The following is a 222,354-nucleotide window of genomic DNA, read 5'->3' as shown; positions in this document are numbered from 1 at the left end:
GGGGGGGGGGGGTTCTGGGGGGGGGGGGGGGGGGGGGCGCCCCCCCCGCGGGGGGGGGGCGCCCCCCCCCCCCGCCCCCGCCCCCGGGGGGGCCCCTCGCCGCCCGACAGCTCGCCCGGCACGTGCGTGACACGCTTGGCCAGGTTGACGCGCGCCAGGATCTGCTGCGCGACGCCGGATGCCTCGGCGCGCTTGACGCGCCGTATCATCAGCGGCATCGCCACGTTGTCCAGCGCGCTGAACTCCGGCAGCAGGTGGTGGAACTGATAGACGAAGCCCAGCGAGGCGTTGCGCAGATCGCCGCGCGCCGTTTCGCTCAGGCTGGCGAAGTCCTTGCCCAGCAGGGTGACGCTGCCCTTGGTCGGCGTATCGAGACCGCCCAGCAGGTGCAGCAGCGTCGACTTGCCGGAGCCGGAAGCGCCGACGATGGCCACGCGTTCGCCGCGCCGCACGTCGATGTCGATGCCGTTCAACACCGGCACCGAGTAGGCGCCCTGGGTGAAGGTCTTGCCCAGGCCGCGGCAGGAAAGGACGACGGGTTCGAGGTTACTCATAGCGCAGCGCCTCCGCAGGTTTCACGCGGGCGGCCCACCAGCTTGGATAGATGGTCGCCACGAAGGCCAGCACCACGGCCACGCCGCCGATCTTGAACACGTCCGGCCAGCGCAGGTCGGACGGCACCGTGCTGATGTAGTAAATATCCTTCGACAAGAACTGCACTCCCAATAAATGTTCGATAAACGGCACGATGACGTCGATGTTGAGCGCCACCAGCACGCCGCCGGCCACGCCGATGAAGGTGCCGAGGATGCCGACCAGCGCCCCCTGGATCATGAAGATCTTCATGATCGAACGGGGCGAGGCGCCCAGCGTGCGCAGGATGGCGATGTCGGCCTGCTTGTCGGTCACGGTCATCACTAGGGTCGACACCAGGTTGAAGGCGGCCACCGCGATGATCAGGGTCAGGATGATGAACATCATGCGCTTCTCGGTCTGGACGGCGGCGAACCAGTTGGCGTTGAGCTTGGACCAGTCGCGCATGATCAGGTCGCCCGACATGCTGGCCTTCAGGTCCTGCGCCACTTGCGGCGCGCGGTGCATGTCCGACAGGCGCAGGCGCAGGCCGGCCGGCGCGTCCATGCGCAGCAGTTTTTCGGCGTCGGTCAGGTGAACGAAGGCCAGCGCCGAGTCGAACTCGTTATGGCCTGCCTCGAAGATGCCGACCACGGTGAACGAGCGCAGGCGCGGCAGCACGCCGGCCGGCGTCGGCTGGCCTTGCGCCAGCGCCAGCGTGACTTTCTCGCCGAGGTTGACGCGCAGCGCGCGGGCCAGCTCGATGCCCAGCACGATGTTGTAGCTGCCCGGCTGCAACGCGTTGAAGCTGCCGCGCTTGGTCTGCTTGGCAACGTCTGAGACGCTGGGCTCCTGCTCCGGCAGCACGCCGCGGATGATGGCCGGGCGCAGCACGTCGTCGCGCACCAGCATGCCCTGGGTTTCGGCGAACGGCGCGGCGCCGATCACTTCGGGATTCTTGCGCGCCTCGGCGGCGGCGGCGTGCCAGTCCGGCATCGAACCGCGCGCATCGAAGATCTCGACGTGGGCCAGGACCGACAGCATGCGGTCGGTCACTTCCTTCTGGAAGCCGTTCATCACCGACAGCACGACGATCAGCGCGGCCACGCCGAGGCCGATGCCGGCCATGGAAATCAGGGAGATAAAGGAGATGAAACTGTTACGCCCGCTGCGCTTGCCGGCCCGCGTATAACGCAGGCCGACCAGCCATTCAAAGGGCAGATTCTGGATAATGCTCATGGGCTCCGGAGGCAATCAACATTGGTGAGCCCGCAGTTTGCCACACAATGAGGATTTCATGGGTGAAACACCGCACTGTGCCGCCAGAAAGGCCGGCACTTAAGTGCCGATTAAGCCGCCACAGCCGGTATCGAAGAAGTCGCCTGCCGCGCTTATCTCGGCACTACGGATCAAGCTGGTGCACTAAAATTCGTCCCGCAGGGCCGCGATGCCCTACAATCCCGGGATGACTCAGATTACCCTCGCCCTGCCCTTCGCCCTGCCCCCGCCGGAAATGGCCCCGGACCTGCAGCGCGTGATGCAAACGCCGGCGCTGGCGGCCCTGCTGTCGCGCCACAGCAAACTGGCCACCTTCAATTTTGACAACTCCGGCCGCGTGCTCCCGCATGAAGCCTGGCTGGCCCATGCCCTCGGCCTGGCGCCGGCGCCAAACAGCCCGGACGCCGGCGCGCCGCTGGCCGCCGCTGTGGTGCGCGGCTTCGGCCTCGGCGTCGATGAAGGCTACTGGTTCATGCTGCAACCGGCCCACGTGCAGATCTCGCGCACCCACATGCTGTTGTCCGATCCGCGCCAGCTGCGCCTCGATGCCGCCGACTCGCGCGCGCTGTTCGACCTGGTCCAGCCCTACGCCGAGGAACTCGGCAAGACCATGGTCTACGCCGACGCCAGCCTGTGGCTGATGCGCGCCGACGACTGGGCCGGCCTGAAAACCACCACCGTCGACGCCGTCCTTGGCCAGAGCATGAGCGACTGGCTGCCGGAAGGCGAACACTCGCGCAACTACCGCAAGCTGCAAAACGAGGCGCAGATGCTGTGGCACGAACACCCGGTCAACGAAGCCCGCGCCGCGCGCGGACTGCAGCCGGTCAACGCCTTCTGGCTGTGGGGCGGCGCCGCCGGCGGCACGCCGGCCGAATGCCGCCCCGTCGCCATCGGCGGCGGCCCGCCCTGGATGCAGGCGCTGGCGCAGCCATCCGGCAGCCAGCCGACCGCCGCCACGCTGATCGCGCAGGCCAAGGACAAGGGCCAGGCCACCGCCCTGCTGGCCGACCTGATACCGGACGCCGTGGCCGGCGACTGGGCCGCCTGGCTGGCCATCATGCAGCGCCTGGAACAGCAGTGGTTCGCGCCGCTGCTGGCCGCGCTGAACGACGGCAGCCTCGGCCAGCTGACGCTGGTGGCCAGCCACCGCGACGGCTGGCGTGAAATCAGCACCAGCAAAATGGCGCAGCGAAAATTCTGGCGCAAGCCGAACCTGAACACCTTATTGAGCCCCACCTGACATGACCCGTATCGCCATCCGCCCCTGCCCGTTCCGCGAATCCGAAATGCTGCGCCAGGGCGGCATCCATCCTGTGCTGGCGCGCCTGTATGCGGCGCGCGGCCTGACCGATCCCAAGGAGCTGTCGAGCGAGCTGGCGGCCATGATCCCGCCATCGGGCCTGCTGCACATCGACGTCGCCGCCGTGTTCCTGGCCGACGCCATCGCCGCCGGCAAGCGCATGGTGATCGTCGCCGACTACGACTGCGACGGCGCCACTGCCTGCGCCGTCGCCCTGCGCGGCCTGCGCGCGATGGGCGCCAACATCGACTTCATCGTGCCGAACCGCTTCGAGTACGGCTACGGCCTGACGCCGGAAATCGTCGAACTGACGGCGCGCGAGAAACAGCCCGACATCATCATCACCGTCGACAACGGCATCGCCAGCATCGACGGCGTGGCCGAGGCCAACCGGCGCGGCATCGAAGTGGTCGTCACCGACCACCACCTGCCGGCCGACACGCTGCCGGCCGCGCGCGTGATCGTCAATCCGAACCAGCCGGAGTGCGGCTTCCCGAGCAAGCATATCGCCGGCGTCGGCGTGGTGTTCTACGTGCTGCTGGCCCTGCGCGCCGAACTGCGCAAGCGCGGCGTGTTCGACGCCCAGACCCAGCCCAAGCTGGACAACCTGCTCGACCTGGTGGCGCTGGGCACCGTGGCCGACGTCGTGCGCCTCGATCCGAACAACCGCATCCTGGTGGCGCAGGGACTGAAGCGCATGCGCGCCGGCCGCATGCACGCCGGCGTGGCGGCGCTGTTCCGCGTGGCCGGCCGCGAGCCGCGCACCGCCAATCCCTTCGATCTCGGTTTCGCGCTGGGCCCGCGCCTGAACGCGGCCGGACGGCTGGAAGACATGTCGCTCGGGATCGAATGCCTGATCACCGACGACGAGGGCCGCGCCTGGCAACTGGCGCAGCAGCTCAACGAAATCAACCTGAAACGGCGCGAGATCGAGGCCGAGATGCAGGATGCGGCCCTGCTGCACCTGGACGCGTTCGAGCCGGCCAACAGCAGCACCATCTGCGTGTTCGACGAATCGTGGCACCAGGGCGTGATCGGCATCGTCGCCTCGCGCCTGAAGGAGAAGTTCTTCCGCCCGACGATCACCTTCGCGCCCGGCGCCGACGGCTGGATCAAGGGTTCCGGCCGCTCGATCCCCGGCTTCCACCTGCGCGACGCGCTGGACCTGGTCTACAAGAAGGCGCCGTCGCTGATCGACAAATTCGGCGGCCACGCGATGGCGGCCGGCCTGACCTTGCGCGCCGACGCCTTCGACGCCTTCGCCGCCGCCTTCGAGGAAGTGGGCCGCGCGTGGCTGAGCAAGCAGCAGCTGGAGCGCGTCATCGAAACCGACGGCCCGCTGGAAGATGCCTACTACACCACCGACTTCATCGGCCTGATGGACGGCCAGGTCTGGGGCCAGGGCTTTGCGCCGCCGGTGTTCTGCGACGAGTTCCGCGTGGTGAGCCAGCGCATCCTGAAGGAACGCCACCTCAAGCTGCTGCTGGAGAAAAACGGCGCCCGCTACGACGCCATCTGGTTCGGCCACGTCGATTCGCTGGGCGACCGCGCCAAGGTCGCCTTCCGTCTGGACGCCAACGAATACAACGGCGTCACCAAGGTCCAGCTGATGGTGGAGCATGCCGAGGCGATGTGATCGGATGTGATCACTTGATGCCGCACACCTCGCTGCCGCCGTCGAACACGATGCGCCAGGTGTTCGGCGCTTCCAGCCGCCAGACCGAGTTGAAGCGCGCGATCAGCTTGCCGTCCGGCGCGTAGACCGGGCCAGAAGTCTTGGCCAGCGTGCCCGAGGCCAGCACTTCCACCTGGTCCGGCTCCCACGAGAATGGCGCGTCCGCCTTGACGAAAAACTTCGCCCATTCGGCAGCCACCACCTTCTTGCCGCGCTGGGCCTTGTCGCCGGCCTCGAAAATCGCCTCCTCGGACAAGAAATTGACGAAAGCGGCATGGTCGCGCGCCTTCATCGTGGCCGCGAACGCCCGCTCGACATTGGCCACCTGCTCCTGCACCCCGGTAAAAGCCGGCGCAGCACCTGCGCCAGCCGCCGCCACGGCCGATGCCGCCGCCAGCAGCCCCGCCACCGCCAGATTCATCCATTTCATGTCCAGCCTCCCTTGCTTAGTTGAACCCACATTTGCCATTTTCCCGAAAAAGGAGTATAAGTACTCCATAAACGGAGGATTTATGAATCTTACCTATGCTTACCCCCGCAGCCGCTTCGAGCCTACCATTCTTGTCGACCTGAACGCCAAGGCGGAACGCGAGCGGCTGTCCAAGGCAGCCCTGAAGGGCTTTTTCAAGCTGGCCGCCGCCTGGAAACTGCGCGACGACGACGCCCGCGAACTGCTGGGCGGCATTTCCAGCAGCGCCTACTACGAGTGGAAAAAGCACCCCGAGCGCACGCTGGAGGTGGACTGCATCACGCGCATCTCTTATTTGCTGGGCGTGTACAAGGCGCTGCACATCCTCTACGGCGACAAACTGGCCGACGAATGGATGGCCCTGCCCAACACCAACCTGATCTTCGGCGGCCGCTCGCCGCTGGCCTATATCTCGGCGGGCGGCCTGCCCGCCATGCAAACCTTGCGTCAGCTGCTGGACGCGCGCCGCGGAGGACTGTAAGTGCCGGTCAGCCTGATTCCGCCCTTAACCACGCTGCGCCAGTTTGACACTTTTCGATTGCTGCCCTCGCGTTTTGCCGATCTTGAAGACTCCGTTCTCGCGCCGCTGGCCGACAACGACCAGGATCTGCGTGACCTGTTTGAACTGGATAACGCCACCAACGCGCGCCTGCACGCACAAAACGGCGGCGCAGCCGGCATCACGATGGATGAACTGGTGTTCGGCGTGCCGAACTTCCGCATCGTCAACGCCGCCTTTACCTACGCACGCCCCGAAGGCAGCCGCTTCAACGGCGGCGATCGCGGCGCATGGTATTGCGCCTTCGACGCCGAGACCGCGCTGGCCGAAGTAAGCTTCCACAAAACCGTCGAATACGCGGAGATCAACCGCTTCGACGACAGCGTCCAATACCAGGCCATGCTGGCCGATTTCACCGCACCGTTTCACGACCTGCGCAACCAGCCGCGCTACGACGCATGCCTGGCCCCGGACAGCTACATCGCATCGCAAACGCTGGCCGAGCGCCTGCTGGACGGCGGTTCGCTGGGTGTGATCTACCCCAGCGTGCGGCGCGAAGGCGGCACCAACCTGGCCTGCTTCCGGCCCGCGCTGGTGGGCAATGTGCGCAAAGGACCGGCCTATCGGTTAACATGGCGGGGCAGCCCTGTACCGATTATCGAAATTATCTGAATCATGCAAACCAAACCTGAAAACGACACCGACCTGCGCCTCAAAGTGAACCGCGAAACCGCGCGCCTGCCATGGACCGAACTGCTCAAGCATTTCGCCGCCGGCAACGTGGTGTGGATCGCCAATTCGCTGGACCTGGTCGACGTGGCCGTGCGCATCTCGCACGACGACAAGGCCAACATCGGCCAGTGGATGAACGCCGGCCTGCTCGCCAAGGTCAGCGACGAGCAGGCGGCAGGCTGGCTCGAGACCAACGCCGAACTGTGGGCGGTGGTGGTCAGCCCGTTCATCCTGGTACAGCAGGAAAAAGCCGTACCATCGAGCGTGCACTAAACCTCGTCAGAACTTGAAGCTGCCCGCATCCAGCGTGACCGAACCGCCGCAGGCCGGCGTGGTCGCTTCACGGTTGCCGCTGGCGGTGGACTGATTGCTCTCCCACACGGTGGCGACGCCGTACTTCATGAACTTGTACTGGATCGCCGTCGACGGCGGCAGCTGGAAGGTGCGCGACCAAGGCACGTTGGCGCCGCTGCCTTCGATATTCAGCTGATTGCTGGCGCCCTGCACCCAGTTGCCCAGCTCCGCGCGATTGCCGACCACATAGACGTTCTGCCCGACCACGGTGTTGGCGTTCGCCACGCGGAAGGTCACAGGCACCGTGGTGCAGGTGCCACCGCCGCCGCTGCCGCCGATCTTCTGGTTGATGTGCAGCGCCACTGCAGGCACCGTCGAGCCGCCGTTGGCTGGAATGCTCACGGTGATCATGCCGTTGCTGCCGACCGTTACGCTGTCGCTGGTGCAGGCGGTGCCGCCGGCGTTCAGCGTGCCGTGCACCACGTTGCAGTACGTCCCGGCAGGCAGCAGCGTTTGCAGCGACGCGCTCCATGCCGAGTACTCATTGTTGATCGCGACGAAACCCTTGGCGCCGCGGCCGAAAGCGATCTGGTTGACGGTGCCGTTGGTGAAGTAGTCCACGCCCTGCCCCGACGTCGCCGCGCGGAACGCCACCATGTTGGAGATGTCGCTCCAGCGGTGGATGAAGTCCCAGCTCTGGTTGATCAACGGATTGCCGCTGGCATCGAACGGGCTGGCGCTCGGCGGCGCCTGGTCGTAGTTGGTGAAGCGGAAGCCCGAGTGCAGCTGCGCGCTCCCGTACGGCCAGGCCAGCATGAAGATGTTGGCCAGGTCGTAGCGCTTGGTGCCCTGCGTGTCGTTGGTGGTGCCGGAGACGTAATTGCTGGCCACCAGCGAGCTGCCGTTGCGCTCCGTATCCCAGTTGTTGACGAACACCGTCGCCTTGTCGCTCGGGATGAAGCCCCAGGTACCGCCCCAATTGCCCGGCGTGCCCATGATCGAGCGCACCTGCGAGATATTGGCGCCGTTCTCGTTGCGGAACATGGCCTTGATGGCGAAGGTGTACTGGAACTCGTTCAGCGTGCCGACGCTGTAGTAGTCCGAGCGCACCACATTGCTGTCCGGGATGACCTCCTGCGTGACCCACAGCGTTTCGCCCGAGGTGGTCGTGTGCGTCACGCCGCTCATGATCGCCTGCAGGTCGGACGGCTGCATATGCTTGGCGGCGTCGAAGCGCACGCCGTCCACACCCATGTTGATCAACTTGGTCAGGTAGTTTTTGACCTGCCCCTGCACGTAAGCGCCGTCGGTCTTCAGGTCCGGCAGGCCGCTCAGGCGGCAGAACATGACGTTGTAGCGGTTGCCCGGCGAACCGTAGTCGCCGCCGGCGATGTCGCAGGCCGGATGAAAATCGCTGCTGCTGAAATACGGGTACGCCAGCGTCGTCGAATTCCACGTCGAGCCGTCGGTGGCGGTGCCGGAACCGGCCGCCAGGTGGTTGACCACCACGTCCGCATACACCCGCACCTTGGCCGTGTGGCAGGTGTTGATCATGGCCTGGAACTCGGCTTCGGTGCCCATATTGCTCTTGAGCGTAACGAAGTTCACCGGCTGGTACACATCCCACCACGCGCCCAGGCTGGCGGATGCCTGCGGCGGCGATACCTGCACCGCGCCAAAGCCCTGCGGTCCGAGCCAGTTGGTGCACTCCTTGGCGATGTCGTTCCACTTCCAGCGGAACATTTGCACCGAGGTGTCGGCGGCGTTGAAAGCGGCGTGCGCAGGCGCCAGCGCGGCACCGGCAAGGATGCCGGCGGCCAATAAGGTTTTCTTCATGCTGTCTCCGTGTGTGGTTTGTTTTATGTTTTGGGAAATACTGCATCCCGAATAAAATGTAGCAGAACTACAGTAAACAACAAGCGGAATTCTCTTCATTTTTGACAATCCACTACAGGAATCGCTTCCATTAATTCCCATTGAGACACAGATGTAATGCAATTACGGAGGCAGCACTGCTACGTAGTCAATCTTCCACGGTCCCTGTATGATGGCAAAAAAACGACACTTCGCCACCGCAAGCCACTTCATGCCCACCACCGCCTCCGCCGACAGCGCCAACGACATCGCGAACAACATCGCCGAAGCCATCGCGGCACGCAAGCTGCCGCCCGGGACCAAACTGAGGGAAGAAGCGCTGTGCCGCCTGTACTCGGTCAGCCGCACCAAGATCCGCGCCGCGCTGCTGATACTGTCGAAGGACAAATTGATCGACATGGTGCCGGACAAGGGCGCCGTGGTCAGCCAGCCGAGCGAACAGGAATCGCGCGAGATTTTCGCGGCACGCCGCATCATCGAAGTGGCACTGGCGCGCGAGTTCACCGCCAAGGCCAAGGCTGCCGATTACCGCATGCTGGAAAAGCACTTGAAGGAAGAACGCAGCCTGCTGTCGCAGGCGCCGTCGAAAATGCGCCAGCAATTGCTGGGCGATTTTCACGTGCTGCTGGCCGATGTCGTCGGCAACCAGGTGCTGAAGGAAATCGTGCGCGAGCTGGTCGGCCGCAGCACGCTGATCACCATGTTGTACCAGTCCGAACGCGACGCAGTCTGTTCATCCGATGAGCACAGCGACTTCCTCGCCGCCGCCCGCGCGGGCGACGCGGACAAGGCGGCGGAGCTGATGCTGCACCACCTGAGCCACGTCGAAGCGGCGCTGAATTTCGACGTCAGCACCAGCCCCGCCAAGAAGGACCTGGTCTCCGCGCTGCTCATGTAGCGATACGATTCGCAGTATCGGTACGCCATAAAAATTCATTAGACGCCCGCCCGCACCTGCCGCAGCATGAAATCCTGCATCCAGCAGACACAAAAACACATAAAGCGGAGACGACATGAACAAACAGCTACTCAAGCGATGGGCGGCGGCGACAGCCATGGCCTTCAGCGCCATCGGCGCCATCAACGCACATGCCACCACCTGGACACTCACCGGATCGCTGATCACGCACGACCCCAGCGTCTACAAGGAAAACAGCACCTGGTGGATCACCGAAACCAGCGACACCGGCATCGGCGTGAAGTACTCGCCGGACGGCCACGCGTGGACGCAGGGCGTGAGCATCTTCGGCGGAGGCCTGTCGTGGTGGACGCAGTACAACGGCAACGGCAAAACCGTATGGGCGCCGGACATCCACGTATGGAACGGCAAGGCGATCCTGTACTACGCCGTGTCGACCTTCGGCTCGCAGAAATCGGCCATCGGCCTGGCGACGGCCAGCAGCATCGCCCAAGGCAACTGGACCGACCAGGGCGCCGTGCTGACGTCGGCACCGGGCAACAACTACAACGCCATCGATCCCAACTTCTTCGTCGATAAAGCGGGCCAGCCATGGCTGTCGTTCGGCTCCTTCTGGACCGGGATCTATACCACGCGGGTCGATCCGAACACGCTCAAGCCAACCGGCAGCTGGTATCACCTGGCCGCCGACAGCAGCGGCATCGAGAACTCCTTCATCATGAGCAACGGCTCGTATTACTACCTGTTCGTCTCGAAGGGCAGCTGCTGCGCCGGCGCCAACAGCACCTATCACATCTCCTACGGCCGCTCGACCAGCGTGACCGGGCCGTATCTCGACAAGAACGGCGTCAACATGCTCAATGGCGGTGGCACCACGCTGGACGCGGGCGGCGGACGCTTCATCGCACCGGGCGGCGAGTCGGTGGCGAACGGCGTGATGGTGCGACATGAGCTGGACAGCCAGAACAACTACAACGGCGTGTTGTTCATCAACGACCTGACCTTCAGCAACGGCTGGCCGACTTACTGATGAAAGCCTTGGTGGCATTGACTGCGCTGGCGGCGATGCTGCTGGCGGCGCTGGCGTGGCATGACGCACCGGCGCCGCAGCGCCCTGCCGCCGGTGAAGCCGATGCCACCTCGGCGGCAGCCGCAGCCCAAGCCGGCCGGCCGCCGATCGCGGACGCCGCCGCACAGCGCCTGTTCCGCCAACTCGGCACCCAGGCTCCCGCCCCGCCCGCGCCCGAACTCTCGCTCGCCGACAATCAGGAACTGATTGCAGACTTCGCGCTGCATGCGTTAATGGACAGCTTTCTGCTGAACCGACGTGATGCAAGCCGGATGCAAGCCCTTATCGACCACCTGCGCCGCACGCTCCCCGCCAACGCGGCCGCAGAAGCCATACAGATTGCCACACGCTACCAGGCCTATCTCGTTGTGCACGACGAGCTGCTGGCAGCCCAGAACTTCACCTCCGAAGACGTCGCGTCGCTGGACCTCAACCGCTTGAGCAGCTGGCAACAGCAACGCCAGCAACTACGCGTCCGCATGCTGGGCGAGCGCATCGCACTGGAATGGTTCGGCAACGAGGAGACCTACGCGGTGCAAGCGCTGGACGAATGGCGCCAGCGCGGCAGCGGCCAGGCGCCGCCTTCCGCCGCCAACCAGGACGACCAGGCGCGCCACGACCAGCACATGCGGCAGGCCCTTAATCAACTGGCGGCCAAGGCCAATTGATGCGCCAGCGCGTTGTGGCGCTCGATCACCACCGGCAGGTCGATCGTACACAGCACGCCCTCGCGCACCACCACGCGGCCGTTGATCACGCTATACGACACGTTGGGCGGCGTGCAGAACACCAGCGCCGCCACCGGATCGTGCAACGCACCCGCAAAGCCTATGCCGTCAAGCTTGAACATCGCGATATCGGCCGCCATGCCCGGTTTGAGCGCGCCGATATCGTCGCGGTTCAGCACCTTGGCGCCGCCCAGCGTGGCCACCTCCAACGCCTGCCGCGCCGTCATCGCATCCGGGCCAAAGCCCACGCGCTGCAGCAGCATCGCCTGCCGCACTTCGCCCATCATGTGGCCGGAATCGTTGGAGGCGCAACCATCCACGCCAAGGCCGACCGATACACCGCGGTCCAGCATCTTGCGGATCGGCGCGATGCCTGAAGCGAGCCGCATGTTCGAGCACGGACAGTGCGCGATGCCGGTGCCGGTGCGCGCGAACATGTAGATGCCGTCGTCGTCGAGCTGCACGCAGTGCGCGTGCCAGACGTCGTGGCCCACCCAGCCACAATCCTCGGCGTATTCGGCCGGCGTCATGTTGAATTTTTCGCGGCTGTAGGCGATGTCGTTGGCGTTTTCCGCCAAGTGCGTATGCAGCGACACGCCGAAGCTGCGCGCCATTGCCGCCGACTCCTTCATCAAATCGCGCGAGACGGAAAACGGCGAACATGGCGCCACCACGATGCGCTGCATCGCATGGCGGCCGGCGTCGTGATAGGTTTCGATCAGGCGCTGCGTATCCCTGAGAATGGCGCCCTCCTCCTCGACCACCCGGTCCGGCGGCAAGCCGCCCTTGGACTGGCCCACGCTCATCGAGCCGCGCGCCGCGTGGAAGCGCATGCCAATCTTGCGGGCGGCTTCGATGCTGTCATCGAGCTTGCAGCCGTTAGGATAAATGTAGAGGTGATCGCTGCTGGTGGTACAGCCGGACAGTATCAGCTCCGACATCGCCGCCAGTGTCGACACGTTGACCATTTCCGGCGTCAGGTTGGCCCAGATCGGATACAGATTGGTCAGCCAGTTAAACAGCTCGCCGTTCTGAGCGGCGGGAATCACGCGCGTCAGGCTCTGGTACATATGGTGGTGCGTGTTGACCAGGCCGGGCATCACGACGTGACTGGCGGCGTCGATGACTTCATCGGCTTCCTTCGGCAGATCGGCGCTGTTGCCAACCTGCTCGATCACGTTGTCCCGTATGAAGACGGCGCCATCGGCGATTTCGCGGCGCTCGTCGTCCATCGTCACCAGTACGCGCGCATTTTTGATCAGTAGGGTTTTAGTCATAAGTTCTATGATGATTAAACACTGCGGAAACAATGCGCGGGCACTGCGGAAACAGCGGGGTTAATAATGAAAGTATTTTAAGCCGCTTCACGCTCGGAAGTTAAAAAAGCCTGCGGCACATCTTCCTCTTCATCGTCATCGGTCTTTTCGACCGGACGTTCCGGCAGCACCAGGTTCAACGCCACCGCCACCAGCGCGCCGACCGTGATGCCCGAGCCGAACACCTCTTTGACGAACGCCGGCAACTTGGACAGCAACTCAGGCCGCACCGTCACCGCCAGTCCGCAGCCGATCGCCACGGCCATGATGATGCCATTGCGCTTGGTGTGCTCGACATGGCTCAGCAATTGTACGCCGGCCGAAATGATCATCGCGAACATCATCAGGCCCGCGCCGCCCAGCACCGGCTGCGGAATCGTCACGACCACCGCTCCCAATATCGGGAACAGGCCGGCGAGGAACAGCATCACGCCGGTCAGCGCGACCACGTGGCGGCTGGCCACGCCCGTCAGCGACACCACGCCGACATTCTGCGCAAAGGTAGACACCGGTGGGCTGGACATCAGCGCGGCGAAGGCCGAGCCGACGCCGTCGCACAGGATGCCGCGCGCCAGCGTCTTGCCGCGCATCTTGGTGTTGGTGGCGGCGCCCAGCGCCATGAAGGTGCCGGTGGTTTCCACCATCGTCACCAGGTAGGCGATGCCCATTGCGACGATGCCGCTGATCGGGAAGCTCATGCCGTAATGGAGCGGCTGCGGCAGCGCGAACACCGGCGCGTTCCGGACCTGCGAAAAGTCGATCATGCCAAGAGAAACACAGACCATGTAGCCGATGAACATGCCGATCACCACCGCCGCCGCCGACACGATGCCCTTGCCGAATTGGACCAGCATGATGACCGTGACCAGCACAAACGCGGCGATGCCCAGGTTGAGCGGCGAACCATAGACGGCGCCCGGCGCATGGCCGCCCGCCGCCCAGTCCACCGCCACCGGCACCAGCGACAGGCCGATCATCGTCACCACCACGCCGGTGACGGCATGCGGGAACAGCTTGCGTATCTTCGGCATGAAGCAGCTGCCGACGATCATCACCAGCGACGCTGCCAGCGAGGAGCCGAGGATGGCCGGTACGCCGTGTTCCAGGCCGACGCTGATGGCCGCGCCGACAAAGGCGAAGCTGGTGCCCATGACGCAAGGAAGCCTGATGCCGACAGGGCCCACGCCTTTGCACTGGATGATGGTGACGATGCCGGAGCCAAGCAGCGCGGCGTTGATCAGGGTGATGATCTGGTCCGCCGGGAGTTTGAGCGCGGCGCCCACCACCAGCGGCACGGCGATGATGCCGCCCAGCGCCGCCAGCATGTGCTGCGCCGCCAGCAGTACGGTCATAAACAAGGGTGGTCGATCCTCGACCTGAAATAACAAATGATTCATAAGCGCGTCTCCGTCAGTCTCTTTTATATGGGCGTTACTTTGCAACTACTGCCCGCGCGGCCTGCCCTTAACCGTGCGTAGAAATCGTGCCTAGCAACGCTGCAGCTTGTGACCGAGCGCTTTATTGAGGACGATATTGCGCCTCGCCGGATACATTGTCAACGAATTTTGTATACAATTTTTGAATGCGCATTGCTAGTTCAACGCACTGTCGGCGCTCAACGCGGCGATCGCCATATCGAGGAAGGCCCGCACTTTGCGGGAGGACTGGCGGCCTTCGTGATGCACCACGCTGACCGGCACCGGCGGCGTCTCGTATCTGCCCAGTACCGTCTTCAATCGGCCGGCAGCCAGGTGCGGCGCCGCCATGTAGGAGATCACGCGGGTGATGCCGAAGCCGTCCAGCGCCGCGCGCAAGGCGGCGTCGTTGCTGGTGCTGCTCAGGCGCGGGTGCACCTTTACCGTCGTCGGTTTGCCGTCCCGTTCAAACCGCCAGTCGTTGGTGGCCACCACCGCCGTGGCCGCGATGAGGTCGTGGCGCCCCAGGTCTTCCGGGGTGGCGGGGATGCCACGGGCGTCCAGATATGCAGGCGAAGCGCACAGCACCTGCCGCACCTGCCCCACGCGCACCGCCTGGTAGCTCGAGTCGGGCAGCGCGCCGATACGGATCGCCGCGTCCACGCCCTCGTCCATCATGTTGACCACACGGTCGAGGAAGCGGCATTCGACGTCCGTCTCCGGATAGCGCCGCAGGTATTCGGTGACGATGGGCGTAACGTACATCGCACCGAACATCACCGAGGCGGTGATCACCAGCTTGCCGCGCGGTGCGCCGTGCGAGCCGGCGGCGGAGGTCTCCGTCTCCGCCACGTCGGCCAGGATGCGGCGGCAATCGGCTGCGTAGCGAGCCCCGACCTCGGTCACCCGCACCACGCGCGTGGTGCGCACCAGCAGGCGCACGCCCATGCTCTCCTCCAGCTCGGTGACGGCGCGTGTGACCACCGGTGGCGAGATCCGCAGCTTGCGCGCGGCCGAGGCGAAACCACCTTCGTCGACGATGGCCACGAAGATCGCCATGGCAGAGAGCTTGTCCATATTATTCCTGATTTAGAAATAGTTCATTGTGAATTCAATGGATTCTCATTATCCGCCATATCGATGAAACTGCAATTGTTCGCTGAACAAACAAACCAACCCAAAGGAGAAACACCATGACCCGTATCGCCACCATCGAAACCGCCACCGCCAACGCAGAACAGAAAGCCCTGCTGGACGCCATCCAGGGCCAACTCGGCATGGTGCCCAACTTCCTCAAGGTCTTCGCCAATTCGCCGGTCGCCCTGCGCGCCTTCCTCGGCCTGCACGGCATCGCTAACGGCGGCACACTGGACGCGCCGACCCGCGAACGCATCGCGCTGGCGCTGGCACAGCAAAACGGCTGCGAATACTGCGTTTCAGCCCACACGGCCATCGGCCGCAAAGCCGGCTTGAGCGGTGACGAGATGACCGCCGCCCGCAATGGCGGCAGCGAAGATGCCCAAGCCGCCGTGGCGGTGAAGTTCGCGCAAAGCCTGATGGAAAAGAAAGGCGAGATCAGCGCCGTGGAACTGGCCGAGATTCGAGGCGCGGGCTACAGCGAATCCGACATCGTCGAAATCATCACCCATGTCGGCATGAACTTCCTGACCAACATCCTGGGCAAAGCCAGCCGCGTGGAAATCGACTTTCCGAAAGTCGAGCTGAAAATCGCCGCCTGATTCATTTCAATCGAGGAGAGCATCATGGGACGTGCCTATTCCGATATCACCTTTACGCCCACCGTGCGTGAGGTTCAGAGCAGCATGGGCAGCCGCGCCCAATATGCTTTCCTCGACGAGATGCAAAACCGGCAGGACAGCCTGGGGCGGAGGGAAATCGCCTTCGTCGAGGAGCGCGATCACTTCTTCCAGGCGACCGTCAGCGAGACAGGATGGCCATATGTCCAGCATCGCGGCGGCCCCCAGGGCTTCCTGCGCGTTATCGACGGCAAGACGCTGGCGTTCGCCGATTTCAGCGGCAACGTGCAGTACCTCAGCGTCGGCAACCTGAAAAAGGATGACCGCATTTCGATGATACTGATCGACTATGCGGAACAGGTACGCCTCAAGATCATCGGCCGCGCGCGGACGGTGGAAGCGGCCGACGATCCGGAACTGATGGAGCAGCTGCGCATGCCGGGCTATCCGGCGCGCATCGAACGGGCCTTCATCATCACCGTGGAAGGCTACGACTGGAACTGCCCGCAGCACATCACGCCGCGCTTCACGGAAGCAGAGGTCAGCCGGATGGCGGCGCCGCTGCACGCGCAGGTGAAGCGCCTGAAAGAGCAACTGGCAGCCGCCGACGCCACGCCACGCGCGGTGCAGCGCTCCGTCCTTGGCAATGGCCCGCTGGCACTGACCATTACCGGCGTGCGCCAGCTGACACCCCGCGTTCGCGCCTACGAGCTGCGTAGCGCGGACGGCTCACCGTTGCCGCCGGTGCAGGCCGGCGCGCACATCGACGTGCCGGTCACGCTGCCCGACGGCGTCAGCGCCACGCGCCGCTATTCGATCGCATCCAATCCGCTGCTGACCAACAGCTACGAAATCGCCGTGCTGCGTGAGGACGACGGCGCCGGCGGCTCACAAGGCGTGCACGCCGAATACCGCCTTGGACTGGAACTGCGGTGCGCCCTGCCCGGCATCGACTTCGCGCTGTCGGACGAGCCCGCGCCAGTCCTGCTGATCGCCGGTGGCATCGGCATCACGCCCGTCAAGGCGATGGCCCACACGCTCGTGGCGCAGGGACGAAACTTTGTATTGCACTACGCTGTGCGCTCACGTGCCGAGGCTCCGTATCTCGACCAACTGGCGGCGGAATTCGGCGACCGGCTGGTCATCCACGCCTCCAATGAAAACAGCCGCATGGACCTGGCCAGCGTGATCGCCCTCGCCGGCCCGGACACCGTGATCTACACCTGCGGACCGGAGCGGCTGATAGACGCAGTACGGCGCGAGGCAGTCAACGCCGGCATTCCCGCCGCGCGCGTGCACTTCGAGCGCTTTGCCGCGAACACGGCTCGCGCCGGCGACCAGCCGGTATTCGTAACGCTGCGACGCAGCGGCAAAGTGGTGGAAGTAGCGGCCGGCACCAGCATCCTGGACGCCGTGCAGGCCGCAGGCGTCGCGGCGCCCGCCTCCTGCCGCATCGGCAACTGCGGTGCCTGTGCGGTCAACGTGCTGGAAGGCTCGCCGGACCATCGGGACGATGCCCTGACGCCAGAAGAGCACGCGCAAGGCCGCATGTGCATCTGCGTCTCGCGCGCCAACGGCCCTGCCCTGACGCTGGATCTTTAAGGCGTGGCGTACAGGTAGCCGCAACCATTGTCGGCGGGATCTCGCGCCATGATGCGGTCGTATAGTCCGAGATTGCCGGCCATCGTGCGCTCCACGTCCTCCGGCAACAGCAGCCCGGCAGCGAGCTGGCGATCGGCGGCGGCACGGACGGCGGCAGCGAAATCGTCACGCTTGGGATAGCGCGCCTCCAGGCTCGGACGAGGGTCGCCGGCTGCAAGGCGCTCGGCCTCGGTGCGCGCGAACGGTACAAAGCTGCCGTCGAAGCGCGAAGTGGCCCAGGCGAAGCCGGTTTCCGGCGCGCGAAGATTCCAACCAGTGTGGGTGCCCAGCGGTGCCTGCACTTCCACCAGCCGCACGCCGCCCTTGTCGTTGCCGTCCGCATCGGGCACCGGCACGCGGGTTTCGTAGTCGTCACCGCGTTTCGGCAGGCCCGCGCCACGGCTGAAGTCCAGGCGGGGCTCTCGCAGATTCTGTTCAGGAGGCGTCAGGCCGAAGCCCTTGGGGAAGATGGCGCGATAGTCCGCCACCGTGGTCAGCGTGCCGTCAGCCAGTTGCGGATAAGCACTGGCCGGCGGCTGCTTACCCTTGACAGTCCAGTCATCCAAAGCCAGCACCAGCGCGCGCATCGGCAGGTAGTGGTCGCTGGTCGACACACAGGCCGTGAAAGGCGCCACGGTGCGCGAGCGGCCCACATAATGCTGGGCACCCATGAAGGCGTAGATGCGCACATTGTCGGCCGGCGCCACATCCTGCGCGCCATCGGGTGTGGTGGCGATCAGCGAGGCGCCGCGGTTCCAGAACTCCGTCGATGTATTGGCGAAGAAGAGCTTGGGCAGCCTGCCCTGCTTGTCGCGCGCCTTGTCGAGGAAGGAAGCCGTCTTGCCGCTGACCGGGTCGCGCGATGGCGCGGTGGTGAACGGGAAGGCGTCCGCCGGATACTCGTGCTCCTCCATCATCGACGGATGGCGGGTCGGCTGCGCGAAGCGGCTGTTGAAGCCCGCGCTGCCGCCGGCTCCCGGCACATGCAGGTAGGCACCGTTGAAGGCCAGGCGGCCGGATTCATCGACATTCAAACCGTCGTGCAGCATGCGGCCGATCACGCGGCCGGACTGGCTGATGCCGAACATCAGCACGTTCTTCGGTGCGGCCGCGCCCTCAAACGGCTTGTCGCGGAAGTAGGACAGCAGGTCGCGTATGCCGGCCAGACCGGCACCAGTGACGTAAGGATCCTTGGCCACGTAAGTCAGCTCGTAGATCGTGCCGGGTTTGAAGCCGCCTTCCAGCTGCACGCGCCCCGGCCCGCCCGCCTGCTCCGGCGCGACGAAATGCCAGCTGCTGCGCGGGATCGGGCGGCGCTTGTCTTGCGGACGCGCGCGCTCGGTCAGCTGGGCATGAGGATCTTCCGGCCTGGCCGGCTCATAGGTCAGGCCGCGCATGCCGGCATAGGTGGCGACATCGGCCGCCGCGTTCACCGTGAATTCGTTGTACACCTTGCCCTTGACGCCCTTGGCCACCGGCGGCGCAAACACCAGCGGCCGCGCACCGGCCGGCGGCGGCGCCACGTCCCAGGTCCAGGCGGAGAACAGCAGCGAAAAACCGTGGCGCATCAGGAAGCCATCGCCGGCATCGGCCGCCGTGGTTGGATCGTTATGGGCCGGGCTGCGGCCGTTGATCTGTCCCAGCATGGCGATGCCGCCACGGTTGTTGACGTCGTAGATCAACGTCGATGGCTGGCCGCTGGTTGGCCGCAACAGCACGAACTCGCTGGAGAACAGCACGCGGCCACGCGCATCGCGCGGCGCCAGTTTCAGATCCGTGATGGCGGCGTTGGCGGCAGCCTTGGGATCGAGCGCGAAGTAGGCAACGCCGCGTATTTTTTCATAGGCACCGGCCTCGCCAAAGCTGACACCGGGCGCGAACGCTATGCGCTCCTTGATCTCGATACGCTCGACCGCCGCCTGTGCGCTCAACGATATGGCCGCAATCGCGGCACCCATTGCCAGCTTCTTCATCCTCGCGCTCCTTAGCACACGTCCACCCACTGCCCTTGCGTGACAGACGCCATCAACGCCGGAGTGATGCGCACGGCACTGTTGACCGAGCCTGCGGCGGGCAGCACTTCATCAAAATTATTCAGCGAATGATCGAGGTAGACCGGCAGCGCTTGCGCCAGGCCGAACGGGCAGACGCCGCCCACCGGATGACCGGTCGCTTCGGCGACTTCCTCGGGCGCCAGCATCTTGCCCTTGCCGAAGGCTTGCTTGAACTTGCGGTTGTCGATGCGGGCGATGCCGCTGGCCACCAGCAGGATCACGCGGCCTTCGCCGACGCGGAACGCCAAGGTCTTGGCGATGCGGCCGGGTTCGACGCCATGCGCTTCAGCCGCCAGCGCCACCGTGGCGGTGCTGACGTCGAGCTCCATGATGGGTGGATGAAGATCGCGGGAGAGAAAGAATTCGCGTACCGATTGCAGGCTCATAAAAAAAATGCTGGACAGTTTGAACTGTCCAGCAGTGTAGCAGAGCGGCGAACGCTCTTTTAGTTATTCAGCAGCAGGTTGGCGATGATGCCGGTGGCAATGGCGACCAGCACGTAATCGCCGCCGGTCTGCACCCAGTGGTAGCCGCGTGGAGGCGCATTCAGGTGGTGGCCGCGCCAGTCGTCGACGACGTATTGATGGCCGCGATATTCATTCGGCAGGCGGCCGCCCTTGCGCAGGTCATGGCGCGGTCCGGCACCGCGATTCGGGCCGCGGTCGTCGTCGTGATGGTAGTCGGCGCGGTCGTTGCGGCGTTCGTCGCTACGATCGTAGCGATTGTCGTTGCGATTGTCGTGACGATCATCCTTCTTCATCTGCCCAGGCGCGTCGCGGCGGCCGTTGTCGTGACGGTCCTGCGCGGATGCGGAGCCGATGCCGGCAACGCTTGCAGCCAATATGGCGGCGATAATCATATTCTTGTTCATTTCAGCTCCCTTGGGTTGCGCTTCGATGATCCAATATACTGCGCCGGTCGCCATAGTTCCGTACGGTAACGTACATTGCTCAGGTCGGTGTATCGACGTCGTCCCAGTCACGGTCTTCAAAGCGCACCAGCCAGTTCAGCGCCAGGTGGCGCTCCTGCAGCACGCCATCGTTGAGACCTGCCGGAGCCGGGGTCTTTTTCAGTATCGCCTGGCGCGTGGCCCAATGCAGCCGGTAGTGCAGATCCAGCGCGTCCAGCAGCTCGCCGGCCGGACGCATGGCCAGCTGCTTGCGCAAGCCGTCGGTTCCCCGCTCGATGACGGTGCGCGAGATCGCCGCCACGTCGCAGATCGCGTCGGCGAACGGCAGCGCATCCTGCAGGCCCAATACCCATTGCAGCACCAGGATGGCCTCGTAGCGCCACAGGAATTGGGCGGTCTCCTGCTCGCTGGGTTCTTCCTGCGCGAGATAGGCGCGCTCCGCGTCGGTCAGGCCGGCGAATGCGGGCGGAAAGCGTTCTTGCAGATCATCGACGGCGATAGCCCGGCCGCCAGCCAGCGACTCGGCGCGGATCGCAACCACGAACAGGGCCAGCATCCGGCGCAGCACATCCTCCGGCGTTCGCAGGCGCAGTTCCGGCTCGGAGACCAGCGGCGGCAACGTGGCCGGCACCATGATCTTGTACGCGGCGAGCAGCTCGTCGGAACGCGCCTTGCGCCGCCAGGCCTGCGGCGGGTACGGCACGACGGCCTTCGGGTCGCCGTTGTCGCCGGCGGCGGACAGCAGGATGCGCCCCTGCGGATCGCGCACGCTGCCGTCTTCCATGAACACGACGGCGTTTGCCGCTTCCGCCCATGCGCCGAAGCTGTCCATGGCGCCTGGCTCGATGGACAGGCTGACATGCTGCTGCACGCGCTGAAGATGGCGAATCACGTGGTACCGCAGTTGCGTCATCTGGCCTTGGCCGGCCTGAGCCAGGTGGTTCATGAAGCCGTTGAGATGCGGTGGCAATTCGGGATCGGACAGGCCGCGCCGGGCATGGAGCACATGCGGGAAGCCGGGCTTGGGAGCGTCGGCGACCGTGCAGTAGGCGTTGATCAGGATGTGGTTGCTGGTATCTTTTGGGAAGAACAGTTGCTTGATTCGGTTGAGCATAAATTATTCATTGTTTAACGCATGTCCAGCGCGCGGGCGCGGCGCGGCGGTGGAAACGCACGGTCCAGCGCCGCCAGGTCCTCCGCCGAGAGGCGGATATCGGCGGCGGCGCGATTAGCGCGCAAGTGTACAGGATCGACGGCCTTGGGGATGGCGATCACGCCATCCTGATGCAGCACCCAGGCCAGCGCGATCTGTGCCGGCGTCACGCCGTGCGCGTCGGCGACGGTCCGCAGGCCGGGATTGCCCAGCAGCGCGGCCTGATCGCGGCCGCTCGATTCCAGCGGCGAATAAGCCATCAACGGCATGCCCTGCTGGCGGCACCACGGCAGCAGGTCGAATTCGATGCCGCGCTTGATCAGGTTGTACAGCACCTGGTCGGTGGCGACGGTGCCGCAATCGACGGCGTCGCGCATGCTCTCCAGGTCGAAGTTGCTGACGCCGTACTCCTTGATCTTGCCGGCTTTCTTGAGCGCCTCGAAGCCGTCCAAGGTTTCGTCGATGGCGTAGTGTCCCTGCCAGTGCAGCAGGTACAGGTCGATACAATCGACCTTCAGGCGGCGCAGGCTGCGTTCGCACGCCGCCTGCGTGCCTTCGAAATCGGCGTTGTGCGGGTAGACCTTACTGACCAGGTAGACCTCGTCGCGCCGGCCGGCGATGGCTTCGCCCACCACCTCCTCCGCCCCGCCCTCGCCGTACATCTCGGCGGTATCGATCAGCGTCATGCCGAGATCGAGGCCGAGCTGCAGGGCACGGACTTCATCGCGCTTGCGGGCGCTCTGCTCGCCCATGGCCCAGGTGCCCTGCCCCAGCACGGGAACCTGCCGCCCCGAAGGGAAACTTATCGTCTTCATTGCCGCCTCCGATAGATCAGTGGCCCTGGCCTCCGCCCAGATAGGCTGCGATCACCTTCGGATCGGTTTTCAGGCTTTCGGCAGGACCGTGAACCGAGATACTACCGTTTTCCAGCACGTAGCCATAGTCCGCCACGTTCAGCGCGGCGGCGGCGAACTGCTCCACCAGCAGCATCGTCACGCCTTCCGACTTCAGCCGCTGGATGATGCGGAACACTTCCTCCACCAGGATCGGCGCCAGGCCCATCGACGGCTCGTCCAGCAGCACCACTTCCGGATTGAGCATGACGGCGCGCGCCATCGCCAGCATCTGCTGCTCGCCGCCGGACAGGGTGCCGGCCAATTGCGTGCGGCGCTCCTTCAGGCGCGGGAACAGCTCCAGCGCCTTTTCCAGGTCGTGCTTGATGTCGCCCTTGGGCCGCGCGCGCGTGAAGCGCGGGAAGGCGCCCAGCAGCAGGTTGTCGGTGACCGTCATCGAGGCGAACACGCGCCGTCCCTCCGGCGAATGCGCCAGGCCGGCGCGGGCGATCTTGTGCGAGTCGTGGCCGGTGATGTCCTTGCCGTCCAGCGTGACCTTGCCGCCCTTCGGTTTGAGCATACCGGAGATGGCGCGCATGGTGGTGGTCTTGCCGGCGCCGTTGGAGCCGATCAGCGTCACCAGCTTGCCTTTCGGGACTTCCAGCGAGATGCCGTGCAGGACTTCGACTTTGCCGTACGACGCTTGCAGATTGGTGATCGATAGCATGTGCTGTCCTTTTTAATGCGCCGCCGGCGCCTTGGTGCCGCCATGTTCTTCGCTGCTGCCGCCCAGGTAGGCCTCGATCACCTTCGGATCGCTCTGCACGGCCGACGGCACGCCTTCGGCGATCTTCTGGCCGAAGTCCAGCACCGTCACCGTGTCGGACAAGGCCATCACCACGTCCATGTGGTGCTCGATCAGGATGATGGTGATGCCGTGGTCGCGGATCTTGCGGATGATCGCCATCAGTTCCTTGATGTCCGGCGCGGTCAAGCCGGCCGCCGGCTCGTCGAGCAGCAGCAGGCGCGGGCTGAGGCCCAGCGCGCGCCCGATCTCCAGCAGGCGCTGCTTGCCGTAAGGGAGATTGCGCGCCTCCTCGTCGGCCATCGCCGACAGGCCGACAAACTCCAGGATGCTGGCGGCACGCTCGCGCGCGGCCTTTTCCTCGCGCTTGTAGCGCGGTGTCTGCAGCATCACGTCCAGCACGTTCGATTCGAAGGTGTTGTGCAGGCCGACCAGCACGTTCTCGGTGGCCGTCATCTCGCCGAACAGCTGCACGTTCTGGAAGGTGCGCGCCACGCCGCCCAACGCGATCTCGGACGGCGTGCGGCCGGAGATCACCGCGCCGCTGAACGACACCTTGCCGTCGGTCGGCTTGTAGATCCCCGTCAGCACATTCATCATCGTGCTCTTGCCCGAGCCGTTGGGGCCGATCAGGCCGTGCACCGATCCCTGCACCACGTTCAGGTTGACCTGGTTGAGCGCCTTCAGGCCGCCGAACTGCATCAGGATCTGGTCGACGCTGAGCAGCGTGTCGCCGGCGTTGCCGCCCTTGGCGCGCGCGAACGGCTCGACGCCGCTGGCCGCCACCGCCTTCGCATGCACGGCGCCCTTGCCGACAAGGCTGAACAGGAAGCCGACGATACCGTCCTGCAGATAGTAGACCACGAACAGCGTCATCAAACCGAACACGGTCAGGCGCCAGTCGACGATGTTTTCCAGCTTGTACGAGAAGGCGGCCATGCCGATGGTGGCGATCAGCGGCACGATCACGTCGCGCGGCGTCGAACGCTTCTTGGCCAGCATGTAGGCCGAGCCGATCACGCCCAGCACGGCGGCGGCGGTGGCGATCTGGCGGAACAGTTCGATGTCGGCCAGCAGGCTGGGCAGCATGACCACGATCAGCGCGCCGATCAGCGAACCGGAACGGGTCTTGCGGCCGCCCATGATCACCGCCAGCAGGAACAGGATGGTCAGCTCGAAGTTGTAGGTGTTGGGCGAGATGTACTCTTCCGAATACGCATACAGGCTGCCCGCCAGGCCGGCAAAGCCGGCGCTGATGATGAAGGCGTACACCTTGTAGCGGTAGACCGACACGCCCATGCAGTCGGAGGCGATCGGGCTGTCGCGCAGCGCTTCGAAGGCGCGCCCCAGGTTGGACTTCAGGATCCGGTGCACCACGATCAGCGACAGCACCATCAACGCGGCCACCATGTAGTAGTAACTGACCTCATTGAGCTTCTGGCCGACGATCATCGGCTTGGCGATCTTGATGCCCATCGGGCCTTCGGTGAGGAAGGTCATCTCGTTGATCAGGATCTGGATGATGGTACCAAAGGCCAGCGTGACCATCGCCAAGTAGGGACCGGTGACGCGCAGGGCCGGCAGCGCGAGGATGGCGCCAAACACCGCCGCCCCCAGCACGCTGGCCGGGATGGCGATCCAGAACGGCGCGCCCAGCTTGAACACCAGCACGCCGGTGGCGTAGGAGCCGATGCCGAACAGGCCGGCGTGGCCCAGCGACACCTGCCCGGTGTAGCCGACCACGATGTCCAGCCCGAACAGCAGGATGGCGTAGATCAGGATCGTTTCAAACAGGTGGATGTAATACGGATTGGGGATCAGCACCGGATACAGCACCAGCACCGCCAGTCCCGCTATGCTCGCAGCCAGGAGTTTCTTGTTCATGGGTCAGACCTTTTTGATGGCGGCTTTGCCGAACAGGCCGGACGGCTTGACGGCCAGTACCAGCAGGAGCAGCAGCAATCCCGGCACTTCCTTGTAGCCGGTCGAGATGTAGTAGCCTGTGGTGGTCTCGGCGATGCCCAGTATCAGCCCGCCGACGATGGCGCCCACGCCCGACGTCAGGCCGCCGATGATCGCCACCGCGAACGCCTTCAGGCCCAGCGAGGCGCCCATGGTGGCGCCGGTCAGCGTCAGCGGCGCCACCAGCACGCCGGCAAACGCCGCCACCGCCGACGACAGCGCGTACGAGAAGGTGATCACCATGCCGGTGTTGATGCCCATCAGGCCGGCCGCGTCGCGGTCGTTGGCGGTGGCCACCACGGCCTTGCCGTAGATCGATTTGCGGTTGAAGATCTCCACCGCCGCCATGATGGCCAGCGCGCCCACCACCACCGCCACCTGCATCGGCTGCACGTTGGCGCCCAGCACCTGGAACGGCGTCGAGCTCAAAGGCGAAGGGAAAGTCAGGTCGTCCTTGCCCCAGATATTCTCGGCCACGTTCTTGAAGATGATGGCCAGCGCGATGGTCGACATGATCCAGCCGAATTCGGACTTGATCTTGATCGCGGGCCGCACGCCTATCCATTCGACGAACATGCCCTGCAACGCACCGAACACGATCACCAGCGGTATCATCAGCAGGTAGCTCATGTAAGGTCCGCCGTGGATATTGCCGACCAAGCTAAGCCCGACCAGCGCCCCCAGCATCAGCGATTCGCCCTGGCCGAAGTTCAGCGTGCCGGAGGTGGCGAACGTGAGCTGGTAGCCGAACGCGATCACCGCGTAGATCATGCCGAGCGCGATGCCGCTGAACGCCAGTTGCAATAAGATTTCCATGATTTCCACCACCAGTGAGGTCTACAGAAGACGGCAAGAAAATGGCCAGGCTTGACTCGTCAAGACTGGCCAGTGCAAAGACTCGCGAGCTTACTTGGCCAGGACTACTTTACCGTCCTTGACCTCGCCGAAGACGGTGATGTCCGCAGTGATCGCTTCGTGGTTATCCTTGCTGAACGGCTTGCTGTACGAGGTCACCACGCCATCGATCTTCTCGTTCAGGTTTTCCAGCGCGGCCTTGACCTTCGGGCCGTCGGTGGAACCGGCCTGCTTGATGGCGGCGGCCAGCAGGTAGATCGAGTCGTAGCCCTGCGCGGCCGACACCGGCGACGGCATGCGGTCGCCAGGCGGATGGTAGGCCTTCACGTAAGCGTCGATGAAGGCTTTGCGCTTGGGCGTGGTCGGGTCCTGGATGAAGGTTTGCGGCATGCGGGTGCCGTTGCCGTTCTTGCCGGCGTTGTCGATGAAGTTAGCCATCGACAGCGTCCAGCTGCCGATCAGCGGCACTTTCCAGCCCAGCTTTTCCATGCCGTTGGCGATCTGCGCCAGCTCGGGGCCGATACCGTAGGTCAGCACCACTTCGGCGCCGGCCTGCTTGGCTTTCAGCAGCTGGGCGGTCATGTCGACGTCCTTCAGGTTGTACTTCTCGACGGCGACCGCTTTCAGGCCTTTCTTGTCGAGCGCTTTTTCCAGGTCTTCGCGACCCAGCTGGCCGTAGTTGGTGGAGTCGGCCAGGATCGCGACCTTCTTGAATTTGCGGCTCTCGACCGCCTCGTGCACGATCATGCCCGACTGGATGGTGTCGTTGGCGGCGTTGCGGAAGATGTAGTTCTCCGGCTGGTCGGCGAACTGCTTGGTGACGATGGAGCCGGTGGCCACATTGTTCATGACCGGGATCTTGGCTTCCTGGTAGAAGCGCTGCGAGGCCAGCGCGACGCCGGTGTTGATGTAGCCAACGGTGGCAGCGACCTTCTCTTTATTGATCAGTTCCTGGGCGATCTGCACGCCGCGTTCGTTCTTGGCTTCGTCGTCGCGTTCGACCAGCTGGATCTGGCGGCCCAGCACGCCGCCCTTGGCGTTGATCTCCGCCACGGCCAGCTTGACGCCGTCGCGCATCGACACGCCCATCGGCGCGGAACCGCCGGTGAACGGACCGGCCACGCCGATCTTGATGGGATCGGCCGCCATGGAGGAAGCCGAGATACCGAAAGCTACACTTGCAACGAGCAATTTCAACTTGAAGTTCATCTGTCATCTCCTGTATTACAACATTTTTTTAATAGTCGTTACGTTGGAAACTCAGCCGGATAGCCATCCCATCGATGGGCCATTGTAGGTGACTACATCGACAGCAGCAACAGATAGATATGCCGCGTCGCAGCAAGGCGCAAAGCCCTGCCGCGTGTAAGCAAACAGTAAGAATTCAGTGGATTTTTCGGGAACGTTTACATACCCGGAGTTACACGGCTGCTGCCGCGTTGCGCCAGCGCGCGATTGGCGAAGCGCATCTGGGTTTCGGACAGCGCCTCGTTGCGGTCGAAGCCCATCGAGCCGTCGCGCAGGCCGATGGCCATCGCCATCACCGCGTCAGGATACTCCAGGTCGGCGGCTTTTTCTATCAGGTGACGTGCGGCCTGCTCGTCGCGCTTGACGCCGTCGCCGCTCAGATACAGCTTGGCCAGCGCGAACATCGCCGCCGGCATCTGGCGATCGGCCGCGAACTGCAGCCAGCGCGCGGCGGCCCTGGCGTCGCGCGCCACGGCCATGCCGTTCTTGTACATCAAGCCCAGATAGTAGGCCGCCAGCGGATCGCCCGCCTTGGCGGCGCCGCTGAACAGGGAGAACGCCTTCGGCAGGTTGACGGCCACGCCCTCGCCGCCGCGCAGATACAAGCGCGCCTCGTCGACCGGCCCGGCGTGGGCCATCCCGACCGAAACGAACAACATCGATACCGCCGCCATTTTCCGCATGAGCTTCATGCGCCCTCCATTCATATCGACAAATCGATGGCGTACAGGGCAAAGCCCTTGCCGCCGCCATCGTCCGTTTTAACCTGGGAGACCGACTTCAAGCCGGCCTCCTTCGCCAATTCCATCATGCCGGGGGCCGAGTGAAATACCACGGCGCCCCTGGTCGCCACCGGAGCGAACCGCCAGCTGCGCGTGGAGCCGTTGCGCGCCCGGGTGAGATTTTTCTGCCGCTGGATATACGCGATCAGCACGTCGCGACTGGAATCGGGCGCCGCCAGCACGGTCTTGCCGCCATCCAGGCCGGGGAAACCTCCGCCGCCGCTGGCGCGGTAGTTATTGGTCGCCACCAGGAACTCCTGCGACGGCGACAACGCCGCACCTTTATAGTGCAAATCGACGACGCGCTGGCCCGCAGGCTTGGTGACGTCGATCTGGTAGGAGACGTCGGCGCTGGTCAGCATGTCGAAGTTGAAGCCCGCAAAGGCGGCGTTGACCAGCTCCTGCTGCGCGCCGCTGGCCGGGTCGATGCGGTTGAAGCGCTCGGCCGATTTTTCCAGCCAGGCCTTGAGCCCGGCGCCGTTCAGCTTGACCGCATGCAGCGCGTTCGGATACAGATATAGGTCGGCGGCGTTGTTGAGCGCCAGGCCGCCCGGCTTGACGTCGGTGTAGTCGCCCACGCCGCCGGCGCCGGTCTTGAACGGCGACGCCATCGACAGCACCGGCAGGCTGGCGTACTGCGGCAGGTTGGCCTTGACGTAGTCCTGCACATAGGCCGTCTGCGCCTGGTTCACCAGTTCGATGGCGCTGATGTCGCCGGCGTCGGCGAAGTACGTCGTCATGCGGAAGTCGCTGGTGCCGACCGGCGTTTGCACGTAGCTGATGGTGGCCTCGTGTTCGGCGGCCACCAGCGCGGCGATGGCGGGATCGGCGGCCACGTAGCTGCGGTCGGGATTTTGCGTACCACGCGCCTCCACCGTGGTGCGGCGCTTGTCCACCACCCAAGCCTTGCCGTCGTACGTCAGGTGCAGGCCGATCACGCCCAGGTGCTTGCCCCACAGGCTGGCCATCACCGCCGGCACGCCGTGCACCGTGCCTGCCGCCTTGTCGACGCCCTGCAGGTTAAATTCAGGCAGCTTGCTGGCCGCGTTGGGGAACTGCTGGTGCGAGTGGCCGATCAGCATCGCGTCCACGCCTGGCACTTGCGACAGGTAGTAATTGGCGTCGTCCATCCGGGCAGAGTATGGCGCACCATCAAGACCTCCGTGTGACACGGCCACCACCAGATCGGCGCCCTCGGCGCGCATTTGCGGGATGTATTTTTGCGCCGTCTCGCGCACGCCCTCGGCGTAGACCTTGCCGTCCAGCCAGCGCTTGTCCCACGACAGCACGGCCGGCGGCGCGAAGCCGATGATGCCGACCTTGATCATGGCAGTCAGCGGCTTGCCGTCCGGACCGGTGGCGCCGATCTCACGCGTGAGGATGCGGTAAGGCTGGAACAGCGGCTGCCGGGTCCTGGCGCTGTAGATATTCGCCAGCACGATGGGGAACGCCGGCCCGGCGCAGCGCGGCGCGTCGGCTGGCACGCCGTCCACGTCGAAATGGCTGCCGGTCACCTGGCTCAGGTAGGCCAGGCCGTAGTTGAATTCATGGTTGCCGATGCCGGCGCCGTCGAAGCGCAGCAGGTTCATGGCCTTGTAGATCGCCAAGGGCTGGCCGCAATCGACCGGCTTGACCAGCGCCTGGTAGTCGGCCAGCGCCGTGCCTTGCAGGGCGTCGCCGTTGTCGAGCAGCAGATTGTTGGGGAATTCGGCGCGCGCCTGCTTGATCAGTGTCGCGGTGCGCTCCAGGCCCATGGCCGGATCGGCCTTGAGCTTGTAGTAATCGTAACTCAGCACGGTCGCGTGCAGGTCGGTCGTTTCCAGCAGCGCCAGCGTGGCCTCGGTCCCGACGGGCGTCGTACCGCCCTGCGGCAGGCTGGAACAGCCAAGCAGCATGACAGGCAACACGAGATACGCTGGACGCATGAATGATCTATGAATAAAGTTGCAATTTTCTGGGCAACGGGCGCTGCGCCACATCATACGCAGCGTGTTTCCTTGAATCAAGTCACTTAAGTCTTGAGCACGATATTTTAAACTTTCCGTGGCAAATAAGGCAGTATTTTGCGGTTGCAGCACGGCGCTGGGAGACCGTAGCCGGTTACGGTATAATCTAAGGTTTGAATTCAGCATAGAAAAGAAGAAAACCATGGAAGCCGAACGCATCAACGCCCTCTCCGCCCTGCTCGCCGATCTGACCTCGCGCGAAGCCGAACTACGGAGGTATCTTTGACTTCGATAAAAAGTCAGAGAAACTCGAACAAGTAAACGAAGAACTGGAAGACCCGACGGTCTGGAACGACCCGAAAAAGGCCCAGGACCTCGGTAAAGAGAAAAAATCGCTCGAAGCCATCGTCTTCGCGCTGACCAAGGCCGACACCGACCTCAAAGACATGGGCGACCTGTTCGCCATGGCCAAGGAAGAAGGCGACGACGACACGCTCGAAGCGCTGATCGTCGATGCCGAAGAAGTCCGCAAAGTCATCGAAGGCATGGAGTTCCGCCGGATGTTCAACAATCCGATGGACCCGAACAACTGCTTCATCGACATCCAGGCCGGCGCCGGCGGCACCGAGGCCCAGGACTGGGCGTCGATGCTGCTGCGTCAATACCTGCGCTACGCCGAACGCAAAGGCTTCAAGGTCGAGGTGATGGAACAGTCCGACGGCGAGGTGGCCGGCATCAAGACCGCCACCATCAAGGTCGAAGGCGATTACGCCTATGGCTACCTGCGCACCGAGACCGGCGTGCACCGCCTGGTGCGCAAGTCTCCGTTCGACTCGGCCAACGGCCGCCACACTTCGTTCACGTCGCTGTTCGTGTACCCGGAAGTGGATGACTCGATCGACATCGAGATCAACCCGGCCGACCTGCGCATCGACACCTACCGCGCGTCCGGCGCCGGTGGTCAGCACATTAACAAGACCGACTCCGCGGTGCGTCTGACGCACGGCCCGTCCGGCATCGTCGTGCAGTGCCAGAACGACCGCTCGCAGCACCGCAACAAGGCCGAGGCGATGGAAATGCTGAAGGCCAAGCTGTACGAGATGGAACTGCGCAAGCGCATGAGCGAGCAGCAGAAGCTGGAAGACTCGAAGACCGACGTCGGCTGGGGCCACCAGATCCGTTCTTACGTGCTGGACCAGTCCCGCATCAAGGACCTGCGCACCAACTTCGAAACCGGCAATACCAAGGGCGTGCTGGACGGCGACCTGGACGACTTCATCTCCGCATCGCTCAAGCAAGGCGTATAACCAATGACTTCTCAATCGCAGCGCGCGTTCATCTTCGACATGGACGGCACCATCGTCGACAACATGGCCTTCCACACCAAATCGTGGCTGGCCTTTTTCGAACGTCGCGGCCACGTGCTGGACGCGGACGAATTCTTCCGCGCCACGGCCGGCCGCCAGGGCCATGAAATCATGAGCACCTACTTCGGCAAGCCGATGACCAAGGAAGAAAGCGCCGCGCTCGATTTCGAGAAGGAATCGCTGTACCGCGAGCTGTACGCGCCGCACCTGGCGACGGTCAACGGCTTCGAAGACTTCATCGCCCGCGCCAAGAACGCCGGCGTCAAGCTGGCCGTGGCCACCGCCGCGCCCAACGAAAACATCGACTTCACGCTCGATGGCCTGGACCTGCGCAAGGAGTTCCACGCCATCGCCGGCGCCGCCGACGTCGCGCGCGGCAAGCCCAATCCGGACGTGTTCCTGCTGGCAGCCGAACGCACCGGCGCCCTGCCCGTCAACAGCATCGTGTTCGAAGACGCGCCCCTGGGCGTGGAAGCGGCGCGCCGCGCCGGCATGCGCGCGGTGGTGCTGACCACCACCCTGCCGGCCGAAGCGTTTGCCGAATTCGACAACGTGATCGCCATGGCGCGCGACTTCAGCGAGCTGGATGTCGAAGAGCTCTTCGCCTCCGTCACCAACTAATCATCACCTCAACAAAAGAACAGACCATGACTACGGATCTTCAAGACCAAGCCGGCACGCCTGCGCCACAAGACGAAAACAAGATCATCGCCGAACGCCGCGCCAAGCTGGCCGCGATTCGCGAACAGGGCGTCGCCTTCCCGAACGACTTCAAGCCGCAGCACAAGGCGGCCGACCTGCACGCGCAGTACGGCGAGAAGTCGCGCGAAGAGCTGGAAGCCGCTCCGGTCACCGTGGTGCTGGCCGGGCGCATGATGCTCAAGCGCGAAGCCGGCAAGAAGGCCGCCTTCGCCACGCTGCAGGACGCCTCTGGCCCGAAAGCCGACGGCCGCATCCAGATCTACGCCACGCTGGACCTGACCGGCGAAGCCGCGATGGCCGCGCTGCACCACTACGACCTGGGCGACATCCTGGGCGTGATCGGCACGCTGTTCAAGACCAAGACCGACGAGCTGACCATCAAGGTCACCGAGCTGCGCCTGATCACCAAGTCGCTGCGCCCGCTGCCGGACAAGTTCCACGGCCTGGCCGACCAGGAAACCAAGTACCGCCAGCGCTACGTCGACCTGATCATGAACGAGGACACCCGCCGCACGTTCAAGGCGCGCACCGCCGCGATCTCGTCGATGCGCCGCTTCATGGAAAAGAACGAGTTCATGGAAGTGGAAACGCCGATGCTGCACGCCATTCCGGGCGGCGCCGCGGCCAAGCCCTTCATCACCCACCACAACGCGCTGGACATGCAGATGTTCCTGCGTATCGCGCCCGAGCTGTACCTGAAGCGCCTGGTGGTCGGCGGCTTCGACCGCGTGTTCGAGATCAACCGCAACTTCCGCAACGAAGGCGTGTCGATCCGTCACAACCCTGAATTCACGATGATGGAGTTCTACGCGGCGTACACCGATTACACCTGGATCATGAACTTCACCGAAGAGATCATCCGCCAGGCCGCCGTCGATGCGCACGGCACTGCGACGCTGACCTACGGCGGCCGCGAGCTGGATCTGGCCAAGCCGTTCCACCGCCTGACCATCGTCGAGGCGATCAACAAGTACGCGCCGGGCTACACGCCGGAGCAGCTGACGGATGTGGAATTCATCAAGAAGGAACTGCTGAAGTTTGGCGTCAAGCCGTTCGCCACCGCCGGCCTGGGCGCGCTGCAACTGGCGCTGTTCGAGGAAACCGCCGAGGCGCAGCTGTGGGAACCGACCTTCATCATCGACTATCCAGTCGAGGTGTCGCCGCTGGCGCGCGCGTCGGACGACCGCGAAGGCATCACCGAACGCTTCGAGCTGTTCATGGTCGGCCGCGAGATCGCCAACGGCTTCTCCGAGTTGAACGATGCGGAAGACCAGTCGGCCCGCTTCCTGGCGCAAGTCGAAGCCAAGGACGCCGGCGATGAAGAGGCGATGTTCTACGACGCCGACTACATCCGCGCGCTGGAATACGGCATGCCGCCAGCCGGCGGTTGCGGCATCGGCATCGACCGCCTGATGATGATCATCACCGACTCGCCGAACATCCGCGACGTGCTGCTGTTCCCGCACTTGCGACGCGAAGAGTAATCGCCCCGAAAGCCGCTCAACTGAGCGGCTTTTTTTTGCTCCCTGCCCCGTCCTGGAATAGGTTGACACTTTTGAGGTACGGTAACCCTTCCATCGAGCAGCCCCTCAAAAGGGCCGGCAGCTCCTTCAATTCTCGACCGTCCGCAACGGAGCGGCTTCAGCCTGAAGTGAGAATTCGTGAGTTTTGCAGATAAGCAAGCTGCTATCCTGAACGCCGTCGGCCGAGTTCGGCCAGCAGCAGACAAGAATAAACACCCCCGTGCAATTACTCTTTGGAGATTCGCATGTCGTATGACTTGATGATGTACCTAAGCCGAAGTGATAGACGTGCTTGCTAGATTATCGTGAAGTGTGGATGAACTCAGTGCGTGGGCATCAGTGATCGAACAATGCAGTTTCATGGAAAGGAGACATTATGCCGGCGGAAAGCATCAGCAAGTACAACTCGACGTGGGGAATATGCGGCTTCACGTCTGCTCTAACTCACCTCTACACTTCGGACGTACGCTTGCGGAACCGGATCGACACGAAAACCCCGCACGCCATTCGGCTGGGCCTATTGGTTGAGGTGCTGACATTTCTGAAATACGTGTGCGCGTTCCGGACCGACCTGCTTCCGGACCTCGAAGTATTGAACAGGCGACTCCAGTCGCCTGTCATGCGTCATGGTATTGCGAGTTTCATGCTTTTTGCTGATCGGTTCGTACGCCAACAGCGAGTAATTGGAGACAGCAATCGTTTCCAATGCGCGATGACACCGGAAGCGCTGACACTTTACCTGCAGGTGATATGCGGCATACCAACGGCAACCCTGACTGCCGATGCCGATCCTGGCGGACAAGGCATCCTGGGGATCATGAACAGTAAAAATGAATTGGTGCATTGGGTCTACCGCGATGTCGGAGGGAAAGTGTATAACTGGGGCAAGGTGATGTCCCCCACCGAATGGCTTGCCGATGCCGAAAACGGACTGGGGAATCCCGAACTCCACCATGTAGGATGCCACGTCTCGGTGGTCTAACCTGTTCTTTGTCACCCGTGATCGCGCTATGTTTGAGCGTGTACATCACTTGATAAATAATATTTTGATCGGCTGAGGTCGGCCAAAAGCAGACTGAGAAAATCGAGAGAAAAAATGCCGGATGATAAATCGTTAATCAAATGCGGAACTCATGGAAGCCGAACACCAGCAGTTGTCTGCTGCCACCAAGTCAACATCCGTGACCGCATCGTTGGCTTTGTCGAGAACAGCTCTGACCCCAACGATTTGCAAGCTTGGTGCGACGAGTGTGAGCAGCTCTTCCTGCAAGAAGAGGAGATGACCGAAGCGTTCAGGGAGTTTAACAACTTCAAAGTAGTATGCGATTTCTGTTACGCTCAAATCAAGGAGCGCAATACGAACTTTGACGGAATGCCGGGCTGAGGGCAGCCTACGGCCAGCAGCAGACCTTGAATTTCAGAGGTGGATAGTGGAGATTAGATACATTTCGTTAGCTGTCAGCGCAGTTATTCTCTGCGGGATTTCTGCATGTACCTACCGGGTTGCTGAAACGGAGCGGGAGTTTGAGTTGATCGATGATGGTGCCCCAGAAAACAATGCAGTAAAAAAACTCGGCACACCTGATGTTGTCGAGACCTTTACCTCTCCTTTTTTTAGGTACGCATCCGAACCGTGCCGTCTCCCATGTGTGAGACGGCTTTGGTGGGAACATCCGATACTTAAAGGGTTTGAGGCATGGTCAGTTGAAGTTGGTTCGACTGGAACTATATTAAAAAAAACGCACTGGGTATCCCCATAGCTGGCAGTTCCCGACTGCGGATTCAACCGGTCGAGCCCGTATCGCGTCAGGTTAAATTTTGCCTACTACAAGTAATCTGCCAAGAACCTTTTTGCTCGACCGCCCTCGATAAAGCGAGTAGTCTTCAGAACACCGACTATTAAATGGAAAGGAAGCGACATGGCTCGCCGCCATACGCTGCTACGCCTTGGTGCGGCGCTGGTGACGGCAGCCGCATGCCTCGCCGCGCACGCGACGGACATGGTGACGCTCTACACCGAAGAATACCCACCCTTCAACTGGAACGACAAGGCCACCGGCACCGCCACCGGGCTGTCGCACGACATCGTCGTTGAGCTGATGCGGCGCGCTGAAATCCCGGTCAGCGCCGCGGCCGTGATGCCCTGGGCCCGCGCGATGGCGCTGACCAACAAGAACGCCAACAGCTGCCTGTTCTCGATGGCGCGCACGCCGGAACGCGAAGCCAATTATGCGTGGGTCGGCCCGATAGGCCGCAATGAATGGGTGATGTATGCGCGCCGCGAAGACCATATCACGCTCGCCAGCCTGGCCGATGCCCGCCCCTACACAGTCGGCACCATCATCGGCGACGCCGTGATCCCGCTGCTGCGCGAGAACCAGCTCAAGCTGAGCATCGTCCCGTACAACCGCACCAATGGGCCCAAGCTGAAGATGCAGCGCATCCAGCTATGGTCGGAAGGCCGTCTGCCCGGCCTGTACATGATGCGCGAGATGGGCATCACCGACGTCGAGGCGGTGCTCACCTTCGCCCACTACGACATGTACATGGCCTGCAACAAGGCGATGGACAACCACGAGGTCGCGCGCCTGAACGCGCTGCTGCGCGCCATGCACCGCGACGGCACGGTCAGGCGCATCTACGGCAACTACGGCTACGACAACTACGCGCCCCGCGCCGAGCAACTGGCTAAATGAGCGCCGCGCCGTGATCGCTCAGGGCGAACGGGCAAACATCGCCGCCATCGCCGTGACATCGCGGCCGACGCCGCGATAGCCGACAAAGCGGCTGGCCTCGTCGAACATCGGCTCGCCGCTGACCTGCAGATACTGGACCACGCCGGCTGCGGTGGTGCGGCTGTAGACGAAATCGAGGAACGGCTTGCGGTCGGCGATATTCGATTCCAGCAGCGCGCGCTCGGCGATATCCCATCCACCGGTATCGCGGCCGCCTATGCCCACCATGTCCGCCACCGGGCCGGACCAGTTGCTGAGCGTTCCTTCAGCATCCTGTTCCCAGTACCAGTCGGTCGACAATTCGGCGAAGCGCTGGAAGCGCGCCTCGCTCGCGCGCAACTGCGCCGTGCGCTCCAGGACCGTGTATTCCAACTGCTGGTTGTAGCGCCGCAGCTTGCGGTGCAGCAGGCGCACCTCCAGCATGTTGTGGATGCGCGTCTCCACTTCGATCAGCTCGAACGGCTTGCCGACAAAGTCCTTGGCGCCGGCCTGCAGCGCGCGCAGCTTGTGATTGGGCTGGGCGGTGACCACCAGCACCGGCACATAGCCGTCCGGTTCGATGTCGTGCAGCGCTTCCAGCACCGCAAAGCCATCCATGCCCGGCATTTGCAGGTCCAGCAGGATCAGGTCATAGTGATGGCGGCGATGCAGCTCACACACGGCGAACGGATCCATGGTGCTGCTGACGTTGGTATAACCGGCGTTGGCCAGCATCTGTTCCAGCAGCATCACGTTGGCTTCCTGGTCGTCGACGATCAGGATCTCGGCGGCAAGCATTTCGGCTGGTTCTATCATGATGCGGGTCCCTCGGTATTTGGATGCAGGCTGCCGTGCGTTGCGGCGAATTCAAGCGCCAGATCCAGCGCGCTCATGAACTGGACTACATTGATCGGCTTGGTCAGATAGCGGAAGAAGCCCGCGTCCACGCCTTTTTCTATGTCGCGCGCCATCGCGTTGGCGGACAAGGCCACCACCGGAATGTGCTCGGTGGTCGGATCGTCCTGCAATATCTTCAGGCAGCCGAAGCCGCTGACGCCGGGCAGGTTGATGTCCATCAGGATCACATCGGGCTGGTAGGTGCGCGCCAGCTCGATGCCGGCATAGCCGTCAATGGCGGTCAACAGCTTGAGGTCGCTGCGCCGCAGCACCAGTTGCTCCACCAGGCTCAGGTTGGCCGGGTTGTCTTCGATGTACAGCAGCGTCTTCAGCGGCGCGCTGTCGAAGTCGCGCAGCGACAGAGGACGCCCGAACGCCGCGATTTCCAGCACCGGCTCGCTGCTGGCGGCCAGCTCGATCCAGAAGGTGGTGCCGACGCCGATCTCGCTGTGCACGCCGATGACGCCGCCCATCAGCTCGGTCAGCTGCTTGGTCACGACCAAGCCGATGCCGGTGCCCTCTTCCGCGCCGTCCTCCTGGCCCAGGCGGTTAAAGGGCTGGAACAATTGTTCGACTTGTTCCTGGGACAGGCCGGCACCGGTATCGGTCACGCTGACGCGCACCATGCCGTCGCTGGCCGCCGTGCACTCGACCGTCACCATGCCGTCGCGGCGGTTGTATTTGATGGCGTTGGAAAGCAGGTTGATCATCACCTGCTTGACGCGCGTGCGGTCGGCGTGGACGAAGAACGGCTCGCTCATCGGCGCGAAGAACAGCCGGATGCCGCGCTTCTCCGCCTGCGGCCCGATCAGCGCCTGGCAATCCTTGAGCACTTCCGACAAGCCCATCGATTCCTGCGACATCGTCACCTTGCCCGATTCGATCATGGCCAGGTCGAGGATCTCGTTGATCAACTGCAGCAGATACCAGCCGCCCTTGAGGATCTGGTCCAGCGAGCGCTGTTGCGACGGGCTCGGCGGCGGCTTGTCGGACGCCAGCAATTGCGCAAAGCCCAGCACCGCGTTCAGCGGCGTGCGCAGCTCATGGCTCATGGCAGACAGGAATTCCGACTTGGCGCGGTTGGCGGTCTCGGCCAGCGCGCGCGCCGCCTCCAGTTCGACGTTGGTTTCCTGCAGCGCCAGCTGTTGTTCGTGCAGCCGCTGGGCCAGCAGCGCCTGCTCCTGCTCGACCCGCTTGCGGGCCGTGTTGTCCGTCCCCATCAGCAAGTAGCCGATGACTTTTTCGTCGGCGTCGCGCAGTGGGCTGACCGAGACGATCGCCGGGAAACGGCTGCCGTCCTTGCGGATATAGGTCAGTTCGTAGATGTCCTCGATGCCGCGCGAGGCCTTGAACACCAGCGCCTCGAAGCCCGGCCGGATGGTCATGCCGACCTCGACGCTGAGCGCGGCCGCCCGCGCCACGATTTCCTGCGCGTCGGAGATGCCGGCCGGCGTGATCTGGTTCACCACCTCGGAGGCGCTATAGCCCAGCATGCGCTCGGCGCCGACATTGAAGATCTGGATCACGCCCTGGGCGTCGGTGGCGATGCTGGAAAAATTGGCGCTGTTATGGATGGCCAATTGCAGCGCATCGGCCTTGAGCAGCGGCGCTGCGGATGGTCGGACGGATTTCATTTCACTCCCTGGCGTTGACGTACGTCCGACATCAGGCGGGCGAATTCTTTTTTGACCACTTCATAGCACTCGCAGACATCCGCTTCGAGACCGACGCGGTCCAGCACGGAGATATGGCCGCGCCGGCTGCTGATATAGCCCTGGCTCTGCAGGCGACCGGCGGCCACCGTCACGCCTTCGCGCCGCACGCCCAGCATGCTGGCGATCAGTTCCTGGGTCATGGTCAGCTCGCTGGTCGGCAGGCGGTCCAGGGTCAGCAGCAGCCAGCGGCACAGCTGCTGGTCCACCGTGTGGTGGCGGTTGCAGATCGCGGTCTGCGACATCTGCGTGATCAAGGCCTGGGTGTAGCGCAGCAGCAGGCGCATGACCGGCCCGGCGCGGTTGAACTCCTCCATCAGGATGTGCGACTTGAGGCGGTAGCCGTGGCCGGCGGTCTGCACCACGGCCCGGCTCGGCGTCGTATTGCCGCCCATGAACAGCGAGATGCCGAGGATGCCCTCGTTGCCGACGCCGGCGATCTCGGACGAGCTGCCGTTCTCCAGCACGTAGTGCAGCGAGACGATGGCCGAAGTCGGGAAGTACACGTAATTGAGCTGGCCGCCGGACTCATACAGCACGTCGCCCAGGCGCATCATGATCGGTTCAAGATGGGGCGACAACCGATGAAATTCGGCATCGAGCAGCGCTGCCAGCAAATGGTTTTGATTGGGGTCGTTCAGACGCATGGAAAAACGTTCCTTGTTTTCCAGTCGTCAACTAGGCGTTAGGCTAAGACGGTAAACGATGACCGTCCCGCAGCGTAACACATATAAAGAAATATAGGTTTATGGTAAGACCGCGCGGCCAGTGCGTATCACTGTTTGAAGGGCTCGATCTTCTTGAATGCCGCCATCGTTTTGCTGTGGGCCGCCGTGACCCGTTCGAACAGTTCGGCCGCCAGCAGGTGGTAGACCTCGATCTTGGCGCACTGCGCCAACTCATGCACCGCGGCATGTTCTTCGGCCAGGGCCGTGGCCAGGTCGGTAAATTCGGACTGTCCTTCCGGACGATAAATCGACATAGCACCTCCGTAGCGGAAAGCTCATCGTAACAGGCATTCGTGCGCCGGGATGTTCTGCAGGCGCAGCCCGCCGGCGCGCCCTCTCAGGGAAAAATAAACAGGAACTGGGCGTCGTCCAGCACCACCGCATCGTCGTCGTGCTGCGGCTGGCTGCGCCGCTCCACGCGACCGGTGCGGCGGGTGCGGGTGTCGTTGCGCTTTTGCCAGTAGGCCGGCCTTGCTTCCGGTGGCGGTGCCGGCGCCAGCAGCCGTGCGGATTCGCGACGTATCACGCCATAGCACTCACAGACATGCCGCTCCAGCCCGTCTCGCGTCAATACGCGTATATGGCCGCGCCTGCAGCTGATGAGCCCGAGCGTTTGCAGACGGCCGGCCGCTTCGGTGATCCCTTCGCGCCGCACGCCCAGGATGGCCCCCAGCGCCTCCTGGGTCACCACCAGCTCGCTGGTGCGCGAATGGTCCAGCGTCTGCAGCAGCCAGCGGCAGAGCCGCTGGACGGTCGAGTGATGGCTGTTGCAGACCGCGGTTTGCGACATTTGCGTCATCAGCGCCTGGGTGTAGCGCAGCAGCAAATCAAACAGCGCGCCCTTGCGGTGAAACTCCTCCAGCAACAAGCCCGCCCGCAGGCGATATCCGTAGCCGCCGCTGTGCACGATCGCCCGGTTGGGCGTGGTGGCCCCGCCCATGAACAGCGATATGCCCAGCACCCCCTCGTTGCCGACGCTGGCGATCTCCAGCGCCCCGCCATCCTCGAGCTCGTATTGAATGGAGACGATGGCCGTGGTGGGGAAATAGACATGCGTCAGCTGGCCCCCGCAGTGGTACAGCACGTCGCCCTGAGCCAGCACGACCAGTTCCAGGTGAGGCGCCAACCTGCCGAATTCCGCCGCACCAAGCACCGCAAGCAAGCGGTTCTTGTGCGGGGATACATTGTGCATGGGCATGTTCGGTTCCCTGACTTCAAGATTTCGATTGCTCAGGCTGCCAGTTCCTGTGCCGCAGGTCTGTGCGTCTCCGAACATTATCTTTTTTAAAAGACATAAAAACAACATTGAATTTTTGTGCGGAAACCCACAGAGGCGTTTATCGGCGGACGTCACGATGCAGTAACGGCGGCATGCGGAGCTGCGGGGGTGCCTCGGTTCCGCTGCCTGCCGGTGTAACACCTCCACCCGGTGTCCGGGTCATTAAGTTTTTCTTTGGGGAAGTAAAAATGAAAACAAAATTTGCAATGGCCGCACTGGCCTGGCTGGCGATCAGCGGCGCCGCGTCGGCCAACGACATCACATTCGATGCCGGCGTCCTGCCCATCAGCCCGGCGGCGCCTTACGGCCATGTATTCATCCATGATGCGGCCGCATTCACCGACACCATCGACTTCATCGTCAGCACCGGCAGCCTGGGCGCGTCGGCCAACGCGCTCAACGTCAAGCTGCAGGCGCTGGATGTGTTTAACATCGATGGCCTGAGCTACTCGGTCTGGGGCGGCACCGCGGCGGCAAGCACCACCTGGTACGGCACCTTCCCCGGCAATAACGTGAGCTACGACATCGGCCTCACCCTGCCCGGCACCTACCACCTGGTGGTCACCGGCATGGCCGATGGCAGCAGCGGCGGCGCCTACGGCGTGGCACTGGTGTCGGGCGTGCCGGAGCCGGAAACGTATGCCATGATGCTGGCAGGCTTCGGTTTGCTGGGCGTGGTGGCCCGCCGCAAGAAGTCCGGAAAAACAGCGATCTGATCCAGACAAAACCGCTCTCCCGAGCGGTTTTTGTTAGGCGGCGAATTCACCTGCTGTCGCGTTTTTTGATGGATAAATCATGACAGCTGACAAGTACCACCCGCAAGCCGTCCTGATGTGGCTGGAAACGGATCACTCCCTGCTGCTGGCCCGGCGTTCGGTTCAACTCTGGGCCGCCATCGCAGACGAGCTGATGCCGATAGTCGGCGACCGCGGCCTTATCGCGCTGTTTAACCGCTGCATCGACATTTGCGGCACGACCTTTCCGTGGCTGCTGAAAGCCCCCGCGCGCAGTTCGCCGCCGCGCTGCTTCGACACGCTCGGCGCGCAATTGTCCGAACGTGAACCTCGGGACGGGCTGGCGGCAAGCCGCGCCTTGTTCGGCACCTTCCACGACCTGCTGCTGATACTGATCGGCGAACCGCTAGCGGGCGGCGTGCTCGAGGCGGCCTGGCGCGACCTGCTGCGCCATCCCGATGGCAAACCCCTATCCCTTCCCGCCCAATCTGAACCAGAGGAGCAAGATGAACACAAACACCGGTGATCCCCCGGTCACGGAGCGTCGCTCCGGCGAGCACGGCAGCGCGCATGACCGGCGCGCCACAGGCCGCGCCCGCGCAGTCATGCTGGCCGGCGGCGAGCGTCAATTGGCCAGGCGCGAGACGCTGGTCAGCGCGCGGGAGCAGGCGGCGGACCGCCATGACGCCGACCTGCAGCAGCGCGAACAGGCGCTCGCACTGCGCCACAAGCATCTTGCGGCCCGGGAACAAGGCGAACGCGAAGCCCGGCGCATCAAGCGCGCACTGGAGCGCCACATCATCAAGCTGCGACGGGCCAACGCCCATCTGGTGATCGCCACGCTGGGCGCCCAGGCCATGATGGAGACGGTGCAGCGCGCCAAGGAGCACATGGGCTACATGGCCCACCATGACTTCCTGACCGACCTGCCCAACCGCATCTTGCTGATGGAACGGTTGGCGCTGGCGATTGCCATGGCCAGGCGCCAGCAAAGCCGGATGGCCGTGCTGTTTATCGACCTCGACCGGTTCAAGGTGATCAACGATTCGCTGGGACATGCGGTCGGCGACCTGCTGCTGCAATCGGTCGGCCGGCGGCTGCTGTCGGTGCTGCGCGCCAGCGACACCGCCAGCAGGCAGGGCGGCGACGAATTCGTCGTGCTGCTGGCCGACGTGGCAAACGAGCGCGCGGTGTCCGAGCTGGCCGACAAGCTGTGCCTGGCGATCGCCGAGCCGTACCTGCTCGACGGCGAAACGGCGCATATCGGCGGCACGATAGGGATCAGCATGTACCCGGACGACGGCGAGGACGCCGAGACGCTGATACGCAACGCCGACGTCGCCATGTACTACGGCAAGCACAGCGGCCGCAACCGCTGGTACTTCTACCGGCCCGAAATGAATCTGCGCGCGGTCGAACGCCAGCGCACCGAGGCCGATCTGCACCGCGCGCTGAAACTGGGCGAGTTCGAGCTGCACTACCAGCCGCGCGTCAACCTGGCCAGCGGCGCCATCACCGGCGCTGAGGCGCTGCTGCGCTGGTCGCATCCCGAACTGGGCGCGGTGGCGCCGGCACGCTTCATCCCGGTGGCCGAGGATTGCGGCCTGATTGTGCCCATCGGGCAATGGGTGTTGCGCGAAGCATGCATGCAGATTTCACGTTGGAAGCAAGTCGGGCTCGATCCCGGCATCGTGGCGGTCAACATCTCCGCGCTGGAATTCCGCACCGACGGCTTCGCCGACGCGCTGCGCGCCATCCTGGCCGAGAGCGGACTGGAGCCGGCCTGCCTGGAGCTGGAGATCACCGAAGGCGTGCTGATGCGTGACGCCGGCGCCAGCACCGCCATCCTGCGCGAGCTGAAGGAAATCGGCGTCGTGCTGGCCATCGACGACTTCGGCACCGGCTATTCCAGCCTCAGCTATCTGAACCGGTTTCCCATCGACGTCCTGAAGATCGACCAGTCCTTCGTGCGCGACATCAGTACGGCGCCGGGCGACGGCATCATCGTCGGTGCCGTGATCGCGATGGGAAGCAGCCTGGGCCAGCGGGTGGTGGCCGAAGGCGTGGAGGAAACTTCGCAGCTGAATTTTCTGCGCGCCCACCATTGCGACGAAGGCCAGGGCTATCTGTTCAGCAAGCCGTTGCCCGCACCCGGATTTGCCGCGCTGCTCAGGCAGGGCCTGGACAGTTAAAACAGCCAGCCATGCCCGGTATTTCCCCCGCTGAAGGGCAATCCGGAGTATGGTGTGAGACTGTGCCGTCATAGTGGTGCGCCGCGTGGTTCCGATTTACTTATCAAGACTGGCCTGTCCCATCATGAATGACAATGCGGAATCCGATGCAGCTGCCGCATCGCCGGCACCAGCCGAGCGGGACGAACGCTACCTGCAAGCCTTGCATGACAAGGAGCTCGGCGACCTGCGCGCCCTGATTGCCCAGCTGCTGATGCAGCTGGAGCTGCTGCAGCAGCAGCATACCAGCGCGCAAACGCTGGAGAGCCATGTGATACAGCTGCGCGAGGCGAACGAGCACCTGGTGCTGGCGACGTTCAGCGCGCAGGACAAGCAAGCCAACGCGGAAGCGTCGATGCAGCGCCAGACCAACTTCCTGTCGATGCTGGCGCACGAACTGCGCAATCCGCTGCAACCCATTGCCTACGCCAATACCTTGCTGGGCAAGCTGACCGGCGGCAATCCCGAATTGCCGCGCCTGCACGCCATCATCGAACGCCAGATGAGCCATATGACGCGCCTGATCGACGACCTGCTCGACGCCTCGCGCATCAGCAGCGGCAAGATAGGCCTGGACAAATCCGCGCTGCTGCTCGAGGACATCGTGGCGCTGGCGGCGGAAGGCAGCCAGCAACGGCTCGACGCCCGGCAGCAGCAGTTGAGGATCGTGCTGCCGCCGATCCGGGTGCTGGTCTATGGCGACCGCATGCGGCTGGCGCAGGTGTTTTCCAACCTGCTCAACAACGCTTCCAAGTTCTCGCCGGAGCACGAGGTCATTGTGCTGGCCGCGCAAGTGGTGGGCAACATGGTGCAGATTTCGGTGAGCGACCACGGCATGGGTATCGCGGCCGAGCTGCAGCCGTTCATCTTCGACCTGTTCACACAAGGCCTGCAGTCGCTGGACCGGGCACAAGGCGGACTGGGCATAGGCTTGACGCTGGTGCGTTCGCTGGTCGAAATGCATGGCGGCACGGCGCGCGTGCACAGCGACGGCATAGGCTTCGGCAGCACCTTTACCGTGCTGCTGCCGCTGAGCACCGAAGTCGCCACGGCGCCCGCCCTGCCCTTGCCGCGGCTGCCCACCCCGCGCCCGCTGCATATCCTGCTGGTCGAGGACAATCTGGACGCCGCCGAAACGCTGTGCCTGCTGCTGGAACTGGGCGGCCATACGGTGGTGCCGTGCCACGACGGCGCCGACGCGGTGGAACTGGCGCTGGCGGGACACTTCGACCTGGTCATCTGCGACATCGGGCTGCCCAGCCTGGACGGCTTTGTCGTCGTCGAGCGCATCCGCGCAGGCCTGCCGGGCAAGGCGCCGTTTTTCATTGCCACATCCGGCTACAACCAGCCGCAAGACCGCGCGCGCGCCATCCGCAGCGGCTTCGATCACTATCTGGTCAAGCCGGTGGCGATCGACATGCTGCTGGCACTGATAGAGCTGCATGTACACTGACGGCCCGCAGCGGCCCGCAAGCGGCAACCATACTGATCGCTTTACTGTATTGATACTTAATTATGGCGACTAACGACGAACGGTACCAGATGATCGAGCGCAACGTGATGCGCCGCCCCGAGACCGCCAAGGCCGACACCATCGTGTTATGGGAACGGCTGGCCATCGAACTGGTCGCCATTATCGGGCACAGCGGTTTCGACACGCTGTATGCGCGCAGCATCCACATGGTGCGGGTGGAGCATCCGTGGCTGGCCGAGGGTGCCGACCCGCGCTTCGAGAAACTCAGGGCCAGCCTGGAGGGCCAGGAGCAGATGCCCGCGGGCACCGCCAGCATCGCCCTGCTCACTACTTTCACCGACACGCTGATCCAACTGATCGGCGAGTCATTGACCACTGCCATACTTCGATCGGCCTGGGGCCAGGATACTGCGGCCACTGCCGCTAAGGGAATTCAACAATGAGCAATAAAGTCAACATTCAGCGCCTGGCGACGGGTGTGCCGGGGTTGGACGAACTGCTGGGCGGCGGCATTCCGGAATTTTCATTCAATTTGCTGGCGGGCACACCAGGCAGCGGCAAGACCACGATGGCGCACCAGATCATGTTTTCGCTGGCCAACCCGAACCGGCGCGCGCTGTTCTTCACCGTGCTGGGCGAGCCGCCGCTGAAAATGCTGCGCTACCAGCAGCAGTTCCCGTTCTTCGACGTCAGCAAGGTCAACCAGTCGATCAAGTTCGTCAACCTGGCGTCCGACCTGCTGGACGGCGATTTCGACCGCGTGCTGGCGCGCATCGCCGACGAGGTGCGCAATTTCGCGCCGAGCCTGGTGTTTGTCGATTCGTTCCGCTCGGTGGTGCAATCGGCGCAGGGTGTGGACCGCGGCGCCGCCGGCCTGCAGCACTTTGTGCAGCAGCTGGGCATGCAGATGACCAGCTGGCTGGCGACCACCTTCCTGATCGGCGAATACCTGGCGCCGGAGGCGGAGTCGAGCCCGGTGTTTACCGTGGCCGACGGCATCATCTGGATGTCGCAGCTGGTGCACCGCGACGCGCTGGTGCGCAAGATCCAGGTGGTCAAGATGCGCGGCCAGGCGCAGAGCCTGGGCGTGCACACCTTCCGCATCAGCGACAGCGGCGTCGATATCTTCCCGCGCGCGATGCTCGGCGCCACCACCGCCAAAGTCACTATCGACGGCCAGCAGCGGCTGTCGATGGGCGTGCCGGAGCTCGATGCGATGATGGACGGCGGCGTGCCGGCCGGTTATTCGTTGCTGTTGGTCGGGCCTTCGGGATCGGGCAAGTCGGTGCTGGCCACGCAGTTCCTGGCCGAGGGCGTGCGCAACGGCGAGACCGGCGTGATCGCGGCGTTCGAGAAGAGTCCAAACCAGCTGCTCAGCCACCACTTGAACACGCTGATCGAGAGCGGTCAGGTCGGCGTCATCAATACCCGCACCTTGGACCTGTCGATCGACGAGATCCTGCACGACCTGGTCAGCATGATCAAGCGCATGCAGGCCAAGCGGGTGGTGATCGATTCGCTGTCCGGCTTCGAGCTGGCGCTGGCGTCGTCGTTCCGCGACGATTTCCGCGAATCGCTGTACCGCATGGTGGCGGTGCTGACGGCGATGGGCGTGACCGTGCTGATGACGGCCGAACTGGAAGACCGCTACGAGATGCTGCGCTTCAGCTCCTACGGCAACGCCTTCCTGGCCGATGCCATCGTCATGCAGCGTTACGTTGAACTGGAGGGCGAGTTCAAGCGTGTGATTTCAGTAATCAAGATACGCGCCAGCGACCATAGCAAGGAGATCCGCTTTTTTGACATCACCTCCGACGGCATCGTCATTCGCGAGCCGCTGACCCGGTATGTCGGCATACTGACCGGCCGCCCGGAGGTGGCCACGCTGCCCCACGCAGACCAGCCTTAGCCTGGCGTCCGCCGGCTCGGCGCCGGCGGCCAGGCTGGGTTTCCGCTGTCTACTTGTAGATGCCGCAGTTGATGATGTGATCTCCATACCGCTCGAAATACATCGACTTGGCTTCGATCTGCTTGCTCACCGGATTGACGAATTTATAGTCCTGCCAGCCCTTGCCCTTCGCCACGGCCAACTGGATGCGCTCGCGCATGAAGTACTTGCCGTCGGCATCCTTCAGTTCGATCAAATCCTTGCCCTGCATCTTGGGATTGGCGCCGTGCGCGATATTCTTCGCGTTTAAGTCGTTGATCGTGATGTAGAGGTCACGGTCCCTGAAACGGCCCGGCTTGCCCTCGTTGATCTCGGCAACGACCTTGTCGAACCCGTCGGTCTTGATGGCGGCGATGGCCCGGTTCACCATTGCCACCGCCTCTTCGGGGGTGCCGTGGGAATCGGCCGCCCAGCTGCTGGTGCTCAGGCTGAAGGTAAGGATGGCCAGGGCCAGGTAGAAAAATTTGCGCATGCATGTCTCCTTGGTTGTTTTAATGGTGGTCCGGTACTTCGCAATTCCCATGCCATCGCGCGCGCCCTCCTCAACCGCGGCCAAGTGCTTGATATTGTAGGCCGTTTTACCAACAGCGGCGGCGCGATTTGTGCGAAAAGCCAGCCTGATGCCACGGAGCGTTCCGGATTCCCACACGACGCCGTGTGAGGGCCAGCTTGAAAAGATGGGGATGATTTTGATCCAGATCAAAGGTTTTTCGGGCGTCGATTCATAGTATGAATACCAGCAGTCCCACATCAGATCAGATATTCCAACAGGAGTGAGCAATGGGCAAAATGATGAAGGCTGCGGTGGTGCGCGCGTTCGGCCAGCCGCTGCAAATCGAGGACGTCGCGGTGCCGACGCCGGGGGCCGGACAGATCCTCGTCAAGATCGAGGCCTGCGGGGTTTGTCATACGGACCTGCACGCCGCTCAAGGCGACTGGCCGGTCAAGCCGACGCCGCCGTTCATTCCCGGACACGAGGGGGTGGGCTATGTGGTCGAGGTCGGGGCCGGCGTCAAGCATGTCAAAAGCGGCGACCGGGTCGGCATTCCGTGGCTGTATTCGGCCTGCGGGCACTGCACGCATTGCCTGGGCGGCTGGGAGACATTGTGCGAGTCGCAGCAAAATACCGGCTATTCGGTCAACGGAGGATTCGCGGAATACGCGCTGGCCGATGCCGACTACGTCGGCCACTTGCCGAAGGATATAGGTTTCATCGATATCGCGCCCATTCTGTGCGCCGGCGTCACGGTCTACAAGGGCTTGAAAATGACCGATACCAAACCCGGCGACTGGGTGGTCATCTCAGGAATTGGCGGCCTCGGCCATATGGCGGTCCAATATGCCCGCGCCATGGGACTCAATGTGGCCGCGGTCGATATCGACGACAACAAACTGGCGCTGGCCCGACGTTTGGGCGCCGCCCTGACGATCAACGCGAAGACCACGGACCCGGCGGCCATGGTCAAAAAAGAGATCGGCGGCGCGCATGGCGTGCTGGTGACCGCCGTCTCGCCGATCGCCTTCTCTCAAGCCCTGGGCATGGTGCGCCGCGGCGGCACGGTCTCGTTAAACGGCCTGCCGCCGGGCGATTTCCCCCTGCCGATATTTGACATGGTGCTGGGCGGCATCACCGTACGCGGCTCGATCGTCGGCACGCGGCTTGATTTGCAGGAGTCGTTGATTTTCGCCGCCGAGGGCAAGGTCAAGGCGACAGTCGCCACCGATAGCCTTGACAATATCAACCATGTTTTCCAGCGCATGCGTGAGGGCGATATCGAAGGTCGCATCGTGCTCGACTTTGCCGCAAAGCCGCATTGACATCGATCGCCACGCCCGAGCACAAAAATGCCGCCCGGGGGCGGCATTTTTTCAGCATGCACACCTTGAGCGCGCGCCTACTGGATCACGCGGTAGCAAGGCGTGTACTGCTTGCCGGCCAGCTTCATGCGGTGCTGGGCCACGAACGATGCCAGCAGCGCGTCCATCGGGCCCATGATCTCCTTGTCGCCGTGTATTTCAAAGTGGCCGAACTTCTCGATGGCGCGGATGCCCTCGTCCTTGACGTTGCCGGCCACCACGCCCGAAAACGCCCGGCGCAGATTGGCCGCCAGCATGTGCACTTCCTGGTTCTTGTGCAGGCTCAGGTTGCGCATGTTCTCGTGCGTCGGCGCGAACGGCTTCTGGAATTCCTGATCGATCTTCAGGCCCCAGTTGTAGTAGTAGGCGTCGCTGCGGGATTTGCGGAACTCGCGCACCTGCTTGATTCCGGCCTGCATCTCGCGCGCCACCAGTTCCGGATCGTCGATGATGATCTTGTAGCGCTGCTGCGCCTCCGGTCCCAGCGTGTCGTGGATGAACTGGTTGATCTGCACGAAGTACTCGCGCGACGTCTCCGGACCGGTGAACACCAGCGGGAACGGGATGTCCGCGTTATCCGGGTGCAGCAGGATGCCCAATATATAGAGGATCTCCTCGGCCGTCCCCGCGCCGCCCGGGAACACGACGATGCCGTGGCCGGTGCGCACGAACGCTTCCAGCCGCTTTTCGATATCCGGCATAATGACCAGTTCATTGACGATCGGGTTCGGCGATTCGGCCGCGATGATGCCCGGCTCCGAGATGCCCAGGTAGCGCCCCTTGTGCAGGCGCTGCTTGGCGTGGCCGATGGTGGCGCCCTTCATCGGGCCCTTCATCGCGCCCGGGCCGCAGCCGGTGCAGATGTCCAGGTCGCGCAAGCCCATCTGATAGCCGACTTCCTTCGAGTAGTTGTACTCGGCGCGGTTGATCGAATGGCCGCCCCAGCACACCACCAGGTTAGGATTGAGCATAGGCTTGAGCACACCCGCGTTGCGCAGAATGTGGAACACCGAGTCGGTGATGCCTTCGGTGGCGCTCATGTCGAACTTGGGATTGTCGGTCACCTCATTGCTGACGAAGACAATATCGCGCAGCACCGCGAACAGGTGTTCGTGGATGCCCTTGATCATTTTGCCGTCGACGAAAGCGATCGCCGGCGCCCCCTTGATATCGAGCTTGATGCCGCGCTCGCGCTGCACGATGCTGATGTCAAACGATTTATACCGTTCCAGCAGTTCCTTTCCATCGTCGATAGTGCTGCCGCAATTGAGCACGGCCAGTGCGCAATTGCGGAAGATGTTATAGAGGCCGCCCTGGCTAGTGTCGAGCAGCTTGTTCACTTCCGCCTTCGAAAGGACCTCCAGCTGGCCTTCGGGCGAAATCAGGGTATCGACAACGTCATGTTCCATGATGCGTAAATCCTTATTCAAATTCGATGCATAACAGGTAAGCCTGCAGCGCCAATATACGACAACTCGGCACTTTTTGGGTCGGAGATTGCAATAGCGGGAATCACCACATTTATTAGCACAATTGACACAATCGTGCAGGACAGGCCTCAAAAAGCTGGACAGGAACCGTTTGTAGATTAAAATGGCGCCCAATTTGGATTCCCCACAAGGGAGTCTCGATCCCCTTTTCACAGATCCATAAAATTAGGAGAAGCCGCATGAGCGGTGCTACCACCACCAATACGGAAGTCGCCATTCCCGAATTCAAGCAGATCATGGGCCACCCTGCTCCGCTGTGGATGTTGTTCATGACAGAATTCTGGGAGCGCTTCGCGTTCTACGGCATCCGCTGGGCACTCGTGCTCTATGTCGTCGCCCAGTTCCACAACGGCGACCCATCCGGCCAATCCGCCGCCAACCTCGTGTACGGCTCCTACCTCGCGCTGGTGTACGCCGCCGCGCTGTTCGGCGGCTATGTCGCCGACCGCGTATTGGGCTACCAGCGCTCGATCCTGGTCGGCGCCGCCTTCATGTCGGCCGGCCTGTTCATGATCGCATTCCCCAACGAGACCGTGTTCCAGTTCGGCCTGGCCACCATCATCGTCGGCAACGGCATGTTCAAGCCGAACATCTCGACCATGGTCGGCAAGCTGTATAGCGTGGCCGATACCCGCCGCGACTCCGGCTTCACCATTTTCTACATGGGCATCAACTCCGGCGCGCTGGTCGCACCGGTGCTGACCGAGTGGCTGGCTGCCACCGTCTTCGGCCACAACGGCATGCCCGCTTACAAAGTGGTGTTCATGTCGGCCGGCGTCGGCATGTTGATCAGCCTTGTGTGGTTCTTCATCGGCCGCCGCAACCTCAAAGGCATCGGCGCCCCGGATGCGTCCAACGCCGATCCGAAGCGCCTGCTGTACGTGATCGTCGGTTCGCTGTTCGTGATTCCGGTCGTGTACTTCCTGCTGGCCGCCGGCGCCAACAAGCTGCAGGCCGTGCTGTCGGTGCTGTTCGTGCTGCTGTCGGTGATGCTGATGGTCGAAGGGATCAGGAACGGCAAAGTGGCGCGCGACAAGGTCATCGCCATGCTGGTGATCTTCTTCTTCAATATCATGTTCTGGATGTTCTTCGAGCAGGCGGGCAGCTCGTTCACCTTCCTGGCCGAGAACATCATCAACCGCAAGATGTTCGGCGACTGGATCTTCCCGGTGGCGTGGTTCCAGACCGTGAACTCGCTGGCGATTATCGCCTTCGCTCCGGTGATCGCCTTCATCTGGGTCATGCTGGGCAAGAACAACCCTTCGATCCCGCGCAAATTCGGCCTGGGCCTGCTGTTCAACGGCTCGGCCTTCGGCCTGCTGATGTACGCGCTGTCGATGCTGGTCGATATCGACAACAAGATCCCGTTCTGGACCCTGTTCATGGTCTACGTGCTGCAATCGGTCGGTGAACTGTGCCTGTCGCCTATCGGCCTGTCGATGGTGACCAAGCTGGCGCCTACCCGCCTGGTGGGCCTGGGCATGGGCGGCTGGTTCCTGTCTACCGGTATCGGCAACAACCTGTCGGGCATCTTCGCCTCGGCGGTCAGCGGCGAAAGCGGCATGTCGGTGACGTCGGCGCTGTCCGGCTACACCTTCGGCTTCTGGTCGCTGATGGCGGGCGGCGTGCTGCTGTTCCTGCTCGCACCGTTGATCCAGAAGCTGATGCACGGCGTGAAATAAAAAGCCAGACTATGAAAAACGGCGCTTGATTCAAGCGCCGTTTTTTTTATTTGATCGGATGCGCAAGCAGCCAGGCTTGCAGCGTGTCGCCGGCGTCCTGCGGCAGGTGCAGGCCCAGTTTCGAGCGCCGCCACAGGATGTCCTGCGCGGTGCGCGCCCATTCGTAGCGGCGCAGGTATTCCACTTCCGCCGCGTACAGACCCGGCGCGATCTCGTCGCCCATCGTTTCAATGCCCTCTTTCTGCGCCAGCAGCGTGTGGATGCGCGTGCCGTACGCGCGGGCATAGCGCATCGCCAGCAACGGCGGCAGCCAGCTGTAGCGGGCGCAGACCCCGTTCACCCAGGTGTCGAATTCCTTGACCGAACGGTTCTGCGGCTCTGCGCCGAACAAGTCGCCGCCCGGCAGGCAGGCGTTGTGGGTCCAGCCGCCGTGGCGGTTGCCCAGCGTCTTGGCGATCTGGTCGACCGCCTCCTCGGCCAGCTTGCGGAAGGTGGTGATCTTGCCGCCGAAAACGCTGAGGATGGGTGCGCCGTCGCTGTCGACCTCCAGCCGGTAGTCGCGGGTGACGGCCTTGGCGTCCGCGCCATCCTCCACCAGCGGACGCACGCCCGAGTAGGTCCACACCACGTCGTCCGGCACGATGGGCTGGACGAAATACTCGCTGGCCAGCTGGCACAGGTAGGAGATTTCATCCGCGCTGATGGCGACCTGGTTGGCGTCGCCGTGATAATCGAGATCGGTGGTGCCGATCAGCGTAAAGTCGCGCTCATACGGAATGGCGAACACGATGCGGCCGTCGCGGTGCTGGAAGATGTAGGCATTGTCATGCTCGAAGATGCGCCTGACGATGATATGGCTGCCCTTGATCAGCCGCAGGTGGCCGCCGCCCTCCTTCGGCACCGCCGCATGCAGGAAGTCCGCCGTCCACGGCCCGGCCGCGTTGACCACGAAGCGGGCATTGACGCGGATGTCGCCGCAGCCGGCCTTGTGCAGCGCCGCCTCCCAGCCGCCGGTCTTGCGCACCAGCGCGGTGCAGGCGGTCTGGGTCAGGATGGTCGCGCCCTTCTCGCAGGCGTCGATGGCGTTCAGCACCACCAGCCGCGCGTCGTCGACCCAGCCGTCCGAATAGATAAACCCGCGCCGGAATTCCGGCTTGAGCGGCTTGCCCGCCGGGTGGCAGCGCAGGTTGATGCCGGCCGACGCGGGCAGCAGCTCGCGCTTGGCCAGCAGGTCGTACAGCATCAGGCCGGCCCGTATCATCAGCGCCGGGCGCTGGCCTTCGGCATGCGGCATCACGAAGCGCAATGGCCACATGATGTGCGGCGCGGCGCGCAGCAGCACTTCGCGCTCGATCAGCGCCTTGCGCACCAGGTTGAATTCGTAGTACTCCAGATAGCGCAGGCCGCCGTGTATCAGCTTGGTGGAAGCGGACGACGTGTGCGAAGCCAGGTCGTCCTTCTCGCACAGCACCACCGACAATCCCCGCCCCGCCGCATCGCGCGCGATGCCGGCGCCATTGATGCCGCCTCCCACCACCAGGACATCGCAATCGAGAGTGTGCTGCGGTTCCGCCATGTCTTCCCCGGTAGAGCAAATAGATATAGATACCTAGTACGTTACGACAAAATCACCATTAGTCATAGGGCTGAGCGGCCATATTTGCAGAAAATAACACTTTCTTCTTGCTTACTCTTTAAGTGTGGCCAAATTTTGATGGTCTATAATCCGGTAACCGATGCAACCGTGAGACTGAGTTTTGACTGCTTCCCCCATCGATTTCACCAAGTGGCTCACCCGCCGTAATGCCATCCGCGGCTTCATCCTGGCCGGCGTCGCCGCGCTGGTGGCCGGCGCCCTGCTGCTGGGCTACCTGCTGCTGTACGTGGCCCCCAACCTGCCGTCGCTCGACGTCATCACCGACTACCGGCCCAAGATCCCGCTGCGCATCTACACCGCCGACAACGCCCTGATCGGCGAATTCGGCGAGGAACACCGCGATTTCGTGCCGATCAAGGACATCCCCGAGATGATGAAGAAGTCCGTGCTGGCGATCGAGGACAAGCGTTTTTATGAACATAATGGTATCGACTGGCGCCGCGCGCTGGGCGCCGCGCGTGCCAACCTGGGCGGTGCCATGCGCCAGGGCGGCTCCACCATCACGATGCAGGTGGCGCGCAACTTCTTCCTCACGCGCGAGAAGTTCTACGGCCGCAAACTGAATGAAGTCATGCTGGCCTATAAGATCGAGGCCGCGCTGACCAAGGAACAGATCCTCGAGCTGTACATGAACCAGATCTACCTGGGCCAGCGCTCGTTCGGCTTCGGCGCGGCGGCGCAGGTCTATTTCGGCAAGTCGCTGAAGGACCTCGATGTCGCCGAGATGGCGATGCTGGCCGGCCTGCCGCAGAATCCCGCCCGCCACAACCCGGCCGTCAATCCCAAGCGCGCCAAGCAACGCCAGCACGTGGTGCTGAAGTCCATGCGCGAGCTGAACTACATCACCGAAGACCAGTACCAGAAGGCGCTGCACGAGACGCTGCACGTCAGCCACAAGGGCCAGGAATTCGACACCCACGCCGAGTACGTGGCCGAGCTGGCGCGCCAGGTGGTGTATGCGCAGTTCAAGGAAGATTCGTACACCAAGGGCATCAGCGTCTACACGACGATCCTGAAGGCCGACCAGAACGCCGCCTATGAGTCGATGCGCCGCAATGTGTTGAACTACGACCAGCGCCACGGCTACCGCGGCCCGGAAGCCTTCATCACGCTGCCGGCCGGCGAGGACGAGCGCGACGACGCCATCGAGGAAGCGCTGCAGCGCCGCCCGGGCAGCGACCGCCTGATACCGGCCGTGGTGCTGGAAGCGGGCCCCAAGGCGGTCAAGGTGCAGAACCCGTTTGGCGAGGAAATCACCATCACCGGCGACGGCCTGAAACTGGCGTCCAACGCGCTGAGCGAGAAGGCCAAGGACACTGTGCGCCTGCGTCCGGGCGCGGTGATCCGCATCATGCAGGACAAGAAGGCCTGGAGCATCACCCAGGTGCCGCAGGTATCGGCGGCGTTCGTGTCGATGGACATGGTCAGCGGCGCCTACCATGCGATGGTCGGTGGCTTCGATTACAACCTGCAGAAGTTCAACCACGTGACGCAGGCCTGGCGCCAGCCCGGTTCGTCGATCAAGCCTTTCGTGTATTCGGCGGCGCTGGAAAAAGGCTTCTCGCCGGCGACGATGATCAACGACGTGCCGCTGGACCTGACCGGCGCGGAGACCGGCAACGAGCCGTGGAGCCCGAAAAACGACGACGGCAAGTTCGACGGCCCCATCACCATGCGCCGCGCGCTGGCGGAATCGAAGAACGTGGCGTCGGTGCGCATCCTGCGTTCGATCACCGTGCCGTTTGCGCATAACTACCTGGGCAAGTTCGGCTTCGACCTGTCCAAGCATCCGAAAAACCTGACCATGACGCTGGGCACCGGCTCGGTCACGCCCAACCAGTTGGCCGGCGCCTACGCCGTATTTGCCAACGGCGGCTACACGGTGGAACCCTATTTGATCGCCAAGATCGTCGACGGCAACGGCAAGCTCATTTCCGAGGCCAAGCCGCGCACCACGCTGCCCGACGACGCCCGCGTGCTCGATCCGCGCAATGCCTTTGTCATCGACGGCATGCTGCGCGAGGTCACGCGCTCGGGCACCGGCGCGGCCGTGGGCAAGCTTGGCCGCGCCGACCTGGCCGGCAAGACCGGCACCTCCAACGACGCGGTCGACGGCTGGTTCGCCGGTTACGGCGGCGGCATCGTGGCGGTGTCGTGGATGGGCTTTGACGATTCCAAATCGCTGGGCGGCAAGGAGTTCGGCGCGACGGCGGCGCTGCCGATCTGGATCGACTACATGAAGGTGGCGATGCAGAATCGTCCGGCGCAAGAACGCCAGGTGCCGACCGGCCTGACCCAGGTGGGCGGCGAATGGCTGTACGACGAGTTCACCGGCGACGCCGCGCGCCACTCGCTGGACATGGACGAAGCCGACGCGGTGCCGGGAGCGGAGAACGTCACGCCGCAGCCTACGGGCGCAACGCCACCGCCACCACCGCCGCCATCTAACTAAGGGGCGAGATAGCCGCGCATCATGCGCACGGCACTATCGGCAAACTGGTCCGGGCTGACATCGGCAGCCCGGTACTTCCAGCGCTTCACATACCAATCCTGGAACATGGCCATCACGTGCGCGGCCAGCAGTTCCGGCTTGCCTTCCGCCCGCCGCGGCATCTGCGCGATCACCCCGGCGATCAGCGCCTGCACATGCAGCTCCGATTCCTTGGCCGTGTTGCGCTGAGCCGCCTGCAGCACGCGCGAATCCATGAAGACGAAGTAGAACCACGGCTGCAAGATCTCCGACACGTAGATCGACGCCCGCACCAGCGCTTCCAGCTTGTCCAGCGGGTCGGTGACGTCCTCGAACATGCGCGGCATTTCGTGGGTGGCGTGGCGCACCACGTCCTCGATCATTTCCGCCAGTTGGTCCTTGCCGCTGATGTAGCCATACAGGCCGCCCATCGACAGCCCCGTCTCTCGGCACAGGTCGCGCAGGTTCATCGCGCGGAAGCCGACGTCGTTGGCCAGCTTGAAGGTGGCGCGGAATATCTTTTCCAGATTTTCCAGCGCAGGTTTGCGGCGCTTGACCGTGATGCGCCCGGCATTGTGGTCGAGCAGATAGGCCCAGATATTTTCGCCGTCCAGCGGCGTCATCGCCTGGAATTGTTGGAAGTCGAATTGTGCCTGCAAGGTTGTCTCGATGTGATTTTTGGTCCGATTATAGCGCAGGAAAACAACTCCGCTCAGCAGGAATGCAATTTGGCTCCGCAGGCCTAGCGTGCGGACTGCAAGGCCAACGGCTCGGTGCTACATTTTACTGACCGGGACGCATATCCGGATCACAAAATAATCGGAGACCACAAATGCAAAAACGCTTCTGGAAGATCGTCGCGATCTGTCTGATCGCCCTCACCTCGCTGCCCGCCCCGTCCTGGGCAGCCGGCTACACGCAGACCAGATACCCGATCGTGCTGGTGCACGGCCTGTTCGGCTTCGACAGCGTGGGCCCGGTCGACTACTTCTACGGCATCGCCTCGGCGCTGCGCAGCGGCGGCGCCGACGTCTATGTGACGTCGGTGTCGGCGGCCAACAGCACCGAGGTGCGCGGCGAGCAGCTGCTGGTGCAGGTCAAGCAGATCCTGGCCGCCACCGGCGCCGCCAAGGTCAACCTGATCGGCCATAGCCATGGCGGCCCGACCGCGCGCTACGTGGCATCGGTGCGGCCGGACCTGGTGGCGTCGGTCAGCAGCGTGGGCGGCGTGAACAAAGGCTCCAAGGTGGCCGATGTGCTGATCGGCGCCGTGCCGAATGTGACCTACAGCCTGGCCAACGCGGTATCGGGCTTGATCAGCTTCCTGTCCGGCAGCCCGACCTTGCCGCAGAACGCGCGCGCGGCGGCGACCTCGCTGAGCACCGCCGGCACGCTGGCGTTCAACAGCCGCCATCCGGAAGGCGTGCCGACGTCCGCCTGCGGCGAAGGCGCGTACCAGGTGAACGGCGTGTCCTACTTCTCGTGGAGCGGCGCCCAGCCGTACACCAATGTGCTCGACGCCAGCGATCCCGTGCTGGCGCTGACCGCGATCGCCTTCGACGGCGCCAAGAACGATGGCCTGGTCAGCAGCTGCTCCAGCCACCTGGGCCGCGTGATCCGCGACGACTACGCATTGAACCATCTCGATGAAGTCAATCAGCTGATCGGCATCACCAATCTGTTCGAGACCAGCCCGGTGACCATCTTCCGCCAGCAGGCCAATCGCCTGCAGGGCCTGGGACTGTAAGGAGCGGGCAATGAACACAAACGCAAAACTGTCGTGGATCATGGCGCTGGCCGCCGTCCTCGGTGCCGGCCTGTATCTGACGCAGGCGCGCAACGAGGCGCCAACGGCGCCGGCCAAACCCGCCGATGCTAATTATTTTGCGTTTGTGCGCTCGATGGAGGGCACGCGTCCCGACGGCGATATCCGCCAGGACGGTGCCGACAAGCTGGCCGTCAACGCCGAACTGGCCTACCTGTTCGACTACTACCTGGCGGGATTGGGCGAGAAGCCGCTGGACGCGATACGCACCGAAATCGGCCGCGAGCTGGATCGCCGCCTGAGCGCGAAACCGGCGGCGCAGGCCAGGCGGTTGCTGGACGCCTACCTGGCCTACAAGCGCGCGCTGGTCGACGTCGAGCGCGGCCTCCCGCTGGTGGCGGATCAGGCGCAGGGCGCGCGCCAGCGGATGGACGCGATGCGCCGCCTGCGCCTTGCCTACTTCAGCGCGGAGGAAGCCGAAGGCCTCTTCAGCGCGACCGACGCCTACGACCTCGATGCGCTGGCACGGCTGGAAATCAACAACGACAAGAGCCTGACCGACGCGCAGCGCAAGGAGCGCATCGCCGCGCTGGACGCGCGGCTGCCGCAAAAAGTACGCGAGGAACGTGAAGCGCCGACCAAGGTGCTGCGGTTGGAGGAATCGGTGGCGCAGGCGCGCGCGCAAGGAGCTGGCGACAATGAGATCTACCGCATGCGCTCAAGCGCCCTGTCGCCCGAAGCCGCCGCGCGGCTGGCCGACGTCGACCGCGAGGAAGCCGACTGGCAGCGCCGCATCGCCGCCTACCAGGCGCAGCGGCAACAACTGCAGCAGCAAAACCGCTCCGATCCCGCCGCACTGCAGCAACTGCGGGACAGCGGCTTTACCGGCGACGAGCAGAAACGGCTGGCAGCATACGAATAATGCTTGGGAATTAAGCAGTGCTACGGGCGACCCAGGCGGGATTGGCGATCATGGCGCGGGCGCGGGCATGCGCGGCTTTGTCGGCCTGGCCGCAGTGGTCCCAGGCGGACGCCAATCCGTTCAACGCCTGAGCGGAGCGCGGTTGCAGGCTGACCGCTCGTCCGTAGGCCCGGGCCGCGTCGGCGAACTGGCCGCACGCCAGCGCGGCGCGTCCCAGTCCGCTCCACGCCTCCGCATCCTGAGGACAGTGTGCGGTGGCCGCGGCAAAGCTGGCCACGGCCTGGCTCCACGAGGACTGCATCTCATGCATGCGGCCCAGCCACAAATGCGGGTTGACCGGCGGCTTGGCAAGATGGGTGAGCGCCATCAGGCGCCGGGATGCCTGCTGCCAGTCGCCGCGCGATAGTGCCAGGACGCCGTAGACCGCGTCGGCCCAGGCGCCTCCTTGCTGCACCAGGGGGAATTCCCGTACCAGCGCCTCGCATGCGGTGCTTTGACCGGCCAGCAGCAGTTGTTCCGCCAACGCGATACGCACCGGCAGCGCGTCCGGGAAGCGCTCGCTCAGCGCGCGCATTTGCGCAATGCCATCATCGCGGCGCCCGCGCTGCAAGGCCATGTTGGCAAGCGCGAGGCGGGTTTCACATTCAATTGACCTGGCAAACGCCAGTTGCGGACCGAAGTCGGGCAGTTCCAGGCCCTCGCCCTCGAACAGGGCCGGATCGATGGGCGCCGCATCGGGGGTGAGCGCAATTTCGCCCTGCCTGATGGGCGGCGGCAGCGTCGTCCCCGGCGCGGCGACGATCTCGGGCCGCGAGGTAAAGGCTTCGTCGACGACGCTGCCGTCCAGCCCCGCGGGTAGCGGCAAGCCTGCGGCGGCGGCCAGCGTGGGCAGCACGTCGCAAGCGTTGACCGGTCCGATGGTACGGTCGCGCGCGATGCCTGGACCAGCCATGATGATGAAGCCGCCGTTCGCCGGCGTACCGTTCGACATGACCGCGCACAGGGCGCTCGGCCCGGCCAGCTTGAAGTAGCGTCCGCAGACCAGATCGAGAAAGTGGTAGCAGCGCGCCATGCTGAGCTGCACGGCGGCGGCGTCCTGTTGTCCTTCCAGCAGCGCCGCCACCGCCGCCGGCAGCGCTAGGCGCAGCATCAGCAGCCTGGCATCGCGTTGCTCCAGCATGGCGGTGCCGATCGCGTGCAGGGTCACGCACTGTGCCAGCGCCGCCGCCATCGCCGGGGCCAGCAGGTTTTTTGTCGCGTCCGCGAAATCGCCCAGCAGGAAGCCGATATCGCGCGCGCCAAGGTCCTCCGGCGCCATGCGCAGCTCGTGCACCAGCTCGCGCAACTCGGGTGGATGGACCGCGTCCGGCGCCAGCGGCCACGCTCTTCCGTCGCCGTCCGGCGCCATCTCCACACCCGGCGCGAACGTCTGCCCGTGGCGCAGTTGCAGGGCGCGGGTGCCAGGCCAGCCCACCACGGCCGCGCTGCGCCCTGCCGCGTCGGCCCAGTGCCAGGCCGCCGGGGTGCGCAATGCGCCGGCGCCGGCGCTTTGCGCGAAGAGCGAATCAGGCAGCAATTCCAGCGGGTGCAGCAGGCCGTGCCGGTCCGGCAGCGTGCCGCTGGCGACGCTGGCCCAGCCGCTGTCGGCGCAGGACGGCAGTGGAAAGTCGAGCCGGCCGCAAGCGCCGGCGTCGATCAGCGACGACAGCATGGGCAGCATGCCGCGCTCGGCCAGCTGCTGCAACAGGCTCCAGTCCATGCCGTCGATGGCCAGCATCAGCAAACGCGGTTCAGATGGCAAGGGCATAGCTGGAGGTGGTTTGTATGAGTTCAGCGCCGGAGCGGCGCGCCATGCCCAGCGTGGCGCGCGATTCGTCGTTGCAGTGGAAGCGGCAACGCGCCAGTCCCCGTTCCAGCAATACCACGCTCGACGCCTGCAGCAGCATCAGCGCGGGCCAGCCATTGCGGTAACGCGGGTGCGTGAGCCACAAGTCGACCGCCGGCAAGCCCTGGTCGCGATTGCACAGCAGGAAGCCTATCAACTGCCCGTCCAGCATCAGCGCAAAGGACAGGGCCGCGTTTTGCGGATCGTCGCAGGTTTGCTCGAAGTGACGCAACAGGTCGGGGCGCGGCTTAAAGCTGTGCAGCGCATGCAGCTGGGCCGCCGCCTGCCAATGGCGGGGCTGCAGCGGTTCGGCGCGCGCCCCGACCGGCAGGCGGCCGGCCGCCGAGAGGCGTTCGAGAAAGTCGGTGCAATGCAGATGGCCGGCCGCGGAATCGGCTTCGAAATAGTAGAGGGTGCGGCGGCGCACGGCGCCCATGCGGGACAGGAAAGGTGGCGCCTCGCTATCGGTCCACTCATGCCAGCTATGCAGATAGTCGACATCCCAGCGCGCGGCAAGCGCACGCAGGGCGCCCAGCAGCGCGCTTCCGACGCCTTGCCCGCGTCGCGAGGGCAGCACGAAGATGCCGGCGCGCAGGCCGGGCATGCGATTATCCTTGGAGTCGACCGAAAACGCGGCAACGCCGGCGACGCCGTCCATCCCGGGGTGGAACGCGACCAGGATCGCTTCCGGAGGCACGCCCTGGTTGGCCAGGTAAGGCATCAGGGCGAATGCCAGGTCGACTTCGCCGCCACGCGCCGTTCGGATCTGCAAACCGCTGCCCGTGTCAAGCCCGCGCGCGGCGGCGGCGCGCCGCCCGGATGGCGCCGCGATAGGCGCCCAGGCCAGCCAGGCCGGTGGCGAGCATTGCCAGCGACGACGGCTCGGGCACCGGGCTGATGGAGGCCGCAGCCCCTGCAACGACGGCAGCACCGGTATTGTCATAGCCCACCGCGTTGATGTAGGTAGCGTACTCGCCGCTGAAAGAAACAATCGTAGCGTCCACCCATCCATAGTTGACCTGGGTGCCGTCAAGGAACGAGAATGGCAGCAGGACGGCAAAACCAAGACTATTTTCAACTTGCCTGTGGTTCGCGTAGAGGTCTTGGTCGTGCATCTCGTAATTCACTGACTGCGCAAGCGTGCCGCAAGAGCCCCTCTTGCAGTCGCCGCCGTTTGGGTACACCTTGGTGTAAACAATAGTTTGATGGGTATAGGCCAATCGCTCCGATGGCAGCATGTCCAGCGCTGGGCCGATCAGGCTCCCGGGCGCAACACTATTTCCGACACCCAAGCCACTGGCGTAAATACCCGTGTCGTACAAGTCGACCGGCTGCAGTGCGCTGGTGGGAGGCTGGGTGGTTCCTGTGTAGATATCCGCCTTGGTGTAAGTGTAGTCGATCGTGCCGTTGTGATCGACATCGAACGAGTTGGTCAAGTACTTGTCCTTGCCCACCGTGGTCTGGACGCCAGAGTATGGTAAAGGGTTGTTGAATTCATGGGTGACGATGACGTCGGCGCCGGCGCTTGCGGCGGACATGGCTAGTACGGCGGCGGCGCCAGCCTTGTACGAGATGGTCGGTTTTGCTGGAGCTTTGGTGTGGTTTGGCATAAGGGTTCGGTGCGGTACTGTAATTCTTGCTTATTTTATATTGCGCACTGGCATGCGTCTGTAGAACAAATGTGCTACAGACAAACTTGGCAATGTAGGCATGCTCAGGCCGCCCGGGTCTTGCGCCGGAGCGGGAGCCACAGGGTGAAGCGCGTGCCCGCCGGCCCCGAGTCCCAGCTCACCGTGCCGTCAACGGCCTGGGCGCGGCGGCGCTGGTTGGCCAGGCCGCGGCTCGCGGCACTGCCGGCCGCCTTGTCAACATCGAAACCCTGGCCGTTGTCTTCAATGCTGATCTGCACGCCGTCACCCAGCACCCCGGTGCCGACCAGGATCTCGCTGGCATGGGTGTGACGCAAGATGTTGGCGATGCCTTCCTGGACGATGCGCAAAATGTGCAAGGCGCTGGAAGGGTCGAGCCAGTCCAGGGCGGGCAGCGCCTGCGCCCGCCACAACAAGACGATGCCCGTGCCCTCCAGGCGAGGTTCCAGGCGGAAGCGCAGCGTGGCCAGCAACAGCAGCAGGTCGGCTTCGACCGGTTCCATCGAGTCGATGGTCAGTTTCAAATCATCCAGGCAATCCTTGAGGATTTGCGCGACCTTCAGCTCGTTCACGCCCCCTTGTTCGACCGAGCGGATGGCGCTGATCAGGGACGAACCCAGGCCGTCGTGCATGTCCTGCATCAGGCGCTGGCGCTCGTCGCTGATGGTTTGCCGGTATTCCACTTCGCGCAGGCGCTGATGGCTTTGTTCCAGTTCGGCCTCGCGCGCCCGCAGGCGCTGCGCCAGGCTGGCGTTGAGCAGTTCCACCTGGTGGATGGCGTCGATATAGCGCCGGTACATCAGCGTGCCAAAAACGGCAAAACAGACGGCGTTGGAATAAGCGCCCAGATACCAGCCTTCCGGACTGACGACGTTGTTTTGCAGTAGCCAGTCGGCAAACCCCTGCAAGAGTACGACACCGAGGCCGACCGCCACCAGCCTGCCCTCCCTGGTATCACGCCAGGCGGCGATACCGCCGACCAGGAAGACCGTGCTTCCCATCAGGGCCGCGACGGCATAGATCAGCGGGGTCACGCTGGGCGTATTGGGCAGCACCGCCAACGCCGGCAGGGTCGTCACGGCGACCAGGACGGTGACGGCGATCAGGCCGCGCGTGAGCCACGGCAGCTCGCGGCCATGCAGCAGGCGCAGGAAGAAATGCAAGGTCGCGACGAGCCAGAACAGGGCGTTGACGGTCAGCCAGGCAAACCAGTCGTTCGCGATCGGCAAGCCCACATAGAAATGCAGGCCGCGCAGGAAGGCGGTGGCGGAAAGCGCAAAGAACAGCAGATAGCCGATCTCGTGGCGGCGCCGGACCCACACAAAAAAAGCGAAGATGCCGACCGCCAGGAAGGCCGCGCTCAGCATCGCGGGCAGTTCCTGCTGCAGCCAGCGACGCGACTGGTAACGCAGGCTCAGGGCATCCGGCGGCCCAAGCCACAGAGACGACACCGCCACCTGGGACTTGCTGGTGTGCTCCAGGCGGATCAGGATCTCGTCCAGGGGCGCGCCACCGGCTGGCGCGTCGAGCACCACCCACAGCGGCGTGCGGGTGCTGTTCCATAACGGCCCCTGTCGCTGCGCCTGATGGACCAGATGGCCGTTCGCATACACGGCGATGGTGCCGTCCGTCTTGACGCGCGCGCCATACAGCGCCAACGGTCCCGGCGTCTTGACGAGGCCGCGCGTGGACAGCCTGAGCCAGGTCGTTGCGTGGGCTTGCGCCGCGCCGTACGCCCGGGCCTGGCGCAGCAGAGCGATCGGCATCGCCAGCGGCAGTTGGACGCGGCGCCAGTCTGCCGGCAAGGCCGCGCTGTCCTGCACGGGCGGGGGCTCGGCGAAACTGCCACTGTCGACGGCCTGCCAATCGGCCGCCGTCAGCTGCGTGCTGGCTCCGGGCGCATGCACGCCGCCCGCCAGCAGATACAGGACCGCGACGGCTGCCAGCAGCGCGGCCGAAACGATCAGAAGCACAGGGGAAAAGACGCGCTGGGGCAGAACTATCATCGGGTGGAGGATGGGCGGATGGAGGGCTAATCGGGCAGCAGGCCCTGGACGCGGGCCTCATAGATGGCTTCGCTCTTGGACTTGACCTTGAGCTTGCTGTAGATGCGGCGCACAAAGCTGCGCACCGTGAAATGCGACAAGTCCATCAGCTTGGCGATCTCCTGTGCCGTGAAACCCTTGGTGATGTAGTCAAGCACCTCCAGTTCACGGGCCGACAATGGCGGGGGCCCGGCCGGCGGCTCCCGGTTCGTCAGGGGCGCGGCGCTGAGCCGGAAGCGCGACAGTACCTGGCGCGCGATGATCGGGCTGATCGGACTGCCACCGCTGGCGAGGCTGCGGATCTCGTCGACCATCCTGGCCGGCGAACTGTCCTTGAGCAGATAGCCCACAGCCCCCGCTTCGATCGAACGCATCACGTGCATTTCATCGCCAAAATTGGTGCTGACCATGACGCTGCAACTTGGCCACTGCAGTGTCGCCGCGCGGATGACGTCGACGCCCGAGCCGTCCGGCAAACCCAGATCGACCAGCAGCACGTCCGCCGGGGCCGAGCGCAGCATGGCCAGCCCTTCGGCCTGGCTGCCGGCGCGGCCGGACAGGCACATGTCCGGAGCGGCCTGCACCACGCGGATCAAGGCTTCGAGAAAGCCGGGATCATCCTCGACGATGGCGACGCGAATGGCGCGCTGCTGTTGCTGGTTGTGATCGGTGGTTGTCATGCCGCGATTGTAGCGGAGCGGATAGGCGATTTGGGAATTTCGTCGTGCGCGACATGCCGATCGCCTTGGCGACCGCGTTCACGCCGCCGCGCCCAGGACTGCGCGCTTCCGCCGCCGCCCATATGCGCAATGCAGCTACTCCTTAATGCACGTAGCGGGCGATAAAATACACGCCGCCCATTAACAGTGAGGCAAAGCCATACAATTTCCACGTATGGCTCATCAAGGTTTTCTGCAGCTCGTCGCGATGATTCGCCATGGCGGCATTCAACTCTTCCCTTTGCTTGGCCAGCGCGGTATAAAAATCCTCACGCTGTTTCGCCAGTGCGGTTTGAAATTCTTCCCGCTGCTTCGCGAGTGCGGTTTGAAATTCCTCGCGCTGCTTCGCAAGTGCGGTAAAAAAGTCCTCCCGCGTCTTCGCAAGCACGGCATTAAACTCCAGCTTTTGCTCGTACAGGCTTTTCATGATGCGCTCGGTCGAGATATGGATCTCTCCCCGCACGGCGTGGATTTCCCCACGCAGCGATTGCACATCATCCTTGGTCGCAAAGCCTGTACGTATAACTGCCACATCAACCTCCATTGCCGCGATGCGGGCTTCCATCGCCGCAAGGCGCGTATCGACTCTTGCATCATATGCGCCGCGTGGCGCGTTTTCAATGTGACTCCCGTTGTCATTGGACGACATGATTTGCTCCTCGAAGCACGTGGCCGAACTGCCAAGCTACTCCAGACCGCTCCACTTCGATTGAGCCACATCAAACAAAAAAAAGCAGCCTCAAGGGCTGCCTTACTGTACTACTGCGCCAGATAGTGGCTTGCTTTATTGTTGGTTCTCGTCGGTCAATATGATGCTCCGTCGGGATACCGTCAATCACATTCTTTCAGTCTGTGGCGCCGAGTGCACAGTTGTAGGTTAAGCTTGCGGTTTTGACACTCGGAACACCGAAACATGGAACCACTGGACATCGTCGACACCCAGAACGACACCCCCGCCACCGGCAAGAAACTCAACGCCACCGTCGCCATCACCGTCGCCCTGCTGGCCACCTTCATGGGCATCTGCAAGGTCAAGGACGACAACATCAACCAGGGCATGCAACAGGCCCAGGCCAACCGGGTCGACCACTGGGCGTTCTACCAGGCCCGCAACGTGCGCGAGGAAGTCGCCAAATCCACCGTGGTGCAATTGCGATTGGCGGCGGCTGGCAAGCCGGCGGCGGAACAGGCGGCGTACCAGGAAGCGATCCAGCAATATGAGAAGGTGGCGCAGGATCAGGCCAGCAAGAAGGCCGAAGCCAAGGCGCAGGCCGAGCAGGACCAGAAAACCTACGACGCGGCCAATTTCAAGGACGACCAGTTCGACCTGTCCGACGCCCTGCTGGCGATCGCCATTTCCCTGCTGGCCATCACCGCGCTGACCCAGTTGTGGGCGCTGTACTTCACGGCGCTGGTGCCGACCGCCTTCGGCGTGCTGATGGGCTTGTCCGGCCTGGCCGGCTGGGGCCTGCACCCGGACTCGCTGATCGCGCTGCTGTCCTAGCAGGCGCTTAACCGCCGATCACGCGGTTGCGGCCGGAGCGCTTGGCCTCGTACATGGCGGCGTCGCCGGCCGAGATCAGGCGTATCAGGTCGTAGCCGTGCTCGTCCGAAGAGACCACGCCCACGCTGGCGGTGTAGCGCACCGACAGCGCGTCGATCTCCACCAGTTCCAGTTCGATGCGGGCGCGCAGCCGTTCGGCGACCTTGGTCGCCCCATCCAGATTCAGGCCGTCGAGCACCAGCACGAACTCCTCGCCGCCAAAGCGCGCCAGCAAGTCGTAGGGCCGCAGCTCCAGCCTGAGCACCTGCGCGATATGCCGCAGCACCTCGTCGCCAACCGGGTGGCCGTAGGTATCGTTGATCAGCTTGAAATGGTCGATATCGACCATGATGAGCGCCATGCTGCGGGAGGCGCGCAGTGCGCGCAAACCGACCCGCTTGCCGTGGATTTCCAGCCCGGCACGGTTCAGCGCGCCGGTCAGCGCATCCAGCGTCGACAGGTGGCGCAGGCGTTCGGCATAGCGCCACATCACCATCAGGATCAGGCCGAAGGCGATGCAGACCTGCGACAGCGGAATCGCCAGCAAGGTCATGCCCATCACCCGCGAACTGGCGACGTCGCCCGCATCGGCGTGGAGCAACATGTGCGCGCCGCGCAGGAACATGGCCAGGCCCAGCACCGTGAAGCCGATCAGGCTGATGGCGATGCCGCGCCAGCCGCCGTGCCGCGCGATCGTCGCCGCACACCACCAGTTGAGCAGGGCAAAATAAAAGCCGCTAAAGCACAGCCGCGCGCGCAGGCTGGGGACGATGACGGTAAAGTAAGCAGGTATCAACATCGCCAGCGCGGTGGCGATGGCGACGGTGCGCCATGGCAGCGTGTCCGAGCCATGCACGCGCAGGCCGCGCAGCACCAGCATATTGCCGAACGCGATCACGCCATAGCCGAGAATAGTGTTGAAGATGGGCGGGGCGCTGTCCAGGTTGGCCATCGCCAGGCCAAGCGCCACCAGCAGGTTGCCCGCCGCCCACCAGCGCAGTTCGGGCGGACTGCCGGAATAACATGCGGAAGCAATCAGCAGCGCCGTCGTCAACAGCGTGATGCAGACTTGAACCAGCAATAAGGTGTCGAAATTGAGCACGCTGAGGTCCGTCCTGATGATGTGACAATGTATCTCAGTGCAACACAGGTGGCAATCGCTCATGCAAAATAGAAACAAAAAACCGCAGTCGGCCGGTCAAATTCGCGGAGGAAACCGCGCATATCGGTTAAAGTGGCGCTTATAGCAATTTATCCATTTCAGCCATGGCCTACCCTATCGAGCACAAGCTGGTCATCGGCATCGCCTCCAGCGCGCTGTTTGACCTCACCGAATCGCATAAAATCTACCTGGAAGGCGGCGCCGAGGAGTACCGCAAGTACCAGGAACAGAATATCGACGTCATCCTCGGCAAGGGCGTGGCGTTTCCGTTCATCCGCCGCTTTCTCGGCATCAACAAGCACTACGCGCAATCGGCGCCGGTCGAGGTGGTGCTGTTTTCGCGCAATTCCCCGGAAACCGGGCTGCGGGTGATGAATTCCATCGCCCATTACGGGCTGGACATCTCGCGCGCCTGCTTCGTCACCGGCCAATCGCCGTACACCTACCTGCCGGCCTTCAACACATCGCTGTTCCTGAGCGCCAATGAGGAAGACGTGCGCAACGCGCTGGCGGCCAACTATCCGGCCGGGCTGGTGCTGCCGTCGCGCACCGAGGACGACGACAGCGACGCCGAACTGCGCGTGGCCTTCGACTTCGACGGCGTGATCGCCGACGACGAATCCGAGACCGTCTTCAAGCGCAACAACGACGTCGACGAATTCCATGCGCACGAACGCGAGCGGGTGGCGATTCCGCACCAGCCGGGCCCGCTGGCCGACCTGTTCCAGAAGCTGTCGCTGATGCAGCGGCTGGAGGAGCGCGCGCAGCGCCGCGATCCGTCGTACAGGAAGATCCTGCGCATCGCCATCATCACGGCCCGCAGCGCGCCGTCGCACGAGCGGGTGGTGACCACGCTGAAGAGCTGGGGCGTTTCCGCCAATGAAACTTTTTTCCTCGGCGGCATGGAAAAGGCGCGGGTGCTGGGCATCTTCAAGCCGCATATATTCTTCGACGACCAGCTCAGCCACCTGAAGTCGGCCGGCGGCAATATACCGATGGTGCATGTGCCCTTCGGCATAGCCAACCGGCCGCCCAAGCCGGCGTGAACGGCAGGCGGCGGCGGAGCGGGGCTTCGACTATAATGTCGGCAGGTCCCTCACTCCCCCCTACCGTTGAATGGCTGTTGTGTCCCTGGTCTTAAAAAAATCCCTCCCCAAACCCGGCACCCGCTTCGCCCTGCCCGCGCTGCACGGCTCGTCGGATGCCTACGCCCTGGCGCTCACCGCGCTGGAATTGAAATCCCAGGGCCAGATGCTGGCCGTGATCGTCGCCAGCGCCAGCGACGCCCAGCGCCTGCTCGACGAGATTCCATGGTTCGGCGGCGACCAGCTGCGCTGCCATCTGCTGCCCGATTGGGAGACCCTGCCCTACGACGCCTTCTCGCCGCACCAGGACCTGGTGTCCGAGCGCCTGGCCACGCTGCACGAAATCTCCAGCGGCCAGTGCGACGTGATGCTGGTGCCGGCCACCACCGCGCTGGTGCGCATGGCGCCGCCGTCGTTCCTGGCGGCCTACACCTTCTTCTTTAAAAAAGGCGAGTCGCTCGATGAAGCGCGCCTGAAGTCGCAATTGAGCCTGGCCGGCTACACCCACGTGACGCAGGTGATGTCGCCCGGCGAATACTCGGTGCGCGGCGGACTGATCGACCTGTTCCCGATGGGTTCCGCGCTGCCCTACCGCCTCGACCTGTTCGGCGACACCATCGAAACCATCCGCACCTTCGACGCCGACACCCAGCGCTCACTGTACCCGGTCAACGAGGTGCGACTGCTGCCGGGCCGCGAATTCCCGATGGACGAAGCGGCGCGCACCACCTTCCGCAACCGCTGGCGCGAGCAGTTCGAAGGCGATCCCTCGCGCACGGTGGTGTACAAGGACATCAAGAGCGGCATCGCCTCGGCCGGCATCGAGTACTACCTGCCGCTGTTCTTCGACGAGACGGCCACGCTGTTCGACTATCTGCCGCAAGGCGCAGCGCTGGCACTGGTGGGCGACATCGACGCCGCCATCAAGCGCTTCTGGACCGACACCGGTTCGCGCTACCGCTTCCTGAAGGCCGACCGCGACCGCCCCATCCTGGCGCCGGAAGCGCTGTTCCTGTCGGACGAGCAGTTCTTCACGCTGGCCAAGCCCTACGGCCGGCTGGTGATATCGAAAGATAACGACGGCAGCGCCTCCGAACTGTCCGCGCCGGTGCCCAACATCGCCGTCAACCGCCACACCGACGACCCGCTGACCAACCTGCGCGCCTACTTGCTGCAGGCCGGCCGCCGCGTGATGATCTGCGCCGAATCGAACGGCCGCCGCGAAACGCTGCAGCAGTACTTCAACGAATACAACCTGGCCTTGACGCCGGTCGAGGGCTACCAAGGCTTCGTCACGTCCGATGCGAAGCTGATGTTGGGCGTGGCGCCGCTGCACGCCGGCTTCGAGCTGTCGACGCCGGACGAGAACATCATCTTCATCACCGAGACCGAGCTGTATGCCGGCTCCGGCCGCCGCGTCGGCAAGAAGAAGCAGGAAGCGGTCACGCAGGTCGAATCGATGGTGCGCGACCTGTCGGAGCTGAAGATCGGCGACCCGGTGGTGCACATCAACCACGGCATCGGCCGCTACATGGGCCTGACCAGCATGGACCTGGGCGAAGGCGAGACCGAGTTCCTGCATCTGGAATACGCCAAGGACACCAAGCTGTACGTGCCGGTGTCGCAGCTGCACGTCATCTCGCGCTACTCCGGCGCCTCGCCGGACGACGCGCCGCTGCACTCGCTGGGCTCCGGCCAGTGGGAAAAGGCCAAGAAAAAAGCCGCCGAGCAGGTGCGCGACACCGCCGCCGAGCTGCTCAACCTGTACGCCCGCCGCGCGCTGCGCCAGGGCCACTCGTTCGAATATTCGGCGCACGACTACGAGCGCTTCGCCGACAGCTTCGGCTTCGACGAAACGCCGGACCAGCAGGAAGCGATCAACAACGTCATCAAGGATATGACGTCCGGCAAACCGATGGACCGGCTGGTCTGCGGCGACGTCGGCTTCGGCAAGACCGAGGTGGCGCTGCGCGCGGCCTTCATCGCCGTCATGGGCGGCAAGCAGGTGGCGATCCTGGCGCCGACCACGCTGCTGGCCGAACAGCACGCGCAAACCTTCGCCGACCGCTTCGCCGACTGGCCGGTGCGCATCGCCGAAATGTCGCGCTTCCGCAGCGGCAAGGAGATCACGCAGGCGATCAAAGGCATGGCCGACGGCACGCTCGACATCGTCATCGGCACCCACAAGCTGCTGTCGGACGACGTCAAGTTCACCCGCCTCGGCCTGGTCATCATCGACGAGGAACACCGCTTCGGCGTGCGCCAGAAGGAAACGCTGAAAGCGCTGCGCGCCGAGGTCGACGTGCTGACCCTGACCGCCACGCCGATCCCGCGCACGCTCGGCATGGCGCTCGAAGGCCTGCGCGACTTCTCCGTCATCGCCACCGCGCCGCAAAAGCGCCTGGCGATCAAGACCTTCGTCCGCAGCGAAGGCGAATCGATCATCCGCGAAGCCTGCCTGCGCGAACTGAAACGCGGCGGCCAGGTGTACTTCCTGCACAACGAGGTCGAGACCATCCAGAACCGCATGGCGATGCTGACCGAACTGCTGCCGGAAGCGCGCATCGCCGTGGCCCACGGCCAGATGCACGAACGCGACCTGGAAAAAGTGATGCGCGACTTCGTGGCGCAGCGCTTCAACATCCTGCTGTGCACGACGATTATCGAAACCGGTATCGACGTGCCGACCGCGAACACTATCATCATGCACCGCGCCGACAAGTTCGGCCTGGCGCAGCTGCACCAGCTGCGCGGCCGCGTCGGCCGTTCGCACCACCAGGCCTATGCCTACCTGCTGGTGCACGACCTGCTGTCGCTGACCAAGCAGGCGCAGCGCCGGCTGGACGCGATCCAGCAGATGGAGGAACTGGGCAGCGGCTTCTATCTGGCGATGCACGATCTGGAGATCCGCGGCGCCGGCGAAGTGCTGGGCGACAGCCAGTCCGGCGAGATGACCGAGATCGGCTTCCAGCTGTATTCGGACATGCTGAACGAGGCGGTGCGCTCGCTCAAGGCCGGTAAGGAGCCGGACCTGGCGGCGCCGCTGGCCACCACCACCGAGATCAACCTGCATGTGCCGGCGCTGCTGCCGGCCGATTTCTGCGGCGATGTGCACGAACGGCTATCGATTTACAAGCGCATGGCCAACTGCACCGTCCAGGACAAAATCGACGACATGCAGGAAGAGATGATCGACCGCTTCGGCAAGCTGCCGGACGCGGTCAAGGCGCTGATCGAAACGCACCGCCTGCGCATCGCCGCCAAGACGGTCGGCATCATCAAGATCGACGCCCATGGCGAAGCGGCCACGCTGCAGTTCATGGCCAAGCCGCCGATCGACCCGATGCGCATCATCGAACTGATACAGAAAAACCGCCAGATCAAGCTCAATGGCCAGGACAAACTGAAGATCACCGCCGCCATGCCGGACCTGGCGGCGCGTGTCGCGCAAATCAAAGGCGCCATCAAACAGTTGACCGCCTGACGCATACCACGTAATTTAAACACTTAGCCCAAAAAACGCTAATGCCTTTTATGAAAAACACCATGAATTTAGTTCTGCAGGGGCTTGACGATTGCAAGGCCCGACTGGAGCGTATCGCCGCGCTCACCGCACCCAAAAGCCTGACATGGCTAAGCGACCGCGCCGTCCGTTGCGAAGGCATCGCTTTCTCGCCCGCGCTGCGCCAGACCATCGAAGTGGCGGCGCAAGCGGCGCAACTCGACGCCACCTATTCCATCGGCATCCACAAGATGAGCGAATTCAAGCTGGTGGCGATGGACATGGATTCGACGCTGATCACCATCGAATGCATCGATGAAATCGCCGACATGCAGGGACTGAAGCCACAAGTGTCCGAGATCACCGAGGCGGCCATGCGCGGCGAGCTCGATTTCTCCGAGAGCCTGAAGCGCCGCGTGGCGCTGCTGGAAGGCCTGGATGCGTCGGCGCTGGAGCGCGTGTACACGGAGCGCCTGCAGCTGTCGCTGGGCGCCGAGGCGATGCTGAAGGCGGTACAGCAGGCCGGCTTGAAAACGCTGCTGGTATCGGGCGGCTTCACCTTCTTCACCTCGCGCCTGAAAGAGCGCCTGGGGCTGGACTACACCCACGCCAACGAACTGGAAATCGTCGACGGCCGCCTCACCGGCCGCGTGGTCGGCGGCATTGTCGATGCGGACGAAAAGAAGCGCACGGTGGAACGCGTCTGCGCGGAACTGGGCATCAAGCCGTCGCAGGCGATCGTCATGGGCGACGGCGCCAACGACCTGAAGATGATGAGCATCTCGGGCATGTCGGTGGCGTTCCGCGCCAAGCCGGTGGTGCGCGAGCAGGCCAACGTCGCGTTGAACTTCGTCGGCCTCGACGGCATCCTGCCGCTGCTGACCTGAGCGGCGCGGCGGCCCCGTTGCCGCCCTGCCTGCACTTCTATTCCTGCCTGCGCGCCACCTGCCGGTCCGGGCCGCGTAGGCGGACGCCAGCCACGCTGCCGTTGTCGCGCTGGTCGAACTCCACCCGCACGCCTCCCCAGCGCGTGACGAACACGCCGTCGCCGGCCGGCACCACCTCGATCGGTGTGTCGTTGTTCATCCGCACAAACAATTTATTGCCGCGCTGTGTGACGGTCAACAGCCGCCCGTCGGCCAGCTCGTACTGGCCGCGATAATCCTGTAGGTCCGACGCGGGCAGCGTTTTTTCGGCAGCCCCGGCGGCGCCGGCCATGCAGCAGCCCAGCGCCAAAGCCAATACTAAAGTACGCATGATATTTTCCATCCAGGTCAAGATCGCCATCGCTCACAAGGTGGATGGCAATGCGTACACATTAGACAAAATAATCACGGCTTGCGCACTAAATCCGACCAACACCGCCGCGACGGCGATGAAAGGTCGTTATGGAGGGATGGACGGGAGGCCCGGGTTCGCCTATTGCGGCTTGGGCGGACGGATGCCGGTGTATTGCGCCGACGCCAGCTTCCACTTGCCGCCCTCGTTCACCGCCACGTAGCCGGCGCGGAAGGCAAAGCTGCGCTTCTCGGCGCCCATGGTCATGGTGCCGCTCAGCTTGACCAGGATGGTGCCGGTGCCGCCGTAGGTGCGGATGGCCGGTTCGGAGACTTCCATCGTTGGAGCCTCGCGCTTGTTGGCCGGCAGATAGAAGCCCAGCACTTTTTCGCGCGGATCCACTTCGCCGACCGGCGATATCTCGTAGAAATCGCGCGTGACGATGGCGTCGATCTTCGACGGCTCGAAGTCGCGCTGCGCTTCGGTATAGGCCTGCACCAGTTTCAGCAACTGCTGCTGCGCCGTTTCCTCGGCATGCAGCGGGAAGGATGCGATGGCGATGGCTGCGAACAAAATAGATTTCATGATTTCCCCTTATGGTGCGGCTGGCGCGACATTGATGACCGGCTCCTGCGCGTTGGCGACATTCAAAATAAAAGTGTATTTGCCCGGCCTTGGGATCTCGACCGACAGATTCGGGCCGACAGCATCCATGACCTGCGCGGCGCCCAGCGCCACCTGCTGGTCGTCCTCCAGGCCGCCCAGGTCGACGGTTTTGAAATCCTCCGAGCCGACCTTGAAGTCGTAGCGTCCCGGCGCCAGTTCGATGGTCGCGGCGTAGCTGCCGGCCCCGGTCTTTTGCAGGCGGTCGCGGATGCCCCATTCGTTCATGTCGCCGCGCAGATAAAGCGCGGCCGTATCGTAGTCCGGCTCCACATCGGGCACCTTCAGCATGGGGATGCGCCGGCCGCCCTGCACCAGCGTTATCGACTCGACCGCGCCGGCGGCGTTGCGCTTGATTTCGCCTTGCGCGTCGATCAGGCGGCCGAAGAACCGGTCCGGCGACTCCGCATACACCGGCAGCGCGCGCTGGCCGTCCAGCCGCGCCGTCATCTGCCCACCGCGCTCGCGCACCCAGAAGCGGCGGCCATTGGGCATCGCATAGGCACCCAGCACGCTGGAGACCTGCTCCGGCGTCAGCGCGACCGCCTTGCGCTCGGACGGCAGCAGCGTCGTGTCGCCGCGTGCCACCGCCGACAAGGCATAGCTAAATGGATCGAGCTGACTGCCTTCCACGTTGCTCAACACGATGACGCTGATCTTGTCGGCGACGCGATAATGCAGTTCGGTGGAGAAGCCCTCGATGCCGCCATTGTGCGCAAGTTCCTTGCTGCCCGGCGCTTCGCGCACCGCGAGGCCGTAGCCGTAGCCGGACTGGTAGGCGGTGGTCATCGCCTGCAGCGCGCCGGCGGACAGCAGCTTGCCCTCGTACAGCGCGCGCTGCCAGCGCAGCAGATCGGCGGTGGTGGAATACAGCGCGCCGGCGCCGTGCGGAATGCTCATGTTGATAAAGCCGGCGTTGGCGATGCCGCTCTTGCCGCGTGCATAACCGGCGGCGCGGTTGGGCAGGATGGCGGCGTTCCAGTCGTAGCCGGTGTCCTTCATGCCCAGCGGCTCGAAGATATTCTTGCGCAGGAAGGTGGCGTAGCTGTCCCCGCTCACCTGTTCGATCAATTGGCCCAACAGCACATAGCCGGTATTGCTGTATTCGAATTTGGAACCGGACTCGAACCGCAGCGGCAGATCGCGCACCAGCGCGGCGATTTCCGCCGGCTTTTTGGTGAACGGCTCTATCGACTGGTACTCTTTCTGCGACGTGAAGTTGGCGATGCCCGAAGTGTGGTTCAGCAGCTGCGCAATGGTGATCTTGCTCCAGGCGGCCGGCAGGTCAGGCAGATATTTGCTGACCGGCTCCGACACTTTGAGCTTGCCCCGATCCTCCAGCAGCAGCACGCCGGCCGCCGTGAACTGCTTGGTCACGGAGCCCAGCCGGAACTTGGTGCTGGGCGCGTTGGGAATGTTCCATTCGAGGTTGGCGGAGCCGTAGCCCTTGTCCAGCAAGACCCGGTCGCCTTTGGCCACCAGCACGGTGCCCGAGAATTTGCTGGTGGCGGCAAAGGAATCGGCGACGGCTTCCAGCCGCTTGACGTCCTGCGCCTGAACCACGACGCTGAACGTGAGGGCCGCGGCAAGGCCGGCGGCATGCATCCACTTGCGGTGTTGCGACATATGTTCTCCCGGTGCGGATCGCGCTCAAGTGGCGATCGACCGGCATATGCTGCCATCAACTTATTTTTATAGCAACGCTTATTTTTTCTCGTTCTCGCGCAGCTGCTGCGGCAGGCCGTACATGACGATCAGCGCGCACAGCAAGGTCGAGCCGCCGATGACGTACAGCGCCGGCGTGGTGCTGCCGGTCAGGTCGCGCACCCGGCCCACCATCACCGGGCTGACGATGCCGCCCAGCTGGCCCAGCGTGTTAATCAGCGCGATGCCGCCCGCCGCGCCGGCGCCGGTGACCAGCTTGGGCGGCAGCGCCCAGAAGGCCGGAATCGCGGCGACCACGCCGGCGCCCAGCACGCCCAGCGCCACGATCAGCAAGCCGGTTTGCTTGTCAAAGATGCCGGCGCTGAAGAAACCCAGCGCCGCCAGCACCAGCAGGCCGGTGACGAACTTGCGCCGCTCGCCGCTGGCGTCCGACATGCGCCCCACCACCACCATGCAGATCGCGCCGCAAATATAGGGCACGGCGGTCAGCAGGCCGATGATGGTCGGGTTTTGCGTGCCTGCGCTGCGGATCAGGTGCGGCGCCCAGAAGTTCAGGCCATACGACGCGACCTGGATCAGGAAGTACACCAGTCCCAGCGTCAGGAAGCCCGGGGTCTTGATGGCGCTCAGCAGCGAATGGCCGCCTTGCTGCGGCGCGCTCTGCTCGATGCGGCTGCGCAGCAGAGCCTTCTCGTCGGAGGACAGCCAGCCGGCGTCCTCGATGCGGTCCTTCAGCTGGCTCAGCACGACCAGCCCCAGCGCGATGCACGGCAGGCCGCCCAGCATGAACAGCCAGTGCCAGCCGCGCATGCCGGCCACGCCTTCCATGTGGCCGAGGATCAGGCCCGATACCGGCGCGCCGAACAATCCGGCGAAGGCTGAAGCCAGGAACAGCATCGACGTGATGCGGCCGCGGAAGGTGGTCGGAAACCACAGCGTCAGGTAGTACAGCACGCCGGGCGCGAAGCCCGCCTCCATCGCACCGATGATGAAGCGCAGGCAGTAGAACTGCCATTCGCTGGACACGAACACCATCGCCGTGGTGGCCAGGCCCCACGAGATCATGATGCGGGCGATCCAGCGCCGCGCGCCGACCTTGTAGAGGAACATATTGCTCGGCACTTCGAACAGCACGTAGCCGACCACGAACAGGCTCGCGCCCAGGCCGTAGGCGGTGTCGCTCAGTCCCAGGTCACCCTGCAGCTGGAACTTGGCGAAGCTGATGTTGATGCGGTCGAAAAAGGCGAACAGATAGCAGATCATAATCAGCGGCATGATGCGCCAGGCCGCCTTGCGGACAACCGTGGCTTCGTCGAGTACCGCCGGTGCGGCCGCGTTGCGGGCGGCCAGTGTGGTGTGGCTTTGCATGGTAAGTCTCCTGATCCGGCGCTGCGTGGCGCCGGCTATTGTTTTAAAAGGATGATGCGGCGGTGATTCAGGCCGCCGCCGGTACAGCCGGCCGCGTTGCCGATATCGATGCCGGCGCCGGATGCAGGTCGCAATTGCGGCCGGCCTTGGCCACCTGCCCCGCCGTGTCGTGGCCCAGCAGTTGCGGCAGGCGGCGCGACATCGCGATCAGCAGCGGCAAGTCGATGCCGGTGGCGATTCCCATTTCTTCGCACATGTTCACCAGGTCCTCGGTACAGATGTTACCCGAGGCGCCCGGTGCGAAGGGACAACCGCCCAAGCCGCCCAGCGCGGCGTCGAAACGCCGCGCGCCGGCTTCATAGGCCGCCAGCACATTGGCCAGGCCGAGGCCGCGCGTGTTGTGGAAGTGCAGCGTCAGTGCCTTGGCCGGCACCCGCTCCAGCACGCGCCGCACCAGCCGCGCCACCTGGCGCGGGTTGGCCATGCCGGTGGTGTCGGCCAGCGTGATGCCACCGACGCCCAGCGCCAGGTAGCGGTCGACCAGCTTCAGCACGCGGTCTTCCGCGATCGCGCCCTCGAACGGGCAACCGAAGGCGGTGGCGACGGTGCCGTTCAGCGTGACCGCCGTACGGAAGCCGTCGATGCTGCAGGCGCTGGCGGCGTCGTGGTTGACGGCCGCCGTCAGCGATGCCACCGCCGCAAATGCGGTCATCGAATCGTCGCCGCTCATGCCCATGTTGGCGCGGTTGTGGGTCTGGCTGGCGGACAGCACCAGATTGAGCTCATCGGCGCCGGCCTCCAGCGCGCGTTGGGCGCCCTTCAGGTTCGGGATCAGCGCGACATAGATCACGCCCGGCGCGCGGCGGATGCGGGAAAACACCTCGGCGCCGTCGCGCAGCGCCGGTATCGCCTTCGGCGACACGAAGGAGCCGGCCTCGATGCGCGAGAAGCCCGCGCCGGACAGCTGGTTGATCAGGCTGACCTTTTCATCGGTCGGCACCCAGACGGGTTCTATCTGCAGGCCGTCGCGCGGGGCGACTTCCTGGACGATCAGGCGGTCCGCGCTCATTGCACCACCCCTTCCTGTTGCAGGCGGGCGATCTGCTGCACGCTCATGCCCAACTCCGTCAATACCGACGCCGTATGCTGGCCCAGCGACGGACCTTGCCAGTTGACCTGCCCCGGCGTCTCCGACAGCTTGGGCACGATGCCCGGCATCTTCACCTGCACGCCGCCCGGCAGCTCGGCCTGCAGCACCATGTCGCGCGCCAGGTAGTGCGGGTCGGCGACGATGTCTGCGGCCGAATAGATGCGTCCCGCCGGCACGCCGGCCTGCTCCAGCTGCGCCAGCGCTTCGGCGATCGCCAGCGACGAGGTCCAGCCCGCGATGGCCGCGTCCAGCAGGGCCACGCGCGCCACGCGGCCGTCGTTGTGGGCGAACTCGGGATCGTCGGCCAGGTCGGCGCGGCCGATGGCCTGCATCAGGCGGCGGAAAATCGGATTGCTGTTGCCGGCGATGACGATGTAGGCGCCGTCGCGGGTCGGGTAGGTGTTCGATGGCGCGATGCCCGGCAAGGCGCCGCCGCTGCGTTCGCGCACATGGCCCAGCAGGTCGTATTCCGGCACCAGGCTTTCCATCAGGTTGAACACGCTTTCCACCAGCGACACGTCCACCATCTGGCCGCCGCCCTGCCCGCTCTTGACGCGCAACAGCGACATCAGCGCGCCCATCACCGCATGCAGCGAGGCCAGCGAATCGCCAAGGCTGATGCCGGCGCGGGCCGGCGCGCCATCGGGCTCGCCGGTGGTGTAGCGGATGCCGCCCATCGCCTCGCCGATGGCGCCGAAGCCGGGACGCTCCTTGTACGGGCCGGTCTGGCCGTAGCCGGAGATGCGCACCATCGTCAGCTTGGGGTTCAGTTCGTGCAGCACGTCCCAGCCCAGTCCGAGCTTTTCCATCGCGCCCGGCTTCAGGTTCTCGATCAGCACGTCGGCATTGCAGGCCAGCTGGCGGATGATGTCCACGCCCTCGGCCGACTTCAGGTTGACGGCGATGGATTTCTTGTTGCGCGACTGCAGATACCACCACAGCGAGGTGCCTTCGTGCAGCTTGCGCCATTTGCGTATCGGGTCGCCGTCGCCCGGCGCCTCGATCTTGATCACTTCGGCGCCGAATTCGGCCATCAGCCGAGCGGCGAACGGCGCGGCGATCAGGGTGCCGATTTCAATGACGCGAATTCCGGTGAGCGGTCCGCTCATGATTGTCTCCTGTCGTTTTAGCTAATGAATGACAGGATAGGAAATGGCGGCGCCGGCGTCCAACCGCAAATCCGCAAGCAGCGTTCGCGAAACGCGAACGCTCGGCGTTACGCGGCGGCGCGCGCCTCGGCGCTGCGCAAATGCTGGAACAGCGCCTGCGTTGCCGGTGACAGCCCGGCCGGATCGCGCACCACGATCCTCAGTTCGCGCTCGGCCCATTCGTCGTCCAGCGCCACGGCGGCCAGCCCCAGCGGACGGCCGATGGCGTTGAACACGTCGCGCGGGATCAGGCCGACGCCCATGCCCACCTGGGCCATGCGGCAGACGGCATCGAAGCCCGGCACGTGGATGCGCACCTTCAGCAGCTTGCCCGCCGCGCGCGAGGCCAGGTGGCTGCGGGCATTGATGGAACTGTCGGTATGCAGGCCGACATGGTCGTAGTCCAGCGACTCCTCGAACGCGACGCTGGCGCGCGCGGCCAGCGGATGATCGCCGCGCGCCACCAGCACCAGTTGGTCGCGGCGGTACAGCTCCGTGTGCAGGTCGCGCGTGTCGACGTCGCCGGAACAGATGCCGATATCGGCCCAGCTGTCCTCCACGCCCTTGACCACGCTGCCGCTGGGACGCTCTTCCAGGTCGAGCTTGACCTGCTCGTGCTGTTGCAGGAAGCCGCGCAGATCCTCGGGCAGGAACTCGACGATGGCCGACAGGTTGGCCACCATGCGCACGTAGCCGCGCACGCCCTGCGCATGCTCGGCCAGTTCCAGGCCGATCTTCTCGACGCTGAGCAGCATGCGGCGCGCGTGGGTCAGCAGCGTCTCGCCGGCCGGCGTCAGGTCCATGCCGCGCGCCTTGCGCACGAACAGCGCCACGCCGATGGCCTGCTCCAGCTCCAGCAGGCGTTTGCTGGCGGCCGATACGGCGATGGCCTCGCGCTCGGCGGCCTTGGTCAGCGTGCCTTCCTCGTGGATGGCCAGGAACAGCTGCAGGGTCGTCAGGTCCAGGCGCCGCAGCAGGTTATTCAGCGCCACCTTATTTCGCCTTCAGCGCGGAGATCAGGCCGTCGGAAGCGTCCTCGATATAGTCGAGCACCAGGTCGAAGCCCTTGCCGCCGCCGTAGTACGGATCGGGCACCACGTCGGATCCGCTGCGGCTGGCATGCGCCATGAACAGGCCGAGCTTGTGGCGATGCTGCGGCGGACAGGCCGCCTCCAGCAGGCGCAGATTGTCGTGGTCCATCGCCAGCACATGGTCGAATTGCTCGAAGTCGCTGGCGGCCACCTTGCGCGAGCGCTGCGCCGACAAGTCGTAGCCGCGTTTGGCTGCGAACTCCATCGAACGCGTGTCCGGCGGCTCGCCCACGTGATAGCCGTGCGTACCGGCCGAATCGATGACGAAGTGCCCGGCCAGGCCGGCCGCCTCTACCCGGTGGCGAAACACGCCTTCCGCCGTCGGCGAACGGCAGATGTTCCCCATGCATACGAAGAGAACCGAAATTGGCTTGCCCATGAAAACACTCTGTCAATCTGGAGAAGCAGCTACTGTACGCCAGATGGAAGCACATTGCTATAATTGAAAAATGACCAACACTGACACAAACCTGTCCTGCGGCTGCCGCCTGCTCAGCGTCGACGACGCTGTCCAGGGCGCCGTGATTCCCCTGGCCCTGCTGTATCCAGCCATCGGCACGGAGAGCGAGGAGCACTTCGGCCCGTACCCATTGGAGGTGGCGAAGGACGCGCCGCCGGCTGCGGGGAGCTGGCCGCTGGTCGTTATCTCGCACGGCAATTCGGGCACGCCGTGGGCGTACCGTCAGATGGCCAAGCACCTTGTGCAGGCAGGCTACGTGGTCGCGCTGCCGGCCCATACCGGCAATACGCGGCTGGACAATACGCTGGCCGGCACCTCCGCCAACCTGGAAAACCGGCCGCGCCATATCTCGCTGAGCATCGATGCTGCGCTGGGTGACGCCGTGCTCGGCGCGCATATCGCCGACGCACGCGTGGCGGTGATCGGCCATTCCATCGGCGCCTACACCGCGCTGGCCGTTGCCGGTGCTCAGCCCTGGACCGGCCCGCACGAAAGCAAGGGCGCGCCGCCCAGTCCCGTCAACGTCCGCGCGGACAGCCGGGTGCGCGCACTGGTGCTGCTCAACCCCGCGACGCCCTGGTACGTGGCCGCGTCGTTCACCGAGGTGCGGGTTCCCATCCTGATCCGCACTGGGGAACAGGACAAACTCACGCCGCTCGAGCACGCATACAGGGTCATTGACGGCGTCCCGGACCCGTCGCTGGTGGAGCACAAGGATATCCCCGGCGCCAACCATTTCGCCTTCATGAGCAAGTTCCCGCCCGAGATGACACGGCCGAACTTCCAGCCTTCGCAGGACCTGCCCGGCTTCGACCGCGAGGCGATCCAGCCCGAACTGTTCGCCGACATCACCGCTTTCCTGACGCGGACACTGTGCGCCGTTTAGCCCTGCTTGTCGTTATACTAAGTTATAGCTTTTAAAAAAAGGAATCACCATGTCCCAAGAACTGGTATTGGATGGCCGCCTCGAGTCGGCAAAAAGCACCGCGTGGTGGCTGTACGTCATCCACGCGGTGAGCTTCGTGTTTTCGCTGGGTGCGTTTTCCTTCATTCCGCTGGTGCTCAACTACGTGCAGCGGCCGGGCACCGAGGGCACTTTCGTCCACAGCCACCACACCTGGATGATCCGCTCCTTCTGGTGGTACGTCGTGTGGATCGTGGTCGGCGCGGCGCTGTTCGTGACTATCATCGGCATTCCGCTGGCTTGGGTGGTGTGGGTAGGCGCCTGGCTGTGGAAGGCCTACCGCCTGATCAGCGGCATCGTTCGGCTGAACCGCAACGAGGCCGCCGCCGTCTAGCCCCCCTAGTCCTTCAGCAGGCGCAGCGCCTGCCGCAGGCCGTCCACGATCACCTCGTAGGCCTGCCGGCGGCTGGCCTCGTCCGGCGCGCGCAGGACGTAGGATGGATGGTAGACCGCGATCACCCAGCGCCCTTCGTGCTGGAACGGCGCGTCCATCACGGACTTCATCGTCGCGCTGCCGTCTTGCAGCACCGACTTCAGCGCGGTGCCGCCCAGCGCGACGATCACCTCAGGCCTTACGCGCTCCAGCTCCTCTTCCAGCCACAGATGGCAGGCGCTGATTTCCTTTTGCGCCGGCGTCTTGTGCAGGCGCCGCTTACCGCGCAGCTCCCACTTGAAATGCTTGACGGCGTTGGTCAGGTAGATGCTGCCGCGGTCCAGGCCCGCTTCGTCCATCGCCTTGTCCAGCAGCGCGCCGGCGGGTCCGACAAACGGCAGGCCCTGCAGATCTTCCTGGTCGCCCGGCTGTTCGCCCACCAGCATGACGCGCGCCTTTTTCGGCCCGACGCCGGGCACGGCCTGCGTGGCGTTCTGCCACAGGTCGCAGCGGCGGCACTGGTCCAGCGAACTGGGACGCTCGCGCTGCGGCTGGGCGCGTTCGGCGCTGATCGGTATCGTGGTGGCGCCGGCACGGCGCCCTACCGTTTCGGTCTGGCCGGTGCGGCGCTCGCCGTTGGCGGCGGCGCTGATCATCTGCGGCACGATGGCGCCTTCCGGCAAGTTCTTCCAGAAGCGCGACGGGATATGGCTGCGCAGCAGGTCCGCATTCAGCCGCGCCGGATTGAAGATGCTGCGGTAGTAGGTCAGCCACATCGATTCGCCGGCATCGTCGATGTCCGCCGGGCCGCGCATCACAGCCGGGCCGGCGTGCAGGTTGGCTCCGTCCCACATCATCGTTGCCGACGGCGTGGCGATCATCCAGGTGATGCCGCCCATGCGGCGCGCGAAATGACCTGCCACCTGCGGCAACACTTCATGCGTCGGCTCGAACCACGCCACAAAGCGCGGCGCGCCGTCAGCCTCGGAGCGTTCGCGAAAACGGACATAGGCGTGCATATCATGCTCCTCGCGGTGAACAGCCTTGACCATGGCGTGCAAACGGGCGCCGTCCGGATCTGCCGGCGAGATGACGTCATGCTCGCCCAACTGCCAGCGCCAGACCACCTTGTAGAGAAAGACCCAGCGGTCGCACGCGCTGAAACAGGCTGCGCTGTCCAGCAAGTCCATCAGCTCACGCGACACGCGCAGCGACGTCGACGTCGCCGTTGACGGCGCGGCGGGCAGGTCGTCGGCAGCGGACGAGAATAAATCGCCGCCGCCAAGCCCGGACGTCCATTCTACGGATTCAGGCGCGACACGGCGCGCAATTAGTTCCCGAACCGCCGCCCGCCACTCGTCGAAGGACTGCACGACCATGCGCATCATGCCGCCTGCAGCTCCGGCCACAGGTTCATCTGCTGCGGCGTGTCGGCCATGGCGCGCCGCAGATGTTCGGACGGGCTGGCGTCGCGGGCCGGAAAATAGTCGGCCGTGATGATGAACGGCGAGATCTTCTTCATGCTGCAACGCAGCCGCGACAGATCGGCATAGCGCACCTTCCGCAGCCGGCGCAGGTCGACGATGCGCTGCGCGTTGCGCAAGCCGATGCCGGGCACGCGCGCGATCATGTGCGGCTCGGCGCAGTTCAGGTCCAGCGGAAAATGCTCGCGATGCGCCAGCGCCTAAGCCAGCTTGGGGTCGATATCCAGCGCCAGGTTGCCGCCGCTGGCCGGCAGCAACTCATTGGCCTGGAAGCCGTAGCTGCGCAGCAGGAAGTCGGCCTGGTACAGCCGGTGCTCGCGCAGCATCGGCGGCGGCGCCAGCGGCACGCTCTTCGGGCTTTGCGGAATCGGGCTGAACGCCGAGTAGTACACGCGTTTGAGCTTGTAGCTGCCGTACAGCGTTTCGGCGGTCGACAGGATCTGCTGGTCGTCGCTGGCGTCGGCGCCGACGATCATCTGCGTGCTTTGTCCGGCCGGCGCGAAGCGCGGCGACTTCGGCTCCTCCGCCTTTTCGTCCAGCTTGCGGCGGATCGAACCCATCGCCAGCTTGATGGTGTGGACGCTTTTTTCCGGCGCCAGCCTCTGCACGCTGTCCTGCGTCGGCAGCTCGATGTTCACGCTGAGGCGGTCGGCATAGCGGCCGGCGGCGGCGATCAGCGCCGGATCGGCGTCCGGTATCGTCTTCAGATGGATATAGCCGCGGAACTGGTGCACCTCGCGCAACTCGCGCGCCACCTGCACCAGCTGCTCCATCGTGTAGTCGGCCGAGCGGATGATGCCGGAACTGAGGAACAGCCCGTCGATGTAATTGCGGAGATAGAAATCGGTGGTCAGCTTGACCACCTCCGCGACCGTGAAACGCGCGCGCGGCACGTTGGACGTGCGGCGGTTGACGCAGTACTGGCAATCGTACAGGCAGTAATTGGTCAGCAGGACCTTCAGCAGCGAGACGCAGCGCCCGTCCGGCGTGTAGCTGTGGCAGATACCCATGCCGGTGGTGGCGCCGAAGCCATCCTTGCCGATGGAGTTGCGCTTCGGCGCCGCGCTGCTGGCGCACGAGGCGTCGTACTTTGCCGCATCGGCGAGAATTTCCAGCTTGTCCGTCAATTCCATCATCGCCCCGATATACTGTGCTTATATACAGTATATCAGAACGATTTAAGGAAGTACCGCTTTCAGTGCATCGACCAGTTTCGCGCACTCCTCGTCGGTGCCGATGGAGATGCGCAGGAACTGATCGATGCGCGCCTGCTTGAAGTGCCGCACCAGGATGGCCCGCTCGCGCAGGCTTGCCGCCAGCTGGGCACCGTCGTGCCGCGGGTGGCGGGCGAAGATGAAGTTGGCGTGCGACGGCAGCACTTCGAAGCCCAGCACCTGCATCTGCGCCGTCAGCCATGCGCGCGTGGCGATGATCGCTTGCGAGGTCTGCTCCATGTGGGCCACGTCGTCCAGCGCGGCCACCGCGCCGGCTTGCGCGACCTGCCCCAGCGGATAGCAATTGAAGCTGTTCTTCACGCGCTCCAGGCCGGCGATCAGGTCAGGATGGCCGACGGCGAAGCCGACCCGCAGGCCGGCCAGCGAACGCGATTTGGACAGCGTCTGGATCACCAGCAGATTGTCGTAACGGCCGAGCAGCGCGATCGCGCTTTGCGCGCCGAAATCCACATACGCCTCGTCGACCACCACCACCTGGTCCGGATGCGCGGCCAGCAGCGCCTCGATCCGCTCCAGCGGCAGCGCGATGCCGGTCGGCGCGTTGGGGTTGGCGATGATGATGGCGCCGCCCGGCTGCTGGTAGTCCGCCACGTCGATCTCGAAGCGTTCGTTCAGCGGCACCTGCACCGCATCGATGCCATACAGGCTGCAGTAGGTCGGATAAAAACTGTAGCTGATGTCCGGGCAAAGCAGCGGCAACTCGTGCTTGAGCAGCGCGTGGAAGGTGTGCGCCAGCACTTCGTCCGAGCTGTTGCCGACGAAGACCTGCCCGCTCGCCAGCCCGAAGCGGCGGGCGACGGCATCCTTGACCGCCGCGTTGCCGGGATCCGAATACTTGCGCAGCTGGTCGCCGACGGCGGCCTGCATCGCGGCGATGGCCTTGGGCGACGGGCCGTACGGGTTCTCGTTGGTGTTCAGCTTGACCAGGCCGGGCATCTGCACCTGCTCGCCCGGCGTGTACGGCGTCAGGCCGTGGACGACGTTGCTCCAGAAGCGGCTCATTGCATTTCTCCCAGCGCGCGCTCGATGTCGGCGATCAGGTCGTTGACGTCTTCCAGGCCGACGTTGAAGCGCACCAGGACACCCTTATCCGGCCAGTCCTTGCGCATGTTCTGAATACGGTAAGGCATGACCAGGCTGTTGGCGCCGCCCCAGCTGTAGCCGATCTTGAAGAACTTGAGCGAGTCGACAAAGCGGTCGGTCTGCGCCTCGGCGAAGCGTTCGTCGAACAGCACGGAGAACAGGCCGCCGGCGCCGCTGAAGTCGCGCTTCCAGATTTCGTGGCCGGGACAATCAGTGAAGGCTGGGTGCAGCACCTTGGTGATTTCCGGCCGCGCCTGCAGCCACGCCGCCAGCTTGCGCGCCGCCGCGTCGTGCGCGTCGAAGCGCATGCGCATCGTCGGCAGGCCGCGCGAGACGAGATAGGCATCGTCCGCGCCCACGCCCATGCCGAGGCGCATATGCGACAGGCTGATGCGGTCGTGCAGCGCCTGGTCGCGCGTGATGACGGCGCCCATCAGCACATCCGAGCCGCCGGACTGGTACTTGGTCAGCGCCTGCATGATGATGTCGACGCCAAGGTCGAAGCCGCGCAGCGCCAGGCCGGCCGACCAGGTATTGTCCAGCGCGACGACCACGCCGCGCTCGTGCGCCGCCTTGCAGATGGCCGGCAGGTCCGGCACTTCCATCGACACCGAACCGGGCGCCTCGGTCCAGATCAGTTTGGTGTTCGGCTGGATCAGCGCGGCGATGCCCTCGCCGATCAGCGGATCGTAGTAGCGCGCGGTGATGCCGTAGTCGGCCGTCAACCAGCGGCCCAGCTCGCGGTTGGGGTTGTAGACGTTATCGGGCAGCAGCACGTCGTCCCCGGTTTTCAGCATCGCGAAATCGATCATCGCGATGGCGGCCAGGCCGCTCGGCGCCAGCAGGCAGTATTTGCCGTCCTCGATCTCTGCCAGGCGCGCTTCCAGCGTGAAGGTGGTCGGCGTGCCGTGCAGGCCGTAGGTATAGGCGTTTTTCTCTTTCCAGTCGCCCGAGCGCATGGCGGCGACGTTCTTGAACAGCACCGTCGAGGCGTGGTGGATCGCGCTGGGAAACGCGGCAAAGCCTTCCGGCGCCTGGTAGTCGGTGTGAACGAGTCCGGTCTGCGGGGATTTTTTGATGGTCATGGTAATTTCAGGCGAAAAAAAAGGCGGACATGCCGTCCGCCTTCATTTTACAGTGCATCGCCCTACAGCGCCTCGCCCCACAGGTCGTGGGCGTCGGACGTGGTGATTTTCACGTCGACGAACTGGCCGACCGCCAGCTTCTTGTGCGGCTCGTAAGGCGGCTTGACATACACCACGCCGTCGATTTCCGGCGCGTCGGCGCTGGAGCGGCCTACGCCGCCGCTGCGGTTGACTTCATCGATCAGCACGCGCACGGTCTTGCCGACCTTGGCTTTCAGGCGGGCCTTGGAGATCTCTTCCTGCAGCAGCATCACGCGGCCGCGACGCTCTTCGCGCACTTCTTCCGGCACCGGATTGGCCAGCTCGTTGGCGGTGGCGCCTTCGACCGGCGAATAGGCGAAGCAGCCCAGGCGGTCGATCTGCGCTTCCTTCAGGAAGTCCAGCAGGTATTCGAATTCGGCCTCGGTCTCGCCCGGGAAGCCGGCAATGAAGGTCGAACGGATGGTCAGGTCCGGATTCATGGCGCGCCAGGCCAGGATGCGGTCCAGGTTTTTCTCGCCGCTGGCGGGACGCTTCATGCGCTTCAGCACATCGGGATGCGCGTGCTGCATCGGGATGTCCAGGTAAGGCAGGATGTGCTCGCCCATCATCGGAATGACCTGGTCGACGTGCGGGTATGGATACACGTAGTGCATGCGCACCCAGGCGCCGTAGGACTTGGCCAGCTCGCCCAGCGCTTCCATCAGTTGCGTCATGTGGGTCTTGATCGGACGGCCGTTCCAGAAACCGGTGCGGAACTTGACGTCGACGCCGTAGGCCGAGGTGTCCTGCGAGATCACCAGCAGTTCCTTGACGCCGGACTTGAACAGGTTTTCCGCTTCCAGCATCAGGTCCGCGATCGGGCGCGAGACCAGGTCGCCGCGCATCGACGGGATGATGCAGAACGAGCAGCGGTGGTTGCAGCCTTCGGAGATCTTCAGGTAGGCATAGTGCTTGGGCGTGAGCTTGACGCCCTGCGCCGGTATCAGGTCGAGGAAAGGCTCGTGCGGTTTCGGCAGGTGCAGGTGGACCGAGTCCATCACCTCGGCCAGCGCGTGCGGGCCGGTCACGGCCAGCACCTTCGGGTGCACCTTCATGATGATGTCGTCGCCGGCGGCGTCTTTTTTCGCGCCCAGGCAGCCGGTGACGATCACCCGGCCGTTTTCGGCCAGCGCTTCGCCGATGGCGTCCAGCGATTCCTGCACGGCGGCGTCGATGAAGCCGCAGGTGTTGACGATGACCAGGTCGGCGCCGTCGTAGGACTTGGCGGTCTCGTAACCTTCAGCGCGCAGCTGGGTCAGGATCTGTTCGGAGTCGACCAGCGCTTTGGGGCAGCCGAGCGAGACGAAGCCCACTTTGGGTGCTGGCGCACCGGCGGCTGGCTTGGGGAGACGAGTGAGTGGTTGCGATTGCATGATAGGTTGCTTTAGGTTGCTAAATGCGCCATGAAAATTGCGGGCAATCGAGCATTATACCCCATTGGCCATAGGGAGATCATGATAGGATAGCGTTTGACCCGGCGGCCCGCCTCGAGAGGCCGCATCATTCAATTCAGGAGAGTTTGTGGCAACGCTGAAAGACGTCGCAGTGCTCGCCGGTGTAGGCATGTCGACAGCATCGCGCGCCATTTCCGGCGCCGGTCCGGTATCCCCCGAGTCGATGAAAAAAGTCCAGGCGGCGATAGAACAGCTCAACTTCCGTCCCTCCTCCATCGGCCGCTCGCTGTCCGCGCAGTCGCTGGGGATGATCGGGATTTTTGCGCCCTCGTTCTTCGGCGCCTACTACGGCACCATCCTCAAGCAGACCGACATCGAGTTGCGCGCCATGCGCCGGCACGTGGTCGTGGCCACCGGCTGCGGCGACGGCACGCCGCGCGACGAGGCCATCGAGGCGGTCAAGTTCCTGATCGGCCGCGATTGCGACGGCATCGTCGTTCTGGGCCACGATCTATACGACGAGGACCTGATCTCGCTGCAGAAGATGCATCCGAAGATGGCCTTCCTCAACCGCCGCAGCCCGGAGCTGCCGGAAGCGTCGTTCTGTCCCGACCACTACCACGGCGGCGAACTGGCGGCGCAAACCTTGCTGGAAGCGGGCCACCGCGAGCTGGCGGTGATCTCCGGCCCGTCCGGCACGTCGGACAACAAGCAGCGGCTGGACGGTTTTTTCGACGAGCTGGCGCGCAACGGCATCGCCCGCGACAGCGTGCCGCTGATCGCCTCGGACTTCTCGCGCGAAGGCGGCTTCGGCGCCACGCAGCAGTTGATCACCGAAGGCCGCAGGTTCACCGGCCTGTTTTGCGCGAACGACGAGATGGCGGTCGGCGCCCTGTCCTGCTTCCACCGCGCCGGCATCAGCGTGCCAAACGACGTCTCCATCGTCGGCTATGACGACGACTACTCGGCCGAGTTCTCGTCGCCGGGGCTGACGTCGGTGCATATCCCGATGCAGCAGCTGACGCAGAACGCCGTGCGCTGGCTGCTCAACCTGTGCTACGGCACCCAGCACGAAATCGCCCGCGACTTCCCCGTCACGGTGAGCAAGCGCGGCTCGGTCGCCCGCCGATAACCCGTAATCCGTAGTCCGGGGTCAGGTCTGACATTCGGACTACGGATTAAAAAAGGGCCGGCATCGCTGCCGGCCCAAAGACCACTTACTCCCTGGTTCTATCAGAACTTCATCGACACCCGTCCGCCGAAGGTGCGCGGGTTGTTGTAGTACGCGGCCCAGATCTGCTGCGTCGGCTGGCATGGCGCGCCGACCTGGGTGCAGACCTCGATCGCGTCGTACTTCACCGCCTTGTCGGTCGCGTTGTTGACGAACAGTTCCGCCGTGTAGGCCTTGTTCAGCGGCTCGTAGCGCACGCTCAGGTCCAGCGTGGTGTAGGCCTTCTGCTGCTTGACGCCCGGATGGCCCGGCACGTCGGTGTTGAACGCGCCCGAACCGACGAACGATTCCGACTCGTAGTGCGCCGAGGCGCGCGGCGTGATGCGGCCCTTGCCGGTGTCGAAGTCATGCTCGTACATCAGCGTGGCGGCGAAGGTCGGCGCGTGCTTCAACACGGCGCCGCCGACATTGACTGCGGGCGCGGTGGTGCCGCAGGACTGGTTGTTTGCGCGCGCCGCATCGACGTCGCAGGACAGGAAGTCGTCATACCGCGCCTTCAGCCAGGTGGCGTTGCCGCTGAAGCGGTCGATGCTGGTCGGACGATAGATCCACTCGGCCTCGACTCCCTTCACCGAGGCGCCGGCCGCGTTGAAGTTCTGCAGCGTGTTGTTCACCACTTGCGATTCCAGCTTGTCCTTGTACTTCATCCAGAACGCGTCCAGGTTCAGCGACAGCTGGCGGTTGAGCAGGTCCGACTTGAAGCCCACTTCATAGCTGGTCAGGCGCTCCGGCTTGGTGGTCGCGCCGCCGTCGCCGATGGCCGGCGAGTGGAATCCGGTGGTCACCGAGGCGAAGGTCAGGATGTCCTTGGCCGGCTTGTATTCCACGCGGCCCAGCCACGTCGACTGGCCGTATTGCAGGTCTGCCGTGTTGTCGCCGTACGTATTGCCGCAGGTCTGCTGGTTCACCACGCCGCCGGGGCCGATGTTGTGGGTGTTGATGGTGCCCACGCCCGGCGTGACCAGTTGCGCGATCTGGTTGGGCGTCAGCGTGACGGTGCCGCGCGGCGCGTTGTCCGGCCAGTTCGGGCAGGCCCAGTTCTGGCCGCCGACGTCGAACTTGTGGTCCTTGGTGTAGCGCGCGCCGCCGGTGACCTTCCACAGCGGATCGATGTCATAGCTGGCCTGCGCGAACACGGCTTTCGAGTGCAGCTCGCGGTCGCCCTGGATGAAGGACATCGCCGATGCATATTGGCCGACGGTCGGCTGCACGAAGATCACGCTGCCGTTGGCGATATCCTGGTCCAGCATGGCCTGCGAGATCTGGCTGCGGTCGATGTCGAAGCGGATCTTGTTCTTCTCGCGGAAGAAGAACAGGCCGCCCACCCATTGCAGCGGCGCTTCGGTATCCGAGCGCACCTGCAGTTCGTTGGAGACGCTGTCGAACTGGCTCCATTCGGTGCGGTTCTCGGCCTTGAAACCAGGGTAGAAACCGGCGTCCGCATCGCTGCCGTTGGTGCGCTTCAAGCGGCTCCACGCGGCCAGGTACTGGGTCTCGATGCCTTCCACCGGACGCCATTGCACCTTGGTCTTGGCGGTGATGATGGACTGGTCCAGCGTACCCGGCGTGTCGATCAGCGCCGAGCGCAGGTCCTGGCCCGGCTTCGGCTCAGCGGCCAGGTAGATGTTGCCGGCGCCGGTGTCGCTGTAGTAGTCGGCGATGAAAGTGGCCTTCAGGTCGGGCGTGAACTTCCACAGCAGCGAGGCGCGCGCGCCCTGCTGGTCGCCTGCGCCGTACTTCTTCGTCCCCGGCTGCACGTTCGAGCCCTTGCGGAAGTCGACGTAGCCGTCGTGCTGGTCCTTGATGGCGGCGATGCGCAGCGCGATGTCGTCGCTCAGCGGGATGTTCATCATCGCCTGCGTCTGGATGTGATGGTAGTCGCCCAGCGTGACGCTGGCCGAACCGAAGGTCTTGGCGGTGCTCGGCGCGCCGGACACCAGGTTGACCGCGCCGGCGGTGGAGTTGCGGCCGTTCAGCGTGCCCTGCGGACCGCGCGCGACTTCGACGTGGTTCAGGTCATACATCAGCGCCGTCGCGCCCTGCGGACGCGGCACATAGATGCCGTCGACGTAGAACGCCACCGCCGGATCGCCCAGCTCCGTGTGATTGGCCGAGCCTACGCCGCGCATGTAGACGTGCACGCCGCCCGAGTCGCTGTGCGGTTCCACCACCAGGCTGGGCACCATGGCGGTCATCGTCGCCAGATCCTTGACCTGGTTGTTGGCCAGCGTGTCCTGCGTGTAGGCGGTGATCGCCAGCGGCGTGTCCTGCACCAGCGTGTCGCGGCGGGTGGCCGTGACGATGATCTTTTCCACGTCGCCGCCTGCTGCCTGCTGCGCGTATGCCGCACCGGCGGTCAGCGCAATTTGCGCAATGCTCAGGGCTAAAATCGTTTTCTTCATTTGTCTGTCCTCGCTTCGTCCATCGTTCAAGTTGGCGTGCATGCCCGCTCTGAGTGGCTTGCTATACACAAGTGGAACCGGTTCCACCGCAGGATGCACTGATCCAACGGGCAGCCATGCGGCGGCGCCCGGTTTTTACAGCACTGCTAGCTATGAATCAGAGCCGCTGTTCGCTGGCCCCGTCAAACAGGGAGATACGTTTGGTGCGCACCGAGAAGCTGATGTCCTTCTCGGTTTCGATAGTCTGCTGGTCCTGCACGATGCCAGCGACCTGGGTACCGTGGAAGTCCAGCCACAACACGCGATGCGCGCCCATCGCCTCGACCAGCGAGACCGATGCGCACAACACGCTGTCGACGCCGTCGCAATTGCCGACGTCGATGTCCTCGGGCCGCACGCCCAGCACGCATTCGTGCCTGCCGGACGGCTGCTGCTTGAACGGGTAGTCCGTCACGTCGACGGCCATGTGCTCGTTGCTGAACATGGTGCGGCCATCCTTCTGCTCCAGCCAGCCCTTGAACAGGTTCATGCCCGGCGAACCGAGAAAGGTGGCGACGAACAGGTTGGCCGGTTCGTTGTAGATATTGGCCGGCGTGTCGAACTGCTGCACCACCCCGCCCTTCATCACGGCCATGCGCTGCGCCAGCGTCATCGCCTCGACCTGGTCGTGGGTCACGTAGATCATGGTCGCGCCGAGCTGCTTGTGCAGCTGCTTCAACTCGCGCCGCAGTTCGGTGCGCAGCTTGGCGTCGAGGTTGGACAGCGGTTCGTCGAACAGCATCACGTCCGCCTCGCGCACAATGGCGCGGCCGATCGCCACGCGCTGGCGCTGACCACCGGACAGGTTGGCCGGCTTGCGCTTCAACAGCGGGCCAAGTTGCAGCATGTCGGAAGCGCGCGAGACGCGGCGCGCGATCTCCGCTTTCGGCGTGCCGTTGATGCGCAGGCCGAAGGACATATTCGCTTCCACGTTCATGGTCGGGTACAGCGCGTACGACTGGAACACCAGCGCGATGCCGCGGTCCTTCGGATCGGCCCAGGTCATGTCCTTGCCGCCGATTTCGATCTGGCCGGAGGTGGTGTCGATCAGGCCAGCGATGGAATGCAGCAGCGTGGACTTGCCGCAGCCCGATGGCCCCAGCAACACCACGAACTCTCCTGCCTTCACGTCAAGGTTCAGGGACTCGATGACCTTGTTGCCGCCCAACTGGATCTGCAGATTACGAATAGCTACGTTAGACATGGATTAACCCTTCACAGCGCCAGAGGCGATACCGCGCACGAACCAGCGGCCGGAGATGAAATAGAGAGCCAGCGGCACGACCGACGTCAGGATGGTCGCTGCCATGTTGACGTTGTACAGGCGCTCGCCGGTGGTGGTGTTGATGATGTTGTTCAGCTGGACCGTCATCGGCAGGTGCTCGGAGCCGGCAAACACCAGGCCAAGCAGGAAGTCGTTCCAGATGCCGGTGACCTGCATGATGACGGCGACCACGATGACCGGCGTCGACATCGGCAGCATCAGCTGCAGGAAGATGCGCCAAAAACCGCCGCCGTCGATGCGCGCGGCCTTGAACAACTCCATCGGCAGCGCCGCGTAGTAGTTGCGGAACAGGAGCGTCATCACCGGCATGCCGAAGATGGTGTGGATCAGCACTATGCCCGGCAAGGAACTGAACAGGTTGACGGCGGCCAGCACACGCACCAGCGGATAGACCATCACCTGCACCGGAATGAAGGCGCCCATCATCAGGATGGCGAACAACAGGCCGGCGCCGCGCGGACGCCAGAACGACAGCGCATAGCCGTTCACCGCGCCGATGGCGATCGACAGGATGGTGCTCGGCACGACGATGGCCACCGAGTTCCAGAAGCCGCCGCGGATGCCATTGCATTCCAGGCCCGTGCAGGCCGATTGCCAGGCCTGCAGCCACGGCTCCAGCGTCGCATGCACCGGCAGCGCGAACAGCGTGCCGAGGCGGATCTCTTCCATCGGCTTGACCGACGTCACCAGCATCACGTACAGCGGCAGCAGGAAGAACAACGCGGCCACGATCAGGAAACCGTAGACGCCGATGCGGGCCGGCGTCCATGCCAGCTTGCGGCGCGGCTTGATGGCCGGCGGCGCCGGATTGATATTGCTGTCGTTCGCTGCGCGGGCTTGCGCAGCGCTTGCTGCCTTTTCCATTGCGGCCTTGTCGAGTTTGACGACTTGTCCCATCACGCCCCCTTCGCCACGCGGCGGTTGCGCACAAAGTACAGCGGCGCGACGATGGCCAGTACGGTGGACAGCAGCACGATCGATGCGGCGGAAGCGAGGCCGATATTGGCGCGGCCGAACAGGTAATCCATGATGAACTTGGCAGGCACTTCGCTGGCCGTTCCAGGGCCGCCCTGCGTCATCGCGACGACGGAGTCGAATACCTTGACCACCATCACGAACAGTAGCACGAACGCGGTCGATACCGAGGCGCCCAGCATCGGCAGCACGATGCTGACGTAGACGCGCCAGCGCGGAATGCCGTCGATGCGGGCGGCCTTCCACAATTCCTCGTCCACGCCGCGCAGGCCGGACAGCATCAGCGCCATCACCAGGCCGGAAGCCTGCCACACGGTGGCGATGACGATGGTGTAGATCGCCATGTCCTGGTCGACGATCCAGTCGAACTTGGCGTCCGCGAAGCCCAGCTTGTGCAGCACTTCCTGGATGCCCAGTTCGGGATTGAGGATCCACTGCCAGATCAGGCCCGTCGCCACGAACGACATCGCGTACGGGTACAGGAAGATGGTGCGCAGCGCGCCTTCGGCCATCACCTTCTGGTCGATGAACACGGCCAGCAGGAAGCCGATGACCAGGCAGGCGGTGATGAACAACACGCCGTAGACCACCACATTCTGCAGCGAGAGCAGCCAGCGCTCGTTGTTAAACAGGCGGATGTACTGCGAGGCGCCGACAAAATCGCTGGCCGGGAAGGTGCGCGAGCTGCTGACCGATACGCGGGCCGTCCACAGCATCGTGCCGAGGTAGGCCAGCAGCACCGTCAACGCCATCGGTATCATGGCGATGTAGGCCGCGAAGGAAACGCTTTGACGCTTCTTGGCCATGGCTTATTGATCCTTCAGCGCGCGGGCAAAGGCTTTTTGCGCGTCGTCCGGCGACTGGTTCTTGTTCCAGTAACTGGTCAGCACGTCCTGCAGCGCGCCCGTGGTATCGGGCGTTGCCAGCATTTCGGTGTTCGGCAGCTGGCGCGACTTGTCCTTCATGATGGCCAGGCCCTGGCGTGCGCAGATGTCGAGCTGCGATTCATCGACGTCGCTACGGATAGGGATGGACCCCTTGCGGATATTGAAGGCCACCTGCGCGGCCGGCGAAGTGACCGTGGTCGCCAGCAGCTTCTGCGCCTTGATGGCGTTGGCGTCCGTGGTTTTCGGGAAGACGAAGGCGTCGCCGGCGACGATGTACGGCGCCTTGGGGCCGAAGCCGGGGAAGCAGCCGTACTCCTTGCCCGCAGTCTGCTTGGCGGCGGCGAACTCGCCCTTGGCCCAGTCGCCCATGATCTGCACGCCGGCCTTGCCGCTGACGACCATCGCCGTCGCGTCGTTCCAGTTGCGGCCCGGCGAGCCGGCGTCGACGAAGGCTTTCAGCTTCTTGAAGTCGACCAGTACCTGCTTGAAGGCCGGCGACATCACGGCTTTCTGGTCGCGGTCGCGGTACACCTTCAGATACAGATCGGCGCCGCCGACCATGGCGAAGATGGCGTCGAAGGTGATCTTCTCCTGCCACACCTGGCCGCCGAAGGCCAGCGGCACCACGCCGGCTGCCTTCAGCTTGGCCAGTTGCGCCAGGAACTCGTCCCAGGTCTGCGGTTCATTGGCGATGCCTGCCTTTTTGTAGGCGGCCTTCGAGTAGAAGAACCACGCCGGCATGTGGATGTCCACCGGAGCTGCGTAGAAGTGGCCGTTGATCTTGATCGACTGGATGATGGCCGGCGGCAGGATCTGGTCCCACTTGCCGGCTGCGGCCACGTCGTCGATGTTATTGAGCAGGCCCTGTTCGACGAAGTCGCGGAACTGCTTGGAGGTGTTGAACTGCGCGGCCGTCGGCGCGTTGCCGCCGACGATGCGGTTGATGGTGGTGGCGCGCGACTGGTCGGCGCCGGCGATGGCGTTGTCGATCCACTGGCCGCCGGCCTTGTTGTACGCATCCGCAAACTGCTTGACCGCCTGCGATTCGCCGCCCGATGTCCACCAATGGATGACGGTCGCTTTCAATGGTGCTTGGGCTTGCGCTGCGCTGCATGCCGCCAGGGTGAGCGCGACCGCGCTCCCCATTTTTGAGGCCTTGAACATTCTGTCTCCCTGTGGGCGTCGAGCGCCCATTTTATTCGGATAACTTTGCTGGATGTTTAACTTTTTGCGGATCTCTCGGCCAAAAATTGGGTCACCAGTTTTGCGCTGCGTTTCAGCGTGCGCTTTTGCGTTGCATAGTCGACATGGATAATACCGAAACGCCGCTCATAACCGAAGGCCCATTCGAAATTGTCCATCAACGACCAGATAAAGTAGCCCCGTATGTCCACACCGGCCTTGACTGCTTGATCCACCGCCGCAAGGTGGCGGTTCAGGAACGAGATGCGCTGGCGGTCGTCGACTTCGCCGTCCACCACTTCGTCGTCGGTGGCCATGCCGTTTTCGGTGATGTAGATCGGCGGCAGATTCGGATAGTCGCGGTGGAAGCCGACCAGCAGGTGGCGCAGGCCGTCCGGGTACACTTCCCAGCCCATTTGCGTGCGCTCCACGCCTTCCAGGTCCACTTCGATGTAGCCGTTCTTTCCGTCGCTGACGACGTTGGTGCGGAAGTAGTAATTAATGCCCAGGAAGTCCAGCGGCGTGCCGATGATGTCCATGTCGCCGTCGAGGGCCATCGGTTCGGCGCCCGGCCACAGTTCCCACAGCGCCGACGGATAGGACTTCTTCAGCAGCGGATCGAGGATCCAGTTATTGTGCTGCAGTTCGAACAGCCAGGCGGCGCGCTGGCCGGCGGCGCTACTGTCGGTGCTGGTGCCGCGCCCCACGTTGGCGACGATGCCCACTTGCGCCGCCGGATCGTTGGTGCGCAGATGCTTGACGGCCAGGCCGTGGCCCAGCAGCAGGTGGTGCATGGCCTGCGTGGCGAACACCACATCCTGCTTGCCCGGCGCGTGGTGGCCGGTGCCGTAGCCGTGCATGGCCGAGCACCACGGCTCGTTCAAGGTGGCCCAGGCGTCGACCAGGCCGGCCAGCTCACGGCTGATCATGTCGGCGTATTCGGCGAAGCGGTAGGCGGTGTCGCGGTTGACCCAACCGCCCTTGTCTTCCAGGTGCTGCGGCAGGTCCCAGTGGTACAGCGTGACGTAGGTCTTCAAGCCCTTGGCGCGCAGCGCCGTCAGCAGCTTGCGGTAGAACGCGATGCCCTTCTGGTTGGGCTGGCCGTCCTGCGTCATCACGCGCGGCCAGGAGATCGACAGGCGGTAGGCGCCGACGTTCAGGGCAGCCAGCAGCTCGACGTCGTCTTGCCAGCGGTGATAGTGGTCGCAGGCGACGGCGCCGGTGTCGCCGGCCAGTGTCTTGCCCGGCGTGGCCGAGAAAGTGTCCCAGATCGATGGTATGCGGCCATCTTCGGCGACTGCGCCCTCAATCTGATAAGCCGCGGTGGCGGCGCCCAGCAGGAAATCCTTACTCCACAACACCGAGTCGGCCGGCGGGGAAAACGTCTCTTCCAGTGAAACTGATGCATCGACAACCACGGAAACTCCTTCGTTCAGACCGCATTTTGAAATTGTGTGGAAGCGCTTCCACAACTGTTGTCGATAGTACTACTGAAGAAATTCGGGTGTCAACGTAAATTGCGGATTTTTGGTAGGGAAATTACTTTTTGTCGGTCGGTGCTGGTGGCACGCCGGGAACGAACGGGAAGGTACCGAAGATGTTCTTGCTCTGGCTTTGCATCTGTTCCTGCATCTGCACGAACAGGCTCTTGCTCTGGTCGATGTAGTTATTCATCATGCCCTGCATCATCGGGCCCTGGACGTTCATGAACTGGGTCCACATTTCCGGGCTGAATGGCTTGCCTTCCATGCCGCCCACCGCGCTGCCGGTGAACTTGCGCTGGATGTCGGTGAACGCCTGCACGTTCTTTTCCAGGTAGGAGCCCATCATGCCCTGCATGGCGTGGCCGTAGAAACGGATGATCTGCGCCAGCACGTCGCTGGAGAACATCGGCGCCCCGCTCGCCTCTTCCTCCAGGATGATCTGGAGCAGGATGCTGCGGCTCAGGTCTTCATTGGTCTTGGCGTCGACCACGGTGAATTCTTCGTTGTCCAGCACCAGCTGCTTGACGTCCGTCAGCGTGATGTAGGAACTGGTCTGCGTGTCGTACAGACGGCGGTTCGGGTATTTTTTAATCAGGCGGTCAGCATTTTTTTTCGCACTACTCATCACAAGTCCGTTTATTGCGCCGCAGCGCGTACTCTAACAATTCGAAAAAAAAGCGAACTTCGGTCCGCTTTCCCACTTGCCTACTACTTCCATTATAGAGGGGAAAATGAATATCTTGCACCATCTGTTATAACTTTTAGGTTTTATTGCAACGCAACCAATTTTACAGACGAACAATCACAACATTTTCCCCGGTGCATCTAGTCTGCACGTACCTTCACATAACGGCCCGGCGCCGGCTCGATCGCCTTGTAGGTGGCGTTGCCTGGCTTGGCCTTGGCCTTGACATCCTTGCCGCCGTGATCGGCCAGGAATTTGGCCCATTCGGGCCACCAGCTGCCCTTGTTTTCAGTCGCGCCGGCGATCCATGCTTCGGCGTCCTGCGGCTTGGAGGCGGCGCGGCCCAGCGGCTTGTCGTTGGTCCAGTAGCTGCGCTTGTTCTTGACCGGCGAGTTGATCACGCCGGCGATGTGGCCGGAGGCGCCGAGGATGTAACGGTTGGCCTTGGCCTTGCCTGGATTAAGAATATTCATGGAGCCGAAGGCCGACGTCCACGGCACGATATGGTCTTCGCGCGAGCCGTAGATGAAGGCCGGCGCGTCGATCTTGCTCAGGTCGACCTTCTGGCCGGCGACGGTCAGCTGGCCGGTTTTCAGCTTGTTTTCCAGATAGGTGTTGCGCAGGTACCAGCAGAACATCGGGCCCGGCAGGTTGGTGCTGTCGGAATTCCAGTACAGCAGGTCGAACGGCGGCGGCTCGTTGCCCTTCAGGTAGTTCGACTGCACGTAGTTCCACACCAGGTCGTTCGGACGCAGGCTGGAGAAGGTGCTGGCCAGGTCGCGGCCCGGCATCAGGCCGCCATCCTTCAGTTGCTGCTCGCGCATCGAGACCTGCGCCTCGTCGACAAACACGTCCAGCACGCCGGTGTCGCTGAAATCGAGGAAGGTGGTCAGCAAGGTCAGGCTGGAAGCCGGATTCTCGCCGCGCGCCGCCAGCACCGCCAGCGCGGTCGACACAATGGTGCCGCCGACGCAGAAGCCGAACAGGTTCATCTTGTCCTGGCCGGTGATGTCGCGCACCACGCCCACGGCCTCGATCACGCCCTTCTCGACGTAATCGTCCCAGGTGGTGCCGGCCAGCGACTTGTCCGGATTGCTCCACGAAATCATGAACACGGTATTGCCCTGCTCCACCGCGTAGCGCACCAGCGAGTTTTCCGGCTGCAGGTCGAGGATGTAGAACTTGTTGATGCAAGGCGGCACCATCAGCAGCGGGCGCTGGTGCACCATCTCCGTCGCCGGCTTGTACTGGATCAGCTGGAACAGCGGATTCTCGTAGACCACCGTGCCCTCGGTCGTGGCCAGGTTGCGGCCGACCTCGAACGCCGATTCGTCCGACAGCGAGATGTGGCCCTTGTTCATGTCGGCCAGCATATTGGCCATGCCCTTGGTCAGGCTCTCGCCCTTGGTTTCGATCAGCTTTTGCTGCGCTTCCGGATTGGTGGCGAGGAAGTTGGCCGGCGACATGGCATCGACGATTTGCTGCACGGCAAAGCGGATTTTCTGCTTTTGCTGCGGCGTGGTTTCCACCGTGTCGACCATGGCCGTCAGGAATTTGGCGTTCAGCAGGTATGATGCGGCATTGAAGGACGACATCGGATTGCCCTGCCAGGCCGACGAGGTGAAGCGGCGGTCGCCCACTTCCGGCGTTTTACCGGCGAGAAAGTCTTGCCACAAACCGCCGAAATCCTGCAGGTACTGGTTCTTCAACTGCTCCATGGCCTCCGGTTTCACGGCTGCGCCTATGTCCTGCATCATGGCGGCCAGCGGGTTGGCGTCCGTGGTCGGCGCCATGTTGAACCAGGATTGCCACTGTCCGGGGTCGCTCATCTGCGACATCCAGGCGTTGGCAATGGCTTGAGGATCGGGCAAATTCATGTTTGTTTCCCTAAAAATAGTTAAATATCTTTACGTGGACTTCTCTATGCTGGGTTTTTTATGCTGATCGTTGCTGTAGCGTGGATTTACGTGGTCGGGCTGATGGCCCTGACGGAAACCAGTGTCGTTGCGGGAATTGTAACGTTTTTGTTCTATTGCGTGCTGCCGCTTGGCACATTGATTTATATTTCCGGCACCAAAGCCCGCCGTCGCAAGAGAGAGCTGGCCGCGCACGAGGCGCGCCAGGCGGCAAAACCGGCCGAAGGCGAAGACTAAGCCCGCGGCGGCACGAGTCATTTGATCCAGATCAATGCCGCTTGACGGCCCGTGACGCCATCCCGGCGGTAGGAATAGAAACGGCCGGAGTTGGAGACGGTGCAGAATTCGCCGCCGTACACTTTCGCCACGCCGGCCCGGTGCAGCAGATGGCGCGCCAGCGCGTACATGTCGGCCAGGTACTTGCCCGGCTTGCCTTCGATGGGCGAAAACGCCGCCTCCACGTGGCGCACGCTCGACTCGTCGAACGCCCCGCCGAGGAAGGCTTGCCTGACGTCCGGCCCCACCTCGAACTGATAGGCGCCGATTGCCGGTCCCATCCAGGCCATCAGCTCGCCGGCGCCGGCCGCGCGCATCGATTCCACGGTATTTTCCAGCACGCCGGACGCCAGGCCGCGCCAGCCCGCATGGGCGGCCGCCACGGTCTTGCCTTCGGCATCGCAAAACAGCACCGGCAGGCAATCGGCCGTCATGACGACGCACACCTTGCCCGGCGTGGAGGACAGGCTGGCGTCGGCCTCCGGCACCTCCTGCATCCGCACCTTGGCCACGTCGACCACCGTCGTGCCGTGCACCTGCGACAGCCAGACCGGATCGTCCGGCAGCATGGCGCGCAGGATCTGGCGGTTGTGGGCCACATTGTGCGGCTGGTCGCCGACGTGGGTGCCCAGGTTCAGGCCGCCACCGCCCATGCCGTCGCCGTACGGCGCCGGGCTGACGCCGCCGCGCCGCGTGGTGGACAGCGCCCCCACATGGTCCGGCAAGCCCGGCCAGTGCGGAATCAGCCATTGTTGCTGCATCGTAGTCATCAAATCTGTTCCGGCTCCTCTATGCCCGCCCGCACCAACAGCGCGGCGAAGTCTTCGGCCAGCGGCACTTGCCACTCGCGTTGCTCGCCGGTGGCCGGATGGACCAGGCCCAGCCGGCGCGCCTGCAGCGCCTGGCGCGGGAAATAATCGGCCAGGTGTTGCTTGCCGTAGGTCGTGTCCCCGACCAGCGGGAAGCCGATCGACATCATGTGCACGCGGATCTGGTGGGTGCGGCCAGTTTCCAGACGGCACTGCACCAGCGTCACGGGACGCCCCTCGCCCAGCTTGCCGCCGCCCAGCACCTGGTAATGCGTGATGGCGGGCTTCGAGCCCATGCCGGTCGAAACCGCCATTTTGATGCGGTCCTTCGGGTGGCGGCCCATCGACGAATCGATGGTACCGCTGATGCGCGGCATGCCCCACACGACTGCGTAGTATTCGCGCTTGACGGTGCGCGCGGCCAACTGGCGCACCAGGTCGGTCTGGGCCGGCAGCGTCTTGCCGACCACCATCAGGCCGCTGGTATCCTTGTCCAGCCGGTGCACGATGCCGGCGCGCGGCACGCCCGACAGCTGCGGGCAATGGTGCAGCAGGCCGTTGAGCATGGTGCCGGACCAGTTGCCGGCGCCCGGATGGACCACCATCCCGGCAGGTTTGTTGATGATGATCAGGTGCTCATCTTCATAAACGATGTTGAGTTCCATCGCTTCCGGCTTAAAAGCCTCGTCTTCCGGCGCCGGTTGGGGCAGAATGACGATCTTCTCGTCGCCGTAGACGGTTTCCTTGGTGCTTTTGGCCGGTTTGCCGTCGACCGTGACGAAGCCGTCGGTGATCCACATTTGCAGCCGGCCGCGCGAAAATTGCGGGACCAGGCCGGAAATGACTTTATCGAGGCGCTGGCCGCAGAATTCCGGGGTCAGTTCCAGTTCGATCGGAGCCAGGCCGTCTTCATCGTCGCCGAAATCGCCGTCCTGCTCGACCAGCAGGACAGCTTCGGATTCGTGTTCGGAGGAAGATTCAGCCAAATTCGGCTTTGGAGTTAATATCACAGCATTCCTATCGGCTATAATCAGCCTTTGTAAAACTTTGGTTAAACAGCTTCTTGCAAAACATATGCAAAAAAAATTGAAAGTAGTCGCAGCAACGTTGGTTCTGCTCAGTTTGTCCGCTTGCGGTTTGTTCTCGGAGAAAATCGACGAGACTAAAGGTTGGAGCGCTACGAAATTATACTCGGAGGCGACCGAGGAATTGAACGGTCAGCACTACGAGCGCGCAATTCAGTTGTTCGAGAAGCTGGAATCGAGCTATCCGTTTGGTACCTACGCCCAGCAGGCGCAGATGGAAATCGCCTATGCCTACTACAAATCCCAGGACCAGGCCCAGGCGCTGGCGGCCGTGGAGCGCTTCATCAAGCTGCACCCGAACCACGCCAACGTGGACTATATGTACTACCTGCGCGGCCTGATCAACTTCAACGACCAGATCGGTTTCCTGAACTTCATCTACGAGCAGGACGCGACGGAACGCGACCCGAAAGCCACGCGCGAAGCCTACGCGGCCTTCAAGCAACTGGTCGACAAGTTCCCGAACAGCAAGTATACCCCGGATTCGCTGGACCGCATGCGTTATCTGCTCAACGCGATGGCGTCGTACGAAGTGCACGTGGCGCGCTACTACTACCGTCGCGGCGCCTACCTGGCCGCGGCCAACCGCGCCATGGGCATCATGAACGACTACCGCGACTCGCCGGCGATCGAGGAAGCGCTGTTCATCATGATACGCAGCTACGACAAGCTGGGCATGACCGAACTGCGCGACGACACGATGCGCGTGTTCAAGCTGAACTACCCGAGCAGCAAGTTCCTCGACGAAGGCAAGAAAGCCGAGCGTCACTGGTGGAAACTCTGGAATTGATGTGAAAACCGGGACCCAGGTCCCGGTTTTTTATTATTTACACAGTTTTACGCGGCAGTTTATTCCGCTACTTTTCGACGGAAAATCCAGGTGCTGTCGTCCGAATCCTTCTTGACGTAGGCATAGCCGTCGACGTTGAACTTCTTCAGCTTTTGCGGGTCGGTGATGCCCTTGACCGCCGCGAAGCGCGCCATCAGGCCGCGCGCCCGCTTGGCGTAGAAGGAAATGATCTTGTACTTGCCGTTTTTCCAGTCCTCGAACTGCGGCGTGATCACCGGCACGTCCAGCAGCTTGGGCTTGACCGACTTGAAGTATTCCTCGGACGCCAAGTTGACCAGCGTTTCGGCGCCCTGCTCCGCCGCCGTCTGGTTCAGAGCCTTGGTGATGGTCTCGCCCCAGAACGCGTACAAGTCCTTGCCGCGCGGATTGCTCAGGCGGGTGCCCATTTCCAGCCGGTGCGGATGGATCAGGTCCAGCGGCCGCAGCATGCCGTACAGGCCGGACAGGATGCGGATGCGAGATTGCGCGTAAGCCAGCTGGGCAGGCTTGAGCGAGCGGGCGTCGAGTCCGCCGTAGACGTCGCCGTTGAAGGCCATCACGGCCTGGCGGCCTTCCGCGGTATCGTGGGTCCACGACGCGTAGCGGGCAACGTTGAGCGCCGACAGGTTGTCGGACAAGTCCATCAGTTCGCCGATCTGCGTCGGCGAAAACTCGCGCAGGCGGGTGATCAGCTGGGCGGAATGGTCGAGAAAGTCGGGTTGGGTGTGCAGCTTGGTGGTCGGAGGCGTCTCCAGGTCGAGACTTTTTGCAGGCGAAAGCACTATCAGCATAAGATTCCAGATAAACATATTTACAGAACTGCCCACATGATACCTGTTCCACCGAAAGTCATCGTCATCGACACCAATGTCTGCCTCGACCTGTTCGTCTTCAAGGACCCGCGCTGGGCCGGCCTGCTGGCGGCGCTGGAAAGCGGCGCGGTCGAGGCCGTCACGCGCTCGGACTGCCGCGACGAATACAACATCGTGCTGCACTACAAGCACCTGCCGCTGGACGACGATACCCGTCCGCTGGCCGCCGCCCGCTTCGACCAGCTGATCAAGGTGGTCGCGCCGGCCGAGTCCGGCGTACGGCTGCCGGTCTGCACCGACAAGGACGACCAGAAGTTCCTCGAAGTGGCGCGCGACGCCCAGGCCGCCATCCTCATCACCAAGGACAAGGCGCTGCTGAAACTGGCGCGGCGGCTGGCCAAGGCCGGCATGTTCAAGGTCATGGTGCCGGAAGCGTGGAGCCTCGAAGCTTAAGGTTTTTTTCGCAACACCAAACCCGGCGCGCTGAGCTAGAATAGGCTATCTGTCCACTACACAGCCGCCATGAACAGCCGCAACAATCTGCCGATTACACCCATCCTGACCAGCCGCCTGCCGGCTGTCGGGACCACTGTCTTCACCCGCATGTCCACCTTGGCCGCGCAAGCGAACGCCGTCAACCTGGGCCAGGGCTTCCCTGATTTTTCCTGCGAGCGCAGCCTGCTGCAAGCCGTCAACGACGCCATGCAGGCCGACTTCAACCAGTATCCGATGATGACCGGCGCGCCGGTGCTGCGCAACGCCATCGTCGCCAAGGTTGCCGCCATCTACGGCCACCAGTACGACGCCAACACCGACATCACCGTCACCGCCGGCGCCACGCAGGCGCTGACCACCGCCATCCTGTGCTGCGTGCACCCGGGCGACGAGGTGGTCGTCATCGAGCCGGTCTACGACAGCTACGTGCCGGCGATCACGCTGGCCGGCGGCGTGCCGGTGCCGGTCGAGATGGAGGTAAGCGAACGCGGCTATGCCGTGCCGTGGGCCAAGGTCGCCGCCGCCGTCAACGGCAAGACGCGGCTGATCATCATCAACACCCCGCACAACCCGACCGGCAGCGTGCTGCGCGAAGCCGACATGCAGGCGCTGGCCGACATCGTGCGCGGCACCGACGTGCTGATCCTGTCGGACGAAGTGTACGAACACATGGTCTACGACGGCCAGCGGCACGAATCGGTGTGCCGCCATCCGGAACTGGCGGCGCGCGCGTTTGTCGTGTCGAGCTTCGGCAAGACCTACCACGTCACCGGCTGGAAGATCGGCTACGTGGCCGCGCCGGCCGGCATGACGGCCGAGTTCCGTAAGGTGCACCAATACAACGTATTCAGCGTCAACACCCCCATGCAACATGGCATCGCCAGCTACATGGCCGATCCCAGGCCCTACCTGGAACTGCCGGCATTTTACCAGCGCAAGCGCGACCTGTTCCGCGACGGCCTGGCCAACACGCGCTTCGAATTGCTGCCGGCCGACGGCACCTATTTCCAGTGCGTGCGCTACGACAAAATTTCATCGCAAACGGAAGCGGAGTTTGCAGAGTGGCTGACCACTGAAATCAAGGTGGCGGCCATCCCGGTATCGGCGTTTTACCAGCAAGGCAAGGAGTCCGGCATCGTGCGCTTCTGCTTTGCGAAGAAAGACGAGACCCTGGCGCTCGCATTGGAGCGGCTGGGTAAAGTTTAATTGTGGGGATAGTAATGATGGCCGATACCAACCAGGTCGAGGCACCGCCATCGGTGCTGCACTTGCTCAACCAGTCGAATCGCCGGCTGGAACGCTTGCTGCAAAACCTGCGCAATGAGCGCAACGCCGAGAGCGAACTGCGCGACATCGCCCGCGACGTGATCCAGGCGGTGGAGATCAATCCGGACATCGCGCTGGCCTGCATCTTCCTGTGCCAGATCGCCGGCAGCTACGCGGTGCGCCACTGCATCGAAACGGCGGTGGTGGTGGTGGTGCTGTCGCGCAGCCTGGACAAGAGTCCGGCCGACACGCTGACCGTGACGGCGGCCGCGCTGACGATGAACGTCGGCATGCTGCGCCACAACGAAGTCTTCCAGAACAAGAACACGCCGCTGAGCAGCGAGGAAATGGCGATCGTGCGCCGCCATCCGGAGGAAAGCGCGGACATGCTCAAGTGCGCCGGCATCGAGGATGCCGAGTGGATATCCTGCGTGCTGCTGCACCATGAAAACGACGAAGGCAGCGGCTATCCGGCCGGTATCGCCAGTCCGGAAGTGACGCTGAACGCCAAGCTGCTGAGTCTGGCGGATCGTTACTGCGCGCAGGTATCGGCGCGCAACTACCGGCGCTCGATACTGCCGAACCTGGCGCTGCGCAACCTGATCGACGACAAGGCGGCGCCGGCCGATCCGACGTTAATCGAGCATTTCCAGCGCGAGCTGGGCGATTTCCCGCCGGGCAGTCTGGTGCGCTTGCAGAATGGCGAGATCGGCGTGGTCAGCCGGCGCGTGGGCGACTGCCTGCAAGTGCATTGCCTGCGCACGCCGTCGGGCGCCGCGCTGTCGCCGGCCGAGCTGCGCCGCACCGGCGACGAATCCTGCGCCATCACCGAAGCGCTGAGCGAAGACCAAGCCTCGATCCGCTTCAGCATGAAGCAAATCTGGGGCCTCCAGGCCAGCCTCTAAAACCCGGTAGATCCGGGGTCAGATCCGACATTTGGACACAAGCTCTGCCGTAACGGAAGCTACGGCAGAGCTCGTGTCCAAATGTCGGATCTGACCCCGGATCTATCTTGAGAGTTGTTCCAGCTTGCGGTCGATGAAGGCTTGCAGTTCGGGCGTCAGGCCGGCGGTGGCGCGGGCGCGCTTGAAGGCTTCGCGCGCTTCCGGCAGATGCTGGTCGGCCTGCAGCGAGATGCCCAGCCCCATCCACCACACGCCGTTTTGCGGCGACAGCTTCAGCGCTTCCCGATAATGATCCGCCGCTTCGGTGTGGCGCTGTTCGCGTTGCAGCACGCCCGCCAGGAAGGCCTGGTATTCGGCGCTGCCGCCGGCGTATGGCAGGGTCTTCATCAGCGTGTCCAGCGCCGGGCCGCCTTTTTCCAGTTGCAGTCGCGCCAGCACCATCGCCAGTCCGGGTTGGCGTGGATCGATACCCAGTGCCAGCCTCAGCTGGCGCACGGCGTCGTCGCTGCGCCGGTTTTCCAGCAACAGGCTGATGTAGGTCTGGCGGGCGGCCTCGTTGCGCGGGTCGATGTCCAGCGCGCGCTCGAGGTCGGCCAGCGCGGCGTTGACGCGCCCTTCCTGCAGCGCCACCAGCGCGCGGCGGTAGGTGTTTTCCGCCATCTGCTGCGGGCTGATGTCGTGCGTGATGGTGCCTTCGTTGGCCGGCACCGCTGCGGATTTGGCGGCCTGGCGTGCGGCCTTGCGTTCCTTGGCCGTGGGCACAACGGCGCCCCGCTCGGCCGCCGCTTCGACTTCGGCCACCACCACATGGCGCTTGGCCGGCGCGGCGGGTGCCGGCGTGTCGCCAGCAAGCTCGGTCCGAGACGCGACGGCCGCCGGCGTCGAATCAGTCGCCGCCGGCTTGACGGCGTCGGGCGACATGGCGGATGGCGCGGCAGGTTGCGGCTGCACCGGCGTCCGCTCGCTGCGCGCACCGGGCGGCACTGAATTATCGACCACCTTGGGCACCGGCCCCACCGGTATGCGATGGCTGACCCAGTACTGCCAGCCAAACCAGCCGCCGACCGCCAGCACCACCAGCGCCGCTCCACCGCCGGCCAGCATCAACGGCTTGCGGTCGCGCTCGGCCAGCGGCACGGCCTTCAATTCCTGCTGCTGCAATGCGCTGTCCGCGCCGCCGCCGCGCGCGTCCAGGTCCTGCAGCATTTTATTGATCAGGCTCATTTGGTCAGCGCCCAGGTCAGGCCGCAGGCGGCAATCAGCAAGCTCAGGCCGCCTGCCAGCCAAGGCCAGCGCACACGCCTGCCGACGGCACCTATGGTGTCATTGGCCGCCAGGCTCACATGCCGGCTGGACACTTGCTGCTTGCCTTCGCCGAAGCACAGCATCAATGCCTTGTTCGCCATGATGTTGACCAACCGCGGTATGCCGCCGCTGGCCTTGTACAAGCGCGCGATCGCGCCGCGGCTGAACAAACGGCTGCCGGTGTAGCCGGCCACGCGCAGGCGGTGCGCCAGGTAATAGTCCATGTCGTCGCGCGACAGCGGGCCAAGGTGGTAATGGAAGGTGATGCGCTGCGCCAGCTGGCGGATCGAATTGGCTTGCAGGTGCTGGTTCAGTTCCGGCTGGCCGAACAGGATGATCTGCAACAGCTTGCGTTTTTCGGTTTCCAGATTGGTCAGCAGACGCAACGCTTCCAGGCTTTCCACCGGAATCGCCTGCGCCTCGTCCAGGCACAGCAGCACCTGCTTGCCGTCGCGCGCCAGCTCCATCAGCCGGTGCGTGATCGACTTCAGCAACTGGTGCTGGTCGACATCGCGCTCCAGCGGCACTTCCAGCTCGTCGGCCAGGGCCAACATCAGCGTGCGCGGCTCGAGGTAGGGATTGGGGATGTAGGCCGTGACGAAATCCGGTCCCACCGTGGCGATGAATTTGCGGCACAGCAGCGTCTTGCCGGTGCCGACCTCGCCGGTGATCTTGATGAAGCCCTCGCCGCTCTTGGCCGCCACCAGCAGGGTATTCAACGCCTCCTGCGAATGCGGGCTGGTGAAGAAGAAGCTTGTGTCGGGCGTGATGCTGAACGGCGCCTCGCGCAAGCCGAAGTGTTTGCTGTACATATCAGTTGCGCTCCTTGGCACGGCGCGGGTCCAGGTCCTTGATGCGGCGGCTGCTGTCGAGCAAGTCCTGGTTCCAGTCCGAGGACGTTTCAACGATGGTCGGCTTGATCAGCACCACCAGCTCGCGCTTCTGCACCACATCACCGGTGCTGCGGAACAGCGCGCCGATCACGGGGATATCGCTGGCACCCGGCACGCCGGAACGGTCGGACGTCGTGGCCTGGCGCATCAGGCCGCCGATCGCCACCACCTGGCCATCCTGGCCGCGCACCATGCTGTCCATTTCCGATGTCGACGATGCCGCCAGCGGCAGGTTGAAGTTGCCCAATGAACCGAGGTTCAGGCCCTTGTTGACGGTCGACACTTGGCTCACCGACGGATGCACGTGCAGGATGATATTGCCCTGGTCGTCGATCTGCGGCGTCACGTCCAGCACCACGCCGGAGAAGAACGGCTGCAAGGTCACGCTCGGCGTGGTGACGCCGGCGCCGTTGCCGCCGGTCGTCGTCGTGGTGCTGACGCCGGTGACAAAGAACTCATCGGTACCGATCTTGAGCAGCGCCTTCTGGTTGTTCAAGGTGGCGATACGTGGGCTCGACAGCACATGCACGGTACCCTGTCCTTCCAGGAAGGAAATCAGCGCGGCGAAATTGCTGGTCTGGAAGGCCAGGCCGAACAGCGAACCGACCGCGTCGGCCGAGGCCCCCAGCGACGAACCCGTGGTGCCGTTGACGCCGGCCTTGCCGACGCTGCTCAATGGACCATTGCCCAGCGGCGTCAGCGTGGTGTCTGGCTGCAGCATGCCGGCCGAGAAGCGGTTGTTGCCGCCGGCGGCGAACTTGCCGAACGCCGCCCAGTTTACGCCGCTCTGATAGTTGCTGTTCAGTTCCACTTCCAGGATCTTCGCTTCCAGGATCACCTGGCGGTCCACCGACAGCTGGGTCGCCTTCAGGTACATGTCAACGTTGCGCAGCTCGTCCGGCATGGCGCGGATCAGGATCACCCCCGACTGCGGGCTGATGGTCACGCTGCGGCCATCCTTGCCGGGTTCGATGATAGCTTCCAACGCCGTCTTCAATTCCAACCAAAAATCGCTGGCCGAAGTGGTGGAGAGACTGGCAGCATCACGCTGCGACTGCCCGCCCCCCTGTCCCGGGGTTCCGCCGTTGTTACCGGAACCATCCCCTCCGCCACCGCTGTTGCCGCCGCTGCTATTGCCACCACTATTGTTGCCGCTGGAGCTGGTGCCCGCATTAGCCACCGAAGTCGACGATACCCTCAGACTGGACACACCCTTGCGGATCGAGGTCAGATAGTTGATCCTGAACATTTTGGTCTGCATGGTCAACGGGCGGATATAGATGCGCGTGCCCTCTACCTTATAGTCATACCCGTACAGCTCGCGCACAGCGTCCAGCGCTTCGAACAGGGTCACGTCCTTCAGGTTGGCGGTGATGTTGCCCGACACCTCAGGATTGATGAGCATGTTGTAGCGCGTGCCGGCAACGATGGAATTGAAGAACTGCTGCACCGGCACATTGTTGAATGACACATTGAACCGCTCCTCCAGCACCGCGCGCGCCTTCGGCAATTGCTCGGTCAACTGGGACAACGGCGGCAGCAAGGCACTGGACACGGCATCGCTCTGGGCGGCTGGCGGCTTGGCGGCAGCCCGCTGCGCCATTTCGGCGTTGATCTTGTCATAGGTATCGCGCGTGGGCGGCGAGGCGCAGCCATTCAACAACAGCAGCGTCAGGGAGGCGATCGTCAATATTTTATGCATAGGATTCTTAGCGTTTGTGAGCGGCATTTTTGACGTCCGCTTCGACTTCGGGGAACAAGGTCAGCACCTGCTGCTCCCTCCCAGTTTTCAGTACCACCTGGTTCTTGCCGACTTTGATCAAGGTAGCGCCGTTGAATTTCCCGCCCAATGGCACGGTCTGGCCGTCGATAACTGCCACCTGGCGCCCGCGCGTGCCGGTCAGCACCGATTGCAGCTGCGGCCCCTTACTGACGGCAGGCGCGGCATCGGACCCGGTGGCCGGAAGACGCAACAACTCCGGCGGCGGTTGTGTCGGATCGACCATTGTTTGCGCCAGCGCGGCACCCGACATCGCGGCGCAAGCGCAAAACATCAGCAAGCGACGGCTCATAACTTCATCCATTTCGAATCCAGGCTCAGCGTGTAAAGGGTCAGCGTCAGGCGCGAGTTCGGGTACTGCTGGGCATCCAGGCTGGCCTTGCCCCAGAACAGCTGGACCGGCAGGCGCTCCAGCTCGTCCATGTAGTTGACCATGTCCAGGTAACTGCCCTGCAAAACGATTTCAACGCCGTGGCGGTACAGTAATTCGTGCGGTTTGACTGGCGAAACAGTCGGGGCGCCGGCGGGTGCCGGCGGGGCGCTCACCACAGCAGCGCCGGCCGCTGATGCCGGGTTGGCAGCGGCCGGCTTGCTGGTAGAAGGAGCTTGGGCAACCTCCATCAAGCCGGTCGCCGGCAAGGTCTTCATCGACATCAGCCGCAACTTGCCGTTGCCGCGCAACAGCTGCTCGAGCAAGGGCGCGATCTTTTCGGGCGCCACCAGGCCTTTTTGCATGGACAACAAACCAGAGCGGGTATGCTCGATTTCCTGATCCAGCGATTTCAAGCGCTCGCGTGCCGGAGCGTCCGGGTCTGCCGCATACGCCTGTGCCTTAACGCTGATCTCGATATCGATGCCGGAGATCTGGTTTTGCTGTTGCTTGATCTGCGTCTGTAGCAGTCGCTGCCTGACCAGCAGCGGCTCGACTGTCACGGTGTAAACCAGGAACAGGATGGCCGCCACGACAGCCAGGAACACCATGGCACGCTCGCGCAACGTCATCGAGTCCAGCTTTGTGCTGAGCTTGATCCATTGGAGGAGGAGTCGCTGCTTCATTTGGTCCCCTCCGCTGCAGACGACTGCAGGCTGAATTCAACATAAGGAGACGACGCCGATACCGGCGTCGCAGCGGAAGCCGCGGCGCCGGCCGTCGCAGGCGCTGCCGAAGCCGGCGCGGCTTGAGCTTCCGGCCGCGAGATGTCCAGACTGGCAAAGGTCTTGCCATGCATGACGCGCTCGGCGGTCATGCGGGCGATGTAATTCGGGATCAGCGTCGGCTGCAAAGCCCTACCCTGCACGCCGATATCATTGCCGGCGCCGACAATGCGCACGCCGGTCAGCCACAGGCCGCTGACGTTCTGACGCGACAAGGCGCGGAAGTATTCGGCATAGCCAGCCGTATTGCCCAGGGATCCGCCTTGCAGCACCGACTCGGCGTCATGCAGCGACTTCAGTTCCGCTTCCGCCTGTGCGACCTGAGCTTCCAACGCGGCGCTCTTCTGGCGTGGCGCGAATTGCGCGGTAGCACGGGCCAGCCGCTGTTCGCGGTCGGCCAGCAAGGTCTTGCCAGCGGCGGCGCTACGCTCCAGTTCAGCCACGCGTTGGCCGGCAAACCAAGTCAGCAGCAGTACGCCGGCCACGATCACGCCCAGCGCCTCGGCCATCGGCAGCGCCGTGAAAACCTTCTTCTGCTTGAGGAAGATCGGATTGAACAGGTTGATCTGCTGGCTCACAGCACTACCTCCTCGTGCCGCAGGGCCGCGCCCAGCGTCATGAAGAAACGCCGCTGCTGCTCGACGTCCTGCAGCGCCGGCGCTTTGCTCAGATCAAACACATCCTCCAGGCCCATGGCCTCGACCGGCATGTACAGGTTGGCCGCCAGGTATTCATGCAGACCAGGTGCGCCGGTCGGTGCCAGCAGCAGCTTGATCACGTTCACGTAATGGAACTGGCGGTCGAAGTGGTCCAACGAGCGCTGCAATTCCAGCGTGATCTTGTCGAAGCAATGTTGCTGCTTGTCGGTGTCCGGTTCCAGCAACTGCTCGATGGTGACATCGATACGACGCGACAGATACAGCTCGCCTTTGAAGGTAATCGTCAGCAGGCCGCCCTCACCATCGAAAGACAGCATGGCCAGTCCGCGTCCCTCGACCTCCAGCAGCGCCGAGATATTCCGCTGCGCCATTTCCGGAATGTCGATGACGGTCAATGCCAGGTTGGCCTCGGCGAACAACGCTTGGCGCGACTGGATCAGCGCGTTGCGCGCGGCGATCGCAAACATCGAATGACCGCGCGAGGCATTGCTGGTGTCGACCGGAATATCGAGCACGTCGATGGTAGCGTCGTCGACGTGGAAATCGAGCATATCCTTCAAGCGCCAGCGCACCGCCGTTTTCAATTCATCCTGCGGCACGTTGGGCGCGTCCACCGTCAACATCTGGTATTCGCCGCCGTTGAGCACGGTGCCGCAGCGGTAGTTGGCGACCTTTAATTCCTTGTTCAGGCGCTCCAGCGCCTCCGGCGAGAACGCCATGTCGGATGGGTAAAACGCCGTCAGCTCGACCACCGCCTTGGCGTCGCGCACGCGCTGCACGCGGCCCGCGCACACGCCGTCCCTTAGAAAAGTGACCGTGAGCCATCCATCCGTTTTTTTAGCTCTTTTAAAGAAACTCATGCCGGCGATCTAAATGGTTACCAGCACGCGAAGTTTGCGTGCTAGATGATTGATTATATTCAAGTTACAGGGTATTTCATGCCCAAACTTACAATCCTTCTTTAAAAACACACACATTTCCACATCCCTTGCGCCTTTATAGCTGCGCGGTGATTACCCGCTGCACGTATTCCGCTCCGGGACTAGAAGCGGGACAGGCCACGCCGGACGGGCCGTTGCACGCGGTCGAAATAATTCTGCGCTTGTTTGCCGTCGGATCGTTGGCCGGGTTCGCCTGGTCGCCGTAGCCGGGCACAGCGGCTGAACAGGTAACGGTTACCGTAAAAGCAGACAGCGTGGTGTTGGTTGGCATGCTGAAAGTCACCGGAGCGGCGCAGAATCCCAGGCCGGTAGGCGTTTGCAACGCGGTGTACAGCGCCCATTCTATGCCGGCCTTGGCTGACTGATAGGCGCGCTGGCCCTGCACGTCCTGAACCGAGCTGTTTTGCTGCGAAGCCGTCAGCGACACCACCGCCACCGCCAGCCCGGCCAGCACGACCAGCAGAAAGATGGCCGTGACCAGCGCGACACCGGCCGAGCGGCGGAGGTTCCGATATTTCATGGAGTGTTGTCCGTGTGAATTTGATGCGTCAGCGTCATCGTTTCCAGATCATTGGCGGTACCGGCGCCGGAACGCGCGAGCGCAATGCTCAGGCCGATCAAGCCACTGTGCCGGTTGGCCGCCTGGTCCACACTGAAAGAGCAGGCCAGCACACCTTTCGCCAGCAAAGCGCCGGTCACGCCCGAACTTGCCGGCAAGGCGGCTGGATCGATTTGCGCGCCATTGAAGCCGTAGCCGGTGTAGCGGGTCAGCGTACCGCCACCGCTGACATTGTCCGTGCAACGGAAAGTCACCGGCGAAGTCACCACCTGGAAGCGATGGCCAGGCGATGCATTCGCCACGACGCCTGCGCCCGGCACGAACGGATTGGCGACCAAAGACACCGAATTGATGCCCACGCCACTCACCTTCGCACGATTGCTGCCGACGTAGGCATCCGCTCCCGCATACCCCGGGCCGAGGTTGTAGACCACAATATAGTCTGTAGTCGCAGCGATGGCGTATGGTGCAGCAGGCATGGGTCCGACCACATTGAAGGTCTTGACGTTGGCATCGGTAAAGCTCAACGGCACCGAGCTGGCGTTGCCGTTATCGCTGACGTCCAAATACTGTCCGCCGGCTTTGGTTGGAATGAATTCCAGCAACGAGATGCCGCCGCTTACGGTCAGGCGCACGCTGTTCGGCAGCGCCGAATGCAACTCGCGCACCATGCGGCGCAAGGCCAGATCGGCGGCATCGGCCATGTCCGCGCGGGCGGACGCGTTCGCATAGTTTCTCACGGGTTGCCGGATGAACAGCACCATGACGCCCGCCAGCACGCCGGTAATAACCATGACGACGATCGCCTCCACCAGCGTGAAACCGCGCTGGCGTACCGCCGGAGAATTGACCGAGATCGTCTTCATGGGATGAAGTTCGGCGCATAGCGCGTGCGGTAACCGTCAAGCTGGATGACGTCGTTGACGCCAGTGCCGTATCTGGTGGTGATCGTGATGCGCAAGGCGTTGAGATTGGCATTGGTCGACGTGATGTCCAGCCCCCCCGGTCCAAGCGATGCGCCGCTGGCGGACAGGTCGTTCAGCGTCACGGTGGTGGTGATGCCGGCCAGGGAAGCATTGCCCATGGTGTTGAGCGAGGCATCCTGTCCCAGAGGCCGGCCGTTGATGTCCAGATCCACGCCGCTGGTGGCGAAGCTGCGGTTCTCCACGCCCAGCGCCAGCGCGTAGTCCGCCACGTTGCCGTAGGGGCGCACCAGGCCGGTCTTGTTATTGCGCACCGTCTCCTGTGTGGCGCAAGCATTCTGGTTGTTGGCGGTAAGCGCGGCCGGATCAGCGGGGTCGCAGTAGGTGAAGGCGGCGCCCTGCACTTCTTCCATGTAAGCTTCGGCAATCATCATCGCCTGCTTGCGGCGCAACGGATCGGCACTGGCAGTGCTGCTCCTGTTCAGTACGCTAGTGATGGCGGCCGCCGCCACACCCATAATGACGATGAACAGCACCAATTCCACCAGCGTGAGGCCGCGCTGGCTCCGGGCGTCACAGATCGTGGACATAACCGGTCTCCCGCTCTATCACGACAGTAAAGGCATTCGCGCCGCTGCTGAAGGTCAGTTGCATCGTGCCGAAAGTGGATGTGCCGCTGCCTGCGACGTCGGTGCTGTTGTAAGGACGCCCCATACCGTCGAAGGAAAAATAGCCGCCGGCGGCAAATTCGTTGCGTACGCTGTCGCTGGCAACGTTGACGTTGGCAGGACGGCCTTCGCACATCCAATTGGCAACATAGGAGCTGGAGAGCTGGCAGTAGGCCTGGGTCATTGCCTTGCCGCTATTGCTGCCGCCAGGAGCGCCAGCCAGATCGCCCCCAGCCGCGCAGCCGGGCTGCAGACAGACAGCAAAACCGGCAGGTTCCGAACGCACGTAGACTTGCCGGTTCTGTGCGATGGCCAGCTTTTGGGCAAAGCGGATAACGGCCTTGGCCTGGTCGGCGTAGGCCTTGCTCTCGAAAAGCGTGTTGTCGAAAAAGCGCACGGCGCCGACGGCACCGAGAACGCCGATCAGCACGATTACCGTGATCAGCTCGATCATGGTGAAGCCGGCGGACAGCCGGCCTCGCACAAGAGAGACGCGCTTCAAAACGCCACCAGGCCAGCGCCTACCTATGCTTACTGGCAGGTTGCCACGGTACCGTTCATCACGACGATCGGTGCCGTAACGACACCGCCAGCGCTGGTGGCTTCTTTATACGAAACCCAGCAGGTCAGGCCGCTGGCAGTGGTTGAAGCGCTCTTGGGCTGGATCAGAATGGTGTTCGCACCAAACGCGGGCAAGGAATCCGTCGCGGTGGCATTCGGGCCCACGGTAACTAGGTAATCCGAGGCTGCCAGACCGGCTGCAACGGCGGTGGTCGCATCAGCTGCTGGATAACCATTGACGAGGTTGACAGTTTGCCCCTCCAACACCACTGTGGCAGGCGTGGCACCGCCATTGACGAGCGTCTGGCCGCGCGCCAGCGCTACCGTGGTCTTCAATGAACCGGCTGCCGCGTTCAGCGCCGCCAAACGGGCATCGCCGCCCAGGTTGACAAATTTCGGCAAGGCGGTGGCCGCCAGGATACCGAGGATAACGATCACAACGATCAATTCGATCAGGGTGAAACCCGCCTGTGCCTGTTTGCGAATTGTGTACATTGCTTGCTTGTTCATTACTTTCTCCAAATCGTCCAAAAGGGTAAGTCCGCGCGAGTGGCGCTAATCATTGACTTGCTCAAAGGCCACACCGAGGGATTCTGGTGTGCCTGACGGCTTGGCGGGGCTATAGGGCAAGCGAAGCAATTTTACCTTGAATTTCAAACGTTTCAGCTGAGCATCTCCAAAAGAATTTCTGATATTTAACAAATAGACCAAAGTCTTGTTGCTCCGGTCGAAATACCAATTTCCTTTGGAAATCTCGCCATCTTGCGGTGCGAAGTATTCGCCTGCGTAATTAATGGGCTTATCAATTAACAAATTTAACGGATTTTGTTCGGCCAAAATCGTTAAATCCACGCTGCGCCCGGGCAATTTTCCTTGCGTTACCTTAATTTCTAAGGCGGCGCGTACATTGGCCACCGTCAGTTGAACTGACGTCCGCTCCGCTTCATCTTGGTAGTACCATATCCGCTGGAGCAAAATTGTCATCAAAATACCAATGACCGCGACTGCGACGCCAAACTCAAGCAAGCTGGCGCCCCGTTGTTTCGCAGTCACAAATGTAGATAAAAAGACCACGGCCGTCCTTGTTTGGGCGATTTAATGGTGCAAGGCAGCCTTGCCCAGGTCCCAGATCGGCAGGAAGATGCCCAGCGCCAGCACCAGAACCATGATGCCGAGGAAAGTGATCAGGATAGGTTCGATCTGCGCCGACAAGGTCTTCAGCTCGTAATCGACCTCACGTTCGTACATCAGCGCGATCTCGTCCATCAGGTCGTCGATCGAGCCGCTCTCCTCGCCCACCGCGATCATCTGCAGCACCACCGGCGTGAACACGCCGGCGGCGGCGGCTGTACGCAGGATGCTGTCGCCCCGCTCCACCCCGTCACGCATCTGCTCGACGCGGGCGCACAGGTAGGAATTGTCCACCGTCTGCGACACCACCGTCAGCGCCTGCACGATGGGCACGCCGCTGCGGCTGGACAGCGCGAAGCTGCGCGCGAAGCGTGCCATCGTGGCTTTCAGCACGATCTTGCCGGCGACCGGGATGCTCAGCTTGAACTTGTCCCACTTATATAAGCCCGCAGCGGTGCCGACCCAGGCGCGGAAGCCCCAGAAGGCGCCGGCCGCCGCCACCGCCATCACCGGCCAGTAGCGCACCGTAAAGTTGGAGGTGCCGATCAGGATGCGCGTCATCAGCGGCAGTTCGGCGTGGAAACTGGCAAACACACCGACAAACGCCGGAATCACGAACATGTTCACCACCACCATCGCCGCCACCATGGCGAACACGACAAAGGTGGGATAGCGGGTCGCCGACTTGACGCGCTGGCGCATGTCGCGGTCGAACTCGAGGTGGTCGAACAGGCGCAGGAACACTTCCTCCAGCTGGCCGGTCATCTCCCCCACCCGCACCATCGACAGGTAAAACGGCGAAAACACGGCCGGATGGCGGCGCATCGCGGCCGACAGCTCGCGGCCCGAATCGAGCGATTCGCGCAAATCCTTGATGACCTTGCCGAACGACTTGCTGACCGCCGACTCCTGCAGGCCGGCCAGGCCGCGCATGATGGGCACGCCCGACTTGAGCAGGGTGTACAACTGGCGGCTGAACAGCTGCACGTCCATCGACGTGACTTTTTTCTCGAACAGCTTGACCCACCATGCCTCGTCGTTACCGGTCACGGCCCTCTTGGTCACCACGATCTCGATCGGCGTGACGCCGGTATTGAACAGCTGGTCGGCGACGGCGCCGCTGTCGGCCGCCTCCAGCACGCCTTGCATCAGCTCGCCGCGCGCGTTGCGGCCCTTGTAGGCGAAAAACGGCACGTCAATCCTCGATCTGGTTGCTGATGCGCATCGCTTCCGACACCGTCGTGCGGCCCTGGATCACCAGTTGCACCGCATGCCGGCGCAGCGTTTCGCCGGCCATCTCGGCCGCAGCCACCTTCAGGAAGTGGGCCGGATCAGGATCGTTGGCGGCGTCGACCACGGCGCGCGTCATTTCCAGCAATTCATAGACACCGGTCCGGCCGCGATAGCCCATGCCGTTGCAATGCGAACAACCCTTGCCGTGGAAATAGCGCGCCTTGTCAACCTTGTCGTTGAGCTCCATGCTCAGCCATTCGCGCTCGGTCGGCGTCAGCTCGTACGGCGTGGTGCAGCTTTCGCAGATCACCCGCACCAGACGCTGCGCCAGCACCGCCTGCAGCGAACTGCCGACCATGTAGCGCGGCACGCCCATGTCCATCAGCCGCAGCGGCGTGCTGCGGGCGTCGTTGGTGTGCAAGGTCGACAGCACCAGGTGACCGGTCATCGCGGCGCGCAGGCCGATTTGCGCGGTTTCCTGGTCGCGCATCTCGCCGACCAGCACGATGTCCGGGTCTTGCCGCAGCGCGGAACGCAGCACGCGCGCGAAGTTCAGTTCGATCTTGTCGTTGACCTGCACCTGGTTGATGCCGGGCAGCCGGTATTCGACCGGGTCCTCGACGGTGATCAGTTTCTTTTCCACCGAATTGAGCTCCGCCAGCGCGCAATACAAGGTGGTGGTCTTGCCGCTGCCGGTCGGCCCGGTCACCAGCACCAGCCCGTTCGGCCGCTGGACGATGGCGCGGAACTTGTCCAGGATGCCGCGCGGCATGCCGATCGCGTCCAGCCGCAGCTGGGTGGAACCCTGGCTCAGCAGACGCATGACCACCGACTCGCCGAACTGGGTCGGCATGGTGGAAATACGCACGTCGATGCGCTGGTTCTTGACCCGCACGGCGAACCGGCCGTCCTGCGGCAGCCGTTTTTCCGAGATGTCGAGGTCGGACATCAGCTTCAGCCGCAGCGCCAGCGTCGGGGCGATCTTGATGTCGGCCTCGGTCTGCAGGTGCAGCACGCCGTCGATGCGGAAGCGGATCTGCAGCCGGCCTTCCTGCGGCTCGATGTGGATGTCCGAGGCGCGCACCTGGGTGGCGTCGTCGAACACCGATTGCAGCAGCTTGACGATGGGCGCTTCTTCCAGGTTCGAATTGCCGGCCGCCAGCGCGCCGAAATCGACCGAGACGTCGCCGATATCCTGTTCCAGCTCGCGCGCCAGGTCGGAAATGTCGTCGGTGCGGCGGTAAATCCGGTCGATGACGCCCAGCACCTCGGTCTCGTTGACCACCGCCAGCTCGATCGGCTGCTTGACGATGCGGGTGATCTCGTCATAGGCGAACAGGTCGGTCGGGTCGGACATGCCGACCAGCAGCGAGCCGCGCCGGTCTTCCAGCACCAGCGCGCGGAAGCGCCGGGCCTGGGTTTCCGGCAGCAGCCGCACCACCTCGGGATTGACGTTGAAGAACTTCAGGTTCAGGTAAGGAATGTTGAGCTGGCGCGCCAGCGCGCCGGCGATCTGTTCCTCGGTAACATAGCCGTTTTCGATGAACACCCGGCCCAGCTTGCGCCCGCTGCGCTTTTGCTCGGCCAGCGCCAAGCCCAGCTGTTCCTCCGACAGCAGCTTTTGCTGCACCAGGATTTCCCCCAGACGGACCTTCTCCGGCCTTGCCATACCCGCTCCCTGTTTCTGTGCCACACGTCAATTGTTCGCCATTCTAGTGGAGAATGCCACGCTTGCGAGCGGCATCGCGCCCCGGGTGTAGCTTTCTGCGCACGAATGCGCTAATCGTCGGCCTGCCGTACAACGACAGGCGACTTCCGAGGTGTAACAACGCGAAAGCTGTTTATTTGCCGAAATTGCTTGACAATCATTACCGGCGAGCCCAAAGTGATATCACTTTGATGTCACTTACCTGAGGAGCAATCGAACATGAATGGTGCACACACTCGCCGCGAAATGGCGTTCTCATCGACGAATGGCTACCTGGCCGCCTGTGCCGGGGTTGGCTTGCTGCTGGTCGCGGCGCTTCTGGTTAAAACCGGGGTGGGGAACGCCGACGGTTATTCCTTTTTATTGGGCGGGGTGTTGATGGTACTGGCCGGAATATTCTGCCTGACCGGCCTGTTCATGCTGCAGCCGAATGAAAGCGCGATCCTCACCCTGTTCGGCAAATACATCGGCACCGACCGCAGCGAAGGCCTGCGCTGGGCGTTCCCCCTCTACGTCAAGCGCCGGCTGTCGCTGCGCGCGCGAAATTTCAACGCGCCCACGCTCAAGGTCAACGACAAGCGCGGCAACCCGGTGGAGATCAGCGCGGCCGTCGTCTGGCGCGTGCGCGACACCGCCCAGGCCGTCTTTGAAGTGGACGATTTCGAGCGCTATGTCTCGATCCAGGCCGAAGCCGCGCTGCGTCATCTCGCCTCACAATACGCGTACGACGAGGCCGAGGACCTGCCCGAGGGTGAAACCACGCTGCGCGGCGGCATGGATGTGGTCGCCGACGCCCTCAAGTGCGAGCTGCAGGCGCGATTCGAGGCGGCCGGCGTCGAGGTGCTGGACGCCAAGCTCACCCACCTGGCCTATGCCCCCGAGATTGCCCAGGTCATGCTGCGACGCCAGCAGGCCGAGGCGATCATCAGCGCCCGCGCCAAGATCGTGCACGGCGCCGTGAGCATGGTGGAGAATGCGCTGAACGGGCTGTCGGAGCGCGGCATCGTCGAGCTGGACGACGAGCGCAAGGCGGCCATGGTCAGCAATTTGCTGGTGGTGCTGTGTTCGGACAAGGAAACCCAGCCCATCATCAACACGGGCACCCTCTATAACTAGCGGCCGAACAGCATGGCGAGTCCCGGTAAAAAAGCCTATCCCTTGCGGATAGACCCCGCGCTGTGGGAAGAGCTGCAGCGCCTGGCCGCGCGTGACTTGCGCAGCGTGAATGCGGAAATAGAATTCCTGCTGAGAGAGGGGCTCGCCCGGCGCGGCGTGAAGACTAAAGAGGACAAGGAAAAAAACGCCGGCGAGGACGGCGAGTAGCGCAGCGCAATAACATACAACTCGTCACAATACGTGACAGCGGAGACATGCGCCGGATACTTGACCGGCGCAAGCTGGACGGTGTTTTCCACCAACGGCACCGTCTCCGCCTTCATGACCACCCTGCTCACCTCCCGCCTGCAACTGGTTCCGCTTGCGGACCAGCACCTCGAAGGCTTGCACGCCATCAACGGCGATCCCGCCGTCATGGCCTACATCGGCGACGGCGCGCCGCTGTCGCTGCCGCAAAGCCGGCTGATGATCGCCACCGTGCAGCAGCGCTGGGCCGAACACGGCATGTCGTGGTGGGCGCTGCTGCGCCGCGACGACGGCGTCATGGTCGGCGCCGCCGCGCTGCAGCCGCTCGAGGCGCGCACCGGGGGCGTGCTGGAAATCGGCTGGCGGCTGCGGCGCAGTTGCTGGGGCCTCGGCTACGCCACGGAAGCGGCGCAGGCCGCCGTCAAGCACGCGCGCCTGGGCGGCGAACGACGGCTGATGGCGGTCGCCTACCCGCGCAACCTGGCCTCGATCGCGGTCATGCGCCGCCTCGGCATGCTCTATCGCGGTATCGAAACCCACTACAACACCCCCTGTGCTACCTTTGAACTCGATCTGCAAAAATAAAAGCACGCACGTACTTTTATTCGACTAGAATAGCGCATACTCACAACGCGGGAGACAGCATGTTCGAGGAATTCATCGGTACCAAGGCGGTGTCGGCGCGCCACCAGTTCGACGTGGCGGCGCTGGACGCGTATCTGCGCCGGCATGTGGAAGGCTATCCGGCCGGCGAATTGACGGTCGAGCAGTTCAAGGGCGGCCAGTCGAATCCGACCTTCAAGCTCAGCATCGGCGGCCAGCACTACGTCTTGCGCACCAAGCCGGCGCCGGCCGCCAAGCTGCTGCCGTCGGCGCACGCCATCGAGCGCGAGTACCGCGTGATGGACGCGCTGAGCAAGAACGGCTTCCCCGCCGCGCGCCAGTACGCGCTGTGCACCGACGAGGGTATCATCGGCCGCGCCTTCTACGTGATGGAATTCGTCGAGGGCCGGGTGCTGTGGGACCAGGCCCTGCCCGGCATGACGCCGGCCGAGCGCGCCGCCATCTACGATGAACTGAACCGCGTGATCGCCCAGCTGCACACGGTCGACTACGCGGCCATCGGCCTGGCCGACTACGGCAAGCCGGGCAACTACTTCGCGCGCCAGATCGAGCGCTGGAGCAAGCAGTACCTGGCCTCGCAGACCGAGACCATCGCCGCCATGGACCAGCTGATCGCCTGGCTGCCAGACAACATCCCGCCGGGCGAGGACGTCTCCATCGTCCACGGCGACTTCCGCCTCGACAACATGCTGTTCCATCCGACCGAGCCGCGCATCCTGGCCGTGCTGGACTGGGAGCTGTCGACCCTGGGCCACCCGTTCGCCGACTTCTCCTACCACTGCATGAGCTGGCATATCGAGCCGGGCCAGTTCCGCGGCATCGCCGGGCTGGACCTGCAGGCGCTGGGCATCCCCACGCAGCAGCAATACATCGCCCGCTACGCCGAGCGCACCGGCAAGACCATCCGCTTGGAAGACTTCAATTTCTACCTGGCGTTCAATATGTTCCGCTTGGCAAGTATCATGCAGGGCATCATGAAGCGCTACGTCGACGGCACCGCCGCCAGCGCCCAGGCGCTGGAATCGGGCAGGATGGCGCGGCCGATGGCCGAGCTGGGCTGGGCCTACGCCTGCGGCAAGCCGATCTGAGACTTGTGGCGGCGGCGCGCCGTCATGGACAAATCGCTTTCTGAAACCGCCGGCCTCGGCTACTATCGTGCTGCCAGTCCCATGCACCGATATCGTCCGGGGTCTTACGTGTGCCAGTAACCATCCGCAACCGCCTGCCATCCATCCGCTCGCAGATCGCCCTGCTGGTGCTGGCCTGCGCGCTGCCGACGGTGATCGGCTTCGGCGCCGTGGTGCGCCAGTTCTACCAGCGCGAGCGCGCCACGCTGATGGAAGACACGCAAAAGTCGGCGCGCATGGTGGCCGCCGCCATCGACCGCGACCTGCTGCAGAGCGAAAGCGCGACGCGCGCGCTGGCCACCGCGCCCGCGCTGCGCGGGGCCGACCTGGCCACGGTCCGGGTGCAGGCCGGCGCCCTGCTGGGGCCGCAGTTTCCCGCCTCCCAGTTCATCCTCAGCGACGCCGCCGGCCAGGCCGTGATGCAGGTCGGCGCAACGCTGCCCGACAGCCTCAATGCCGCCGCCAACGAACGCCGCCTGGCGCCGCTGTTCGCCAGCGCGCGCCAGCAGCTGTCGGTGGTCTACGTCGAGGGTAGCGCGCTGCTGGCGGTCGACGTGCCGGTGTTTATCGACAGCCGCGTGGCGTACGCGCTGACCGCCGTGCTCAAGGCGGACCGGCTGCCGCGCATCCTGCGCGACGAGCAACTCACCGCCCAGCAGACGATGACCCTGTACGACGCCGACGGGGTCATCGTGGCCCAGGCCGGCGGTCCGCGCCTGCTGCTGGGCCAGGCGGCCGATCCCAAGCTGCGGACACGGCTGCGCCAGTCCGACGAGGCGCTGCTGGAGGATCAGGCGCCGGACGGCACGCCCATCTATCTTGGCTTCAGCCGCTCGCCGGTCAGCCGCGCCACGGTCGCCATCGCCACGCCGCAAGACCAGGCGCTGCAGGAGTTGCTCAGCGCCGTCACGACGATCTCGCTGACCATGGCGGGCGTGCTGCTGGCCGGTTTTTCGCTGGCGTGGTGGGTCGGCGGCCGCATCGCCGGCTCGGTGCGCGATCTGGTGGCGCCCGCGCAGGCGCTGGCCAGCGGCGCGCCGTTCAGCCTGCCGGCGCTGACCTTCCGCGAGGCCGAGGCGGTCGGCGCCGCCTTCCGCGCGCTCGAGGACGACCTGCGCCGCCATCACGAGGAACTGGAGCAGCTGGTGGCCGAGCGCACCGTGCAGCTGGAAAAAAACCGCGCCCAGCTTGAAACGCTGTACGCCACCGCCCCGGTCGGCCTGAGCTACGTCGACAGCGAGCTGCGCGTGATCCGCATCAACGACTACCTGGCCGCGCTGAACCGCCAGCCGGTGGTGGCCCACCTGGGACGCCACGTGGCCGACATGATAGACGACGCCGACGTGCGACGCAGCGTGCTGGCCGACTACCGCACCGTGCTCGACACTGGCCGGCCGCTGACCGGCCAGCCCCGTTCCGGCTATCCGGCGGCGTCGCCGGATCAGCTGTGCCACTGGGTGGTCAGCTACTATCCGCAGTTCGGCACCGACGGCCGTATCATCGCCATCACCGGCCTGCTGCTGGACGTGACCGAGCAGAAGCGCGTGGAGGCGGAGTTGCGGCAGTCGCGCCAGCTGTTGAGCTCGGTGGTGGAAAATATTCCGGCGATGGTCTTCGTCAAGCGCGCCGCCGACCTCCACTACGAGATGTTCAACCGCTTCGGCGCCCAACTGCTGGGCATGGAGGACGGCTCGCGCATGCTCGGCATGCAGGATGCCGATTTCGTGCCGGCCGAGCAGGCCGCCATGTTTGCCGAGGCGGACCGGCGGGTGCTGGCCTCGGCGCCGGGCGCGGTCACCACGATCCCCGAGGAGCCGGTCACCAACGCCAGCGGCGAAACACGCTACCTGACCACGCTCAAGGTGGCGCTGCGCGACGAGCACGGCACCGCCACCCACGTGCTGGGCCTGGCGGTCGACATCACCGAGCGCAAGCAGGCCAAGGAGGCGCTGCGGGCGACGGTGGCGCAACTGGCGCAAAGCGAGCATTTCGTCCGCACCGTGACCGACAACCTGCCCGGCATGGTGGCCTACTGGGACGCCGGCCTGCGCTGCCGCTTCGCCAACCGCTATTTCCGCGAATGGTACCAGCGCGGCGCCGACGCCATGGCGGACGCGCTGATGCCCGACGTGCTGGGCCCGGACCAGTACGCCGACGTCGCGCCCTATGTGCAGGGCGCGCTGCGCGGCGAACCGCAGGGCTTTGCCGGCCAGCTGCGCTGGCCGTCCGGCGACGTCAGCCACACCTGGGTCAACTACATCCCCGATGTCGACGCGGCGTCGCAGGTGCAGGGCTTCTTCGTGCTGGTGTCCGACGTGACCGAACTGAAGGAAACCGAGCTGCACCTGCAGGAGCTGAACGAGGAACTGGTGCTGGCGCGCGACCGCGCCGAGGCGGCCAGCCGCGCCAAGAGCGCGTTCCTGGCCAATATGAGCCATGAAATCCGCACCCCGATGAACGCCATCATCGGCCTCACCCGGCTGCTGGAGGAAGCGCCGCTGGCGCCGCGCGAACGCGCCAACCTCGACAAGATCCAGCTGGCCACGCAGTCGCTGCTGGGGCTGGTCAACGACGTGCTGGACTTCGCCCGCGTCGAGACCGGCCAGCTGACGCTCGAGCATGCGGAGTTCCGGCTCGACCACATCCTCGCCAGCATCAGCGTGCTGGTCGGCGGCAACGCCTGGGACAAGGGCATCGAACTGGTCTACGACATCGATCCGCAGCTGCCGACAACGCTGGCGGGCGACCCGATGCGGCTGCAGCAAGTGCTGCTCAACCTGATCGGCAACGCCATCAAGTTCACCGAACAGGGCGAGGTGGTGCTGCAGGTGCGCCAGGCGCCGCAGACGGCGCGTCCGGGCGACCGCGCCGCGCTGATCGAGTTCAGCGTGCGCGACACCGGCATCGGCATCGCCCCCGAGGCGCTGGCGCATATCTTCGACGCCTTCTCGCAAGCCGACAGCAGCAGCAGCCGGCGCTTCGGCGGGGCCGGCCTCGGCCTGGCGATCTGCAGCCAGCTGGCCGACATGATGGGCGGTGCCATCAGCGTGCGCAGCGAGCCCGGCCTGGGCTCCGAGTTCGTGTTCACCTGCCCGCTCGAATGCGTGGCGCCGGCCGCCGCGCCGGAGGCCGTGCGCGCGCTGTCGGTGCTGATCGTCGACGACCGCGCCAGCGTGCGCCAGGCGCTGCACAGCGCCTGCCGCCATTGGGGTTGGCGGACCGCCGGCGCCGCCGGCGCCGAACCGGCGCTGGCCTTGCTGCACGACAGCGTGCGCCAGCAGCGTCCCTACGACCTGCTGCTGCTGGACCAGGACATGCCGGGCATGGACGGCGCGGCGCTGCTGCAGCACATCCACGCGACCCAGGCGCTGCCGCTGCCGCCGGTGCTGCTGATGGTGGCCGAGCACGCGGCCGCCGCGCAGGCGCGCGAAGCCGGCCGCCTGGGCCTGGCGGGCGTGCTGGCCAAGCCGGCCAGCCCGGCGTCGGTGCTGGAACAGGTGCAGGCGGTGCTGGCCGGCAAGGGCATCGCCGGCGCCGGGCCGGACGAGCCGTCGCCGCTGCATGGCCGGCTCGACGGCGTGCGCGTGCTGCTGGTGGAAGACAATGAAATCAACCAGGAGGTGGCGCAGTTCATCCTGCTGCACGCCGGGGCCGTGGTCGAGACGGTGGCCAACGGCCAGTTGGCGGTCGATGCGCTGCTGGCCGCGCCGGAGCGCTGCGACGTGGTGCTGATGGACGTGCAGATGCCGGTGCTGAACGGCTACGACGCCACCGTGGCGATCCGCGCCGGCGGCCCGCTGCTGGCGCGGCTGCCGATCGTCGCGATGACCGCCAACGTGATGGAGGAGGACCGCCGCCTCGCCGACGAGGCCGGCATGGACGCCCATGTCGCCAAGCCGATCGACGTCGAGGAACTGCTCGGCGTGCTGACCCGGCTGGTGCCGTCCGCGCCCCTTGCCGCACGGAGCGCCGTGCCCGCCGTCGCCGCTACGGCCACCGCCGCGCCGGCGGAAGCCCTGCCCGGCATCGACCGCGCCGCCGCGCTGGCACGCCTCGGCGGCAACTACGACGCCCTGGTCGCGCTGCTCAAGCGCTTCGAGCAATCGCAGGGCGGCACCGTCGGCGAGGTGCGCGCGCTGCTGGCGGCCGGCCGGCTACCGCAGGCCGCGCAGGCGCTGCACCGGCTGCGCGGCGTGGCCGCCAACCTGGGCGCGGGCACCGTCGCCGGACTGGCGGCCGAGGCGGAAACGGCGTTGCGGCAAGCCGGAGCCGGCCCGGACGGCGCCGCGCCGCCGGCGCTGAACGAGGCACTGGACCGGGCCCTGACGCAGCTGGCGCAGGCCCTGGACGTGGTCGCCGGCGGCGCCCGCCAGCTGTCGGCGCCGCCCCCGTCATTGGATGTTCTCACAAGCAACAGTGTAGAATCCGACTTGCCGCAAAAGCTGGCGGAGTTACAAAGTTTGCTTCAAAATAACAACCTGAAGGCCCTGGAGCACTTCCAGCAACTGCGCCCGGCGCTGGCGGCGGCCGAACAAGCCGCGGCCTTGGCCGAAGCGGTGGAGACGTTGAATTTCCGCGCCGCGCACCAAATTGTGGTAGACCTGTTGCAGCGAAAGGAAAGCGCATGAGTTGGACCGACCTCGCCAGGAATGGACGGATACTCGTGGTCGATGACGCCATGGAGAACATCCAGATCCTGCACCACGCGCTGCGCGACGAGCACGAAGTGCTGTTCGCCCTGGACGGCGAGAAGGCGCTCGACATCGCCCAGGAACAACGACCCGACCTGATCCTGCTGGACGCCGTCATGCCCGGCATGGACGGCTATGCGGTCTGCGCGGCGATGCGCGCCTCGCCGCGCCTGCAGGACATCCCCATCATTTTCGTCACCGCGCTGAGCCAGCCGGAGGATGAAACACGCGCACTGGAGGCCGGCGCCGTCGATTTCATCAGCAAGCCGTTCAACGTCGCGGTGGTGCGTGCGCGCGTGCGCAGCCAGCTGACCATCAAGCGCCAGGCCGACGCCATGCGCGAACTGAGCATGACCGACGGCCTGACCGGCGTGGCCAACCGCCGCAGCTTCAACGACGCCATGGAGGCCGAATGGCGCCGCTGCGCGCGCGCCGGCCTGCCGCTGTCGGTGGTCATGATCGACATCGACCATTTCAAGCTGTACAACGACCATTACGGCCACCAGGCCGGCGACATTTGCCTGCAGCAGGTCAGCGCGGCGATGGCGCGCTGCGCCTCGCGGCCGCAGGACAAGCTGGCGCGCTACGGCGGCGAGGAATTCATCCTGCTGCTGCCGCAGGAAGGGCTGGAAGGGGCCGAGGTGGTGGCACGCCGCATCCTCGACGAGGTGCGCAAGCTGGCGATGCCGCATGTGGCCTCGCTGACGGCGCCGCAGGTGACCGTCAGCATGGGGCTGGCCACCGTGCTGCCGCCGATGGACAGCACCGATTCGGGCGGCCTGGTACGCTCGGCCGACAACAATCTGTACCGCGCCAAGCAGAGCGGCCGCAACCGCTACTGCCTGAGCCTCTCCGGCGACAGCGGCGCCGACGGCGCCGCCTAATCCGTCAAGCGCGGCGCGCGGCCGTCACGAGTGCTGCTGGAAGCCGCGCTGGGCGGTGAAGCGCTCCAGGTGATGGTCGACATCGCCCAGGGTCATTTCTATCATCGTCAGGCGCTTGAAGTGGTGCGCGGCCGGCAGTTCGTCGGTCACGCCCATGCCGCCGTGCAGCTGCACCGCCTGCTGGCCGATGAACTTGGCCGCGTGGCCGATGCGCACCTTGGCCGCCGACACCACGCGCCGGCGCTCCTCGGCGTCGCCGCAGGACATGCGCGCGGCCGCTAGCATCGCCATCGAGCGTGCCTGTTCCAGGTGGATGTACATGTCGGCCATGCGGTGCTGCAGCGCCTGGAAGCCGCCGATCGGCGTGCCGAACTGCTTGCGCGTCTTCAGGTAGTCCAGCGTGGCGGCAAACAACGCGTCCATCGCGCCGACCGCCTCCGCGCACAGCAGGCTGGCGCCGTAGTCGGCCGCCTCGTCGAGGATGTCCCAGCCGCCGCCCAGCTTGCCCAGCAGCGCCGAGGCCGGCACCGCCACGTGGCTGAACTGCACGGTGGCCGCGCGCTGGCCGTCGATGGTGCGGTAGTCGCGCACGATCACGCCCGGCGTGTCGGCCGGCACCAGGAACAGGCTGATGCCGTTGGTGTCGCGCTGGGCGCCGGCGCTGCGGGCCGACACGATCAGCGCGCCGGCCTGGCCGCCGTGGATCACCACGGTCTTGGTGCCGTCGATGCGGTAGCCTTCGCCGTTGATGCTGGCGATGGTCTTGACGTCGCTCAGCTCGTGGCGCGAATGCTTCTCGCCCAGCGCCACCGCCAGTTTCAGCTCGCCGCTGGCGACCTCCTCCAGAACATGGTGCTGGTTGCCGGCCAGCTTGAGGAATTGCGCGCCCCACACGGTGGCGAAATACGGCTCGACCACCAGGCCGCGTCCCAGTTCCTGCATCACCACCCACAGGTCGACCGCGCTGCCGTTGAAGCCGCCCTGCTCCTCCGGCACCGGCAAGGCCGTCATGCCCAGCTCGACCAGCGTGCTCCAGGCCACGTCCGAGACGCCGCTGTGCGAATGGATGATGCGGTGGCGCACGTCGAAGCCGTAGTCCTTGGCTATCCAGCGGCGCAAGGCATCGGCGAACTGCTGCTGCTCTTCTTTTAAATTAAAATCCATTGCGCCCTCTCACAGTCCCAGGATCATCTGGGTGATGATGTTTTTCTGAATCTCGTTCGAACCGCCGTAGATCGACGTCTTGCGGAAATTGAAGTAGTAGCCGGCCAGCGGCGCGGCGGCGTCGTCGCCGGTGACGGCGTGGTCGGCCTTGCCTTCGAGGTAGTCGGTGTCGAACGGCAGCGCGTCCGGGCCCAGCGCCTCGACCATCAGTTCGGTCAGCATCTGCTGGATCTCCGAGCCGCGCACCTTCAGCAGCGACGCTTCCGGACCGGGCGCGTGCGATTCCTTGGTGATCACGCGCAGCACCGTGGTTTCCAGCGCCATCAGTTCGATTTCCAGGTTGGCCACCTTGGCCGCGAACACCGGGTCCTGCAGCAGCGGCTTGCCGTGCTTGTAGTGTTCGGAGGCGATCTTCTTCAGGAACAGCAGTTCGCGCTTGGAACGGCCGACCGCCGCGATGCCGGTGCGCTCGTGGCCCAGCAGGTACTTGGCGTAGGTCCAGCCCTTGTTTTCCTGGCCGATCAGGTTCTGCACCGGCACCCTGACGTTGTCGAAGAAGACTTCGTTCACCTCGTGGTCTTCGTCGAGCATGATGATGGGACGCACGGTGATGCCGGGGGTTTTCATGTCGATCAGCAGGAAGGAAATGCCCTCCTGCTTGCGCACGGTGCTGTCGGTGCGCACCAGGCAGAAGATCATGTCGGCGTGCTGGCCCAGCGTGGTCCAGGTCTTCTGGCCGTTGACGATGTAGTGGTCGCCGTCGCGCTCGGCGGTGGTTTTCAGCGACGCCAGGTCGGAGCCGGAGCCGGGTTCGGAATAGCCCTGGCACCACCAGTCCTCGCAGCTGAGGATACGCGGCAGGTAGTGGGCTTTCTGCGCCTCGTTACCGAAGGCCATGATCACCGGCGCCACCATGTTGACGCCGAACGGCAGGATGGGCGGTGTGCCGGCGCGGGCGCATTCCTCTTCCCAGATGTGGCGCTGCGTCGCGCTCCAGCCCGGGCCGCCGTGTTCGACCGGCCAGGCCGGCGCGGCCCAGCCCTGCCGGGCGACGATCTGGTGCCAGCGCACATAATCCTGGCGGCTCAGCCGCAGGTGATTGCGGACTTTCTTCTGCAGGTCGCTCGGCAGGTTGGCGTCGAGGAAGGCGCGTACCGTGTCGCGAAACGCCAGATCCGCAGCCGTGTAATTCAAATCCATGCTGTCTCCGTCTTCTTATGATCCGCCAAAAAAGCACGATCGTTCAAATAATTGTACCGCATATCCCGTTCAGGATAGCTGCATTTTTATAGGGCGACGGAATGGGAGATTTTGTGAAAGGCCGCCGCCTTGCGCGGCGGCCCGGTACTGCCGGATACTGCTGGGAGGCTTACTTCATCGTGTAGCTTTGCTGCGCGGTGTCGACTGCGTAGTTATGCGCCGTATCCCAGTAGGTGAAGCTGTAGTTCACCACGTCGCCGATCTTCAGGCCGCTGGCGGTGTAGCTGTTGACGCCGGCGTTCTGCGTCATCCGCACGTTCAGCTGACCGGCGCCGTTGACGGTGTAGTGCACGTCGGCCCAGCTGGTCGAGTTCAGCGAGAACTTCAGCATCGTCGCGCTGGTTTGCTGGACGGCTGGGGCCGGCGTTGGCGTTGGCGTCGGGGTCGGCGTTGGCGTCGGGGTCGGCGTTGGAGTCGGTGTCGGAGTTGGCGTAGGTGTCGGCGTCGGAGTTGGGGTCGGGGTCGGTGTCGGCGTAGGCGTCGGCACGCCGGTATCCCAGATGATGTCGTCGATCGCCATCTGGAATGCCGAGCTTGGCAGCGCGGCGCCGTCGCTGGCGATCTGGAACAGGTCCAGCATCGATTGCAGCGCGATCTTGCTGCCGGCCAGGTCAGCCACCGGAATGGTCGCCGTGCCCCAGTCGCCGTTACGCACCAGCCCGTAAGTGGTGGCGTTGGCCGGGAACTTGACCGAGTTCTGGTTGGTGTAGGTATCCTGCACGCCGATGGTGAAGGCGACATTGGCCGGAATCTTGATCTTCAGCTTCATCGTGCCGTTGCGGAAATTGCTCATGTCGCGCGCCGCGCGCGACTCGACGCTGCCGCCGAACCACTGGCCCGGCGTGTTGTAGCTCCACGACATCGAGTTGCTGCCCTCGTAAGGCGGCAGCGTGCCGGCCGATACCGAGGCGTTATTCCACACAAACACGTCCGACGTGACGCCGGCCTGCAGCTTGTTGTTGACTACCGTGTTGTCGGTGAACACGCCGAACTTGCCGACCTCGGCCGGCGTCTGGTTGCCCAGTTTGACCGAGCCCTTGCCGTCCAGCTGGTACACGCGCACGTAGTCGACATACATGGTGCCCGGCAGCGGCGCCGTCACCTGCGCGGGCGTCGCGGCGTCGGTGAAGTTGCCGCCCACGGCCAGGTTGAACAGCAGGTAGAACGGCGCCTGCAGCGCGGTCGAGTTGACCGGCAGCGGGCTGTTGTACATATCGTATTCGACGCCGTTGTCGATCACCGTGAAGCGCATCTGCGACTCGGTCCAGTAGAAGCGGTAGATGACGAAGCGGTTGGCCAGTGACTGGCCCGGCGTGTACCAGTTCTTGGTCTGCCATGCGGTGGAGGCGGCGCAGCTCTCGTTGCCCGGTACGCAGGCGGCCTGCTGCCAGGTGATCACGTTGGAGCCGGTGAAGTTGTCGATGCCCGGCGTGGGCGAGCCGGCGGCGGCGCGGCTGCTGGCCTTGTGGCCCATTTCCATGATGTCGATCTCGCCGTTGCGCGGCCAGGTTTGCGGGCTGGTGCCCAGCATCCAGGCGGCCGGCCACAGGCCGACGCCCAGCTGCGGCGTGGCGATGCGCATCTCCACCATGCCGTACTGCACCTGCACCTTGCCGCGGGAATCGACCTTCCCCGAGGTGAAGACGTTGCTGCCCACCGTCTGGTTCTGCGCCTTGATCGCCAGCGCCCGCGTGCCGCCCTCGAACGGCACGTTGACGATGGACAGGTTGTTCGGGCTGTAGTACTCCAGTTCCTGGTTGCCGTAGCCGCACAGGTTGATCTGGCAGCCGTTGCCGTCGTACGTGGTCCACACGCTGGTGTTGAGCGTAGTGCCATTGAACTCGTCGGACCACAACAGCGCGCCGATGACCGGACTGGTGACGCTGGCCGAAACTTGCGCGCCATACGCCATCAGGATGCCGGCGGCGACGGCGGACAGAACGATTTTTGGTTTTTTCACAGTGACTCCCTCGTATTCACACTTCCTCGTTTTCGGACCGGACGGACGTCCGGCCCGCACCTTCACCGGCATCGTCGTGATGCCGGCTTAACCGCTTGCGGCGAGGAGAATGAAGCTGGGCTCAGCGTAAATTTTGGGCGCAAGAGTACCCTGCGCTACGAGGCGTTTCGCTTGTACCTGCAGTCTCCGTGCCGGCCAGGTCGTCGCCCGGGCTCTGTCGTTTGTTAGAATTGGAAACGATTCCAATTCCATTCACAAAATATATTCCGATAAATATTTTTTGTCAACGCCGGCGCGCAACAGTGTGCATGTCCGGTAAACTGCGGATTCCGCCATTCAGGGACTTTCATGGACAATCAGCTTGAACAACGCATCCTCGCCTGCGAGCAGGAAAACGCCCGCCTGCGCAAGAAGATCAACCGCCAGAACGGCTTGTGGGTGCTGGGCTTGCTGCTGGCCTTGGGCGGCGGCGCGATCGCCGGCAACAGCATCAGGAACGCTGTATTCGACAGCGTCAAGGCCAGGGAAGTGGTGGTGGTCGATGGCAAAGGCGTGATACGCGCCCGCCTAGGCGGCGACTTGCCGGATGCCGTCATGGCCGGCGGGCGCGTGTCCAAGCGCGGTTCGAAGGCGGCCGGCGTGATGCTCTACGACGAGGAAGGCATCGAGCGCGGCGGCTACGTGACGCAGGACGAAGGCAGCAACGTCATGCTGACGCTGGATTCCAAATACCGGCAGGCCGCGCTGTTCGTCGCCGGCCCCGATCAGGCCCAGGCCAGCGCGATGAAACTGTGGACGGCGGGCAGCTCGATCGAACTGCGCTCGGACAGCAACGGCTCGCGCCTGAGCGTCGCCGACAAAGGAGGCGTCACGCACCAGCAACCGGTCATCGCCCCGCTCTCCCCCGCCACCTGCACGCAGCAAAAAGAATACGAGCGCAAGTACCCCGGCGAACGCGTCTGCCAGTCGCGCTACACCGAGGCCGCCTGCAGCGCTTGTCTGCAAAGCGAATAATACCGAGCCCGAACCCGCACACTACTCCGCCAAAGACTAGTCCACCGTAATCGCCAGATCGCGCCCCTTGGTGGCGGCGTTGCCGGCGTAGTCTTCGGCGATGATGCGCAAGGTGTAGTTGCCGGGGCCAAGGGCGCCGATGTTCCAGGCGCCGGGCGTCAGCGCGCCGTGCATCAGCGTGTTGTTGATGGCGTAGGCGAAGCGCGTCTCGGCGGCGCCGTGCACGGTGATGCCGCTCGATGCCGCGTACGCGACCTTCACCGCGTCGCGATTGCGCGGCAGGCGGTCGTACAGCTGCGTGATGACCGGTTGTTCCATGCCGGGGATCAGCTCGCCGTCCGCGTTCAGCAGCTGGTAGCCCAGCTTGAACAAGCCCAGCCGCCGGCGCGCCTGGTCGCCGTTCATCTGGTCGAAGGCGTCCACGACGATCTGCACCTGGCCCAGGCTGCGCTTGACCAGCAGGCGGCCGCCGACCTTTTCCTTCAGCGCCGCGCCGCTGCCGTCCACCAGCGCGATGCCCTGGATTTGCGGCGGGATGGTGTCCTCGAGATCGATGAACGGCAAGCTCAGCGGATTGATCGCGCCGCCGTTCGGCATGTAGTCCAGGTGCACATGGGCCATGCGGTTGACCGTGCCCAGCGTTTCGCCGACGACGAAGCGCGTGCCGCGCTTGACCCGCACCGATTCGGGCGCGCCCTTCTCATTCTTCAGGATCTGGAAGCGCGGGTCGAGCAGCTTGTCCTTCGCGTCGCGGCCGACGCGCATGTGGATGTAGCGCAGGCCGTCGAGCGCCAGGCCTTCGGACAATTCGCCATAGCTCCAGGACGCATGCGGGTCGCTGATCTTGCCGGCGGTGACGGCCAGCACCGGCGTGCCGATCGCGGCCTGCACGTCCATGCCGGAGTGGAAATGGTCGCGGCTTTCGCCGTCGAAATTGCCGCGCACCTCGCCCATCAGGCCGACCACCTCGTGCGCCTTGTCCTGCGGCTTGACCGGCCACAGCATCGTGGCGCCGTGCGCCGGCAGCCCGGCCGGCGGCTCGTCCGGCGCGGCGGCCTGCCCCGCCAGCGCCTGCGCCACATGATGCAGGCGGAACGTGGCGCCGTCGGTGACGAACAGCGAGCCATCCCGGGCCAGCGCCATGCCGCGCGGCGCGTACAGGCGCACGGCGCCGTCGGCGCCCACTTCCGGCCGGGCCGGATGGTCGGCGTCGGCCAGGGCGACGACTTCACCGGCCGGCGTGATCTGCGCGATGCGGCCGTGCGAATTGCTGGCCAGGTAGAGATAGCCGTCCGTCGTCAGCGCCAGCGCGACCGGCGAGCGCAGCAGCGAGTTGCGATCGTCCTCCTTCGCCGCGGCCACGGTGCTGACGTTGCCGGCCTTGTCCAGCTTGCGGATCGCGTCGTTGCCGGTGTCGGCGATGTAGAGGTCGCCCGCGGCGCTGATCGCCAGCCCGCCCGGCGTGTCGAACAGCGCCTGCGCCGCCGCACCGTCCCTGAGCCCGGCGCGGCCGCCGCCGGCGAGCGTGGTGACGTCGCCTTGCGGCGTGATGCGGCGGATGCGGTCGTTGTAGCTGTCGGCCACGTAGACCACGCCGTTCGCGTCCACCGCCACCCCCAGCGGTCCGTTGAATTGCGCGTTGGGTCCGCGGCCGTCCTTGTTGCCGGCGATGCCGTCGCCGGCCAGGGTCGACACCACGCCGTCGGGCGTCACCTTGCGGATGGCGTTGTTGCCGGTGTCGGCCACGTACAGGTTGCCGGCGGCGTCGATCGCCAGGCCGGACGGGGTGTGGAAGGCGGCCGCCTTGCCGCTGCCTTCCGCATAGCCCTCGACCGCGCCGGCCAGCGTGGTGCTGACGCCGTCCAGGCCGATCTTGCGGATGCTGTTGCCGTCGCCGCCGTCGGCCACGTACAGGTTGCCGGCCTGGTCGAGCGCCACGCCGAAGGGATCGGCGAAGCGCGTGCGGCGGCCGCTGCTGCCGTTGTTCACGCCCGGCATGCCGTCGCCGGCAACGGTGGTGACCCGCGCGCTCCAGTGCGGCTGCGTGCCCTGGGCCGCCGACGGCCGCGCCACGGTGCCGATACCGCCTGCGTCGCCGCCGGCCTGATGCGTCAGCAAATAGGCCGCCCCGCCGCCGCCCAGCGCGCCGCCAAGCGCCAATGCCAGCGCCGCTAATTTGAATTGAGTTGGGGACACGGTGTCAGTCGCTCGCACGTTGCAATGTTGAGACTGGCATTATTGCATGTACGCATTTAATTTTGAGCAAAAAAAAAGCCCGCTACGGGAGCGGGCTAAATCTATTTCCTTGGAGGAGAATAGAGGAGACAGGTGAATGATGCTGCATCGCGGTATATAGATCCAATTTATATTAGCAATAGCAGACATAATATTGGTGAATAACACAAAAAAAAGCCCCGCGACCGGCGCGGGGCTTGGGGTCTAACTGAGAGACTTATTTGTTGATGTCGGCAGCGTAAGGCAGCACGCGCGATGCCATGCGGGTGTCGGTTTTCAGCAACCCCACTTCGTCGGCCAGGATGTGCACCGCCTCGTTGAGCAGCACGTCCTTGGCGGCCTTGGCGGCTTTTTCCGCGTCCAGTTCCGCCGTCAGCGAGCGCTCGTCGCCCTGCAGGCCGTCGTCGGTGCGCAGCGCGCCCTTGACCGAGGCCACCTTCGGCGATGGCGCCGCCTTGCCGTTGGCCGGCTTGGCCGAGATGGCCTTGTTCAGCGCGTCCTTCGGATCGGGGATCAGCACCGGATCGTCGGCGCCCAGCGTGGTCGACAGCAAACGCGCCTCGCGCAGCTTGGCGCGGGCTTCCTGGGTCTCGCGCTCCTTGCGGCGCACCGTTTCGTTGAGCGAGATCAGGTTGTCCTTGCGCTGTTTCTTGACCAGGGCGATGTCTTCCGACAGGTACTGGAAGTCCTTGTCCTTGGCCACGCGCGCTTCATGCCGCTTGTCGAGCAGCGGCACGATGTCCTTCAGGTCGCCGGTCGGGATGTACGGCGCCGGCTTGATCGAGGTCCACGGCAAGGCGTTGTCGTAGCTCGACTCGCCGAAGGTGTCCGAATCGGCCATGGTCGGCAGCTTGATGTCGGGCGTGACGCCGCGCAGCTGCGTGGTGCCGCCGTTGATGCGGAAGAATTGCGCGATCGTCATCTTCAGTTCGCCGTAATGCACCTTGTCGTTCTGCGCGAAACGGTCCAGGCCGAAGATGGTCTGCACCGTGCCCTTGCCGAAGCTCGGCTCGCCGATGATGACGCCGCGGCCGTAATCCTGGATCGCCGCCGCGAAGATCTCGGAGGCCGAGGCCGAACCGCGGTTGATCAGCACGCCCAGCGGGCCGTCCCAGGCCATGCCCGGGTTGACGTCGCTTTCCACTTCGACCTTGTTGTCGCTGTTGCGCTGCTGCACCACCGGGCCCTTGTCGATGAACAGGCCGGTCAGCTCGACCGCCTCGCTCAGCGAGCCGCCGCCGTTGTTGCGCAGGTCGATCAGCACGTTGTCGACTTTTTCCTTCTTCAGCTCGCCCAGCAGGCGGGCCACGTCGCGGGTCGCGCTCTTGAAGTCCTTGTCGCCCTTGCGGCGGGCTTCGAAGTCCTGGTAGAAGGTCGGCAGCGAGATCACGCCGATGCGGCGCCTGGCCGTGCCGTCCTTCACTTCCAGGATGGATTTCTTGGCCGACTGCTCTTCCATGCTGATTTTCTTGCGCACCAGCGAGACCGTGGTGTGCTTGCCGTCGACGCCGGCGTCGACCGGCTGGATGTCCAGCCGCACGGTCGAGTCTTTCGGGCCGCGGATCAGCGCGACGACGTCGTCGATGCGCCAGCCCAGCACTTCGGTCATCGGCGAGCTGTCGTCCTTGGCCACGCCGAGGATCTTGTCGCCGACCTTGATCTTGCCCGACAGCGCGGCCGGGCTGCCCGGCACCACTTCGCGCACGACGGTGTAGTCTTCGCGGGTCTGCAGCACGCAGCCTATGCCTTCGAGCGACAGGCGCATGGCGATGTCGAAGTTTTCCGACGCGCGCGGGCCCAGGTAGTTGGTGTGCGGCTCGATCGACATGGCGTAGGCGTTCATGAAGATCTGGAACACGTCCTCATTGGTCAGCTTGCGCGAGCGCGACACGTAGCTGTCGTAGCGCTTGTCGAGCGTTTCGCGGATGCCCTTGTCGTCCTTGCCGGCCAGCTTCAGGCGCAGCCAGTCGTTCTTGACGCGCTTGCGCCACAGTTCCTTCATTTCCGCTTCGCTCTTGACCCAGTCGGCCTTTTCGCGGTCGTACTGGTAGCTTTCGTCGAGGCTGAAATCGGGCTTGGTCTTCAGCAGCTCGCGCGCATAGGCGATGCGCTCGTTGAAGCGCTGCTGGTACTGGTTGTAGATGGAAAACGGTACGCTGAGGTTCTCGCCGGTGATGGCGTCGTCCAGGCGGGTGCGCACGATGGCGTACTGGTCGATGTCGGCCTGGGTGAAGAACAGTTTTTCGGCGTCCAGCGACTTGAAGTAGCGGTCGAAGATCTTCTCCGACATGGCATCGTCCAGCGGCGTGGATTTGTAATGCAGTTTGGTCAGCACCCGTGAGGCCCACAGGGCGGCCTGGGTTTGGCCCGGCTGGGGCTTGAGGACGGTGTCCGCAGCCGCTTTTTCCGGCACGGCTGCGCCGGCCTGCACTGACAGGGCCGCAAGGACGGCCACCAACAGCATTTGCTTCTTCATCGGCTTACTCCGAAACGTGATATTCAATTGATCGGTGAGTCGCAGCGCCGGGCGCTGCGATTCCATTCTACAGGATAGCAGCCGCAGAACGGCACTGGTAATCACAGTGGTAAAACGCAGTGTCGCCGCCCTGGCTTAAGGCTGACTGAAATGGGCGCCGCCACATTTATGTTGCTTTGCAGCAAAAATGTGCTACTATTCCGGCCTTGATATTTTGACGGCCCCGCCACCCTGTATTCCGGCAGAGCCCCACGCCTCCCTTGCGCGAGGCGTTTCGTAGCTTTGTAGCGTGAAGCAGTCGCTCCCCGGCCCCCGGAGCGTGCTCGATGCAGAGCAAGCCCAATCAGCAGTACCTTCTCTAAAAAAACATGCAAACCTTTACCCTGAATCCGCGCCGCTGGGGCGTTGGCAGCAAGATAACCATTTTCACGCTGAGCCTGCTCTGCGTCATCCTGGCGATATTGCTCACGCTGATCAACGCCAGCACCTCTTCCATGCTGAAGGAGCGCGCCAAGGCCAACGTCGCCAGCACGCTCGGCGGCATCAGCAATACCGTCGAGGTGTTCAACGCGGCGATGACCAACGAGGCGTCGAGCTTCGCCCGCCTGTTCGCGGCCGGCTTCGCCAACGGCAAGTTCACGCTGGAGCCGGACACCACGGTCGACATCGGCGGCAAGCCCACGCCCGCGCTCAAGCACGACGGCAAGACGCTGAACCTGGACTTCAGCATCCCGGACAAATTCACCGGCGACACTGGCGTGGTCGCCACCATCTTTGCCGCCAGCGGCGACGAGTTCGTGCGCGTCAGCACGTCGCTGAAGAAGGAAAACGGCGAGCGCGCCGTCGGCACCCAGCTCGACCACGCGCACCCGAGCTACAGCCTGCTGCGCGCCGGCGGCAGCTACATCGGCCTGGCCACGCTGTTCGGCAAGCAATACATCACCCAGTACGACCCGATCAAGGACAGCGGCGGCAAGGTCATCGGCGTGCTGTTCATCGGCCTCGACATCTCGAAGAACATGGCCATGCTGAAGGAAAAAATCAAGGCCATCCGGATCGGCGAGACCGGCTATATCTACGTCGTCAACGCCGCGCCCGGCAAGGCGCAGGGGACCGAGCTGGTGCACCCGACCAAGGAAGGCGTCAACGTCATCGACACCCGCAGCAGCGACGGCCGCCCGTTCATCAAGGAGATGCTCGAGGCCGGGGAAGGCAGCATGCGCTACGACTGGGCCGACAAGGACGGCGACGCGCCGCGCGAAAAGATGGTCGAGTTCCACACCTTCAAGCCGTGGAACTGGCTGATCGTCGGCGGCACCTACACCGAGGAAATCACCCACGAGGCCGGCCAGCTGCGCAACCGCTACGCCATGCTGGGCGTGGCCGCGCTGCTGCTGTTTGCCGTGCTGCTGTTCCTGCTGGTGCGCGCCTACGTCACGCGGCCGCTGTGCCGCGCCGAGGCGGCCGCCACCCGCATCGCCCAGGGCGACCTGGACGTGCATCTGGAAATCGACCACAAGGATGAAATCGGCCTGGTGCTGCGCGCGCTCAACGGCATCGGCAACAACCTGTCCAACGTGGTGGGCCAGGTGCGCCTGGGCGCCGAGCAGATCGCCACCGCGTCCAACGAAATCGCCGCCGGCAACCTCGACCTGTCGTCGCGCACCGAACAGCAGGCGTCCAGCCTGGAAGAGACGGCGGCGTCGATGGAGCAGCTGAGCAGCGCCGTCCGGCAAAACGCCGACAACGCCGCGCAGGCCAACCAGATGGCGCTGGCCGCGTCGGGCATCGCCGCCAGGGGTGGCGAGGTGGTGGCGCAGGTGGTCGACACCATGGGCTCGATCAACCAGTCGTCGCGCAAGATCGTCGACATCATCTCGGTCATCGATGGCATCGCGTTCCAGACCAACATCCTGGCGCTGAACGCGGCGGTGGAAGCGGCCCGTGCCGGCGAGCAGGGCCGCGGCTTCGCGGTGGTGGCGTCGGAAGTGCGCAACCTGGCGCAGCGTTCGGCCACGGCGGCCAAGGAGATCAAGGTGCTGATCGACGATTCGGTCAGCAAGGTCGATGTAGGCAGCCGGCAGGTGGAACAGGCCGGCACGACGATGCGCGAAGTGGTCGACAGCGTGCGCCGGGTGACCGACATCATGGCCGAGATCAGCAGCGCCAGCGAAGAGCAGCGCGCCGGCATCGGCCAGGTGCACGAAGCGATCGCGCAGATGGACCAGGTGACGCAGCAAAACGCCGCGCTGGTGGAAGAAGCCGCCGCAGCGGCCCACGCGCTGCAGGACCAGGCCGCCGACCTGGAACAAGTGGTACGCGTGTTCAAGCTCCGCTAATACTCGGTAAAAAACCCGGGTCGGTTCTGCTTTATAATTTGCGCATGGTTAAATTTCTCCGGCACCGGCGCAGCTGCAGCCTGATCGTTTGCATCGCGATCCTGCTGAACCTGCTTGCGCCGGCGATCGGCCACGCGATGGCGCACTTGTCGCGCGATCCGCTGGCGCTGGAGATTTGCAGCGTCAGCGCTGCGCCGTCGAAGCAGGCGCCTCCGGCCACGCACGCGATCAAGCATTGCGTGCTGTGCGCCATCCACACTGACGGCGCCGCGCCGCCGCCCGCCGCGCGCGGACTGGTCATGATGCTGGCCGGCCATGACCGCTATCCGCCACTGCATTATCAGTCGCCTTCCCCGCTGCACATCTGGCCCGCCGCCGCGCCACGCGGGCCGCCCGCCCTGTCCTGACACTCCCGAGACTTCGCACCCACTGGCCGCGCCATCCCGGCGCCGCCGGCGTGCGCCCATGGATTTCATCGACAGGATCATTTATGCATCGCCGTACCCTACTCGCCGCGCTGGCGGCATTGCCGCTGGCCGCCCATGCTGCCCGTGCCGCGCCGGCATACACCGGCATCGACATCACCGGCAGCAGCATCGGCCCGGACTTCCGCCTGTCCGACAGCAGCGGCAAGTCCGTCTCGCTGCGCGACTACCGCGGCAAATACGTGCTGCTGTTCTTCGGCTTCACGCAATGCCCGGACGTCTGCCCGACCGCGTTGTCGCGCGCGGTCGAGATCAAGCGCCTGCTGGGTGCCGATGGCGACCAGCTGCAAGTGCTGTTCATCACCGTCGATCCCGAACGCGACACCGCCGCGCTGCTGGCCGAATACATGCGCGCCTTCGATCCCCGCTTCGTCGGCCTGCGCGGCGACGCCCGGCAAACCGCCCAGGCCGCCAAAGACTTCAAGATCTTTTACCGCAAGGTGCCCAGCGGCAGTTCGTACACGATGGATCACACCGCCATCACCTACGCGATCGACGCCGCCGGCAAGATCCGTCTCGCCTTCAAGCACGAGCAAACCGCCCAGCAATGCGCGGCCGACCTGAAACTGCTGATGCAGCCCGCAAAATCCACCAGCTTCCTGAAAGGACTGTTCCAATGAAAAAATTCTTCACGCTGCTGCTCGCCGCAGCCCTGCCCGCCTTCGCCCAGGTGACCGTCAGCCAGCCGTGGGTGCGCGCCACCGTGCCGCAGCAACACGCCACCGGCGCCTTCATGACGCTGACCTCGTCCGGCGGCGGCCGCCTGGTCGGCGCCAGTTCGCCGCTGGCCGGCGCGGTCGAGGTGCACGAGATGAAAATGGTCGACGACATCATGCGCATGCGCCAGATCGACGGCTTGCCGCTGCCGGCCGGCCAGGCGGTCACGCTGATGCCGGGCGGCTATCACCTGATGCTGCTGGAATTGAAGCAGGTGATGCAGGACGGCGACAAGGTGCCGCTAACGCTGGAGCTTGAGGACGCCAACCACGTGCGCAGCAGCATCACCGTCGAGGCGCCGGTGCGGCCGCTGAACGCGGCGGCCGGACACCATTAAGTCCACGGCGCCCACTGTGCGATCGCCCACCACGCCAGGCCGGCGATCAGCAGGTAAGGCCACGAGCGCAGCGAAATTTTCCAGTCGACCGTGGACGGCCAGCACGCCAGGAACTGCGGCGCAACGGCAAACGCCAGGGCGACGTCGATCCACTGGAAATGCAGGCCGGCGCGGGTGCGCCACCAGGCCACCACAAACGGCAGCACCACGACCACGAACGGCGCCAGCGCGGACGGCGCCGCGTTGTACCAGCGCACCCGGGTCAGCCGCACCGAGCCCAGTTCCCAGCCCTGCCCGACGCGGCGCGGAATGACGGTGAAGGCGGCCGGCCGGGCGCCGGTCAGCAAGCCGGCGACGAAATGCGCCAATTCATGGCACACCGTGCCGGCCAGCGTGAACAGGAAAAAGAAGGGATGGCGGGCCGACAAGGCGCGGATCAGCAGCGCCAGCAACAGCGACGGCGCCAGGTACAGCAAGATGTCGCGATGGTGGCACAGCCACGCGGGCGCGAGCGTACTACATTCAAACAGGCTGCTCATGGCCGCATCGTCGCACGGCGGCCGCGCGCCGTCAATTTGACTCTGCCACCCCAGAACACAGTTGTACGATGTCATACATCTGAGCTATGATAGGCCATCATAACCAAGTAGTGCAAGGAGACCGCATGACCCCACAACCCGCCGCCAGCCGCGTCCGCTGGCTGATCCTGGCCATCCTGTTCGCCGTCACCACCATCAACTACGCGGACCGGGCCACCATCGCGATCGCCGGGCCGGAACTGAAAAAGCTGCTCGGCCTGTCGCCGGTGCAGATGGGCTTTGTGTTCTCGGCCTTTGCCTGGTCCTACGTGCTGGCGCAACTGCCGGGCGGCTGGCTGCTGGACCGCTTCGGCTCCAAGGTCACGTATTTCTTCAGCATCTTCCTGTGGTCCACCTTCACCATGCTGATGGGCACGGTGGGCTTCCTCACCGGCGCGGCCGCCGTCGCCACACTGTTCACGCTGCGCCTGCTGATCGGCGCGGCGGAGGCGCCCTCCTTCCCCGGCAACAGCCGCCTGGCTTCGGCCTGGTTCCCGACCGCCGAGCGCGGCACGGCGGCCGCCATCTTCAACTCGGCCCAATACTTCGCCACCGTGCTGTTCGCGCCGCTGATGGGCTGGCTGGTGCACAGTTTCGGCTGGCAAAGCGTGTTTTATGTGATGGGCGCGCTGGGCATCGTCATGTCGCTGGTGTGGCGCAAGACCGTCTACGGGCCGAAGGATCATCCGCGGATCAATGCTGCCGAGCTGGCCTATATCGAGGCGGGTGGCGCGCTGGTGGACCTGGAAAGCAAGAACAAGGTCGCCGCCACCACCGAGCTCGACACCTGGTCCTGCATCCGCCAGCTGCTGGGCAACCGCATGCTGCTGGGCGTCTACATCGGCCAGTACTGCATCAACACGCTGACCTACTTCTTCCTGACCTGGTTCCCGGTCTACCTGGTGACCGAGCGCCACATGACGATACTGAAAGCCGGCTTCGTCGCCGCGCTGCCGGCGGTGGCGGGCTTCCTCGGCGGCGTGCTGGGCGGGGTGATCTCGGACCGCATGATCAAGTCCGGCAAGTCGCTGTCGATGGCGCGCAAGACGCCCATCGTCGGCGGCATGCTGCTGGCGATGTCGATGATCGTCTGTAACTACGTCGACGCGGACTGGCTGGTGGTGCTGGTGATGTCGCTGGCCTTCTTCGGCAAGGGCGTCGGCGCGCTGGGCTGGGCGGTGGTGGCGGACACCTCGCCCAAGGAAGCGGGCGGCATGAGCGGCGCGCTGTTCAACACCTTCGGCAACACCGCCGGCATCACCACGCCCATCGTCATCGGCTACATCCTGCAGGAAACCGGCTCGTTCGCCGGCGCGCTGGTGTTCGTCGGCGCCAACGCCGCCGTCACCGTGCTGTGCTACGTGCTGATGGTCGGCGAAATCAAGCGCTTCGAATTCAAGACGCCGGTGCTGCGCAAGATCGGCAACACCGGCGCGGCGGACGCTATTGCGCCGTCATCGACCACCAGTTGATGTTCCAGCCGCCCGCGCGCACGAAGATCGCCAGGTCCTGCTGGCCGGCCGTCAGGTAGACGGTGCCGGTGATGGTGGTCCAGTTCTGCCAGCCGCCGGTGTTGGGCACCGTCAGCGCCACCAGGTCGGTGGCGTTCTTGCTCAGCACCAGCTGGCCGCCGTTGTTCGGGCTGGCGACGCGAAACTGCAAGTTGTACCAGCCAGTCTTCGGCACGTTGATCGGATAGCTCATCCAGTCGTTGGTGTCGACGTTGCTGACGTTGAAGCCGCCGCCGGCATCGGTGGTGGTTTCCATGCGCATGCCGCTGTGGTTGTTGAACATTTCCGCCTCGATGCGCTGGCCGGCCTCGGCCTTCCAGTTCATCCAGTAGGCGATGCTTTCATTACGCACCAGCGGCTGCGTGCCGAAGCCGCGGAAATAGCTCTCGATGGCGGCGTTGGTGGCGCTGCCCACGTCCAACCCGCCGAAGCCGCCGCCGTTGCTGCTGTTGGTGACCATGCCCCAGCCCCACGAACTGGTATCGCCGTTGGAACCGCCGTAGCTGACCGTCTTGTAGGCCCAGTTGGTCGCGGCCCAGCCGTACATATTGTAGATGTCGTAGGTCTTGCGCGTGATCTGGCCGCCGTAGCTGCCGGTCAGCGTCCACGGCTGGAATTCGCCGATCAGGAACGGCGTGGCCAGGCCGGTCAGCTTGTTGTTCCAGTCGCAGGTTTCGCCGGTGCCGCTGGTGTTGCAGTGCAGCCAGTTGGCGTGCATATTGGCCTGCGCGGTGGCGCCCTGCACTTCATTCCATCCCCACAGGCCTGGGTAGAAGTGCATCCAGAACGCCACGTTGGTCAGGCCGCGCGTGTTCGGGTTGCCGTAGGCGTCGATGCCTGAGTTGTGGCCCGGCAGCAGGATCACGTGCGAAGGATCCTTGGCCCGCACCACGTTGAACAGTTCATAGGCGAAGTTGGCCAAGGTGGTGGCGTCCGTGCCCCACGGCTCGTTCAGCAGGTCGTAGGCCGCCACCGAGGTGCGGTTCTTGTAGCGGCTGGCGATCATGTCCCACAGCCATTTGGTGCGGTCGCGATAGGTGTTGTTGGTCCACATCTGCGCCGCCCCGACGCAGCCGTCGTGCTGTTCGCTGGCGGCGGCCTGGCCGCCGACCGCGCCGTGCAGGTCGAGGATCACGTACATGCCGCGCTTCTCGGCTTCGTTGATGGCGAAGTCCAGGTATTTCCACGCGTCGGGCCGCAGCGTGTACGGATTGGCGTCGTCTTCCACCAGGCTGTACAGGAACGGCACGCGCACCACGTTCATGCCCATGCCCTTCATCAGGTCGAAGTCGCGGCTGGTGATCCAGCTGTCGCGATAGGCCGACATCAGCCGCTCTTTTTCCGCCGCGCCGAAGCGCCCGCTGAGCGCAGTCTCGAGGTGGCACTGGTCGCCGATGCCGGCGCCGTTGTTGGACAGGTTGGAGTTCATCATCCACATCTCCAGCGCCAGCCAGTTACCCAGGTTGACGCCGCGCAGGTTGACGCGGTTGCCGGCGGTGTCGACCCAGTACTTGCCGTTCTGGCGGATCGCCGGCAAGGTCACGCCGGTGGTCTCAGGCGTAAACTGTATCCAGTTCAGGTTGAAGCCGCCCGTGCGGGCCTGCACCGTCAGGTTTTGCACGCCGGCGGTCAGGAACACATGCGAGCTGACGGTGGTCCAGGTCTGCCAGCCGCCGGTGCTGGGCAGCGCCGTAGTTTCGCCGATCGCCTTGCCGTTCTGGGTCAGCACGACCTGGCCGCCGCCACCGGCCGAAGCCACGCGATACTGCACGGTGTACCAGCCGGCGCTGCTGGGGTTGATGCTGTAGGTCATGGTGTCGTTGGCGTCGATCCAGCCGACGTCGCTGCCGCCGCCGGCGTCGGTGGTCGCCTCCAGCGCGACGCCGCTCATGCTGGTGTAGCTTTCCGCCTCTATCTTGCCCGGCAAGACGGTTTGCGCATAGCCGGTGCCGGCAACCGCCAGTCCGGCCAGCGCCATCATGGATGTGATGCGTTGATGCAGTTTCGTCTTCATGTAGTCTCCGTTTTTTGTGATGAAGAACCGCTCTACAGTTTGTGGAAGCGCTTCCACAATAGAATGGAAACGTTACCAAATCTGCATAAAAACTATAACATCAAACAAACACGGAACACCACAAATTACGAACCAGACAGGCGCGTCACCGCGGCAAGGCTGCTTTCCAGCGAAAAGCCGTGATGCCGCAGGGTCTCGACCAGCTCCTCCGGCGCGCCGCCGAGCTGGAGATTTTCCGCGATCCAGCCGTGCCAGTCAGGCGTGACCTCCATCGCCTCCGACGCGATGTCGATGCCGGCGATCAGCCTGGCCAGCAGCGCGTTGATGCGCCTGGTGTCGATCAGGTGCTGGACCACCGTATGGCCGGAATATGGGAACGGATACAGCGTGCAGTTGCCGCCGGCGGCCAGCCGATGCGCGTGCATGGCGTCGAGGTTGACCGACTCGGTGGCGTTGACGCCGTCGGGCTTGGTGCCGAAAGCGATGTGCAGCTCGGGCCGCGCGCCCTCCTTCGCCCGGCGCAGTTCGGCCAGGTCGTAATAGCCGGACGGCGGCGGATCCTGCGCCAGGTCGCGCATCACCGCCAGCCAGCGCCGCTCGTGGTAGAGCTGCGCCTGTTGCACGTCGAGGAAGGACAAGGGGCCGAAGGCGATGATCTGCTGCGCGCCGAGCAGTTGGCCGTACATGATGGCGGCATACGCCCCCATCGACTGGCCGATGGTGATCACCTTGCTGGGCGCGATCGCCTGGACCAGCGCGCGCAGGCCGGCGGCCGTTTCATCGGGATGCGTGCCCAGGCCATCTATCTTGCGGTGGTACCAGGCGTTGCCGGAATCGCGCACCAGGATCTTGTTGAGGTGGCGCCCGCTGTTTTGCTCCAGCTTTTTCAGCCGTCCATAGAAATCGAATTCCGGCCGCGACTCCCACGACACGAAGCCGAACGCGATGACCAGCATCTCGCCCGGCACCACGCGGTCGAGCAGCACGTCGTCGGTGCTGGTCTTGACGTGCCGGTTATCCAGCGCGGGCACATCGGTGACGGACAACGGCATCGAACATGCTCCCCAGGTTAGTGGTTAGTGGCTGTCGGTGTAGAAGCAGCGGCCGCAGGCCTGGCGGTAGCTCTCGTTGCCGCCAATGCTGATCTGCTCGCCCTCTTTCATGCGCTTGCCGTCCTGGTCGACGCGGATGTTCATCGTCGCCTTCTTGCCGCAGCTGCAGATGTTCTTCAGTTCCTCGATATCGTCGGACAGCGCCAGCAGATAGGCCGAGCCGGGGAACGGCTCGCCGCGGAAGTCGGTGCGCAGGCCGTAGGTGATCACCGGGATGCCGCGCACCTGCGCCAGCTGGTGCAGCTGCTGCACCTGCGCCGTGCTGAGGAACTGCGCCTCGTCGATCAGCAGGCAGGCGATCTTTTCATCGATCTTGTCGAGGAAATTGGTGGCGGCGTCGAACACTTCGGTCTGGCGCTGCGGGCCCAGCCGCGACGTGACCTGGCCGACGCCATAGCGGTTGTCGATGGCGGCCGTGAACAGCCGCACTTTCTGGCCCTGCTCTTCATAGTTGTGCGCCACCTGCAGCATGGCGGTGGACTTGCCCGCGTTCATCGCGGAATATCGGAAATAGAGTTTTGCCACTGCAGCCTTCGGATGTTATGTGCCGTCTGAAGTGCGCGATTATAAACCGTGGCGCGGCAAAAGAGCGCCCCCGCTCCAGCCCGCCGATTGGATTCTCCTATGGGCGGCATAGATTCAATATACTTGCGATTAAATCGTATGCGAACTACAATGCATTCACTAGTTAGCGATCCAATTGCCGACAACTCAGCCGCATACGACCCATCATTTGAGGAGCATCACCATGAAAACCATCGCCATCGCCCTGTCCATCGCCGCCCTGTTCGCCTCCACCGCTGCGTCGGCGCAGGAGCAGCTGCAATCCGCCGAAACTTATTCCGGCTACACCGGCTTCGTCTCGACCAAAACCCGGGCCGAGGTCCGGAATGAACTGCGTCTCGCCCAGCAGCGCGGCGAAGTCGTCTCCGGCGAGCAATATCCGGAACGCGTGTTCGACGCCGCCACGCACAAGACCCGGGGCCAGGTGCGCGCCGAACTGGCCGCCTACCGCAGCGGCCACCCGGACCAGGATACTGAAGTCGTCCGCTGATTCGCCACAAAGTGACCGGACTGCCGATGCGCGCAACCGCATCGGCCGAAAAAGCGCATACTTGCTCAAAAAGCAGCGAGGAGATCCATATGCGCGCACCGGCACTGTTCACCCTGATCGGCAATACGCCACTGGTCGAGATTACCCGTCTCGACACCGGCCCTTGCCGGCTGTTCCTTAAACTGGAATCGCAAAACCCGGGCGGCTCGATCAAGGACCGCATCGGCATGGCCATGATCGAAGCGGCCGAGAACGACGGCCGTCTCAAGCCCGGCGGCATCATCATCGAGGCCACCGCCGGCAACACCGGCCTCGGCCTGGCGCTGGTCGGACGGCTCAAGGGCTACCGCGTGCTGCTGGTGGTGCCGGACAAGATGTCGTCCGAAAAAGTGCTGCACCTGAAGGCGCTCGGCGCCGAAGTGCGCACCACCCGCTCCGACGTCGGCAAGGGCCATCCCGAGTACTACCAGGACTACGCCGCGCGGCTGGCGGCCGAGTTGCCCGGCGCCTGGTTCGCCGACCAGTTCAACAATCCCGCCAACCCGCTGGCGCACGAAACCACCACCGGCCCGGAAATCTGGCGCCAGATGGACCACGACGTCGACGCCATCGTGGTCGGCGTCGGCTCGTCCGGCACGCTGACCGGCCTGACGCGCTACTTCCGCCGCACCGCGCCCGAGCTGGAATTCATCCTGGCCGATCCCGAGGGCTCGATCCTGGCCGAATACGTCGCCACCGGCCACGTGGCCGAGACCAGCGGCTCGTGGGCGGTCGAAGGCATAGGCGAAGACTTCATCCCCGCCATCGCCGACATGAGCGGCGTGACCAAGGCCTACACCATCACCGACCAGCAAAGCTTCGACACCGCCCGCCTGCTGCTGCGCGAGGAAGGCCTGCCGGGCGGCTCGTCGACCGGCACCCTGCTGGCCGCCGCGCTGCAGTACTGCCGCGAACAGACCACGCCCAAGCGCGTGGTCAGCTTCGTCTGCGACACCGGCACGCGCTACCTGTCCAAGGTCTACAACGACGGCTGGATGCGCGACCAGGGCCTGCTGGCGCGCAAGCCGGAACACGACCTGCGCGACCTGATCGGCCGCCGCTACGACGCCGGCGAAGTCATCAGCGTGTCGCCGGAAGACACGCTGATGATCGCCTTCAACCGCATGCGCGCGGCCGACGTGGCGCAGCTGCCGGTGCTGTCGGGCGGGCGCCTGGTCGGCATCATCGACGAATCCGACCTGCTGCTGACGGTGGACACGCAGGCGCAGCGCTTCAACAGCCCGGTCGGCGCGACGATGACGCGGCGACTGGAAATCCTGCATCCGGCGGCCGACCTGCACGCGCTGCGCGCCACGCTGGACCGCGGCCTGACCGCCGTGGTGGCCGACGGCGACATCTTCTACGGCCTGATCACCCGCTTCGACCTGCTTAACCACCTGCGAAGGACTCTATCTTGAACGAACCGTTGAACAAGCAGCACAAAAAAGCCGCCCTCTCCACCCGCGTCATCCATGCCGGCCAGTCGCCCGATCCGTCGACCGGCGCCATCATGCCGCCGATCTACGCCACCTCCACCTTCGTGCAGGACAGCCCCGGCGTGCACAAGGGCCTGGACTACGGCCGCTCGCACAACCCGACCCGCTGGGCGCTGGAGCGCTGCGTGGCCGACCTGGAAAGCGGCGCCCAGGGCTTCGCCTTCGCCTCCGGACTGGCGGCCATTTCGACCGTGCTGGAGCTGGCCGACGCCGGCTCGCACATCATCGCCGGCGACGACATGTACGGCGGCACCTACCGGCTGTTCGAGCGCGTGCGCCGCCGCAGCGCCGGCCACGACTTCACCTACGTCGACCTGACCGAGCCGGAAAACCTGCTGGCCGCGATCAAGCCCGAGACGAAGATGGTCTGGGTCGAAACGCCGACCAACCCGATGCTCAAGCTGGCCGACCTGCAGGCGATCGGCAAGATCTGCCGCGAGCGCGGCATCATCGCCGTGGCCGACAACACCTTCGCCAGCCCGCTGGTGCAGCGGCCGCTGGAACACGGTTTCGACATCGTCGTGCACTCTGCCACCAAGTACCTGAACGGCCACTCGGACATCATCGGCGGCATCGCCGTGGTCGGCGCTGAGCCGCACCAGAAGGCCTGGTGCGAGCAGCTGGCCTTCCTGCAAAACTCGGTGGGCGCCATCTCCGGCCCGTTCGACAGCTTCCTGGTGCTGCGCGGCGTCAAGACGCTGGCCATCCGCATGGAGCGCCACTGCCGCAGCGCGCTGGAACTGGCGCGCTGGCTGGAGCAGCAGCCCAAGGTGCGCAAGGTCTACTACCCGGGACTGGAGTCGCACCCGCAGCACGCGCTGGCCAGGCGGCAGATGGAAGGTTTCGGCGGCATCATCTCGATCGACCTGGACACCGACCTGCCGGGCGCCCGCCGCTTCCTCGAAAGCTGCTCGGTGTTCGCGCTGGCCGAAAGCCTGGGCGGCGTCGAAAGCCTGATCGAGCACCCGGCGCTGATGACGCACGCCAGCATCCCGGCGGCGCAGCGGGCCGCGCTGGGCATCGGCGACGGCCTGATACGGCTGTCGGTGGGAATCGAAGATATAGAGGATTTAAGGGCCGATATTCAGCGCTCGCTGGACGCGATTTAGCTGATACCATGCGGGAATTCAGTATTCTGTCCGAGACAACATGGAATTCCTCTTAATCATAGTCGGCGTGCTGGCCATCGGTTTTATCTACTCGATCGGCGTGGCCAGCGCCAAGCCGATCGCCGGCAGCGATTTTTACAAGGTGTCCAAGGACGGCCGCGTGCTGGCCGGCGGCCAGAAGGTCAAGGTGCTGCGGCCCAAGGTGACGCCGGAAGGCCTGACGGTCAAGCTGCGCGTCGGCAGCCTCACCGGCGAATTCCTGGTCCACCAGCTGGTGGCCGAGGCACACCTGCCCAATCCGGCCGGCCTGAAAAACGTCCGCCACAAGGACGGCAACCTGCGCAACAACAAGGTCGAGAACCTGGCCTGGGTGCGCGAGCCGGCGCCGGTTGAAGCCGACGCCGCGTCCCCCGCGCCGTCTCGGATGTAACTAGCTCGGGTCATGAAGCTCCTACTCACTTCCGCCGGCATCAGCAACGCCAGCATCCAGGCGGCGCTGATTGACCTCTTGGGCAAACCGGTTGCCGAAGCGAGCGCCCTGTTCATCCCCACCGCAATCTACGCCTTGCCCAACGGCGGCGACATAGCACGAAGAGTCATTCGCGGATCGCTGGGCGATCCATTCTGCGAGCTGGGTTGGAAATCGCTGGGAATACTGGAGCTCACCGCACTGCCCAGCATCAAAGCAGAACACTGGATTCCCGTGCTCGAAAAGACCGACGCCCTGCTGGTCGGCGGCGGCGATTGCCAGTATCTGTGCTACTGGATGCAGCAATCCGGTCTGGCGGGCCTGTTGCCGTCGCTGCTGCAAAAGACGGTCTACGTGGGCTTGAGCGCCGGCAGCATGATCATGACGCGCTTCGGAACGACCTACGGTGGCCACAACCTCCCAGCCGAAAGCGATAAATCGCTGGGCCTGCTCGATTTTGCGCTGCATCCCCATCTGGATCACGAGTGGTTTCCAGAAAACTCCCTGGCCAAGCTGGAGAAGTTGGCGGCCACGATATCCGTGCCGTCATATCTGATTGACGACCAGACCGCCATCAAAGTGAGCGATGGCGTCATCGAGGTCGTCTCGGAGGGAAGTTGGAAGCTGATTGAGGCCTAGAGGACTAAGGCGCCGTCTGGACGGCGGCACTGGAGCTGGCCAGCAGGTAAAAAACTTCGTTCCCATCGACCCGCTCCCGGGTCCATCCTTGCAAGGCATAGAAGCTGTCGGCCCTCGTTCCGGCCCCGGTGCTCAACCGGACAAACTCCTGGCCTTGCTCAAAAAGCCACTCGACGGCCATGTTCAGCAATTGTTTGGCGAGCCCCCGCCCTTCGTATTCCGGCGCTATGAACAGCGCCCAAATTGAGGCGTTGGTCTTGTTTGCGTAGCAGAATCCCGCGACAACCCCTTCGACTTCCGCGACCCAGCCGCGACCCAGCAACTCCAGATAATCCTCATACATTTGCACGGTGATGCGGCTGGGGTCGGAAAGAACATTCTCGCCAACAGCCAGCCGAATCGTCGACATCGCAGGAATGTCATGTGAATTTGCCCGGCGAAAGTTGGTTAATTTGCTTTGGATCATGTTCAAACCTCTATTTTTTTTATCCGGCACCTCATGTGCGCCGCCATCTTCCCCTATTCCCCCGTGCCAGGCAAGCGTCTTTCAAGGCTGCGCCCACACCGTGCCGCCGGGTGTGGACGCGCCAGCAGCACGTCGTTTTTACGGCGAAGGCTGCAGCTTCCAGCGCTGGCAGTCGCCGCCCAGCCATTGCCACTGCTGCACGTTGGCGCCGGCCGTGGTCGAGCAGGCGTCGACGTCCAATACCAGGCCGCTGTTTTTCGACACAAAACGGAAATAGCCGTCGCCGACCGGCTCCGGGCGCCACGCCTGGCAGGCGGCGCCGTTCGGCGTCCACTGCTGGACGTTGCCGCCGTTGGCCGTCGAGCAGGCGTCGACATCGAGCGCCAACCCGCTCTGCATCGCCGTCAGCACGTAATCGCCGTTACCCTTGTTCTGCACATTCCAGCGCTGGCAGTTGGCGCCGTTCGGTGTCCATTGCTGGACATTCGCCCCGGTGGCGGTCGAACAGGCGCTGACGTCCAGCGCCAGGCCGCTGTTCTTCGAGATCAGCGTGTAGATGCCGCTGGCGACCGGATTGTCCATCGGCCCGCTGGCGAACTTGATCGAGCAGCCGACGTTGACCAGCTCATACAGCTGCGTGCCATCGGTCGACGGCAGCAGCTGCGTCGTGTAGCCGTTGCAGACGTCGCTGCCGCCGGTGGTGGCGGCGGACAATGGCGTCGCGCCCTCCGTCCACTGCCCGTTGCCGTTGTTGGTGTTGTACATGAAGGTCTGGCCGTTGCCGGCGGCGATGCTGTTGTCGGCGTTGCGGCGCAGGACCATGGCCGTCACCAGCAGGCGGCCGTTGGCGCTGCCGTCGTTATACCAGCGCACCGTCGGCGTCTGCGTGAAGTGATTGCCGGACGTCGATTCGATGCGCGTGCCCATATTGGACGGCGTGCCCCAGTTGATGGCGTTGGCCGAGGTGCGGATGAAGGCCTCGCAGTTGGAGGCGCCGCACACTTCGTACGTCATCACGTAGCTGCCGTTGGGCAGGCGCGCCACCAACGGCATGCCGGGACGCTGCACGTTGCCGTCGCTGACGCCGACGTCGATGGTGTCGCCGCTCCACGTCACGCCACCGTCGTTGGAGACGCGGTGCGCGATCAGCTGGTTGTAGCCGTTGCCCTTGTACTCCTCGCTGGAGTAGTACATCACCAGCCGGCCGCTGCTGTCGACGGTGAATTCCGCCTCCCACACGCCGGTGCCGCCGGTGACGGGCGTCGACAGCAGGCTCCAGGTGTGGCCCTGGTCCGTGCTGCGGTACAGCCGTATCGCGTGGCTGCTACCGTTGGTGGTGGACGTGGTCCACAACAGCGCGCCCTTCGGCGTACCGCCCACCGCCTGCGGCATCTCATACAGGCCGCTGCAGCAGTGGCCGGGGTCGGACAGGTTGATGGTGCCGATCTGGGTCCAGCTGGCGCCGTTGTTGGCGCTGTCCCAGATGGTGCTCTGGGTGTTGCCGTAGTCGAAGCTGGCGATCAGGTGGTTGTTGGCGGAAAGGCGTAGCAGGCGGGGATAAAACGAAGTCTGGTTGCCGAGGGTGACGGCGGCGCCGGCGTCTAGCCAGCAAAACAAGGTGAACAGCAAGGCGTAGATACGGGTCTTCATATGCTTGTCTCCATTTCTTAGTGCGAGCGAAAAAAGCAGGGAGCAAGCCCCCTGCGAAAGTACAACACCGGAGATGAAACGGGTTTTACAGCTTGAAGCGCAGGCCGAGCGAGTACACGGCCGGGTCGTAGCGGATGTCGCGCGGGAAGGACTCGTAGCCGCTGTAGCTTTCGTACGAAGCCTTCAGCAGGTTCCACGCGTTGAACTGGATCGACACATGCTTGTTGATCTCGTAGCCCAGCGACAGGTCCATCTGGTTACGCGGCCGCACCACGTTGGTCGGCGGCAGCTGGATGCCGCCGTTGTTCAGCGACTCGACATAGCTGTCGCGGTGCGTGTAGGCCAGGCGGCCGTTGATGCCGAACTTCTCGTAGATCAGCGCCAGGTTGGCGTTCTTCTTGGCCACGTTGATCAGCGGCGTCACCGTGAAGTCGCTGCCGCCCAGGGTGTTGGCGGTTTCCGTGGTGCCCGTGATGTAGGTGTAGTTGGCCTGCACGCCCAAACCATTCAGCACGCCGGGCAGGAAGTCCAGGAACTTCTGCGCCGACAGCTCGTAGCCGTGCAGCTTGCCCTTGCCGGCGTTCTGCGGACGGGTCACCGTGTACGGCAGGCCGTTGATGCTCTCCACCTGCTGGAACGGCTGCAGGTAGCCATCGATGCGGCGGTCGAAGTAGGCCACCGAGGCGTAACCGTTGTTGTCGAAGTAGCGCTCCAGCGTGATGTCGAAGGACTTCGATTCCACCGGCTTCAGGTTCGGGTTGCCGGCGGAGCCGTAGCCCGGACGGTTGATCGACGGCGGCGTCAGCGACAGCGCGGGATTGAGCGAAGCGAAGTCCGGACGGGTCACGGTCTTGCCCCAGCCGATGTGCGACATCCAGTCTGTGGCCCAGTCCACCTTGGCGCTCACGCTCGGCAGCACGTCGGTGTGGGTGGTGCTGATGTCGACGTTGCTGATCACATCGCCGATGCGGTTGTTGCCGTTGATGTCGCGCTGGATGCGGCTGACGCGCACACCCGCCAGGCCGGACACGCCGACGCTGCCGACATCGAAGCCGTAGTTGGCCATGCCGTAGGCGCTGAGGTTTTTCTCGGTCTGCTTGAACAGGCGGTTCGGATCATCCGCCATGCGGCCGGATGGCAGGCCATAGTAGTTGCGCACCTGGTCGCGCTTATCGAGCAGGAAGTCGGTCGACGGCGTGGCGAACGCGCCACCCAGGCGCTCGACGCCGGGCACCACATCGTTGAACGACGGGCCGAACACGCTGACAGGCACCGGCCGCACGCCACCCGGCGTATCGGCGCCGCCTTCATTGCCGTGATATTCGGCATCGCGCGAGGACAGGCGGATGCCGCCGGCCAGCTTGTTGATGAAGCCCTGCCCCACCTTGTAGCTCACGTCGTTGCGCCACTGGACCTGGCGGCCGGAACTCTCGCCCCACGACTGGAAGAAGCCGCGCAGCACGTACTGGCTCGGATCGACCAGCGCATTGGCGTGGCCGGGCGTCGAAGCGGTGAAGCCGCCATGGCCGCCGGAGTCCAGGCCGACCACGTGCAGCGTGGCGAACGGCACGCTCTGGTCGACGATGATGCGGTCGTCGGTGAACTTGGAATAGGTGAACGCAAGGTCCGACGTCGCCTGCCAGTCGCCGTCCTTGTACTTGGCGCCGAAGCTCAGGTAGCCGGTGTCGGTTTTCTGCTGGTGGGCCTGGGTGCTGCTGGCGGTGTAAGGCGCCACGCCGTCGTCGGCCGGCAGTACGTCGGCCGACGCGATCGGGCAAGCCTGGCCACGGCTGGTGGCGCAGTATGGACCGCTCGGCGCGATCACCACGTTGGTGGCCTTGTTGCCTTCGCGGGCAACGGCGAACAGGTAGTCCTCCGCGCTGCGGCTGCGGTAGCCCATGTACATGGCCTGGCTGTCCAGTTCCAGCTTGTCGCTCGGCTTCCATTGCAGCGCGCCGTGCAGTTGCTGGCGTTCGCGTTCGCCGGAGTTGTAGACGCCGCCGGGGAACGGCATCACCGCCGCCGTGGTGGCGCCGCCCTTGGCCTGTTCGGCGGCCAGGTTGGGGTTGCCCGGATCGTTGCGGTAGGCGGTGCCGTCGGCGCGCACGGCCCACAGGCCAGGGCCGCCCGGTTCGGCGAACCACTGCACGGGATTGACAAAGCGGTCCTTGACGTAGGAAGCGTCGACCAGCGCGCCGATGTCGCCGTAGGACGTCTTCCAGCGGTTCGAGACCAGGCCGCCCAGCGACGGATCGGTGAAGGATTTGGCGCTGCTGCCGCGCGGATGGGTGTTGACGCCGTCGACAAAGCCGGACGCGCTCAGGCCCTTGAAATCGAACGGCTTGCGCAGGCGGACGTCCATCAGGCCGGCGATGCCGCCCTCCTGCTGGTTCGGCGTAGCGGACTTGAACACGTCCAGACCGGCCACGCCTTCGATGCGCAGGTCCTGGTACGACAGGCGGCGGCCGTCGCCGGTGAATATCTCGTTGCCGTTGACGGTGGTGGCCAGGTCCGGCAGGCCGCGTATCAGCACGCTGTCGACCTGGCTGGCGGTGCGGCCGACCTGCACGCCGGGAATGCGCTGCAGCGCCTCGCCCACCGAGCGGTCCGGGAATTTGCCGATGTCTTCGGCGTTGATCGAATCGACCACCTGGTCGGCGGTGCGCTTGATGTCCTCGGCCTTGCGCACGCTCTGGCGGATGCCGGACACCACGATGGTCGTGGTGTCGGCCTGCGCCTGCTCCTGTGCCAGCGCTGGCGCGCCTGCCAGTACGCTCAGCAATGCAGCGGCGATCGGGGTCCTTTTGAACTGGTGCATATCACTGTCTCCACTTTGGAATCGGATGACTGCTTTCCCCGCTGCTCCCGGTATGCCCTGTCTGAGCTACCGATACCGGTTGCGGTACTGCCTCGCGTGGCGCGTCATCGCTTTATGTAATCGTTATGGGCGGGCATTACCACAGATATTCTTGCGATTAAGCGGTAAATTGCCCCGAGTAACGAAGTGATAGTGAATGAACTTCTCGTTTATATCAACAATAATTGCGACAAATGGTGAATTTCATGAAAGATTCTGAAAAAACCGGTGAAAAACACCATAAGCCTCAACTAAAGTTGTTGGATAAACGTCACGTTTAGCCCAAAGTCCCAGGTGGCGGCACCGGCGCGCCGTCCGGGAACTGGAAGCTCAGGCGCATGACGATGTCCTGCGGATAGTTGCCGAACTTGCGGCCGAACAGGTTCAGGCCGCCCTTGTTGCGCGCATCGTCCTTGACGCCGATGCGTACGCGGATGTGGTTGGCGCGCGCCAGGTTCAGGTCGGCGATAGTGGTGTTGCCGAGTGAAACGCCGTCGATCATGGCGCCGCGCTCGCTGACGCTCCACTGTTTCAGCACGCCGTATGTCGTGCCTTCGATCTGCCACCACGACGGCGTCAGCAGCGCCGGCTTGCCGCCGAAGTCGCCGGGCGAGGTCCACGTGCCGACCTCCACCTCGTTGATCCACAGCGTGATGTCGGACGGCCAGTCGGGATTGTAATTAGGCGCCTCCGAGCACAGCTCCATCGACAGCGACAGGTCGGTGGTCACCGCGCCGTACGGCACATTGTTAGGGAAGGCATATTCCACATGGCCCGCGCCGAACCACAGCAGCTGGGCATTGACGTGCTCCGGCTCGAAGAAGGAACGCGGGTCGTCCAGCATGCCGATGATCTTGGTTTCGCTGACCAGGCCGCAGGTGGGACTGGCCTCGACGCTGCGGTAGCTGCCGATCGGCATGCTGATCTGCACCGTGTTCTGTTCGGCCTCGACCGCCGCGCCGGGCAGGCGGATGCGCACCTCGTCGTAGCGCTTGGAGCACAGCTTCTGGATGCCGCGCGTGCCCGGTTCGGTTTCCACCACCACCAGGCCCACCGCCTCCAGCTGGTTGACGTTGAAGCTGACGGTCGAATGCGGCAGGTTCATCGTGGCGGCCAGTTCCGACAGGTTCAGCACCTTGTGCGTCAGCAGCGCCAGCATCGCCTGCCGCGTTTCCGACGACAAGGCCTTCACCAGCGGCAACACCGCATCTCCCTCGACCAGCAACGCCCGATTTACAACATCCATGTCGCATCCATTCCTATGAATTAGTTTGTTGGTTCGCCGCGCCGGACGACCGTTTCCGCATGATACCCCGCCGCGAAAATGCCAGTGAATCAAAATAACTCACAAACTTTGTTGTCAGTAATGAGAAATATTGCGATAATTAATCCAACAAGAATTTTCGTGACTATCAGATGCCCGACTTTCGAGTACCACCTCCACCCCGCTACCTGACGCTGGAAAGCGGCGCCGGCCACACTGCCACCGTGATGGACATCGGCGCCACGCTGCTGTCCTGCCGGGTGCCCATGGCGGACGGCAGCCGCCGCGAGACGGTGCTGGGCCATCCTGCCGCGCTGGACGACGATCCGTCCCGCGGTTATGCCGGCGCCATCGTCGGCCGCTACGCCAACCGCATCGCCGGCGCCGCATTCGAACTCGATGGCCGGCGCCATCAACTGCAGGCTAACGAGAACGGCAACCAGCTGCACGGCGGCGTGGACGGTTTTCACCGCCGCCGCTGGCAGTTCGACCAGACGGCCGCCAACCGGGTGCAATTGAACCTGCTGTCGCCGGACGGCGACCAGGGCTTCCCCGGCGAAGTGGAGGCCAGTGTGACCTACACCATCAGCGCGCACGGCGTGCTGCGAATCGACCTGCGCGCCCGCAGCAGCGCACCCTGCCCGGTCAGCCTGAGCAACCACGCTTACTTCAATCTCGACGCACGGCATGGCGACGCGCGCGACCACCTGCTGCAGCTGCGGGCTCCAGCCTACGCGCCGGTCGACGATCAGTTGATCCCGCAGGGTGCGCTGGTTCCGGTTGAAGACAGCAGCTACGACTTCCGCGCCGCCAAAAGCGTGCGCGCCGCCCTGGACGCCGCGGCCGCCGCCGGCACGCCCGGCTTCGACCATGCCTGGCTGCTGTCGTCGCAGTGCGCGCATGGCGCCGTGCCGGCCGCGCGGCTGCAATCGTCGGACCGCACGCTGGCCATGACCATCAGCACCAGTCTGCCGGCGATCCAGTTCTACGACGGCCGCCACCTGCACACGCTGCACGACCGCGACGGCAGGCCCTACCCCTCTTATGCCGGTTTCGCGCTGGAACCGGAGTATCTGCCGGACAGTCCCAACCGGCCAGACTGGCCGCAGCCCTCGTGCATACTGCGGCCAGGGACTCAAATGCACCACTTTATAGAACTGGCATTCCAGGCAAGCGCCTGAGAAAAGACCGGTCAAACAAAAGGAGACAAGCATGACAACCCCAACCCACATCCTCGCCGCGCTGCTCTGCGCGGGCCTGGCCCTGAGCGCCTGCGGCGGCTCCAGCGCCGTCGTCGCCACATCGGCGCCGCCTGCAGTGACCACGCCGCCGACCAGCGCCGGCGCACCGCGCGGCACCCTGATCGCCGACGTTTTCGGCGCCTACCCGCGCCTGATACGCCAGAGCCATCACCAGAACGCGGCGCTCAACGGCCGCCTGGTCGCGAGCATGTCGTCCACCGAGAACGGCCAGCCGGTCGGCGGCATCTACGCCAGCACCGACGACGGCAAGAGCTTCAGCCGCATCGGCGCCATCGCCGATCCCGAATTCAAGCAAGGCCAGTGCTGCGGCACGCTGTACGAGCTTCCGGTGAAGATAGGCGCGATGCCTGCCGGTACGCTGCTGTACGCCGCCTCCTGGGGCGCCGATCAGGACGGGCGCGCGATGGAAAACCGCATCTACCAGAGCGCAGACGGCGGCACGACCTGGAACTACCTGTCGCTGTGCGGCAAGGGCCGCATACCGAAGAACCACAAGGACCCTTCCGGCATCTGGGAACCGGAATTCGGCATCGCCAAATCCGGTGAGCTGGTGTGCTACTACTCTGACGAAACGCTGGCCGGCCATTCGCAGATACTGGCCGAAGTAACGAGCCGCGACGGCCTCGCCTGGACCGCGCCGCAAACCATCGTCGCCGGCGACGATCCCAACGCCCGTCCCGGCATGCCCATCGTGCGCCAGCTTCCATCCGGCGCCTACCTGATGACCTTCGAGAACTGCTACGGCGGCCCGCTCGACTGCACGCTGCGCGCCAAGCGCTCCGTCGACGGCTTGAACTGGGGCGCCGCCAACGACCCCGGCTTCCGCCTGGAGACCGCCAGCGGCCAGTTCTTCCGCCATGCGCCGACCTTCGCCTGGAGCCCGGTCGCGGGACAGCCGAACGGCATGCTGATCGCCATCGGCCAGATCCTGTTCGACAAGAACGGCGTGCCGGACGCCGGCAACGGCAAGGCCATGTTCACCAACACCACAGCCGACGGCAGCGGCCCATGGAAGCTGGTGCAGGCGCCGCTGGCGCTGCCCTCCCCGCCGACGGCCACCAACTGGTGCCAGAACTATTCCAGCCCGCTGCTGCCCTCCGTGGACGGCAAGACGCTGACCATGCTGCAAACCGACGGCGGCGCCGACAACAGCTGCCGCACCCGTTTCGGCAGCGCGCCGCTGGCTCCCTAACCGACACACCCACCCTGACTACGAAAGAATCAAGATGACTAACGCAATCGCCACGCCCGCCGTTCCACACGCACCAACGTGGAGCGCCCAGCGCGCGCATGCCTGGTACGCCGCACAGCCGCGCATCCTCGGCGCCAACTTCATTCCCGCCAGCGCCATCAACCAGCTGGAGATGTGGCAGGCCGAGACCTTCGACGCCGAGCGCATCGACCTCGAACTGGGCTGGGCTGCGGGGCTGGGCATGAACACCATGCGCGTGTTCCTGCACGACCTGCTGTGGGCGCAGGACGCCGAAGGTTTCAAGCAGCGCATCGACAGCTACCTGGCCATCGCCGCGCGCCATCACATCCGCACCATGCTGGTATTATTCGATTCGTGCTGGGACCCGCGTCCGGCACTGGGCACCCAGCGTGCGCCGATGCCCGGCATCCACAACTCTGGCTGGGTGCAGAGCCCCGGCGCGACGCAGCTGGCCGACCCGGCCAGCTACCCGGCACTGCGCGCCTACGTCGAGGATATCGTCACCAGTTTCGGCGGCGACGATCGCGTATGGTGCTGGGATCTGTGGAATGAACCGGACAACCAGGGCGGCGGCATGGGCTACTACCAGCAGTTCGAAGCGAAGGACAAGATCGCCCTGGTGGCGCAACTGCTGCCGCAGGTGTTCGGCTGGGCGCAGGCCTGCTCGCCAAGCCAGCCGCTGACCAGCGGCGTATGGCTGGGCGATAACTGGAATCCCGGTTCCGCCACGTTGAACGACGTGCAGAAGGCGCAACTGGCGCTGTCGGACATCGTCACCTTCCACGACTACAGCTGGCCGGAAAAATTCCTGGCCCGCGTGCAGCAGCTGCAAAGCTACGGCCGTCCGCTGGTGTGCACCGAGTACATGGCGCGCGGCATCGGCTCGACCTTCGACGCCGACCTGCCCATCGCCCGCGCCGAGAGCGTCGGCATGATCAACTGGGGCTTCGTCTGCGGCAAGAGCCAGACCAATATGCCATGGGACTCGTGGAAGAATCCCTACACCTTCGCGCAGCCGTCGGTCTGGTTCCACGACGTGCTGCACACGGACGGCAAGCCGTACCGCGAACACGAGTGCGAGCTGCTGCGCCAGCACGTCAAGGCGTCATGAAGATGGAACCTGAAGTGCTGGCAAAGGTGGGCGGCATCGAGTGGCGCGACGTCAGCAAGCGCTATGGCCAGAACACGGTCATTCCGAGCTTCACACTGAGCATCGCGGCCGGCGAGTTCATCGCCCTGCTCGGCCCTTCCGGCTGCGGCAAGTCGACGCTGCTGCGCATGCTGGCGGGACTGGAGCCGGTGTCCGGCGGCCGCATCGCCATCGGCGGACGCGACGTCACCGACCTGGCGCCGGGCCAGCGTGGCATCGCCATGGTATTCCAGCAGTACGCGCTGTATCCGCACATGACGGTGCGCGACAACATGGCCTTCGGGCTGCGCAACATCCGCATGGATGAAGCGGAGATAGCGCGCCGCGTGGCGGGCGCCGCGCAGATGTTGGAACTGGACGCGCTGCTGGAGCGCAAGCCGGGCCAGCTGTCCGGCGGCCAGCGCCAGCGCGTCGCCATCGGCCGCGCGGTGGTCAAGGAGCCGCAGGCCTTCCTGTTCGACGAACCCTTGTCCAACCTGGACGCGGCGCTGCGCACCCGCACCCGCCTCGAGCTGGCGCGCCTGCACAAGCGGCTCAACGCCACCATGCTGTTCGTCACCCACGACCAGGTCGAGGCGATGACCCTGGCCAACCGCATCGCGGTGATGAACCAGGGTCGCATCGAGCAGTTCGCGGCGCCGATGGAACTGTACGACCGTCCCGCCACGCGCTTCGTGGCCGGCTTCGTCGGCAGTCCGTCGATGAATTTCCTGCCGGTGCGGCGTGCGCCCGACCAGGACGGCCGCTGCGTGGTGGTGCTGGCCAACGGCGCCGAACTGCATACCGCCGTTCCCGCGTTCGACACCGGCGAAGCGCTGGAACTGGGCCTGCGGCCCGACGCATTGACGCCCGCCGACGACGGCCCGCTGCGCGGCGTGGTCGAAGTGATCGAGCGCCTCGGCGACCGCACCCTGCTGCATGTGATGCTGCCGGACGGCGTGCTGGTGGTGGCCGATGCGCCCCGCAACCGCGAGCCCGCCATTGGCGCCACCGTCGGCCTGCGCATGGACCTGCAACGCGCCCACCTGTTCGACGCGGCCGGCAAGGCCCATCATCCATCATGATGCGCGACCGCCTGCCCTTCCTCGCCAAGCCGCTGCACCGTTCCGGCGCCACCAGCTGGAGCGGACTGCTGTTCGTCGCGCCCTTCCTGCTGTGCTACCTGGCGCTGCTGGTGTGGCCGCTGCTGAGCGGCATCTGGCTCAGCCTGCACGCGATCGACCTGCTGTCCAACCTGGGCCGCCTGGTCGGCCTGCTGAACTTCATCGACCTGCTGCGCGACGAGATGTTCGTCCGTTCGCTGCTCAACACCCTGCTGTTCGCGGCCCTGTGCACGCCGGCCATGGTCGTCACCGGCCTGGCGCTGGCGCTCGCGCTGAACCGCCCCGGCCGCACCACGGCCATCCTGCGCGGCATCTTCTTCGGCGCCGGCGTGCTGTCGGTCACCATCGTCACGCTGATCTGGCGCCTGGTGTTGATGCCGGACCGCGGCATGCTGGCCAACCTGCTGCACGGCGCCGGCCTCGCCTCGGTGGCGCCGCTGCAGAACGAATGGCTGGCGTTGCCGGCGGTGGCGCTGGCCACGGTCTGGTGGGGCATCGGCATGCCGATGATGCTGTTCCTCGCGTCGCTGCAGCAGATTCCGCACGACGTCTACGAGGCGGCCGCGCTGGACAACACCAGCCGCTGGCGCAGCTTCCGCCACATCACGCTGCCGGCCATCCGCCACAGCGTGATCCTGGTGGCGGTGACGCAGATGATCGCGCAGATGCAGGTGTTCGGCCAGGTCCAGCTGCTGACCCAGGGTGGTCCCAACAACAGCACCCGTTCGCTGGTGATGTTCATCTTCGAAGCCATGTTCGAACAATGGCAGCTCGGTTATGCCGCCGCCGGCGCGCAGGCGTTGTTCCTGCTGATGCTGGCCGGGATGTCGCTGCAAGGCTGGCTGGAACGCCGCGAAAGAAAGGCCCTCGCATGAATCCGTCCCTGAATAAACCGTGGGGCAACCGCGTCATCCTCGGCGCCACCATCCTGGCCGCCATCGCCTGGGTGGCGCCGCTGATCTGGGTATTGGCGTTGTCGTTCAAGCCGAACGAGCTGCTGGCCCAGCGCACCGACATCCTGTTCGCGCCTCCCTACACGCTGAAGAACTACAGCGACATCCTCGGCACCTCGCTAGTGTTCCGCTGGATCGCCAATTCCTGCATCGTGGCGTTCGGCCAGACCATACTGGTGCTGGTACTGTCGTCGCTGGCCGGCTACGGCTTCGCCCGCACCGAGTTCCCCGGCAAGACCTGGATATACCGGCTGGTGCTGGCCGGGCTGGCCGTGCCGCAGACGGCAGTGGTGATCCCGCTGCACCGCATGTTCGCCGACCTGGGCCTGCACAACAGCCAAGCGGGCCTGATCCTGCCCGGGCTGGCGGCGCCGTTCGGCGTGTTCCTGATGACACAGTACTTCAAGGCCATCCCGCGCGATCTTGAGGAAGCGGCCCTGCTGGACAACGCCTCGCGCTGGACCGTGTTCACCCGCGTGATCCTGCCGCTGTCGCTGCCGGTGCAGGCCACGCTGGGCATCGTCACCTTCCTCAGCGCGTGGAACGACTATCTGTGGCCGTTGATCTCGGCGACCCAGTCGGCGCAGTACACGCTGACCCTGGGACTGGCCGCCACCCAGACCAACTTCGCGCAGTCCGAGGGCCTGGGCTTCCTGATGGCGCAGGCGGTGTTCGCCGCCGTGCCGGTGCTGCTGCTGTACGTCTTCTTCCAACAATACATCGTCGCCGCAGTTGCCGGCACCAAGGTACGTTAAGCATGAGACTCATCCCTTACACCGCGGCGCTGGCGCTGCTGCTGGCGGCCGCGCCGGCGATGGCCGCGCCGCCGACAGAAATCGCGTTCGCGCGCTTCTTCGGCTCCTGCGAGGCCGACTACGGCAAGTCCACCGACCCGGCCAGCGCCACCGGCGAATGCGGCATCATCACGGCGCTGGTCAACAAGTTCAACGCCACCAACCGCGAACAGGTCGTCGTGCGCACGCAGGTGGTGGAGCACGGTTCGTACTACAGCCAGCTGGGTGCGCGCATCGTCGGCCGCGACGTGCCGGCAGTCGCCATCCTGCACAGTTCCGCGCTCAACGACTTCGTCAAGCGCGGCCTGGTCGCGCCGCTGGACGACGAGTTCCGCGCGGCCGGCATCGATGTCGCCGACTTCACGCCGCAGGCGGAAACGGCGGTGACCGTGGACAGGCGCCACTACGCCCTGCCCTTCGACACCCATTCCTGGCTGTGGCACCTGAACCTGAACCTGATGCGCCGCGCCGGCCTGGTGACAAAGGACGGCAAGCCGGTGCTGCCGCACTCGCCGCAGCAGCTGCTGGACCAGGCGCGCCGCTTCAAGGCTGCCACCGGCAAGCCGTACTTCATCTGGATGACCGACAATGATCCGGCCTTCTTCCCGCGCACCATGCTGTCGCTGATACACCAGCAAGGCGGCACGCTGTTCCCGCAGGACGACTTCCACATCGACCTGCACAGTCCCGCCGTGCGCTCGGCGGTGCGGATGCTCAAGACCATGTACGAGGAAGGCCTGACCACGCGCGGCAACGACTACGGCGCGGCCCTGCAGAACTTCGCGGCGGGCGAAGGCGCGGTCATGATCAACGGCACCTGGATCATCGGCGACATGCTGCACCAGGCCGCGCGTCCCGGCAGCGCCACCGCCCACGGCTACACCGCCGTCCCGTTCCCGCAGCTGTACGGCACCAGCGCGGTGTGGGCGGACAACCACATCATGGTGCTGTTAAAAGGCGGCACCAGCGACGAGCGCAGCCGCCACGCGGCCGTCTCTTTCCTCAAGTTCCTGTACGACGAGGGGGGCGTGTGGGCGCGCACCGGCCAGTTGCCGACGCGCCGTTCGGTGATCGAATCGGCCACGTTCCGCCAGCTGCCGCTGCGCAGCGAAATCGCCACCATCGCGCGCGACGGCGTGGCGCTGCCGATCGAGGTCGCGCGCCAGGCCATCGTCGCCAAGACTATGGGCGACGCCATGACTTCGGCCATCGCCTACGGTGCGGACGTCGACCAGTCCATGTCCCGCGCCGAGACCAGCATCAACCGCATGCTGGAACGCGATTCGCAGTTCAAGGGCGGCGCGGTGGTACCGCCGACGGCGCAGCAGCACTGAGCGCCGCTAGTCTTTTTTACCCGTCACCTTATGCGCGCCGTCACGAAACGCATGCCCGACGTCCCGGGTAACCTTCCTTGCGCCATGTCCGACAGCGCGCGCGCCATCGCGAAAGCCGTGTCCAATCGCCGTGGTCGTCTTCTTGACCCCGTGGCCGACTTCCTTGGCAACCTTCTTGGTCTCGTCGACCGGGTGCACACCCTCGTCGGCAGCGGACGCCGATATGGCAAAGGACATCGCGATCGCCACTAAAACGGCCGCGAACACGTTCCGATGCAAAGCTTTTGAAGTCATATTCATTGCTGATCTCCCGGGTGATATTTACGTTCCAGATTCTTTTCCACATCCGCCTTGTAGAACAGAACATCCTTGAATTCACCACGCGCGTACATCGCGGCCTGGTCGTAGAAGTGCGGCGAGGCCGGATCTCCGCTCTCGCCGCCCGCCAGCACGCTGCGCGCCTTGATGCGCGGTCCGAACTCCACCGCCGCCACGAAGCTGTTGCCGCGCTCACCATAAATGCGCCTGGTGGTCTGCTTCGACGTCATGCCGTAGGCGGCCAGCGAACCCCAGTTGGCAGACGCGAACGGCACCGGCAAACTGGGCTTGCTGTCGTCGAACGGCTGCACGATGTCGCCGGTCAGGCGCTGGAAGCGGTTGATCTCGCCCCAAGGGGTCTGCCACTTGCCGAAATCCGCGGTCAGCTTGGCCGTCGCATGCTCCAGCGCCTGCAAACGCTGCTGGGGCGTGATCGCGGCCTGCAGGTAGTCTAACACCTGCACCTCTTTCGCCTTGGCCGCCGCCTGATTGGCCGTGTATAAATCCTGCACCCAGTAGACCGCCAGCGAAGTCGGTACCGACTCCAGCGAATAGCGCATGTCCCAGCCGCGCAGCGCGGCGATCTGCGGCGCCAGGCCGGCCTTGAGCGGGTCGCCGGCCGGCAGTTCATCGTAGGCGGCGAACAGCTGCGGCAGCAGCGGCTCGAAGGCCGGCAGCTGCGTGTCGTAGGCGCTGGCGATCAGGCTGGCGAGGGTGAAGTTCTTTTTGTTCTCCAGCACCCGCACCGCGTGGATGCCGCGCGCGTTCTCGCCGTACTTCGACATATAGGCCGGATAGTCCCTGGCCTTAGGGCTGTAGGCGCCGGCCGCCGTGTACGGCCAGTTGTTGGCGTTCTGGATCCAGCCGTTCTTTGGATTGAACAGCGTGATGGTCTCCTTGACCGTGTGCAGGCCCTGCCACTCGGAGGCCGGATCGCTGCCGTCGACCGGGTGCGTCCAGTCGAACTTCGGATCGCGCTTCGGAATGAAGTTGCCATGGAAGTAGGCGATATTGCCGTCGGCGTCCGCGTACACGGTGTTGTTGGACGAATTGGTGCGCAGCTCCATGGCCTTGTAGAAGGCCTGGTAGTTGCGCGCCTTGGTGCGGACGTAGGATTGCGTCAGCGCCTTCAGCGGCTCGTTCATCAGGCGCACGGCGACCCACTTGCCGTCGGCCGCGCGCACGATCGGGCCGTGGTGGCTGTAGTACACCTTGACCACCTTGCTGTCCATGCCGGCCGCGGTTTTATACGGCAGCGTGATGTCGACCGCCTTCAGCGGCCGCTGTTCCGCGCCGTACTGGTAGAAGAACTGGCCGTCCTTCTCGCTGATGGTTTCCAGGTATTCGTCGATGACGTCGCCGCCGCCCGAGGTGTGCATCCAGCCGATACGGTCGTTGAAGCCCTGGTAGACGAAGAACTGGCCCCAGGTCACGGCGCCGTAGGCGTTCAGGCCCTCGTCGCTGTGCACCTGCACTTCGGGACGGAAGTAGAACGAGGTGTGCGGATTAATCAGCAGCAGCGCATGGCCGTCCCTGGTCAGCGACGGCGCGATGGCGAAGCCGTTGGAGCCGCCCGGCTCCTGGTCCAGATTGAAGCTGCCGCGCGCCGCCGACATCAGCACCGGCGGCGGCAACGGCAGCTTGGCGCCGTTGCCGTACAACGCTTCCAGCTGCTTCAGGTCGACCGACTCGATGTCGCCGCCGATGCTGCCCTCGCTGAAGCTGAGCGCCATCCACGGCTCGAAATGCGTGATCAGTGCCGGCTTCACGTCCGGATGCGTGGCCAGGTAGTAGTTCAAGCCGTCGGCAAACGCCACCATCAGCTTCTTCAGCCAGGCCGGCGATTGCCGGTACTGCTCCTGCAGGTCGGCCGGATTGATGAACAGCTTCATGCGCAGGTCGCGATACAGCTCGGCCTCGCCTTCCACTTCGGCCAGCCGGCCCATGGCGTTGATGTAATTGAGTTCGACCCGCCTGAAGTCGTCCTCGGCCTGCGCGTACATCAGGCCGAACACGGCATCGGCGTCGGTCTTGCCGTAGACGTGAGGGATGCCCCATTTGTCGCGCAGGATGGTGGCGCGCTGCGCCGCGGCTTTCAGGCGCGCCAGCTCCGGCGCAGGAGCCTTGTCCACTGTGGGCGCTGCCGCCGCCACACCGGTTATCACACTACAGATCAGGGCTAACGGCAGACGCATGGACAGGCTCCGGTGGTTGATTTAGCTGGCGTCGACCAGCTCGGAAATACGCAGTTGCAGCGCGGTGATCTCAGCCCGCAGCGCCGCGTTCTTTTCCTTGAGCGAGGCGTTTTCCGCACGCAGCTCCTCGACCTCGGTCAGCGGACGGCCGTATTCGCCGCCCTCCTTCGCCTCCTTCGGCTCCTTGGCCGGACGCGAGGCGGCGCGCAGTTCGCGCACTTCCTTGGCGGCTTTCTGCAATTCCTTCTTGCCGCCGGCCACCGCCGCCACCTGGTCGGCTTCCGGCAGCGAGGCCACCGTCGCGGCAGCGTTGATCGAGATCGTGCCCGAGCGCACCGCCTCCACCAGTTCCGGCGTGGCCGTCTTCTGGATCTTTTCGATCTGGCTGATGGTGGCGCTGCTCAGGCGGGCGGCGCGGGCGATGTCCTCGCGCGAGGTCAGCGGCATGGCGGCCGGCCTGGCCTTGGCGGCATCGCCCTCCGGCGGCGCGATCGCAGCATCCTCGGCGGCGGCCTGCGCGGCCAGCTCGACCGCGCGGGCGGCGACGATTTCCTTCTTGCGCAGCGCCAGCACGCCGCGCTGGAAGTCCGAAATGCTGCGGCGGCCCAGGTTGTTATCGATCATCCACAGCTTGACGTCGTCGAGGCTGCGGAAACTGGTGTTCTCGATGGCCTTGAACGGCACACCGTGCTGCTGGCAGATCTGGTAGCGGTTGTGGCCGTCCACCAGCACGTCTTCCCACAACACCAGCGCGTCGCGGCAGCCTTCGACCAGGATGCTGCGCTCCAGGGCCTGGTACTCGGCCTCGGTCAGCGGCTCGATATAGCTGCGCAGCACTTCGTTAATTTTGATTTGCATAGTTCATCCTTGAATTTCCCGGCGGGCCGGCGCCTGTGCGCCCGGCCGAATCGCCGTCCAGCATGCTACACCATCCGCGCACGCCGCCAAAGCCCCCTCTGCAAGATGAGTACTAAGGCAATCTTAAGATTCATTCATTACTATGCATTCCAGTCAAACGAGCTTTCTCCGCCAATTGACCAAAGCCCCGCCAGGTTGCTGCCTGCGCGGGGCTTTTCCATGGGGATAGTTGCTTTTGTAAAAACCTTGGCGCATGATGAAACTTCTTCAATCAGGAACTAGCCATGGTCAATTACATCATCAGCGTTGCATTCAATGAAACCGACGGCGACGCCATCGCCCGGCTGAACACGGAACTGTCAAAATACAACATCGCCGGCGGCATCAAGGCCGATGACGGCAAGGGCTACTATCTGCCGCCCGGCAATTACTGCTACAGCGGCGCCGAGCCGATCAACGAAGTGCGCGACGCCATCCACCGCCTGGCCGAAACCGTCAAGCCGGGCGCCATGGTGCTGGTGACCGAAGTCACCACCGTGTCGTGGAGCGGCCTGAAGCTGGTTGAAGCCTGACAGACTGTAACGCCTCAGCCAGCGTAAGCCGCCTCGCGCGGCTTATTTGCCTTCTTATTTGCCTTTATAGATACCGGCTTCCAGAATGACATCGCCGTGCTTGACGAAGTAGGTCGATTTCTTTTCGATGTCGCCGTTGGCCGGATTGTTGTAGCGGTAATCCACCCAGCCCTTGCCTTTGGCCTGGGCCTGATCAATGATTTCCTTGCGGAACAGCTTTCCATCCGCATCAGGCAGCACCACCATGTTCTTGCCGACCAGCTTGGGGTTGGTGGGATGGGCCAGCTGCGTGCCATCCAGCGCCCGCACGGTCAGGTAGGTGGTGTCGTTGATGAACTCTGGATTCTTGCTGTTGACTTCCTTGATCAGCGCATCCTTTCCATTCTTCTGCAGGTAGGCGGCGCCCTTGTCCACCATGGCAATGGCGGCGGCGGAGTTGTCGGCGGCAAGCGCCGGTACGGCGGACAGTACGGTGGTGGCGAGCAGCACCGACAGGATCGTATTTTTCATGGTGTCTCCGAAAGTGTGAGCGCCGCTGCATTGGCGGCACGTCCACTATATCAGTTCGTTGCCGGCGGGCGCTGACAACCGGCTACGTGATTTCCGCAATAGCCGGACAGCTTGCGCCGGCCGCAGCGACAATTTCATACCCCGCCTTGGTTCTTTTCGCAATTGCGCGCCTCTGCAGTGCTCCGCACAATGTTTGTACACTCCGTGCGTCCCAAGCCAGCACGGCACAACAATATGGAGACGGCTGCAATGGAAAACTGTTCCGGACGCTTTTACGCGTCGATGCCCGCACCACCTGACGCGCGCCATGCCATGACGCCGCCCCGCCCCGCCCCAGCCTTTATTACCTGAGCCGACAACCGATTGCCTCCGGTGGCGCCACCGCCGCCGGAGCCCAGGATTCCGCCCTCACGGACGGAATGAACGCGCACATCCGTTCACTTCGCAACGGCATGCGCAGACACAGCTGTACCCACCAATAATAACGAGGAGATTATTTATGATGAAACAACTTTCCAATCCGATCGCGGAAGGTGCGCGGCTACGCCGCGTCGTCGCCGTGTCCACGCTGGCGCTGGCCTGGGCCTCCGCCCTGCCGGCACAAGCGGCCAGCTATACCTGGGGCAATGTGAAGGTCGTGGCCGGCGGCTACGTCGACGGCATCGTCGCCCATCCAGCCCAGCAGGGCCTGTTCTATGCCCGCACCGACATCGGCGGCGCCTACCGCTACAACAACGCCACCAGCACCTGGGTGCCGCTCAACGACTGGACCACCCCGTCCAACTGGCACGAGATGGGCATCGAGTCCATCGCCGTCGATCCCCGCAATGCGAACATGCTCTACATGGTGGCCGGCATGTACACCCAGAACTGGGACGGCAACGCCGCCGTGCTGGTGTCGTCCAACCAGGGTGCCAGCTTCAATTCGTATCCGCTCAGCTTCCGCACCGGCGGCAACGATGACGGCCGCAACGCCGGCGAAAAACTGCAGGTCGATCCCAACCTCGGCTCCGTGCTGATGTACGGCACCTTCAACGATTCGGCCCAGGGCGCCACCAACGGCATCTGGAAAAGCGTCAACAGCGGCCAGACCTGGACCCGGCTGAGCGGCTTCACGGCGCTGAGCAACGACGGCAGCGGCTCCGGCGTGGCCTTCGTCACCTACTACCAGCCGTCGGCCGGCAGCGGCAGCGCGACCCCGACCGTGTTCGCCGGCGTCTCCACCGCCGGCGCCGCCTCGGCCGGCACCACGCTGTACAAGAGCACGGACGGCGGCAGCCACTGGTCGGCCGTCACGGGCGGCCCCAGCGGCCAATATCCGAACCACGGCCAGGTCGGCCCGGACGGCAATCTCTACATCACCTACGGCAATGCCATCGGCCCCAACGGCATGACCACCGGGCAGGTGTGGAAGTACAGCGTCGGCGGCAATACCTGGCAAAACATCACGCCGTCCAACCCGAACAATTACTCCTTCGGCTACGGCGGCCTGGCGATCGATCCGAAGAAATCGGGCGCGCTGGTGGTCATGACGATGGACCGCTGGTGGCCGGGCGACACCATGTTCCGCAGCACCAACGGCGGCTCCAGCTGGACCGACGTCGGCCCCGCGTCCACCCGCGATCCGAGCCTGTCGCCATGGGTCAAGTTCGGCGCCGCCACGGCCGGCTTCGGCAACTGGGGCCAGGTCGCGATCGATCCGTTCAACTCGGCGCATGCGATGTACGGCACCGGCCAGACCGTGTGGACCACCAATAACCTGACGGCGGCCGACAGCGGCCAGGCCACCAACTGGACCATCGGCGCCAACGGCATCGAGGAAACCGCGACGCTGGCGCTGATCTCGCCCACCTCCGGGGTGCCGTTGATCAGCGGCCTGGGCGACATCTGCGGCTTCGTGCACACCAGCCTGACGGTGTCGCCGGCTGCCGGCATGGTGAGCAATCCGATCTGCGGCAACGGCACCGGACTGGACTATGCCAAGTCGCTGACCTCCAAGATCGTCCGGGTCGGCACCGGCGGCTCCGGTGTGTACGGCGCCGTCTCCACCAACGGCGGCACCAGCTGGACGCCATTCGCCAACCAGGCCGGTTCCAGCCAGGGCGACGGCACGGTGGCCATCTCGGCCGACGGCGGCACCATCGTCTGGGGACCTAAGGACGTGGCCCCGGCCTACTCGACCAACAACGGCGCCAGCTGGACCTCGACCGGGCTGCCGGTCAGCACCTCGTGGCAAATCCTGTCGGACGGCCTGAACGGCAACCTGTTCTATGCCTACAATGCGGCCACCGGCATCTTCTACGCCAGCGCCAACAAGGGCGTGAACTGGTACACGGCCGCCTCCGGCCTGGCGACCGGCGGCAAGGCGACGACCGTGGCCGGTAACCAGGGCGACGTCTGGCTGGCCACTTCCTCCGGCCTGTTCCGCAGCACCAGTTCCGGCTCGAGCTGGAGCCAGGTGTATTCGGGCGTGGTGACGGCGGCCAATTCGGTCGGCTTTGGCAAGGCGGCCAGCGGCGCGTCCTACCCGGCCATCTACCTGGCCGGGACGGTCAGCGGCGTGTCGGGCTTGTTCCGCTCCACCGACACCGGCAGCACCTGGGTGCGCATCAATGACAACGCGCACCAGTGGGGTGGCTACAGCCTGGTAGTCGGCGATCCGAAGACCTTCGGCACCGTGTACGTGGCGCCTAACAGCGGCCGCGGCATCATCTACGGCACATCAACGAACTAGGAAAGACCGGCGGGGCGGTCGTTGCGCATAAGTCAGCCAACGGCTACGCCCGCCCCGCCTTCGCGATCGCGACACAGCGCCGTGCCAGTATCGCTGTGGGATCAAGCAGCGCCACGCTGCGATCGCCCAACTGAAATGTCGAGTTTTCCTGCAAGAGCAAAGGCAATTCGGTGCAGCCCAATATCACCACTCTGGCGCCGGCATCGACCAGGTGCTCCAACGCCTGGATCAGATCCTGCCGGCACTGGCCCTCCAGATAGCCGGCTTTCACGCCGTATTTGCCGTAGATTGCGCGCATGACCAATGCCTGATGCGCATCGTTGGGCACCAGCAATTCAAACGGCGCGCCGGCGGCGGCCTCGTGATAAACGCGGCTGCCGACCGTTCCGTCGGTAGCCAACAGGCCGACGATCCGCTCGCCGCCATGGTGCCGGGTGATATGGCTTACGGTCTCTTGCAGCATATTGATGATCGGCACCTCGACCTGCCCGCGTATGCGTTCGATATACGCGTGAGCGGTGTTGCACGGAATGGCGATCAGGTCGGCCTGATTGGCTTCGAGGCGCTTGCAGGCCGCATAGATTGCCAAGGTCGGGTCCTCCCCGTCGCCGATCAGGTTGGCCGTGCGGTCGGGAATTTGCGGATTGTGCTCGACAATTAATTTGACGTGATCCTGATCCCGCCGCGCCGCCGTGTTCGAGATAATCTTCTCCATGAAATCAACCGTCGCCGCGGGGCCGACTCCGCCGACGATACCGAGCTTGAAGGAGCGCGGCGGCCTTGGCTGGCGCATCTCCAAGGCGTAATCGACGTATGCCTGATTGCTGTCCATCACCGGCATGCCGGCTGTCCGCAACAAATTGGAGACCATCGCGATCTCCGTGGCGCCCGGCACGATCAGCTCGGCCCCTTGCGCCATCAAGTCGCGGCACGCTTCCAGCAGCAAGGCGATCGAACGCGGCGATCGATCGTCGTTTTTCAGTCCCGCCGCCCCGTACACGGCCTCCATCACGCAACGCAGCTGGATTGCCGGCTGCGGATAGACCAGGCGGTAGCCCTCCGGCTGCAGATGGTGCTCGAACAGACGCTGGCCTAGCACGTAATCGGACGTCAGCACGCCGATGGTTGCGGCGCGCGGGACGTCTTTTCGAAGTGCGGCCGATACGGCGTCCATCAGCCCGACTATGGGCAGACTCAATTCGGTCTGCAACTGATGCAGGAACGTGTGGCTGATAAAGCACGGCAGCATCACGCTGTCGGCGCCCAGTTGCTGGTAGTGCTGCACCATGTCATAAATGTAGAGCATGCGCCGGTTGAGCTCGGTGCTGCCGTCGACCGGGAAACGGCTGTGCTCATACAGGACGCGATAGGCGTCATGGCGGCTGTGGCGCGCGATACTTCGTACCATTTTCCCGTGTACGTCGGCACCGGCCAGCGCGCCGAGGCCGCCGATGATGCCTATGCACTGGACGTCGTTGCCGGACGATGGAGTGTGAGATGTGAGTGACATGGACCTGTGGTATCTGGGAGACATTTCCGTACGATATCTCGCCCCCGGCCTCCAGTTATGCAATTTAGAACTGACCCTATGCGACGCAAGCATAGGAGAATGTCGGACGGAAACCACGTAGCCGCAACACAAACGGATTTGGACAGCATGGATATTAAATGGTTGGAGGATTTTCTGAGCCTGGCGCAGACACGCAACTTCTCGCGTTCTGCCCAGGAACGCAACGTGACGCAGTCGGCGCTCAGCCGGCGCATCCGTTCGCTGGAAGCCTGGGTAGGCGCCGATCTGGTCGATCGCAGCACCTACCCGCTGATCCTGACGCCCGCAGGCAAACTGTTCAGCAATTCCGCGGTCGAGGCCATGCGCCTGCTGAACGACACCCGCGCCCTGCTGCGCGTCGAGAACAAGGATGAAAACATGCTCAGCATCTCTGCCGGGCACACGCTTTCGCTGAACTTCCTGCCCAAGTGGCTGCAAACCGTCGAGGCGCGCTTCGGCCAGTTGCGCACCCGCGTTTTGCCCACGAACGTGCACGACTCCGTGCTGTCGCTGGTCGAAGGCAACTGCGACCTTTTGCTCTGCTACCACCACTCCGACCTGCCCATAGAACTCGACCCCGCGCGCTTCGAATATATCAATCTCGGCGGCGAGCTGGTGCTGCCTGTTTCCGCACCCAAGCGCAGTGGGTTTGCCGCATTTTCGCTACCGGGAAGCCGGGTGGCGCCCACCTCGCAACTGGGCTATACCGCCGGTTCGTTTTTCGCCCGCGTCGTCGAACGCATCGTCGCCCGGGTCGACCAGCCCTGCTTCCTGGTGAACAGCTACGAGTCCGACCTGGCGGAGCTGCTCAAGACCATGGCACTCTCCGGCCTTGGCCTGGCATGGCTGCCCGAGAGCTGCATCCGACGCGAATTAACAGAAGGGAAACTGGTGGCGGCAGGCGGCGAACAATGGAACATGACATTGGAGATACGCCTGTTCCGCGCTATCGACAACCGCAAGCCGGCGCTGCTGCGCCTGTGGGAAAATCTTCAGCGGCACTGAATCGGTGCGCTGCCTCCCCAAAAAATTGCATTCCAGCAAAGCATCAATGTATGTCGAATTAGCATAGTTTGGCCGCGCCCTCTCCCTAGAATGACTTCCATCAACCGCAGTGCAGCGCGGCGACATGTGCAAGTACAACTCAACGGGAGAGACCAACTATGTCTGCGGCAACGAGAACCGAACACGATCTACTGGGCGAACGCGCTTTGCCCCACCACGCGTATTACGGCATCCACACGCTGCGCGCGCTGGAAAACTTTCCGATCACCGGCACGCCCATTTCGCATTGGCCGGATCTGATCGTCTCGCTGGCTATGGTGAAACAGGCTGCGGCCGTCACCAATTTCAAGCTCGGCCTCCTGGGTGAAGAACACCTGGACGCCATCGTCGCGGCCTGCCAGCAAGTCATCGACGGACAATTCCACCAGCACTTCGTGGTCGACATGATACAAGGTGGTGCCGGAACCTCGACCAATATGAACGCCAACGAGGTGATCGCCAACCTGGCCCTGGAACTGCTGGGGCAACCGCGCGGCGCCTATCACGTCCTGCACCCGAACCAGCACGTCAATCTGAGCCAGAGCACCAACGACGTCTATCCGACCGCGCTGAGGCTGGCGACCTACCGCGCCATGGGCGGCCTGATCGCGGCGATGGATGTGCTGAAGCGGGCATGCCGCGCCAAATCCCATGAGTTCGCAAACATCATCAAGATGGGACGGACCCAATTGCAGGATGCCGTGCCCATGACCCTGGGCCAGGAATTCGGTACCTATGCCGTGATGCTGGGCGAGGACCAGGACCGGCTGCGCGAGGCTGCAATGCTGATGTGGGAAATCAATCTGGGCGCTACGGCGATCGGCACCGGCATCAACGCACACCCGGATTACGCGCAGCTGGCCTGCGCGGAGCTGTGCCGCATCAGCGGCGTGACTTTGTCCAGTTCGCCCGACCTGATCGAGGCGACGCAGGACGTGGGCGCCTTCGTCCAGCTCTCCGGCGTGCTCAAGCGGGTGGCGCTGAAGCTGTCGAAAATCTGCAACGACTTGCGGCTGCTGTCGAGCGGGCCGCGCGCCGGTTTCGGAGAGATCAACCTGCCGCCTATGCAAGCCGGTTCCAGCATCATGCCGGGCAAGATCAATCCGGTGATACCCGAAGTGGTCAACCAGATCGCCTTTGAGGTGCTGGGCAACGACATCACCGTCAGCTTCGCCGCGGAAGCCGGCCAGCTCCAGCTCAACGCGTTCGAACCCATCATCGGCTACAGCCTGTTCAAGAGCATCAGCCACCTGACCGTAGGATGCGAGGTGTTGGCCACCCGCTGCATCAACGGCATCACCGCCAACCAACAGCACCTGCAAGACACGGTGGAGCGCTCCATCGGCCTGGTGACCGCGTTGAATCCCTACATAGGCTACGAGGCCGCCACCGCCATCGCCCAGCTCGCGCTGAGCAGCGGCAGAGGGGTGGCCGAACTGGTCGTCGAACAAGGCCTGATGACCGCCGGAGAGCTGAGACAACTGCTGCAACCGGATCAGTTGACCAGGCCACGTCCTCAGCCGCTGGCCACGCTGACCTAGCACCAAGCCAGCCTTTCCTTTTCACAGAACTTACAGGCGACCTCGCAGCCGCCAGGGGGAGACACGCGCCCGCAATTTGTAAAACGCGGCACCAGCAGTTCGAGCACCGCATTGCCATAACTATTCAATTTTTCAACACTGGGAGAACAAATAAAACAACTGGCCACCTGCTTCGCCTTGGGCGCATGCCTGTGCGGCGCCGCCTCGGCGCAATCTAACGTCACCATCTACGGCATCGCCGACGCCGGCCTGGTGCGCGACACCGGCGGCGCTGCCGGCAGCGTCAGCCGTGTCAGCAGCGGTGTCGGTTCGGGCTCGCGGCTGGGCTTCAAGGGGAAGGAAGACCTGGGCGACGGCCTGAGCGCCTTCTTCCAATTGGAGAACGGCTACAACATCGACACCGGCAGCGCCGGCCAGGGCGGCCTGCTGTTCGGCCGCCAGGCCTTCGTCGGCCTGGCCGGCAAGTTTGGCGCGATCTCGCTGGGACGCCAATACTCGCCGCTGTACACGACGCTGCGCGATGTGGTCGATCCGTTCGAGATCGGCCTGGCGGGCAACGTCACCAACATCATCCCCGGCAACACGCGGGTCGACAACATGGTCGAATACAAGACGCCGCGCTACGCCGGCTTTGCCGCCGACCTGGCCTATGGCGCCGGCGAAACCGCCGGCAACAGCGCCAAAAACCGCACGCTGGGCGCCGCGCTGAGCTATGCCGACGGACCGTTCAATGTCACGCTGACCAACCACATCAAGGAAAACGCCGACGCCAGCGATAGCGCGCGCTACAGCCTGCTGGTGGCGAAATACAAGGTCAGCCGCTTCAGCGTCGACCTCGCCCACGGCGTCACGCGCGGCGCGGCAGGCGCCCGCAGCAGGGACGACGTGCTGGGCGGCACCTGGACCGAGGGCGTGCACACGCTGCTGGCCTCCTACATCCGCCACGACGACCAAACCTCGGTCAACAAGGATGCGCGCCAGTGGGCGGCAGCCTACCTGTACGCGCTGTCCAAGCGCACCGACCTGTATCTGAGCTACGGGCACATCAGCAACCACAACGGCGCCAGCTACACCGTCGGCAACGGCACCGATACCGGCACCGGCAACACCGGCACCGACATCGGCATCCGCCATCGCTTTTAATCTTTCCAGACAGAGGACCTCATGAAACTCACCAAACTGATCGTCATACTGGCCGCCGCCATGCTGGGCCAGGCACAGGCGCAAGACAGCGCCACGCTGAAGAAAATCAAGGATAGCGGCGCCATCACGCTGGGCGTGCGCGAATCGTCCATCCCCTTCTCCTACCTCGACGGCAAGCAGGAATACCAGGGCTATTCGCTCGAGCTGTGCACCCGGATCGTCGCCTCGATCCAGAAGCAGCTGGGCATGAGCAAGCTGAAGATCAACCTGAATCCGGTCACCGCCGCGACCCGGGTGCCGCTGATGGCGAACGGCACGATCGACCTCGAGTGCGGCTCGACCACCAACAACGTCGAACGCCAGAAGCAGGTCGCATTCAGCCCCACCACCTTCCTGACCTCGACCCGCCTGGTGGCCAAGAAGTCGGCCAACATCAACAGCTTGCGCGACCTGCGCGGCAAGACGCTGGTGTCGACCTCCGGCACCGCCAACCTGAAGGAACTCAGCGAAATCAACAACATCAAGAACCTGGGCATCAATATTGTGACGGCCAAGGACCACGCGGAAGCGTTCCTGATGGTGGAAACCGGCCGCGCGGCGGCGTTCGGCATGGACGACATCTTGTTGGCCTCGCTGGCGGCCAGCTCGAAAAATCCCGACGACTACGTCATCTCGCATGAATCGCTGTTTGCCGAGCCCTACGCGTTGATGATGCGCCGGGACGACCCCGGCTTCAAGAAGGCGGTCGATGGCGCGCTGACCGAGATCTACGCTTCCGGCGAAATCAACCGTATCTACGCCAAGTGGTTCCAGTCGCCGATTCCACCGAAAGGCATCAACCTGAACTGGCCGATGAGCGAGGCGCTCAAGCGCAACTTCGCCCATCCAAGCGATTCCGGCGAACCCGGCGCCTACCGCTGATCACCAGGGAGCATGAGGAGACTATGAATTACAACTGGAACTGGCGCATCTTCGGGGAGCAGTCCCCCGACGGCATGGGCACCTACTTTGACAGCTTCATGCACGGCCTGGCGTGGACGCTGGCGACAGCCGTGCTGGCCTGGCTCATCGCCCTGCTGATTGGCGGCCTGATCGGCAGCCTGCGTACCATGCCGAACCGAAGGGTGAACTGGCTGTGCAATGCCTACATCGAGCTGTTCCGAAACGTTCCGCTGCTGGTGCAAATGTTCCTGTGGTACTTCGTTTTGCCCGAGTTGCTCCCCGCATCCATGGGCGACTGGTTGAAGCAGCTGCCCAACGCGTCGTTTGTCACGGCCGTGCTATGCCTGGGCAGCTATACCTCGTCGCGGGTCGCGGTGCAGGTGTCGGTCGGCATCCATGCGCTGCCGCGCGGGCAGCGCATGGCCGGCACCGCGCTGGGCCTGACCTTGCTGCAGACCTACCGCTACGTGATCCTGCCGATGGCGCTGCGCATCATCATTCCCCCCCTGACCAACGAGTTCGTCAACGTGGTCAAGAACAGCGCGCTGGCCTTGAGCATAGGCCTGATGGAATTGACGGCCCAGGCCCGATCGATGCAGGAGTTTTCATTCCAGGTATTCGAGGCGTTCACCATGGCGACGGTGATGTACCTGGCGATTAACCTCGGCATCGTCAGCCTGATGGGGCTGATCGAACGGCGTACCGCCGTGCCGGGCATGTCCCTGCCGGGACGGAGGGTGAAGCAATGACGGGCTTTGATTTCGGCGTGATCGCCGACTCGCTGGACTATCTGTTCCGCACCGGCATGGCCTTCACCTTGCAGCTGACCGGATTGGCCATGGTGGGCGGCATTGTGATCGGCACCCTGCTGGCGTTGATGCGCCTGTCCGGGCTGCGCCTGGTCGCCGGTGCGGCCGGCCTGTACGTCAACACGATACGCTCGATCCCGCTGGTGCTGGTGATTTTCTGGGTGTACTTCCTGGTCCCCTATCTGGGGGCGTGGTTCTCCGGCTCGTCCGAGCCGGTGAAGGTGGGGCCGTTCGCCTCGTCGCTGGTGACTTTCGTGCTGTTTGAATCCGCCTACTACTGCGAGATCATGCGCGCAGGCATACAGTCCATCCCCCGCGGACAGTTGGCGGCGGCGCAAGCGCTGGGCATGAACTACAGGCAGATGATGGGCAACGTCGTGTTGCCGCAGGCATTCCGCAACATGATTCCCCTGCTGCTGACACAGACCATCGTGCTGTTCCAGGACGTGTCGCTGGTGTATGTGTTGTCGCTGACCGATTTTGTCGGCGCCGCATCCAAGGTCGCGCACCGCGACGGCCGCCTGGTGGAAATGTATTTGTTTGTCGCGCTGGTGTACTTCGTTTTGTGTTTCAGCCTGTCCACCTTGGTGAAGAAACTGAACCGCAAGCTGACCATCCTCCGCTAACCGCAATTGAAAGCAATCCCATGATTAAAATAGACAAGATAAGTAAATGGTATGGTCCGTTTCAGGTGTTGAACCAATGCTCCACCATGGTCAACAAGGGCGATGTGATGGTGGTGTGCGGTCCTTCGGGTTCCGGCAAATCCACGCTGATCAAGACCGTGAACGGCCTGGAACCCGTTCAGCGCGGCAGCATCTGGGTCGACGACATTCCGGCGCACGATCCCAAGACCAACCTGGCGCAGCTGCGCGCGCGCATAGGAATGGTGTTTCAGAATTTCGAACTGTTCCCCCATCTGTCGATCCGCGACAACCTGACGCTGGCCCAGGTCAAAGTGCTGGGCCGGCCGCGCGACGAAGCCACCAGCAAAGGCCTGGCCTATCTGGACCGGGTGGGGTTGCTCGGGCAACAGGACAAGTTTCCGGGACAGCTATCCGGTGGGCAGCAACAGCGGGTGGCGATAGCCCGCGCGCTGGCGATGGATCCGATCGCGATGCTGTTTGACGAGCCGACCTCGGCGCTGGATCCGGAAATGATCAACGAAGTGCTGGACGTGATGGTCGAGCTCGCGCGCGAAGGCATGACGATGATGGTGGTGACGCACGAAATGGGATTCGCCAGGCGCGTCGCCAACCGCGTGGTGTTCATGGACCAGGGCTGCATCGTCGAAGACTGCGGGAAACAGGAGTTCTTCGATGCGCCCCGGTCAGAGCGCGCGCGCGATTTCCTGCGCAAGATCATCCATTGACAGCGTCCCGTCAGAACGCACCGACATAGTTTTCCGCCAATGCCGTCGCCATCGCGCGCGAACTGACCACGCATTCCAGTTCCGCGCGCTGCACCTCGCGCTTGAACGGCGTGGCGTCGGCAAAGGTGTGCAGCAGGCTGGTCATCCACCACGAGAAGTATTCGGCGCGCCAGATGCGCTTCAGGGCCGCCGCCGTGTAGCCCTGCAGCCGCTCTTCGCTGCCTTGGCGGTAGAATTGCTCCAGCCCCTGCGCCAGCAGCTGCACGTCCGACACCGCCAGGTTCATGCCCTTGGCTCCGGTCGGCGGCACTATGTGCGCCGCGTCGCCGGCCAGGAACAGGCGGCCCGACTGCATCGGCGTCGAGACGAAGCTGCGCATGCCGATGATGTTTTTCTGGAAGATGCGGCCTTCGTTGACCCGCCAGCCGTCGTTGTTCTCCAGGCGCGCATGCAGCTCGGCCCAGATGCGGTCGTCCGACCAGTTGTCGACGTGGTCGGCGGGATCGCACTGGAAGTACAGCCGCTGCACCGTCGGCGTGCGCGTGCTGACCAGCGCGAAGCCGCGCTCATGCCGCGCATAGATCAGTTCATCGGACGATGGCGCCGATTCCACCAGGATGCCGAACCAGCCGAAGCCGTAGGTGCGCTGGTAGTCCTGCCGCCCCTGCCCCGGCATCGCCGGCCGCGTCACGCCGTGGTAGCCGTCGCAGCCGATGACGAAGTCGGCCTCGATGCGCGCCGCCTCGCCGCGATGGGTAAAGCTGACCGACGGCGTGGACGTTTCGACGCCATGCAGTTCCACCCCGCTGACTTCGAACAGCAGTTCTCCCTGTGCCGCCAGCCGCGCCGCCACCAGGTCCTTGATCACTTCATGCTGCGGATAGACGGTGATGGATTTTCCGGTCAGCTCGGTCAGGTCGATGCGGTGGCGCCGGCCGCCGAAGGCCAGTTCTATGCCGTGGTGCAGCGCGCCCTCGGCCTGCATGCGGGCGCCGACGCCGGCGTTGTTGAGGATGTCCATGGTGCCTTGTTCCAGCACGCCGGCGCGGATGGTCGCTTCGATGTCGGCCTGGCTGCGCGACTCCAGCACGATCGATTCGATGCCGTTCAGATGCAGCAGATGGGATAGCAGCAGGCCCGCTGGGCCGGCGCCGATGATGGCTACCTGGGTACGCATGATGTCTCCGATATGGTGTAAGTGTGCAGCCATCGTAGCGCCGGGGGGCGTTAAAAAAAATGGATGAAACAGCATAAAACTTGTACTATTTCGACACCTCTTCACTTTCCCGGACCTTCCCGCCCATGGCCCGCAACGCAAAACCGGCACTGCCCGATGTTCCGCAATTCGGCCTGTACGGCGAGCAGGCACGGGGAGAAAATGCCGAATTCGTGCACATCGAGCTGATCGAAACCCGCAGCCGGGTGCACCACTGGCATATAGACAAGCACACGCACAGCGGCTTGTTTCAGGTACTTTTCCTCTACGGCGGCGAGGTCAGCGCCAGCGTCGACGGCGCCGTCTGGGAATGCAGCGCGCCGACCGTCATCACCATCCATCCCTCGGTGGTGCACGGCTTCGACTTCTCGGCCGAGGCCCACGGCTATGTGCTGACGGTGGACCAGAACGTGGTGTTTGCGGCGGCGGAAAACCATGGCGACCTGTATTCCTCGCTGTTTGTGGAGCCGCTGGCGATCGACCTGGCCGGCCAGCCGGAACTGCGCGCGCGCCTGGAATCGCTGCTGCAAGACCTGCTGACGGAAGCGGCCTGGCCGCAGTACGGCCACACCTTGATGCTGGAGTGGCTGGCGCGCAGCGCCCTGCTGCTGCTGGTGCGCCTGCATGCGGAGCGCCGCCTTGCCGACCAGTCGGGGCGCAGCGATTTTGAACTGTTCAGCCGCTTCCGCACCGAGGTGGAGCGGCGCTACAAGGAGCAATGGCAGGTCGGCCAGTATGCCGAGGCGCTGCGGGCGACGCCGACCCGGCTCAATCGCCTGTGCCTCAAGCTGTCCGGCAAATCGGCGTTCGACATCACCCAGGACCGGCTGATGCTGGAAGCCTGCCGCAAGCTGACCTACCTGCCCGCCAGCATCGCCAGCATCGCCTATGAACTGGGATTCCAGGATCCGGCCTACTTCAGCCGCCTGTTCAAGAAGCGCATGGGCCTGACGCCCAAGCAGTTCCGCAGCGCCTGACGCTGGAGTTACAACAAGGCGTTCAGCTCGACCTGGATCTTGATCAGCGCCGGCAGGCAGCGCTCGATCATCTGCTCCAGCGGCATGCGACCGGCGTGCACGCTGATGTTCATCGCCGCCACCACCTCGCCGCGGAAGTTCTTCAGCGGCACGGCGATGGTGCGCAAGCCCAGCTCCAGCTCCTGGTCCACCAGCGCATAGCCCTGCGCGCGGGTGCGCGCGATCTCCAGCGCCAGGCGCTCCTTGTTGACGATGGTGTGCTCGGTGATCCGCTCCGGCTGCGCGCGCTCCAGGAAGGCGTCGATCTGCGGCTGCGGCAGGTGCGCCAGCAGCACGCGGCCATTGGCCGTGCAGTAGGCCGGCACCCGGGTGCCCGGCTGCAGCGTGACCGACACCAGCTGCCCGGCGCTGACGGCGGCCACGCACACCAGCTGGTCGTGATCGAGCACGCCGGCCGATGCCGCCTCGCCCAGCGCATAGGCCAGCCGGTACAGCAAGGGCTGCACGATGCGCGGCAGGCGCGCCGAATGCAGGTACGACTGGCCCAGCCGCAGCACCATGGGCGTCAGCGCGAACTGCTTGTTCTCGTGCCGCATATAGCCCAGGTGGGTCAGCGTGATCAGGTAGCGGCGCGCGGCCGCCCGCGTCAGGCCGGTGCGCTCGGCCACTTCGGCGATGGTCAGGCGGCTGCGCTCCTGGTCGAAGGCGGCGATCACCTGCAAGCCTTTTTCCAGTCCGGCCACCATATCGCGCTGGGCGGGAATCTCGTGTTCTGTGTCCATGGCGAAGAAATCCGGGAATTTGTGCGAGTATCGCACATTTTGTGCGCATAGCGGATATCATCCGCCGCCGGCATATTGTGGCGCGGCGCCCCATTTCATACCATGGCTTCCACGCATACCACAGCAACCATCAGGAGGCCCCCTTGAAATTCGATGCCATCCCGTCCGGCGTCTACCCGGAACTGATCTACCCGCCCTACAAATCCACGCTGAAGCGCGGTCCCACCCAGCCGCTGCTGCGCATCCGCGCCGACCAGCCGGTGCAGGACAACCTGGTGCCGTCGCCGCGCATCCTGCTGCCCAACGACATGGACCTGACGGCGCACGGCAATGGCGCGCCGCTGGGCGAGAAGATCGTCGTCACCGGCCGCGTGGTCGACGAGGACGGCAAGCCGGTGCGCAATTCGCTGCTGGAAGTCTGGCAATGCAACTCGGCCGGGCGCTACTGGCACAAGAAAGACCAGCACGATGCGCCGCTCGACCCGAATTTCTACGGCATCGGCAAGATGATGACCGACGACGACGGCCGCTACCGCTTCGTCACCATCAAGCCCGGTCCCTACCCGTGGGGCAATCACGACAAGGCCTGGCGGCCGGCGCACATCCACTTTTCGCTGTTCGGCAACGTGTATGCGCAGCGCCTGGTCACGCAGATGTACTTCCCCAGCGATCCGCTGTTCGACTACGATCCGATTTTCCAGAGCATCCCGGACCTGGCCGCGCGCCAGCGCCTGGTTTCGCGCTACAGCCTGGAACACACCGACAGCGACAAGATGCTGGGCTATGAATTCGATATCGTGCTGCGCGGCCGCGACGCCACGCCCATGGGTCTTTAAAGGAGCAAGCCGCATGAGCCACATCACCACTTCGCAAACCATCGGACCGTTCTCGCATGAAGCCTGGCAGTGGGCTGCCGACGCCAGCGCCGCCGGCAAGCTGGAAACCACGGCCGCCACCATCGTCATCGAGGGCACCATCTACGACGGCGATGGCACGCCGATCAACGACGCCCAGATCGAAGCCTGGCAACCGGCGGCCGCCGGCGCCGAAGCGGCGCAGGCGCTGCCCGGCTTCCGCCGCGTGCCCAGCGGCGAACGGGGCGAATTCAGTCTGCGGCTGTCGCAATGCGCGGCGCCGTCCGGCGGCGTGCCGGCCACCTTCGTCACGGTGTTCGCGCGCGGCCTGGTCAAGCACCAATTCACCGCCGTGTTCCTGGAGGACGACAGCGGCCTGGCCCAATCGGCGATACTGCAACAGGTGCCCGCCGGGCGCCGTCCTACCCTGATCGCCCGCAAGACCGCGCCCGGGGTCTATCATTGGGACATCTGGATGCAGTCCGATAAGGAAACCGCATTCTTCGACTATGTCTGACCTCGCAGCGGAGTTCTCTTGAGCGTATCGATTTTCGACAATTTCCTCACCACGCCTGACATGATCGCCGTCTTCGACGACGCGGCGATCGTGCAGGCCATGCTGCGCTTTGAGCAGGCGCTGGCCCAGGCCCAGGCCGAGCAAGGCATGCTGCCGCCGGAAACGGCGCGCGCCATCGCCGGCGTCTGCAACGCGCAGCTGTACGACATCCCCGCCATCGTCAGCGCCGGCCGCCGCGCCGGCAGCCTGGCGATACCGCTGGTGCGCGAGCTGACGCGTACCGTGGCGCTGTACGATGCCGAGGCGGCCGCCCGCGTCCACTGGGGCAGCACCAGCCAGGACGTGATCGATACCGCCATGGTGCTGGCCACGCGCGACGCGCTGCAACTGCTGGACGACGGCCTGCACGACCTGACCGGCCATCTGCTGCAACTGGCGGAGCGGCATGCGGAGACGCCGGTGCTGGCGCGCACGCTGATGCAGCCGGCACAGGTGAGCAGCTTCGGCTTCAAGGCGGCAGGCTGGCTGGCGCCGCTGGTGCGGGCCCGCGCACGCCTGCGCGAGTGCGCCGCCCGCGCGCTGCAGCTGCAACTGGGCGGCGCGGTCGGCACGCTGGCCGTGATGGGAGAACAAGGCGCGGCCGTGGCGGCGCTGGTGGCCGCCGATCTGGGCCTGAAAGTGGCGGACGCCGCCTGGCACACGCAGCGCGACGAGTGGGTGCGCCTGGGCCTGGAAGTGGCGGTGCTGACCGGCAGCCTGGGCAAGATCGCCACCGACATCAGCCTGATGGCGCAAGGCGAGATCGCCGAACTGGCGGAACCGTCCGGCCAGGGCCGCGGCGGATCGTCCGCCATGCCGCACAAGCGCAACCCGGTGTCGGCCATGATCGCGCTGGCCGCCGCCACCCGCACGCCGCAGCACGCGGCGGCGCTGCTGGCCAGCATGGGGCAGCAGCATGAACGCGGCCTGGGCAACTGGCAGGCCGAACTGGCTGAATGGCCAGGCCTGTTCCTCAGCGCGCACGGCGCGCTGCAAGCGCTGAACGACGCCTTCGCCGGCCTGCAGGTCGACCCCGCGCGCATGCTGCGCAACATCGACGCCTTGCAGGGACTGGTGTTTGCCGAGGCGGCATCGGCCTGGCTGGCGGCGGTCATCGGACGGCCGGCGGCCCACAGCCTGCTGGAAAAAATGAGCGCCGAAGCGCTGGCCGGCGGACGCCATCTGGCCGACGTGCTGGCCGAGGCGATACGGGCCGACGACAAGCTGCGCGGCCAGGTCGACCTGGCCGCGCTGGCATCGCTGTTCGACCCGGCCACCGCCGCCGAGCCGGCACAGCGCCTGGCGCGGCAGCAGCTGCAAGGCCTGCGCCGGGACATCGCCGCATTGAACGACCACCCTTTCCATCACAGGACGACAGCATGAGCTTTGATCCCATCGACCACGACTTCGAACGCGGGCTGAATAACCGCCGCGCCATCCTCGGCGACGCCTGGGTGGAAAAATCGCTGGCAAATTCCAACAGCTTCAACGCCGAGTTCCAGAACCTGATCACGCGCTTTGCCTGGAACGAGATCTGGGGCCGTCCGGGCCTGGATCAGAAGACCCGGCGCGCCATGGTCCTGGCCACCACCATTGCGCTGGGACGCTGGGAGGAATTCGAACTGCACGTGCGCGCCGCGCTGCTGGGCGATGCGTCGAACCGCCTGTCGCCGGACGAACTGAAGGAAGTGCTGATACAGTCGGCGATCTACGCCGGCGTCCCGGCGGCCAACACCGCCTTCGCCCATGCGATGGCGATCCTGCGCGAGGTCGGACCGCAGATCGGCTATGCGCTGGAACCGGCGGCGCCGGCCGCCGCCAGCCATCCCGGCGTCGGCCTCGAAGGCCGCAGCGCCGGCCAGCCCGCCCTGCACTACACGGTGCGCGAACCGCGCAACGGCAAGGCGCCGCGCCACACCGTGGTGCTGAGCCACGCCCTCGGCTGCGACCTGACGATGTGGGACGGCCTGGCCAACCAGCTGGCCGCCGACTGCCGCGTGATCGCCTACGACCATCGCGGCCACGGAAGCTCGGCGGCGCCGCAAGGCATGTACAGCATGGCCGACCTGGCCGACGACGCGGCAGCCCTGCTGCGCGAGCTCGATACCGGCCCGGTCGTGTGGGTGGGGCTGTCGATGGGCGGCATGGCCGGCCAGGAGCTGGTATTGCGTCATCCGTCGCTGGTGCGCGCCCTGGTGCTGGGCAACACCACCTCCCGCTATCCGGAGGCCGCGCGCGAAGCCTGGCAGCAGCGCATCGTCACCGTGCGCGAGCAAGGCATCGAGGCGATCGCCGACGCGGTGATGGGCCGCTACTTCCACGATGGTTTCCGCGCCGAGCACGGGGCCACAGTGGCACGTTTCCGCCGCCGCCTGCTCGCCACCGACACCACGGGCTATATGGGCTGCTGCAACGCGGTCGGGGCTATCGACACGACGGAGCGGTTGGGCGCCATCGCGGTGCCGACGCTGGTGATCGCCGGTGAACTGGACCAGGGCACGCCGGTCAGCATGGCGCAGATCGTGCAACAGGCCATCCCCGGCGCCGCGCTGGTCGTGCTGCCCAATGCCTCGCACCTGGGCGCGGTCGAACAGCCGGAGCCGTTCGCGGCGGCCGTCGCCGGCTTCATCGCCGGCTTGTAGGCGGGCCGCCGTCCCGCCTGGCGCTATACGCCCGGGTCGCGCACCTTGTCGACCTGGTCGAACTCGATGTTGTAGAAGGAGCCGGCGGAGGCCTCGGCCTTGCGGATGTACACGGTCTGCACGATGTCGCGGCTGGCGGCGTCGATGCTGACCGGGCCGCGCACGCTGGTCCACGCCATGCCCTTCATCGCCGCCAGCAGCTTGTCGCCGTCGCTGTCGCCATTGGTCTGCTTCAGCGCCTGGTACAGCAGGTGCATGCCGTCGTAGGCGCCGACCGAATGGAAGTTGGGCCGCATGCCGGGATTCGCCTTGACGAAGGCTTCCACATAAGCCTTGTTCTCGGCCGATGGATGGGCCGCCGAATAGTGATGGCTGCTGACGACACCCGCGGCGGCCGGGCCGATGCTGGCCATCAGGTCGTCATCGAGCACGTCGCCGGTGCAGATCAGCCGTATGCCGGCGGCCGCCAGCCCGCGCTCGGTGAACTGCTTGAGCACAGCGGCGCCCTCGCCCGACGGCACGAACACGAACAGCGCGTCCGGCTTCAAATCCTTGACCCGCGCCAGGAATGGCGCGTAGTCCGGGTTGCGCAGCGGCGCGCGCAGGCTGTCGAGCATCTTGCCGCCGCCTTCGAGCAAGCCCTTGGCGAACACCTTTTCCGCGTCCAGCCCCGGCCCGTAATCGCTGACCAGGCTCACCGCGCTTTTGATCTTGTTTTTGGCGGCCCACTGCGCCATCGGCGCCGTCACCTGCGCCAGCGTGAAGCCGGTGCGCACGATGTACGGGGAGCGCTGCGGCACCGCCGACGCGGCGGCGGCCATCACGATCATCGGCACCTTGGCCTGGGTGGCGACCGGCGCGGCGGCGAAGGCCAGCGGCGTCAGGCCGAACCCGGCCAGCACCTGCACCTTGTCGCGCGCCACCAGTTCCTGCGCCAGCCGCTTGGTCACGTCCGGCGACACGCCGCCGTCGTCCTTGAGGATGATCTCGACCGGACGGCCGGCGACGCTGGCGCCGTGCTGCCGCAGGTACAGCCGCACCGCCGCCTCGATCTGGCGTCCGGTGGAGGCGAACGGGCCGGACATCGGCACGACCAGGCCGACCTTCAGCGGCTCGGCGGCGGCGGCGATGGACGGCAGCACTCCGGCCGACACGGCGGCGGCGCCCAGCAGCAGCTGGCGGCGTTGGTGGTTGATGGGGTCTCTCATGGTGTCTCCTCGTTTTAGTTGATTTATAAGTCCAGCAACAGCGTGGCGGTTTGGGAACGCGAACAACATGGGGTGAACTGGTCATTGGCGGCCTGCTCCGCCTCGTCCAGGTACAGGTCGCGATGGTCCGGCACGCCGTCCAGCACGCGCGTCAGGCAGGTGCCGCACACGCCCTGCTCGCAGGACGCGGGTATGAACACGCCGGCGTCGTTCAGCACGCGCAGCACCGTGCTGTCGGCCGGGATGGCATACACCTTGCTGCTGGAAGCCAGCTTCACCTCGAACGGCTGGTCGCCTTCCGTGGCCGGCGCGGCGGCGGCGCCGAAGTATTCGAGGTGCAACTGGTCCTGCGGCCAGTCATGCGCCTTGGCCGTGGCCTTCACATGGTCGATGAAGCCGGCCGGACCGCACAGATAGATGTGCGTCTGGCGGTCCAGCCGCGCCAGCAGCGCCGGCAGGTCCAGCTTCTGCGCGGCGTCGCCGCTGTCGTAGTGGAAGTGCACCTGCGGCGCGAACGGCGCGGCGGCGATGCGCTGGCGGAAAGCGGTACGCTCGGGCGAGCGGGCGCAATAGTGCATCTCGAACGCCGCGCCCTGCGCCGACAGCGCTTCCGCCATCGCCAGGATGGGCGTGACGCCGATGCCGCCCGCCAGCAGCAGGCTGCGTTGGGAGTCCGCCAGCGGAAAGTGGTTCTTCGGCGCGCTGATGCGCAGCGTGGCGCCGGCCTGCACTTCGTCGTGCATGGCCTTCGAGCCGCCGCGCGACGATGGATCGCGCAGCACGCCGATCAGGTAGCGGTGGCGCTCGTGCGGCGGATTGCACAGCGAGTACTGCCGCACCAGGCCGGAGCCGAGATGGACGTCGATATGCGCGCCGGCCGTGAAAGCCGGCAGCGCCGCGCCGTCGGGACTGACCAGCTCATAGCTGCAAATGTCCTCGGCCTCCTGCTGCTTGCGCTCGACCCGGACCTGCAGGAGATCGGTACTCATACGGTCCGCTCCTTCTCCAGCCACTGGTCCAGCACGCGGCGCGACTGCACGCCGCCGGCGTCGATATTCAGCATCAGCAGCTTGCGTTCGGGATGGCGCAGGATGTTGGCCTGCTGTAGCTCCAGCATCGCCCGGTCCTCGCCGAAGATCTTGCCCTGGCCTTCGCGGATGGTGTCGGTCAGCTCCTGGTCATCGGGCTTGAAGTTGCGCGCCATGCCCCAGAAGTACCAGTGCGACGTTTCGCTTTCCGGCGTGATGAAATCGACCACGATGCTGGAAGCCTTGTGTTCCGGCGCGGCGTCGTAACCACCCTTGCCCGCATGCGCCACGCCGACCTCGATCATCACGTGGCTGGGCGCCGTGAAGCGGCAGATCTGCCAGCGGTCCACCGGCACGTCGTCCGCCAGGCCGTTGCCGCGCAAGGCCGCGCGCCAGAACGGCGGCGCCATGATGTTTTCCATATAGCGGCTGGTGATCACTTCTTCGCCCTCGACCCGGGTGCTGACCGGCGCCTCGTCGATCTCCTTCTGGCCGATGCTGGACGCGTGCACATAGGTCTCGTGCGTCAGGTCCATCAGGTTGTCGATCATCAGGCGGTATTCGCAGTTGATGTGATACAGGCCGCCGCCGTAGGCCCAGGCCGGATTGTCGGCCCATTCCAGATGATGGATCAGCGCCGGATCGGCCAGTTCGCGCTCGCCGGTCCAGACCCAGATAAAGCCGTAGCGCTCTTCCACCGGATAGCTGCGGATGCAGGGGAAGCCGCGCACGCGCTGGCCCGGCATGCTGATCACCTTGCCGTCGCAGCCCATCTCCAGACCGTGGTAGCCGCACACCAACTGGCCGTCCCGCACGAAGCCCAGCGACAGCGGCGCGCCGCGGTGCGGGCAGAAATCCTCCACCGCAGCCACCTTGCCCTCCGCTCCGCGATAAAACACGATCTTCTCGCCGCAGATCTGGCGTCCCAGCGGCTTGCCGTCGATTTCGTCCGGGGTGCAGGCCACGTACCAGGTATTTTTAGGGTACATCTCGTCTCCTCGTTCCGTTTTAGATTAATATTCAGTACACTGAATGTTGTAAAGTATAGCCCTGAAACCGGCAAAGTAAACACCCGGTACGAATTCTTTTTTACACCGCGCACGCGGAGACCACGCCATGCCTGAAACAGAGAGCCAATTGACCAATCTGTACGAACACCCGGGCCACTTGCTGCGCCGGGCGCAGCAAATCTCGGTGTCGATTTTTTACGACGAAATGGGCGACGAGCTGACCCCGGTGCAGTACGCGATGCTGCGCAATCTGGAAAGCCACGCCGGCATCGACCAGGTATCGCTGTCGGCCATCAGCGGCATCGATACCTCCACCGGCGCCACCGTCTGCGGGCGGCTGGAAGAAAAGGGACTGCTGAACCGCACCGTCATTCCGACCAACCGCCGCCAGCGCGCCCTGACCATCACCGCTGCCGGCGAACAGCTGCTGGCCGATCTGATTCCAGGATCGCAGCGCTTGCGGCGCCGTCTGCTGGCCCCGCTCAGCGGCCCGGAGCAGCTGAAATTCATGGAGCTGCTGACCAAGCTGGTGCAGGAAAACAACGAACAAAGCCGCGCGCCGCTGAGCAAGGCCGTGCCCGCCGCGCGCGAGGAAAGCTGAAAAACATAGTGTTCGACTACCGCACAATAGTGCTTTAATCGCACAGCCTTGAGGTATCATGGTCTGCCGCCCGGCATCCGGGTGCGCCCATGACTACAACAGGAGACCTTATGAAACGCTACGCCATCGCCGGCCTGACCGCCATGCTGCTTGTCCCCACCCTGCCCGCGTTCGCGCAAAACGCCGCCAAGACCGCAGCCATCGAGCTCGCGGACAAGGCGGCGGCCAACATCCAGAAAAAAGGCGTCGACGAAGCCTGCAAGGAGTTCGCCGATCCCAAGCAAGGCTATATCCAGGGCGAGGTGTATGTCGTGGTGCAGGACATGCAATGCAAGATGGTCTGCCATCCCCTGCTGCCGAAAATGAACGGCAAGGACATGACCGAGCTGAAAGACTCCAACGGCAAATACTTCACCCAGGAGATGAGGAAGGTCGCCCAGTCCGGCAAACCGGGCTGGGTGGACTATGTGTGGCCAAATCCGACGTCCAAGGCGCTTGAACCCAAGTCCGCCTTCGTGCGCAAGGTGGACGACAAATACATGGTCAGCGTCGGCATCTACGACAAGAAATAATAAACCGATGGCGGCACGCCGGATGCCGCCATCAGCACAAAAGCCTCAGGCCACGGCGACCAGGCGATCCAGCTTGTCGCCGTCGGCCAGCAGGCTGGCGCTGTCCGAGTCGTGGACGATGCGGCCGCGATCGAGCACGATGGCGCGCTGGGTCAGCGACAACGCCAGCCGCGCATGCTGCTCGACCACGATCACCGACATGCCCTCCTCCTGCACCAGCCGGCGTATCACCCGCACCAGCTCCTGCACGATGATGGGGGCGAGGCCTTCCATCGGCTCGTCCAGCAGCAGGATGCGCGGATTGGTCATCAGTGCCCGCGCAATCGCCACCATCTGCTGCTCGCCGCCGGACAACTGGTTGCCCATGTTGGTGCGGCGTTCGGCCAGGCGCGGGAATATCTCGTAGACCTTTTGCAGATTCCAGCGGCCGGGACGCGCCACCACCGTCAGATGTTCCTCCACCGTCAGCGACGGGAACATATGCCGCTCCTGCGGCACCCAGCCCAGGCCCGCGCGCGCGCGCCGGTGCGTGGGCATGCGCGCGATGTCATCGCCTGCCCAGCGAATGCCGCCACCGTGCAGCCGCGTCAATCCCATCAGCGTTACCAGCAGGCTGGTTTTGCCGACGCCGTTGCGGCCCAACAGCGCCAGGCTGTCGCCCTCGTTCAGCGTGAACGACACCTCTTCCAGCACGATGGACTCGCCGTAACCGGCGGTGACTTTATCGAGCGCCAGCAGCTCACCCATGTTCGGCCTCCCCCAGATAAACTTCCTTGACGCGCGGATCGGCCGCGATCTCCGCCGGCGTGCCCTCGGTCAGCACTTTGCCGCCCACCATCACCGTGATACGGTCGGCGAAGCGGAACACCAGTCCCATATCGTGTTCGATGAACAGCACCGTCACATCGCGCGGCAATTGCGCCAGCACCTCGAACAGCTCCTTGCTTTCCGCCTGCGGGATGCCGGCGGCCGGCTCGTCCAGCAGCAGGATGCGCGGCCTGGTGGCCAGCGCCAGCGCGATTTCCACCAGCCGCTGCTTACCGTAGGCCATGCTGCGCGTGACGCTGTTGGCCTGGTCGGTCAGCTTGAGCGTGGCCAGCAAGGCCATCGCCTCGTCGATCACGTCGGCATGTTTGGCGACCGTCTTGTACCAGACCGATTGCAGGCCGCGCCGCTCGCAGATCGCCAGCGCCACCGATTCCAGCACCGTCATGCCGGCGAACAGCGTGTTGAGCTGGAAGGTGCGCGTCATGCCGCGCCCCACCCGCTGGTGCTGCGGCAGGTGCGTGATGTCCTCGCCGCCCAGGTAGACCTTGCCGCTGCTGGGCATGAAGCCGCCCGTCAGCAGATTGATGAAGGTGGTCTTGCCGGCGCCGTTGGGACCGATCAGCGCGTGACGCGCACCGGGTTCGAAGGTCAGGCTGACGTCGCTGTTGGCGACGAACGGCCCCCAGCGCTTGGTCAGGCCTTCCGTGCGCAGTGTAATGTCCTGACTCATGCCTGCTCCTTCCGTTTGAAACGCGATGCCATTTTTTCCAGCCCACCCAGGATGCCGCCGCGCGCGAACAGCACGATCACCATCAGCAGCAGGCCGATATAAAACTGCCAGTAGGCCGGATTGAGACCGGCGATATAGTCCTGCGCCAGCATGAACACGGCGGCGCCGACCAGTGCACCGTACAGGCGGCCGGTCCCGCCCAGCACCAGCATGATCAGCAGCTCGGCCGAGCGAGGAAAGCCCAGCGAGTCCAGTCCCACGAACTGCGTAGTCTGCGCCAGCAGGGCACCGGCCAGGCCGGCCACCGTGGCGGCGAGCGTGAACACGGCCACCAGCCGGCGGTTGACGTTGACACCCAGCGCCGGCATGCGGCGCGCGCCCTCGCGGATGCCGATCAGGCTCAAGCCGAACGGCGACTTCACCACCCGCCGCAACACCACGAACACGATGAACAGCACGGCGAAGCTGTAGCAGTAGGCGACATTTCCGTTCAAGTCGAACTCGAAGGCGCCGAACAATTTACCGACCATCATGCCGGACAAGCCATCCACGCCGCCGGTGAGGAAGGAAGCCTTGTTGGCCGCCTCAAACAGCATCAGGCCTATGCCCAGCGTGACCATCAGCCGCGTCAGGTCCTGTCCGCGCACCACCAGGAAGGAGACGACGAAACCGAACAGGCCAGCCACCACGGCGCCGGCCAGCAGGCCGCTGAGCGGCTCGCTCCAGCCGTGCACCGACAGCAGCCCGGCGGTGTAGGCCCCCAAGCCGAAGAAAGCGGCGTGGCCCAGCGAGACGATGCCGGCGTAGCCCAGCATCAGGTCCAGCGACAAGGCGAACAGGCCGACGATCATGATCTGGCTGATCAGCACCAGATAGCCGGGGAAGGCGAAGTACGCAGCCACCGGCAGCAGCCAGAAGGCGATTTCCAGCGGCGACCAGCGGTCGTTGGGCAAACGGAGTGGGTTCATGCCAGGTGCCTGGTTGGTGGCGGCGTGCGCCGGTTTGACGGCGGCTTCGGCGAAGGCGTTCATGCTTTTCTCCTTATCAGGCCGGCCGGGAACAGGATCAGCAGCACCACCATCAAGCCGTAGATGACGAAGGCGCCCACCTGCGGCACGTAGTATTTGCCGGCCACGTCGAATACGCCCAGTATCAGCGCCGCCAGCAGCGGCCCCTTGATGGTGCCGGCGCCACCCACGGCGACCACCAGCAGGAAGTAAACCATGTATTTGACCGGGAAGGTGGGATCAAGGCCCAGCACGTCGATGCCAAGACCGCCGCCCAGGCCCGCCAGGCCGGAGCCCAGCGCGAAGGTCAGGCTGAACACCAGGCCGACATTGATGCCCAGGCCGGCGGACGCGGTCTGGTTGTCCACCGACGCGCGGATCTGCGCGCCGAAGCGGGTCCGTTCGATCAGCAGTCCCAGCGCCAGCGTGACCAGCACCACCACGCCGATCAGGAACAATCGATAGGCGCCCACTTCTAGCCCGAACAGCGGCACCTGGCCGCGCAGCCAGTCCGGCAGCGTCACCGGCTGCTGCGACGGCCCAAACAGCCAGGTCGCGCCGGCCACCGACATGAAGGTCAGGCCGATCGAGAACAGCACCTGGTCCAGGTGGCTGGCCCGGTACAGGCGGCGGTACAGCAGCCGCTCCAGCACCAGTCCGGCCGCGGCCGAGGCCAGGAAGGCCAGCGGCAGCGAGGCCAGGAACGGCACGCCCAGCCGCGCCAGCACGGTCACGCTGACATAGCCGCCCAGCATGGCAAAGGCGCCGTGGGCCAGGTTGATGAAGTTCATCATGCCCATCGTGACCGACAGGCCGACGCTGATGAGGAACAGCAGGCTGCCGTAGGCGATGCCGTCAAACAGCACGCCGGCGAAATTGGCTAGCATGTCGGCCTCCAGTCTTGATTTTGTTTTTTCATTTTTGTCTCCACCACTTCTCTACACACTACATTGAATCACACTCTTTCGATGATCATCGCAATGCCCTGCCCCACGCCTATGCACATGGTGCATAGCGCATAACGGCCGCCAGTACGATGCAACTGGTAGGTCGCCGTGCTCACCAGGCGCGCGCCGCTCATGCCCAGCGGATGGCCCAGCGCGATGGCGCCGCCATTGGGATTGACGCGCGCATCGTCGTCCCGCAGGCCAAGCTGGCGCAGCACGGCCAGGCCCTGTGCGGCAAAGGCTTCGTTCAGTTCGATCACGTCCATCTGCTCCAGCGTCAGGCCGGTCTGGCGCAACAGCTTTTGCACCGCCGGCACCGGGCCTATGCCCATCACGCGCGGCGCAACGCCTGCCGTTGCCATGCCGACGATGCGCGCCAGCGGCTTCAGGCCGTGCCGTCCGGCCGCCTCGCCGCTGGCGATCAGCAGCGCGCAGGCGCCATCGTTGATGCCGGAGGCGTTGCCGGCGGTGACGCTGCCGTCGGGCCGCACCACGCCTTTCAGCTTGGCCAGCGCCTCGATGGTGGTGGCGCGCGGATGCTCGTCCTGCGTGAACAGCAGCGGATCGCCTTTTTTCTGGGGCAGCGGCACCGGCACGATCTCGCGCTGGAAAATGCCCTCGGCGATGGCGACGGCGGTCTTGTTCTGGCTGGCCAGCGCGAACGCATCCTGGTCGGCGCGGCTGACGCCATAGTCAGCGGCGACATTTTCCGCCGTCTCCGGCATGGTCTCGACGCCGTAGGCTTCCTTCAGCGCCTTGTTGATGAAGCGCCAGCCCATGGTGGTGTCCTGCAACGACGCGCTGCGCGTGAACGCCGCATCGGCCTTGCCCATGACGAAAGGCGCGCGCGTCATCGACTCCACGCCGCCGGCGATCATCAGGCAGGCGTCGCCGGCCTGGATCGCGCGGGCCGCCGTGCCGATGGCGTCCATGCCCGAGCCGCACAAGCGGTTGACGGTGGAACCCGGCACCTCCTGCGGCAGCCCGGCCAGCAGCGCCGACATGCGCGCCACGTTGCGGTTGTCTTCGCCGGCCTGGTTGGCGCAGCCGTAGATCACGTCGTCCACTTGGTCCCACTGCACGCCGGGATTACGGCGCATCAGTTCGCGCAGCGGCACGGCGCCCAGGTCGTCGGCGCGCACGTCCTTCAGCGCGCCGCCGTAACGGCCGATCGGGGTGCGCACAGCATCGCAGATATATGCTTCGTTCATGTCGTCCTCTCCTATTTCAGCGGCAGCAAGGGCGCGCCGGTGGCGGCCTGCAGCTCTTCAAAAGTCAATCCCGGCGCCATCTCGCGCACCGCCAGGCCGGCCGGCGTCACGTCCAGCACGGCCAGGTCGGTATAGATGCGGTTGACGCAGGCCACGCCCGTCAGCGGATAGCTGCACCGGCTGACGATCTTGCTCTCGCCGCCCTTGGTCTGATGTTCCATCATGACGAACACCTGCTTGGCGCCGATCGCCAGGTCCATGGCGCCGCCGACCGCCGGTATCGCATCCGGCGCGCCGGTGTGCCAGTTGGCCAGGTCGCCGTTTTCCGCCACCTGGAAGGCGCCCAGCACGCACACGTCCAGGTGGCCGCCGCGCATCATGGCGAAGGAGTCGCCGTGGTGGAAGTAGGCGCCGCCCGTCAGCAGCGTGACCGGCTGCTTGCCGGCGTTGATCAGGTCTTCGTCTTCCTCGCCGGGCGCCGGCGCGGGGCCCATGCCCAGCAGGCCGTTCTCGCTGTGCAGGAACACTTCGCGCTCGGCCGGCAGATGATCGGCCACCTTGGTCGGCAAGCCTATGCCCAGGTTGACGTAGGCGCCTTCGGGTATGTCCTGCGCCACGCGGGCGGCCATCTGGTCGCGGGTATATTTGTTGGTCATGCCGCCTCCTTCACTACGCGCTGGACAAAGATGCCGGGGGTGATGATCGTTTCGGGATCGAGTTCGCCCAGCGCCACCACCTGCCGCACCTGGGCGATGGTGGTCTTGGCCGCCATCGCCATGATGGGGCCGAAGTTGCGCGCGGTCTTGCGGTACACCAGGTTGCCCCAACGGTCGCCTTGCAGCGCCTTGATCAGCGCGAAGTCGGCGTGGATGGGCGATTCCAGCACATAGTGGCGGCCGTCGATCAGGCGCGTCTCCTTGCCCTCCGCCAGCAGCGTGCCGTAGCCGGTCGGCGAAAAGAAACCGCCGATGCCGGCACCGGCGGCGCGGATGCGCTCGGCCAGGTTGCCCTGCGGAGTGAGCTCCAGTTCGATCTCGCCGGCGCGGTACAGCGCGTCGAAATGATGGGAGTCGGCCTGGCGCGGGAAGGAGCAGATGATCTTGCGCACCCGCCTGGCCTTGATCAGGGCTGCCAGCCCCGTTTCACCGTTGCCGGCGTTGTTGTTGACGATGGTCAGCTCGCGCGCGCCCTGCGCGATCAGCGCGTCGATCAGCGCGGATGGCATGCCGGCGTTGCCGAAGCCGCCGATCATGACCGTCGCGCCGTCGTGGATGTCGGCCACGGCGTGCTCCAGTGATGCAAATGTTTTGTCGATCATATGCCTGCCTTTTCTGTTCATTGTGCGATAATCGAACTAATGATTGATTACCGCACACTCAGTGTAGCAACGTAAGCTCGCCGCGGTCAACAAAAAAACACCTATCGAACCCGCCGGCTGCATTAAAATCACGCCATGTCCAAGACCACCAAACCCAAAACCAGCGTCGCCGAGGCCGAGCCGGAGCACGAACCGAGCATCTCCGAGCAGATCGACGCGCTGACCGATCCCAGTTTCATGACCTCGCTGGCGCGCGGCCTGGCCGTGGTGCGCGCCTTCAGCGATTCGCGCAAGCCGCAGACCATCGCCAACATCAGCCAGAAAACCGGCATTCCGCGCGCCGCCGTACGGCGCTGCCTGCACACGCTGCGCGAACTGGGCTACGTGGATGCGGAGTTGAACAATTTCTCGCTGCGCCCCAAGGTGCTGACGCTGGGCTATTCCTACCTGTCGTCGACGCCGCTGACGGTGTCGGCCCAACCCTATCTGAACAACATCAGCCGCGCGTTGAACGAATCGAGTTCGCTGGCGGTGCTGGATGACGACGAGGTGCTCTACGTGGCACGCGCCGCCACCTCGCGCGTAATGTCGGTGGCGTTGAACACCGGCAGCCGCCTGCCCGCCTACTGTACCTCGCTGGGCCGCGTGATGCTGGCGCACCTGCCCCCGGCGGAGCTGGACCAGTACCTGGCCCGCACCGCGCTGCGGCCGATGACGGAAAACACGGTGGTCAACCAGAAGCGGCTGCGCGAGATCCTGGCCGGCGTGCGCCAGGCCGGCTACGCCATCAACGACGAGGAACTGGAGTTGGGATTGCGTTCCATCGCCGTGCCGGTGCGCGGCGCGTCCGGCACGGTGCTGGCGGCGCTCAACGTGGGCGCGCAGGCGTCGCGCGTCAGCGTCAAGCAACTGGAAAAAGAGTTCCTGCCCGTGCTGCTGCGCGGAGCCCAGGAACTCTCGATACTGCTGCCTTAGAAGCTGTGGCGCAGGCCGGCCATGACACCGTTCTGCGTCATGCCCACACCCACGGTACCGCCGGCGTCCAGCGCCACCGCCGACGTGCCGGAGTTCTTCATGCGGCCCAATGCGCCATACACGGCGGTGCGCTTCGACAGGTAGTAGGTCAGGCGGGCGACCACCATGTCCACGTCCGAGCTGCTGTTCTTGGTGTCGCGGCGCGCCACCTGCACGTCCAGCGTGGACAGCGGCGTCACCGGATAGCTCACCCCCAGGAAATACAGATCCGATTCGGTCAGACCGGTGACCGCGCGCGTGGTGCGATCGACCACGCCGCCGCCGATCTTGGCCGCCCCCACCATCGCATAGGCGTTGACGGTGATGCGCTTGTCGCTGTTGTCACTGCTGGTCAGGCCGCCGGCCGCGCCGACGTTGCCGTACATGATGTCGTAGGAAGTATTCAGGCCGAATTCCTTGGTCTCGTAGCCCACCATGCCGGTGACCTGGCGGCAGGCCTTGGCATTGCCGGCCACTTCGCCAGGGCAGCCGGTGGCGGCGGGACCGCCGGCGGCCGACGAATCGCGCCCGGTGCTGTAGGTGGCGCCGACCACGAAGTTGTTGAAGTTGCCCAGGTAGCCGATGGCGTTGTCGCTGCGCGCGTTCGGCAGATAGGGATCGATGCTGCCGATCGCGAACAGGTTGGGCCCCAGCACGTCCGCCTTGATCCCGGCGAGATAGGTCATATTGATCTGGCGGCCCAGCGTCACCGTGCCGAAAGCGCCCTTCAATCCCACCGACGCCTGGCGGCCGAACAGGCGGTTGCCCTGGCCCATGTTGCCGGTGTCCATCGACAGCCCCATCTCCAGCGTGAACACCGCCTGCAAGCCGTCTCCCAGGTCCTCGTTGCCGCGGAAGCCCAGCCGCGAAGGGAAAGATCCCGTCAGCGACGGCATTTTGGTGATGCTGGCGCCGGCGGCGTTGGCGTTGGTCGTGCGGACCAGGCCAGTATCCACCAGGCCGTACACCGTGACACTGCTTTGCGCCATGGCGGCGGACGCGCTGACCCCGGCCAACAGCGCCGCGGCGCATCGGATTGCGTTCTTCATTCCAGTCTCCTGTTATGTGACAGTCGTTATTTTAAGATGTGCGATTATCGAACAATAGGTTGTTAATCGCACATAGATTGGATACTATGCATGAAGCGTTGCGCTGTCAACAAACGCCGCGTGGCAGAATTGAAGCCCGTCGTCGCCGACACACGCCGCGCCGGGCCATTCTTCATAGAGAAAACAGAAGCACACAGGAGACCAGCATGACGATGAAAAAATTTGTAGCAATTGCGACACTCGCCACCGCCGCGTGGTCGGCGATGCCGCTTGCGCAAGCCGAGGACACCATCAAGGTCGGCGTGATCGCCGCCTTCTCCGGTCCCTTCGCCGATTACGGCAAGCAGATGGAGGGCGGCATCAAGGCGTGGATGGCGCAGAACGGCGCCACCGTCGCAGGCAAGAAGATCGAGATCATCTACAAGGACACCACCGGCCCCTCGCCCGAAATCGCCAAGCGGCTGGCGCAGGAACTGGTGGTGCGCGACAAGGTCGACTTCCTGGCCGGCTTCGGCCTGACGCCGGAGGCGCTGGCCGTCGCGCCCATCGCCGAGCAGGCGAAGAAGCCGATGATCGTCATGAACGCGGCGACGTCGATCATCACCACCAAGTCCAGCTACATCGCGCGTTTTTCGATGACGCTGCCGCAGATCTCCGCGCCGATGGCGACGTGGGCGGCGAAGAACGGCATCAAGAAGGTGGTGACGCTGGCGGCGGACTACGGCCCCGGCATCGACGCCGAAGCGGCCTTCAAGAATGAGCTGGTCAAGGGCGGCGGCGCGGTGACGGAGGCGATCCGCGTCCCGCTGCGCAATCCGGAATTCGCGCCCTACATCCAGCGCATCAAGGACGCCAAGCCGGACGCGGTGTTCATCTTCGTGCCGGCCGGCGAGCAAGGCATCGCCTTCATGAAGGGCTACCGCGAGCGCGGGCTGGCCGAAGCCGGCATCAAGGTCATCGCCACCGGCGACCTGACCGACGACCACGTGCTGCCGGCCATGGGCGACGCCACGCTGGGCGTGATCACCACCTTCCACTACTCGGCGGCGCACAAGTCGCCGGAGAACGCGGCCTTCCTGAAGAGTTTTGCGAGCGCCAATCCCGGTGCGGGCCGTCCCAACTTCATGGCGGTGGCGGCGTATGACGGCATGGCGGCGATCTATGAAGTGACGCGCAAATTGAACGGCAAGATCGACGGCGACCAGGCCATGGCCATCCTGAAGAACCTCAAGCTGAACAGCCCGCGCGGACCGATCGCCATCGATCCGCAAACCCGCGACATCGTGCAGACGGTCTACGTGCGCAAGGTTGAAAAGATCGGCAATGAACTCTACAACGTCGAATTCGACCAGTTCGCCAACCAGAAAGACCCCGGCAAATAGGAAGCCGGGGCCCGCGCCCTACTCCTCGAAGATCGCCACCGCCCGCGTCCAGCCGGCGGAGGCGGCGCGGATCTTGTGCGGGAAGCAGCTGATGGTGAAGCCGGTCGGCGGCAGCGACTCCAGGTTGTGCATCTTCTCCAGGTGGCAGTAGCCGATGTCGCGGCCGGCCTTGTGGCCTTCCCAGATAAGGCCCACGTTGCCGGTTTCCTGGATCTTCTGCGCGGTGAAGCTGAACGGCGCGTCCCAGCTCCAGGCATCGGTGCCGGTCAGGCGCACGCCCCGTTCCAGCAGGTACATGGTGGCCTCGTAGCCCATGCCGCAGCCGGCGTTGACGTAGTCGGGATGGCCGTAGCGGCTGCCGGCGCGGGTGTTGACCACGACGATTTCCAGTGGCTGCAGGGTGTGGCCGATGCGCGCCAGTTCCGCCTCCACTTCCGCCGCGCTGACCACGTGGCCGTCCGGCAGATGGCGGAAGTCGAGCTTCACGCCCGGCTGGAAGCACCATTCCAGCGGCACTTCGTCGATCGTGATCGAGCGCTCCGCCTCGCCCAGCTTGCGGTTCATGGTCGAGTGAAAATGGTAGGGCGCGTCCAGATGGGTGCCGCTGTGCGTGGTCAGGCGCACCCACTCGGCGGCGGCGGCTTCGCCGTCCGGGAAGTCGCCCGGCTTGGTGCCGGGCAGCAGATGCATGAATTCGCCCAGCGTCTCCTTGTGGCTCTGGTACTCGATCTTGGGCGCTAGCATGGGCGGATCGGACAGCACGTCATTTTCAAGATAGATCGACAGGTCGACGAAACGGCGCGGCATGGAATTCCTTTCAGTGATTGGATGCCTATGCTAAGCGCCGCGAGCCGCCTTTGTACAATCACTTGTGTCGATCCCATCCATCCACCGCTTCGATACGATCGCCGCCCCGCGCTAGAGGCGGCCCCCGCCGCCGATCGGCGCTAGGTATTTCCGCCCAGGGCGGCGGCATCCATGCGCAGCACCGCCTGGTGCAGCAGTTCGCGCAGCCACACCAGGCCCGGGTCCTGGCTGCGGTATTTGTGCCACTGCATGACCTGTTCCATGCGCTTCATCGGCATCGGCATCGGCAGCAGCGCCAGCGGCAGGCCGCGGCTCACCACGCCCGCCAGCCGGCGGTGCACGGTGGCCACGCGCTCGGTGCCCACCACCAGGTAGGGCGCCCCCAGAAAGCTGAACGACGTCACCTCGACCCGACGCGTGATGCCGGTTCCCTCCATGAACAGGTACTCGAAGGTGCGGTCCATGCCGGGCGGCTGCATCACCACATGGCCGGCCGCCTTGTAGGCGTCCAGCGTCATCTCGCCGGCCGCCGCGTAGCGGCTGCCGTTCCACACCACGCAGCAGAACTGCTCCTCGAACAGCGGCTCGGTCGGATGATCGCGCGAACAGTAATCCTGCGGGATCACCAGCAGGTCGGCGTCGCCCTGCTCCAGTGTGCGCTGCGGCTGGCGCGTCTGCGGCAGCAGGTGGAAGCGCACCGTGCTCGATTGCTCCTGCGCCAGCGCCAGCAAGTGCGGCACCAGCACCGCCATCGAAAAGTCCGACACGAAGATGCGGAACTCGCGGTCCGACTGCGTCGGATCAAAGTGCGGCGTGGCCGTGATCGTCGTATTGACCCGCACCAGCACATCGCGCACCGCTTCCTGCAGCACCTCGGCGCGCGGCGTCAACTCCATGTGGCGCCCGACCTGCACCAGCAGCTCGTCGTCGAAATAGTCGCGCAGGCGCGCCAGCGAACTGCTGAGCGCCGACTGGCTCATGTGCAGCTGCTCGGCCGCGCGGCTGACGCTGCGCAGCGTGAACATGGCGTCCAGCGCCACCAGCAGATTCAAATCCAGCTTGTTGAAGCGCATGCGGTCTCCCTGTTTTTAATGTATCCATGGTATCGATACTTCGAATGCATACAATCAATTTTACACATATAGCCGGCATCGGCAAACTGGGCACTCCAAACAAAAAACAACGATGGAGACCGAGATGAACAAAACCCTGACCGTGCTGGCAGCCGCGCTGGCAGCCGGCGCCGGCCACGCCGCCGAAATCGAATTGGCCAATCCCTACTGGAGCATCCGCTTCGACAACACCGTCAAGGCCAGCGCGCTGTACCGCCTGCACGACGCCAATCCGCTGCTGGTCGACAGCACCCGCCAACTGGTGCCGGGCGTGCCGGCATCGGCCTTCCCGCAGGCGCTGAACTTCAACGCCGGCGACGACAACTTCCGCAACAAGGGCTGGGTCTCCAAGCGGGTCGACCTGCTGAGCGAATTCGACGCCGTCTACCGCAAGGACTTCGGCCTGCGCCTGAGCGGCGCCGCCTGGTACGACCAGGCCTACGGCGGCAGCACCGACGCCAGCGACACCCTGAACGGCCAGACGCCGTACAACGCCATGCCCGACGCCACCCGCAAGCTGGCCGGCCGCAAGGCCGAGGTGCTGGACGCCTTCATCTTCGGCGGCTGGGAACTGAGCCCGGGCCACAAGCTGAGCGTGCGCCTGGGCCAGCACGCGCTGGTGTACGGCGAGACGCTGTTTTTCGGCGACAACGGCATCGCCCGCGCGCAAGGGCCGATCGACGTGATGAAGCTGCAGTCCTCGCCCAACGCCCAGTTCAAGGAAATCATCCGGCCGGTGCCGCAGGTCTCCAGCCAGCTGCAACTGAGCCCGGACCTGAGCCTGGGCGCCTACTACCAGTTCCGCTGGGAGGCCGACCGCATGGCACCGGCCGGCAGCTACTTCAACACCTCCAACAATATCTGGGGCGGCTCGACGCTGCCGGAGTTCATCAACGGCAGCGTGCTGCTGCCCGGCGCCGCGCAGCGCCCGTCCAACAGCGGCCAGTTCGGCGCCCAACTCAAATGGCGTCTCGACGAGACCGACCTCGGATTCTACGCCGCGCGCTACCACGACAAGGCCGGCCAGTTCTACTCGCAGCTGAATGTCACCAGCGCCGCCCCGGGCAGCTGGTACTACATCTTCCCGGAGGCGATCACCACCTGGGGCGTCAGCGCCACTCACGCGATCGGCAACAGCAGCCTGGCGCTGGAGGCATCGGTACGCAACAACATGCCGCTGACGAACCAGAACGTGGTCTATCCGAACGTGCAGCCCGCGCCGGCCTACGCCACCGGCCATACCGCGCACCTCAACCTGTCCTGGCTCAGCACCCTGAGCCCGAACTGGCTGGCGCGCGAATCGTCGCTGATCGGCGAGCTGGCCTGGAACCGCGCGCTGTCGCAGGACGATCCGTTCCACACCATGGACGGCCTGCGCACGCGCGACGCCACGGCGCTGCAAGTGATCTACACGCCGAGCTACCGCCAGGCGCTGCCCGGCCTGGACCTGAACGTGCCGCTCGGCCTGCGCTACGTCGTCGACGGCAATTCCTCGGTCACCGGCCTGGGTTGGGGCGCCAAGCATAGCGGCACCGCCACGCTGGGATTGGACGGCACCTACCAGGGCGTGTGGCAGTTCTCCATCAGCTACAACAAATACCTGGGCAAGGCCGAACCCTTCGTCAACTACCGCCCGCTGCTGACCAATGGCGCCCCGGTCTACAGCAGCGGCAACGCGCTGGCCGACCGCGATTACCTCGCGCTGTCGCTGCGCCGCACCTTCTAATAACCACACAGGAGACCATATGAAACACCCACGCCTGATATCCGCCCTGGCGGCGCTGGCCGCGCTGGCCGCCTCGCTGCCCGCCGCCGCCGTCACGCCCGAGGAAGCGGCCAAGCTGAAAACCGAACTGACGCCGCTGGGCGCCGAAAAGGCCGGCAACAAGGACGGCAGCATCCCCGCCTGGACCGGCGGCTACACCACGGCGATCGCGGGCGACAAGCCGGGGGGCCGCCGCGGCGATCCGTTCAAGGACGAGAAACCCTTGTTTGTCGTCACCGGCAAAAACGCCGACCAATATGCCGGCGTGCTGACCGACGGCACCAAGGCCATGCTGAAAAAATATCCGGACTACCGGCTCGACGTCTACCAGACCCACCGCACCGCCGCCGCGCCGCAGTGGGTGTATGACAACACTTTCAAGAACGCCACCCGCGCCAAGCTGGCCAGCGACGTGGTCAGCGGCGCCTACGGCGGCGTCCCCTTCCCCATTCCGAAGACCGGCGCGGAAGTGATGTGGAACCACCTGCTGCGCTGGCGCGGCACCTCTTGGCAGGCCCCGCTCAATCAGTACCAGCTGACGGCCGACGGCAAGGCCGTGCTGACCACCAGCGGCACCGCCGACCTGCAGATGCCGTACTACTTCCAGGAAGGCTCGCTGGAGCAGTTCACCAAGGCCAACGAGTTCTGGCTGATCCGCCTGATCAATTCCGGTCCGCCGATCCGCGCCGGCGAAGCCATCGTCGGCCGCGACAGCATCGATCCGAGCAAGGACCAGGCCTGGGTCTACCTGACCGGCCAGCGCCGCGTGCGCAAGCTGCCGAATCCGTGCTGCGACACGCCCACGCCATCCACCGCCGGCGTGATGAGCTTTGACGAGATCGCAACCTGGACCGGCCGCACCGACCGTTTCGACTGGAAGCTGGTGGGCAAGCAGGAGATGCTGATCCCCTACAACGGCAACAAGCTGCTGCAGCCCAAGACCGACGCCGAGGTAATCGGCAAGGCCTACCTCAATCCCGACCACGTGCGCTGGGAACGGCACCGCGTGTGGGTGGTCGAGGCCGCGCTGCGCGCCGGCCAGCGCCATCAGGCGCCGAAGAGCCGCTACTACTGCGACGAGGACACCTGGAACTGCGTGCTGGGCGACCGCTGGGACGCCAACGGCCAGCTGTGGAAGACGCTGTGGTCGCAAACCTTTGTCGCGCCGGACCTGCCGGGCACCGTGATCGGCGCCTTCGGCTTCACCGACCTAGTCTCCGGCACCGCTTTCGTGGGCGACCTGTACACCGCGAAGCCGGCGCAGTATCCGCTCAAGCCGCGCTACCAGGACAGCGTCTTCACCCCTGACGCCATGGCCGGCGAAGGTGCGCGCTGATGTCGATGAAAACGTATCTGCTGGAGTGCGCATGGTACTGCGCACTGGCGCTGGGTGCCGCGCCGGCATGGGCCGCCGGCGCGCCGGACGCTCCGCCCGGCGCCGTCGCGGCGGCCCGGCTGCGGCCGGCCGTGACGGCGCAGCATGCGGCGCAGGCCGTGATGCTGGGTGCCGCCACGGCGGGGACGCGCATCGTCGCCGTCGGCGAGCGCGGCATCATCCTGCTCAGCGACGACCAGGGTAAAAACTGGCGCCAGGCCGCCGTTCCCGTCAGCGTGACGCTGACGGCGGTGCGCTTCGCCGACGCGCAGCATGGCGTCGCGGTCGGCCACGCGGGCGTGGCCCTGACCAGCGCAGACGGCGGCGCCCATTGGGAGGCGACGCTGGATGGGCAGCGCATCGCCGCGCTGGCGCTGGCGGCGGCCAAGGCCCGCGACAACGACGCCGCCATCCGCGAGGCCGAGCGGCTGGTGGCCGACGGCGCCGACAAGCCGCTGCTGGACGTCTGCCTGCTGGGCGGCGGCCGCATGCTGGCGGTGGGCGCCTACGGCCTGGCCTTCGGCAGCGACGACGGCGGCCGCACCTGGACCTCGTGGATGGACCGCATCGACAATCCAAAGGGCCTGCACCTGAACACGGTGCGCCGGGGCGGCGACGCCGTCCTGATCGGCGGCGAGCGCGGACTGGCGCTGCTGTCCACTGACGGCGGCCGGACTTTCCGGCGCCTGGAGCTGCCCTACCGGGGCAGTTTCTTCACCGCCGAACTGCCGGCGGCCAACGACCATGAGCTGGTACTGGCCGGATTGCGCGGCAACGCCTGGCGCTCCACCGACGGCGGCCGCAGCTGGCAACAGCTGGCCAGCCCGATGCCGGTATCGATCACCGCATCGGCCATCCGCGCCGACGGTTCGCTGCTGTTCGCCAACCAGGCCGGCCTGCTGCTGACCGTGCAGGGACAGGGGCTGGCGCCCTCCCCGGCCGCGCCGCTGCCGCCGCTGAACGGCGTGCTCGATCTGCGCAACGGCCAGCTGCTGGCGTTGACCATGCAGGGCATCATGCCGGTGGCCGCGCCGTTCCCGGGAGCGAAACCATGAACATGTCCGAACAATTGACGCAATTCGACCGCGCCTCCGGTTCGCTGGTCGAACGGCTGCTGTTCAACAACCGCCTGCTGGTGATGTTCGCCTGCGCGCTGGTCACGGCCCTGCTGGGCTGGCAGGCCACCAAATTGAGCATCAACGCCAGCTTCGAGAAAACCATCCCGGCCAACCATCCCTACATCCGCAACTACCTGGCCAACCAGGCCGAGTTGACGGGGCTGGGCAACGCGGTGCGCATCGCGGTCGACAATCCGCGCGGCAGCATCTACGACCGCGCCTACCTCGACACCCTGCGCAAACTGAGCGAGGAAGTGTTCCTGCTGCCCGGCGTGGCGCGCAACCAGATGAAGTCCCTGTGGACGCCCGGCACGCGCTGGGTCGGCGTGACCGAGGACGGGCTGGAAGGCGGCCCGGTGATCCCAGACGGCTATGACGATGGCGGCGCCGCCAGCCTGGCGCAGCTGCAGGCCAACATCGCCCGTTCCGGCGAGATCGGCCAGCTGGTGGCCTTCGACGCCCGCTCCAGCGTGATCTACGTGCCGCTGCTGGTGCGCGACGGCGATGGCAAGGCACTCGACTACGGCCAGTTCGCCCAGCGGCTGGAAGCGCTGCGCGCCAAGTACGAGCAACAGGGCGTGCGCATCCACATCACCGGCTTCGCCAAGCTGGTGGGCGATCTGATCGACGGCGTGCGCGCGGTGCTGGTGTTCTTCGCCATCGCGGTCGCCATCGCCACCGCCATGGTCTACTGGTACACCCGCTGCTCGCGCTCGACCGCGCTGGTGGTGCTGGCGTCGCTGGTGGCGGTGGTGTGGCAGCTCGGCATGCTGCCGATGCTTGGGTACGCGCTCGACCCCTACTCCATCCTGGTGCCGTTCCTGGTGTTCGCCATCGGCATGAGCCACGGCGCCCAGAAGATGAATGGCATCATGCAGGACGTGGGACGCGGCATGCACAAGCTGGTGGCGGCGCGCTACACCTTCCGCCGCCTGTTCCTGGCCGGGCTGACCGCGCTGCTGGCCGACGCGGTCGGCTTCGCCGTGCTGTCGACGATCGACATCGCCGTGATCCGCGAGCTGGCGGTCGCCGCCTCGCTGGGCGTGGGCATGCTGATCTTCACCAACCTGATCCTGCTGCCCATCCTGCTCAGCTACACCGGCGTCAGCGCCGACGCCGCCGCGCGCAGCCTGCGCGCCGAGGCGGCCGAGGCCTCCGGCCAGGCGCGCCATCCGCTGTGGGCGCTGCTGGACCGATTCACCGGCCGCCGCTGGGCCACCGGCGCCATCGTGGCGGCGCTGCTGCTGGCCGCGGGCGGCTATGCGCTCAGCACCCGGCTGAAGATCGGCGACCTAGATCCGGGCGCGCCGGAGCTGCGCGCCGACAGCCGCTACAACCGCGACGTCGCCGCGCTCAGCGCGTCCTACGGGGCTTCAAGCGACGTGCTGGCGGTGATGGTCAAGACGCCGGACGGACAGTGCTCGCAATACGACACGCTCAACAAAATCGATGCGCTGGAATGGCAGCTGCGCCAGATCGACGGCGTCGAGAGCAGCAACAGCCTGGCGCTGCTGAACCGCCGCGTGCTGGTGGGCCTCAACGAGGGCAACCCGAAGTGGTATGAATTCCTGCCCAACCAGGACATGCTCAACACCGTCACCGCCGGTGCCCCGCGCGGCCTGTACAACGACAGCTGCAACCTGCTGACGGTGTACGCCTACCTACGCGACCACAAGGCCGATACGCTGGCGCGCGTGGTGGCCCACGTCGAAGCCTTCGCCGCCGCCAACGACAGCAAGGACGTGCAGTTCCAGCTGGCGGCCGGATCGGCCGGCATCGAGGCCGCCACCAACATCGTGGTGCACGAGGCGTGGCGCCGCATGCTGCTGCTGGTGTATGCGGCGGTGGTGCTGCTGTGCTTCATCACCTTCCGCTCCTGGCGCGCGGTGCTGGTGGCGGTGCTGCCGCTGATGCTGACCTCCGTGCTGGCCGAGGCGCTGATGGTGGTGTTCGGCATGGGCGTCAAGGTCGCCACGCTGCCGGTGATCGCACTCGGCGTGGGCATCGGCGTCGACTACGCGCTGTACATCCTCAGCATCACGCTGGGCCAGCTGCGCCAGGGCTCCAGCCTGTCGGCCGCCTACTACCGCGCGCTGCTCTTCACCGGCAAGGTGGTGATGCTGACCGGCGTGACGCTGGCCATCGGCGTCATCACCTGGGTCTTCAGCCCGATCAAGTTCCAGGCCGACATGGGCCTGCTGCTGGGCTTCATGTTCCTATGGAATATGCTCGGCGCGCTGATCCTGGTGCCCGCTCTGTCCCACTTCCTGCTCAAGCCAGCAGCCAAACCGCTTTAACCACAAGGAGCATCAATGTTTCGCTACTTCCCCACCAACTACGTCTGGGATCTCTCGGTCAATCTCGCCATCGAGATGGGCGCCAAAATGGGCGAGATCCAGGAGATGTGCGCGCCGCTGCAGGAGGCCGCCAAGCAGCCCGACGCCGCCGGCTCGCAGGCCTTCCGCGCCACCTGGGTACGCATGGCCGACAAGCTGTGCGAACTGGCCGAAGAAGACGAGGCGCGCGGCCGCCTGATCTCGGCCGGCGACAAGTACGGCCGCGCCGCCACCTACTACCTGACCGCCGAGCGCCTGCAGGCCCATGGCGCGGAGGGCCGCGTCGCGCTGTACCGGCGCTTCCTCGACGTGTTCGCCAAGGGCATCGCGCTGGCCGGCGAAAACTGCGAGCGGGTCGAGATCTCCTACGGCGACGCGCACATCTCCGGCCTGTATGTGCGGGCCGAAGGCGTCAGCGGCCGCGCGCCGTTGCTGGTGCAGCTGAACGGCCTCGATTCGACCAAGGAGATGAAATACCGCGTCGGCCTGCCGCGCTGGCTGGCGCAGCGCGGCGTGTCCTCGCTGATCATCGACCAGCCGGGCACCGGCGAAGCCCTGCGCCTGCACGGCATGACGGCCGTCTACAACACCGAGGTATGGGCCAGCAAGGTGGTCGACTGGCTGGAGACGCGCGACGACGTCGATCCCAAGCGCATCGGCTGCGAAGGCGTGTCGCTGGGCGGCTACTACTGCCCGCGCGCGGTGGCCTTCGAGCCGCGCTTCGCCTGCGGCGTCGTGTGGGGCGCCAACCACGACTGGCGCGACGTGCAGAAAAAGCGCCTGCAGAAAGAAGGCAGCTTCCCGGTGCCGCACTACTGGGCACACGTGCAATGGGTCTGGGGCGCGAAGGACATGGACGACTTCATGAAGATCGCCGAGAACGTGCACCTGGACGGCGTGATCGAGCGCATCAAGGTGCCGTTCCTGGTCACCCACGGCAGCAAAGACTCGCAGATCCCGCTGCACTGGGCCGAACGCACCTACGAACAGCTGGTCAACAGCCCGAAACGCGAGCTGAAGATCTTCACCGAACGCGAAGGCGGCGTGCAGCACTCCAGCTTCGACAACTCCGCCAATGCCGGCGCCTACATAGCCGACTGGGTCGCCGAGACCCTGGGCGGGCGAGTATCCCTCTAACCACAAGGAATCACACATGAATATCATCGGACCAGATGCACTCGTTTTCGGCGTCGACGACGTCGCCGCCTGCAGCCAGTACCTGACCGACTACGGCCTGACGCCGGTCGGCGTCACGGCCGCCGGCGGCCGCTTCGAAGCGCTGGACGGCACCGCCATCGTCATCGCCCACCAGGACGACGCCTCGCTGCCGCCGCCGCTGCCGACCCGCACCATGCTGCGCAAGACCGTCTACGGCGTGGCCGACAGCGCCACGCTGGGCGCCATCGCCGAAGAACTGGGCAAGGACCGCGAAGTGCGCCGCCTGCCCGACGGCTCGATCGAAAGCACCGACGATTCGGGCTTCGTGCTGGGCTTCCAGGTCAGCGTGCGGCGGACCATTTCGCTGGCGGCGGAAACCATCAACGCGCCGGGCGCTCCGGCGCAACGCGGCGCCAACGTGGTGGCGGCGAGCGAACAAGCCGTGATCCAGCCGCGCACCTTGTCGCACGTGGTCTACTTCGTGCCGGATACGGACAAGGCGGAAGCGTTCTATATCGAACGCCTCGGTTTCCGCTGCACCGACCGCCTGGGCGGCGCAGGTCCCTTCCTGCAGCCAGCCGGCACGCTGGACCACCACACCCTGTTCCTGATCAAGACCCCGCCGTTCATGCAGGGCGTGGAGCACTTCACCTTCCACCTGGGCGGACCGAGCGAATTGATGCAGGCCGGCACCCGCTTCGTCGACAAGGGCTATCAGTCGTTCTGGGGGCCGGGCCGCCACAAGTTCGGCTCCAACTGGTTCTGGTACTTCAACAGCCCGTTGGGTTGTCACGTCGAGTACGACGCCGACATGGACCTGCACGACGCCGACTGGCAACCGCGCACCGTGCCGATGAGCGCCGACGCCTCGCAGCTGTTCCTGTTCCAGGCGCGCGACAAGTGGGCGCCATCCGGCCCGCCTCCCGGCGCCGCAGGCGCTCCACCAGCCGCGCACTAGGAGGGGCGCCATGCAGGCCTCCGACCTTCTGCTGTGCCGCCTGGAAGAACTGCCCGACGGCGAAGCGCGCGGCTTCGACCCGCTGGGCAGCGGCCAGGACAGCGTGCTGGTGGTGCGCCAGGGCGGGCGCCTGCATGCCTACCGCGACCTGTGCCCGCACTACGGCGACACGCCGATGGCGTGGCGCCGGCATGCCTATCTGAACGCTGAGCGCAGCCACATCGTCTGCGCGGCGCACGGCGCGCTGTTCGAGATCGACGGCGGCGCCTGCGTGCGCGGCCCGTGCCTGGGCCAGGCGCTGACGCCGGTGGCCATCGCCGTCAACGCCGCCGGCGAAGTCTGGCTGGCCGGCGATCCACAATAAAAAAGCAGGAGACCACATGAAACCAATACGCTGGCGCCGGCCATTGCCCCTGGCGCTGCTTCGGCCGCGACCCGCCCAAGGGCAGCGGCGCCAACTCGGCCTGCGCCCCCGGCTCCTGCTGGGCATGGGAGCGCTGATGCTGCTGTTCGGCGCCACCACGGTGCTGGCGCTGTGGCACCTGCAATCGGCGTCGGACCAGCTGCAGCGCATCGTCGAACGCGACGCCCGCCGCGCCGACCTGGCGCACCGGCTGCAGACCGCGCTGCTGGACATCGGCATGCAGGAACGCACGCTGCTGCCGATGACCGATGCCGAGGACCTGAAAGCGCAATCCGCGCTGCTGCGTCAAGCCAAGGCGGGCTACGACCGCACCGAGGCCCAACTGGCGGCGCTGCCGGCCGAAGCCGGCGAAGAGGAACCCACGCTGGCCGGCCAGCTGGCCGCCATCCGCGCGGTGCGCGCCGAAATCGCCCCGGTGCATGAGCGCGCGATGGATCTGGTGGTGCAGGGCGCCGGCGCCGAGGCGGCGTTCGCCCTGCTGCTGCAGACCGAGCGCGCGGAGCAGCAATGGCGTGAGCGCATCGCTGCCATCGTCACCCGGATCAGCCGCAGCAACGAGGCGGTATACCTGCAGGCCAGGCAGCGCGCGCAACAGGCCCGCACCCTGCTGCTGTCGGCGCTGGCGTTGGCGACTGCCGCCAGCCTGCCATTGGCGCTGGGCCTGGCGCGCAACATCACGGTGCCGGTGGCCGAGGCGACCAGGGTGGCCGAATCGATCGCCGGCGGCGACCTGGCGTCGGCGATCCAGGTCCAGCGCGCGGACGAACTGGGACGGCTGCTGGGCGCGATCGGCGGCATGCAGGACAAGTTGCGCCGTATCGTCGGCGGGCTGGACGCCTCGGCCGATGCGATCGCCGGCGCCAGCAGCGCGATCGCCGTCAGCAGCCGCGAACTGTCCGAACGCACCGAGCAAACCGCATCGGGACTGCGCCAGACCACCGCCGCCATGCTCGACCTGGCGGCCATGGTGACCCGCAGCGCCGAGGCGGCCCAGCTGGCGAAGACGCAGACCGACAGCGTGCGGCGCCAGGCGCAGGACGGCGGCAACGCGATGGCGCAGGTCACTGCGGGCATGGAGGGCATCCGTCAGGCCACCCGCAAGATCGACGACATTGTCCGCATCATCAGCGGCATCGCCTTCCAGACCAATATCCTGGCACTGAACGCCGCCGTGGAGGCGGCACGCGCCGGCGAACATGGGCGCGGCTTCGCGGTGGTCGCGGCCGAGGTCCGCACACTGGCCCAGCGCGCCGCCGGCGCCGCGACCCAGATCGGAAGCCTGAGCCGCGAGGCGGACAGCCGCATCGCCGCCAGCAGCGCGCAGGTGGCTCATGCGGCGGCCAACGCCGACACGCTGATCACGATGAGCGACGGCGTGGCGGCGCTGGTCAGCGACATCTCCGGCGCCGCCATCGAGCAGAACGCCAGCCTGCGCGAGATCGGCACCGTATTGAGCCAGCTGGACGCGATGACGCAGCAGAACGCCGCCATGGGCGCGGTGTCGGTCGATACCGCCACCGTGCTCGGCACCGAAGCGGGACGGCTGGTCGGCCTGGTACAGCTGTTCCAGGCACCACAGCCATCGATCGTATCGATATAAGCCATGCATTTAATCAATTTTACAAATAAGGCCTGAATCCGCACACTAGGCCCACAGCATCGCAAAACAACAATCATTGAACCAATGGAGACCCACATGACATCCCCTGCACAAAACATCCTGATCATCGGCGGCGGCTTTTCCGGCATGGCCGCGGCCATCCAGCTGCGCAAGCAGGGCCTGGCCGTGGAGGTGGCGGAGATCGATCCCGGCTGGCGTTCCTACGGTGCCGGCATCAGCCTGGGCGGCGCCACGCTGCGCGCCTTCAAGACGCTGGGCATCCTCGAACAATTCATGGCGCAAGGCTCGGCCGCCGACGACGTCGACCTGTTCCTGCCGCATGGCCAGCAGATCGCCGTGCTGCCGACGCCACGCCTGGCCGGACCCGAAATCCCCGGCGGCGGCGCCATCATGCGTCCGGTGCTGGCCAAGATACTGGCCGACGCCACCATCGCCAGCGGCGCCAAAGTGCGCCTGGGTTGCACCTTCACCGCGCTGCGCCAGCACGCCGACGGCGTCGAGGTCACCTTCACCGACGGAGAAACGCGCAACTACGACCTGGTGATCGGCGCCGACGGCCTGTATTCCAAGGTGCGCGAGGCGGTGCTGCCGGAAGCGTCGCAGCCGCAGTACACCGGCCAGTGCGTGTGGCGCGCGGTGCTGCCGCGGCCAGCCGAAGTGGAACGGGCCATGATGTGGGTCGGCCCCAAGATCAAGACCGGCGTCAATCCGGTCTCGCGCGACCAGATGTACCTGTTCGTCACCGAAGACCGCGCCGACAACGTGCAGATCGATCCGAAGCAGTTCGCGTCCATGCTGTCCGAGCTGCTGGCACCCTTCTCCGCGCCGCTGATGCAGCAGTGCCGCGCCGCGCTCAACGAAGACTCGCAGATCGTCTACCGCCCGCTGGAGCAGTTGCTGGTGCGGCAGCCATGGCACAGCGGCCGCGTGGTGCTGATCGGCGACACCGTGCACGCCACCACGCCGCACATGGCCTCCGGCGCCTGCATCGGCATCGAGGACGCCATCGTGCTGGCCGAGGAACTGGGCAGCGCCGCCAGCGTCGAGCAGGCGCTGACGCAGTTCGAGGCGCGGCGCTGGGAGCGCTGCCGCATGGTGGTGGAGAACTCGGGCCGGCTGGGCGAGATCGAGATCACCGGCGGCGACAAAGCCGAGCACGCGCAGATCATGCGCGACACCCACATGGCGCTGGCCGCGCCGATCTGAGCGCGGGAGCCTGCCATGGAGAATCACGACAAGCTTGACGAACGCTGGCCCGGCCGCATCGCTCTGATGGTGGCGCACTGCGCCGGCATGGTGGACCTGGTGGCGCTGCCGGTATGGGTCGGCACGCTGATCACCCGCTACGGCTTCGACCCGCAACGGGCCGGCGCGCTGGCCACGCTGTTCCTGCTGGGCGCCGTCGGCTGCAGCCTGGTATGCGCGCCGCGCTTCCACCGGCTGCGTGCCAATGTGGTGGCGCCGTGCGGCTTCGCGCTGGCCGGCATCGCTTTCTTCGCCACGGCCCTGACCAGCGACTTCACGTTGATGGCGGTGCTGCACGCGCTGGCCGGCGCGGCGGCCGGCAGCGCCCTCAGCATGGCGCACGGCACCATGGGCCGCGGCCGCAATCCGCACCGCATGTTCGCGCTGGCCGGCATGGCGCTGGGCATATTCGCGATCGTTTTCCTCGGCCTGACGCCCGTCCTGGTGGCCGCCGGCGGCGGCCCGGTGCTGTTCCGCGTGTTCGCCGCGGTGATGCTGGTGGCAGCCGTGGTCACGGCCGTCGCCTTTCCTGCGGGTCCTGTCGCCCCCGCCGCCGGCGCCCGGACCGGTCACGCCGCCGGCGCCGGCGGCATCAGCGCGGCGGTCTGGTTTGCCGCGCTGGGCATCAGTTGCATGGGACTGGTGCAGGCCATGATGTTCAGCTTCCTCGAACGGATAGGCGCGGACCGCGGCTTCGCGCCCGCCGCCGTCACCGGCGTGCTGATCGCGCTGGGCTTCGTCAACCTGATCCCGGCGCCGCTGGCAGCGCTGCTGCAACGGCGCTGGCCCGCGCATCTGGTGGTGTTGGGCGGACCGGTGGCGCAGGCTGCGCTGGCGGTGACCATCGCCGGCAGCACAGGCTACCTGCCTTACGCCGTCGCCGGCGCCATGTTTGCCGCCGTGATGATCTTCACCCACACCTTCGCCTTCGGACTGGTGGCGCAGCTCGATCCGGGCGGCCGCGCGCTGTCGGCCACGCCCGCCATGCTGATGGTGGGCGCCGCCATCGGCCCCGTGCTCGGCGGCACCCTGGTCAAGCACGCCGGCTACGGGGTGCTTGGCAGCGCCGCCGTACTGCTGGCCATCGCCGCGGTCTACTGCTTCGCGCAGGCCGGCCGCCGCCGCGCCGTCGTGCTTTCCTGATGATAGAAACCGGAGTTCCCCTATGACCTTCCCCCCGATACACCGCGTCGTCACCGGCCATGACGCAGCCGGCAAAGCCATCGTCAGCACTGAGGGCGCGCTGCCCACCGTGGTCGAACTGTCGGCCATACCCGGCACCGTGTTCCACGAAGTCTGGAGCACGGCCGCCACGCCGGCACCGGCCGACAACGGCCCCGATCCCACCACCGGCCCGCTGACGCTGCCGCCACCGAAGCTGGGCACGCGGTTGCGTTTCGTCGACATCCCACCTGATACCGCCGAATTCCTGGCCCATGGCGCGGCACGGATGCAAGAAGCTTTCACCGAGGTCGGCGACGCCGCAGCATCGACGGTACGCGCCCACTCGCCGCACCCGCTGATGCACCGCACCGAGTCGGTCGACTACGGCATCGTCATCGAAGGCGAACTGACGCTGGTGCTCGACGACTCCGAAGTGCAGCTGCATCCCGGCAGTGTGGTGATCCAGCGCGGCACCAACCATGCCTGGGCCAACCGTTCGCAGCGGCCCTGCCGCATCTTGTTCATGCTGATCGACGGTGCCTACGATCCGGCCATCGCCACCGCGCTCGCGGCGCGCTGAGCTCAACCAACATACAGACACTGACCATGAAATTCGCTACCCTGCAAGACCGCACGTTGGACGGCCGCCTGCTGCTCGTTTCGCGCGACCTGACCCGCTGCGTCGAAGCCGGCGACCTCGCCCCTTCCCTGCTGTACGCGCTGCGGCACTGGAACGACGTCGAGGCCGGCCTGCGCGAGCGCTACGACGCGCTCAACGCCGGCCAACTGGCCGGCCAGCCCTTCGAACCCCGCCTCTGCGCGGCGCCTCTGCCGCGCAGCCCACAATGGTGCGACGGCTCCGCCTTCCTCAATCACGCCCACCTGATGGCGCAAGCGTTCGACACCCCGCCCATCCCCGACCTGGACACCATTCCGCTGATGTATCAGGGCGCCAGCGACGACTTCCTCGGCCCGCACGACAAGGTGCCGCTGCCCAGCGAAGCCGACGGCATCGACTTCGAGGGCGAATTCGGCGTCATCGTCGACGCGGTGGCGATGGCCAGCACGCCGGCCGAAGCGCTGGCGTCGGTGCGGCTGGTGGTACAGCTGAACGACTGGAGCCTGCGCGCCATGGGCCCGCGCGAAATGCGCACCGGCTTCGGCTTCCTGCAAGCCAAGCCGTCGACCAGCTTTGCCCCGGTGGCCGTCACGCCAGACGAACTGGGCAACGCCTGGCAGGACGGCCGTGTGCACCTGCAACTGGAAGTGGAATGGAACGGCGAGCGCTTCGGCCAGCCGCACGGTGGCGAAATGAGCTTCGGCTTCGGCGACCTGATCGCCCACGCGGCGCGCACGCGGCGGCTCACGCCCGGCACCATCATCGGCACCGGCACCGTATCGAACGCCAGCCGCGCTGCGGGTTCGGCCTGCATCGCGGAGCGGCGCGTGATCGAAATCATCGACCAGGGCGCCGCCCGCACGGGCTTCATGCGCTTTGGCGACAAGGTCCGCATGGAGGCGCGCTGGCCCGGCGGCGGCCACGGTCCGTTCGGCGTCATCGAGCAACAGGTGGTACGCGCGGAGCGCGCGGCATGAGTCATATCGTGATCACCGGCGCCAACGGCTTTGTCGGCCGCGCGCTGGTGCGCCGCTTGCAGGAAGATCCAAAGCATCAGTTGACGCTGATCGACCAATCGTTCGACAGCGCGCCGGCCGGCCCGAATACACGACGGGTCCTCGGCTCGTTCGGCGATCCCGCCGTGCTGGATGACGCGCTGCGCCTGCCGGCCGACATCGTGTTCCACCTGGCCAGCGTGCCCGGCTCTCTGGCCGAGCGCGAACACGCGCTGGGCTACCAGGTCAACCTGCAGGCCACGCTGACGCTGGCCCACCGGCTGGCCGCGCAAGGCCGCAAACAACGGCGTGCGCCACGCTTCGTGTTTGCCAGTTCGGTCGCGGTCTATGGTCCGCTCGGCGCGGACGCGGTGCATGAAGACCAGCCGGCCCGGCCGGCGATCAGCTACGGCGCCCACAAGCTGATGGCGGAAATCGAACTGGCCGACTTGAGCCGGCGCGGCGAGCTGGACGCGGTCAGCCTGCGGCTGCCGGGCATCGTAGCCCGGCCGGCGGCCGAAACGGGCCATGGCTCGGCCTTCATGAGCCTCGTCATGCACCGGCTGGCGGCCGGCGAGCCGTATGTCTGTCCGGTGTCGGCGCAGGCGACCGCCTGGTGGATGTCGCTGCCCTGCTGTGTCGACAACCTGCTGCACGCGGCGGCGATGAGCACCGCCGAAGCGCCCGCGTCGCGCTGCTGGCAACTACCCGTACTACACCTCAGCATGGAACAGCTCCTGGCGGCGCTGGTGGAGCGCTATGGTGCGCGCTGCCGACAGCTGATCAGCCATCAGCCGGACCCGCGGATCGAAGCGCTGTTCGGCAACTACCCCGCGCTGCGCACGCCGGCCGCGCTGGCCGCCGGCTTCCGCCATGATGGAGATGCGGCCCGGTTGATCCAGCAGGCCCTCGCACCCACGCCTTAAAAGACGCCAGCTTGACGGGGGCCCCCCCCCGCGCCCCCAGCCGCCCCCCCCCGCGAGCGAGTGGAACAGCCCCAAAAAAAACACCCCCCGCGGGGG

The 222,354-nt window shown here is 64.7% G+C and carries 198 protein-coding genes and 2 pseudogenes; 94 read left to right on the top strand and 106 right to left on the bottom strand.

Annotated elements, in window-relative coordinates; all coding sequences use genetic code 11:
- Together ACCD07_RS04150 and ACCD07_RS04145 are read right to left on the bottom strand one after the other, a co-directional pair.
- Positions 1-554, bottom strand: a 554-nt coding sequence (locus ACCD07_RS04150; protein WP_413446598.1) for an ABC transporter ATP-binding protein, incomplete at its 3' end; no start/stop codon positions are given.
- Positions 547-1,812 carry a lipoprotein-releasing ABC transporter permease subunit gene (locus tag ACCD07_RS04145; RefSeq protein ID WP_176650462.1) on the bottom strand — a complete coding sequence of 422 codons (1,266 nt, stop codon included), beginning with the start codon at positions 1,810-1,812 and terminating at the stop codon, positions 547-549. The genes ACCD07_RS04145 and ACCD07_RS04150, both read right to left, overlap by 8 nt.
- A gap of 226 nt (positions 1,813-2,038) precedes the next feature.
- Between ACCD07_RS04145 and ACCD07_RS04140 the strand changes: the two genes are divergently transcribed.
- Both ACCD07_RS04140 and recJ read left to right on the top strand, forming a co-directional pair.
- Positions 2,039-3,094: a hypothetical protein gene (locus ACCD07_RS04140; RefSeq protein WP_413446597.1), complete on the top strand. Its 1,056-nt coding sequence runs from the start codon at positions 2,039-2,041 to the stop codon at positions 3,092-3,094.
- Between the two features lies 1 nt (position 3,095).
- Positions 3,096-4,790 (top strand): single-stranded-DNA-specific exonuclease RecJ, encoded by a 1,695-nt coding sequence (recJ, locus tag ACCD07_RS04135; RefSeq protein WP_176650460.1) that lies wholly within the window; start codon positions 3,096-3,098, stop codon positions 4,788-4,790.
- A gap of 10 nt (positions 4,791-4,800) precedes the next feature.
- Here recJ and ACCD07_RS04130 read toward each other — a convergent pair whose 3' ends face one another.
- Positions 4,801-5,259: a YybH family protein gene (locus tag ACCD07_RS04130; RefSeq protein ID WP_413446596.1), complete on the bottom strand. Its 459-nt coding sequence runs from the start codon at positions 5,257-5,259 to the stop codon at positions 4,801-4,803.
- Between the two features lie 82 nt (positions 5,260-5,341).
- Between ACCD07_RS04130 and ACCD07_RS04125 the strand changes: the two genes are divergently transcribed.
- From ACCD07_RS04125 to ACCD07_RS04115, 3 genes are read left to right on the top strand one after another with little or no spacing between them, the layout of a single operon-like run.
- Positions 5,342-5,779: an antitoxin Xre/MbcA/ParS toxin-binding domain-containing protein gene (locus ACCD07_RS04125; protein WP_176650458.1), complete on the top strand. Its 438-nt coding sequence runs from the start codon at positions 5,342-5,344 to the stop codon at positions 5,777-5,779.
- Complete coding sequence (locus ACCD07_RS04120) at positions 5,780-6,469, top strand: RES family NAD+ phosphorylase (protein WP_176650457.1); 690 nt, start codon at positions 5,780-5,782, stop codon at positions 6,467-6,469.
- 3 nt (positions 6,470-6,472) lie between these two features.
- Positions 6,473-6,802, top strand: coding sequence for a DUF2288 domain-containing protein (locus ACCD07_RS04115; RefSeq protein WP_413446595.1), 330 nt, complete (start codon positions 6,473-6,475; stop codon positions 6,800-6,802).
- Positions 6,803-6,808: 6 nt separating this feature from the next.
- Here ACCD07_RS04115 and ACCD07_RS04110 read toward each other — a convergent pair whose 3' ends face one another.
- Positions 6,809-8,659, bottom strand: coding sequence for a carbohydrate-binding module family 20 domain-containing protein (locus tag ACCD07_RS04110; protein WP_413446594.1), 1,851 nt, complete (start codon positions 8,657-8,659; stop codon positions 6,809-6,811).
- A gap of 250 nt (positions 8,660-8,909) precedes the next feature.
- On the opposite strand from ACCD07_RS04110, the gene ACCD07_RS04105 reads away from it, so the two are divergent.
- The 3 genes from ACCD07_RS04105 (at position 8,910) to ACCD07_RS04095 (ending at position 11,354) form a co-directional block, all read left to right on the top strand.
- Complete coding sequence (locus ACCD07_RS04105; protein WP_413446593.1) at positions 8,910-9,596, top strand: GntR family transcriptional regulator; 687 nt, start codon at positions 8,910-8,912, stop codon at positions 9,594-9,596.
- A 115-nt stretch (positions 9,597-9,711) separates the two neighbouring features.
- Positions 9,712-10,647: a glycoside hydrolase family 43 protein gene (locus tag ACCD07_RS04100; protein WP_353398115.1), complete on the top strand. Its 936-nt coding sequence runs from the start codon at positions 9,712-9,714 to the stop codon at positions 10,645-10,647.
- A complete protein-coding gene (locus tag ACCD07_RS04095) occupies positions 10,647-11,354 on the top strand; it encodes a hypothetical protein (RefSeq protein ID WP_413446592.1) in 708 nt (235 codons plus the stop codon). Before ACCD07_RS04100 ends, ACCD07_RS04095 begins: the two co-directional genes overlap by 1 nt.
- Here ACCD07_RS04095 and ACCD07_RS04090 read toward each other — a convergent pair.
- The 3 genes from ACCD07_RS04090 to ACCD07_RS04080 all read right to left on the bottom strand — a co-directional run bounded on the left by ACCD07_RS04090 (position 11,330) and on the right by ACCD07_RS04080 (position 15,222).
- The gene (locus ACCD07_RS04090; RefSeq protein ID WP_176650451.1) at positions 11,330-12,691 is read right to left on the bottom strand and encodes an 8-oxoguanine deaminase; all 1,362 of its coding nucleotides are present in this window, start codon (positions 12,689-12,691) and stop codon (positions 11,330-11,332) included. The two genes, ACCD07_RS04095 and ACCD07_RS04090, sit on opposite strands and share 25 nt — an antisense overlap.
- 77 nt (positions 12,692-12,768) lie before the next feature.
- On the bottom strand, positions 12,769-14,127 hold the full coding sequence (locus tag ACCD07_RS04085) for a nucleobase:cation symporter-2 family protein (protein WP_413446591.1): 1,359 nt from the start codon (positions 14,125-14,127) through the stop codon (positions 12,769-12,771).
- A 195-nt stretch (positions 14,128-14,322) separates the two neighbouring features.
- On the bottom strand, positions 14,323-15,222 hold the full coding sequence (locus ACCD07_RS04080; protein ID WP_413446590.1) for a LysR substrate-binding domain-containing protein: 900 nt from the start codon (positions 15,220-15,222) through the stop codon (positions 14,323-14,325).
- Between the two features lie 116 nt (positions 15,223-15,338).
- Here ACCD07_RS04080 and ACCD07_RS04075 point away from each other — a divergent pair, with 116 nt between their 5' ends.
- Together ACCD07_RS04075 and ACCD07_RS04070 are read left to right on the top strand one after the other, a co-directional pair.
- Positions 15,339-15,884: a carboxymuconolactone decarboxylase family protein gene (locus ACCD07_RS04075; RefSeq protein WP_353398100.1), complete on the top strand. Its 546-nt coding sequence runs from the start codon at positions 15,339-15,341 to the stop codon at positions 15,882-15,884.
- A 24-nt stretch (positions 15,885-15,908) separates the two neighbouring features.
- Positions 15,909-17,504, top strand: coding sequence for a 2Fe-2S iron-sulfur cluster-binding protein (locus ACCD07_RS04070; protein WP_413446589.1), 1,596 nt, complete (start codon positions 15,909-15,911; stop codon positions 17,502-17,504).
- On the opposite strand, the gene ACCD07_RS04065 is transcribed toward ACCD07_RS04070, so the two are convergent.
- The 11 genes from ACCD07_RS04065 to ACCD07_RS04015 form a co-directional block, all read right to left on the bottom strand.
- Positions 17,501-19,516 carry an alpha/beta hydrolase domain-containing protein gene (locus tag ACCD07_RS04065; protein ID WP_413446588.1) on the bottom strand — a complete coding sequence of 672 codons (2,016 nt, stop codon included), beginning with the start codon at positions 19,514-19,516 and terminating at the stop codon, positions 17,501-17,503. The genes ACCD07_RS04070 and ACCD07_RS04065 overlap by 4 nt on opposite strands.
- A gap of 11 nt (positions 19,517-19,527) precedes the next feature.
- A complete protein-coding gene (locus ACCD07_RS04060; protein WP_176650445.1) occupies positions 19,528-19,983 on the bottom strand; it encodes a YbaK/EbsC family protein in 456 nt (151 codons plus the stop codon).
- A 59-nt stretch (positions 19,984-20,042) separates the two neighbouring features.
- Positions 20,043-20,468 carry an RcnB family protein gene (locus ACCD07_RS04055; protein ID WP_413446587.1) on the bottom strand — a complete coding sequence of 142 codons (426 nt, stop codon included), beginning with the start codon at positions 20,466-20,468 and terminating at the stop codon, positions 20,043-20,045.
- 79 nt (positions 20,469-20,547) lie between these two features.
- Positions 20,548-21,621, bottom strand: coding sequence for a DUF4272 domain-containing protein (locus ACCD07_RS04050; protein ID WP_413446586.1), 1,074 nt, complete (start codon positions 21,619-21,621; stop codon positions 20,548-20,550).
- Positions 21,622-21,635: 14 nt separating this feature from the next.
- Positions 21,636-22,475: an aldo/keto reductase gene (locus ACCD07_RS04045; RefSeq protein ID WP_413446585.1), complete on the bottom strand. Its 840-nt coding sequence runs from the start codon at positions 22,473-22,475 to the stop codon at positions 21,636-21,638.
- A gap of 16 nt (positions 22,476-22,491) precedes the next feature.
- Positions 22,492-23,220: an ABC transporter ATP-binding protein gene (locus ACCD07_RS04040; RefSeq protein ID WP_413446584.1), complete on the bottom strand. Its 729-nt coding sequence runs from the start codon at positions 23,218-23,220 to the stop codon at positions 22,492-22,494.
- Positions 23,221-23,232: 12 nt separating this feature from the next.
- The gene (locus ACCD07_RS04035; protein ID WP_413446583.1) at positions 23,233-25,182 is read right to left on the bottom strand and encodes an ABC transporter permease subunit; all 1,950 of its coding nucleotides are present in this window, start codon (positions 25,180-25,182) and stop codon (positions 23,233-23,235) included.
- Positions 25,183-25,185: 3 nt separating this feature from the next.
- A complete protein-coding gene (locus ACCD07_RS04030; RefSeq protein WP_176650439.1) occupies positions 25,186-26,076 on the bottom strand; it encodes a branched-chain amino acid ABC transporter permease in 891 nt (296 codons plus the stop codon).
- A 90-nt stretch (positions 26,077-26,166) separates the two neighbouring features.
- Positions 26,167-27,324, bottom strand: a complete 1,158-nt coding sequence (locus ACCD07_RS04025) for an ABC transporter substrate-binding protein (protein WP_176650438.1) — start codon at positions 27,322-27,324, stop codon at positions 26,167-26,169.
- A gap of 197 nt (positions 27,325-27,521) precedes the next feature.
- Complete coding sequence (locus ACCD07_RS04020; RefSeq protein WP_353398079.1) at positions 27,522-28,055, bottom strand: tetratricopeptide repeat protein; 534 nt, start codon at positions 28,053-28,055, stop codon at positions 27,522-27,524.
- A gap of 11 nt (positions 28,056-28,066) precedes the next feature.
- On the bottom strand, positions 28,067-30,040 hold the full coding sequence (locus tag ACCD07_RS04015) for a bifunctional 2',3'-cyclic-nucleotide 2'-phosphodiesterase/3'-nucleotidase (protein ID WP_413446604.1): 1,974 nt from the start codon (positions 30,038-30,040) through the stop codon (positions 28,067-28,069).
- A gap of 253 nt (positions 30,041-30,293) precedes the next feature.
- Between ACCD07_RS04015 and prfB the strand changes: the two genes are divergently transcribed.
- The 6 genes from prfB (at position 30,294) to ACCD07_RS03985 (ending at position 36,379) form a co-directional block, all read left to right on the top strand.
- Positions 30,294-31,398 (top strand): peptide chain release factor 2 gene (gene prfB, locus ACCD07_RS04010; protein WP_176650434.1). Its coding sequence is split into 2 segments (ribosomal slippage): positions 30,294-30,374 and positions 30,376-31,398, totalling 1,104 coding nucleotides; the frame shifts between segments, so codons are not numbered across the junction.
- A 3-nt stretch (positions 31,399-31,401) separates the two neighbouring features.
- Positions 31,402-32,079, top strand: a complete 678-nt coding sequence (locus ACCD07_RS04005; RefSeq protein ID WP_353398076.1) for an HAD family hydrolase — start codon at positions 31,402-31,404, stop codon at positions 32,077-32,079.
- 26 nt (positions 32,080-32,105) lie between these two features.
- Entirely contained in the window at positions 32,106-33,644 is a 1,539-nt protein-coding gene (lysS, locus tag ACCD07_RS04000) for a lysine--tRNA ligase (protein WP_413446582.1), read from the top strand.
- A gap of 415 nt (positions 33,645-34,059) precedes the next feature.
- Positions 34,060-34,665, top strand: a complete 606-nt coding sequence (locus tag ACCD07_RS03995; protein WP_176650431.1) for a hypothetical protein — start codon at positions 34,060-34,062, stop codon at positions 34,663-34,665.
- Positions 34,666-34,779: 114 nt separating this feature from the next.
- Positions 34,780-35,067, top strand: coding sequence for a hypothetical protein (locus tag ACCD07_RS03990; RefSeq protein WP_413446581.1), 288 nt, complete (start codon positions 34,780-34,782; stop codon positions 35,065-35,067).
- Between the two features lie 535 nt (positions 35,068-35,602).
- A complete protein-coding gene (locus tag ACCD07_RS03985; protein WP_413446580.1) occupies positions 35,603-36,379 on the top strand; it encodes a substrate-binding periplasmic protein in 777 nt (258 codons plus the stop codon).
- A gap of 18 nt (positions 36,380-36,397) precedes the next feature.
- Here ACCD07_RS03985 and ACCD07_RS03980 read toward each other — a convergent pair whose 3' ends face one another.
- The 5 genes from ACCD07_RS03980 to ACCD07_RS03960 form a co-directional block, all read right to left on the bottom strand.
- Complete coding sequence (locus ACCD07_RS03980) at positions 36,398-37,213, bottom strand: response regulator (protein WP_353398065.1); 816 nt, start codon at positions 37,211-37,213, stop codon at positions 36,398-36,400.
- Positions 37,210-38,928, bottom strand: a complete 1,719-nt coding sequence (locus ACCD07_RS03975; protein WP_353398062.1) for a PAS domain-containing hybrid sensor histidine kinase/response regulator — start codon at positions 38,926-38,928, stop codon at positions 37,210-37,212. Before ACCD07_RS03975 ends, ACCD07_RS03980 begins: the two co-directional genes overlap by 4 nt.
- Positions 38,925-39,653, bottom strand: coding sequence for a Crp/Fnr family transcriptional regulator (locus ACCD07_RS03970; RefSeq protein WP_353398059.1), 729 nt, complete (start codon positions 39,651-39,653; stop codon positions 38,925-38,927). Before ACCD07_RS03970 ends, ACCD07_RS03975 begins: the two co-directional genes overlap by 4 nt.
- Before the next feature lie 128 nt (positions 39,654-39,781).
- Positions 39,782-39,988: a hypothetical protein gene (locus tag ACCD07_RS03965; RefSeq protein WP_176650425.1), complete on the bottom strand. Its 207-nt coding sequence runs from the start codon at positions 39,986-39,988 to the stop codon at positions 39,782-39,784.
- Between the two features lie 83 nt (positions 39,989-40,071).
- Complete coding sequence (locus ACCD07_RS03960) at positions 40,072-40,926, bottom strand: Crp/Fnr family transcriptional regulator (protein WP_413446579.1); 855 nt, start codon at positions 40,924-40,926, stop codon at positions 40,072-40,074.
- 308 nt (positions 40,927-41,234) lie between these two features.
- Between ACCD07_RS03960 and ACCD07_RS03955 the strand changes: the two are divergent.
- The 6 genes and pseudogenes from ACCD07_RS03955 to ACCD07_RS03930 all read left to right on the top strand — a co-directional run.
- Positions 41,235-41,729: pseudogene (locus tag ACCD07_RS03955) on the top strand (FxDxF family PEP-CTERM protein); the annotation flags it as partial.
- 79 nt (positions 41,730-41,808) lie between these two features.
- Positions 41,809-42,273, top strand: a complete 465-nt coding sequence (locus ACCD07_RS03950) for a hypothetical protein (protein ID WP_413446578.1) — start codon at positions 41,809-41,811, stop codon at positions 42,271-42,273.
- Entirely contained in the window at positions 42,254-43,939 is a 1,686-nt protein-coding gene (locus ACCD07_RS03945) for a putative bifunctional diguanylate cyclase/phosphodiesterase (RefSeq protein ID WP_413446577.1), read from the top strand. The genes ACCD07_RS03950 and ACCD07_RS03945 overlap by 20 nt, the downstream gene beginning before the upstream one ends.
- Positions 43,940-44,063: 124 nt before the next feature.
- Positions 44,064-45,431, top strand: a complete 1,368-nt coding sequence (locus ACCD07_RS03940; RefSeq protein WP_413446576.1) for an ATP-binding protein — start codon at positions 44,064-44,066, stop codon at positions 45,429-45,431.
- 62 nt (positions 45,432-45,493) lie between these two features.
- The gene (locus tag ACCD07_RS03935; protein ID WP_413446575.1) at positions 45,494-45,895 is read left to right on the top strand and encodes a hypothetical protein; all 402 of its coding nucleotides are present in this window, start codon (positions 45,494-45,496) and stop codon (positions 45,893-45,895) included.
- Positions 45,892-47,361, top strand: a complete 1,470-nt coding sequence (locus ACCD07_RS03930) for an RAD55 family ATPase (RefSeq protein ID WP_413446574.1) — start codon at positions 45,892-45,894, stop codon at positions 47,359-47,361. Before ACCD07_RS03935 ends, ACCD07_RS03930 begins: the two co-directional genes overlap by 4 nt.
- A 49-nt stretch (positions 47,362-47,410) precedes the next feature.
- On the opposite strand, the gene ACCD07_RS03925 is transcribed toward ACCD07_RS03930, so the two are convergent.
- On the bottom strand, positions 47,411-47,872 hold the full coding sequence (locus ACCD07_RS03925) for a cache domain-containing protein (RefSeq protein ID WP_413446573.1): 462 nt from the start codon (positions 47,870-47,872) through the stop codon (positions 47,411-47,413).
- Positions 47,873-48,180: 308 nt separating this feature from the next.
- Here ACCD07_RS03925 and adhP point away from each other — a divergent pair, with 308 nt between their 5' ends.
- Positions 48,181-49,218 (top strand): alcohol dehydrogenase AdhP, encoded by a 1,038-nt coding sequence (adhP, locus tag ACCD07_RS03920; RefSeq protein WP_413446572.1) that lies wholly within the window; start codon positions 48,181-48,183, stop codon positions 49,216-49,218.
- A gap of 77 nt (positions 49,219-49,295) precedes the next feature.
- Here adhP and ppnN read toward each other — a convergent pair whose 3' ends face one another.
- Positions 49,296-50,666, bottom strand: coding sequence for a nucleotide 5'-monophosphate nucleosidase PpnN (gene ppnN / locus ACCD07_RS03915; RefSeq protein WP_176650415.1), 1,371 nt, complete (start codon positions 50,664-50,666; stop codon positions 49,296-49,298).
- 260 nt (positions 50,667-50,926) lie between these two features.
- On the opposite strand from ppnN, the gene ACCD07_RS03910 reads away from it, so the two are divergent.
- A complete protein-coding gene (locus ACCD07_RS03910; protein ID WP_353398041.1) occupies positions 50,927-52,429 on the top strand; it encodes a peptide MFS transporter in 1,503 nt (500 codons plus the stop codon).
- Between the two features lie 46 nt (positions 52,430-52,475).
- Here the strand turns inward: ACCD07_RS03910 and glpD are convergent, their stop codons facing one another.
- Positions 52,476-54,005, bottom strand: coding sequence for a glycerol-3-phosphate dehydrogenase (gene glpD / locus ACCD07_RS03905; protein ID WP_413446571.1), 1,530 nt, complete (start codon positions 54,003-54,005; stop codon positions 52,476-52,478).
- A gap of 181 nt (positions 54,006-54,186) precedes the next feature.
- On the opposite strand from glpD, the gene ACCD07_RS03900 reads away from it, so the two are divergent.
- A complete protein-coding gene (locus ACCD07_RS03900; protein ID WP_413446570.1) occupies positions 54,187-56,538 on the top strand; it encodes a penicillin-binding protein 1A in 2,352 nt (783 codons plus the stop codon).
- Here the strand turns inward: ACCD07_RS03900 and ACCD07_RS03895 are convergent.
- Complete coding sequence (locus ACCD07_RS03895) at positions 56,535-57,215, bottom strand: TetR/AcrR family transcriptional regulator (RefSeq protein ID WP_413446569.1); 681 nt, start codon at positions 57,213-57,215, stop codon at positions 56,535-56,537. The genes ACCD07_RS03900 and ACCD07_RS03895 overlap by 4 nt on opposite strands.
- 173 nt (positions 57,216-57,388) lie before the next feature.
- On the opposite strand from ACCD07_RS03895, the gene ACCD07_RS03890 reads away from it, so the two are divergent.
- Together ACCD07_RS03890 and ACCD07_RS03885 are read left to right on the top strand one after the other, a co-directional pair.
- Positions 57,389-58,303 carry an esterase/lipase family protein gene (locus ACCD07_RS03890; RefSeq protein WP_176650411.1) on the top strand — a complete coding sequence of 305 codons (915 nt, stop codon included), beginning with the start codon at positions 57,389-57,391 and terminating at the stop codon, positions 58,301-58,303.
- Positions 58,304-58,313: 10 nt separating this feature from the next.
- Positions 58,314-59,243 carry a lipase secretion chaperone gene (locus tag ACCD07_RS03885; RefSeq protein ID WP_413446568.1) on the top strand — a complete coding sequence of 310 codons (930 nt, stop codon included), beginning with the start codon at positions 58,314-58,316 and terminating at the stop codon, positions 59,241-59,243.
- A gap of 10 nt (positions 59,244-59,253) precedes the next feature.
- Here the strand turns inward: ACCD07_RS03885 and ACCD07_RS03880 are convergent, their stop codons facing one another.
- The 6 genes from ACCD07_RS03880 to ACCD07_RS03855 all read right to left on the bottom strand — a co-directional run bounded on the left by ACCD07_RS03880 (position 59,254) and on the right by ACCD07_RS03855 (position 66,190).
- Positions 59,254-61,044 carry an alkaline phosphatase family protein gene (locus tag ACCD07_RS03880; protein WP_413446567.1) on the bottom strand — a complete coding sequence of 597 codons (1,791 nt, stop codon included), beginning with the start codon at positions 61,042-61,044 and terminating at the stop codon, positions 59,254-59,256.
- On the bottom strand, positions 61,034-61,900 hold the full coding sequence (locus ACCD07_RS03875) for a GNAT family N-acetyltransferase (RefSeq protein ID WP_413446566.1): 867 nt from the start codon (positions 61,898-61,900) through the stop codon (positions 61,034-61,036). Before ACCD07_RS03875 ends, ACCD07_RS03880 begins: the two co-directional genes overlap by 11 nt.
- A 13-nt stretch (positions 61,901-61,913) precedes the next feature.
- The gene (locus ACCD07_RS03870; protein ID WP_176650407.1) at positions 61,914-62,738 is read right to left on the bottom strand and encodes a PEP-CTERM sorting domain-containing protein; all 825 of its coding nucleotides are present in this window, start codon (positions 62,736-62,738) and stop codon (positions 61,914-61,916) included.
- Between the two features lie 104 nt (positions 62,739-62,842).
- Complete coding sequence (locus tag ACCD07_RS03865; RefSeq protein WP_413446565.1) at positions 62,843-64,783, bottom strand: ATP-binding protein; 1,941 nt, start codon at positions 64,781-64,783, stop codon at positions 62,843-62,845.
- A 26-nt stretch (positions 64,784-64,809) separates the two neighbouring features.
- Positions 64,810-65,502 carry a response regulator transcription factor gene (locus ACCD07_RS03860; protein WP_413446564.1) on the bottom strand — a complete coding sequence of 231 codons (693 nt, stop codon included), beginning with the start codon at positions 65,500-65,502 and terminating at the stop codon, positions 64,810-64,812.
- Between the two features lie 142 nt (positions 65,503-65,644).
- Positions 65,645-66,190: a hypothetical protein gene (locus ACCD07_RS03855; RefSeq protein WP_413446563.1), complete on the bottom strand. Its 546-nt coding sequence runs from the start codon at positions 66,188-66,190 to the stop codon at positions 65,645-65,647.
- Positions 66,191-66,454: 264 nt separating this feature from the next.
- Between ACCD07_RS03855 and ACCD07_RS03850 the strand changes: the two genes are divergently transcribed.
- Entirely contained in the window at positions 66,455-67,045 is a 591-nt protein-coding gene (locus ACCD07_RS03850; protein ID WP_413446562.1) for a DUF4337 domain-containing protein, read from the top strand.
- A 7-nt stretch (positions 67,046-67,052) separates the two neighbouring features.
- Here the strand turns inward: ACCD07_RS03850 and ACCD07_RS03845 are convergent, their stop codons facing one another.
- Positions 67,053-68,186: a diguanylate cyclase gene (locus tag ACCD07_RS03845; RefSeq protein ID WP_413446561.1), complete on the bottom strand. Its 1,134-nt coding sequence runs from the start codon at positions 68,184-68,186 to the stop codon at positions 67,053-67,055.
- A 164-nt stretch (positions 68,187-68,350) separates the two neighbouring features.
- On the opposite strand from ACCD07_RS03845, the gene ACCD07_RS03840 reads away from it, so the two are divergent.
- The 3 genes from ACCD07_RS03840 (at position 68,351) to serB (ending at position 73,720) form a co-directional block, all read left to right on the top strand.
- Positions 68,351-69,292 carry a 5'-nucleotidase gene (locus ACCD07_RS03840; RefSeq protein WP_176650402.1) on the top strand — a complete coding sequence of 314 codons (942 nt, stop codon included), beginning with the start codon at positions 68,351-68,353 and terminating at the stop codon, positions 69,290-69,292.
- 79 nt (positions 69,293-69,371) lie between these two features.
- Positions 69,372-72,815 (top strand): transcription-repair coupling factor, encoded by a 3,444-nt coding sequence (gene mfd / locus ACCD07_RS03835; RefSeq protein ID WP_176650401.1) that lies wholly within the window; start codon positions 69,372-69,374, stop codon positions 72,813-72,815.
- Between the two features lie 62 nt (positions 72,816-72,877).
- A complete protein-coding gene (gene serB, locus ACCD07_RS03830; protein WP_176650400.1) occupies positions 72,878-73,720 on the top strand; it encodes a phosphoserine phosphatase SerB in 843 nt (280 codons plus the stop codon).
- A gap of 37 nt (positions 73,721-73,757) precedes the next feature.
- Here serB and ACCD07_RS03825 read toward each other — a convergent pair whose 3' ends face one another.
- The 8 genes from ACCD07_RS03825 to ACCD07_RS03790 form a co-directional block, all read right to left on the bottom strand.
- Positions 73,758-74,090: a DUF3471 domain-containing protein gene (locus tag ACCD07_RS03825; protein ID WP_176650399.1), complete on the bottom strand. Its 333-nt coding sequence runs from the start codon at positions 74,088-74,090 to the stop codon at positions 73,758-73,760.
- 162 nt (positions 74,091-74,252) lie between these two features.
- Complete coding sequence (locus tag ACCD07_RS03820; RefSeq protein WP_413446560.1) at positions 74,253-74,696, bottom strand: nuclear transport factor 2 family protein; 444 nt, start codon at positions 74,694-74,696, stop codon at positions 74,253-74,255.
- Between the two features lie 9 nt (positions 74,697-74,705).
- On the bottom strand, positions 74,706-76,400 hold the full coding sequence (locus tag ACCD07_RS03815; protein WP_413446559.1) for a serine hydrolase: 1,695 nt from the start codon (positions 76,398-76,400) through the stop codon (positions 74,706-74,708).
- Positions 76,401-76,478: 78 nt separating this feature from the next.
- The gene (locus tag ACCD07_RS03810; protein WP_413446558.1) at positions 76,479-77,807 is read right to left on the bottom strand and encodes an MFS transporter; all 1,329 of its coding nucleotides are present in this window, start codon (positions 77,805-77,807) and stop codon (positions 76,479-76,481) included.
- A 67-nt stretch (positions 77,808-77,874) separates the two neighbouring features.
- The gene (locus tag ACCD07_RS03805; RefSeq protein ID WP_413446557.1) at positions 77,875-78,876 is read right to left on the bottom strand and encodes a hydroxymethylglutaryl-CoA lyase; all 1,002 of its coding nucleotides are present in this window, start codon (positions 78,874-78,876) and stop codon (positions 77,875-77,877) included.
- On the bottom strand, positions 78,873-80,066 hold the full coding sequence (locus tag ACCD07_RS03800; RefSeq protein WP_413446556.1) for a CaiB/BaiF CoA transferase family protein: 1,194 nt from the start codon (positions 80,064-80,066) through the stop codon (positions 78,873-78,875). The genes ACCD07_RS03805 and ACCD07_RS03800 overlap by 4 nt, the downstream gene beginning before the upstream one ends.
- Positions 80,067-80,173: 107 nt before the next feature.
- Positions 80,174-81,097, bottom strand: a complete 924-nt coding sequence (locus ACCD07_RS03795; RefSeq protein WP_413446555.1) for a LysR family transcriptional regulator — start codon at positions 81,095-81,097, stop codon at positions 80,174-80,176.
- Position 81,098: 1 nt separating this feature from the next.
- A complete protein-coding gene (locus ACCD07_RS03790) occupies positions 81,099-81,575 on the bottom strand; it encodes a low molecular weight protein-tyrosine-phosphatase (protein WP_413446554.1) in 477 nt (158 codons plus the stop codon).
- Between the two features lie 70 nt (positions 81,576-81,645).
- On the opposite strand from ACCD07_RS03790, the gene ACCD07_RS03785 reads away from it, so the two are divergent.
- Together ACCD07_RS03785 and ACCD07_RS03780 are read left to right on the top strand one after the other, a co-directional pair.
- Complete coding sequence (locus ACCD07_RS03785) at positions 81,646-82,542, top strand: alpha/beta hydrolase family protein (RefSeq protein WP_413446553.1); 897 nt, start codon at positions 81,646-81,648, stop codon at positions 82,540-82,542.
- 49 nt (positions 82,543-82,591) lie between these two features.
- The gene (locus ACCD07_RS03780; protein WP_176650389.1) at positions 82,592-82,954 is read left to right on the top strand and encodes a DUF4870 family protein; all 363 of its coding nucleotides are present in this window, start codon (positions 82,592-82,594) and stop codon (positions 82,952-82,954) included.
- Positions 82,955-82,959: 5 nt separating this feature from the next.
- Here ACCD07_RS03780 and ACCD07_RS03775 read toward each other — a convergent pair whose 3' ends face one another.
- The 5 genes and pseudogenes from ACCD07_RS03775 to rimO all read right to left on the bottom strand — a co-directional run bounded on the left by ACCD07_RS03775 (position 82,960) and on the right by rimO (position 89,334).
- Positions 82,960-84,381, bottom strand: a complete 1,422-nt coding sequence (locus tag ACCD07_RS03775; protein WP_413446552.1) for a UdgX family uracil-DNA binding protein — start codon at positions 84,379-84,381, stop codon at positions 82,960-82,962.
- Positions 84,378-85,610 (bottom strand): annotated as a pseudogene (locus ACCD07_RS03770) (putative DNA modification/repair radical SAM protein). The gene ACCD07_RS03775 and the pseudogene ACCD07_RS03770 overlap by 4 nt, the downstream one beginning before the upstream one ends.
- A gap of 45 nt (positions 85,611-85,655) precedes the next feature.
- Entirely contained in the window at positions 85,656-86,714 is a 1,059-nt protein-coding gene (gene hisC, locus ACCD07_RS03765) for a histidinol-phosphate transaminase (protein WP_413446551.1), read from the bottom strand.
- A complete protein-coding gene (locus ACCD07_RS03760) occupies positions 86,711-87,880 on the bottom strand; it encodes a cystathionine beta-lyase (protein ID WP_413446550.1) in 1,170 nt (389 codons plus the stop codon). Before ACCD07_RS03760 ends, hisC begins: the two co-directional genes overlap by 4 nt.
- 62 nt (positions 87,881-87,942) lie before the next feature.
- On the bottom strand, positions 87,943-89,334 hold the full coding sequence (gene rimO, locus ACCD07_RS03755) for a 30S ribosomal protein S12 methylthiotransferase RimO (RefSeq protein WP_176650386.1): 1,392 nt from the start codon (positions 89,332-89,334) through the stop codon (positions 87,943-87,945).
- 148 nt (positions 89,335-89,482) lie between these two features.
- Here rimO and ACCD07_RS03750 point away from each other — a divergent pair, with 148 nt between their 5' ends.
- Entirely contained in the window at positions 89,483-90,487 is a 1,005-nt protein-coding gene (locus tag ACCD07_RS03750) for a LacI family DNA-binding transcriptional regulator (protein WP_176650385.1), read from the top strand.
- Between the two features lie 101 nt (positions 90,488-90,588).
- Here ACCD07_RS03750 and ACCD07_RS03745 read toward each other — a convergent pair whose 3' ends face one another.
- The 8 genes from ACCD07_RS03745 to phaC form a co-directional block, all read right to left on the bottom strand.
- Positions 90,589-92,988: a TonB-dependent receptor gene (locus ACCD07_RS03745; RefSeq protein WP_413446549.1), complete on the bottom strand. Its 2,400-nt coding sequence runs from the start codon at positions 92,986-92,988 to the stop codon at positions 90,589-90,591.
- A 157-nt stretch (positions 92,989-93,145) separates the two neighbouring features.
- On the bottom strand, positions 93,146-94,231 hold the full coding sequence (locus ACCD07_RS03740) for an ABC transporter ATP-binding protein (protein ID WP_353397980.1): 1,086 nt from the start codon (positions 94,229-94,231) through the stop codon (positions 93,146-93,148).
- 3 nt (positions 94,232-94,234) lie between these two features.
- Positions 94,235-95,209, bottom strand: a complete 975-nt coding sequence (locus ACCD07_RS03735; protein WP_353397977.1) for a carbohydrate ABC transporter permease — start codon at positions 95,207-95,209, stop codon at positions 94,235-94,237.
- Positions 95,209-96,093: a carbohydrate ABC transporter permease gene (locus ACCD07_RS03730; RefSeq protein ID WP_176650382.1), complete on the bottom strand. Its 885-nt coding sequence runs from the start codon at positions 96,091-96,093 to the stop codon at positions 95,209-95,211. The genes ACCD07_RS03735 and ACCD07_RS03730 overlap by 1 nt, the downstream gene beginning before the upstream one ends.
- 3 nt (positions 96,094-96,096) lie before the next feature.
- The gene (locus ACCD07_RS03725) at positions 96,097-97,320 is read right to left on the bottom strand and encodes an ABC transporter substrate-binding protein (protein ID WP_413446603.1); all 1,224 of its coding nucleotides are present in this window, start codon (positions 97,318-97,320) and stop codon (positions 96,097-96,099) included.
- A gap of 74 nt (positions 97,321-97,394) precedes the next feature.
- The gene (locus ACCD07_RS03720) at positions 97,395-98,717 is read right to left on the bottom strand and encodes a GH1 family beta-glucosidase (RefSeq protein ID WP_413446602.1); all 1,323 of its coding nucleotides are present in this window, start codon (positions 98,715-98,717) and stop codon (positions 97,395-97,397) included.
- Positions 98,718-98,895: 178 nt separating this feature from the next.
- The gene (gene phaR / locus ACCD07_RS03715; protein ID WP_176650380.1) at positions 98,896-99,465 is read right to left on the bottom strand and encodes a polyhydroxyalkanoate synthesis repressor PhaR; all 570 of its coding nucleotides are present in this window, start codon (positions 99,463-99,465) and stop codon (positions 98,896-98,898) included.
- 200 nt (positions 99,466-99,665) lie between these two features.
- On the bottom strand, positions 99,666-101,402 hold the full coding sequence (gene phaC, locus ACCD07_RS03710; protein WP_413446548.1) for a class I poly(R)-hydroxyalkanoic acid synthase: 1,737 nt from the start codon (positions 101,400-101,402) through the stop codon (positions 99,666-99,668).
- A gap of 60 nt (positions 101,403-101,462) precedes the next feature.
- Here phaC and ACCD07_RS03705 point away from each other — a divergent pair, with 60 nt between their 5' ends.
- Positions 101,463-101,678, top strand: a complete 216-nt coding sequence (locus tag ACCD07_RS03705) for a hypothetical protein (protein WP_353397965.1) — start codon at positions 101,463-101,465, stop codon at positions 101,676-101,678.
- 17 nt (positions 101,679-101,695) lie between these two features.
- Here the strand turns inward: ACCD07_RS03705 and pgeF are convergent, their stop codons facing one another.
- Both pgeF and ACCD07_RS03695 read right to left on the bottom strand, forming a co-directional pair.
- Positions 101,696-102,487: a peptidoglycan editing factor PgeF gene (gene pgeF / locus ACCD07_RS03700; RefSeq protein WP_413446547.1), complete on the bottom strand. Its 792-nt coding sequence runs from the start codon at positions 102,485-102,487 to the stop codon at positions 101,696-101,698.
- The gene (locus ACCD07_RS03695) at positions 102,487-103,512 is read right to left on the bottom strand and encodes an RluA family pseudouridine synthase (protein ID WP_218087696.1); all 1,026 of its coding nucleotides are present in this window, start codon (positions 103,510-103,512) and stop codon (positions 102,487-102,489) included. The genes pgeF and ACCD07_RS03695 overlap by 1 nt, the downstream gene beginning before the upstream one ends.
- Before the next feature lie 88 nt (positions 103,513-103,600).
- Here ACCD07_RS03695 and ACCD07_RS03690 point away from each other — a divergent pair, with 88 nt between their 5' ends.
- The gene (locus ACCD07_RS03690; protein ID WP_176650375.1) at positions 103,601-104,401 is read left to right on the top strand and encodes an outer membrane protein assembly factor BamD; all 801 of its coding nucleotides are present in this window, start codon (positions 103,601-103,603) and stop codon (positions 104,399-104,401) included.
- Between the two features lie 59 nt (positions 104,402-104,460).
- Here ACCD07_RS03690 and yaaA read toward each other — a convergent pair whose 3' ends face one another.
- A complete protein-coding gene (yaaA, locus tag ACCD07_RS03685; RefSeq protein WP_413446546.1) occupies positions 104,461-105,231 on the bottom strand; it encodes a peroxide stress protein YaaA in 771 nt (256 codons plus the stop codon).
- 36 nt (positions 105,232-105,267) lie between these two features.
- Between yaaA and ACCD07_RS03680 the strand changes: the two genes are divergently transcribed.
- The 3 genes from ACCD07_RS03680 (at position 105,268) to ACCD07_RS03670 (ending at position 107,918) form a co-directional block, all read left to right on the top strand.
- Positions 105,268-105,705 carry a putative toxin-antitoxin system toxin component, PIN family gene (locus tag ACCD07_RS03680; protein ID WP_176650373.1) on the top strand — a complete coding sequence of 146 codons (438 nt, stop codon included), beginning with the start codon at positions 105,268-105,270 and terminating at the stop codon, positions 105,703-105,705.
- A gap of 69 nt (positions 105,706-105,774) precedes the next feature.
- Positions 105,775-106,953 (top strand): pyridoxal phosphate-dependent aminotransferase, encoded by a 1,179-nt coding sequence (locus tag ACCD07_RS03675; protein WP_176650372.1) that lies wholly within the window; start codon positions 105,775-105,777, stop codon positions 106,951-106,953.
- A 14-nt stretch (positions 106,954-106,967) separates the two neighbouring features.
- Entirely contained in the window at positions 106,968-107,918 is a 951-nt protein-coding gene (locus ACCD07_RS03670; protein WP_413446545.1) for an HD-GYP domain-containing protein, read from the top strand.
- A 102-nt stretch (positions 107,919-108,020) separates the two neighbouring features.
- Here ACCD07_RS03670 and ACCD07_RS03665 read toward each other — a convergent pair whose 3' ends face one another.
- The 15 genes from ACCD07_RS03665 to ACCD07_RS03595 form a co-directional block, all read right to left on the bottom strand.
- Positions 108,021-109,142 (bottom strand): tetratricopeptide repeat protein, encoded by a 1,122-nt coding sequence (locus ACCD07_RS03665; protein ID WP_413446544.1) that lies wholly within the window; start codon positions 109,140-109,142, stop codon positions 108,021-108,023.
- Positions 109,139-110,035 carry an AAA family ATPase gene (locus ACCD07_RS03660; RefSeq protein WP_176650370.1) on the bottom strand — a complete coding sequence of 299 codons (897 nt, stop codon included), beginning with the start codon at positions 110,033-110,035 and terminating at the stop codon, positions 109,139-109,141. Before ACCD07_RS03660 ends, ACCD07_RS03665 begins: the two co-directional genes overlap by 4 nt.
- A 1-nt stretch (position 110,036) precedes the next feature.
- Positions 110,037-111,818: a pilus (MSHA type) biogenesis protein MshL gene (gene mshL / locus ACCD07_RS03655; protein ID WP_413446543.1), complete on the bottom strand. Its 1,782-nt coding sequence runs from the start codon at positions 111,816-111,818 to the stop codon at positions 110,037-110,039.
- Positions 111,819-111,825: 7 nt separating this feature from the next.
- Complete coding sequence (locus ACCD07_RS03650) at positions 111,826-112,188, bottom strand: hypothetical protein (protein WP_413446542.1); 363 nt, start codon at positions 112,186-112,188, stop codon at positions 111,826-111,828.
- Complete coding sequence (gspM, locus tag ACCD07_RS03645; protein WP_413446541.1) at positions 112,185-112,952, bottom strand: type II secretion system protein GspM; 768 nt, start codon at positions 112,950-112,952, stop codon at positions 112,185-112,187. The genes ACCD07_RS03650 and gspM overlap by 4 nt, the downstream gene beginning before the upstream one ends.
- Positions 112,949-113,629, bottom strand: coding sequence for a hypothetical protein (locus tag ACCD07_RS03640; protein WP_413446540.1), 681 nt, complete (start codon positions 113,627-113,629; stop codon positions 112,949-112,951). Before ACCD07_RS03640 ends, gspM begins: the two co-directional genes overlap by 4 nt.
- Positions 113,626-114,504: an agglutinin biogenesis protein MshI gene (locus ACCD07_RS03635; RefSeq protein ID WP_413446539.1), complete on the bottom strand. Its 879-nt coding sequence runs from the start codon at positions 114,502-114,504 to the stop codon at positions 113,626-113,628. Before ACCD07_RS03635 ends, ACCD07_RS03640 begins: the two co-directional genes overlap by 4 nt.
- Positions 114,505-114,706: 202 nt before the next feature.
- Positions 114,707-115,171 carry an agglutinin biogenesis protein MshP gene (locus ACCD07_RS03630; RefSeq protein ID WP_413446538.1) on the bottom strand — a complete coding sequence of 155 codons (465 nt, stop codon included), beginning with the start codon at positions 115,169-115,171 and terminating at the stop codon, positions 114,707-114,709.
- Positions 115,168-116,076 (bottom strand): type II secretion system protein, encoded by a 909-nt coding sequence (locus tag ACCD07_RS03625; protein ID WP_413446537.1) that lies wholly within the window; start codon positions 116,074-116,076, stop codon positions 115,168-115,170. The genes ACCD07_RS03630 and ACCD07_RS03625 overlap by 4 nt, the downstream gene beginning before the upstream one ends.
- On the bottom strand, positions 116,073-116,723 hold the full coding sequence (locus tag ACCD07_RS03620) for a type IV pilus modification PilV family protein (RefSeq protein ID WP_413446536.1): 651 nt from the start codon (positions 116,721-116,723) through the stop codon (positions 116,073-116,075). The genes ACCD07_RS03625 and ACCD07_RS03620 overlap by 4 nt, the downstream gene beginning before the upstream one ends.
- Positions 116,707-117,285 carry a Tfp pilus assembly protein FimT/FimU gene (locus ACCD07_RS03615; protein ID WP_413446601.1) on the bottom strand — a complete coding sequence of 193 codons (579 nt, stop codon included), beginning with the start codon at positions 117,283-117,285 and terminating at the stop codon, positions 116,707-116,709. Before ACCD07_RS03615 ends, ACCD07_RS03620 begins: the two co-directional genes overlap by 17 nt.
- Positions 117,286-117,332: 47 nt before the next feature.
- Positions 117,333-117,872 (bottom strand): type II secretion system protein, encoded by a 540-nt coding sequence (locus tag ACCD07_RS03610; protein ID WP_413446535.1) that lies wholly within the window; start codon positions 117,870-117,872, stop codon positions 117,333-117,335.
- Positions 117,873-117,917: 45 nt separating this feature from the next.
- Positions 117,918-118,436 (bottom strand): type II secretion system protein, encoded by a 519-nt coding sequence (locus tag ACCD07_RS03605; protein WP_413446534.1) that lies wholly within the window; start codon positions 118,434-118,436, stop codon positions 117,918-117,920.
- Between the two features lie 21 nt (positions 118,437-118,457).
- Positions 118,458-119,687, bottom strand: coding sequence for a type II secretion system F family protein (locus ACCD07_RS03600; protein WP_413446533.1), 1,230 nt, complete (start codon positions 119,685-119,687; stop codon positions 118,458-118,460).
- 1 nt (position 119,688) lies between these two features.
- Positions 119,689-121,395 (bottom strand): GspE/PulE family protein, encoded by a 1,707-nt coding sequence (locus ACCD07_RS03595; protein WP_413446532.1) that lies wholly within the window; start codon positions 121,393-121,395, stop codon positions 119,689-119,691.
- 258 nt (positions 121,396-121,653) lie between these two features.
- Here ACCD07_RS03595 and ACCD07_RS03590 point away from each other — a divergent pair, with 258 nt between their 5' ends.
- The 6 genes from ACCD07_RS03590 to ACCD07_RS03565 all read left to right on the top strand — a co-directional run bounded on the left by ACCD07_RS03590 (position 121,654) and on the right by ACCD07_RS03565 (position 130,122).
- Positions 121,654-122,550, top strand: a complete 897-nt coding sequence (locus tag ACCD07_RS03590) for an SPFH domain-containing protein (protein ID WP_176650348.1) — start codon at positions 121,654-121,656, stop codon at positions 122,548-122,550.
- A 12-nt stretch (positions 122,551-122,562) separates the two neighbouring features.
- A complete protein-coding gene (locus ACCD07_RS03585) occupies positions 122,563-122,757 on the top strand; it encodes a hypothetical protein (protein WP_413446531.1) in 195 nt (64 codons plus the stop codon).
- A 60-nt stretch (positions 122,758-122,817) separates the two neighbouring features.
- Positions 122,818-123,381: a GNAT family N-acetyltransferase gene (locus ACCD07_RS03580; protein WP_413446530.1), complete on the top strand. Its 564-nt coding sequence runs from the start codon at positions 122,818-122,820 to the stop codon at positions 123,379-123,381.
- Positions 123,382-123,440: 59 nt separating this feature from the next.
- A complete protein-coding gene (locus ACCD07_RS03575; RefSeq protein ID WP_176650346.1) occupies positions 123,441-124,508 on the top strand; it encodes a phosphotransferase in 1,068 nt (355 codons plus the stop codon).
- 110 nt (positions 124,509-124,618) lie between these two features.
- On the top strand, positions 124,619-129,175 hold the full coding sequence (locus ACCD07_RS03570) for a PAS domain-containing protein (protein WP_413446529.1): 4,557 nt from the start codon (positions 124,619-124,621) through the stop codon (positions 129,173-129,175).
- Positions 129,172-130,122: a diguanylate cyclase domain-containing protein gene (locus ACCD07_RS03565; protein WP_413446528.1), complete on the top strand. Its 951-nt coding sequence runs from the start codon at positions 129,172-129,174 to the stop codon at positions 130,120-130,122. The genes ACCD07_RS03570 and ACCD07_RS03565 overlap by 4 nt, the downstream gene beginning before the upstream one ends.
- 24 nt (positions 130,123-130,146) lie before the next feature.
- Here the strand turns inward: ACCD07_RS03565 and ACCD07_RS03560 are convergent, their stop codons facing one another.
- From ACCD07_RS03560 to ACCD07_RS03550, 3 genes are all read right to left on the bottom strand, one after another.
- Positions 130,147-131,286 (bottom strand): acyl-CoA dehydrogenase family protein, encoded by a 1,140-nt coding sequence (locus ACCD07_RS03560; protein WP_413446527.1) that lies wholly within the window; start codon positions 131,284-131,286, stop codon positions 130,147-130,149.
- A gap of 9 nt (positions 131,287-131,295) precedes the next feature.
- Entirely contained in the window at positions 131,296-132,486 is a 1,191-nt protein-coding gene (locus ACCD07_RS03555) for an acyl-CoA dehydrogenase family protein (protein WP_176650342.1), read from the bottom strand.
- 169 nt (positions 132,487-132,655) lie between these two features.
- On the bottom strand, positions 132,656-134,506 hold the full coding sequence (locus tag ACCD07_RS03550) for a family 16 glycosylhydrolase (RefSeq protein ID WP_413446526.1): 1,851 nt from the start codon (positions 134,504-134,506) through the stop codon (positions 132,656-132,658).
- Between the two features lie 348 nt (positions 134,507-134,854).
- Here ACCD07_RS03550 and ACCD07_RS03545 point away from each other — a divergent pair, with 348 nt between their 5' ends.
- The gene (locus ACCD07_RS03545; RefSeq protein WP_413446525.1) at positions 134,855-135,520 is read left to right on the top strand and encodes a hypothetical protein; all 666 of its coding nucleotides are present in this window, start codon (positions 134,855-134,857) and stop codon (positions 135,518-135,520) included.
- Positions 135,521-135,556: 36 nt separating this feature from the next.
- On the opposite strand, the gene ACCD07_RS03540 is transcribed toward ACCD07_RS03545, so the two are convergent.
- Together ACCD07_RS03540 and ACCD07_RS03535 are read right to left on the bottom strand one after the other, a co-directional pair.
- Positions 135,557-137,716, bottom strand: coding sequence for a gluconolaconase (locus ACCD07_RS03540; RefSeq protein WP_413446524.1), 2,160 nt, complete (start codon positions 137,714-137,716; stop codon positions 135,557-135,559).
- A gap of 256 nt (positions 137,717-137,972) precedes the next feature.
- A complete protein-coding gene (locus tag ACCD07_RS03535) occupies positions 137,973-140,231 on the bottom strand; it encodes a carboxy terminal-processing peptidase (RefSeq protein WP_413446523.1) in 2,259 nt (752 codons plus the stop codon).
- 368 nt (positions 140,232-140,599) lie between these two features.
- Between ACCD07_RS03535 and ACCD07_RS03530 the strand changes: the two genes are divergently transcribed.
- The 4 genes from ACCD07_RS03530 (at position 140,600) to ACCD07_RS03515 (ending at position 144,109) form a co-directional block, all read left to right on the top strand.
- Positions 140,600-142,570, top strand: a complete 1,971-nt coding sequence (locus ACCD07_RS03530; protein ID WP_413446522.1) for a Cache 3/Cache 2 fusion domain-containing protein — start codon at positions 140,600-140,602, stop codon at positions 142,568-142,570.
- A gap of 44 nt (positions 142,571-142,614) precedes the next feature.
- Positions 142,615-142,977, top strand: coding sequence for a DUF2946 family protein (locus ACCD07_RS03525; protein ID WP_413446521.1), 363 nt, complete (start codon positions 142,615-142,617; stop codon positions 142,975-142,977).
- An 83-nt stretch (positions 142,978-143,060) separates the two neighbouring features.
- Positions 143,061-143,675 carry an SCO family protein gene (locus ACCD07_RS03520; RefSeq protein WP_176650336.1) on the top strand — a complete coding sequence of 205 codons (615 nt, stop codon included), beginning with the start codon at positions 143,061-143,063 and terminating at the stop codon, positions 143,673-143,675.
- On the top strand, positions 143,672-144,109 hold the full coding sequence (locus ACCD07_RS03515) for a copper chaperone PCu(A)C (protein ID WP_176650335.1): 438 nt from the start codon (positions 143,672-143,674) through the stop codon (positions 144,107-144,109). Before ACCD07_RS03520 ends, ACCD07_RS03515 begins: the two co-directional genes overlap by 4 nt.
- On the opposite strand, the gene ACCD07_RS03510 is transcribed toward ACCD07_RS03515, so the two are convergent.
- Complete coding sequence (locus ACCD07_RS03510; RefSeq protein WP_176650334.1) at positions 144,106-144,648, bottom strand: hypothetical protein; 543 nt, start codon at positions 144,646-144,648, stop codon at positions 144,106-144,108. The two genes, ACCD07_RS03515 and ACCD07_RS03510, sit on opposite strands and share 4 nt — an antisense overlap.
- 125 nt (positions 144,649-144,773) lie before the next feature.
- On the opposite strand from ACCD07_RS03510, the gene ACCD07_RS03505 reads away from it, so the two are divergent.
- Positions 144,774-146,159, top strand: coding sequence for an MFS transporter (locus ACCD07_RS03505; protein ID WP_353397865.1), 1,386 nt, complete (start codon positions 144,774-144,776; stop codon positions 146,157-146,159).
- Here ACCD07_RS03505 and ACCD07_RS03500 read toward each other — a convergent pair.
- The 3 genes from ACCD07_RS03500 to ACCD07_RS03490 all read right to left on the bottom strand — a co-directional run bounded on the left by ACCD07_RS03500 (position 146,131) and on the right by ACCD07_RS03490 (position 149,849).
- On the bottom strand, positions 146,131-148,212 hold the full coding sequence (locus tag ACCD07_RS03500) for a carbohydrate-binding protein (RefSeq protein ID WP_413446520.1): 2,082 nt from the start codon (positions 148,210-148,212) through the stop codon (positions 146,131-146,133). The genes ACCD07_RS03505 and ACCD07_RS03500 overlap by 29 nt on opposite strands.
- A gap of 125 nt (positions 148,213-148,337) precedes the next feature.
- Positions 148,338-149,264, bottom strand: a complete 927-nt coding sequence (locus ACCD07_RS03495) for a hypothetical protein (protein ID WP_413446519.1) — start codon at positions 149,262-149,264, stop codon at positions 148,338-148,340.
- Between the two features lie 24 nt (positions 149,265-149,288).
- Positions 149,289-149,849: a thymidine kinase gene (locus ACCD07_RS03490; protein ID WP_176650329.1), complete on the bottom strand. Its 561-nt coding sequence runs from the start codon at positions 149,847-149,849 to the stop codon at positions 149,289-149,291.
- Between the two features lie 223 nt (positions 149,850-150,072).
- Between ACCD07_RS03490 and ACCD07_RS03485 the strand changes: the two genes are divergently transcribed.
- The 5 genes from ACCD07_RS03485 to ACCD07_RS03465 all read left to right on the top strand — a co-directional run bounded on the left by ACCD07_RS03485 (position 150,073) and on the right by ACCD07_RS03465 (position 154,130).
- Positions 150,073-150,378 carry a DUF4148 domain-containing protein gene (locus ACCD07_RS03485; protein WP_413446518.1) on the top strand — a complete coding sequence of 102 codons (306 nt, stop codon included), beginning with the start codon at positions 150,073-150,075 and terminating at the stop codon, positions 150,376-150,378.
- Between the two features lie 89 nt (positions 150,379-150,467).
- Positions 150,468-151,835, top strand: a complete 1,368-nt coding sequence (locus ACCD07_RS03480) for a pyridoxal-phosphate dependent enzyme (protein ID WP_413446517.1) — start codon at positions 150,468-150,470, stop codon at positions 151,833-151,835.
- On the top strand, positions 151,829-153,022 hold the full coding sequence (locus ACCD07_RS03475; RefSeq protein WP_413446600.1) for a trans-sulfuration enzyme family protein: 1,194 nt from the start codon (positions 151,829-151,831) through the stop codon (positions 153,020-153,022). Before ACCD07_RS03480 ends, ACCD07_RS03475 begins: the two co-directional genes overlap by 7 nt.
- 40 nt (positions 153,023-153,062) lie before the next feature.
- A complete protein-coding gene (locus ACCD07_RS03470; RefSeq protein ID WP_413446516.1) occupies positions 153,063-153,452 on the top strand; it encodes an HNH endonuclease in 390 nt (129 codons plus the stop codon).
- 12 nt (positions 153,453-153,464) lie between these two features.
- Complete coding sequence (locus tag ACCD07_RS03465; RefSeq protein WP_413446515.1) at positions 153,465-154,130, top strand: Type 1 glutamine amidotransferase-like domain-containing protein; 666 nt, start codon at positions 153,465-153,467, stop codon at positions 154,128-154,130.
- Between the two features lie 4 nt (positions 154,131-154,134).
- Here ACCD07_RS03465 and ACCD07_RS03460 read toward each other — a convergent pair whose 3' ends face one another.
- From ACCD07_RS03460 to ACCD07_RS03445, 4 genes are all read right to left on the bottom strand, one after another.
- Complete coding sequence (locus tag ACCD07_RS03460) at positions 154,135-154,596, bottom strand: GNAT family N-acetyltransferase (RefSeq protein ID WP_413446599.1); 462 nt, start codon at positions 154,594-154,596, stop codon at positions 154,135-154,137.
- A 138-nt stretch (positions 154,597-154,734) separates the two neighbouring features.
- A complete protein-coding gene (locus ACCD07_RS03455) occupies positions 154,735-156,246 on the bottom strand; it encodes an RICIN domain-containing protein (protein WP_413446514.1) in 1,512 nt (503 codons plus the stop codon).
- A gap of 85 nt (positions 156,247-156,331) precedes the next feature.
- Positions 156,332-159,064, bottom strand: coding sequence for a TonB-dependent receptor (locus ACCD07_RS03450; RefSeq protein ID WP_413446513.1), 2,733 nt, complete (start codon positions 159,062-159,064; stop codon positions 156,332-156,334).
- 316 nt (positions 159,065-159,380) lie between these two features.
- Positions 159,381-160,349 carry a helix-turn-helix domain-containing protein gene (locus tag ACCD07_RS03445; protein WP_176650323.1) on the bottom strand — a complete coding sequence of 323 codons (969 nt, stop codon included), beginning with the start codon at positions 160,347-160,349 and terminating at the stop codon, positions 159,381-159,383.
- Between the two features lie 170 nt (positions 160,350-160,519).
- Between ACCD07_RS03445 and ACCD07_RS03440 the strand changes: the two genes are divergently transcribed.
- From ACCD07_RS03440 to ACCD07_RS03410, 7 genes are read left to right on the top strand one after another with little or no spacing between them, the layout of a single operon-like run.
- Positions 160,520-161,548: a galactose-1-epimerase gene (locus ACCD07_RS03440; RefSeq protein WP_413446512.1), complete on the top strand. Its 1,029-nt coding sequence runs from the start codon at positions 160,520-160,522 to the stop codon at positions 161,546-161,548.
- A gap of 31 nt (positions 161,549-161,579) precedes the next feature.
- Positions 161,580-162,821, top strand: a complete 1,242-nt coding sequence (locus ACCD07_RS03435; protein WP_413446511.1) for a sialidase family protein — start codon at positions 161,580-161,582, stop codon at positions 162,819-162,821.
- 34 nt (positions 162,822-162,855) lie between these two features.
- Positions 162,856-163,953 (top strand): hypothetical protein, encoded by a 1,098-nt coding sequence (locus ACCD07_RS03430; protein ID WP_413446510.1) that lies wholly within the window; start codon positions 162,856-162,858, stop codon positions 163,951-163,953.
- Positions 163,950-165,056, top strand: a complete 1,107-nt coding sequence (locus ACCD07_RS03425) for an ABC transporter ATP-binding protein (protein WP_413446509.1) — start codon at positions 163,950-163,952, stop codon at positions 165,054-165,056. The genes ACCD07_RS03430 and ACCD07_RS03425 overlap by 4 nt, the downstream gene beginning before the upstream one ends.
- Positions 165,053-165,970 carry a carbohydrate ABC transporter permease gene (locus ACCD07_RS03420; protein WP_413446508.1) on the top strand — a complete coding sequence of 306 codons (918 nt, stop codon included), beginning with the start codon at positions 165,053-165,055 and terminating at the stop codon, positions 165,968-165,970. The genes ACCD07_RS03425 and ACCD07_RS03420 overlap by 4 nt, the downstream gene beginning before the upstream one ends.
- Positions 165,967-166,803 carry a carbohydrate ABC transporter permease gene (locus ACCD07_RS03415; RefSeq protein ID WP_413446507.1) on the top strand — a complete coding sequence of 279 codons (837 nt, stop codon included), beginning with the start codon at positions 165,967-165,969 and terminating at the stop codon, positions 166,801-166,803. Before ACCD07_RS03420 ends, ACCD07_RS03415 begins: the two co-directional genes overlap by 4 nt.
- Positions 166,804-166,805: 2 nt before the next feature.
- Positions 166,806-168,176 (top strand): extracellular solute-binding protein, encoded by a 1,371-nt coding sequence (locus ACCD07_RS03410; RefSeq protein ID WP_413446506.1) that lies wholly within the window; start codon positions 166,806-166,808, stop codon positions 168,174-168,176.
- 6 nt (positions 168,177-168,182) lie between these two features.
- On the opposite strand, the gene ACCD07_RS03405 is transcribed toward ACCD07_RS03410, so the two are convergent.
- The 3 genes from ACCD07_RS03405 to ACCD07_RS03395 are packed head-to-tail and all read right to left on the bottom strand — an operon-like array spanning position 168,183 to position 171,547.
- A complete protein-coding gene (locus ACCD07_RS03405) occupies positions 168,183-168,476 on the bottom strand; it encodes a hypothetical protein (protein WP_413446505.1) in 294 nt (97 codons plus the stop codon).
- Positions 168,473-170,689, bottom strand: a complete 2,217-nt coding sequence (locus ACCD07_RS03400) for an acylase (RefSeq protein ID WP_413446504.1) — start codon at positions 170,687-170,689, stop codon at positions 168,473-168,475. Before ACCD07_RS03400 ends, ACCD07_RS03405 begins: the two co-directional genes overlap by 4 nt.
- Positions 170,690-170,710: 21 nt before the next feature.
- On the bottom strand, positions 170,711-171,547 hold the full coding sequence (locus ACCD07_RS03395; protein WP_176650315.1) for a hypothetical protein: 837 nt from the start codon (positions 171,545-171,547) through the stop codon (positions 170,711-170,713).
- A 284-nt stretch (positions 171,548-171,831) separates the two neighbouring features.
- Between ACCD07_RS03395 and ACCD07_RS03390 the strand changes: the two genes are divergently transcribed.
- Entirely contained in the window at positions 171,832-172,119 is a 288-nt protein-coding gene (locus ACCD07_RS03390; RefSeq protein WP_353397839.1) for a hypothetical protein, read from the top strand.
- A gap of 54 nt (positions 172,120-172,173) precedes the next feature.
- On the opposite strand, the gene ACCD07_RS03385 is transcribed toward ACCD07_RS03390, so the two are convergent.
- Positions 172,174-172,629 carry a cache domain-containing protein gene (locus tag ACCD07_RS03385; RefSeq protein WP_413446503.1) on the bottom strand — a complete coding sequence of 152 codons (456 nt, stop codon included), beginning with the start codon at positions 172,627-172,629 and terminating at the stop codon, positions 172,174-172,176.
- A gap of 499 nt (positions 172,630-173,128) precedes the next feature.
- Between ACCD07_RS03385 and ACCD07_RS03380 the strand changes: the two genes are divergently transcribed.
- On the top strand, positions 173,129-175,363 hold the full coding sequence (locus ACCD07_RS03380; protein ID WP_413446502.1) for a WD40/YVTN/BNR-like repeat-containing protein: 2,235 nt from the start codon (positions 173,129-173,131) through the stop codon (positions 175,361-175,363).
- Positions 175,364-175,406: 43 nt separating this feature from the next.
- Here the strand turns inward: ACCD07_RS03380 and ACCD07_RS03375 are convergent, their stop codons facing one another.
- A complete protein-coding gene (locus tag ACCD07_RS03375; RefSeq protein ID WP_413446501.1) occupies positions 175,407-176,873 on the bottom strand; it encodes an aspartate/glutamate racemase family protein in 1,467 nt (488 codons plus the stop codon).
- 147 nt (positions 176,874-177,020) lie between these two features.
- Here ACCD07_RS03375 and ACCD07_RS03370 point away from each other — a divergent pair, with 147 nt between their 5' ends.
- From ACCD07_RS03370 to ACCD07_RS03340, 7 genes are all read left to right on the top strand, one after another.
- Complete coding sequence (locus ACCD07_RS03370; protein WP_413446500.1) at positions 177,021-177,917, top strand: LysR substrate-binding domain-containing protein; 897 nt, start codon at positions 177,021-177,023, stop codon at positions 177,915-177,917.
- Positions 177,918-178,075: 158 nt separating this feature from the next.
- Complete coding sequence (locus tag ACCD07_RS03365) at positions 178,076-179,497, top strand: aspartate ammonia-lyase (RefSeq protein WP_413446499.1); 1,422 nt, start codon at positions 178,076-178,078, stop codon at positions 179,495-179,497.
- Positions 179,498-179,674: 177 nt separating this feature from the next.
- Positions 179,675-180,640, top strand: coding sequence for a porin (locus ACCD07_RS03360; RefSeq protein WP_413446498.1), 966 nt, complete (start codon positions 179,675-179,677; stop codon positions 180,638-180,640).
- A 21-nt stretch (positions 180,641-180,661) separates the two neighbouring features.
- The gene (locus ACCD07_RS03355) at positions 180,662-181,561 is read left to right on the top strand and encodes an amino acid ABC transporter substrate-binding protein (protein ID WP_353397821.1); all 900 of its coding nucleotides are present in this window, start codon (positions 180,662-180,664) and stop codon (positions 181,559-181,561) included.
- Between the two features lie 23 nt (positions 181,562-181,584).
- Complete coding sequence (locus tag ACCD07_RS03350) at positions 181,585-182,331, top strand: amino acid ABC transporter permease (protein ID WP_353397818.1); 747 nt, start codon at positions 181,585-181,587, stop codon at positions 182,329-182,331.
- The gene (locus tag ACCD07_RS03345; RefSeq protein WP_176650306.1) at positions 182,328-183,017 is read left to right on the top strand and encodes an ABC transporter permease subunit; all 690 of its coding nucleotides are present in this window, start codon (positions 182,328-182,330) and stop codon (positions 183,015-183,017) included. Before ACCD07_RS03350 ends, ACCD07_RS03345 begins: the two co-directional genes overlap by 4 nt.
- A gap of 20 nt (positions 183,018-183,037) precedes the next feature.
- Complete coding sequence (locus ACCD07_RS03340) at positions 183,038-183,763, top strand: amino acid ABC transporter ATP-binding protein (protein WP_176650305.1); 726 nt, start codon at positions 183,038-183,040, stop codon at positions 183,761-183,763.
- A 10-nt stretch (positions 183,764-183,773) separates the two neighbouring features.
- Here the strand turns inward: ACCD07_RS03340 and ACCD07_RS03335 are convergent, their stop codons facing one another.
- Complete coding sequence (locus ACCD07_RS03335) at positions 183,774-184,940, bottom strand: 4-hydroxybenzoate 3-monooxygenase (protein ID WP_413446497.1); 1,167 nt, start codon at positions 184,938-184,940, stop codon at positions 183,774-183,776.
- Positions 184,941-185,065: 125 nt separating this feature from the next.
- Here ACCD07_RS03335 and ACCD07_RS03330 point away from each other — a divergent pair, with 125 nt between their 5' ends.
- A complete protein-coding gene (locus ACCD07_RS03330) occupies positions 185,066-185,956 on the top strand; it encodes a helix-turn-helix domain-containing protein (protein ID WP_413446496.1) in 891 nt (296 codons plus the stop codon).
- 8 nt (positions 185,957-185,964) lie between these two features.
- Here ACCD07_RS03330 and ACCD07_RS03325 read toward each other — a convergent pair whose 3' ends face one another.
- Complete coding sequence (locus ACCD07_RS03325; protein ID WP_176650302.1) at positions 185,965-186,738, bottom strand: IclR family transcriptional regulator C-terminal domain-containing protein; 774 nt, start codon at positions 186,736-186,738, stop codon at positions 185,965-185,967.
- Between the two features lie 143 nt (positions 186,739-186,881).
- Here ACCD07_RS03325 and pcaH point away from each other — a divergent pair, with 143 nt between their 5' ends.
- From pcaH to pcaD, 4 genes are read left to right on the top strand one after another with little or no spacing between them, the layout of a single operon-like run.
- On the top strand, positions 186,882-187,574 hold the full coding sequence (pcaH, locus tag ACCD07_RS03320) for a protocatechuate 3,4-dioxygenase subunit beta (RefSeq protein WP_176650301.1): 693 nt from the start codon (positions 186,882-186,884) through the stop codon (positions 187,572-187,574).
- Between the two features lie 13 nt (positions 187,575-187,587).
- Entirely contained in the window at positions 187,588-188,109 is a 522-nt protein-coding gene (locus ACCD07_RS03315; RefSeq protein WP_413446495.1) for a protocatechuate 3,4-dioxygenase, read from the top strand.
- Positions 188,110-188,127: 18 nt separating this feature from the next.
- The gene (gene pcaB, locus ACCD07_RS03310; RefSeq protein ID WP_413446494.1) at positions 188,128-189,531 is read left to right on the top strand and encodes a 3-carboxy-cis,cis-muconate cycloisomerase; all 1,404 of its coding nucleotides are present in this window, start codon (positions 188,128-188,130) and stop codon (positions 189,529-189,531) included.
- The gene (gene pcaD, locus ACCD07_RS03305; protein WP_413446493.1) at positions 189,528-190,790 is read left to right on the top strand and encodes a 3-oxoadipate enol-lactonase; all 1,263 of its coding nucleotides are present in this window, start codon (positions 189,528-189,530) and stop codon (positions 190,788-190,790) included. Before pcaB ends, pcaD begins: the two co-directional genes overlap by 4 nt.
- 23 nt (positions 190,791-190,813) lie before the next feature.
- Here pcaD and ACCD07_RS03300 read toward each other — a convergent pair whose 3' ends face one another.
- The 3 genes from ACCD07_RS03300 to ACCD07_RS03290 are packed head-to-tail and all read right to left on the bottom strand — an operon-like array spanning position 190,814 to position 194,015.
- Complete coding sequence (locus tag ACCD07_RS03300; RefSeq protein WP_353397795.1) at positions 190,814-191,998, bottom strand: ABC transporter substrate-binding protein; 1,185 nt, start codon at positions 191,996-191,998, stop codon at positions 190,814-190,816.
- A gap of 23 nt (positions 191,999-192,021) precedes the next feature.
- A complete protein-coding gene (locus tag ACCD07_RS03295) occupies positions 192,022-192,987 on the bottom strand; it encodes a PDR/VanB family oxidoreductase (RefSeq protein WP_413446492.1) in 966 nt (321 codons plus the stop codon).
- A complete protein-coding gene (locus ACCD07_RS03290; RefSeq protein WP_413446491.1) occupies positions 192,984-194,015 on the bottom strand; it encodes a Rieske 2Fe-2S domain-containing protein in 1,032 nt (343 codons plus the stop codon). Before ACCD07_RS03290 ends, ACCD07_RS03295 begins: the two co-directional genes overlap by 4 nt.
- Before the next feature lie 127 nt (positions 194,016-194,142).
- Here ACCD07_RS03290 and ACCD07_RS03285 point away from each other — a divergent pair, with 127 nt between their 5' ends.
- Together ACCD07_RS03285 and ACCD07_RS03280 are read left to right on the top strand one after the other, a co-directional pair.
- Positions 194,143-194,637: a MarR family winged helix-turn-helix transcriptional regulator gene (locus ACCD07_RS03285; RefSeq protein WP_176650294.1), complete on the top strand. Its 495-nt coding sequence runs from the start codon at positions 194,143-194,145 to the stop codon at positions 194,635-194,637.
- 110 nt (positions 194,638-194,747) lie between these two features.
- The gene (locus tag ACCD07_RS03280) at positions 194,748-195,209 is read left to right on the top strand and encodes a cache domain-containing protein (protein ID WP_353397786.1); all 462 of its coding nucleotides are present in this window, start codon (positions 194,748-194,750) and stop codon (positions 195,207-195,209) included.
- 45 nt (positions 195,210-195,254) lie between these two features.
- Here the strand turns inward: ACCD07_RS03280 and ACCD07_RS03275 are convergent, their stop codons facing one another.
- The 7 genes from ACCD07_RS03275 to ACCD07_RS03245 form a co-directional block, all read right to left on the bottom strand.
- Positions 195,255-195,956 (bottom strand): ABC transporter ATP-binding protein, encoded by a 702-nt coding sequence (locus ACCD07_RS03275; protein ID WP_413446490.1) that lies wholly within the window; start codon positions 195,954-195,956, stop codon positions 195,255-195,257.
- Positions 195,949-196,707: an ABC transporter ATP-binding protein gene (locus ACCD07_RS03270; RefSeq protein WP_176650291.1), complete on the bottom strand. Its 759-nt coding sequence runs from the start codon at positions 196,705-196,707 to the stop codon at positions 195,949-195,951. The genes ACCD07_RS03275 and ACCD07_RS03270 overlap by 8 nt, the downstream gene beginning before the upstream one ends.
- Positions 196,704-197,738, bottom strand: coding sequence for a branched-chain amino acid ABC transporter permease (locus ACCD07_RS03265; protein WP_176650290.1), 1,035 nt, complete (start codon positions 197,736-197,738; stop codon positions 196,704-196,706). Before ACCD07_RS03265 ends, ACCD07_RS03270 begins: the two co-directional genes overlap by 4 nt.
- The gene (locus ACCD07_RS03260; RefSeq protein WP_353397782.1) at positions 197,735-198,601 is read right to left on the bottom strand and encodes a branched-chain amino acid ABC transporter permease; all 867 of its coding nucleotides are present in this window, start codon (positions 198,599-198,601) and stop codon (positions 197,735-197,737) included. The genes ACCD07_RS03265 and ACCD07_RS03260 overlap by 4 nt, the downstream gene beginning before the upstream one ends.
- Positions 198,602-198,669: 68 nt before the next feature.
- Complete coding sequence (gene pcaF, locus ACCD07_RS03255) at positions 198,670-199,872, bottom strand: 3-oxoadipyl-CoA thiolase (RefSeq protein WP_413446489.1); 1,203 nt, start codon at positions 199,870-199,872, stop codon at positions 198,670-198,672.
- Positions 199,873-199,883: 11 nt separating this feature from the next.
- Positions 199,884-200,528: a CoA transferase subunit B gene (locus tag ACCD07_RS03250; RefSeq protein WP_176650287.1), complete on the bottom strand. Its 645-nt coding sequence runs from the start codon at positions 200,526-200,528 to the stop codon at positions 199,884-199,886.
- Positions 200,525-201,190: a 3-oxoacid CoA-transferase subunit A gene (locus ACCD07_RS03245; RefSeq protein ID WP_413446488.1), complete on the bottom strand. Its 666-nt coding sequence runs from the start codon at positions 201,188-201,190 to the stop codon at positions 200,525-200,527. The genes ACCD07_RS03250 and ACCD07_RS03245 overlap by 4 nt, the downstream gene beginning before the upstream one ends.
- Positions 201,191-201,325: 135 nt before the next feature.
- Between ACCD07_RS03245 and ACCD07_RS03240 the strand changes: the two genes are divergently transcribed.
- A complete protein-coding gene (locus ACCD07_RS03240) occupies positions 201,326-202,165 on the top strand; it encodes an IclR family transcriptional regulator C-terminal domain-containing protein (RefSeq protein WP_116988973.1) in 840 nt (279 codons plus the stop codon).
- Here ACCD07_RS03240 and ACCD07_RS03235 read toward each other — a convergent pair.
- Positions 202,162-203,253 carry a porin gene (locus tag ACCD07_RS03235; RefSeq protein ID WP_353397774.1) on the bottom strand — a complete coding sequence of 364 codons (1,092 nt, stop codon included), beginning with the start codon at positions 203,251-203,253 and terminating at the stop codon, positions 202,162-202,164. The two genes, ACCD07_RS03240 and ACCD07_RS03235, sit on opposite strands and share 4 nt — an antisense overlap.
- A 206-nt stretch (positions 203,254-203,459) precedes the next feature.
- Here ACCD07_RS03235 and ACCD07_RS03230 point away from each other — a divergent pair, with 206 nt between their 5' ends.
- Entirely contained in the window at positions 203,460-204,635 is a 1,176-nt protein-coding gene (locus tag ACCD07_RS03230) for an ABC transporter substrate-binding protein (protein ID WP_413446487.1), read from the top strand.
- 18 nt (positions 204,636-204,653) lie between these two features.
- Here ACCD07_RS03230 and ACCD07_RS03225 read toward each other — a convergent pair whose 3' ends face one another.
- Both ACCD07_RS03225 and ACCD07_RS03220 read right to left on the bottom strand, forming a co-directional pair.
- Positions 204,654-205,442: a cyclase family protein gene (locus ACCD07_RS03225; RefSeq protein ID WP_353397769.1), complete on the bottom strand. Its 789-nt coding sequence runs from the start codon at positions 205,440-205,442 to the stop codon at positions 204,654-204,656.
- A gap of 140 nt (positions 205,443-205,582) precedes the next feature.
- Positions 205,583-206,515, bottom strand: coding sequence for a LysR family transcriptional regulator (locus tag ACCD07_RS03220; RefSeq protein WP_353397767.1), 933 nt, complete (start codon positions 206,513-206,515; stop codon positions 205,583-205,585).
- Between the two features lie 124 nt (positions 206,516-206,639).
- On the opposite strand from ACCD07_RS03220, the gene ACCD07_RS03215 reads away from it, so the two are divergent.
- From ACCD07_RS03215 to ACCD07_RS03155, 13 genes are all read left to right on the top strand, one after another.
- Positions 206,640-208,280, top strand: a complete 1,641-nt coding sequence (locus ACCD07_RS03215) for a DUF1302 domain-containing protein (RefSeq protein WP_413446486.1) — start codon at positions 206,640-206,642, stop codon at positions 208,278-208,280.
- A 19-nt stretch (positions 208,281-208,299) separates the two neighbouring features.
- Positions 208,300-209,655, top strand: a complete 1,356-nt coding sequence (locus ACCD07_RS03210; RefSeq protein ID WP_176650280.1) for a DUF1329 domain-containing protein — start codon at positions 208,300-208,302, stop codon at positions 209,653-209,655.
- On the top strand, positions 209,655-210,749 hold the full coding sequence (locus tag ACCD07_RS03205; protein ID WP_413446485.1) for a YCF48-related protein: 1,095 nt from the start codon (positions 209,655-209,657) through the stop codon (positions 210,747-210,749). The genes ACCD07_RS03210 and ACCD07_RS03205 overlap by 1 nt, the downstream gene beginning before the upstream one ends.
- Entirely contained in the window at positions 210,746-213,109 is a 2,364-nt protein-coding gene (locus ACCD07_RS03200) for an efflux RND transporter permease subunit (protein ID WP_413446484.1), read from the top strand. Before ACCD07_RS03205 ends, ACCD07_RS03200 begins: the two co-directional genes overlap by 4 nt.
- 15 nt (positions 213,110-213,124) lie before the next feature.
- On the top strand, positions 213,125-214,285 hold the full coding sequence (locus ACCD07_RS03195; RefSeq protein ID WP_413446483.1) for an alpha/beta hydrolase family protein: 1,161 nt from the start codon (positions 213,125-213,127) through the stop codon (positions 214,283-214,285).
- A 16-nt stretch (positions 214,286-214,301) separates the two neighbouring features.
- The gene (locus ACCD07_RS03190) at positions 214,302-215,264 is read left to right on the top strand and encodes a VOC family protein (RefSeq protein ID WP_176650276.1); all 963 of its coding nucleotides are present in this window, start codon (positions 214,302-214,304) and stop codon (positions 215,262-215,264) included.
- A 10-nt stretch (positions 215,265-215,274) separates the two neighbouring features.
- Positions 215,275-215,628 (top strand): Rieske (2Fe-2S) protein, encoded by a 354-nt coding sequence (locus ACCD07_RS03185; protein WP_413446482.1) that lies wholly within the window; start codon positions 215,275-215,277, stop codon positions 215,626-215,628.
- A gap of 16 nt (positions 215,629-215,644) precedes the next feature.
- On the top strand, positions 215,645-217,288 hold the full coding sequence (locus tag ACCD07_RS03180) for a methyl-accepting chemotaxis protein (protein WP_413446481.1): 1,644 nt from the start codon (positions 215,645-215,647) through the stop codon (positions 217,286-217,288).
- Positions 217,289-217,384: 96 nt separating this feature from the next.
- On the top strand, positions 217,385-218,515 hold the full coding sequence (locus ACCD07_RS03175; RefSeq protein WP_176650273.1) for an FAD-dependent oxidoreductase: 1,131 nt from the start codon (positions 217,385-217,387) through the stop codon (positions 218,513-218,515).
- 15 nt (positions 218,516-218,530) lie between these two features.
- Positions 218,531-219,697, top strand: coding sequence for an MFS transporter (locus ACCD07_RS03170; RefSeq protein WP_413446480.1), 1,167 nt, complete (start codon positions 218,531-218,533; stop codon positions 219,695-219,697).
- 22 nt (positions 219,698-219,719) lie between these two features.
- Complete coding sequence (locus ACCD07_RS03165) at positions 219,720-220,298, top strand: cupin domain-containing protein (RefSeq protein ID WP_176650271.1); 579 nt, start codon at positions 219,720-219,722, stop codon at positions 220,296-220,298.
- A 26-nt stretch (positions 220,299-220,324) separates the two neighbouring features.
- Entirely contained in the window at positions 220,325-221,314 is a 990-nt protein-coding gene (locus ACCD07_RS03160) for a fumarylacetoacetate hydrolase family protein (protein ID WP_413446479.1), read from the top strand.
- Positions 221,311-222,258, top strand: coding sequence for an NAD-dependent epimerase/dehydratase family protein (locus ACCD07_RS03155; protein ID WP_413446478.1), 948 nt, complete (start codon positions 221,311-221,313; stop codon positions 222,256-222,258). Before ACCD07_RS03160 ends, ACCD07_RS03155 begins: the two co-directional genes overlap by 4 nt.
- Positions 222,259-222,354 lie beyond the last annotated feature (96 nt).

This window comes from Duganella sp. Dugasp56, assembly GCF_047304105.1.
Lineage (GTDB): Bacteria > Pseudomonadota > Gammaproteobacteria > Burkholderiales > Burkholderiaceae_D > Rugamonas > Rugamonas hordei.
The sequence above is the reverse complement of the archived record's forward strand: the minus strand, read 5'-3'. Positions and strand labels throughout refer to the sequence as shown.

Bases quoted from the DNA above. Each gene is read 5' to 3' on its own strand.
- ACCD07_RS04145 (WP_176650462.1), bottom strand. From the start codon at position 1,812: ATGAGCATTATCCAGAATCTGCCCTTTGAATGGCTGGTCGGCCTGCGT.
- ACCD07_RS04140 (WP_413446597.1), top strand. From the start codon at position 2,039: ATGACTCAGATTACCCTCGCCCTGCCCTTCGCCCTGCCCCCGCCGGAA.
- recJ (WP_176650460.1), top strand. From the start codon at position 3,096: ATGACCCGTATCGCCATCCGCCCCTGCCCGTTCCGCGAATCCGAAATG.
- ACCD07_RS04130 (WP_413446596.1), bottom strand. From the start codon at position 5,259: ATGAAATGGATGAATCTGGCGGTGGCGGGGCTGCTGGCGGCGGCATCG.
- ACCD07_RS04125 (WP_176650458.1), top strand. From the start codon at position 5,342: ATGAATCTTACCTATGCTTACCCCCGCAGCCGCTTCGAGCCTACCATT.
- ACCD07_RS04115 (WP_413446595.1), top strand. From the start codon at position 6,473: ATGCAAACCAAACCTGAAAACGACACCGACCTGCGCCTCAAAGTGAAC.
- ACCD07_RS04110 (WP_413446594.1), bottom strand. From the start codon at position 8,659: ATGAAGAAAACCTTATTGGCCGCCGGCATCCTTGCCGGTGCCGCGCTG.
- ACCD07_RS04105 (WP_413446593.1), top strand. From the start codon at position 8,910: ATGCCCACCACCGCCTCCGCCGACAGCGCCAACGACATCGCGAACAAC.
- ACCD07_RS04100 (WP_353398115.1), top strand. From the start codon at position 9,712: ATGAACAAACAGCTACTCAAGCGATGGGCGGCGGCGACAGCCATGGCC.
- ACCD07_RS04095 (WP_413446592.1), top strand. From the start codon at position 10,647: ATGAAAGCCTTGGTGGCATTGACTGCGCTGGCGGCGATGCTGCTGGCG.
- ACCD07_RS04090 (WP_176650451.1), bottom strand. From the start codon at position 12,691: ATGACTAAAACCCTACTGATCAAAAATGCGCGCGTACTGGTGACGATG.
- ACCD07_RS04085 (WP_413446591.1), bottom strand. From the start codon at position 14,127: ATGAATCATTTGTTATTTCAGGTCGAGGATCGACCACCCTTGTTTATG.
- ACCD07_RS04080 (WP_413446590.1), bottom strand. From the start codon at position 15,222: ATGGACAAGCTCTCTGCCATGGCGATCTTCGTGGCCATCGTCGACGAA.
- ACCD07_RS04075 (WP_353398100.1), top strand. From the start codon at position 15,339: ATGACCCGTATCGCCACCATCGAAACCGCCACCGCCAACGCAGAACAG.
- ACCD07_RS04070 (WP_413446589.1), top strand. From the start codon at position 15,909: ATGGGACGTGCCTATTCCGATATCACCTTTACGCCCACCGTGCGTGAG.
- ACCD07_RS04065 (WP_413446588.1), bottom strand. From the start codon at position 19,516: ATGAAGAAGCTGGCAATGGGTGCCGCGATTGCGGCCATATCGTTGAGC.
- ACCD07_RS04060 (WP_176650445.1), bottom strand. From the start codon at position 19,983: ATGAGCCTGCAATCGGTACGCGAATTCTTTCTCTCCCGCGATCTTCAT.
- ACCD07_RS04055 (WP_413446587.1), bottom strand. From the start codon at position 20,468: ATGAACAAGAATATGATTATCGCCGCCATATTGGCTGCAAGCGTTGCC.
- ACCD07_RS04050 (WP_413446586.1), bottom strand. From the start codon at position 21,621: ATGCTCAACCGAATCAAGCAACTGTTCTTCCCAAAAGATACCAGCAAC.
- ACCD07_RS04045 (WP_413446585.1), bottom strand. From the start codon at position 22,475: ATGAAGACGATAAGTTTCCCTTCGGGGCGGCAGGTTCCCGTGCTGGGG.
- ACCD07_RS04040 (WP_413446584.1), bottom strand. From the start codon at position 23,220: ATGCTATCGATCACCAATCTGCAAGCGTCGTACGGCAAAGTCGAAGTC.
- ACCD07_RS04035 (WP_413446583.1), bottom strand. From the start codon at position 25,182: ATGAACAAGAAACTCCTGGCTGCGAGCATAGCGGGACTGGCGGTGCTG.
- ACCD07_RS04030 (WP_176650439.1), bottom strand. From the start codon at position 26,076: ATGGAAATCTTATTGCAACTGGCGTTCAGCGGCATCGCGCTCGGCATG.
- ACCD07_RS04025 (WP_176650438.1), bottom strand. From the start codon at position 27,324: ATGAACTTCAAGTTGAAATTGCTCGTTGCAAGTGTAGCTTTCGGTATC.
- ACCD07_RS04020 (WP_353398079.1), bottom strand. From the start codon at position 28,055: ATGAAGCTCATGCGGAAAATGGCGGCGGTATCGATGTTGTTCGTTTCG.
- ACCD07_RS04015 (WP_413446604.1), bottom strand. From the start codon at position 30,040: ATGCTGCTTGGCTGTTCCAGCCTGCCGCAGGGCGGTACGACGCCCGTC.
- ACCD07_RS04005 (WP_353398076.1), top strand. From the start codon at position 31,402: ATGACTTCTCAATCGCAGCGCGCGTTCATCTTCGACATGGACGGCACC.
- lysS (WP_413446582.1), top strand. From the start codon at position 32,106: ATGACTACGGATCTTCAAGACCAAGCCGGCACGCCTGCGCCACAAGAC.
- ACCD07_RS03995 (WP_176650431.1), top strand. From the start codon at position 34,060: ATGCCGGCGGAAAGCATCAGCAAGTACAACTCGACGTGGGGAATATGC.
- ACCD07_RS03990 (WP_413446581.1), top strand. From the start codon at position 34,780: ATGCCGGATGATAAATCGTTAATCAAATGCGGAACTCATGGAAGCCGA.
- ACCD07_RS03985 (WP_413446580.1), top strand. From the start codon at position 35,603: ATGGCTCGCCGCCATACGCTGCTACGCCTTGGTGCGGCGCTGGTGACG.
- ACCD07_RS03980 (WP_353398065.1), bottom strand. From the start codon at position 37,213: ATGATAGAACCAGCCGAAATGCTTGCCGCCGAGATCCTGATCGTCGAC.
- ACCD07_RS03975 (WP_353398062.1), bottom strand. From the start codon at position 38,928: ATGAAATCCGTCCGACCATCCGCAGCGCCGCTGCTCAAGGCCGATGCG.
- ACCD07_RS03970 (WP_353398059.1), bottom strand. From the start codon at position 39,653: ATGCGTCTGAACGACCCCAATCAAAACCATTTGCTGGCAGCGCTGCTC.
- ACCD07_RS03965 (WP_176650425.1), bottom strand. From the start codon at position 39,988: ATGTCGATTTATCGTCCGGAAGGACAGTCCGAATTTACCGACCTGGCC.
- ACCD07_RS03960 (WP_413446579.1), bottom strand. From the start codon at position 40,926: ATGCACAATGTATCCCCGCACAAGAACCGCTTGCTTGCGGTGCTTGGT.
- ACCD07_RS03950 (WP_413446578.1), top strand. From the start codon at position 41,809: ATGACAGCTGACAAGTACCACCCGCAAGCCGTCCTGATGTGGCTGGAA.
- ACCD07_RS03945 (WP_413446577.1), top strand. From the start codon at position 42,254: ATGAACACAAACACCGGTGATCCCCCGGTCACGGAGCGTCGCTCCGGC.
- ACCD07_RS03940 (WP_413446576.1), top strand. From the start codon at position 44,064: ATGAATGACAATGCGGAATCCGATGCAGCTGCCGCATCGCCGGCACCA.
- ACCD07_RS03935 (WP_413446575.1), top strand. From the start codon at position 45,494: ATGGCGACTAACGACGAACGGTACCAGATGATCGAGCGCAACGTGATG.
- ACCD07_RS03930 (WP_413446574.1), top strand. From the start codon at position 45,892: ATGAGCAATAAAGTCAACATTCAGCGCCTGGCGACGGGTGTGCCGGGG.
- ACCD07_RS03925 (WP_413446573.1), bottom strand. From the start codon at position 47,872: ATGCGCAAATTTTTCTACCTGGCCCTGGCCATCCTTACCTTCAGCCTG.
- adhP (WP_413446572.1), top strand. From the start codon at position 48,181: ATGGGCAAAATGATGAAGGCTGCGGTGGTGCGCGCGTTCGGCCAGCCG.
- ppnN (WP_176650415.1), bottom strand. From the start codon at position 50,666: ATGGAACATGACGTTGTCGATACCCTGATTTCGCCCGAAGGCCAGCTG.
- ACCD07_RS03910 (WP_353398041.1), top strand. From the start codon at position 50,927: ATGAGCGGTGCTACCACCACCAATACGGAAGTCGCCATTCCCGAATTC.
- glpD (WP_413446571.1), bottom strand. From the start codon at position 54,005: ATGGCGGAACCGCAGCACACTCTCGATTGCGATGTCCTGGTGGTGGGA.
- ACCD07_RS03890 (WP_176650411.1), top strand. From the start codon at position 57,389: ATGCAAAAACGCTTCTGGAAGATCGTCGCGATCTGTCTGATCGCCCTC.
- ACCD07_RS03885 (WP_413446568.1), top strand. From the start codon at position 58,314: ATGAACACAAACGCAAAACTGTCGTGGATCATGGCGCTGGCCGCCGTC.
- ACCD07_RS03870 (WP_176650407.1), bottom strand. From the start codon at position 62,738: ATGCCAAACCACACCAAAGCTCCAGCAAAACCGACCATCTCGTACAAG.
- ACCD07_RS03865 (WP_413446565.1), bottom strand. From the start codon at position 64,783: ATGATAGTTCTGCCCCAGCGCGTCTTTTCCCCTGTGCTTCTGATCGTT.
- ACCD07_RS03860 (WP_413446564.1), bottom strand. From the start codon at position 65,502: ATGACAACCACCGATCACAACCAGCAACAGCAGCGCGCCATTCGCGTC.
- ACCD07_RS03855 (WP_413446563.1), bottom strand. From the start codon at position 66,190: ATGTCGTCCAATGACAACGGGAGTCACATTGAAAACGCGCCACGCGGC.
- ACCD07_RS03850 (WP_413446562.1), top strand. From the start codon at position 66,455: ATGGAACCACTGGACATCGTCGACACCCAGAACGACACCCCCGCCACC.
- ACCD07_RS03840 (WP_176650402.1), top strand. From the start codon at position 68,351: ATGGCCTACCCTATCGAGCACAAGCTGGTCATCGGCATCGCCTCCAGC.
- serB (WP_176650400.1), top strand. From the start codon at position 72,878: ATGAATTTAGTTCTGCAGGGGCTTGACGATTGCAAGGCCCGACTGGAG.
- ACCD07_RS03825 (WP_176650399.1), bottom strand. From the start codon at position 74,090: ATGCGTACTTTAGTATTGGCTTTGGCGCTGGGCTGCTGCATGGCCGGC.
- ACCD07_RS03820 (WP_413446560.1), bottom strand. From the start codon at position 74,696: ATGAAATCTATTTTGTTCGCAGCCATCGCCATCGCATCCTTCCCGCTG.
- ACCD07_RS03815 (WP_413446559.1), bottom strand. From the start codon at position 76,400: ATGTCGCAACACCGCAAGTGGATGCATGCCGCCGGCCTTGCCGCGGCC.
- ACCD07_RS03810 (WP_413446558.1), bottom strand. From the start codon at position 77,807: ATGCAAAGCCACACCACACTGGCCGCCCGCAACGCGGCCGCACCGGCG.
- ACCD07_RS03805 (WP_413446557.1), bottom strand. From the start codon at position 78,876: ATGAGCGCGGACCGCCTGATCGTCCAGGAAGTCGCCCCGCGCGACGGC.
- ACCD07_RS03800 (WP_413446556.1), bottom strand. From the start codon at position 80,066: ATGAGCGGACCGCTCACCGGAATTCGCGTCATTGAAATCGGCACCCTG.
- ACCD07_RS03790 (WP_413446554.1), bottom strand. From the start codon at position 81,575: ATGGGCAAGCCAATTTCGGTTCTCTTCGTATGCATGGGGAACATCTGC.
- ACCD07_RS03785 (WP_413446553.1), top strand. From the start codon at position 81,646: ATGACCAACACTGACACAAACCTGTCCTGCGGCTGCCGCCTGCTCAGC.
- ACCD07_RS03780 (WP_176650389.1), top strand. From the start codon at position 82,592: ATGTCCCAAGAACTGGTATTGGATGGCCGCCTCGAGTCGGCAAAAAGC.
- ACCD07_RS03775 (WP_413446552.1), bottom strand. From the start codon at position 84,381: ATGATGCGCATGGTCGTGCAGTCCTTCGACGAGTGGCGGGCGGCGGTT.
- hisC (WP_413446551.1), bottom strand. From the start codon at position 86,714: ATGAGCCGCTTCTGGAGCAACGTCGTCCACGGCCTGACGCCGTACACG.
- ACCD07_RS03760 (WP_413446550.1), bottom strand. From the start codon at position 87,880: ATGACCATCAAAAAATCCCCGCAGACCGGACTCGTTCACACCGACTAC.
- rimO (WP_176650386.1), bottom strand. From the start codon at position 89,334: ATGCAATCGCAACCACTCACTCGTCTCCCCAAGCCAGCCGCCGGTGCG.
- ACCD07_RS03745 (WP_413446549.1), bottom strand. From the start codon at position 92,988: ATGAAGAAAACGATTTTAGCCCTGAGCATTGCGCAAATTGCGCTGACC.
- ACCD07_RS03740 (WP_353397980.1), bottom strand. From the start codon at position 94,231: ATGTCTAACGTAGCTATTCGTAATCTGCAGATCCAGTTGGGCGGCAAC.
- ACCD07_RS03735 (WP_353397977.1), bottom strand. From the start codon at position 95,209: ATGGGACAAGTCGTCAAACTCGACAAGGCCGCAATGGAAAAGGCAGCA.
- ACCD07_RS03730 (WP_176650382.1), bottom strand. From the start codon at position 96,093: ATGGCCAAGAAGCGTCAAAGCGTTTCCTTCGCGGCCTACATCGCCATG.
- ACCD07_RS03725 (WP_413446603.1), bottom strand. From the start codon at position 97,320: ATGGGGAGCGCGGTCGCGCTCACCCTGGCGGCATGCAGCGCAGCGCAA.
- phaR (WP_176650380.1), bottom strand. From the start codon at position 99,465: ATGAGTAGTGCGAAAAAAAATGCTGACCGCCTGATTAAAAAATACCCG.
- phaC (WP_413446548.1), bottom strand. From the start codon at position 101,402: ATGAATTTGCCCGATCCTCAAGCCATTGCCAACGCCTGGATGTCGCAG.
- ACCD07_RS03705 (WP_353397965.1), top strand. From the start codon at position 101,463: ATGCTGATCGTTGCTGTAGCGTGGATTTACGTGGTCGGGCTGATGGCC.
- pgeF (WP_413446547.1), bottom strand. From the start codon at position 102,487: ATGACTACGATGCAGCAACAATGGCTGATTCCGCACTGGCCGGGCTTG.
- ACCD07_RS03690 (WP_176650375.1), top strand. From the start codon at position 103,601: ATGCAAAAAAAATTGAAAGTAGTCGCAGCAACGTTGGTTCTGCTCAGT.
- yaaA (WP_413446546.1), bottom strand. From the start codon at position 105,231: ATGCTGATAGTGCTTTCGCCTGCAAAAAGTCTCGACCTGGAGACGCCT.
- ACCD07_RS03680 (WP_176650373.1), top strand. From the start codon at position 105,268: ATGATACCTGTTCCACCGAAAGTCATCGTCATCGACACCAATGTCTGC.
- ACCD07_RS03675 (WP_176650372.1), top strand. From the start codon at position 105,775: ATGAACAGCCGCAACAATCTGCCGATTACACCCATCCTGACCAGCCGC.
- ACCD07_RS03670 (WP_413446545.1), top strand. From the start codon at position 106,968: ATGATGGCCGATACCAACCAGGTCGAGGCACCGCCATCGGTGCTGCAC.
- ACCD07_RS03665 (WP_413446544.1), bottom strand. From the start codon at position 109,142: ATGAGCCTGATCAATAAAATGCTGCAGGACCTGGACGCGCGCGGCGGC.
- ACCD07_RS03660 (WP_176650370.1), bottom strand. From the start codon at position 110,035: ATGTACAGCAAACACTTCGGCTTGCGCGAGGCGCCGTTCAGCATCACG.
- mshL (WP_413446543.1), bottom strand. From the start codon at position 111,818: ATGCATAAAATATTGACGATCGCCTCCCTGACGCTGCTGTTGTTGAAT.
- ACCD07_RS03650 (WP_413446542.1), bottom strand. From the start codon at position 112,188: ATGAGCCGTCGCTTGCTGATGTTTTGCGCTTGCGCCGCGATGTCGGGT.
- gspM (WP_413446541.1), bottom strand. From the start codon at position 112,952: ATGAAGCAGCGACTCCTCCTCCAATGGATCAAGCTCAGCACAAAGCTG.
- ACCD07_RS03630 (WP_413446538.1), bottom strand. From the start codon at position 115,171: ATGAAATATCGGAACCTCCGCCGCTCGGCCGGTGTCGCGCTGGTCACG.
- ACCD07_RS03625 (WP_413446537.1), bottom strand. From the start codon at position 116,076: ATGAAGACGATCTCGGTCAATTCTCCGGCGGTACGCCAGCGCGGTTTC.
- ACCD07_RS03620 (WP_413446536.1), bottom strand. From the start codon at position 116,723: ATGTCCACGATCTGTGACGCCCGGAGCCAGCGCGGCCTCACGCTGGTG.
- ACCD07_RS03610 (WP_413446535.1), bottom strand. From the start codon at position 117,872: ATGAACAAGCAAGCAATGTACACAATTCGCAAACAGGCACAGGCGGGT.
- ACCD07_RS03595 (WP_413446532.1), bottom strand. From the start codon at position 121,395: ATGGCAAGGCCGGAGAAGGTCCGTCTGGGGGAAATCCTGGTGCAGCAA.
- ACCD07_RS03590 (WP_176650348.1), top strand. From the start codon at position 121,654: ATGAATGGTGCACACACTCGCCGCGAAATGGCGTTCTCATCGACGAAT.
- ACCD07_RS03585 (WP_413446531.1), top strand. From the start codon at position 122,563: ATGGCGAGTCCCGGTAAAAAAGCCTATCCCTTGCGGATAGACCCCGCG.
- ACCD07_RS03575 (WP_176650346.1), top strand. From the start codon at position 123,441: ATGTTCGAGGAATTCATCGGTACCAAGGCGGTGTCGGCGCGCCACCAG.
- ACCD07_RS03565 (WP_413446528.1), top strand. From the start codon at position 129,172: ATGAGTTGGACCGACCTCGCCAGGAATGGACGGATACTCGTGGTCGAT.
- ACCD07_RS03560 (WP_413446527.1), bottom strand. From the start codon at position 131,286: ATGGATTTTAATTTAAAAGAAGAGCAGCAGCAGTTCGCCGATGCCTTG.
- ACCD07_RS03555 (WP_176650342.1), bottom strand. From the start codon at position 132,486: ATGGATTTGAATTACACGGCTGCGGATCTGGCGTTTCGCGACACGGTA.
- ACCD07_RS03545 (WP_413446525.1), top strand. From the start codon at position 134,855: ATGGACAATCAGCTTGAACAACGCATCCTCGCCTGCGAGCAGGAAAAC.
- ACCD07_RS03535 (WP_413446523.1), bottom strand. From the start codon at position 140,231: ATGAAGAAGCAAATGCTGTTGGTGGCCGTCCTTGCGGCCCTGTCAGTG.
- ACCD07_RS03530 (WP_413446522.1), top strand. From the start codon at position 140,600: ATGCAAACCTTTACCCTGAATCCGCGCCGCTGGGGCGTTGGCAGCAAG.
- ACCD07_RS03525 (WP_413446521.1), top strand. From the start codon at position 142,615: ATGGTTAAATTTCTCCGGCACCGGCGCAGCTGCAGCCTGATCGTTTGC.
- ACCD07_RS03520 (WP_176650336.1), top strand. From the start codon at position 143,061: ATGCATCGCCGTACCCTACTCGCCGCGCTGGCGGCATTGCCGCTGGCC.
- ACCD07_RS03515 (WP_176650335.1), top strand. From the start codon at position 143,672: ATGAAAAAATTCTTCACGCTGCTGCTCGCCGCAGCCCTGCCCGCCTTC.
- ACCD07_RS03510 (WP_176650334.1), bottom strand. From the start codon at position 144,648: ATGAGCAGCCTGTTTGAATGTAGTACGCTCGCGCCCGCGTGGCTGTGC.
- ACCD07_RS03505 (WP_353397865.1), top strand. From the start codon at position 144,774: ATGACCCCACAACCCGCCGCCAGCCGCGTCCGCTGGCTGATCCTGGCC.
- ACCD07_RS03500 (WP_413446520.1), bottom strand. From the start codon at position 148,212: ATGAAGACGAAACTGCATCAACGCATCACATCCATGATGGCGCTGGCC.
- ACCD07_RS03495 (WP_413446519.1), bottom strand. From the start codon at position 149,264: ATGCCGTTGTCCGTCACCGATGTGCCCGCGCTGGATAACCGGCACGTC.
- ACCD07_RS03485 (WP_413446518.1), top strand. From the start codon at position 150,073: ATGAAAACCATCGCCATCGCCCTGTCCATCGCCGCCCTGTTCGCCTCC.
- ACCD07_RS03480 (WP_413446517.1), top strand. From the start codon at position 150,468: ATGCGCGCACCGGCACTGTTCACCCTGATCGGCAATACGCCACTGGTC.
- ACCD07_RS03470 (WP_413446516.1), top strand. From the start codon at position 153,063: ATGGAATTCCTCTTAATCATAGTCGGCGTGCTGGCCATCGGTTTTATC.
- ACCD07_RS03465 (WP_413446515.1), top strand. From the start codon at position 153,465: ATGAAGCTCCTACTCACTTCCGCCGGCATCAGCAACGCCAGCATCCAG.
- ACCD07_RS03460 (WP_413446599.1), bottom strand. From the start codon at position 154,596: ATGATCCAAAGCAAATTAACCAACTTTCGCCGGGCAAATTCACATGAC.
- ACCD07_RS03455 (WP_413446514.1), bottom strand. From the start codon at position 156,246: ATGAAGACCCGTATCTACGCCTTGCTGTTCACCTTGTTTTGCTGGCTA.
- ACCD07_RS03450 (WP_413446513.1), bottom strand. From the start codon at position 159,064: ATGCACCAGTTCAAAAGGACCCCGATCGCCGCTGCATTGCTGAGCGTA.
- ACCD07_RS03445 (WP_176650323.1), bottom strand. From the start codon at position 160,349: ATGGATGTTGTAAATCGGGCGTTGCTGGTCGAGGGAGATGCGGTGTTG.
- ACCD07_RS03440 (WP_413446512.1), top strand. From the start codon at position 160,520: ATGCCCGACTTTCGAGTACCACCTCCACCCCGCTACCTGACGCTGGAA.
- ACCD07_RS03435 (WP_413446511.1), top strand. From the start codon at position 161,580: ATGACAACCCCAACCCACATCCTCGCCGCGCTGCTCTGCGCGGGCCTG.
- ACCD07_RS03430 (WP_413446510.1), top strand. From the start codon at position 162,856: ATGACTAACGCAATCGCCACGCCCGCCGTTCCACACGCACCAACGTGG.
- ACCD07_RS03425 (WP_413446509.1), top strand. From the start codon at position 163,950: ATGAAGATGGAACCTGAAGTGCTGGCAAAGGTGGGCGGCATCGAGTGG.
- ACCD07_RS03420 (WP_413446508.1), top strand. From the start codon at position 165,053: ATGATGCGCGACCGCCTGCCCTTCCTCGCCAAGCCGCTGCACCGTTCC.
- ACCD07_RS03415 (WP_413446507.1), top strand. From the start codon at position 165,967: ATGAATCCGTCCCTGAATAAACCGTGGGGCAACCGCGTCATCCTCGGC.
- ACCD07_RS03410 (WP_413446506.1), top strand. From the start codon at position 166,806: ATGAGACTCATCCCTTACACCGCGGCGCTGGCGCTGCTGCTGGCGGCC.
- ACCD07_RS03405 (WP_413446505.1), bottom strand. From the start codon at position 168,476: ATGAATATGACTTCAAAAGCTTTGCATCGGAACGTGTTCGCGGCCGTT.
- ACCD07_RS03400 (WP_413446504.1), bottom strand. From the start codon at position 170,689: ATGCGTCTGCCGTTAGCCCTGATCTGTAGTGTGATAACCGGTGTGGCG.
- ACCD07_RS03395 (WP_176650315.1), bottom strand. From the start codon at position 171,547: ATGCAAATCAAAATTAACGAAGTGCTGCGCAGCTATATCGAGCCGCTG.
- ACCD07_RS03390 (WP_353397839.1), top strand. From the start codon at position 171,832: ATGGTCAATTACATCATCAGCGTTGCATTCAATGAAACCGACGGCGAC.
- ACCD07_RS03385 (WP_413446503.1), bottom strand. From the start codon at position 172,629: ATGAAAAATACGATCCTGTCGGTGCTGCTCGCCACCACCGTACTGTCC.
- ACCD07_RS03380 (WP_413446502.1), top strand. From the start codon at position 173,129: ATGATGAAACAACTTTCCAATCCGATCGCGGAAGGTGCGCGGCTACGC.
- ACCD07_RS03375 (WP_413446501.1), bottom strand. From the start codon at position 176,873: ATGTCACTCACATCTCACACTCCATCGTCCGGCAACGACGTCCAGTGC.
- ACCD07_RS03370 (WP_413446500.1), top strand. From the start codon at position 177,021: ATGGATATTAAATGGTTGGAGGATTTTCTGAGCCTGGCGCAGACACGC.
- ACCD07_RS03365 (WP_413446499.1), top strand. From the start codon at position 178,076: ATGTCTGCGGCAACGAGAACCGAACACGATCTACTGGGCGAACGCGCT.
- ACCD07_RS03355 (WP_353397821.1), top strand. From the start codon at position 180,662: ATGAAACTCACCAAACTGATCGTCATACTGGCCGCCGCCATGCTGGGC.
- ACCD07_RS03350 (WP_353397818.1), top strand. From the start codon at position 181,585: ATGAATTACAACTGGAACTGGCGCATCTTCGGGGAGCAGTCCCCCGAC.
- ACCD07_RS03345 (WP_176650306.1), top strand. From the start codon at position 182,328: ATGACGGGCTTTGATTTCGGCGTGATCGCCGACTCGCTGGACTATCTG.
- ACCD07_RS03340 (WP_176650305.1), top strand. From the start codon at position 183,038: ATGATTAAAATAGACAAGATAAGTAAATGGTATGGTCCGTTTCAGGTG.
- ACCD07_RS03335 (WP_413446497.1), bottom strand. From the start codon at position 184,940: ATGCGTACCCAGGTAGCCATCATCGGCGCCGGCCCAGCGGGCCTGCTG.
- ACCD07_RS03330 (WP_413446496.1), top strand. From the start codon at position 185,066: ATGGCCCGCAACGCAAAACCGGCACTGCCCGATGTTCCGCAATTCGGC.
- ACCD07_RS03325 (WP_176650302.1), bottom strand. From the start codon at position 186,738: ATGGACACAGAACACGAGATTCCCGCCCAGCGCGATATGGTGGCCGGA.
- ACCD07_RS03315 (WP_413446495.1), top strand. From the start codon at position 187,588: ATGAGCCACATCACCACTTCGCAAACCATCGGACCGTTCTCGCATGAA.
- pcaD (WP_413446493.1), top strand. From the start codon at position 189,528: ATGAGCTTTGATCCCATCGACCACGACTTCGAACGCGGGCTGAATAAC.
- ACCD07_RS03300 (WP_353397795.1), bottom strand. From the start codon at position 191,998: ATGAGAGACCCCATCAACCACCAACGCCGCCAGCTGCTGCTGGGCGCC.
- ACCD07_RS03295 (WP_413446492.1), bottom strand. From the start codon at position 192,987: ATGAGTACCGATCTCCTGCAGGTCCGGGTCGAGCGCAAGCAGCAGGAG.
- ACCD07_RS03290 (WP_413446491.1), bottom strand. From the start codon at position 194,015: ATGTACCCTAAAAATACCTGGTACGTGGCCTGCACCCCGGACGAAATC.
- ACCD07_RS03285 (WP_176650294.1), top strand. From the start codon at position 194,143: ATGCCTGAAACAGAGAGCCAATTGACCAATCTGTACGAACACCCGGGC.
- ACCD07_RS03280 (WP_353397786.1), top strand. From the start codon at position 194,748: ATGAAACGCTACGCCATCGCCGGCCTGACCGCCATGCTGCTTGTCCCC.
- ACCD07_RS03275 (WP_413446490.1), bottom strand. From the start codon at position 195,956: ATGGGTGAGCTGCTGGCGCTCGATAAAGTCACCGCCGGTTACGGCGAG.
- ACCD07_RS03270 (WP_176650291.1), bottom strand. From the start codon at position 196,707: ATGAGTCAGGACATTACACTGCGCACGGAAGGCCTGACCAAGCGCTGG.
- ACCD07_RS03265 (WP_176650290.1), bottom strand. From the start codon at position 197,738: ATGAACGCCTTCGCCGAAGCCGCCGTCAAACCGGCGCACGCCGCCACC.
- ACCD07_RS03260 (WP_353397782.1), bottom strand. From the start codon at position 198,601: ATGCTAGCCAATTTCGCCGGCGTGCTGTTTGACGGCATCGCCTACGGC.
- pcaF (WP_413446489.1), bottom strand. From the start codon at position 199,872: ATGAACGAAGCATATATCTGCGATGCTGTGCGCACCCCGATCGGCCGT.
- ACCD07_RS03250 (WP_176650287.1), bottom strand. From the start codon at position 200,528: ATGACCAACAAATATACCCGCGACCAGATGGCCGCCCGCGTGGCGCAG.
- ACCD07_RS03245 (WP_413446488.1), bottom strand. From the start codon at position 201,190: ATGATCGACAAAACATTTGCATCACTGGAGCACGCCGTGGCCGACATC.
- ACCD07_RS03240 (WP_116988973.1), top strand. From the start codon at position 201,326: ATGTCCAAGACCACCAAACCCAAAACCAGCGTCGCCGAGGCCGAGCCG.
- ACCD07_RS03235 (WP_353397774.1), bottom strand. From the start codon at position 203,253: ATGAAGAACGCAATCCGATGCGCCGCGGCGCTGTTGGCCGGGGTCAGC.
- ACCD07_RS03230 (WP_413446487.1), top strand. From the start codon at position 203,460: ATGACGATGAAAAAATTTGTAGCAATTGCGACACTCGCCACCGCCGCG.
- ACCD07_RS03225 (WP_353397769.1), bottom strand. From the start codon at position 205,442: ATGCCGCGCCGTTTCGTCGACCTGTCGATCTATCTTGAAAATGACGTG.
- ACCD07_RS03220 (WP_353397767.1), bottom strand. From the start codon at position 206,515: ATGCGCTTCAACAAGCTGGATTTGAATCTGCTGGTGGCGCTGGACGCC.
- ACCD07_RS03215 (WP_413446486.1), top strand. From the start codon at position 206,640: ATGAACAAAACCCTGACCGTGCTGGCAGCCGCGCTGGCAGCCGGCGCC.
- ACCD07_RS03210 (WP_176650280.1), top strand. From the start codon at position 208,300: ATGAAACACCCACGCCTGATATCCGCCCTGGCGGCGCTGGCCGCGCTG.
- ACCD07_RS03205 (WP_413446485.1), top strand. From the start codon at position 209,655: ATGTCGATGAAAACGTATCTGCTGGAGTGCGCATGGTACTGCGCACTG.
- ACCD07_RS03200 (WP_413446484.1), top strand. From the start codon at position 210,746: ATGAACATGTCCGAACAATTGACGCAATTCGACCGCGCCTCCGGTTCG.
- ACCD07_RS03195 (WP_413446483.1), top strand. From the start codon at position 213,125: ATGTTTCGCTACTTCCCCACCAACTACGTCTGGGATCTCTCGGTCAAT.
- ACCD07_RS03190 (WP_176650276.1), top strand. From the start codon at position 214,302: ATGAATATCATCGGACCAGATGCACTCGTTTTCGGCGTCGACGACGTC.
- ACCD07_RS03185 (WP_413446482.1), top strand. From the start codon at position 215,275: ATGCAGGCCTCCGACCTTCTGCTGTGCCGCCTGGAAGAACTGCCCGAC.
- ACCD07_RS03180 (WP_413446481.1), top strand. From the start codon at position 215,645: ATGAAACCAATACGCTGGCGCCGGCCATTGCCCCTGGCGCTGCTTCGG.
- ACCD07_RS03175 (WP_176650273.1), top strand. From the start codon at position 217,385: ATGACATCCCCTGCACAAAACATCCTGATCATCGGCGGCGGCTTTTCC.
- ACCD07_RS03170 (WP_413446480.1), top strand. From the start codon at position 218,531: ATGGAGAATCACGACAAGCTTGACGAACGCTGGCCCGGCCGCATCGCT.
- ACCD07_RS03165 (WP_176650271.1), top strand. From the start codon at position 219,720: ATGACCTTCCCCCCGATACACCGCGTCGTCACCGGCCATGACGCAGCC.
- ACCD07_RS03160 (WP_413446479.1), top strand. From the start codon at position 220,325: ATGAAATTCGCTACCCTGCAAGACCGCACGTTGGACGGCCGCCTGCTG.
- ACCD07_RS03155 (WP_413446478.1), top strand. From the start codon at position 221,311: ATGAGTCATATCGTGATCACCGGCGCCAACGGCTTTGTCGGCCGCGCG.